The following is a 230,686-nucleotide window of genomic DNA, read 5'->3' as shown; positions in this document are numbered from 1 at the left end:
GAGGTGACGGCGCCCAACGGCGCACGGACCAGGTACGACTCCGAGGAGGTCCGCCTGTTGAGCCCGCTCCCGCGACCGAACTCCATCCGCGATTTCATGGTGTTCGAGGAGCACGTCCAGAACAGCCTCGAGGGCGAGATTCCCGACGTCTGGTACGACATTCCCGTCTACTACAAGGGGAACCCCGACTCCATCGCCCACCCGAACGAGGCCGTCGAGTGGCCCAGCTACACCGACAAACTGGACTACGAACTCGAGTTGTGTGCGGTGGTCGGGAAGCGGGGCCGCGACATCCCCGCCGAGGAGGCCGACGAGTACATCGCGGGCTACACCATCTTCAACGACTTCAGCGCCCGCGACATCCAGATGAAGGAGATGGCTGGCCAGCTCGGGCCCACGAAGGGGAAGGACTTCGCCAACGGGTTCGGGCCGTATCTCGTGACCCGCGACAGCATCGAGTTCGAGAACCTCCACGTCACCGCCCGCGTGAACGGCGAGACGTGGTCGGAGGGCGACATCGGCGAGATGTACCACTCCTTTGCGGACATCATCGAGTACGTCTCACAGGACGAGACGCTCCACCCCGGCGACGTCCTCGGGACGGGCACGGTGGGCGGGGGCTGTGGTCTCGAACTCGACCGCTGGATCGAGCCCGGCGACACGGTCGAACTCGACGCCGAGGGTATCGGCACTCTCAGACACGAGATCGTCGGGGGGGACTGACCCCCGACGGCGGCCGTCAACCACGCAAGCGCCTCCAGGGCGACGAAAGCCGACCGGAACGCCTCACCCCCAGTCGATGTCGTCCTCGTCGTCCGCCCTGCTCGCCTTCATCTCGAGGCCGAGAAGGCGCTCGTACTCCAGAGCGTTCTCGACTGCGAACTGGCGGTTGATGCCACGCTTGTTCAGCTTCAGCGCCGCCGTCGATTTGTTCTCCACGATGTCGCGGGCCACGTCGCGGACCTGCTCCTGGAGCGCCGCCTCCTCGTAGACGCCGGTCACGAGTCCGATGTCGTCCGCCTCCGTCGCGGACACCTCGCGGCTCGTGAACACGAGGTCCTTGGCCGTGCCCAGCCCGACCGTCGCGGGCAACAGTAGCGTCGACGCGTTCGAGATGGTGACGCCGATCTCGGATTCGGTGAGCTTGAACGTCGTCCCCTCCGCGGCGTATCGGAGGTCGAAGCTCAGGGTGAACTCCAGGCCGCCGCCGATGGCGTAACCGTGGAGTTGCCCGATGACGATGCCGTCGAACTCCAGGACTGCACGGGTGAGCTCCTGGAACAGGGAGACGTCCTCGCCCTCGTCGTCCTGCGTGGCCTCCTCCAGGTCGGCGCCGGCGGTGAACGCGTCTCCCGCCCCGCGGAAGATGATCACCTTCCGGTCGTTGCTGTCGGCTCGCCGGACCGCCTCGGGAATCTCCCGCAGGAGTTCCTTGTTCAGCGCGTTGAGCGACTCCGGACGGTTCAGCACTAGCTCGACGATCTCCTCGTCGAGTTCGTTGCGGACGAGGTGGGCCATCAGACAGCCTCCTCGGGTTCGGCGAAGGTCAACATCTCACGGGGGTTGTCCACGAGCATCGTCTGAATCTGGTCGCCGTCGAGGCCACCCAACTGCTCGAACATCGGCACGACGTTGTCGATGACGTGAGCGTAGCCGAACCCGCCGTAGTTCACGCGCTGAATCTTCTGACAGACGTCGTGTGAAAGCAGTATCTGGGAGAGATGCCCCTCGTCGACGAGTTCGGCGATGGTCTCGATCCGCCACTCGTCGGCGGGGTAGCCGTCGTCCCAGTGGTCGTAGTAGAACTCCGACCCGAACAGGTCGAACTCCAGATACGGGCCCCGCTCGGCCAACTGTTTCAGATAGTCGATGTCCTCGTAGAGGGTCCGGTCCATGTGGCCCATCACGACCCGGTCGGCGGGGAGCCCTTGCTCTTCGACGATGTCGAGAACCTCGAGCGACCACCGGGAGGTGGGGTACGTCCGGCCCCGCTGGGCCACTTTCTTCCGCCCCGGCGGGTGGATGCTCAGCGAGGCGCCCGTGCGGACGGCCGCCCGAGCGGCCGCCTTCAGCACCGTAAGCTCCGTGTCGTATATCTCGCTGTCCGCGTCCGTACTGAGCCCGATTTCGCCGATGATGCCCGCCTGCACGTCCGTCTCGTCGATGCCGTCCCTGACGTCGCTGACGAACTCGTCCTCTATCGACTGCTCGGACCGCTCGTCGAGCCCGTCCGGGTGGGCCGTCCGGACGTAGTAGGCCGTCCCCTGGATGAGCTGGACGCCCGTCCGCCGGCTCACCAGCCGGAGCTGTTCGGGGTCCTGGCCCGGCGGGCCCTTTGGGGTGACCTCGACGATGGTGTCGCCGCCGACGTCGCGAAACATGCCGACCTCGTCGACGGCCTCCTCCATCGACCCCAACAGCAGGTTGTCCTTCGAGGCCATCGGATTGCGCCGCAGTTCGCTCAAATTCTCCATCGTCACGGGGTTCTCGGCCTGCGCCCGTCTGTAGGCCGACCCCGGGTCGGTGTACCAGTTGCTCAAATCGATGAAGACGTGCTCGTGGGTCATCGTCCGCCCGAGTTCCTCGGGGGCGATGATGCCGTCGACCGTCACGACGTCTCCCGTGCTGGGTGTCATCTATGTACGCACCAGCCGAACCCTCCACCGGGAACGACTAATAGGTACGTGCCCGCGGAACTGCCGGGCGTGAGTCTCCCGAACCACGACCCCCAAGCAAGAGGCCCCATCCCGCCCGGGCTGTCGTCGCGGCCCGCGAGGCCGAGAGACGTGTCGGACACGAGTGTTTATGTGAGTGGCTGACGGCATGTCGGCGTGTGATACCATGCCAGGAGTAGACGAGCGTCCCCCCAATGCAGGGACTGCTCTGGACGGACACCCACTCGCTCGGAGCGAGCACCGTCGGGTCGCCACACGCCGCATGAGGCGGGCCACCTGCCGGCGGTCGGGAACTGCATCGACGAGCGTCGACGCGGACGCGCTCGTGGCTGGGTGGTGACCGTGCCGCCGAGATACGACACGATGGCGGAGATGCTACACGCACAGGCCGAGCAACACGCCGACGAGACCGCCCTGATACGGGCCGAGTCGGGCGAGTCTGTCAGCTACGCCGAACTGGACGACGCGGCCGCCGACGTCGCGCGGACGCTGGCGGACGTCGGCGTCGGCGCCGGCAGTCACGTCGCGCTCGTGTTCCCGAACTCCATCGAACTGGTGACGGCCATCTGCGGCCTGCTGAAGCTCGGGGCCGTCGCCGTGCCGGTGAACCCCGAGTACCGTGGCGACGAACTGGCGTACGTGCTCGACCAGTCGGACGCCGAGGCGGTCGTCGCCGCAACTGACCTCGTGGACGCGGTGAGCGACGTCGGCGTGGGGGAGTCCGTTCGGGTCGTCACCCCCGACGACTACGCGCCGGCAGACGGCGACCGCGTCGGCCCCGACGTCCGGCCCGTCGACACGGCGTTTCTGATGTTCACGTCCGGAACGACGGGCGACCCGAAAGCGGTCGCACACAGCCACAGCAGTTTCCTCACGCGGCTCCACGCGGGCGAGATGCCGCGCGGCTACGACACGTTCTACACGATGCTCCCGCTGTACAACATCGACGGGTACATCACGACGTTCGGGACGCTGTACGACGGCGGGGAGGTCCTGCTCCGGGACGGGTTCAGCGCCTCCGCGTTCTGGGACGACGTCACCGCGTACGGCGGGAACGTGACCAGCGGCGTGCCGAGCATCCTGTCGATACTGACGGAGCGTGGCCCGATCCACGAGTCGACGCCCATGGAGACGTTCGTCGTCTCCGGGTCGTTCCTCTCGACGGAGGTGACGAAACAGTTCGAGGCCACCTTCGATGTCGACGTGATGGAGATCTACGGGCTGTCGGAGGTCGCCGGGACCACCCACGAGAGTCCCGAACAGCGCGAGTACGGCTCCGCGGGCGTCGCTTCGCGGTACGCGGAGATGCAAGTCGTCGACGAGGAGTCCAGGGAACCGCTCCCGGCAGGCGAACGCGGCGAGATACGCATCCGCGGCCCGACGCTGTTCAAGGAGTACTACAACAACCAGACCGCGACCGAGGAGGTGTTCGAGGGAACGTGGTTCTGTACGGGTGACATCGGCTACTACGACGAGAACGGCGAGTACTACGTCTCCGACCGCATCAAGAACATCATCATCCGGGGCGGACAGAACATCTTCCCCGGCGACATCGAGGAGACGATCCACGAACTGCCGGAGATCGAGGACGTCGGCGTCGTGGGCCGCGACCACGAGATCTACGGCGAGGTGCCCGTCGCCTACGTCACCGTCGAGGGCGACCACCCGACCGACGAGATCGAAGCGCTCGTGATGTCCCACTGCCGGGAGTCGTTGGTCGATTTCAAGGTGCCCGCGGACGTCCACGTGGTGGAGCAGTTCCCCCGGGGCGAGACGGGGAAGATACTGAAGACGGAACTGGAGTGACCCACCCCGAGGCGGAACTCGGTCAGAAGCCCTCTCGGGAGTATTTGTCTCGGGCGTAGAGGTCGATTTCGCTGACCGTCGCCCGGGTCGGTTACCGAGCGGCGAACGCGATTGCCTCGGCCACGTCGTCCGGCTCCAGAATCTCCCCCTCGTCGTACTGCTTGTTGAACGACGGTTCGTCCGTCGGCGCGATCTCGGTGCGGACCTTCGTGGGGTTGACGAGTGTGACGGCGATGCCCCGTTCGCCGGCACGACCCGCGGGGCTCTGAACGAACCCCCACAGCCAACACGTCATCCGTGACGCTCCCAATAGACAACTTCTTCAAGGGACTGGCGTCCGGAATCGAGGAGTACGTCTTCTTTGGCCTCACCCTCGATTGTGTTCGTGGGCTCAGCTTCAGGATGACCAACGGCGATGGCTAAGAGGACCGCCTTATCATCAGGGGCTGCTACCAGGTCTTCTGCGGCCGATTGATCACTTATACTCTGAGGTACCGTTCCGAGCCCCCGAGAAGCAGCTGCCAAGACAAGATTTTGAACAGCTCGACCGCAGTCAAACTCGTTGAAGTTTATATCGTCGTCATCACGTCTACGGATATCATGCATGATGAGGATACCAGCAGATGCTTGTTCTAGGGGAGAAGTGTATTCTCCAAACGATGCCAACTTTTTCCGGCGCTCTTCGTCCTCTATGACGATAAATGTCCACGGTTGTCGATTCTTTCCGCTACCGGCCCTACGAGCAACGTCAAGCAAAAATCGGATATCATCCTTTGCAACCGACTCGTTAGTGAAGTCCCGTGTCGCCCGAGCTCTTTTGACACAATCGAGAAGATCCATATAGAGACTCTATTGGGGGTTATCTTTATTCTTGCGGGCAGTCTTCTAACTCCCTGACCTTCCTGGGGGTGACAACTAATTATTACCGCTACCCCGCTCCTGCCGAATTGTAGCTATTGATACAATAGTTTAAATAGTCAATATAGTATTGTCTGGGTATGGCTACACAGTTACCTCTTCAAAACTCAGTATCATTCATAACAGGCGCAAGTTCGGGCATAGGAAAGGCAACCGGACATGCTTTAGCTCATGATGGAGCAGATGTAGCACTGCTCGCACGACGCGAAGAACGTCTCAGGAGTGTTGCAGCAGAAATCGAAGATGAGCATGACGTTGAAACACTAATCATCCCAGCCGACGTAGGGGATGAATCTCAAGTGGAAGCAGCCATTGATTTGACGGTCGATACCTTCGGACGGATAGATGTAGTAGTGAGCAACGCTGGGGTACCCGGGAGTGATAATCAGCCACTCCCAGAGGTGGATCTTGAAGATTATCGAACTCTCATGAGGGTAAATGTCGATGGGACGTTCTACGTTGCCCATAATGCAATCCCTCATTTGGCTGACGTTGGGGGGAACCTGATATTTGTTGGGAGTTTTGACGGTCACTATCCCCGTACAAGGAGCCCAACATATGCCGCGAGTAAGTGGTGGGTCCGTGGATTTGCTCATAGCCTTGCGGGACCAGCAGGCGAACAAGGTATTGGTGTAACTGTTGTGAACCCCGCTAAAGTACGAACCGAAATTGGACGGTCTGGAGAACCATCTTTCAAAGAACGGTTTGAACCTGGTGAGGTGTTAGAACCAAGTGATGTAGCGCAAGCAATTGCGTTCGCCGCACGACAAGAGCGACGGGCCACAATCAGTGAATTGGATATCTACACACGAGACAAGTATTCTCGAGAGGGATTTTGAATTTGGCAACTGCATTTCCCATATTCATTTTCTAAATTTTCCAAACCGCCACCCATCTTGTCGGGTAGGCATTCATATTTTCATCTTAATTTAATGTTAATAATATTCATAATTTCTATTCCCCAATGTTAAAAACGGTCTTGAAGCAGGTCTGCTTCTTCTCAAGGAAGGCTGCTGGCAATCACGATCATGGTGTCATCACTACGAGTACCAACAACTTTAACACGGGTAATGACTTTGCTCTAACTGGGACGAGATAACAATGAGCATGCAAAGTCAATCCCGGATGGCAGGGATTTCAAACTCACTAGTTACTAACAGTAAACTAGTTTTTCTAGAATCAATTGGGCTTGTAATTGCCCTCTGGTGGGCTACTGCAAATGTTCTTGGGTTACAAGAGACAATTTCTTCCCCAGAGCTAGTTGCGATGTTTATTATTGGGTTATTTGAAAGTGGAATCTGGTGGGAGCACCTATTCGACACATTTCGGAGGGTGATTTATGGTTTTTCATTAACTATGCTGTTGGGGACGGTTATTGGAGTCATGATGGGCATGAGCAAGTTTTGGGAGAAAGTGCTACAGGATTATGTCACCGTCGGGTTAGCACTACCATCATTATTTGCTGCCGTATTCGCGGCAATGTGGTTTGGCGTTAGCGATATAACCCCAATGGTGGCTGCAGCAGCGATTTCTTTCCCTTTTGTTGCCCAAGAAGTTTATGAAGCGGTAAAGGACATTGACAATGACCTTCTACAAATGTCAAGCTCCTTCAATATATCCCAAAAACGTTCAATCCGGCGGGTAATCGTGCAATCTGTTTTACCTCAATGGTTCGGAGGTGCAAGGTATGGCTTTGCCTCGAGTTGGAAAATAGTAACTTTGGCCGAACTTGTGGCTGCCCAAACCGGGATTGGATTTATGATTCAATTTGAGATGAAGCGCTTATCTATTACTGGGGTGCTTGGATGGACAATACTATTTACAATAGTTATGCTTGTATTAGAATACGGATTACTGAGACAGATCGAGCAACGGATGTTCGATTGGAGAGATTCCGAAACGATTGGATGGGGATAATACAATGAGTTCAATTAACACCAACCGTTCCGACGAGGATAGATCTACAAAAAGCGATGCCGGTTCAATCCATATCGAAGACCTGGGGATGGTTTTCGATACCCAAGAAGGGACCGAGCGAGTTTTCGAGGGAATCTCGCTCGATATTGAGCCTGGGAGCTTCGTTACGCTCTTAGGGAGATCGGGAAGTGGAAAGTCGACTATGCTCAATATCATTAGTGACGTACTCAAACCGAGCGAAGGTAGAGTACAATTCGATTCCGAAAGCGGAGGAGACGTGACGTTGGGTCATGTCTTCCAGTCACCGAGATTGTTACCTTGGAACACTGCGGTAGAGAATATAGAGTATGTCCATGAAGATAACTCCGAGTATACAGACAAACTAGCAAAACAGTATTTAGACATGGTTGGCCTTGCCGACCATTATGATAAATACCCCAACCAGCTTTCTGGAGGACAACGACAGCGGGTTGGCATCGCACGAGCACTAAGCATTGATCCAGAGATTCTGGTTATGGATGAGCCCTTTAGCAATCTTGACGAGATAACTGCGGAAGAACTGAGGATAGAGCTGATGGATATCTGGAAAGAATTGCATAAGACTGTATTCTTTGTCACCCACGATATGACGGAGGCAATTCAGTTATCCGACAGAATGTTAATGCTCGGTGATGGTGAAATATATGCAGACCTTGAGGTTCCGCTCGAAAGACCCCGTCAAGTAGACTCGGATGACTTTCTACGCTTCCGGCAGAGGGCGTTAGACCAATTCCACAGCGTCAAAGACAATGGCAACTAGTAACAGAATCCGTTGGATAAGGGAGTGGCGGGAGATCGACGGAACAACAGCTCGGATTATCGGAATTATCGGCGCTATTGGTAGTTGGTTTGCCTTGGCTTCTGTGTTCCCCAACCAACTAATGCCATATCCATACGAGACGTTTCTCTTGGCATGGGGATTAGTAGAGAGTGGCGTGGCCTTTCCGCATTTATCTTCAACCCTCTATTTGACACTGTTGGGTTTCCTAGGGTCACTTATTCTTGGTACGGCTGTTGGGGTATTCATGGGCGTGAATAGTTATAGTCAGAAGTTTTTCACCCCATATGTAATTACTGGGCTTTCAATCCCTGCTATTGCCTGGGCTGCCGTAATGACGCTAATATTTGGATACAGTATTGTTTCGCCTGTTACTGCAACTATATTAACTACATTCCCTTACATTGCTATTAATATTTGGAAGGGCGTAGAAGGACTTGAGGCTGATCTCATTCGCATGAGCAAGGCCTTTAATATTTCTAAGCTGCGAATGTTACGCCGAATGATTTTGCCCAGCGTAAGTCCTTCACTTTTTACAGCAGGTCGATTTGGACTAGCCATTTCTTGGAAGATTGTGACAATATCTGAGATTTTTGCTGCGAGTCTAGGAGTTGGTTATAAATTAATGCAGTCGTATCAGCTATATAATTTCGAAGAAGCTTGGGCATGGGCAACTCTATTTATGGTGGTAATCCTGATTATCGAATATGGTTTCTTCAAGCCATTGCAGCGGCGAGTATTCGCGTATCGCCAAGACGCAGACTTTGAGTTAATCGGTTGATTATAAATATATGTAATCTAAATGACAAAATATATATATGTCTGGAAGTGGCCTACTTGGCTATGGGTAATTCCAATATCCCGCTAGAAGAGATGAGTACGTTTGACTTCGGGGGACACTTCCACTCCGAAAGTCTCATCCCCGACGATATCAAGAGATTTAATGAATATGTTGGAAAAAGGCACACCAATATGGGGGCATGCGCAAACTGGTTTAACGAAGCGGAAATTGACGGAGCGGCGCTTTCGCAACCGTACTTCATGGGACATGGGGATCTTGAAAAAACGGCGTCCGCAAACGACCTACTGTTGGAAGAGATAGCAGAGTATCCACAGTTCGTTGGCCTCGCCGCCATTCCTACCGCTTCAGGTGGTGAAGAAGCAGGAGAAGAATTTGAACGGTGCCTCGACAATGGATACTGCGGTGGAGCTATAGCGACGAAAAGTGATGGAATAGAACTAAATGACCCAGAGGTAGAGCCTATCCTAGAAGTTGCAGACCAAACAAGTGCTCCTATTCTGGTCCATCCAAAGTTACATCAATCACTCCATCCAGAGGTATTGGATGATAAATACCGACTCAACGCCATCTTTGGACGCGAAGCCGCACTATCAGAAAGTATCTTCAAGATTATTCACGATGGAGTGCTTGACCGATATCCTAACCTGAATCTAGTTTACCACCACCTAGGTGGAAATATCGCCAGTATGATGGGCAGAATCAATCTTCAGCTTGACGATGGCCGTTGGCCGGAACAAGAACACGTGAAAAATTATCGAGAATTCAAAGCCCAACTCGAGGATCAGGTATACTTGGATACCTCTGGCTTCTTTGGCTATTCCTCACCCCTACGGACGGCTCTCGAGGAGTTCCCAAGTACCCAACTTCTCTTCGGAACAGACGCTCCCTATGAACCCCGATCACCTGAAGAAGGACGTGAGTTTGTTACCTCAATTGAACAAGTGACTTCTGATACCGATTCCCAACGAATCCTCGCTGGGAACGCAACTGAACTCCTATACTCCTAGTATTTAGCATCGCACGTCCTCATATTGAATATCATCTGATTACACCGATGCGCTTTTCGAGTGGTTAACTCTGTGCCCTTGTCTTTCCCCGTGCGATGAACTTCCGAAACATTAATGTATATTGAGAGTATTGCTATCGTATGGCACAGATGCCTCAGCGGAGAACTATTTTAAAAGCAGCAGGTGCTGCGAGTACGTTCAGTTTGGCTGGTTGTGTTGGTTCTGGAGGTAATGGAGAGAGTGGGGGAAGCGAAAACACGGTGAAAATATCGCTCGCACCATCGGGTTTTCAGGGTATTGTTATGGATCACATCCATTCTGACACAGATATCCTCAAAAACACTCTTTCCGAATATGGCTATTCACCAGAGGTGAAGAAAAGCTGGGAAGGCTCAGCGATGTTCGCCGCGGGTCGCCCGGATTTTGAAACAATGGGGTCCCTCGAGGCTGCGAGATTGGCCGCAAATCGGGATTTGGACTTAACGGTAGCTGCTAACTTAGCTCCAAACTTCGTAAGTTGGTGGACAAAGAAAGGAAGTCCCTATGACCCCGCCAATACTGGAAGTGCTAAAGCAACCGTTGACAAACTAGCTCAAGAGGGAGATAAATTCGCACTTGGATCTTGGTCAACTGGTGACGTTCCTGCTTACAAAATCCTAATGGGGGCTGAGTATGGTTATGATTTTGGTCAGGATAAGAGCGATTTCAATATTGTGACCGCAGATCTTTTTGCAATCCCTCAACTCCTCGTTGACGAAGAAATTGCTGTGGGCACGTCATCACCGATACATGGCGGAGCTCCCTTCTTAGCAGACGAGCCCGAAATTGTGCCTATCTGGCCTAGTGTCGGCGATAAACTTGCCGAAGTTGGATTTGCTCGACCCCAATTAAACGGATGGTTGACGACGCAAGAGTACTACTCCAATCAGCCAGACGCAGTGAAGGGACTAGTGCAAGCGTGGTATAAAGGGCTCGAGTGGTTCTTTGACAATCCTAAGGAGATTGTAGTTTCAAATGACCAGCATTTACAACAGCTTGGCGTCGAGACGAAAAAACAAGCCAAATACATTGTCGATTGGGGAATCAACCTCGAGTATGGTAATAAGAGCCCAATCATCTATAACGATATCGAGCTTACAGATGAATTCATAAGCGGAGATAAAAAATTCTTGGCTCGTGCTGCAGAACAAGGATTAATCCCTAGTAGTTGGGATGAACACCTCGAATATCAGAAGGTACCCCAGGAATAATAACGTTCTCTAATAGCATTTATATAAATATAAAAATTTTTAACACCAAAATATCTCGCCTCAGTCGAGAATATTGAAGAATTAGCCAGATGGCACGGAGCGTATTTAAATTATGAGGTGGGATATTAAAATGTGTGTATAAAAATATTCTTATGGAGACAGAGAATTTACGCAAGAAAAGCCGTCATCAGAGTTATTATGAGTGGACGCTACCGTAACCATGTCGCCGTCAGAAACCGATATTGCTGATCAAGAAACCGGGATTCTGCAAGTACTCAAAGACGATTCCTAGCGATTTGATCAACAGATTGCCGGCCGTGTCGCCGACAACCACGGAGTTCGGCTCTGTTCAACCACTAGACAGCGTCGGTATCAACCGTTAGAGCTAGAGATTTCACGATTCATCAGCAGGGGGAGGAATGAGTACCCCATGAGCGCGATGACTACCCGTACTAGATACCTCATAGAATCCAGACTCGGGGGGACACTCAAAGGTTGAGAAATATCCGGAATGGGTCTTTGCGAAGGGTTGTATATGTCCAAGGCAAAACCTTATGTAGTCAGAACCGAATGCCAAACACCTATGTCAGAAGATGCGACTATCGTGGACATTAATAACGGAGTGGCCACCATCACCCTCAATCAACCAGATCTCCGAAACGCGCTCACCGAGGACATCGCTCTCGGCTTACTCGAGGCTCTTGAAGAAGTCGAAGGTAGTACCGCACGATGTGTAGTAATCGAGGGTGCCGATGGTGCATTTTCGGCTGGTGGTGATATCAATGCCATGGTCGAAGGCTTGGAAGGGGAAATCCCGCTCGAAGAGCGAGTGCAGCACATTGTCGAGACGACGGGCAAAGCAATTGCTCGCGTGTACAAGTTTTCCCTCCCGACTATCGCGAAGATCGAGGGACCTGCATTCGGTGCTGGGGCAAACCTAGCGATTGCATGTGATATCCAACTCGCAAGTGAGTCATCACAGATTAGCTTCGGGTTCCGTCAAGTGGGCTTAGCGGTCGATGCGGGAACATCCTATCTCCTGCCCCGAATTGTCGGTGAGAACACTGCTCAAGAACTAGTATTAACGGGTGAACTGCTGACCGCCAGCCGTGCAGAACAACTTGGTCTATTCAATCACGTGTACCCAGAGGAGCAGTTCGACGAACAGGTCGAAGAGTTCGTAGACGAGATTGCGACAGGGCCGACCGTGGCCCTCCGAGCGTCAACACGGCTTATTCGCCAGGGTTTAGATCAATCAGTTGAAGACGCGTTACACGATGAGGCAGCAGCTCAAGCTGCTGTGTTTGAAACCCAAGATCACGAAGAGGGTGTTAGCGCTTTCAAGGACCGGCGCAATCCTAATTTTGAGGGCAAATAGGGCAAGTGCAATTCTGGATGCGGTGAATCGTCAAATAAGTACTCCTCGCCTTTAGTCAGATGAGACCGTCGATGTCACACTTCCGGTAAGTACGTTAAACTCGGCGGTGACCACCGATTCTCCTTCCCTACAGTCAATCTCAATCACCTCTCCCATCGGAGTTATTATATCATCTAGCCAGATGCGTGATGTGAAACGTGTCCTGAACGATTAGACGTTACTGAGACTGAACCAATCAGCAGCCAGTGCATAGTTACACCCGCAGTAAATATCCCCTGACCGAATACACTAGGGTTACCCAGTACTCTGGCGTACGGTTCATCGTAGTGAACCGGGTTTAAGTCGCCGCTTGCCCCGGCATATTTGACGAAATCCTGTTGCTCTAGATCCTCAACGACAACCTCCGGACTAGTACGTCCAACCTCGATATCCGACGGTGAAGAAGACTACCTCTACTAAACGAGGTAATATGTGCCCGAGTTAATATGAACCGAAACCCATACATAGGGAGGACAATAACCGTCTATCTGCATGGGACACGTTAACGAGGAGTGGTTAGAAGAGCGAATGGATAGCAGAGAACTCTCCGGTTACTCCTACGCATATGGTCTGCCCGAAATGGCAGATTTGACCACGACTGAATATGGCCCGACAAAAGATGTAGACGTTCTTCCTCAGTGGGATATCCCAGAGAAAGTAGTAATAGCCGCCGCCCCGGTAGGCGCGTTCGTCAGTAAGCGGCAAAACCCCAATCAGCCAATCGAGCCTCAAGAAATACGAAAACAGACGGAAGACGCGATAGAAGCCGGTGCTGCGTCAGTACATCTCCACGTGCGTGACCCGGATACCGGAATGAACACACTCGATCGTGACCTCTACCACGAGGTACTTGATCCTCTCCAAGAGGATCATTCCGAAATTGTCTACGATGGGACCACGATCCCGTTTGGGGACGGGGACTGGGAAGTAATGGAAAACATCTTTGAGGATGACCTTTTTGAAATCTCGCCGGTCAACCCTACAGCAGCATTTCTTGGGGACACAGTACTCTACGAACCGCCGGATGAAATAATTCAGCGTACTCGGCTCATGAAAGAGAACGGCCTTAAGACGATGATGGCCGTATACACCGATGGTGATGTTGATAATGCGCGACGGTACCTCATCGAACCGGATGTAGTTGAGGAGCCCTACCTCTGGGCAGTCCTTCCAGGCTTGCCCGGCACGACAACGATGCACAATCCGAAGGCGATGGTAGAGGGGCTAAAGTACCAAGTTGAGCGAATCCGAGAGATACCGGGTGAACACGAAATTTTTGTCTGCGCTGCAGGACGTGCATCCAGCTATGTCGCCACGCTCGGCATGCTCTTAGGCTGCCACGTCCGTGTCGGAACCGAAGATTCGATTTACAAGTATCCCCATAAGGATGACCGAATCGAAAACAACGGTAAAGAAGTAGAGAGATACGGTCAACTCGCGAAGACGCTCGGTCGCGAACCTGCAACTCCAGATGAGTATCGTGAACTGATCGGTCTATAAGAGTTGTCCACTAGCCTCAGGTGGCGGTATATATTTTGGCCAGTCATTCTCTGCTACTTCGAGTATTGCGTTTAGGGTGTATTCAACACCCTCAAGAACTTCAGCGGTGACATCAAGCCGGTGGTCAACGAGGTCATTCAGCTCAAGGATACCCCCGTGCTCACGAACGACTCTCGAACCGTAACGTGTTCGGAAAGACGTGGTCGAACCGTAGTAGTCGGTTTCGGGTCGCCACTTGCGTCTCTGCTGACGGATGAGAAACGAAGAGTCTCGGGATGCTCTTGCACTCACTCCAGCAAGAGGAGAGCAATAGCGAGCATCGCGAGAGTAATGCCGAAACCACGGTGGAGCGCCAGGACCTCGTCAAGGAGGAAGACGCCGAACAGGGAACTCGTGACAAGAAAGAGACCAAACACCGGCGCGACGATACTCACCGGACCAAGTGAGAGAGCATGGAAGAACGCGAGATGCTCACGGTGATGCAGAGGCCCACGGCGAAGACGTAAAGTCCCGTTCAAGGATAACGCCGATCCGGAGGATATGGCGAACATGGTCGCGTACCTGACGAGCGAGAAGAGCAAGCATATCACCCAAAGGACATCAACGTGGACTCGGGGTCAACCCGGTACTGAGGCGGGGATTTCCGGGATCGCACGCTCCAATCATCCCCCACCGTCGTCGAGCGACGGCCGGTGAATTAACCGTCCGGAGTACGCTCGCGACCAGGCGGAATCCAATTGTAGTCCGAAATCGGCTCTTAGTTACCACTGTCAAGACATTCTAGTATGTAGTTAACATCGTTCTACTTTGTAGACTTCTGGAAGCTATTGTTCAGCATAGGGAACACTCCGGAGATTCCCGTGTTTCGTGTTTACATACCATAAATGGCGGAGTATAGTACTCTCGCACTATATTTCGAATTGGCTATTGAGTAATTTTATTTTATTTCGTTTAGCATTTCAGAACGGCAGTTCATGGTGAGAGGTTGCTTCCCCGGCGTTGCAGAGTGTTTCTCACGGATTCTCAGATATTTCGACCAAGGTGGCGTTCTAAAATATAGAACAAACTTTATGTCCATCCGACTGGAGTTGATAACTATGACGGAAGAAGCGAAACACCCGGTGCGGACGACGGAGAAGACGCTCTCCATTATCGAGGAACTCAAGCGGGAGGGCCCGACCGGGGTCACGGAGTTGGCGAGGCGACTAGACCTGAGCAAGAGCGTGGTTCATAACCACATCAAGACGCTCCAGTCTCACGGGTACGTGGTGCAGTCGGACACGGAGTACCACCTCGGGACGAAATTCCTCGACCTTGGGGGATACGTCAGGTCACGGATGGATTTGTTCAAGGTCGCCGAACCGGAGATCAACAAACTCGCCACAGAGACCGGTGAGCTCGTCAACCTGCTCGTCGAGGAGCAGGGAATTGGCGTCTACCTATACCGGCGAAAGGGCATGCAGGCACTCGACCTCAACACGTACGAGGGGTTCCGGACACACCTCCACGACAACGCGCTCGGGAAGGCCGTCCTCGCGTTCCTCCCGAGAGAACGGGTCGAGGAGATCGTCGAGGAGCACGGCCTCCCCGCGGAGACAGAGCACACCATCACCGAGCGTGAGGCCCTATTCGAGTGCCTCGAGACCGTCCGTGAGCGGGGTTACGCGCTCGACGACGAGGAGAAACTGGCGGGGCTGCGCTGTGTAGCCGTCCCGATCAAGATGGTCTCCGGCGAAGTCATCGGTGCGATGAGCGTATCCGCACCAAAAAGTCGGATGAAGGACGAGCGGTTCACCGAGGAGATTCCCAAACTCGTCCAAGACTCTGTCAACGTCGTTGAGCTCAATCTGAACTACTGACCGGCCTATCTGGGTATCCTTCCTTCGGACGGTGACCCTCTCGGCGAGAGGTGTGCGGGACGGGAGCGAACCGACACCGGAGAAGCTTAACATACGTACTGTTGTTATTGTCGACATGACTGCAATCGAGCGCCGATACGGTATCCCCCAGTCGATCGTCTACTACTGGCTGAGTAGACTCGAGGAGCGGTCTCTCTAGAACGCCCTCAAAGGTGAGAACCGCCCGTTCCGGCCGCCGAAGCCTACCCCTGGGCAGCGTACGAGGGGCACGCCGATATCTCGGTCGCCTGCTTCTACTTCGATACTGTGAGCGAACCCCCGCAACCACCATTTGCTCGCTGTGTAAATCGGATTGTCCGGACGTGGATAATGTCCGTCGAAGCTCCCCACGAAGATCAGGGTGCCGGATGTCTCGGCGAGATGGTCCATTGTGTTCCGAACGACGTAGAACGTGCCGTCGATGTTGACGGCGTTGACAGTCTCGAAATCGTCCATATCGACCTCGGGTATCGACGACCCCTCGCCGGCACTCACGCCCGCGTTGCTGACGACGGTATCTATGCGACCAAACTCATCGATCACCGACTCGACGGCTGCTGATACCGCCGTTTCATCGCTCACGTCGGTCGGCACCGGCATCGCCGCAACGCCGTGTTCGTCACGCAGTCGCGAAGCGAGAGCCTCCAGACGGGATTGTCGTCGGGCGACGAGCCCCACGTCGGACCCATACCGTGCGAGGGAGGCGGCCGTGGCTTTCCCGATACCCGAACTCGCTCCAGTCACCACTGCAACCGTACCGGCGAGCGGCGTCCCTGAATCCATGGTCCGCGTTCGGTTCAAAGGGATATCAACACTTCCCAAACCGGAGAATATAACCACTCCAATGTGAACGCCGACGTCGACCGAGACACCCCGATGCCAGGAGGTCAGCGGACGGCAAGGCGGCGTGGAGTCCGGGCGGTGGGGACGTGTCCACCCGGTCGCTCGCCGGAGTGGGCCCAGGCATTCCCGATAGAAATAATCGTAACAACAAACGCGTAGAGAATGGATTAATAGATCAGCTTGAATCTGTGATATAGTATACATAGCTGTTTTGGTGCGTATTTTCGTAAAATAATGTGCGAAACTATCCCATCACATACCGCGCCCGCCCCTAAGTTTCTCCAGTCCTGTTAGTTCTAAAAATTTTTATTAATTGATAATTTCAAGCATGTATGGACCATTTTTGCAGACTACCCGGAGCCTTTTTCACCTTGAATCGAACTTTCGCGCTCTTGCTCCAGTAATACAATTTATTATATTTCCATCTGGTAGTCGATCACAGTGGACCCCGGGAGGATACACGTCTCATGCTCGACACCGAATCCGGCGAAGGCGCTACTCGAGGGACGGTCTCCCGGGTCCGACGCACGGCATCCCTCCACGTGATACGCTACCGTTGGGGCGAGTATAGCCGGACGTCCGACGCGACAGGAGGTAGTGCCGGCGACAGGGCAACGGCGTCCCGGAAACGGTAGGTACGTGCTGGAATGACAGACTAGCCGCTGACGCCGGCATCTGGTACGTTCTGTCATACCAATAAAAGCCTATCGGTTTGACTGATGAGATCTCGCGCCCGGGCGTGTCGGGTCGGGCGATCTACAGATCGGCCTCGACCTGGTCGGCAACGTACTCCCCGATCGCGAGCGAGGACGTCAGCCCGGGTTTCGGCCGCAAGATATGGAACGAGCGCTCGCCGGTCTCGAATCGTGACGCGTCACCGACCCGTCCCTTCCGGTCCAGAACGTAGTGCGAGATGCCGACGTAGCTCCGCGAGATGTCCGCGTCCTCGAGGGTGGGGACGAGCTTCCGGCAGTGTTTCAGGAAGACGTCCTTCCGGTACGTCTTGTTGAGTTCCCGCCACGCGATGCGCATGGTATCCGGGGAACCGATGAACCGCCAGAAGTTGGACGACGAGACCGTCTTCGCTACCTCACTCAGGTCGAAGTCGGTCACGCCGTACGTGTCGAGCCCGAGCGCGATCATCCCCGTGGGGCCGACGATGACCTTGTTGTCCGGCCGCCGGGTGAAGTGGACGCCGACCTGATTCGGCACCCGTGGCGGCATCGAGACGGGATAGACGTTCGTCCGGACCAGGTCACGCCGCCCGGTCGTCAGCTCGTAGTACTGCCCCCGGAACGGGACCGAGCTGAACTCCTCGGCGAGGCCGAGTTCGTGCGCGATATGTACTGCGGCCGTCCCGGCCGCGTTGACCAGATAGTCGGCGTTGATGGCCCCCTTGGTGGTCTCCACGGTGATGCCGTCCCTGTCACGTTCGACCCCCTCGACTTCGGTCCCCATGTAGAACTCGACCCCCTCCCTACGTGCGTCCTTGGCCATCTCGTACGTGATCGGGTGGGTGTCGACGGTCGACGAATCCGGGGTGTAAAGGCCGGCCTGGCCGTCCACGTTCGGTTCGTACTCCGCGATCCCGTCCTCGTCGAGTCGCTCGAGCTCGATTCCCAGGTCGGCGGCACGGTCCTGCACGGTGCCGAGCTGTTCCTCCTCGGCGTCGTCGGTTGCGACCAACATGAGCCCGGTGTCCCGAATCGGGAGATCCCGCTCGCGACAGTACTCGCGGAGTCGTCGACTTCCTTCGATCGCGAACTCGGCCTTTCGGGTCCCGGGTTCGAGACCAAGTGCGAGGCCCGGATGCAAGACGCCGGAGTTGCGACCGCTCTGGTGAGTAGCCAGCTGGTACTCCTTCTCGATCACGCAGATGTCGTAGTCGGCTCGCTCCGCGAGATGTTTGGCTACGGAGACGCCGAAGATGCCACCGCCGACGATGGCGATGTCGTGGTCCGTCATGTGTCCTCGACTCCGGATAGGTGCATCGTCGTCATATGTACGTCGAAAGGGCTCATTCTCGTCGTGACCGTGTCGCCTCGCGGTCGATGGTGCCGTCCTCGTCGAGGACGACGCCGTACTCCTCGCGGGCCGCCTCCCGGGTCACGTAGCCGTCGACGACGTCCGCCTGCACTGCCTCCGGTGGCCGCTCGTGTGGGTCGCCGTAGCCGCCGCCGCCCGCCGTCCGGTTCGACAGCATCTCGCCAGCCTTGAACGAGTCACGGAAGGTTCCGGTCGACACCTCCTCGTCGGTACCGGGCCGCAACACGACCGCGTTGCGGGCTCCCGACTTGCCGCCGCCGATGCCCCAGTTGTCCGTCTTCGTCTTCTTCACCGTCGCCAGCGCCTTCGCGTCGTGGGTGAACCGGTAGTCCTTCTGGATACCGAGGCCGCCGCGATGCCGGCCAGGGCCGCCCGAATCCGCTCGGAGCTCCACGCGTTCGACCAGAAGCGGCGTCCCCGCCTCCATCACCTCGACCGGCGTGTTCCGGACGTTGCTCTCGGTGATGTTCATAACGCCGTTGACCCCGTCGTGGTCGACGGTCGCACCCCAGCCGACCCCCTCGTTGCAACCCATCATGAACGACTCGTCACGACTCGGCCGATCGCCCCAGAACATGACCGCACCGAGATCCCCGCCCGAGCTCGCGGGAATTCGCTCGGGCATCCCCTCGGCGAGCGCCTCGTACACCATCATCATTCCCGTGTGCGCGGGCCACTGCGTGAACGTCGGCGCCGGCGGCGTGGCGTGGAACAGGTTGCCCTCGGGAGCGACGACGGACAGCGGGGCGTAGTGGCCGGCGTTCGTGGGTTCGCTGGCCGTCGTGAGCGTCTTGAGCGCTAGTTTCCCCATCGTCTGTGTCTTCCCGTAGGGGAGATTCACGGGCCCCTCTACCTGCTCCGACGAATCCGAGAAATCCACTTCGAACTGATCGCCGTCAACGGTGACCTCAACGGCCATCCGTACAGGGTCGTCAGTCACGCCGTCGTCGTCGAGATAGTCCTCGGCGTACCACGTGCCGTCGGGCAACTCTCGGACGCCCTCCTTGGCCTGCGTCGCGCCGTGCAAGACGATCTCGTCGACCGCTCCCGAGACGGTTGCGGCGCTGTACCGGTCGTACAGCTCCCTGTACCGCCGCCGACCGACGCGGAGCGCGGATATCTGGGCGTTGAGATCGCCGAGAACTTTCTTCGACATCCGGGTGTTGAACCGCAACAGTTCGAGCATCTCCTCGTCCGGCTCGCCCCCTTCGTAGATCTTCGTCCCGGGGAAGATCAGCCCCTCCTGGTACAGTTCCGTCGAATCGTGGACGTACGCCGCATCCTTCGCGCCCATGTCCATCCAGTGGGCCCGAACGACGACGTAGCCGACGCGGTCTCCGTCGTGGAACACCGGCGAGATGAGACACGGATCGAGCGTATGGGCCGAACTCCAGTACGGGTAGTTCATCAGGACCACGTCGCCTTGGTTGATGTTCTCGGCACCGACGTAGTCGATGGCTTTCTCGACACCGTAGTCGTTGGCACCCAGGAACAGCGTCAGTCCCGGGGCCTCGGCCACGAGGTCGAGGTCGACGTCGTAAATCGAGATGCCGAAGTCGAGCATCTCGTAGATCGTCGTGTTGTAGGCGGTGCGGACGAGCGTTCGCATCATCTCCCGAGCCGCCGAGTGGAGGTAGTTGCGGATCACCTCGACCGTGGCGGGGTTCTGCACTCGAGTCGTCTCGGTAGCCGATAGGTCGGTCATGTCGTTCGTCATCGTCGGTTGGTTTAGTCGGTCGAAAGCTGTTCGGGGCCCTCCTGGGCTCACCAGGGGGGGCCGTCCGGTTCGTGGTCGGCGTCGTGGAGGAAGCACCGAGTGTAGTGGCTCTCGCCGACGTCGTAGAACTCGGGTTCCGCGTTCGCACACGCGGGGAACTCATGCTTGCAACGCGATCGGAACGCACAGCCGCTCGGTTTCTCGCGGGGGTCGGGGATCTCGCCCTCGAGCGTGATGTCGCCGGGCTTCAGGCGCTCGTCGGCCTCGCTGATGGTCGGAATCGCGGACAGCAACGCCCGCGTGTATGGGTGCTGTGGGTTCCGGAACACCCTCTCGGTGGGGCCTACCTCGACGAGGCGCCCGAGGTACATGACTCCGATCCAGTCGGCGATGTTCTTCACGAGCGAGAGGTCGTGCGTGATGAACAGGTAGGTGAGGCCGAACCGTTCCTGCAGATCCTCGAAGAGGTTGACGATGCGGGCCTGGACGCTCACGTCGAGTGCGCTCGTCGGTTCGTCGAGGACGACGAACTCGGGGTTCGCGGCGACGGCGCGGGCGATGCCGACGCGTTGCTTCTGCCCGCCGGACAGCGCCGTCGGATGGCGGTGCAGGTACTCCTGGGGGAGACCGACGATCTCGAGCAGTTCCGAGGCCCGTTCCGTCCGCTCGGCTTCGGAGCCGATGTCGTGGATGCGCATCGGTTCGGTGATGATCTGGCGGACACGCTTGCGAGGGTTCAGGCTCGACGTCGGATCCTGGAACACGACCTGCATATGTCGGCGGAACGCGCGCATCTCGCGCTTCGAGAGGTCGCCGAGTTGCTGGCCAGCGACCTCGACGGAGCCGGCTGTCGGCGTGTGGAGATGCAACAGGGTCTTGCCGAGCGTCGTCTTCCCGGAGCCCGACTCGCCGACGAGGCCGAACGTCTCGCCTTTCGGGATGCTGAACGAGACGCCGTCCACCGCACGGACCTTGCCGGTCTGACCGCCCAACAGCCCCTCGTTGACGGGGAAGTGCTTCTTCACGTCGACGGCCCGCACCGCCTGCTCGGCGTCGGGCTTGATCTCCAGCGGCCCGTCGAAGGTCACCTGCTGGGACATCTACTGATCCTCCCCCTCTTCCGGCATCATCGTCCGGACCGACTCGTCGGTCGTCTCTTCGTCCCACGGCGGCGGCCCGATGTACACGTCTTCACGCGCCAGTTCCGAGTGCCGCTCGAACACCGGCGCACCCTCGTAGAGGTGGCAACCGACGGACCGGTCGGGACCGACTGACCGCTGGAACGGATGGACCTCGGTACACTCCGGTTCGGCATGTGAACACCGGGGAGCGAACCGACAACCGGTCGGAGGCGCGGTGTAGTCGGGGATTTCACCCGGAATGCCGCTCCCGATATCCCGCGACAGTTGCGGAATGCTGTCGAGAAGACCACGAGTGTAGGGATGTTTCGGCGCTTCGAACAACTCGCTTGTTGGTCCGTGCTCGACGATCTCTCCTGCGTACATGACGTTAATCTCTTGGCTTACCTGCCGTGCAACACCGAGGTCGTGTGTAATGTAGAGAACGCTCGCGTCCGTTTCCTCGATCATCTCGTTCAGCAACGAGAGGATCTTGTCTTCGGTCGTTACGTCCAGTGCGGTTCCGGGTTCGTCGGCGATCAGTAACTCCGGCTCCGAGAGCAATGCAATCGCGATGAGGACACGTTGCCGCATCCCCCCCGACAGTTCGACCGGATACGACTCGAACACGCGTTCGGGAGCCGGGATGTTCACGCGGTCAAGCATGTCGAGGGCGCGCTCGCGGTGCTCGCTGTTGTCGCTGAACTTCGACCGGACGTACTTCGTCACCCCGACACGCCGCTCGCCCTGCCAGCGGAGCACGTCGAGCATCTGCTCGCCGACCGTGAAGATGGGGTTGAGCGCCGTCATCGGGTTCTGGAGGATCATGCTGATCTGTTGCCCCCGGTACTGCCGCATCTCCTCGTCCGGAAGCCCGAGCAGTTCCTGCCCGCGGAACTTGATCGAGCCCTTGGGAATCTTCGCCGGCGGCTGTGACAGGAGTCCGAGGATGGATTTGACGGTCACGCTCTTCCCACAGCCGGTTTCGCCGACGAGTGCGACCGTCTCGCCTTCCTCGATTGTCAGGTCGACGCCGTTGATCACCTCGGCGGTCCCTGACGATGTCGCGAACTGAACGTGGAGGTTCTCGACCTCGAGTAGCGGACCCTCGCCGCGATCGGCGCTCATTCGTCCACCTCCACGTCGAACATGTCACGAAGACCGTCCCCGAGCAGGTTAAATCCTAGCACCGTGAACGAGATCGCCAGCCCCGGGAACGTCGCCATCCACCACTCGCTGGTGACGTGATCACGGCCGATGGAAATCATCGCGCCCCACGTGGGGGTCGGCGGTTGGGCACCGAGCCCGAGGAACGACAGCGCGGCCCCGACGAGGATGACCGCGCCCATGTCGAGGGTCGCCTTGACCGTGAGCGGAGCGACGATGTTGGGCAGGATCTCCTTGAACGCCACCCGGAACCAACCCGCACCGAGTGACTCGCTGGCCTCGACGAACTCCTCTTCCTTCACCGAGAGCACCTCGCCCTGTACGAGCCGCGCGTACCACGTCCACCAGCCGAACGCGATCGCTATCATGGCGTTCCACAGGTTCGCCGACAGCACGGCCGTTATCGCCAACGCGAGCAGTATGGGCGGGATGGCAAGGAAGATGTCCGTGACGCGCATGATGACGGTGTTCACCCAGCCACCGAGATACCCCGCGAGGAGTCCGAGCGGGACGCCGATGGCGATGGCGATGCTCACGACGACCAGCCCCATCAACAGCGAGATACGTGCGCCGAACATCACCCGGCTCAGCACGTCGCGGCCGACGGCGTCGGTGCCCATCGGGTGTTCCAGGCTCGGCGGTTCGCCGGTCTGGTCGAAGTGAAGCGTGTCCCCCGAATCCTCGGGATACGGTGCAAGTACCGGTGCGAACACGGCGGTCAGTATCACGATCAGGATGATGAGTAGCCCCACCACCGAAAGCGGATTCTGGAACAGCCGGCGCTGTGCCTTCGCGAGGTCGCGGAGTCGCTGGCGGACCGATTCGTCCAGGCTCGACTGGCCATCGAACACGCTCATATCACTCACCCTCCATGATTATCCGCGGGTCGAGATAGCCGTACAGCAGGTCGACGACGAGGTTCGTGAGCACGTAGATGACCCCGACGACCATCGTGATGCCGATGATGGCGTTCGTGTCGGAAAACAGGATGGCGTTGACGCCGTACTTCGCCATCCCCGGCCAGACGAACACGATCTCGACGAGGAACGCGTTCCCCACGAGGAACCCGAAGTCGAGCCCGATGATCGTCAGCGCGCTCGAGAACGCGTTCTTCAGGATGTACTTGTACTCGATGAGCCGCCGTGGGAGCCCGTACGACTGGGACGCCAGCACGTAGTCCTTCCGTAGCTCCTCGACGACGTCCGAGCGGATGTAGCGGGCGATGCGTGCCAGCGACGAGAGCCCGAGTGCCGTCGCCGGGAGGATGAGATGCGTTCCGGCGGCGACGAACTTCGACCACTGGCCGGCGACAGCGCTGTCGATGAGGTAAAACCCGGTGAGTTGCGGCGGGGCCTCCATCCCACTCGGGAGCCGGCCGGTCAGCGGCAGGAGCCCGAGCCACGCGACGAAGATTATCTGGAAGACGATCGCGATCCAGAACCGTGGCATCGAGACGCCGAGGAACGCCAACACCCGAGAGATGTGGTCCGGCCAGCGGTCCTTGTTCGTCGCCGCGATCATGCCCAGCGGGATGGCGAACAGGACCGCGAAGAACAACGAGACGACGACCAGCTCGAGGGTCGCGGCGAACCGGATCGAGATGTCGTGGAACACGTTGTTGTAGGTGCGAAGCGAGATGCCCCAGTCGCCCTGGAGCACGCCCGTGACCCAGTCTATGTACTGGACCCAGATCGGATCGTTCAGCCCGAGCTCGCGTCTGAACTCCCGGATCTGCTCCTGTGTCGCCTGGGGGCCGAGGGCTGCGGCGACCGGATCACCGGGCACGACCCGGGCGATCACGAAGATGAGAACGGACAGTCCAATCAGTACCGGAACGCTCTGTATGGCGCGGCGGAGTACGAACGCGGAACGCTTCATGAATGGTCGTTGGTGTTGGCTTGGTAGGGGGGATGTTATAGCTATCGGGAACCGTGGTCAGGGACCGGCTCGGAACCGTGGGGGACGCATCACGCCCTGTACCAGTCTTTGAAGTAGATGTCGTAGCCCATTGCTCCGCGGTACTTCCACCCCTCGATGGAGTTGTTCAGCGGCATCAACACGGGCATCTGTGCGACGAACAGCGCGGGATGCTGGTCCTGGATGATCGTCTGTGCCTCGTTCCACAGCTGGAGCTTCTGATCGGTGTCGGACGTCGCGACGGCGTTCGTCATCTTGGTCTGGAGCTCCTCCGTCGAGAACCAGTGGCCGCCGTTCGTGGTGCCGAACGCCGACGGCATGAACAGCCCGTTCAGGAAACTGAACGCCGACGGAATCGTGCTCGGCGAGAACAGGTGATAGAAGTGCGGCGACGTGTCCTTGCTCTGGACCCGTTCCGCGAGTGCGGGGAACTGCTCCTGGACCAGCTCCACGTTCTCGATACCGATCTCATTCAGGTTGTTGCGCAACAGCAACGCTGCCTGTCGGTTGGTCGGCAGGCTCGGGTCGTAGGAGTCCTCCATCGTGACGGAGTTGATCTCCTCGAGGGAGTACTCCGATTTCTCCAGTTCCGCCTGCGCCTTGTCGAGGTCGCGGGTGATCGGGCTGAGGTCGTCGTTGTGCCCGGCCAGCGGGCCGGGAACGGGCCCCGCCATCTGCGTGCCGCCGAGAATCTCGTTGATGGCGGTCTCGTAGTCGTACGCGTAGGAGATCGCCCGCCGGACGTGGATGTCGTCGAGCGGCTTCTTCTGCGTGTGCTGGAAGATGTAGTAGGCGTTCGTGGAGTTCTCCCGCTCCTGGTGCATCTCGACGTTGTCGAACTTCGCGATCTCCCGTTTCGTCGTGTCCGGGAAGAACAGGTGGACCCCGTGAGCGTCGCCCCGCTGGAACATCGTCTTGATCGTCGACACCTCGTTGACGAGGCGCCACTGGACGCGGTCGAGCCGGTTGTCCGGCCACCCGCCCCAGTGGTCGTCGTACGCCTCCAGCATGATCGACGAGTTCGCCTGATCCCACTGGCCGAGCTGGTACGGGCCGGATCCCTCCACGTTCGTCTGGAGGTAGCCGGAGCCGTAGTCGCCGCCAGAGGCCTCGGGTTCGACGGCGCTCTTGTTGACGATGAACAGCCGCGTGAGCGCGGACGGGAGGATGCTGAACGGCTGTTGTAGCTCGAACCGAACGGTCGTCTCGTCGACGGCCGTCGTGTCTCCCTCGCTCAGAACGCCGCTGAACAGGTACGAGTACCCCTGTCCGATACCGAGAAGCCGGTCCATCGAGTACGCGACGTCCTCGGCGGTCAGCGTCTCACCGTCGTGGAAGGTGACGTCGTCTCGGAGCGTGAACTCCCACGTCGTGCCTCCGTTGGACGTCGACCAGTCCGTCGCGACGTGGGCTGTCGGCTCCTGGCTCTCTGGATCGACGAACAGCAACGGGTCGTACAGGTTGACTGCCAGCGTCGACGTCTGGAGGAACTGGTGGCTCGCGGGGTCGAGCGTCGACACCTCACCGGACCCGATGTACGTCACCAGTTCGGCGCTGTTGTCGCCGCCATCGCCGTTGGAGTCGTCGGAATCGTCGGGGGACGTGGACCCGTCGTCGGTCGGAGTTCCACTGCCACCACCGTTCGGTGTATTCTGACTCGAACAACCCGCGAGAACCGTAGTTCCCACACCGACCCCCGCATATTTTAATAACTCTCTTCGGTCATACAGCTCTCTGTTACGGGCTGGCATACTACAAGCGTAGCTTGCTTCGACCATTAAAATATCTTTGGGTGCTGTTGTCACCCCCACGGATTCGAGAAGACCGAATCGCTGGCCGGGGCCACACCACGACCCGTATCGAGTTCGAGCCATACCCAGTCCAGTTCTTCCAGCGATTCCGAGTGCGAGCACCCCCCCTTGGCCACTACCCCGACACGGTATCGAGTACCCAGCTGGAGTGGATTGCGGATGCAGCTACTGGGGACGCTCGGTCGCAATTGGTGTGCTTCGACAGGCTGCTCAGTCAGCGGTAACTGATGGAGTACAACCCCCGAGTTGCTGTTCGTCGAAACCCGCCGATAATCAGGGAAAAACCGCCGGGACAGCCTCCAGCAGGAGTGAAGCGGCGAGCACGGCGACCGCGAGCCCGCCGACCACCTGCACGACCCCGTAGACGGTCGGGGCCCGTTCGTGGGTAAAATCGAACAGCACGCCCGTTCCAGCACCGACGAGGCTCATGGTTGCGGTGATGGCGATTCCGTAGGTCACAACGGCGAGCGAGACGACGGCCGGTCCAGACGTTGACAAGAGCGTCGAGGAGAACACGATCATCGAGACTGGGGGCGAGAGGGTGAACAGCGCTCCAACGACACCGGTTTTCAGGTAGGCGATGGCTCCATGTCCGTGTTCGTGAGCGTGCTTCTCTCCGGGTCGCCCACCGGCTCCCCGGAGCCGAGGGAGGTGAAGGTACAGGTGGCTGTGGGTGACGCCGTGATGTTCGTGCTCTTCGGTCTCGAGGACCGCCCGTAGTCCCCCGGCGACCATCGTCGCACCGAGCAATCCGAGGACGACGCCGACCCCGATGGTGCCAACGACAGCGAAGATCGGGTCGAGGGCCACACTATCGATCAACAGGTACGCGACGGAGAGCCACAGGACGACCAAGAGGACGTGCCCGAGGCTGAAGCAGGCGCCGACGATCGCGGACAATCGGGAGTTACGGTACTGGCTGGTGAGTGAGGAGATTCCGGCGACGTGGTCCGGTTCAATAGCATGAGTCAGCCCCAGTACGCCGGCAGTCGCGAGTGCCCCCAGGAGGGTCATGCTCATGTGCTACCACGGCAGTCATAGGAGATGGTAATCCGTCGGTGGGGCGAGGATCGGCGGTTGCCTCGTTTCATCAACAGTCAGTAATCCGAGTCGAGGAAAATAGATTCTTGACTGTGCAACTATTGTCCTGATTGCCTAGGTTTAAGACATTAGTCGTGAAATGCCAGTGTAATGCGCACATACGTATCGATACCGAGTGGACCACGTGACGAACGGGGGAAGCTATCTGGATGAGCAGCGAACTCGTTCCCGGCGAAATCCTTCCCGATAACGGAACCATCACGCTGAACGAAGGGCGCGAGACGACGGCAGTGACCGTCGGCAACACCGGCGACCGGCCCGTCCAGGTTGGTTCGCACTTCCACTTTTTCGAGGCCAACGCGGCGCTGGCATTCGACCGCGAAGCGGCTCTCGGAATGCGACTGAACATCCCTGCCGGGACAGCGGTTCGGTTTGAACCCGGCGATGAACAGACGGTCGAACTCGTCGATATCGGCGGCGAACGACGTGCACACGGTATGAACGGCCTCGTGAACGAGAGCGTCGATGGCGACCGGAAGGGAGCGCTTGAACGGATGCGAGCTGCCGGGTTCAGTAACACAGGCCGCTCCGACGACGAGACCACGGCGACCGGATCGGATACCGAATGACACGCAAGATCGACCGCAGCACGTACGCCGACCTGTACGGCCCTACGACCGGCGACCGGATCCGCCTCGGAGACACCGAACTCTTCGCCGAGGTCGAACGCGACCTCCGGACTCACGGCGACGAGGCGGTCTTCGGGGGCGGGAAGACGCTGCGGGACGGTCTCGGAATGGCGCCCAGCGTCACACAAAAGCAGGGTGCGCTCGACTGGGTCATCACCAACGCGACCGTTATCGACCCCGTCGTGGGAATCGTCGCGGGTGATATCGGCATCCGAGACGGTCGTATCGTTGGCGTCGGGAAAGCCGGTAACCCGGATACGATGGACGGTGTGGATATGGTCGTCGGGCCGTCGACGGACGCCTACCCCGCCGAGGGAAAGATTGCCACCGCCGGCGCCCTCGACATCCACGTCCACTGGAACTCGGCTCAACTTCACGAACACGCACTCTCGGCGGGAATTACCACGATGCTCGGCGGCGGCTACGGTGGTGGCGCGACCACCTGCACGACCGGTCCGGAGAATATCAAGCGGTTCCTGCAGGCCGCCGAGGAGTGGCCTGTCAACGTCGGCTTCTACGGGAAGGGGAACGCGTCGGAGCCGGAGCCGCTACGGGAGCAGGTTCTTGCCGGTGCCTGCGGGCTCAAACTCCACGAGGACTGGGGCTCGATGCCGGAGGCTATCGACACCTGTCTCGAGGTGGCCGACAAGGAGGACGTCCAAGTCTGCATGCACACGGACACGCTCAACGAGGCCGGCTTCGTCGAGAACACCTTCACAGCGGTCGACGGCCGGACGATGCACCTGTTCCACATCGAGGGGGCCGGTGGGGGCCACGCTCCAGACATCATGGAGATGGTTGGCGAGTCGAACATGTTACCCTCCTCGACGAACCCGTCGATGCCGTACACGGTCAATACGTTCGACGAGCACCTCGACATGGTGATGGTATGTCACCATCTCAACCCGGATGTCCCGGAGGACGTCGCGTTCGCCGAATCGCGGGTCCGTGCCGAGACGATTGCCGCGGAGGACGTCCTTCACGACATGGGTGCCATCTCGATGATGTCGTCCGACTCCCAAGCGATGGGACGGATGGCCGAGGTTGTCTCCCGAACCTGGCAGACAGCCTCGAAGATGAGATCACAGCGAGGCCCTCTCCCGGAGGACGAGGGGACCGAAGCGGACAACCAGCGGATCAAGCGCTACATCGCGAAGTACACTGTAAACCCCGCTCGCGCGGCCGGTATCGACGCGTACGTCGGGAGTATCGAGCCTGGCAAGGTAGCCGACGTCTGTCTATGGGACCCGGCGTTCTTCGGCGTCAAACCGTCGATGACGTTCAAGAGCGGTTTCCCAGTTCACTCGGAGATGGGTGAGGCCAACGGGTCGCTGATGACCTGCGAGCCGGTGATGCAGCGCCCGCGTGCCGGCGCGGTCGGGAAGGCGAAACACGGCCTCTCGCTGACGTTCGTCTCGCCGGCGGCTGCCGAGGCCGGTATCGGGACCGAGTACGGCCTTGAGAGCCGGGTCGTCCCCGTCGAAGGGGCACGCACCCTCAGCAAGCGCGATATGCTGCACAACGACTACTGTCCGGATGATATCGAGGTCGACCCGGAGACGTTCGCTGTCCGAGTCGACGGCGAGAGCGTCACCTGCGAACCAGTTTCCGAACTCCCACTCACACAACGGTACATGCTCTGACAATGAAACTCACGGCAAAAGAACGCGAACGGCTCACGCTGTTCACGGCGGCAGAGGTCGCTCGACGGCGCAAGGAACGCGGCGTCCTGCTCAACCACCCCGAGACAGTTGCGTACGTCAGCGACTGGTGTATCGAGCGGGCTCGAGAGGGCCAATCCGTAGCGGAAATACGGGCCGGAGCGACGCAGTTGCTCGGCCGTGACGATGTGATGGATGGCGTCCCGGAGATGATCGGGATGATACAGGTCGAACCGGTGTTCCCAGACGGAACGAAACTCGTCACCGTTCACGATCCTATCCGTTCGGACACGCTCGGCGGGCTCGGAGCCGACGGTGACGACGAGGAGACCGACAGATGAATCCCACGCCGACCTACCGTGACGTGGCGACCGTCGGAATCGGCGGTCCGGTCGGCTCCGGGAAGACATCGCTGCTCTCTGAGCTGGTGCCACGGCTCCGGGAAGAAGGACTCGAGGTCGGCGTAATCGCCAACGACATTCTCACACAGGAGGACGCTAACCGACTCCGTGAGCGGTTCGCTGGTGTGGTCCCCGAGGACTTGGTGGCCGGAGTCGAGACGGGCGCCTGTCCCCACACCGGTATCCGTGAAGACCCGTCGATGAACCTCCAGCAGATCGACGCCTTCCTCGCCGAGTACCCAGGGCTCGATCTCGTACTCGTCGAGAGCGGTGGGGACAACCTGGCGGCGACGTTCAACCCGGAGCTTGCCGACTACTGGCTGTACGTCATCAGCGTCGCCGAGGGCGACGATATCCCGCGAAAGCGCGGCCCCGGGGTCGTAGACTGTGACCTGCTCGTCATCAACAAGACTGACCTTGCACCGTACGTCGGGGCGGACCTGGAGGTCATGACGCGAGATGCCCGCGAGGTTCGAGACGGGCCGTTCGTTCTCACCAACTGCAAAGCGATCGACGGTATCGAGGCGGTACATGAGCACATCGTCGAAGGGGTACTGTTCGCCTGATGGCCGTGGAAGGACCCGGCACCGACGCCCACGACGTGCCACACCCGGCCTTTGAGGTGTACGCCACCGAGTCCGTGCCACAAGCTGCGGTCGGCTCACCGGGTAAGGATGGTGTGCTCGAGCTGACGTTCGCAGCCGGCGGGGACGGCACCACACTGGTCCGTGACTACGCCACGGCGCCGTTCCACGTTTCGGGGACGCTCGACCACGACCCGCATCCAGACGGGTCGACCGTGTTCGTCCAGTCGCCGGCAGGGAGCGTCGCACAGGGGGACCGGCACGATATCGACATTACTGTCGGATCCGACGCTGTCGCCCATGTCTCCACCCAGAGCGCGACGAAGGTCCACTCGATGACGCACAACTACGCGGGGGTGGATGGACGGCTCACCGTCGAGAAGGGGGGGCACCTCGACTACGTCCCGGAACCGACGATCGTCCACCCGAAGGCCCGCTACTGTCAGGATCTGACGGTCGAGATGTGTGCCGACGCGACGGCAATCCTCGCTGACGTGGTTGTTCCAGGCCGGTTGGCCCGCGGCGAGCGGTTCGCCTTCGAGCGATACTTCTCTCGGGTTCAGGTCCAAGGACCAGATGGACTCCTGTTCGCCGACACGGCCCACATCGCTCCTGAAAAATCTGCCCCGACCGCCCCGGGAGTCGTGGGCGAGTTCTCCGTCTACGGGACGCTGTTCATCGTCGCTCCCGACACCGATACCGACCCGGGCACGCTGAGTGACCGACTTCACGAGGTCGTCGCCGACCGCGAGGCCCGAGCGGGGGCGACTGAACTCCCGAACGCGGCTGGTGTGATGATCCGCGCACTCGGCGAGCGGTCCGAAGTCGTCACCGACGCGCTTCACGCCGCCTGGGACTGTGCTCGCCGGGACCTCGTCGGGGCACCGGCCCCCGAACGGAGGAAGTACTGATGGACATCGCAGACCGCTATCTCGGTCCTCAACAGGACCCCACTATCTCGGATCGGCTCGACGGTGAGAGCTACCTGACCGTCACTCTCTCGGATACGGAACGACGCCGCTCGCGGGTCCGCACCGAGACAGTCGACGGCCGAGAACTCGGGATCGTCGTCGGGCGGGAGCTCGAAGGCGGTGACGTGTTAGAGACCGAGTCCGGCGACCTAGTCATAGTCGAACTCGCGACTGTAGAGGCACTCGTCATCGACCTCTCGCCGACCGACTCGCCGACGGCGGCGCTCGAACTCGGACACGCTATCGGGAATCGCCACTGGAAGCTCGCACTCCGGGAATCGGAGGCCGTAATCCCGACGACGGAGTCCCGCGAACGCATGGAAGCGCTCGTGGGCGAGTGGCTCCCAGACGCAACCTGTCGGTACGAGGCGGTTCCGCCGACACTGTTCGGTGATGGCCGCGAGTCGGCCGGTCACGACGACAATCGCAGGCATGATGGCGACCACTCGCATGCCCACTCACATTCAGACCCGCTCTCTCTGGGCCAGTCGGGTGGCAACGACGGTGATGATAGATGAGCGACGACACCGCGTTGGAGGCGTTCAGACTGGGAGATTCCTTCCTACCGGTCGGCAGCTACACGGTCTCCTCGGGTCTTGAGCAGTTCGTCCAGAACGACCGAATCGAGAACGCAACCGATTTGGAGGCGCTGCTCCGGACCTACCTCCGACAGCAGGTCGGCAGAGCTGATTTGGTAGCCCTGCGGGCGGCCCACACCGGCGCTCGTGCTGATGATCTCGACGCCGTCAGTGCGGCCGACGATCGACTTGCGGCAGTGACGCTCTCCGCGGAGCTTCGAGAGACCGCTCAACGGTTGGGCGCCCGGCTCCTGTCGCTCGAACGCGACCTCCACGACGGAGGACACGTGGAGGCGTACGCCGAACGGGTCGATGCAGGAGCGACACCTGGGACCTACGCTGTCGTTCTTGGTTTGACCACAGGTTCGGCCGGGATCGAGGAGCGCCGAGCCTGTCTCCTGTACTGCCATGGGTTCACCACAGGGCTCGTCGGATCCGCACAACGACTGCTCTCATTCGGTCACACCGAGGCACAACGGCTAATCGACGGACTCACTCCGGCGATGATTGCTGCTGTCGACACGAGCGAGGGGCGCTCTCTCGACTCAATGGACCCGTTCTGCCCGCTCGTCGACATTCTATCCGCCGAGCACGAGCGTGCCGACCGGCGGTTGTTCGTGAGCTGACGCAATCTCTGCTAAGAGGACCAGGCACTCGCAACCGAACGAGGGGCCAGCGCGACTCAGAACGGCCAGCGACCGCTCGCTTCGAGTCCACGCCGGGTGTGCTCGGGGACCGCGTCCCGGACGTCGGCCGGATCGACCTGTCGAACGGTCGTGTCGTCGTTGGCCAGCTCGAGTACGCCCGCACCGAGTACGATGGCCATCTCGCGGAGGTCGCGGCGGTCCAGTTTGTCGAGCGTATCGCCGTGGGTGTGGCCCCAGCCTCTGCCACGCGTCTCGCGAACCGAGTTCGCGGTGGCCGCTGGGATCCCGCGTGAGACGAACGGCCAGTGATCGGAGTCCGGAATGACTTCACGTTCGAACGCGACGGGGACCTCCAGCGCGTCGGCCGCGGTATCGACGGCCGTCTCGATTCCCTCGAACCCCATCGTCTTCAGTTTCAGCGTCCGGCCAGTTCCAGCCGTGTCGACGTTCATCACGGCCTTCACGCGGTCAAGGTCGTGGGTCGCCGCCCACTGCTCCGAACCGCGGATGCCGATCTCTTCCGCGCCGAAGCCGACGAAGCGGACGCCGATGTCGAGTTGCTCCTCCAGCGGTGCGAGCAACGACGCGATCTCGACCAGCGTCGCACACCCGAGGCCGTTGTCCTCGGCCCCGTCACCGACGTCGTGGGCGTCGAGATGGGCCGTGACGAGCACCTCCCGCTCCGTCTCCGGCCCCAGGAACGCCTCGACGTTCCGTGATTCAGCCGTCCGGGACTCCGCGCTGACGGAAACCGAGACCGACTCCAGATCGCGCCGTCGCAACCACGACGCCACCTCCTTGCTGATTCCGACGCTCGGGATCGCGGCCGGCGACCGGTTCGGTGCACCGATGTGGCCCGTCGGCGGGAGACAGCCGTCGGCGTCGCCGGCGAGCACGAACCCGACGGACCCGTCGTCGACGGCACGACCGTACTTCTCCCAGCGCTGGACCCAGGGACTGTCCTCCGGCGCGCCTCTGGTCGCAAGCACCACCGCGTCCCCGACGTCGTGCTCCTCGAACGCCCCGGGCGTGCCGTGACCGAGGTCGGCGAGGGTCGCCGACACGTCGCCGCTCGGGCTGTTCGGGAGGGCGACGACCTCGTGGGATCCGTCGAACCGCCGGCCGTCGGCCTCGATCGCGGACTCACCGCGCCACCAGCCGTCGATCTCGAACGGTTGGATCTGGGTCCCGTCGACGCCGACCTCGCGCAACGCCTCCGCGAGCACCCTCGCGGCCTCGGCTTCGCCGTCGTGGCCGGCCATCCGGTCCAGGTCGACGAGCGTGTCGAGCAGGTCCCAGCCAGCCGTGCTGCGATACGCGCTACCGATCGCGGTGTCGGGAAACGGGGTCATCTCCCTCGGAGGTCCTCCGTCGCCTCTCGGTCGACCGTGCCGTCCTCGTCGACGACGACGCCGTACTCCTCGCGGGCCGCCTCCCGCGTGACGTAGCCGTCGAGGACATCCGCCCGTACCGCTTCCGGCGACCGCTCGTACGGGTCACCGTATCCGCCACCACCGGCTGTCCGGTTCGAGACGACCTCGTCGGGCGAAAATGAATCGCGGAAGGTTCCGGTCGACACCTCCTCGTCGGTGCCGGGCCGCAACACGACCGCGTTGCGAGCGCCCGGCTTGCCGCCGCCGATGCCCCAGTTGTCCGTCTTCGTCTTCTTCACCGTCGCCAGCGCCTTCGCATCCTCGAGGAACCGATAGTCACGCTTGACGCCGACACCGCCACGGTTTCGACCGGAACCGCCCGAGTCCGGACGAATCTCCAGATGTTCGATCCGGATGGGGGCCTTGTGCTCCAGTACCTCGATGGGCGTGTTCTGGACGTTCGTTTCGCTGATATGCATCACGCCGTTCGCGCCGTCGTGATCGTCGGTGCCGCCCCAGCCGACGCCCTCGTTGCAGCCCTCCATGAACATCCGTCCGGTGTCGGAGTCGGTCCCCCAGACCATGATCGCGCCGAGGTCACCACCGGAGGCGGCTGGGAGTCGGTCGGGCATCCCCTTCGAGAGGGCCTTGAAGATGGTCTCGACGCCGAGCATCGACGGCCACAGCGTGAACGTCGGCGCGGGGTGGGTCGCGTGAAACAGGTTCCCTTCCGGGGCCGTCACCGACAGCGGCTCGTAGTGGCCCGCGTTCGACGGCTCATCCGGCGTCGTCAGCGTCTTGAGCGCTAGTTTGCACGTCGTCTCGGTCATGCCGATGGGGACGTTCACCGGCCCGTCGACCTCGTCGGAGGACGCCGAAAAGTCGACCCTGAAGTCGTCCCCGTCGATAGTGACCTCGACCGCCATCTTCACCAACTCGTCGTTGATGCCGTCGTCGTCGAGATAGTCCTCGGCGTACCACGTGCCGTCGGGCAACTCGCGTAACGCCTCGCGGGCCTGGCCTTCCCCGTGGTCGAGGATGCGGTCGACTGCGTCGGTGACCGTCGCGCTGCCGTACCGCTCGTGGAGCTCCGTCAGCCGTCGGCGGCCGATCCGTATCGCCGCGACCTGGGCGTTCAGATCGCCGAGCGTCGCGCTCGGCATCCGGGAGTTGAACCGGAGGAGCTCGATGATCTCGTCGTCGGGCTCGCCCTCCTTGTACACCTTCGTCCCGGGGAACAGGATTCCCTCCTGGTACACCTCGGTCGAGTCGTGGACGTACGCCGCGTCCTTCGCGCCGATGTCGCGCCAGTGGGCACGGACGACGGTGTAGCCGATGATCTCCTCACCGTCGTCTTTGAACACGGGGGAGAACAGACACGGGTCGAGCGTATGGGCCGAACTCCAGTACGGGTAGTTCATCATCACCACGTCGCCCGGGTTCAGGTTCTCCTCGCCGACGTACTCGACGCCTTTCTTGATGCTGTAGTCGTTTGCACCCAGAAACATCGTCAACCCGGGCGAGTCGGCGACGAGGTTGAGGTCGGCGTCGTAAATCGAGATGCCGAAATCCAGCATCTCGTAGATGGTCGTGTTGTACGCCGTCCGAATGAGCGTCCGTTGCATCTCGTTGGCCGCCGAGTGCAGGTAGTTGCGGACGATCTCGACGGTCGCGGGGTCCGTCCGCGCGGTCGCTTTGCTCATTCCGATGCCTCCGAGATGATGAGGTGACCGTACTCGTCGACGGTCGCTCGCTGGTCGGAGTGGAAGACGATCGTCGTCGTGGGTTCGCGGACGATCGCCGGGCCCTCGACGGTGTCACCGGGTGCGAGCGACGCCCGCTGGATGACATCGAAGTCGACGAACGACTCCTCGGCGAAGCAGTACGCCTCGGTCGTCGTCGGCGACGCGTCGGAGACCGAGTCGGCCGACTGGAGCTCGGGCTTCTCGGTCGTCCCGATGGCCCGAACCCGGACGTGGACGGCCTCGGCGGGGTCGTCCATCGTGTGTCCGTAGCGGTCGGCATGGTGGGCCTCGAACCGCTCTTCGAGGTCGTCCAGCGAGCCGACATCGTCCGCCGGGACCTCGACGGTGTGTTCCTGGCCCAGATACCGCATCTCGACCGACCGCTCGAACTCGCATTCGTCGGCGTCGAACCCTTCGTCGGCGAGCGTCTCGCGACCCTCCTGTTCGAGTCGGTCGAAGTCGTCGACGAGCGACTCGTAGTCGGTCTCCGAGAGCACGCTGATGCGCGTCTGCGAGAAGTCGTAGACGACATCAGCCATCAGCATTCCCCACGCGGAGAAGACCGACGGCGCCTGCGGGATGAGGATCTCGTTCATCCCGAGTTCGCGGGCGAGCAACGGAGCGAACATCGGCCCTGCACCGCCGTAGGCACACATCGTGAACTCGCGGGGGTCGATCCCCTTCTCGACGGTGATCTCGCGGATTGCGCCGACGGTGTTCGCGAGCGTGACGTTGAAGATGCCCTCGCTGGCCTCGGTGATGGACATGTCCAGCGGGTCGGCGATCCGGTCGCCGATCCCCCGACTCGCGGCGTCCGCAGCGAGGTCCATCTCGCCGTCGAGGAACGCGTCGGCGTCAATGTACCCGAGCGCCACGGCCGCGTCCGTCAACGTCGGCTCCTCCCCGCCGTTGCCGTAGCAGATCGGGCCGGGGTCGGCGCCGGCGCTCTTGGGGCCGACCTTCAGGAGGCTCCCATCCAGCCAGGCGATCGAGCCGCCGCCTGCGCCGATCGTCCGGATGTCGTAGATGGGGATCATGACCGGCTGACCCTCGAGTGTCGCCTCGTACTCGACGGCGGGCGCGCCATCCTCGATGACGCAGGCGTCCAGACTCGTCCCGCCCATGTCGACGGCGATGAGGTTGTCGCGGTCGGTCCGGCGACCGACGAACGACGCGCCGATGAGCCCGCCGGCCGGCCCCGACAGGATGGTCTGGACTGGCGCGGTCTTGGCAGTGTCCGCAGCGAGCGCACCGCCGCCGGACCGGGTGATGAAGAACGGCGCGTCGAGCCCCCGGTCGTGGAGCGAGCCGCGGAGCTGGTCGACGTACGACTCGAAGATCGGCTTGATGTACGCGTCGAGCACCGTCGTCGACGTCCGCTCGTACTCGCGGTACTCGTTGGTGATGTCCGATGAGACCGACGTGCTCACCTCCGGATACTCCTCCTCGATGATCTCCGCGGCGCGTTGCTCGTGGTCGGGGTTCTTGTACGCGTGGAGGAAACAGACGGCGACCGATTCGACGCCCCACTCGTCGACGAGTTCGCTGACCGCATCGCGGACGGCCGCCTCGTCGAGGGGTTCGACGACCTCCCCGTCGGCGTCCATGCGGCCGGAGACACCGATGCGTCGCCGACGCTGTACCAGCTGTTCCGGGCGCTGGTAGGTGATGTTATACATCTCACCTTCCTCGACGTCGTAGCGGCCGAGTTCGAACACGTCCCGGAACCCTTCGTTGGTGATGATGCCGGTCGTCGCACCTTCTCGTTCGAGCAAGGCGTTCAGCCCGAGCGTCGTCCCATGGGTGAACGCACGGGTCTCCGACAGATCGACGTCCACCTTGTCGACGGCATCGAGCACGCCCTCCTTCGGGTCGGTCTCGGTCGTCGGCGCCTTCTCGAGGGAGATTTCTCCAGTATCCGGATCGAAAGTAATCGCATCGACGAACGTCCCGCCGATATCTACCGCTAGATGGTTGGGCATGTATACGTCTGCCCAGTTTTGGGGGATAGTCAAATAGTTTGTTGAGCGAATCTGACACGACCCCAACCGCATCGACGACGGGCGGCTCGTCCCCGAGTCCACCGACGATTCCCCTAGCCCGGCGGCGATTTCATGCGGGGTTTCTGTCGGCGAGGAACGACTCCAGTTCCTCCCGAGTCTCCGGGTCGGCCTCGTACAGCGGTGGCCTGACGTGCGGCCCGTGGACGCCGACGATGTCGAGTGCGGCTTTCACCGCGATGGGTATCGTCTGGAGGTTCATCGCGGACTCGAGTTCCAGAATCTCCTCGTGGAGCTCCCGGCCCCGTTCCAGATCGCCGGTTCGAGCCGCGTCGTAGAGCTCACACACCGTCTCGGGGAACACGTTCGCGGCCACGCTCGTGATACCGGTCCCGCCGAGCGTAATCGTCGACAGCGCCTGCGAGTCGTACCCCGAGAGAACGTCGAACTCTTTGTCCCGCGTCCGCTGGAGGAGTTCGTACATCTGGTTGATGTCGCCGGCGGACTCCTTGATGCCCGCGATGTTCGGGTGGTCGGCCAGCCGAACCGTCGCGTCCGGTTCGAGGTTTCGTGCCGTCCGCTTCGGGATGTTGTAGATGACGAGCGGGACGTCGACGGCGTCGGCGATCGCCTCGTAGTGGCGGACGACGTGGTCGTTGGCCGGCCAGCTGTAGTACGGGTAGATGACGAGGACGCCGTCCGCGCCGACGTCGGCGGCGTGGGTCGACAGTTCGATGGCCTCCTGGGTCGAACTCGCGCCGGTTCCGGCGAGAACCGGGGTCGAGGCGGCGTCGACGGTCGTTTCGATGACCCGCTCGTGTTCCTCCCGGGTGAGCGTCGCCCGTTCGCCGGTCGACCCGCACGGGATGATCCCGTGGACCCCTGCGGCCTCCAAGCGGTTGATGTGCGCACGGAGTGCCTCGTGGTCCACGTCGCCAGATTCGTCCATCGGCGTCGTGATTGGAGGGAGGACCCCCTCTGTCACAGACATGTTCTCTTCTGTTTCCGCAGGGAGCATAATCGTTCGGGTCGGATTCCGATAGTTCGACGCACCCGCCGCTTACACACGCAAACGCCTTTTTACATCCGGACTCCGTGGATATAGCAAATGACCGAAAACATGGGCGAGGTGGGCGGCGACCCCTGCTGTAAGGCCGGGCGTCTGGAGCGGAAGTACGACCTCATGCAGATAGACGAGGAGCTGATTGCACGGTGGCGAGGAGAAGGGGCAGAGGAGACGAGCGTCCGCGTACTTACCGAGGAGTTCAACAAGGAGCTCTTGCGAGCGGCGCTCGACCGGGGAGACATCAACTACTTCGAGGGCGAAATCGACAACACCTATCGGCTACTCACCGACGACGACGTGACGGAGGGAGTTCGCATCAACGTCCGCCGTGCACTCAAGCGGGCGAACGTCGACATCGAGGGGGCGGAAGACGACTTCGTCTCGCATCAGACCATCTACAACCACCTGACCGGCTGTCTCGACGTCTCGAAGCCACAGAAGGAGTCGAAGGACCCCGTCGACACGGTCGCCGGCGAGATATTTTCGCTACAGAACCGGACCGTCGCCGTCGCGGACAGCAAGCTCGAACGGCTTCGCGACCAGAACCGGATCGCCATCGACGAGTTCGACGTGTTCGTCGACGTCAACGTCCTCTGCAAGCACTGCCAGACGCAACACGAACTCGGCCGCCTGCTACGCAACGGCGGCTGCACCTGTCAGGTCGAGGAGTAGCGCTCGCCCCGGCCGTTCGTCCGGGGGGAGTTTGTTTTACACTCGTACTGTTGTAAACGTGTGACCCGTTGTCATGCTTTTGGCAAACAAGGCCACGTTTTTCGGCCGCTCTCGACTGTCGACGGCGCGAATCCAGCTGTGATTTACAACAGTACGTTTGTAAATTATCGCGGGGTCGGGGAGCGCCGGGGCAAATCTATTTATTCCGATTCCTTCAGGTAGTGGTCGTGAGTGACCGATGACCAGCCACGAGGAGATACGACAGCGGGTGTTCGACCGTGCCGACAGACACACCGATTTGCTCCGTCGAGGGTTGGAAGCGTCGTTCGAGGACGTCGACACGTTTCAGGAGTGGGTCGCCGAGCGACTAGACCTCCTGGGCGCCTCCACCGAACGGTTCACGCTGTCGCGAGGGATGTTGACCGATCAGCCGGCGTTCCGCGATCGGCTGGAGCACGACCCCGAGTCGGTCCGACTCGGGACCAACGTCGTCGGTCGGTTTCCGGGGCGCACGGACGCCACGACGGTGCTGTTCGCCCACGCCGATAAGGCGCCGGTGAGCTACGAGCACGTGGCCGCGGGCCACGGCGTCGACGTCGAGGGGGACCGACTGGTCGGCCCCGGCATCGCGGACGACATCAGCGGAGTGACCGCGACGATCGGTGCCCTCGAGACGCTCGCACAGGGCGGATGGGAGCCCGCCACGTCCGTCCTCGTGGCGAGCATCTTCGGGAAGCAACTCGGCGTCGGCGGTACGTACGGTCTCGTGCGGCAGTACGGCCCGGCCGACGCCGCGGTGTACGCCCACCCCGCGGAGAGCGGCCGGGGGCTCAACGACCTCAAGGTGGGGAGCAACGGGCTCTACGAGTTCGTCATTGAACTGGAGGGCGAGCAACCGCCGACGAGCGAGATGCACCACCCGCTGTACGCGCACCAGGGTGTGAACCCGGTCGACGCTACCGGAACGATAACCGGCCGGCTCCACGACTGGGCCGACACACTTGCCGAGCAGCATCCCCACGCGGGCGTCGAGCGGGCCGCGGGAGCCTCGGCAGGGTTGCTCGTTTCGGACGTCCAGGTCGACGACGGCGACCGGGCCGTGTACCAGATGCCCCGGGAGTGTACCGTCCGGGCCGCCGTCGCCTTCCCCCCCGGCGTCTCGCTCGAGACGGTCGAGAGGGACGTCCGTCAGACCGTCACCGAGGCCGCAGCGGAGACGGGCGTCCCGCAGGTCGCCGTCCACCCGGGCGACCACGTCGCCGACTCCGCCGAGGCACCGACCGACACCCTGCCTGTCGAGACAGCGACGGACGCCATCGAAACCGTGACCGGCGACGCGCCCGAGTTCTACTACGGTCACACGGCTAGCGACATCCGGTACCCGATGCAGTACTGGGGCGCCCCGACCGTCGGCTTCGGCCCGCAGGCGGGAGCGATGGGCGACCCCGACGAGTGGATCGACAGCGAGGAGTACCTCGAAACCATCGGCGCCATCGCCGCGTTCCTCGTCGACTTCACGCCCGACGCGTAGCCGGCTAGTGCCGTGACGCGCCGTCCCGGTCCGTTACGTTCGCTCGTTCCGGCGGTCGCGTGTGGCCGTCTCGTCGACGGTGCCGTCGGCGTCGAGGACGACGCCGTACTCCTCGCGGGCCGCCTCCCGGGTCACGTAACCGTCGACGACGTCCGCCCGCACCGCCTCCGGGGGCCGCTCGTACGGATCTCCGTACCCGCCGCCGCCACCCGAACGGTTCCAGAGCCGCTCACCGGCCGCAAACGAGTCGCGACACGTGCCCGTCGAGCGCTCCTCGCCGGTGCCGGGCCGCAATACGACTTCGTTGCGAGCACCCGGCGTACCGCCATCGACTCCCCACCCGTCGGTCTTCGTCTTCTTGACCGTGACGAGCGCGTTGGTGTCGGCGGTGAACTGGTAGCTCCGGTGGATGCCGAGGCCACCGCGCTGGCGACCAGCCCCACCCGAGTCCGTCCGTAGCTCGACGCACTCGACTTCGACGGGCGCCTTGTGCTCGAGAATCTCGACCGGCGTGTTCCGGACGTTGCTCTCGGTGATATGCATGAGCCCGTTCGCGCCGTCGTGCTCGTCGGTGCCCCCCCAGCCGACCCCCTCGTTGCACCCGAGCATGTACGACCGGCCGGTCTCGGGGTCGTCGCCCCACATCATGAACGCACAGATGTCTCCACCGGAGTGGGCCGGTACCGAGTCCAGTCCTTTCGAGAGGGCCTTGAACACGGTCTCGACGCCGAGCATCGACGGCCACAGCGTGAACGTCGGCGCGGGGTGGGTCGCGTGAAACAGGTTCCCTTCCGGGGCCGTCACCGACAGCGGCTCGTAGTGGCCCGCGTTCGACGGCTCCCGCGGCGTCGTCAGCGTCTTCAGGCACAGCTTCCCCATCGTGATGGTCTCGCCGTACGGGACGTTGATCGGCCCCTCGACCTCGTCGGACGAGGCGGAGAAGTCGATGCCGAAGTCGTCGCCGTCGATGGTGACCTCGGCGGCTACCTTCACCAACTCGTCGTTGATGCCGTCGTCGTCGACGTAGTCCTCGGCGTACCACGTGCCGTCGGGCAACTCGCGGAGGGCCGCCCGTGCCTGTTCCTCGCCGTGAGTGGCGACCCGATCGACGGCCGTGGCTATCGTCTCGCTACCGTACTTTCGGTGGAGTTCCTGCAGGCGACGACGACCCACCTTGAGCGTCGCGATCTGTGCGTTCAAATCGCCGATGACCTTCTCCGAGACCCGCGTGTTGAACCGGAGGAGTTCGATGATCTCGTCGTCGGGCTCGCCCTCCTTGTACACCTTCGTCCCGGGGAACAGCAGGCCTTCCTGGTACACCTCGGTCGAGTCGTGGACGTACGCCGCGTCCTTCGCGCCGAGGTCCATCCAATGTGCACGAACGACGGTGTAGCCGATGATCTCCTCGCCGTCGTCGTTGAACACGGGGGAGAACAGACACGGGTCGAGCGTGTGAGCGGAACTCCAGTACGGGTAGTTCATCATCACCACGTCGCCCGGGTTCAGGTTCTCCTCGCCGACGTACTCGACACCCTTCTCGATACTGTAATCGTTCGCCCCGAGAAAGAGGGTGAGACCCGGCGAGTCAGCAACGAGGTTGAGATCGGCGTCGTAAATCGAGATGCCGAAATCCAGCATCTCGTAGATCGCCGTGTTGTACGCCGTCCGGATGAGCGTCCGCTGCATCTCGTTGGCTGCTGACTGGAGGTAGTTGCGGATGACCTCCACGGTGGCCGAGTCTACAGACGCCTCGGTAGCCGACGTCGTCATGGCTATCAACTGCTTGGGACAGCCCCTTGACTGTTTCGTCAAGCCGGGGCGTGGAGACAGGTTTAATGCATAGTGGGGAGAGAGCCGAGTCATGCCGTCGCTAGAAATCAGCGTAGAGAGCACTGTGCTCGAAGGGGAGCTGCTCGAATCGGAAGCGCCGGAGAGCGTCGACGCGCTCCGTGACTTGCTACCCCTGGAGTCGACACTCCTGCACGTCCGCTGGAGCGGCTACGCCACGTGGGTGAGCCTCGACGACGACGCGCTCCCCGAGCTACCCCGCGAGAACCACACCGCCTACCCCTCGCGGGGCGACGTGCTGCTGTACCCGGGGTTCAAAAACGAGAGCGAACTCCTCCTCGCCTGTGGCCCGACCTGTTTCAAGAGTCCCGCAGGCGAGCAGGCGGGGAACCACGTCGCCACGCTCGACACATCGCGGGACACGCTCCGGTCGCTGGAGGCGACCACGCTCGAGGAGGGCGGTCTCGACGTCGAGTTCCGCATCAACGAGTAGCGAACCCGACTCCGCAGGCGGGGTCAGCGGGGCGTGACGTTGGGACTCCAGTCGGGCGTATCGCGGGCGACGAACTCGCCGTGGCCCGGCGTCCCGACCAGTTCGCCGTCCTCGACGACGGGTTCCCCGCGGACGAACGTCGATTCGACGGCGCCCGTCACCTCACGGCCCTCGTACAGCGTGAAGTCGGCCACAGACGCGTTGTCCTCGGCCGTTATCTCGTAGGTCGCGTCCGGGTCGAAGATGACGATGTCGGCATCCGCACCGGGCGCTATCGTCCCCTTGTTCGGAAGGCCGAACAGTTTCGCAGGGAGCGTCGACTTGACCCGGACGAGGAACGGGTACGGGAACCCCCGTTCGCCGACGGCGACATCGTGGAACACGGGGAGTTCCGTCTGGAGGCCGTTCGCACCGAACGCGCTGTCCCACCAGTCGTCGGCCTCCTTGTCGGCGCGGGTGTAGCCGCAGTGATCCGATGAGACGACGTCGAGCGTGCCGGCCCGCAGGTGCTCGAACAGCGCGTCCTGGTCGTCCGGCGGTCTGATCGGCGGTGAGATCATCGCCTGGTTCCCCCTCTCGGCGTACACCGACTCGTCAAGCGCCGTGTAGTGAGTGCACGTCTCAGCGCGGACGTGGTCGGGGCCTGCCGCCGCTCGGACGCGGGCGATCTCGTCGGCCGCCTTCCGGCTGGTGGTGTGGAAGCCGTAGTACTTCGCCCCGTGTTCGGCCGCGAGCCGCGCGACCGTGGCGGCCGACACCGCTTCGGCGTAGTCCGGGCGGGAGGCCGGATAGTCGGTCGGGTCACCGCGGCCGGCCTCGCGAAGCAGTTCCGTCTGGGCGTCACAGATCGTCGGATCCTCGGTGTGGACGACGCCGACGCCGTCGGTGTCGGCGAGACGCGCGAACACGCGGTCCATGAACCCGTAGGAGACGCCCATCTCGTAGGTCGTGTACATCTTGAACGACGTGACGCCCATCTCGATGGCCGCCTCGAGTTCCTCGAGTACGGCCGGGTCCTCGCGGGTGAGGCCGCCGTGAAGCGCGTAGTCGACCAGCGCGTCCCCGGCTTTCTCGCGTTTCCGCTCGATCCCCTCGACCAGCGTCGACTCGGCGTCGTACGGGCTCTCCGACCCCTCCCAGGCCTGCCAGCCGAAGTCGATGAAAGTCGTCACCCCGCCGAGTGCGGCGGCGGCCGTCGCCGTCTCGTAGCTGTCACCCGAAAACATGTCCGCGACGTGGACGTGTGGATCGACCACGCCGGGCAGTACGAGGCAGTCGGTCGCGTCGACGGTCCGGTCGGCGTTGGGGAAGGTGGCGCCGTCGCCGACCGCCACGATGCGGCCGTCCGAGACGGCGACGTCCGCGTCACGGACCCCATCGGCAGTGACGACAGTCCCCCCCGACACGATCAGATCGGGATTCATGGGTAGTGGTTGCCAGCCGCACAAATATAGTTCGGGGTCGCTCCGGTCGCGCTATACCGGATCGTCGAACGTGAGCCAATCCTGAGGATTCTGTTTGAGGATGCGGTCAACGGTAGCCGGATCGATGTCACGACCCCGGAGCATCCTCGCGACGTTCCGGGGGACGTGTGCGTACCCGAAGCCACCGTACTTGGTGTACTGGACCTTGTTGCAGACGTCGTGAGAAAAGAGGAGATTCGATGCGTACCCCTCCTCAATGAGCGTCGTCGTGAACTCCAGGCGCTGGGTATCGGGCATGTACGCATCGTCGTACTCGTCGAGGTGGAGTTCGTGGCCCCAGAGATCGTACTCCAGATACGCACCCCGTTCGGCCAGCTCGCGCTGGTACTCCAGGTCCTCGTAGACCGTTCGATCCATGTGACACAGCGCGACGCGCCCCGGCGAGAGCCCCTCCTCTTCGATGATATCTAGAAGTTCGAGTCCCCACCTTGAGGAGGGGTACGTCCGGTCGCGTTGCGCGTGGGGCGTCCGGCCCGGCGGATGCACGGAGAGGGGAGCACCGGTCTCGACAGCCGCACGTGCGGCCCCACGGAGCACCTTCTCTTCGGCGTCGTGGATATGGCCGCTGACACCGATCTCACCGATGACACCGGCCCGGATGTTGGTCTCATCGATGCCGTGGCGAACGTCTTGGACGAACTCGGCCCGCAGGTCATCGACGGACGACCGGGCGATCCGGTCCGAGTGGAACGACTCCATGTAGATCGCAGTCCCGTGGACACACTGGAGCCCGAGTTCCCGACAGATTCCGGCGACGTGCTTCGGGTCGCCGCCGACGTTCTTCGGCGTGACATCGACGAGCGTCTGCCCGCCCGCACGGAGGAACCGACGCAGTTCCGCGGCCGCGGCCTCGGGGTCTCCGAGTCGGCGGTTGTCCTCGTGGCGCATCGGGTTCCGTCGAACGTACCAGAGATTGTTCATCGAGACGGGCTCGCGAGCGACCGCGCGCTCGACGCTCGAGTCCGGCATCGGCGTCGGATTGGCCGTGAAGTCGATGAAGACGTGTTCGTGTGGGAGCGTCAGACCCAGTTCCGACGGATCGAGCAACCCGTCGGTAGTGATGACGTGCCCAGCATCGGCAGGCATACACCGCTCATCGGTCGACTGGTACTAATAGTTTGTACCGGGCCAGCATCCACGAGTGGCACGCCGTCTCGTCCGGTGCGACAGATAGTGTTACGGCGAGTAACCGGGCGTGTGCCGTAGACGTTCTCGTAGTAGCAGGGAAGAAACCGCAAAAGAGATCGGATGGCTGACGCACTTGTAGTCCAGCAGAAACTCAAATTCAAGATGCTCAAACAGCGGTACTGTCTCGGTCGCCGCTGCATTCAGGAAGTCGTTGGCCGACGCAGGGCCTCGGAGCTGGTCGACGCAGTTTCCAAACCCTGGGGCCTCCTTTGGAGGCTTTCTATGGCACGCTCGTTGAATTACTCCAAGAGACGCCATCCGTGTGAAGAGTTCGACAGTCGTTCGCAACCTGACTGGGTGACGGCGACATCGTCTTCAATCCTGAGTCCCCAGTCTTCTGTATAGATCCCTGGCTCGATCGTCATCACCATCCCTGGTTGAAGTTCGATTTCGTTTCCTTCGTCCACGTAGTCTCCCGACATAAGGAACGGCGGTTCATGTATCCCCAGACCGATACCGTGTCCTGTAACGTGGAGGAAGTTTTCCCCGTATCCTGCATCTTCGATGACCGATCGAGCGACGACGTCGACCTCCTTTGCTTGAACGCCGGGTTCGACAGCGTCGATAGCCGCTTCCTGGGCCTTCCGGGCGACTTCGAACGCTTCGATAAATTCCTCCGGCGGTTCACCGTCGAAGACGACTGTCCGGGTCTGGTCACTGAGGTACTGGTCGACCTGTGCACCGAAATCCAGAATGACTGGCTCTCCGGATTGAATCGATCGTTGACCGACTGTGTACGACGGCTTTGTACTGTTCGGGCCGCTTGCGACGACGGTGTCGAACGCAGTGTCTTCGGCGCCCCGCTTGCGCATGAGATAATCAATCTTCGCAGCAACCTCGTTTTCGGTCATTCCGACGAGATTCTCGGACCGAATTATTTCGCTTACCTCGTCCGCGATCGAGGCTGCTTCCTTGATTGTCTTGCGTTCGTCCTCATCTTTCGTTCGCCGGAGCGGCATCGTCACTTCCGACGCTAGTTCGAATTCAAAATCCGAGATTTCTTGGAAATCTTTTATGAATGTTGCCCACATCTGGTCTTCCACCAGGATGGTGCTCTCGTCGGAAATATCATACTCCTCAAATGCGTCAGCTAGTCGATCGACGGGGTCATCGCTGTCGTCCCATGTCACGAAAGTGTTGATCCAAGATGACTCCCGTACGTTGCTGGCGTTATTCGTCGAGAGGAACATGAAGGGCTCGCCCTCTACAGGTAATATGAAGAATGTGTGACGCGGCGTAACCTGTTTTTCCGGATTCCCGGATAAATAGTAGTGGTTGTTTCCTGGGGAGAGAACAAGCGCGTCCCCTCCCTTCTCACGGAGTCGCTTTCTCGCTTCGACGATACGTTGTTCACCCTGCTCCTTTTCGATGGCTGGCATCAGAGACTACATGCAAGCGGAATGTTATAATACTTCACGTCGGCCACTCTCCGGATATACGTTCTCCCTGTAGGTGGGGAAATCAGATTAAGCAAGAGACCACCGTTTGTATCGGAATTTAGTGGACGTTACCGACGGGCGAGCTTCCCCCTGTCGAATTGTCGGGCCCTTCGGGCTCGGTGAAAGTGAGGCACTCGACGGAGGTCTGTCGAAGAATCTTTTCGAAAGTTTCGCTGTCGACGCCCCTCCCCCGGAGTATGGTGGTTATCGTACAGACCGATACTGAGTCTGGCTACCTCCTCGCCGGTCAGAGGTAATCGGGGTCCCCCCGTTCAGTGGAGTCATTGCGGTGGCATGCGACCTTGTGGGTGCGCCCGGCTGACCGTTCGCGGGGCACCTGCTGTTCGCATGGCGTCCGGAACGCTTCGTCCACCGCTTCGACGGCGAGGGTACGATCTCCGTCCACTAGCTCCTCGGTAGCCGTCCGGATTACTTCCCGTGCCTCGTCGGGGAACGACTCTATGTCCGAATCGAACGACTCTTCGATGATTTGGTCTTGGACCGCCTTTGCTGTCGTCTCGTCGCTTTCGGCTTGGACCCGGCGTCGGATCGCATCCGGATCTATCTCGCCGTCGCGAACCTGAATCCGGAAGGAATGGAAACCCCTGAACTGCTGTTGGCTGCCCTTCCAGTCTTCGGGCGGAATGACTGCGGGACAACGAGTGTGGAACCGACATCCAGCTGGGGGGTTCATCGGCGAGGGCGGCGACCCCTCGAGAATGATCCGGTCGGCTCGGTCCTCAGGATTTATTTGTGGAATGGCAGACATCAGGGCCTTCGTGTAGGGATGTCGTGGGGCCTCGAAGAGCTCGTCGGTGGGTGCTAGTTCGACGATTTCTCCAAGGTACATGACGGCGACGCGATCCGCGATGTATCGCACGACGCTGAGGTCGTGGGAAACGAACACGATCGCGATTCCCAACTCGTCTTGGAGCCGCTCCAGCAGTTTGAGGATATCCGATTGGACGGAGATGTCGAGGGCACTGACGGGCTCATCCGCCAGCAGCAGATCGGGTTCGAGCGTGAGTGCCCGCGCGACCGCCACGCGTTGTTGTTGCCCACCGGAGAACTCGTGGGGGTATCTGTTGAAGTGAGAGCTTTCGAGCCCAACGCGTTGCAGGTGTTCTTTGGCCAGTTCTTGCCGTTCGCTGTCGCTGTCACCGATATCGTGGACCTCCAGTGGTGCCATGAGACAGTCCCCGACTGTCTGCCGGGGATTCAGCGAGGCAAGCGGGTCCTGGAAAATCATCTGAATCTGGCGGCGATACTGTTTCATCGCTCGGTCGGAGAGGCCGGTTATGTCCTCACCACGGAACCGCACAGATCCGTCAGTAGGTGTGTAAAGGTTCGCGATCGTCTCCACGAGCGTGCTTTTCCCACAGCCGCTCTCACCGACGACAGCGACCGTCTCACCTTCCTTTACCGTCAGGTCCACGTTCTCGACGGCCTGAACCTTTGCCCCTGCGCCAAGGATCCGATCAATGAATCCTTCGCTCTGATCGAAGTGTTTCGTCAGCGACTCTGTTTCCAAGAGCGGGGCCTCTTCCGGTCCGTCAGTTCGAGATGGAGTCATAGTTGTCTCTCCTGTGGGCCGCGTCGAAGACAAGCCGCGATATGATCATCTTCCCCGACCTGCCGAAAGTCCGGGTCTATGTCGAAGCATTCGTCTTTCGCCTCGGGACACCGGGGCGCAAACTGACAGGCGAAATCTATGTCGATGAGGTCAGGGACGTTCCCTGGGATTGAGTGTAGCGAGTCCCGGCTATCAGCTGTCGGAAGGCATTTTAATAGGTTCTGTGTGTACGGATGCTGGGGATTCGTGAACAGTTCCTCCGTCCGTGCTCGTTCCACAATCTCGCCGGCATACATGACGTTCACTTCATGACAAATCTCTGAAATTACTGCCAAATCGTGGGTTATCAGCAGTATCGAGGTGTCAAACGCGTCCTTGAGACGCTCGAGTTCCTCGAGAATCTGGGCCTGAACGGTCACGTCGAGTGCGGTCGTCGGTTCATCGGCGATAAGCAAATCGGGTTCACAAGACAACGCCATTGCGATCATCGCCCGCTGGCGCATCCCGCCACTGAACTGGTTGGGGAAGTCGAACGCACGGGTCGATGGTTCCGGTATCTGGACGGATTCCAGCATCTCGATCGCACGCTGCCACGACTCGCTGTGCTTCGCGGCCCCCAGTATCTTCCGCTTCATCTCAGCCGGGAGCGTAACGGACTCACCCACATCCTGGTGGAGGCGAATCGTTTCGGCAATCTGTTCGCCAATCCGAATCGTGGGATTCAGGCTGTTCATCGGATCCTGAAAGATGATCGAGATGGCGCTTCCTCGAATCTCTCTCATCTGGGCATCCGAGTAGTCCAGCAACGACTCGCCGTTGAACAGAATTTCGCCCCCGACGATCTCGCCCGGCTCTTCGACCGAGCGAAGGATGCTCTCCGCTAGTACGGTCTTGCCACTGCCGCTCTCTCCGACTAGACCGACGATCTCTCCAGATTCGATAGAGAGGTCGACGCCGTTAACTGCTTTTACGGTTCCACGTTCGGTATCGAACTCCGTCCGAAGGTCGTTGATTTCGAGAATTGTCATCGTTCAAGTTCCTCCCCGCGCTTAACGTCGAATATATCGCGTAGCGTGTCGCCCTCGATGTTGAACGCGAGCGCCGTGATCATGATTGCGACTCCCGGGACGATGGTGATCCACCAGTAGCTCGTAATGTAGGCGCGGCCGCTCGCTATGAGTAGCCCCCACGTCGGCGTCGTCGGCTTTACGCCGAGCCCTAGGAAGGACAGCGACGCCTCCCAGAGGATCGCCAGAGGGAACAGCACGGTCATTTGAACAATGAGCGGCGCGACTGCGTTGGGCAGTATTTCCTTGACCATGATCCGGAGGTCAGACATGCCGATGACCCTCGCCGATTTGATGTACTCGGATTCGCGAATCGACAACACTTCGCCGCGGACGACACGAGCGAAATCGTCGAAGTAGGCGATGCTGATGGCGAGGACCACGTTCCAGACGCCGAGCCCGCCGGTGAATGCGACGATGCCGATGGCGAGGACGATCTCCGGGAACGCCCACTGGAAATCGATATATCGCATCAGTAGATCATCGATCCATCCGCCGTAGTATCCGGCCAACAGGCCGATGAGTGACCCGACGAAGGACCCAATTCCGACCGACGCGAACGCAACGAGCAGCGAGATCCGCGTGCCGAAGATGACACGTGAGAGCACGTCGTGCCCGAACGAATCCGTTCCGAGGGGATGGAACGCCCGTTCGGTCTGTCCGTCGTCGTCGAAATGTCCGACGGAATGGGAGTTCGGTGGCTGGAAGAGACCGAACGTTTCGTCGGGATTGTGCGGTGCGAGTACCGGGGCGAAAATCGCTACGAGGATGATCGCAATGATCGTCACGGTTGCGATGATCCTGATCTTCTTGGCGAGTAGTTTCCTGATGAAATATCTGAACGACGATTCGGTTTTGACGATGTCGCCGTCCTCATAGTTCGCCGAGTCGTCCGTGCCGCTGCCTGAGACAGCGTCGATATCTCGTTCACTCATGCGTTTTCGTCTCCATACCGAATACGGGGGTCGATCGCAGTGTACATGATGTCAATTAGGAGGTTGATGAGGATGAATCCGCTAGCGATGACCAGAATGACCCCTTGGGTCACCGGGTAGTCACGGTTGAGGATCGAAGAGACGATGAGCCGACCTATTCCCTTGATACCGAAGACAATCTCGACCGTCACACTCCCACCAATGACGACCGCTAACTGGATGCCGGCGACCGTCACAACCGGGATGAGGGCATTCTGAAGCGCGTGTTTGTAGAAGCGGGTCTGTCGGCTGAGACCCTTCATTTTTGCCGTGCGCATGTACTGGGTGCCCATCACTTCAAGTAGCGAGGACCGCATCATCCGCATCACGACGGCAGTATAAGGTAACGCGACCGAAATAGCCGGTAGCAGAATGCTCTGGAACCATGGTACGAACCCCTCCGAAAGCGGGGTGTACCCGAACACGGGCAGTATCTCGAACCGGACCGCGAAAATGACCATCAGCAGAATCGCAATGAAAAACGACGGTGCAGAGAGCCCGAAAAAGGCGATGAAGGTCGCCACGTAGTCGGGAAGTTCATGGCGGCGAGTTGCACTGATAACGCCTGTCGGTATAGCGATTACGAGTCCGATGAGCACCGCCAGCGCTCCTATCGAGAGCGTCTTTGGAAGCGCTAGCATGATGGACTCGGTGACCGCTTGTCCCGTCCGGATGCTCGTCCCGAAGTCGAACTGGAGCAGGCCGACAAACCAGTCGATGTACTGTTCGTGGAGGGGCTTGTTCATGCCCAACTCCTCGCGCAGCGCCCGGATCTTCGCTTCGGTGGCCTGCTTTCCGAGCATCGTCCTAACGGGGCCGCCTGGGAGTAACCGGACGCCGAAAAACAACGTGGTGGCTACCAACCATGTGATAACGATTGCATGGAGCACGCGTTTTACGATATATCGTTTCATATCTGTAGAATAGATCGGGCGGTTTATTCCTCTAGCCAGACGGAGCGGAGACGATTGATGACCCCGATGTGAGTGTAGTTTTTGACACTCTTCCGGCGGGCAGCCTCGACTGTTTCGTGTTCAAAGTACGACCACGGTGCTTCCTCGAGAAGCATGTCTTCGATTTTCCAGAGCGTCTTCTTCCGTTCCTCGCGGTCGAGTTGAGCGCGTTGTTTCTCGAGCAATTCCATCAACTCATCGTTCACGTACGGCCCCCACCAGTTATACGTCGAGTCGGCCGGGCCGTACAGCAGGTAGGTCAGGCCATCGGGGTCCGGCGAGACACTGTTCCCGAACGGGATGAACTTGTAGTTCCCCTTCGGGAGCCGCTCGAAGACCGTGGACGCGTCCTGCTGCTCTATTGTTATGTCCCAGTTCAGTTCCTCGCCTAGGAGTGAACGGAGAACTTTCGCGGCACGGAGTTCGGGCGGGGAGGTCAACATCTCGATTTCGATTCCCATCACACCAGCCTCCTCCGCGAGACGACGGGCCTCCTCGGGATCATACTGCTGGATGGGCGACTTTTTTGGACCGCCAATATTGCCTTCTGAACCGTCATATTCGTCGCGATAGACCCAGCCTTGAGAGGGGCTGTAGACACCTGTGTCGGCCATGCCATTGCCCAACAGGGCTTCTTGAACGAACCGTTCGGCGTCTATCGCCTTTGACACCGCGAGGCGGACCTTCTTGTTGTTAAACGGTTCTGCCTGCGTGTTGAACGCCAAGCCACCGAAGTTCGGCCCCATGCGGCTGTCGATTGTGATTTCGTTGTTCCCTTTCAGCGTGTCAGACTGAGCGTCTGGAGGCCAGTTCAGGAACTGGACGGACCCGGTCATTATGGCGTTCGTCCGGGTCGACGCTTCCTTGAGCGGTTCGTATTCGACTGCGTCAAGATACGGAAGCTGGACCCCGTCGGAGTCAGATTTGTGGTAGTTGTCGTTCGCTTTCGTCTTCATCGTGGAGCCCAGCGAGTGCTCCGTGATGTGGAACGGCCCCGATCCTTGTGGTTTGATCTTGAACTCCTCATCACTCATCTCCTCCACTGCTTCGGGGCAGACAATGGCACCTGCATTCCCGAGGTCGGGCGTGAGGTAGATGAACACCGGCGAGAACGCCTGCTCGAAGTTGAGAGTCAGACTGTAGTCCCCGTTCACTTCGACCCCACCATCGTCGATCGGTTCGAGGGTGGAAAACTTGTTCGCGTGCGGAGTCTCTTCCTCGATCACTCTCCGGAACGAATACTTGACGTCCTCTGCGGTGACGTTCTTGCCGTTGTAGGGGAAGTGTGCATTCTCGACCAACTGGAACTCGATCGTTTTCCCACCGTTCGAAACCGACCAGTCGCTCGCCAGGTCACCCTGAACGGACAAGTCCTTTTTGACCTCAAGGAGACCGCTGAACAGATTGCCGAGGAGCATGCTCGACTGCGTCAGCGCCGAGTAATGGGGGTCAATCTGGGTGAACTCACTCACGTTCCACCCTGCTTTCATCGTTCCACCCTTACTCGACGATCCATTGGCGGGCGTGGTGTCGCTGTCCTCTTCTCCCCCACCCCCAGAGGTAGGCGTGTCTCCCTGATCACCACTGGTACAACCAGCCAGTCCACCCATACCCACGGCGCTCAGCAGCTTGATCGTGGTACGACGGTCGATGGACGGACCCTCGAGATCGCTAGTTGAAATAGCACTCTCTTGATCAGTACTATCATGTGTCATGACTACACATCCTGTGCAAGAGGAGAATATAAAAATCTTTCTTGGCCTCTTAAACACGGTGAAGTTCGTCGTCTCCAATCGCCCTCCGATCAGCAAGGCCTGGGTGAGAGCCTTCACGGACTTGTTCTGTTTCATCGGTAGAATTACTGGCCAATGCCTTCGAAAGCGTCCAAGCGCGGCTTCTTTTAAACAAGACGATGTCGCGAGTATCCGATATCTCTGATTCGAGCCTCTGTACCCAGTCAGGTGGCAGGTACGTCTTGACCAGACAAGGTTGCCGATCCGGTCAGCGGCACGACACCAACACTCTCTAGCGAAACGACGGGATTATCCCGAAGGTTTTTAGCGCCAATCCGTGAACGGAAATCGTGATTCATCGTGTCAGATAAAACCATTGTACGGGAGAAGACGGATCAGGCTATAGAAGCTCTAGATAAGCGAAACGTAGACGTTTGGATTACGTTTGGGAGAGACACTGCCGACACACCCGATCCGATGCAATCGTTGGTACTCGGCGAGGAGTTCATCTGGCCAGGGATGGTGTTGCTAACCCGAACCGGTCGGAAGATCGTTGTCTGTGAGTCCGCCGACGCCGGAAACATCCGGGATATCGGCTTTTTCGACGTGTATGCGTATGAAGAATCATTGGAAGAGGTGTTCCTTGACGTTCTCGCGGAGATCGACCCAGAGACGATAGCAGTGAACTACTCTCGGAGCGACAGCACCGCAGACGGGTTGAGTCACGGGCTGTATCTCGAATTGAAGAACTACCTTGATGGGACCGAATACGAGAAGACACTCACCGAAGCGACGGCCGTGATCGGTGACGTGCGCGGAGCTAAATCGTCGACCGAGTTGGACCGTATTCAGGAGGCAGTTGATTCGGCACAGGAGTTCCTTAAGGAACTGCACCACTCCTGGCAACCTAGTTGGACGGAAGCCGATGTAGCGACGTTCATCCACGACCGGATTGACCAGCGAGGACTGGAAACCGCTTGGGACCAGGCGATGTGTCCGATCGTCACCGCCGGAGCTGAAGCGGATCACGGACACGCAAAGCCGGGGAGTCGCACGCTACCCGCGGGTGAGGTACTGCGGCTTGATTTCGGAGTTTCCTACGGCGGTTACTGTTCGGACATGCAGCGACTGTACTACCATCCGAAACAGGGGGAGACGGCCCCGCCCGCGAGTCTCCAGTCGGCATTTGACGACGTACGAGCGGCGATCAACGCCGGGTTTGACGCACTTGAGCCGGGCGTGATAGGGCATGAGGTGGACGCGGCGGCGCGTGAGGTAATCACCGGACGAGGGTGGCCGGAATTCAAGCACGGCTTAGGCCATCAGGTGGGACGTCGCGTACACGACGGTGGGACGTATCTCGGCCCAACATGGGAACGCTACGGCGAGGCACCGTACCGCGAGGTGAGCCGGAACGAAGTGTACACTATCGAACTCGGGATTGAGACCGAGTGGGGGTATCTGGCTCAGGAGGAGATGGTGAGGGTGACCGAGTCGGGGGCCACATACCTGACCGAACCACAGAGAGAGCTGAATCTACTGCCTGTCGAGTGAGCGTTACCGCGAAACCGGCCAGTTCGCGTTTACCTTGGCGTGAGCGGTGACGGATAGTGAGGGCTTGGAGCCACGATTCTGCTGTCTGTGGTTCGGCCTGGTTGAAACTCCATCCGTCTTTAGCTAAGAGAAGAACCCCGTGACGGCAGAGGCCTATCGACGCTATTTTTCGAGAGGGATGAGGAGGCGACGAACGTGGGCAACGGCACCCCCTCATCTCGGGTTCTGCGTCGGCTCACTACATTATGAACACCGATCTAGCTGCATTTGACTCCCAACTTATCCAGACACTGACTGGCATCCCTCGTTGAAACGCCGGCGAGATGACACCGGATGCCCACTTGAATCCCCACTCGGGAGTTCGTCTGCGCTTCACAAACGACAATTCGATCACTCGGTAAGTCCACTAAGTTGATCGAGCTCCGGCATAGACACTCGGAACTCGTCCGCCTCATCCCCGGACCTAACGCGACCACTGGCAACGGGTGAATCTTTTTGTAGAGGGTTTGTGAAACGTCAATCAGAAATGAGTTTGATAGAGCCGGAAGATTACCACGAGATATCAAAAGTAACTACCGGACAGTTGGACACAGATCCAGCACTGTCCCCAGACGAATCACGGATCGCTTACCCGATCAAGACGCCGAAGAACGGGACCGAGTACGAGACGACGATCTGGGTCGCTCCGACAACGGGGGGCAGTCCACGCAGATTCACGTCCCCCGGAACGGTCGATGTTGATCCCGCGTGGTCGCCATCCGGGGACCGATTAGCATTCGTGCGCGTCGGCGATGACGAGACTCCCCAGCTCTGGGTCATGCCAGCCGACGGAGGCGAAGCCCGACAGGCGACGGACGTGATCGGGGGAGTCTCTGAATATCGATGGAGCCCGGACGGGACGCGGATCGCGTTCACGCAAGCTACGACCGCAGAGGAGCAGCAAGTTGGCATCGACCTCGAGGTCGATCCCGATTTGGAGTACGAGCGCGAGGAGCCGAATCCGCGGGTAATAACCCGAACCGTATACACCACCCACGACGGCTTCATCAACGGTAAACGAAGCCACGTGTACGTCCTCGACCTCGAGTCTGACACCGTCACGAGGGTGACCAGCGGCGACCATGACTTCCTGAGTCCGGAGTGGGGCGACGCATCGACGCTCTACTACACGAGCAAACAGACCGGTGATCCGGACGACAACAACATCCAAGACCTTCTCTCGTACGACTTAGATTCGGGGACCGAGACACAGCTCACCCAGTTCACGTTCCCTGCTTCGTACCCCGCGGCTCCGGACGTCTCGGCTACCGCCGACGGGCAAGTGGCGTTCACCGTTCGTGAGCCCGAACGAGCCACGATGCAACAGACCGACCTCGCCCTATACGACTCGGAGGCGGATGACGTGACCGTTCTCACAGAGGGGTTCGACCGGATGATCCGTCGCCTCGCCGACCGTCCGAAGTGGGGCCCGGACGAAGAGTATCTGTACTTTAGTACCCCAGCCCCCGGCCGAATTCCGATCTGGCGGGTACGAGCTGATGGGTCGTCAGACCCTGAGGCAATTCTCGATGAGGAAGTCCACCACGTTACTGGCTTCAACATCGGGGAAGACCATCTCGTGTTCTCACAAAGCGAGTGGGATCACCCCGGTGACGTTTTCGTGGCCACAGCCAACGGTGACGGAATTCGTCGGGTGACCACCGTCAACGAGAACTACCTGGCCGACCGCCACGTCAGCAAGCCGGAAGAACTGCATTTCGAGAACGCAGAGGGTGAGAAGATTCACGGCTACGTCCTCACGCCACCCGACTTCGACCCTGACGAGAGTTATCCGTTGGCAGTTGAGGTTCACGGTGGCCCCCACTACCTCTGGACCACCGCCGGTACGATGTGGCACGAGTTCCAATGTCTGGCCGCTGCGGGGTACGTGGTCTTCTGGTGTAACCCCAGGGGTTCCGTCGGTTGGGGAGAAGAGTTTATGCAGGAAATATATCAGGATTGGGGCGGTCCCGACTACGAGGACATCATGGCTGGGGTCGATGCTGTGTCGGCGCGTGACTACGTTGACGAGTCGAACGCGTTCGTAATCGGCGGCAGCTATGGCGGCTTCATGACATCGTGGATCGTCAGCCACACGGACCGATTCAAAGCCGCCGTCTCGCAGCGAGGCGTCAACGACATCGCTGGGATGTACGGATCGACTGACGGGTTCAAATTTATCGAGGACGAGTTCGGGACGGTCCCCTGGGAAAATCACGAACTACTCTGGGACCACTCCCCGGCCGCCTACGTCGATCAAGTGTCGACCCCCACGCTACTCATGCACGCCGAGGAGGACTACCGAGCCACGATCAACACGTCGGAGCTGTTCTACCGAGGACTGAAAAAGAACGATGTCGACACGTGTTTCGTCAGATACCCGGACGAAGGCCACGAGTTATCCCGAGCCGGCGAGCCACGGAACGTGGTCGATCGGCTCGAACGAATCATTCGCTGGATAAACGGGTACTCGGAGCATCACGACCAGTCGCCGGTCCTAGAGTCAGGGTTCGGGATTGACGACCGCCCGTCGTTCCAGTAGGCGACAGGGGACGATTTCAGGACGACGATAAAAACCGCCAGCGGGCCCTTGAACAGACCCGAACGGATTTATCGCCTTGAACTACTGTTGGGTTCGAATGTAGGTAGTTACTGGGGGCGTGCTTCCGTCCATTGTGACCACGGCCTTTCCCCACAGCGAGTTCTACGACGCTGGCCGTCTTCTCCCCCACGCAAGCGACGCTGACGACATCACTTGCGAGAGCAACCACGACCCGGCGGTCCAGATGCTCGAGGATTACATCGAAGAAATCGACCGCGGTCCGGGCCGAGACGAGACGACGATCACCTCGCGTCGATCATGACTGAACACCTACGTCGGCTACCCCGTCCTAGATTCCGAAGAGGGAGACGACCCTTATATCGGGTTCGCGACGGAGAGCACAAAGACACCCGTCAAACGCGGAACACGGTCGAACCTCTAGTCGGAATTGACGCTGTCCGTGATCGCATCGACCCCCTCGAGGAGTTCGACGAGTGGACGGACTACCTCTTGCCGGGGCAGTCGATCGACGCGCCGATGGCGACCAACACGGCGCGAGTCTAGTTACGGGTCCGTGGTGAGCACGCCGGCTTGTGGTGGTTACTAGAGGAGGCCGAGTCGTTCCAATTCGTTCTTAATCTGTTCCGTTTCGGCTTCAGGGATCGGGAGAGCCGGTTTTCGCGGTATCGAAGTAGGTAAACGGCCCTGCAGTTCGAGTAATTTTTTCAAGCGAATGCTCGAATCGTGTTTCGGATCCTGATAGATCACGTCGAGAAGCGGCATAAGCTGTTGATGAATCTCCTGAGCACGCTGTAACTCCCCAGATCGGACGGAGCTGTACAAGTCACAAATGTATTCGGGTACTGCTGCTGCTAATTCGACTACCGTTCCATCAACGCCAAACGCATAGCAGGGGAGAAGGTGTTCATCGTTGCCCATGAGGTAATTCACGTCTATTCCCTGTTCTCGAAGAGCGACGATATCATCCTGCGTATGGTCGACATCCCACACTCCCTCTTTGATTGCTACGATACCATCTATCGTAGCGAGTTCGGCTAACAAATCCGGGGCGTAATTTTGTCCGGAAGCCGCAGACGTCTGAAATAGAACAACAGGAACGTCTACTGCATTGGTCACTTCCTGATAGAATTGGATTGCCGCCCGGGGTCGGCCAGTAATCGGGGTCGCCGGTGGATCAACCATTACAGCGTCTGCTCCGGCTTCTTGGACGTTTACAGCATCGTCAATCACCTCCCCCGTTGTCGATCCGCTCACTCCAGAATAGATCTCCGTATCCTTGCTGGCGTCTTTAGCGAGGCTGACTATTTTCGCTCGTTCGTTAGAAGTAAGCGCGTAGCTTTCCCCCGCGTGCCCATTGCTCAAGATCCCGTCAATTCGATCGTTCGAGGCTAACTCTCTGATATGGTCCTGATATCCCTCTTGGTGGATAGTCTGGTCTTCTTTGAAAGGCACAAGGCTGGCAGGTATGACCCCTTCAACCGAAAGCATAATATTATATTTAGACGTGTGCTATTTACGTTTTGCTATAAATTCAGGAATTTTCAGAATAACCGTGCCGAAAGACAACTCCCAGTGAGCGATCCCGCTTGCTTCGATGTACACGATTAGTGGGATACCTGCTTTAGTACTTTATCAGAAACGTAGTCCCCTGTCGTCAAGGCAGATGTGAATCCTGGCTGTGGCATCAGAAGATGAGCAGAGCGATCGTCAATTTCAATGACAGCATCATCAACCCGCTGTCCGCTCCGGTCGAACAACCAGTGAGAGATCCCAACGTAACTTTCCTCGATGTCTTCGCTCTGGATGTCGGGGATTAGTTTACGACAGTGCTGCAGGAACTCCTTTTTTCGATACGTTTTGTTCAATTCGTTCCAAGCGAGTTTCATCGTCTCTTTCGACCCGATAAAATTCCAAAAGCTTCGCGACGAGACTGTTTTGAGAATTTCCTTGATATTGAACTCGGTTTTTCCGTACGTCTCCGATCCCAATGCGATCATCCCAGTTGGCCCAACAATCACTCTGTTGTCAGGACGTCGTGTGAAGTGAACGCCCACCTGGAAGCTGGGTCCAACGATTGTTGGATACACATTTGTGTTCACCAAGTGTCGTTTTTCGGGAACGAGTTCGAAGTACACACCTCGGAATGGGATCGCGTGATATTCGCTGCCGACCCCCATCATATTCGCGAGATCTAATGCCTTTACGCCTGCCGCATTGATGACGTAATCAGCATCTATGTCGGTTTTGTTTGTCCGGACATGGGTTCTCTCGTTCCGTTCGTTTATCTCACTTACTTTACATCCCATATAAAAGTCCGCTCCGTTATCGTACGCCTGTTGTGCCAGTTTATGCGTAATGGGACCTGTGTCGACAGTTGCCGATTCGGGAGAATAGAGGGCAATGTCACCCGTTATATTGGGCTCGATCTCATGGATTTCTTCTTGACTCTCCAATAATTCAACATTTACTCCCGATTGAGCGGCGCTCTCGTACAGCTTTTCGACCTTTTCTCGTTGTTCCTTCCCGGTCCCTGCTTTCATGATGCCTCTTTCTAAAATCGGGAGGTCGTGTTCCCTACAGTAGTCTTTTAATCGACGAGATCCTTCGATAGTAAACTCCGCCAACTGCGTTCCCGGCTTTATATCGGCCTCTGTCACAACGCCCAGATGTAGCGTCCCGGAGTTTCGGCCGCTCTGGTGTTGAGCTAAGTGATATTCCTTTTCGAGGACGCACAGCGAAAGGTCGGACTTCTCCGACAGGTGTTTCGCAATCGAACAGCCAAAGATGCCACCACCGATTATTGCGACATCGTACTCTACCATGATGTTGTAGAATTCCTTATAAGGATAAATATAAAAATATGGTCCTCATGAATCGCTGGACAGCGCTGGTTCCGACCGTTAGAACGATAATATCTGTTAGGACATTCTACACCCAGAGGTTGTTACACGTAGTGGATCATCCCGACGAGAATCACCGTCTAGAAACTGCAAGACCCCCCTCGACAAGTCGACAAAAGAAGTCAACGGCTCTTAGCCCCAATCGCGTACAAGACCGGTGTGACGCAGACCGAGTCCGTTGAGTGGTACGACGTTCAGCGACGAGCGATCGACAGCTAGCTCAAGCGACCCGACACTGACGAGTCGCTTGAACAGGCCATATCTAAAAGTGATATTTTGATAGGAAGCAAGAATTATCAGATATTTAGAATCGTTCGAACAAGCTGTTCACGACTCACCTGAAGAAGTTGGCATCGGCGGTTCAGAGTGGACGCCGGCGCGTACCCAAGAATTTCTCGAAGACACGTTCGGCGTCAAGTACTCCATCCCGAGTTGTCGGCGGATGTTGAAAGAGTCGGGATTGACTTATCAGAAGCCGCTGGACACAGCCGCCGAAGCAGACGAATCCGAGCAGGAAGCGTTCTATGATGAACTCAAAACGGCGGCGGGAGACGGACACCACCATAGCCTGTATCGACCAAACCTGAACCGCGTGGTTTCTACGTGGTACGGGGCCCTCCGTGGAATTCTCGGGCCAGCGCGAGTGGACGTGTTTGCTGGTGCAATCACTGAGGGCGCTTCTTCTCTCGCTTCGAAGAGTACGTCACCACCGCCTACGCGAAACATTTCATTTTGATATTATACTATGAGTTTGAATATAATCTGCTCACCGTACTTGATGGAGTACCGTACTTTCAGACTTCGGCCGTCACGGACCCAGCGTCTGTGACGACCTCGCCTTCGTAAGACACCAATCGCACTCGCCGGAGTTGAATCCTGTCGAAGAGTGCTGTAGGTAGATTCAAGCGGCTCTGAGCGACCGCTTCTTCGACTCCCTTGGCGAACGGAGGACCGAAATCGAGACAGCTCTCGACCAGCTTTCGATTCCAAATGTGAGCAATTACTTCTGACTGTTGCTATAGTCCCTCAGAGCGACGACACCGAGTACAATCGGTTGACGACGACTACGACTGGAACCAGCTGAGGATTCCTGATTGATTACCCTCAGTCAGTTGCTCTTCCAACTGTTCACGGCGTTCGCACTCTGCTTGCAATTCAGCAACCAGTCGCTCATTAGCTGCCTCTAATCGACGAATCTCACGTTCGAGCGTCTCGATCACCTCAGGATCAGCCGTCGATGCCGATTCGTCCTCGCTTGCCGATGTCGACTCGTCGCTCCCGCTCGCCGCGACGGCCCCGGCGTTGCCGGTCGCATCCTCGGGAAACAGCTGCCAGCTACCGCTATCTTCGTAGAACTCCGTCGTCCCGGCAACCGCCCGCTCGATCGTCCGTTCACCGTAGGTTGCGCCGTCGCTGAAATGTACTTCGTCCCACTTCGGTCGCATCAACCCCGAGTCGCGTACCAGCCGGTCCATCTGCTCGGCGTCACCGCCGGTCCAGAAGGCAAGCATCGAACACAGCGCCATATCCGCCTCGGAGTGACTCTCGTAGCCGGCCGTGTTGCCCCGGTACAGTCGTGCGAACTTCGCACCGTTCGAGGCGTCTTTCGCCTTCCGCAGTAGCTCCTCGTCCCCGAGATCGTTGCCTGGCCCGTCGCCCGTTGCGGCTGTCCAGTCATCGGTGGCATCGCCGGATGCTGTCGTGGCGCCTTCCTCGTCGGGGGCAACGTACTCGGTGTGGATTGCTTCGAGTGGGACCGGCCGTTCCCGAACCGACTGGGGATACGCACTCAGTACGTCGCCGGTGACGGTGAAAAACCGCGCCGTCTCGTACAACTCCACGTCGCCGTGTCGATTGCGTCCGCCGGGGAGCTCGCCCTCAACGATGACGTGAACGCCCGTTCCGGAGGGGCTTACCTCGGTAAACGAATCGAGGCGCTCAACGATGTCGCGAGCCCAGTCAGTCAGCGTCCCGTCATCGGGGTCACGGCAGTCGTCGAGATCGACGCCGACCAGCGGATCGTCGTCAGTGAACACGAAGCCGACGCCGACCTCCGTGCGAGTCGCGTACTCGCGAGCGTCCGCAAAATCGGTCCACGTCTCGGCGTCGGTCGTCGATGCGAAACTCTCGGTAGAAGGGTCAACGGGCACCTTCGTCGCCTTCCCGTCTCGGTCCTCCGTTCGCCAGCAGAGCCACTGCGGGCGGGCCACCATCGCCGCTGGAAGCGCCTCGGCGTGGGGAAGTTCGTCAGTCATCGTCGGCCTCCGCCGGCTGGTCGTCGAACACCGGTGATTGGTCGGCCCCGGTCGCTTTCGGGTCGAAGTCGATGACATCCTGTTCCTTCTCGAGAGCCCGAACCTCCATGCCGCGCCACTCCCCGTCGACGCCGAGCAACGCCTGTGAGTAACCTTTCTCCTCGTCGCCCGGGATGGCATCCTGCACGTAGCGCATCTGGGCGTGGTTCAACCCGAACGCATCGGCGATCTCGGCGTTCATCCCGTCGAGCTTGTGGAACTGCTTGACGGCACACTGATCGAGAATCATCTTCGCGATGTCGTGCTGGAAGAACTCGTCGACGGTCTGTGTGATGAGCCGGATGGAGAGATCGTGGTGGCGATGGTGCCGGAAGATTGTCTCCAGATACCGCAGGGTGGCGGCATCTTTTAACAGGTAGCGCGACTCGTCGATATAGAACACCATCTCCTTCGTCGTCTCTTTGGCTCGCTCGTACACCAGCGAGATGAGCAACTCCATCAGCAGACTGGTGTGGCCGCCGAGCTTGCCACCCTGCTGGGCGAGGTCCAGATAGATGATCTTCTCGTCGCGGATGTCGAACTCGCTTTCTCGCCCCAGGTTCTCGAACTGGCCACCCTCGGTGAACGGCCGGAGCTGGTCGAGCAGCCAGACGGCATCGTCCTCGATCTTGTCGGCCTCGGCGTCGGTCCGAACGACGTACTCCTCGGGGTCGTTGCTCATCGCCTCCAGGATGTCAAGCACGTCCCGCACCGTCGGACTCGGGTTGTCGTGAGTCGAGACGTCCTCGGTGATGCCCTGCTGGTCGTATGCTTCGTCGAACGCCGACTCGAGCGTGGTTCGCCGATCGCCGAGTTCGACGCCCCGCGTGGCGAAGAAGTTCGTGAAAAACGAGATGGCGCGTTCGCGCCGTTCCTTCAGCGGGCTCGCGTCGGCACCGCGTGCCTGCAACACGCGCTCGGGCGTCTGCCGGATTTCGAGGGGGTTGAGTCCGAGCGTTCCACCAACGGTGATCTGTCGGCCGCCGAGCGCCTCACAGACACCGTTCCAGTTGTTCAGCGGCTCGAGGATGACGCCGATCCGATCGGGATCCTGTTCGATGCTCCGGATGAAGTTCTGTTTTCCACTGAAGGATTTCCCCGAGCCGGGATCGCCGACCGTGAACATCGCGTAGCCGTCCTCGCGGGCGAAGGGGTCGACCACGAGCGGACTCTGGGTGTCCTTGTGGATGCCGTACTCGACGCCGCCGGGCTCGAGGATCGTCGGGTTGTGCGGCGAGGCAAGCAACGCCCCGACCGCCCCACCGAGGGCGATCGCTCCCCGGTCGAGCTCGTCGCCGCCGACTGGCGCGGCCGACTGCAGGGCGAGGTCCTGCAGACAGATCGACGTCGCCGGCTCGAGGCGGGCCGGGGGCTCCCGAAGCGTCGCCCGGACCTTGGTGACGGCGTCACGGAGGTCGTCTTTCGTGTCGGCCCGAACGGTGACGAACAGCGACTGTTCGAACACCTGCTGGCCGCCCTCGACGGCCTTGTACGTCGCGGCGGCCTCGTCGGCCCGGTCCTGTAGGTACGCCCCCCGGACGCTGTGTTCGAGATCCGCGTCAGCCTGCAGGTCGTCGGCAGTGTCCTGCAGGTCGTCACGCGCCCGTGACTGGTTCAGCGGCTCGACGTGGGCGGTCAGGTCGAACTCGATGTCGGTCAACTCGAACAGGCCGCTGAGATAGCCGTCGCTCGGATGGTCGGGATATTCGGCGATCGACAGCGTCGTCGTCCACTGGTCGCCGACCTTCGCGGTCCGTGTGTCCCACTCGACGACAGCCGGGGCGATCACCGACTGGTGGCGCTCCGCCAGCTCGGCAAACAGGTCACGTTCGGTGGCGGCCGCATCCAGGGTTGACTCATCAAGCAACTCGCCTAACTCCGGTTCCTCACGGGTCCGGGCGCGGTACAGTTCGACCAGTTTGCCGACCAGGATCACCGCGAGGACGCCGCCGATGCCGTAGACGAACACGCCCTCCGGCGAAAACACGGCCGGGCGGCTGGCAAGCAGCTCGCTGACCCAGCGAGTGATGGGAGGCGTCATTCGGCGTCCCTCCGGGTCGGCTCGCCGACGGCCGCCTCGGTTCGCATGAGTCGGTCGGGATCGTCGTACTCCTCGCCGTTCCAGAACTCCGCGCTGAGTGCGAACAGCTCGAGCGTGGAGAGTCGCGTCCCCGACCAGCCCGGCACGTCCTCGATGAACTCCGTGCGAAGGCGACGAACCCGGTCGTCGAGCTTCTCGAACATGGCCTGTCTGCGTTCGGCGGCCGCGAGATCGGCGCGGCGCGTCACGAACGGTGTGAACAGCACACCGACGACGGGGATGTCGAGGAGTTTCTCGCCGGGCGTCGGCTCCTCGGTGTAGCGGTTGTACACCTCAAGCGGCGACACCTCGACGCCGAGATAGTAGCGATGCTGGCGGGTATCAGCCAGCTCGGCCGGGCGCTGTTGACGGTACTCCTCCAGCAGTTCTTCGAAGGCAGGGTTCGACTGCACGTCCGGGTCGTCCATACGGTCCTCCAGTTGCGTCACGAGCTGGTCGGCCGGGAACGAGCGGGTGGTCGCATGCACCGTCAGCGGGAACTGCAGTTCGGCATTGGCGAACCCCTCGCCGGCCTCCTGGACGGCCTGCCAGTCGCCCGACATCGCGAAGTCCATGTTGGCCGGATCGACTTCGAGGAACGCTTCCATCGTGCCGTCCTCGCGCTCGACGGCGCCGGCGCCCGGCCAGGCCCGCTCGATGCTCGTCAGGTCCTGAGTTCGTTCGCTCGGGGTGAAAGGCGTGTACTGGACGGCACCGCCCTCGGTACTCGCGGGGTCGCTGTCGGCCGGTCGGGAGAGCGTCATCCGTGGCCGGAGGATCGTGAACCGCGTCACGTCACGCAGCCACGTCCACGCGGTGCGGTGGGGCGGAGCAGCGTACACGAGAGCGACGCCGACGGTGAGCCCGACGAGGACGAACGGCACGACGAGGACGTCCGCCACGAGGCTGGCCGCAAACAGCCCGGCGATCGGGAACCCGAGTGCCACGCCGACGTCGCCTTCCTCGATGTTGAGCAGTGGAATCCGTCGCTGCTCGCCGAGCCGATCCATCACGCGACGGCCCGCGGCGGAGCTGTCGGAGCTCACGTGTAATACCCCGCGTCGTTCTCGCCGCGACGGTACTGTGGCAGACCGCCGTCGGCGTCGGTCGCCACGTTGTCCTGGCTGGTGCCGCCCGTCGGCTGGCCACGCTGGTCATCGCTCGTCGCTCGGCTGACGGCAGCCTGACTCGCACCCGCCTTCGGGCCGAACCGGGCGGCAGTCGCGGCCGCCCGCGGGCCCGCTGCAGCGCCGACGCCGGCAACGGCACCGATAGTGACCGCGGACCTGGAGGCTCGCTCGACGGCGCCCGACACGAGCGGGCTTGCATAGCGGAACGTCTTCCAGGTCACATAGAGTGCAAGCAACGGCAACGACACGACGGTGAAGTAGTTCAGGAACGCGTCACCGGGCGTCACCAGCAGATCGCCGCCGGCGAACAGCAGCGCGTAGCCGCGGAACAGTAGTACCGCGGGAAGCGGCAGGATCGCCAGCGGGATGAACTGGAGACAGAGTCGCTTGGCGATCCGCGAGAGGACGGGGATATTACCGTACGTGAGCGCGATTCCGATCGGCATCCCAAAGACGTAGACGTACAGCAACACCTCCCGGAGGAAGTACACCGCTTTCAGAAGCACCATCGCAAGCCCACCCAGACTCGCGAGGATCAGCGTCAACATCGGGTTGCCGGCCGCGGCCGGGAGCATATCGATCAGCGCAGCGCCCACACGCGACACGTCCGGGATGAGCGCGACGGTCATCCCGCGAACGAAGTACAACCCGAGGACGGCGACCCAGTACCATACGACGATGAGTACGCCGCCGACCCAGGCTTTCCGACGAACGCGGCGATCCTCGTAGGCGCTGCCGACGTTGAAGATACGGATGAAGTGGCGGCCCTGGACCGTGAGGAACAACACGAGGAGGGCAAGCAGCATGATCTCGCCGGTGACGACGCTCTGGTAGATGCTGTGCCAGGGTTCGTCGCCGCTCGCTGGCGTCCCGAAGACTATCTCGGTTCCAGTACCCTCCGGGAGTGGGGTGTTGAACAGCCCAGTAGTGATTGTTCGATATCCGGCCTCGATTTCCTCTGCAAACCAATCTGATACGAGGCCCACAATCTGCTCAAACCACAACACTCCGAAGTCTGAAAACGGTATATCAGGCATTCTTACTCCTGTTTCTCTCCAATTTCCATTGTGCAATCGCCACTCGGGTCCGAGGAAGAGTACCGAATAGTGTACTCAGCAGAAACCGGACTCTCGCCTACGCTAGTCTCTATCTCTATTTCCAACGACCCGCGGTCGGGCAGAGACTCGCAGTCCTTTCCTTCAGCAGAAGTCGAAAATGGGAGAGTGCTCGAATAGAGAACCTTCTTCTCTCCACCTGAAACGGTGACGTGATCCAACTCACCTCCACCCCCAGAGGCGTCATAAATTCCACTCTTGGAATCGCTCTCTTTCACATCCTCTGTTGGGTTTGGAATCTCGCCATCGAAAATCAAACCCGTGATACTATTCGGTCCGTTGCCAGTGTTCTTCACAGCGACGAGGGCCTCAACATCCTGAGTATTCCCGAGAGAATCTGGCATTCGCTCAAGATGATTACCTCCGACGCCGATCTCCTGAATCCGGAGATTCGGTTGGATTTGGAGAGATATTTCACCTGCAGGTTCACCAACGATGTCATAACTTCCCGGGGTGTAGCTCCGGCCAAGTTCGAATTCGACCCGAGTTTCTCCACTCACTACCTTTTTTGAGCCGACACTACTGCCATTTGGACTAATCAGATTAATTCGGTCGACGTCTGTATTCGATGCAAGCTTCACCACGACAGATTCGTCATTGATGTTGGCCTCCTCGAATGGATCACCTGCACCCGGTCCAGGGTTTCTGTCAGTACACCCTGCCAATCCCGCGACTGTCGCTGCGATACTTCCGAGAACCGTTCGTCGAGCATGCGAGTTGCTGGTCATGGATATCGAGTTCGCGGAGCGAAGATGTCGCCGAGTTTCCGACCGGCATACAGCGCCACGGCAAACGGCAGGAACCACGTGATGCCGGTCGTGAGCAGTTCGAGCCAGCCGGCGATCGTCCCGAGCGGATGCCATCGGACCGTCGCCGCGGCGGTCGTGTACGCGGGGTCGTGTGTCAGCCACGACCCCGGCACATAGCGGGCCGTGTACACGCCCGATTCGGTGACCGTCACCGTCGCCAGCCCGGAGGCGTTCGTCCGGATGCGCTCGCCGGCGAACCGAATGTAGCCGTTGCGCCCAGGGACGATCGGCGCGTACCGCGGATTGTCTGTTCGCTGGAGCGTGATCGGCTCGCCGGTGTCAGCGGCCGTCAGCTCCAACAGGAACCGCGCTCGGTCGTTGGTCTGACCGAGCCGACGGACCTCGAGGCGGCTCTCGCTGATGGTTCGCCGTTCGGTGATCGAGGCGAGCGACGCGTTCACGCCGCGGACGATCCCCGGGACGCGAATCGACTCGGTGTCGTTGACCCGCGTCCGGACGGCCATCCCGAAGGAGGTCCGGTACGTGTCCTCGACCACGTCGACGGTGACGTTCTCTGGGAGCGTGGCCGCCGGCGACCGGTGGTCGATGCCCCAGACTTCGACGAACTCCGGGCCGTTCCCGGTCGGCTCGACGCGCGGCCCGAACCGCGAGGGGTACGCGTGGACGCCGACCGGCAGTATCGGCGACGTGACCCGGGAGTCGTTGGTGGCGGTCGATTTCACGAGCTGGTCCCACCGCGGGTCTCGGGCGGTGTAGAATCGCCAGACGCCACGTACCCGCCGGGAGCCGGTTTCCGAGAGCCGAATGCCCTGCCACGGCCCGTTTCGGTAGACGGCGATACCGAGATCGCCGTCCGGGTAGCGGGCCGTGCGCACGTCCACCTGCAGGTCGTGCGTCCGGACGGTGACGGTGTCCATGACGGTGACTGTCTCGGAGATCGTTGTCGTCGGTGTCGTCACCGTGACCCGGATGTCGGCAGCGAGCTGGAGCTGTTCGCGGCCCTGAACCAATCGGTAGTCGAGTTCCGGACGGCAGGTGCCGTTTCCGCGGGCGATCACCTCGCCATCGCGGCGCAGTCGAACCTCGTCGATGTCGTGGGTGACGGCACCGCTGCTGATCGATGCGTTGATGCCCGGGAGCTGCCCCGCCGTGAGCACGCGGTAGTCGACGACCCCACGGACGGTGCCGGTCGGAGCCGCGTACACGGCCGTCTCGTTGGGGGCAACGTGGGCGGTCGTCGATGGCGTGACCGCGAAGATCGTCGCGTGAGCGTCACGCACGAACCGGCCGTCCGTCAGGTTCGCGTGGGGTGGATACAGCGACGTGCTCTCGTTGCCCGACGGGAACTCCTCGTGGTCGGCCCGCGTCCACCGGGCTGCGGTCGAGGGCGGCCGCTTGAACGTGAGGTCCGTCCCGTTGGCGACCTGCTCGAGGGCGGTTCGGTTGTCGTCATACGCCTCGCGGTACTCCGCGCTGGTGACGTAGCTGTCGTCGTCGCGGCTCCACAGCGTCGCCGACTCGTTTTCCGTCAGGCCGTTATCGTCCGTTTCCGACCGTGGTGGTCGAGCGCCCGCCAGCGGAGCCGCGACGCTGGCGACCAGCAGGGTGAGAAGCGCCGCGACCACCGACACCCGTCGCATCGGTGGGTCAGAACGGGATGAGGTTCACGCAGCTGGCGATCGGCAGCCCCATCGCGGAGCCGGCAACCGTGAACAGCGGGCCGAGGACGACCAGCACGATAGCCGACCGCATCGCACCGCGGCGATGCTCCTTCAGGTCCGCCTTCTGTTCACGGCTCATCGTGAACATCGACATCAGCGTGTCAGCCTGCCAGACGACCAGCAGGCCCATGATGCCGAGCCCGGTGGTGATCTGGATGAATCCCTCGATCATGTTCGCCAGCGTCCCCGAGTCGTCCTGACAGACGGGGTTCGCGGCATTCGACTGGGCGGCCGCAGGGGCGACGGCCAGGAGGCTCACGAGGACAATCACGAGCGCCAGACGGCCCACAAGGCGACTAGTCGGACGTATCGACGTGTGGAGCGTCTCGATACTGCTCGACGACCGAGTCCAACCATCCATCTGTAATTTTCCGGTGATGTCTAGAGCTATTAAAATCGTTCGAAATGGTGAAAATAATGCGACTACACCGTATCGAAGTGCCGACAGCGGGTAGAAGCAGCAATACAGACGCTGTGAGCTATTTTGGGAGCTATTACCGGGTCGCCCGACGGCCGAACACGAACACGAGCAGGGCAAGCAGGGCCGACCCGGCGATCGTCTCGACCGTCGCCACGACTCGCGAGAAGGCGATCGGTTGGACATCCCCGTATCCCAACGTGGTGAACGTGACCACGCTGAAGTACAGACTGTCGAACAACGTCCCGATCACGGTCTCCGTCGTCCCGTAGGAGACGACCGTCCCACCGGTACGAATGCCGGCGATCGGATACAACAACGCGCAGAGCAAGACGACGACAGCGGTCGCGCCGAACACCCGCCAAGGGCTCTCGCCGTAGAGAATCGTCGCGCGGGCGATCTTCGCCCGACTCCAGCGGGCCCCCGCGATAACGCGTTGTTCGAGGGAGTGCTCCGGCCCGCTCGCAGCAGTCCTGTACTCGTGGGTTTGGAGATCCTGCCGCCGGACGAAACACCGCGCCTGTAACCGAGCCCGCGCGGCCCTGTTGCCGATCTCCTCGAGCGCCCGGTACATGCTTTTGGCCTTGCCAATGTCGGTATGGTCGGTGTCGGCCTCGTAGTCGGGATCGTACACGCACGTCGGGCTCGACCGGATAGCGGCGACAGTGTGTGGCGAGGCGTCCCTGTCGGCGGTGGGATGACCGAGAAACAGCGTTTCGTCGTCGACGCGGACGTCCCCGAGGACGGCGCCGCTGAGTTTGGCGCCACGCAGGTCGGCGCCGAACAGCGTCGCGCGGCTCAACAGCGCGGCCTCGAAATCCGCCTCCCGAAGGTTTGTGCCGGTGAACGTCCCACCGGTTACGTCTGCGTCAGAAAAATCTGCCCTATCGAGGACGAGATCCCTGAAATCCACACCGTCATAGAATTCCACAGCGCGAAACGATATCTCACCCCCAAACATCCGATAGTCGGGCATGATCAGCTGTCTTGTCGCAAACCGAGCGGTGTCTTCGAACGATGATCTATCAAACGTCGCAGCCGACGTGAACGTCGTGTCTGAAAATATCGCGTCCGATTTGAATGTGGCCGTGTCGAAATGCACGTCGGATCCGCAGTCGACCTCATTGAAGTACAAGTCCGCCCCGAACGTTACCCCCTCAAAATTCGCCTCGCCACTGAACTCTGAGCGTCTGAATCGGGCCGCGTCGTGAAACACTGCCCCCTTGAAACCCACGGCAGCGAAGGTTGTGTTTTTGAAATTAGCATCCCCAGTAAACTCGGCCCCGGACCCATCGAGTAGCTGCTCGAATCGTGAGCGGTGGAACGTAGATGTGGCACGGAATTCGGTGTCACCTATGTACGCGTTCCCGTTGAACGTACTCTGGCTGAAATCAGCCAGTTCGCAGAATGAAGCACCACTGAAATCAGCTATTCCATGGAACGACGCGTGACTGAAATCAGCGTCCCCACGAAAGACAGCATGGGAACAATCGACATCCCCATCGAAGCTCGCTCGAGTGGACCGAACCTCTCCGTTTACTACAGCACCGGTGAGCGTAATTCCGGCGCCGAACGTCGTTCGAATATCGAGATCGTTCGTAACGATAGCGCCGGAGAGATCCGGCGAAATAGTGGTAAACTGGATATCGCTGAGATCAACACGGCCCTCTACGCTCGAATGGGTGAAATACACCGTTTCATCCGTCACGAAGTCGGGTAACTCCTCGTCGAATTCCAAGCGTCCAAACCGAGCTCCGATGAATTCTCGTTTTCGCAGTTGTTGGGTAGGTTGGACGCTGTTTGCCGAGGTTGCAAGCGAGTCAACTAGGGCGTCGACAACATCGCTGTTATTCTTCTGATCAGGATCCAGGTGGAAAATACAGAACTGGTCTCCGCTTTCGGCATCATGCGGACACGTCCAGACACCGTCCTCGTTCAACTGATTGCGTGCGACGTAGCACGCATCCCCCTCTTCGCCACCCCATGTCTCGGGGTCATCAGGGTCAAGCACGTATTCACACGTCCCCTCGACATCTGTCATATAGTCGTCGAGTAGTGGCCCGTTCTTGAAACTGGTGAGCAATACCTGACATCCCTCTCGACGAGCCGCCACCAATCGCCCGTGTGCCTCTCGACGAGCCGCCACCAATCGCCCGCGTGCTCTGTGTGCGGTCGGGAGGACGATAGGAAAGCGTGTTGAGCGCGGGTTGTACCCATGTGAGACGTGTGACGTGGCGTTCAACGCCATGTGACTGGAGTGGAGAACATCCGTCGCGACAGCAACGATGGAAGTTACTCCGAGCCCCGATCAGGGGATAGGAGTACCGGCCGGGTGGCCCAGTCCGGAGTCTACCTGTACGCCCTCCCCTGCGGATTCCAACCGCAGGCCAGGATGGAGACTCCAAATCCTGAGATCCCACCCCTCAGGGAAAGGGGAGAGGTCGAAGGGAGTTGACTGGAGAGAGCCGATCTACACCATCGCTTCGAGTTCGTCCCGATACCGTCGCAGCGAGACGATCGACACGTCCGCCACCTCGGCCAGCTCCGCCTGCGTGAACCGCATCGCATCGGCCGACTGCTGGACCGCAACCAGCAACGCCCCGCCCGCGACTGCCGCCGGATGCGACCCGTTCGTCTCCGGTGTCTCGCCCCGGTCGAGCACGCTCCGGGCGACCCGCTCCACGCCAGGTGAGAGCCCGAGTTCCGAGACGAACCGCGGGAGGTACTGCTCCGGGGGAATCGGTGCCGCCGGCAGCTCCAGCTCACGGTTCAGCACGCCGTATCCGTTCTTCACCTTCTCCCGGGACGCCCGCGCCACCCGGCTCACGTCACCGAGCGTCTGGGGCCGCCCCTCGCAGCGACACGCCGCGTACACGCTCGCCGCCGCGATCGCCTCGATCGACCGCCCCCGGAGCAGATTCGCCCCCTGAGCCGTCGAGAACAGCCGACACGCCCGGTCACGGAACGAATTCTCGAACCCGAGCGCACCCGTCATCCGACGGATCTCAAGCAGTCCGTGCATCTCATTGCGCTCGCGTTTGTTCCGGTGCTGGGCACGGGCCTGCTCACGACGGAGCCGACTCAACTGCCGACGCTTCCGCGGCGGAAGCTGGGAGTTCGCGCCGTTGCTGTCCCAGCCGATCTCCGTCGACAGCCCGCGGTCGTGTCGCGACGGGGTTCGGGGTGCCCCCGTTCGAGCTCGGTTCTCGGTGTCCTCGAAGTTGCGCCACTCGGCGCCGGTGTCGACCTGCCCGTCCGCGAGGACGAGTCCGCAGTCGTCACACACCGTCTCCGCCCGGGTCATCGTCACCCGCCCGTCGCATTCCGGACAGGTGTTCGACTCCGTCTGTTCGGTCGACTCATCATACCGCCGTTCGTAGACGTCTGCTCGTTGCATTCGAACTCACGAGGCACGCCTTCCGGCGCTCCTCGCCCGTCGGGGGCCAACAAAACACCCCGGCGGTCGCGGTCAAGGAGAAGAAGCGACGACGTGCGACACGGCTCCCAGATGGTCGTCGATTCAGCGACACCAAGCACGGATGTCGTCCGCGCCACACTGCTCGGCGATGCTCTGGAACGTGCCGAGTTGAACCCGGTCGTGAAGCGGACTGGTGACTGTGCCCCAGGCCGTAACATTACTCGAAACTTCTTTATATACAAGTTTCGTACTATGTTACACCGTGCTCCGGCGCATCGAACTCGAGGTCCTCGCCACGGTCGACCCCGGCGACACGATCTCCGAACTCGCGGCGAAGCTTGACCACAGCGAGAGCTACCTCTCTCGTGCCGTCGGCGACCTCGTCGAGAAGGGGCTCGTCTACACGGAACGCGACGGCCGGCGAAAACGGGTCATCCCGTCGGACGCCCGAGCCGTCGAACTCTACCAGGACCTTGTCCGCCAGCATTCCCATATCGACTTCCCCGAGCTGTTGACCGGCAAGGCACTCGAGGTGCTGTACTATCTCGACCAGCCGCGGACTGTCAGCGAAATCGCCGACCAAAGCGACAACTACCGCAACACGGTCAACCGCGTCCTGAAGCGGTTTCGCGACCGTGGGCTCATCGGGACGGACGACAGCCGTTATGCCTTCAACGCCGACTTCGACCGCCTCAACGCGTTCGCACGTGAACTCGCACACCATCTGCATCGCCACCGGCTCGAATCCGTCGCCCCGAAGGGCACGATTCTCTGGGAGGACTACGACGAATTCCTCGCCCAGGCCGAGACGGAGATCGACGCAGAGGAGTTCCACGAAACCGGCCTCGCTCGATTCGCGGCGTTCGACCTTCAGTTCCTGCTCACCGGCCATCGCTACTACGTCTACTCCGAGGATCTCGACGCAGTCTCGCCGGCGGAACTTTGCTGTCACACACTACTGATCGACGACGGCAGCCGCCACCGCTCGTACTGTCTCCTCCTGCTCAGCCACGTCGACGTCGACGAGGCGGACCTCCGAGAGCAGGCGGCGAAGTATGGTCTCGAAGACGAAATCGACGCCCTGCTCCGCTACCTCGAGACGCACGGCGAGGTCGACGACGACCGGCTCCCGGAGTGGGACGAGTTTCAGGAACTGGCGGCTGAGTACGAGGTGCCACTCTCATAATGAGACCAACATTCGGACGTGACTATATCGAAAACGAGTTCCAGCGCATCGCGGATGGGCTGTCTGACCCGCTTACGGTTTACCTGATCGGTGGTGGCGCGATGTCGCTGCGCGACCTCAAGGGGGCGACGAAAGATATCGACCTGGTCGTCCCAGATGGCGACGCGTACGGCCAGCTGTGGGCGGTCCTGATGGACCTCGGGTATGCGGAGGTTCAATCGCTGGATCCAGATTACCGGGCGCTTGGCGCGACGAGCTGCGTCGAGAACGACGATGAGTGTCGCCTCGACATCTTTAACCAGCAGGTCGCGAACAAGCTCGTGCTCACCGACGGCATGCAAGAGCGCAGCGAGCCGTTCCTCAACACGGCTCGATTGAATGTCCGGCTGGTTAGCAACGAGGATATTTTCCTGTTCAAGGCGATCGCAGGCCGAGACGACGACATCGAGGACATGAATATGCTCGTGCAGGCCGGCCTCGATTACGATGTCGTCCAGGATGAACTCGAAGCCCAGATCGAGCGCTTGGGGGACGATCAGTTCGCCACGTTCGTGAACGAGGCCCTGGTCGAACTCGAGGAGCGGTACGGGGTGACCACGCCGATCGAGGCCCGCGTCCAGGAGCTCACGAGTAGGTACTACCGAGGGTTCGAAGTCCTCCAGGCACTCGACGAGCCGATGACCATCGACGAACTGGCCGCGGAACTGGATCTGGATGGCGGGGCGGTTCACGACCGGCTCGCGTATCTCTCAACGTTCGACCGGGTCCATCGAGATGGCGACACGGTACGTCCCGTTGAGTAGTCCGAACGCCACCTACAGTAAAGGAAGTCCGCCGTCTGGTCGGGGCACACGGCCCCGTTTGATTGCTCAGTCGGTAGCCTCGCCGTCCTCGTCAACGGCGTGCTTCAGCCATTCGTCCAGCTCCTCGTCGCCGAAGCGGTCGTTCGCGGCGCGGGTGCTCTCGACCAGACTCGCGTAGGCGGCCACTTCGTCAGCCTCGCCGAGCGTCCAGTAGGTGCCCTTGTGGCGAACGAGTCCGCGGTCCTCGTGCCGGGAGAGGACTACGCTGATGCTCCCGGCTTTCACGTCCGTCGCGTCACGGATCTCGCTTTGGGTGAACGCCTTGTCCGGATGAGCAGCGAGAAACCGCATGACTCGGTCGGCGTTTGTCTCCCCGGAGCCCTGAAGCTGGTCTTCAGAAGACGATTCGAAGGTCTCGATGTCGATGAGCATATGTATTCTATTGTTTTGTATTAGCTGTATTGGTGTATTCTTCCGTGTAGCGGGAGCTACTGAACGCCCGATATCAGCGGTCAGTCCTCTGGGAGCTCCTTCCGCCCGCGTCGATAACACTCGAAACACGGGAACCCATCCCGGAGCCCCGCACAGTCGCACCACTCCGGCGGCTCGTCAGGCTGTGATTCCGTGGGTCTCGTCACCTCGGTGCCGCCGTCCGCGACCGCCGGTGACTCCGTCCGGCGAGCCGCCTCGAGGACGGGCTCGCGGATGGCCACCGCAAGTCGATGCTTGCACGCCGGCTCGTACTGCCGATCGGCCGGACAGCTACAGTGGGTCGGGAGCCCGCCGGTGACGGTGACGAGATACTCGTGGTCCTCGGGGTTGGTGTAGCTCCCGTTGCGGACGAGCACGCCCTCGTCGAGAACGGTGAACGCGAACGCCTCGTACTGGGCGCGTTTCAGGACACGATTCGACACGGCCAACTGCGCGAGTACATGCTCTGACACGTCGCTCCGGCGCTCTGGGAAGCGCCGCACCCGTCGCGGCGCGACACAAACCGCCCTCTGCGTGGCGTTACTCTCCCGAGTGGGTGTGCCGCCGGTCGAAGGTCGTCGTCGCCTCGGCGCGGTCGACGCGATCGCCCGTCGACCAGTGGGTCGGCGTCGACTCACCCCACGTGCATCGCTGGCGGTCGCTCGAACACGCGAACCAGTATTTCTCGCCGTGGCCTTCGCGCTTGCAGACGGTCGTAACGGGGGCGTTGCGGTTCAGACAGCGACGCTCCGCGAGCGGAATCTGTCGATAGTTCGTATGCATCGATAGCACGAGCGGCGACTAGGTCGCCCCTCGGCCGTTCCGGGGCGCAAAAACATCCCCGCGGTAGCCACGCCCAGGAGGCACGATCGTGGGGTGAAATCAGCTGGTCGGGGCGAATCCACGGCAGCATCTATATTCCCGGTGTGCCCCGGCACCACCACTTTGGAGCGCAACGGCGCCCTGTTCGTATGCAGCGACGCACGATGCTGCGAACGCTGGGCGTGAGCGTCGCGGGGTCGCTCGGGGCGGGGGCAGCGTACGGACAGCCGAGAGAGCACGAAAACGGTCCCTCGGAACGGGGCCCAGGGGCGGGCTCACTCCGGATCGTCCAGACACGAAACGGCCCCTTCTTCGTCGACCAGCACGGGCGAACCGTCATCCTGCACGGCGTCAACGTCGGCAAGAAGACGCCCCCGTTCATCCGCCCGGACGAGTCGTTCGACAAGACGGACGTCGAACGCATCCGCTCGTGGGGGTTCAATCTCGTTCGTCTCGGCGTCATCTGGGAAGGCATTGCCCCGGAGCGAGGCACGCTCGACGACGCGTATCTGGATCGCGTCCGCGAACTCGTCCGGCTGTTCGCCGACCACGACATCCACGTGCTGATCGACATGCACCAGGACCTGTACAGCCGCGAGTTCGGTGGCGACGGCGCTCCCTCGTGGGCGGTCTACACCGATGGCATCCCGTTCACGAAGTCCAGTCCGTGGCAACTCGATTACGCGGATCCCGCCGTCGCCCGCGCCTACGACCACTTCTGGCTGGACGATCACGACTTGCAGACCGCATACACCGAGGCGTTCACAGCCGTCGCTCGCCGGGTAGCCGACGTCGACGGGCTCGTCGGCTACGAACTGTTCAACGAGCCCAGTCCTGGCGCCCGGACGGCGGCGGGCTTCTCCGAGCGGTATCTCCCACAGTTCTACGAGCGGGTTGCTGCCGGCCTCCGCGCAGTCGATGCGTCGACGCCCATCTGGGTCGAACCCGAGGGACTGACCAACGCCGGCAAGCCCGCGACGCTCGGGCAGATGGATATCGACCAGCTGGCGTACTCGTTCCACAACTACGCGGATCTTCCATTTGACGTAATAGAGCAGCGGGGCGACCGATCGGATACGGTCGGCTACCAGAATCAGGAATGGGTCATGGCCAACAACCACACTCGGGCCGAACAGCTCGGAGCGGTCCCGATACTCAGCGAGTTCTGCCCGGGTAACGATACGGCCGACACCGCTCATCTGGCGGATCTCGCCGACGAGTACATGACCGGCTGGGCGTACTGGTCGTACGACAACTGGGGGACACGAACCAGCGGGGCCGCCGGAACGATGGTCGGGCATTCGGCTGTCGTCGACACGCTGGTGCGGCCGTATCCGCCCGCCATCGCCGGCGTTCCCAGATCCTATGGGTTCGACAGAGAGTCGGGGACGTTCACGCTCCGGTACACCCCATCGCGGGAGGCGACGCGGCCGACCGTGGTGTTCGTGCCGGAGCACCGGTATCCGAACGGCTACGAGGTCGCGGTGGATGGTGGGCAGGCGATCGGTTCGCCTGGCCAGTACCTTCGGGTTCGCCACCACCAGCGGGCGATGGAGGTTCGGGTGACGGTCTCGCCGCAGTAATCTCGCTGGGCGAATTGGCGGCCCGTTATTCGTATTGGGTCACCTGCGTCGGTGGGAGACCGCCGCCCACGAGCGACTCAGTCGATCGCCCCGAACAGCATCCCGCGGTCGGTATCGGTCGTCGCCTGCACCTGCTGTTTCAGGAACTGCGTTGCGCTCTGTTCGTCGAACACGCCGCGGTCGACCATCGCGCCAACGACGCGTTTCATCCCCGCAAACTCGCCGCGAGCCCGCCCGTCGCCGACCGGCTCGCCCTCGTACCACCGTACCGTCCGCACGGCCCCGAAGCCGACCGTCGGCTGCCGGTCGATGCTGTCGGCGTCGTACTGCAACCCGAACCAAAGCGTCCGATATGCCGTCACCTCGAGTTCGCGGTCGACCACGTAGAACGCCTCGTGGTGCAGATAGTCGAGATGCGCGGTGAGTATCTCGGTGAGCGTGACGCCCGTCTCGCGCGGAATCGGCTCGACATCGGTCGGACAGCTCCCATCGATGGTGTAGCTATCACGGACCGTCTCGGGGTCCGATCCGGTCGTCAACGCCTGGTGTGCTTCTCGGGCCCACTGGGCGGGCGTGTCGCCGCCGAAGGGTGTCGCCTCGGTGATCGTGTGTTTCAGCCTGAGGTTGCTCCCACCCCAATGCGTGTAGTGCAGGTTGTACGTCCCGTCCGTCCGTTCGTACGCAACGAGTGCTCTATGTCCCATCGAGTATCGAGGGACGCTTGCTGGTGCGCCCCTCGCCCGTCAGGGGCAGATAAAACTCCGACAGAGAAGTGAACGTTAAGTTATATTGCTATGAGTTCGTTGTATGGACGGACGTCGAATGTTAGAGACGGTTTACGAGAAAGATATTGACTTCTTGTTGGTGGAGGAATTATATGTATCACCATACTTTCAAGATTGGCTGGTGACACAGTTGTCCTCTTCATTGAGAAAGTTCCACGGCGGCTGGCGAAGTGTGACTCGCTTCAACGGCGAATCTGACATCGAATTCACGTATGAGGATACATCGGGGGCCGAGGTCCGAGCATTAGTAGAGAACAAAATCAAAGCGGATGAACAGCCACGGCAAGCTGCGCGGTATTCTGAACGAGCGGCGAAATACGTCCAGCTTGGGGAGGCAGACCAAGCGTACACCTGTATCGTGGCTCCGGAGCACTATCTTGACCAGGAGATTGTAGCCAAATACGACAAGCACGTTACCTACGAAGCGATTCGAGATTGGTTTGACGAGCAGGAAGGGGTCCGGGCACAATTCAAAGTGTCCGTTCTCGAAGCGGCAATCACGGTCGGGGAACAACGCTATATCAAATCAACCGATGAAGAAACACAGGAGTTCTGGCGACATTACGAGAGACTCGCTCAGGAATATCCAGAACTGGAATTCACAGTCGCTCATACGCCAGCCAGTGGGACCACATGGTTTCGCTTCAACCCCTCCGGGCTTGATGACGACGCCGCAATCACGCACAAAGCAGACCGTGGCGTTGTCCACTTGAGCCTCGCTGGCCGAGGAGGGCACCTCGCAGCCGTACGCGACGCCGTCTCTGATGTATTAGATAAGGATATGCGATGTGAACGAACGAGCCAATCAGCATCAATCGCCATCGATGTCCCTGCATTCAGTGACCTCTCCGACCCGTCCTCAAAATCAGGAACTATTCAAGACGCCCTCAAAGCTGCCTCCCGACTGCTCACCTGGGAACAACGACACCGCGATCAGTGGCAGGCGACTCCCTCATCAAAATAACCCGTTTTCTCCGTTACAACGTACGTCAGTGAACTCGCCGCACTATTACTGATATTAGCATTCGACATTCGCTGCTGACCTGTACGCCCGAATTCTGTGAGCGAAGAGGCAGCCAACTACCCACAGCCCCGAATCACTGCCGCAATCAGGGACAAAACAGTATCAGCGAGCGGCTCGACGCCCGAACACCCACACCAGAAGGGCGAGCAACACGGCACCCAGCCCGGTTTCGAGCGTCGTGAGAGCCCGCCCAAATCCGACGGGTCTGAAGTCTCCGAATCCGAGTGCCGTAAACGTCAGCGTCGAGTAGTACAGCGAGTTCATGAACTCGAGCGGACTGGTCACAATCTCGCTGTAGGTAATCGGGGCGCCACCCGCAGGCCGCATCCAGCCGCCGATCGGGAACGCAACGGCAAACGCCACGATAATGCCGAGACTCCACGCCATGACCCGCCACGGACTCTCCCCGTACAGCAAGACGGCTCGTGCAGCGGTTGCCCGGAGCCACCGACCGCGACGCCCGGCCTGCCCATGTTGATACCGGTGAATCTCCTGTCGTCGAACGAAGCTTCGACTGACGAGGTCGGGAAGCGCGTTGGTCCGTGCCAACTCCTCGATCGTCCGGTACTGCTCGGCAGCGAGCGCCAGCGGATCCGAGAGCTGTTCGATCCAGCGAGCGTTCGCCGTCGGTTCGGCGTCCGATTTCGGATCGTACACACAGTAGGCCCCGAACTGCGTGCCCTCGTTGATTCGCGCATCCCCCGTCAGCGCACTCGAGAAGGCAACCTCCCGGAGGTCGGCGTTCGTCAGTATCGCTCTGTTCAACGCTGCACGTTCGAACGACGCCCCCGAGAGGTCGGCATTGGTGAAGTCCGCATCGGACAGGTCGGCGTCGAAGAACTGACCGCCTGGAACCCTCGCGTCACGGAACACCGCACCCGGTATCGTAACCTCTCGAAAGTTAGCACCCGCCCGGAAAGTAGCACGCTCGAACGTACTGCTACCGTGTATCGTCGCGTTGTAGAAATTCGCGGGCTCGTCGACGGTGACGGAGGGACATCGGAGATCGCCCTCGATCGTCGCGTACAGAAGGTTCAGCCCGCCGGCCATGTTCTCCTGCCCGACATCCATCTGTAGCCGCCGGATCGAGTGTAGCGGTGTCTCGAGTGAGACGTCACCCGAAATCGTGCTCCCGCCGAGTTTCGCGTGGCGACCCACCGTTGCGTCGACCAGATTCGCCCCCGCCTGCAGATCGCTGAGACGTACGTCGAGGTCCCTGGCAAGCGAAACGTTTGCCACGGAGAACTCGCCGGCAACGACCGCCTGACGTACCAACAGGTCCCGACCGAGTCGTGCGCCAGTGAAATCCAGCCGGTCCTCGAACTGTGCCCCGTCTGCAACGACGGTCATCTCGAGGTCGGACTGAGTCGCACGGAACGGCCCCGTGATACGGGCATGTTTCAGGTTGAGAGATATACCACCATCTGCAAGCGTCTCCCCCGACAGGTCGACAGCGCCGAGTCGCGCCCCGATGAGGTCCAGACGCCGGCCGTCGTCGTCGTTTCCAGTATCGACCTCCGCCATGAGTAGTTCTCGAAGCCGGTCGGTAACCGCCGTATCCGCTTTCTTACTGACGGGGAGATGAAACAGACAGAGGTTCGTGCTACCGCGTGTCGTCTCGATACTGCGATCCGCCTCGTGGGGACAGCTCCACACACCGTCCTCGTTCAGCTCCTCCTCGCCAACACAGCAACCGGCCTCGGTCTGTCCCCGCATCATACCCCCTGTTTCGAACAGGGTGTCCGCGGTCTCTGACTCTCTCCCGACTGCCGCCCACGTATCGCTATCCGTCGGGTCGAAGACGTACTCACACCTACCTTGCGTCCCGGTCACGGCCTGCACCTCGTGTAGGGTCGCCTTCAAGCTACCCAACGAGTCAACTCGAGAAGAGGCGACTGGCTAAGTGAACACGGACACGACGGTGGGCCGGGACCAAATTCGGCCGATGCCCAGACTGCTTTTCGTACACTGGCTCTCCAGGTCCTTGAGCAACGAAGCAGTAGTATCCGTGCGATCAACCCTCCGATACGGCCGGTGGATTACCGTCCACGCGTTCGAACCCCGGTTCGTCAAGCATCGTCGTATACGCCCGGTCGATATCCCGTCCGGAGAGGTGGACGTACCGCCCCGGGACACGCGAGCCACGAGCCCATCCGAACCACTCACACATCTGGGCCTCGGTGAGATAGTTCGCGAGATACGTCGCCCGGCTGTGCCGGAAGTGATGCGGGTTGACCGGCTTCTCGATCCCGGCCCGGTCCCGCGCCTGATCGAGAATCCGCGTCCGGATCGACTGGTAGCCGATCTGTTGGTCGGCTCCTGCCCGTCCCCGGTCAAGCCGACACCAGAGGAACGCCTCACGATGCGGGTTCGGATGGACTGCCAGCCAGCGGTCGAGCTGTGGGCCGGACTCAAGCAGTAGGAGCCGGCGTGACCCGGTTTTCCCCGAAACGATGACGTACTTGCCGAGCGAGCCGGTCTCGATGTCGCTCACCCGGAGATCGATGAGTTCGCCGATTCGAGCGCCCGTCTCCCACAGCATTGCGATGAACGTTCGGTCCCGCTCGTTGCCACACGTGGCCATCATCGCACGGACGTCCTGTGGCGTGAGTAGCTGGTGGGGAAGCAGTCGACGGGCAGTGTTCTTGCCGCGGCGAATCCACTTCGTTTCCTCCGGGTCTTCGCCGTTGTTCATCCACTTCCAGAGCTGTTTGATCGCCTGCTTGTAGTCGACGACGGTCGACTCGCTGGTGTCGCGGGTGTAGAGCCATGTCACGAGGTCGACGAGGTCGTCTTTGGTGAGGTCCTCGAAGCGACGCTGGCCGACCTGCAGGGCGATGATTTTGAAATGCGACATCAGCTTCTGCTGCTGGGCGGCACTGATGTCGGCGAGCAGCATATCGCGGTGATAGGCGTGAATCGTGGCCTTGTTCGCGGGATGGATGGCGTCAGAGGCATCGATCTGGGCGAGCGTCCGGACGACGTGGGCTTCGAAATCCATCGTTGGCATCGTACCCGTCTAGAAGGCCCTGTGGCGAGATAACGGCACCTTGTGTCGAAGTGCGAATTCGAGTATTATCGTGGGAGGAACTCGAGGACAACGGTCCCATAAACGAATACAGAAGTCATGTGAGCGATTCAATCATCGAGCGAAGGTCCGATTTGATCTCGGTCATCTGATCCGGACCCCACTCAAAACACTCCTCGACACCGGCATCAGTAAAGCGCAACGACGCTCGTACATCGCGACTCTCGTCGTGTTGCAGGAGCGCAAGGGCATACGCGAGCATTTGTGGACGATAGTGTTCGGCCAACTCGGCAGTTGAGGTCAACGAGAGGTCGTTTGTCTTGTAGTCAATGATATGGTAGACATCTGGAGTAACAAGCAGTCGGTCAATATCACCGACGATCCGCGACTCACCAAGTCGGGCAACGACAGAGTACTCGTCGTAGGTCGCGTGGAGTTGGGCCTCCGCCTCAACCTGATCTACAAATACGACTGCATCAGCGGCGTGATCCACGGCATCGCGGAGATCCGCCTCGGTCGGCTCCTCACCTGCCATCTGACTCAGACGACGAATGAGTGCTGGCCACTCCTCCCTCGGTGGGCGAAGTTCGTTGATTCGATGTACAATAGTCCCAAACGTCGTCGGGCTCAGTTCGGATAGCTCACCGCTTTGCGTGTAACTGTGACCGGCCTCTGAGGCATCTGCAACCGCATTCACGAGAGTTGTCGCAGCGACCCGGTTCGCCAGGCTGAACGTCGGTGGCGTAGGGATCGATATCTCAGGGGTCGAATCCGCAGTCTCGTCGTCGGAGTGCCAGTCTACTGGGCGCGGCGGCCTGCGAACAGTATAGCTGGCCCGGTCTATCTCGCCACGGGCCTGTCCATCCCGAATCGCCTCGGCGACGAGTGCTCCATCGAGGAGGGCTGGCTGTAACCAGTCGCGCCACCGGTCTGCGTCGTCGAAGGCAGCAGGCTCCCCAAGTTCGATTGCACCGGACTCGCCGACGTCGATGTCGTGTGTGCCGCAGAGAAGGAGGTGATCCCGTGTTCGTGTACACGCAACGTAGAGGAGCCGTTTCGACTCCGCCCGCTCCTGTAGACGGGACTGTCGGTCGGCGTACTCGTGGACGGCCGTCTTTTCGATGGAGAACGCATCGCCCGGATTCGGCCCGCCGACCGCCGGCACCGGCGGCGCGTCATCAGTTCCGTCCACGAGTCGAACGTAGCCATGGTCATCGACGGAGCGACCGAAGTTGAGATCACTCCCGATATCGGGGACCGTGACGATCGGGAACTCGAGTCCCTTCGCAGAATGGATCGTCATAATCCGGACGCCCTCGGCGTCACCCGGAATATCTGCCTCCCCCTCACGAGGGTCGATTTCGGCTTGGCGGTCGATCCGGTGGAGCAACCCGGCAGCTGTGTGAACACCGTTCTCGCTCCAGGTGCGGACCTGGTCGCGGAACTTTTCGACGTTCGCGACGGCCTGTCGACCGCGTTCGTCCGCGCTCACACTCGCCAGATACCCCGTGTCGTCGATCACTCGGGACAGCAGGCGGTTCCACGGGAGGACGCCATCTTCGGACGGCGTCGCACAGCCGCTGAGGGTCCGCCACGTCGTAAGGAGATCGAACGCGTCCGCAAGTTGTGGATCGTCCGTCTCGGCCAGCGCGTCCCACACTGAATCAGCCCCGGCAACTGCCGGTGCGAGGCGGTCATCGGTGAAGCCAAACAGCGGCGACCGAAGTACCCCATAGAGAGAGACGTCGTCCTGCGGATCACCAAGTACCCGAAGTAGGTTCGTCAGCGCCTGGACCTCGGGCGTATCGTAGAATCCGACACCACCGACGACAGTATAGGGAATGTCGTACTCCTCGAGGGCCCGCTGATACCGATCCAGATGAGTTCGCCGGCGGAGAAGGATTGCCGTGTCGTCCGGCGTAGCGTCGCGATGATCACCCGTGTCGGGGTCTTGGACTTGCGGCGGATCGTCGAACAGGTGAGTCAGTCGGGCAGCGAGCGCTTGCGCCTCGGCCTCGATTGTGTGGTCAAGCGCACCTTCGGCAACCGGATGGTCATCGCCGAAGAGTTCCGCCGCAGTGTCGGCGTCGTCGGGCACAGCGAGATACTCGACGCTGCCAGTGAGTCCCTCGATGTCCTCGACACGGTCACGTTGCGTGGTCAGCTCCTGCGGTGGCGCTTCGTAGGGCTCGTGGGTGTCCCCCTCCGGTTGGAACAGGTACTCGAAGAGCTCGTTCAGGAACGACAGCGGCTCATCCAGCGTCCGGAAGTTCCCGGAGAGTTCGAGGGCGGTCGGACTCTCGGCCTCGCTGTCTGGGAGGTCGTCGACCCCACGGGCTTCGTTGACGGTCTGGAGTTCCGCTCTCGCCGCTCCGAACGTCGTCACGTCGGCCCCACGGAATCCGTAGATACTCTGTTTCTCGTCGCCGACCAGGAAGACGTTCGACGCCGTCTGCTCGTCGACGCCCGTGAGGAGATTGACTAACTCCCACTGTCGCGGGTCCGTGTCCTGGAACTCGTCGACCATCACGGCCGCAAACTGCTCTCGTAGCCGCTCCCTGACGGCATCGTTCGTTCGCAAGAACTCGAGAGTCGTCTCGATCACGTCGGGGAAATCGAGCGTATCGCGGCGCTCCTTCTCGTCGGCGTAGGCGGCGAGGACGTCATCGAAGACCCGCATCAGAGCCAGCGCGTAATGGGCGCTGTTTGCTTCGAGCTCACCGGGTGTCGTCTCGACTGCATCAGCGTGCGGTTCGACGGCAGCGATGACCGTGTCGATGATGTCCTTCAGGTCGTCGTAGACATCACCGTACTCACCCCAGTCGTCCCGATCGCCGACGACGTACCCCGAACTGCTGTACAGACCGCCGTTCTTCTTCTCACAGGCCTCGTAGAGGTCGAGGATCGCCCGCTGACAGTCGCGGGGATCGCTTTCCTCGGGGTCGTCCGGGAGTGTCGCCGCGACCTTGGAGAAGGTCCGGTAGGCCCGAAGACCGTCCTCGTCGGCGATGGCGGCCTCGCGGTCGACACGGCCCGTGACCGTGCGTAGCTGCTCAAGGAGTCCATCCGCATACAGCGTCTGTCGAGCGTCGGCAACGTCGAGATCACAAACGACCTCCCAGCAGATATCGACGTAATCGTCGACCTCGGCCTCACGCCACTCCTCAAGGACGGCCTCGCTCTGGGGCCGTTCGTCGAGTAGTCCAGCGAGTACATCGACCAACTGGTCGCGACCCCAGAGCTGTGCGAGGAGCGCAACATCGTCATCGTCCTGGTTTCGTTCGAGGAACTCCGTCACGACTTCGCGTTGGAGTGTCGCGGCGCCGTCTTCGTCGAGTACGTCGAAGCCGAGCGGGACCGGAGCCTCGACGGCTCGTTCTCGCAAGAGCCGGGTACAGAAGGCGTGAATCGTATGGACGTAGCCGTCTCCCAGGTCATCGAGGACGTTTCGCCAGCGGTGGTAGGCCTCTGGTGAGTCAACAGCCTCGAGACGGTCGTACACCTCCTCCCGAACGCGCTCGGTCAGTTCGGCAGCGGCCTTTCGCGTGAAGGTGATCGTGACGATATTTTCCGGGGTGAGCGACGGATTGTCGGCCAGTATCGTCACGTACCGTTCGGTAAGCGTCGTCGTCTTCCCCGTCCCGGCGCCGGCAGTAATCGCGACATTCCGGCCCTGAACGAGCGCATCCTCCTGTTCCTCCGTGAGTTGTATCTCCTCGGAGGCATCAGTCATCGCTCATCACCGCCTCGATGTCCTCGTCGTCACGAACACGGAGCGGAACGTACGCGGTGTCGTCCTCGTGAACCTTGTCGACGAACTCCCGCTTGCGGTGGTGACGGACATCGCACGCCCGACTGTAGTCACAGTATCGGCAGTTGGCACCACGAGCGGACAGGAGCGTCGTATGGAACCGTCCGTTGGCGATCGCCTCGTCGATCTGGCCTAGCCACTCCGGGACGACATCGTTCAGGAAGCGACGGAGTTCGACCTCTGAATCGAACTTCGACTCGACACCGCGTGGAACCTTGAGATCGTTGGGCGGTCGCACCTGATAGTACGTCGCCGAGAGCGAGCCCTCCGCGAACGGGTCACCGTCGACGACCTCGGCGGCAGCAAGCAGATAGATGGGGAGCTGGAACTTCGTGCCGCCGGTCGTCTTCGTCATATACGGTGCTCGCCCAGTCTTGTAGTCGTAGAGCGTAAGCGTCGGCTGCTCGCCGTCCCGGCTCACGTCGACGCGGTCGATGTATCCACGAATCGAGACGGTCGAACCATCCGGTCGCTCAACTGTGAACGGCCCAGCATCCGAGTCGGGAAGTCCCTCGCCGAATGGGGCTTCGAACAGGTGTGGGCGGCCGGCGCCGTTCCGCGAGAGCTCGTTGTCGAGGAACGTAGCGAACAACCCCTGTTCCGGTGCGTCGTGGGGTTTGCTCCCAGCCTCGTACGGAGCGCTCACGCCGTCACCCAGACCCGCGAACAGCTCCGCCTTCCACCGTTCGTAGAACAGGCCGTCGTACTCGAAGTCAGCATCCCGGAGTTCGTCAACGGCGATCTCGCGAAGGTGCGTCGCCAGGTCGTCCCGGTTAAAGTCCGTGAGATCGACACCATCCTCGGTCTCGTCCTGCAGATCCGCGAAAAATCGTTCGAGAACGTCGTGAACGTACGACCCGGTTTCGAGGGGCGTAGGGACGACCTCAACGTCGTCGGGATCCTCGATTCCGAGCACTTTCTCGGCGTAGAACTTGAACCCACACTCGACGTATCGCTCGATCCGACTCGCGCTGTAGGGTTCTCGTTCCGACGGAGGATAGACCTCAGCGACGGTCTCGGGTTCTAACACGCCGTCGTGTTCGGAGAGGCCAGCCGTTCCCCTGTTATCCGCACAGTGGAGTCCCCGATCTGTGCGCTTGGTCTGCTCGGGGGAGAAATCACCTCGCTCGCGGCGCCTACGCCGACGAAATGCCGTACCGGGACCCACACACCGCTGCGCCGACGCTGTGGGCGATTCGCCAGGAGCATGGCCCGGACCTCGAGGTCTCGTGGACGGCCCCGCCCGCCGCGGACGCCAAGCAACACCGGAAAGCGATCGAGGCAGCACTCATCGCGCTTCACCGTCGCGACGTCGGGGCGAGCCCCGTCGCCAACTTCGGCCGGATGATCCCCAGCTACGAACAGTCCTCGTACAGCGACGACGAACGCCGCGGCGGCCCCCTCGCGGACGGCGAAACCGAATCGAACACGGCTCCGGGCACGGAGCCGCTCCCGTGGACGAACCACGATAACCCACTCGCGGCCGACTGGATGGGGCTCGACTGGACGGAGCCGCTGGCGCTCGACGCTGTCCACGGGGAAGTCCCCGAATCCGCCGGCGTCTACCGCATCTGGGACGGCGACACGCCGCTCGAGTACATCGGCCAGAGTGCGAACCTCAAGAGCCGGCTGTATCGCCATCGACGAACCCGCGACGGCTCGCTCCGGGTGGCATTCACCCCGGTGGCTCGCGCCGACGCGAGGCATCGACGCGAAGAGATCGAAACCGAACTGATCGGCGCCCACTGGCTGGCCTGCAGCGCCGCCCCGATCGACCAGTTCTAGCACGATGACGACCACAGATATGCTCGACCGACTCGCACGGGACGTCGCAGCCGTCGTGCCCGACGTCGACGCCGAGGTCTCACACGGTCGCTACGGCGACGGCATCGGCGGGTTCGCGGAGCCGAAGCAGATCGAGTTCGTGGCCGACCGACTCGACGAACGCGACACACCATATCACGCCATCGAGACGGAAGTGCCGTACCCGAACGACACGCAGCGGTGCGATATCGTCCTCGAGACAGATACCGGCCGGCTCCCTATCGAGGCGAAGCTGCTCCGATTCAACCGCGCCAACGGCGATATCGAGCCGACGACCTACGACTCGATCTTCAATCCACTCGACGGCTCGCTCGTCGCCGACGCGACGAAGCTCGCAACGAGCGAGTTCGACACTCCGGGTGGTCTGCTCGGCCTCTACTACGAGCGGGGCGACGAGGAGGCTCCCGTCTTCGACCCGCATCGCCTCGCCGAGAAACTCGCCGACGACGCTGCGTTCTGGTTCGACCTGACGGTCGAGCCTGCGGCCGTCGTCGAGTTCACGGGACTTCGCCACGACATCCACCGACAGGGAGCGGTCGTCGTCTGGGACATCGCCGACTGAGACAGCCACAATCCTACGGCACACGTCGGCCTACCCCAGCAAACACCTGTGGGGTCAGAACGGGCGAGGCCGCCTCGGCCACCGGGAGACGTAGCCTCCCGAGCTCACGGCGCAAAGCGCCGTGAACGCTCCCCAACCCCGCAAGCACCGCAGGAACGAGGAGCGCAGCGGCGTCCTCGAAAGTGGAGTGGACGAGGGGAAGTGAGACTCCGTCTCGCGTGGTCATGGGACATCGAGCGGCCGAAGGCCCTCGACTAGGTATCGACGACACCACACGGGCGGGAGAACAGTAGCACGCGAGCAAGCCCAACGTAGACGACAATGACGAATGAATGTAGCTGCCGATCACCCGCGCCGTGACATCCTCCCCGCCGTGAACGGCGGGGCTTCCCGTTCCGTGTTGGGATATTTACGGTTTGCAGATGCTCGCTTGTTCAGCGAACGTCCCCTGTCCACTACTGGGGTCGTGTTCTCCACGACGGAACAGGTTGACTACAGGACGTGCCACACGCCCGCTACTCCTATCCTCGGAAGACCGAAGACTCGGAGTTACCTTTTCTGACTGGTCTAACCGACAACGAATGTTCTCTGCACCATTCGAGTCAGCGTTCATCACGGCGTTACACCCACGACAGACGTACAAGCCACGCTCTACACGATTGGCCTCTCGTTTCTGTCCACAGCACGAACACGTCTTCGAGGTGTCGCGCTCACTCACCACAACGACGGCGATACCTTCGGCTTTCGCCTTGTACGTGAGCAGATTCGTGAAGCGGTCGAACGCCCACCCGTGCAAGCCTTCGTTGCCACGGTCGCCCCAGTTCCGAGCCTCGCCTGTTACGTCGTCTTCACGGATGCCTTCGAGGTTGCCGACAGCAATCGTCCCGACACCTCGTTCGACACACTCTTCGACAATATGTCTGGTGACGGCGTGCATGTAGTGCGACCGGCGCTTGGAACGAGTCCGTCGGAGTCGGAGTGCCTTGTTCGACCGAGAGGAGTTGCACTTCGCTATCTCCTTGGCGAAGTAGCGTTCGTCGGTCTTGAGGGCGTTCCCCGGATACAACTCGTGGTCGCCCGTGGAGTACGAGACGGCGGCAACGTTCTTGATACCGAGATCGATGCCAGCGGTTTCCTCGCCGGGAGAATCGGCCTCCATTTCGTGTTTGCACACGATGTGGAGTTCCCATTCGTCGCCGTTCCAGACGGCTCGCACTTGGCGAACGTTCTCTACAACAACATCTGGTCGAGTCTCGATTTCGCAGAGGATGAAGTCCGACCAGTGTTCTTTCAGGTTTCGACCTTTGGAGAGGCGAATCCGGTTGTTGTGGGCATCGTGTTTGAAGCCGTCTTCTTTGAACGTGACCGTAGAGCGTGGGTGGTCGCCGTTGTGTTTGCGGTACTTCGGTGGGTTTGCGCGGTCGTCCCCGTTTCGGCGCTTGGCGTACCAACCACGGAACGCTTCAGCGAGTTCTTCGATGACTCGCTGACTCGACTGAGAATTGAGGTCGGCGTAGCGTTCGTGGTTCTTCAGGTATGCCTTGAGCGGGCCATCCTCGGGGATTATCCCTGTTTCACTCCAGATACGGTCGCACGTCCAGCGTGCGATGTTCCAGAGTTTCGAGGCGGCGAACCCGAGCGAGTCCAGATCACTCTTGACCTGTTGCTGGTTCCGAATGGATGCAACATAGGTTCGAGTGACCTGAATCGCCATACATAGCCTATGTATACAAACCGACTTAATGGTATGGACTGGCGGTGAATATCCGGCCTTGCCATCGACGGTGGTCTGTGTGAGAGTTGTCGGATTCACTCCCGCCCTGAAGGGCGGGATTCTCTCCTCGCAGAAAGATAGATTACTCGTCTTCGAGTGCTGCGTAGATCTCCGCGTGACGGCGTCCATCGAGCTTCCCCATCTCGAGAGCGATCGCGTGACGTTCTGCGTCGCTCTCGGCCGCCTGATACCGCTCGTACAGCTGGCGGACCTCGTCGTCGACCGCCGTCGAGGAATCGGTGCTGGACGCCATTGCTCGGTTGAACATACTCAGTGTGTCCCTTTATCAGTTGCGACGAGCGCATGCGCGGAAGTAGATGACCGCAGTGTCCGTGTCGACCGCAGCTTCGTCGGTCGCAAATCGGTGCAAGAGCGCACGAATTTCATCACCGTACTCAAATGTGTACCCGTTCATCATATAGAAGACGACAACTGTTCGGAGCGCTGTTCGCTTGTTCCCGTCGACGAATGGATGCTCCGCCACGAGAAGCCGCATCAGATGGACCGCTTTGTGGTGAATCGTCTCAGGTACCTCGCCGAAGAACCCCTCCGAGATGTACTGCAGCGCGGATGCAATCGCGTCTTCCGACCGAACGCCTGGCTCTGTCGTGTCGCCTTCTGCCACGATTTGTTCGTGGAGATCCAGAATGAGTTCGACAGAGGGATACGCGAGATCGTCGGTCACGTTTCCGACGTTCTCACGCCACCCGTTAATCGTTTCTCAACCGTCGGCATCAGACCTTGACGCCGACAGCGTGGGATGGCCTAGTCATCGGTTATCTCCGTCAGTGGTGTCGACGGTCATCGCGCGTCAGCTGCGTCGTCGTCGCCGACGTCCAACTCGTCGAGCCCCGCTCCTGCTTCTTCGATGTCGTAGTGCTCGTGGACGACGGGGCGGAGTGCCTGGAGGACAATCTCCGCGGCCAGCGGCGAAATGTCCATATCCTCGGCCATCAGCCGGTGGGTCACCTCGCCGCGCTCTCGAGCGACCGCGTAGGTGAGCGCCGTTGCGAGGCCGGCGACGCCGTGCCGATCAATGTAGGTGTCGATGTCGGCGTCCGTCTCCCGTCGCCCAACGGCGTCGATGAGCGCCGGCGTAATCGTGTACTCGCGGTCGCCCGCGGCCGTCGTCACTGTCAGGTCGATCTCCCGAGTAGCGTATTGGCGTGGCTGTTCGTCGTCGGTGACATCGATAACGCCGGCATCGACGAGCCGATTGACGTAGCTGTAGGCGGTCCCCTGGGCGAGCTCGAGGTCGTCCATCACGTCCTGAACGGTCGCTTCCCCTGTCTGAGCGAGATACGCGTACAGCCGGGCGAGCTGTGGCTCCTCAAGCAGGTCCGCAACCGAGAGGAAGTCGCGGACGATCTCGCCGTCGGCGCGGTTTAAGATGCGTGACACGGGTCGTTCTTGGTTACAGTTTACAGCGAATAAGTAAAGAGCGTTGGGGTCACTCCACCTGCGTCACGACGAGATGCTCATCGGAACCGCGGTTCAGAAGGTGGATTATACGCTGGACAGGCGCAATACCACGGCCTTCAGGCCGTGGATACGCGCCGGCACTTGGGAGGGTGTCCACGTTCGACAGCACTCTGAGTTTCAGAATGCTGGCGTTTAACTGACAGGCCATCCTACAATGGCATAGGAATCGGTCGGAACGGAGCGGATTCCGAACCGTCCTACGGAGGCGGCCTGTCCGCCCACGTAACGAGGCAGTATCCGAAAGGGTAGTCGGTGAACGCACATTCTAGAAGAGTGTGTCTATGCCGACTGCTCAAAGCGAGTCAGACGTTACCCCCGAGTCCGCTGACACCTGCTGGCGTCCCCGTGGCCAAAACAACACCGGGACGCCGTACACGGTTGAGGATAGGGGTAACGGCCACTTGGTATGGCCAGCAGTCCACCAGTTCGACGCTGTGGGACTACCCGTGCCCGAAAAGGCTGGTAGTCCGGTGATTGGACTGTGAACCTGAAACTCCCACCGCTCGGGATTCCTCCGCGTTTACGCGGAGGAGGATATCAACCTCGCAGTCGTCGTCGCGGAGCGTGAGTGGCTCGTCGAGCGAGACGACGCAAGTACCGCAGCGGAGTGAGGAGCGCAGCGAGTCACAGCCGACGAGCGCCGCGGGGCGTTCCCAGCCCCCAGAGCCCGACACCTGAAGTAGCAGCCCCGACACACCGAACCAACATGCCGACCGACAGCTCACTGTTCGACGACCTCCCCGGGCCGCCCCTCTACGTCTCCGCCTCCCCCGAGTACACCCGCCGCTACATCGACCATCGCCTCACCACCGACACCAACGCCGACCTCCTGCTCACCGACGCCCTCCTCGACACGCTCGACCGCGACAGACTCACGATCAGCAAACTCCAGCAGCTCCTCGACGACGGAGCGACCGTCCATACGTTCGAGGACGACACCGTCGAAACCGCCGTCGTCGCCGACGAATGTGTCCGGGTCGCCACACCGACACTGGCAGCCACCACCGCCGAGCCGTTCGTCACGACGACGAACCCCACGCTGGCAGACGCCTATAGAACTCGCTTCGAGGAGGCCACAGCCCTCGAGAAGCCGGTCGCGCCAGCCGGTTGGCACGACTTCCTGAGCGACGCCGAAACAACCCTCAGCGGCCCGTTCAGGGACGCGATCGAAACCGCCGCCGAGATGTCCGACCGAGTCGGCACCCGTTATCAGTCGGTCTCGCTGCCCGGACTGCTGTGTCTCGCGGCGGCCGCCCACGACCACCAGCAGAAGGAACTCGACACCCTGATTGATACGCACCCGCTCGTCACCACCGGCACTATCTCGAACATGGCCCACGACCTCGAAGCGGCGGGCCTCATCAACCGGGAGCCCGTGTCAGATGCCGGCCGTGGTCGCCCGCCGAAGCGCCTCGTTCTCGAGGAGCCACTCGACCCGGAAGAGTTCGCCGACGCACTCCGAACGAGCCTCGAGTAACGGGGACAATAGGTGTGTCTTCCATGGTAGGAAGACACGGATGAACCGCTGCGGTTTGCTTGCCGTCGCCGCTGCACTCGTGCTTTCGGATAGATGACGGGCTCGCTACGAGCGGCGGGCTATTTCGCCACGTTCCCACCGTGTTCGGTCGTTTTCGACACCGAGGAACGCTCGCGGTGGTAATAATACTCGACGAGTATCCGCAGGACCACTGCACCGTAGGCCGCCACGCCAAGAGCGATCCCGACGAACAGAAGCCCGATAGCACCCGGGCCGGACGTCTCACCGCCGATCTGAACGATGAGCACGTAGAATAGCCCGGGCGCGGCGATGGCCACGACCACTTCGGTCGCGCGAACCACCGTGTACCCGCGTCGCGCCGTGAGTCGAGCCCCGGGATCGTCGGCTCGCGCAAGTCGGTAGCCGGCCAGAAGCGCCTCACCAGCGACCACGACGGCGAGAAGCACAGGGAAGAACGCGAGCAACAGCAGGCCGGTCAGTTCCTGCCCGGGCAGAACCCCGACGAAGCCACCTACCGCGAACGCGAGGGTGCCGATAATCATGGTGAGCTTGAGGCCCTGGAGGGGCTTCTCGCGGACGAACGAGGAGGGCATGGTGTCACATAGTATTGAATATCGAATAAGTCCTCTGCACGGGATCATGGATACCCCGGGGCATCGCGACGGTACCTCTACTAGTCCGAGGAGAATCACATTCCATCTCTGCGTTGTATCGACCAATTTAGCCTAATCTAGTTGGGAAGAACTCCCCCCGGTGTTGAGATGGTCAGATTCTGGCAACCACGTGCGGGATATTTCCGCAAACAGGTTTCTACCCCTGCTGCCACGTGCCTCTGTCGAGAGACGAGCGGTCATGGAAGAACGTTCTCCATCTCTCGAACCGCGCGGGCGGCGCGTCTTTCACAGAGTTTTCTACACGAAACAGAGATGACTATCGGGTCGCTCTTCGGCCGAAGACAAACACGAGGAGGGCAAGCAACGCAGACCCCGCGATTGTTTCGAGGACTGCTACCAGCCGCGCCAGTCCCGCAGGCTGCACATCGCCATAGCCGAGTGTGGTGAACGTGACAATGCTGAAGTAAAAGCTGTCGGCAAGTGTTTCAAACACGGTATTCGTACTATATGTGATTACCTGGCCATCTGTCTGGATACCAAAAAGAGGGTATAAGAGCCCACATAAAGCAATAATTATAGCTGTCGTCCCGACGACTCGCCACGGGCTCTCGCCGTAGAGGAGTGTCGCTCTGGCAACTTTCGCACGACTCCACCGAGCGCCTGCTATGAACCGTTCTTCGAGGCTCGCATCATCTGCTGTCGCATCGTCCCAATAGGCCTGCTTCTGGAGGTCTTGGCGTCGGACGAAGGACCGAGCCTGTAACCGAGGGCGAGCGTGTTTACCGCCGAGTTCTTCCAAAGCCCGGTAGACGCTTTTCGCCTTGTCCACGTCTGCGTGTTCGCTCTCCTCCTCATAGTCTGGGTCATAGACACAGGTCGGTCGTGAGCGGATAGCCGAGAGGGTGTGTGGGGAGGAGTCGCTATCGTCAGTGGGATGACCAAGGAATTTCGTATCGTCGTCGATACGGACATCTCCAAGCACAGCCCCGTTCAGTTTTGCGCCACGTAGATCTGCACCGAATAACGTCGCTCGACTCAGAAGAGCCGACTCAAGATTGCCAGCACAGAGACTCGTCTCGGCGAAGGTTGCGTCCGTCAGGTCTGCTTTTTTGAATTGAGCCCCATCGAGTGTTAAATCATCAAAAAAAGGATCACCATCGAACTCAACCTTACTGAAGTCGATAGCACTCTCAAACGTTGTATTTTTGAAGACGGCACTACCCCCGAACTTTGCAGAGCGTAATTCGGCATCGCCTTCAAACGTTACATCTCGGAAGTAGGAATTCCCTCTAAATTTTGAATGGGTGAAATAAACCCCATCCTCAAACCTTGCATCCGTGAAGTCGATGTCTCCCTCGAACGCTGTACTTCTAAAGCCGGCACCGCTTTCGAATGTTGCATCTCCGAATTCGGCGGTATACTCGAAACTTGCAGCATCGAATTCAGCGAAGCCTCTGAATGTTGCACTTCCAAATTCGGCAAACCCCTTCACCGTTGCACTTCTGCAGAGCGCGTCACCCTTGACTATTGCACTTCTGAAGTGGACGCTGGCCTCGAATGTTGTACCTGTGAAGTCTGCATCGCCCCCCAGCTCCGCACCTCCGAAATGGAGGTCATTCTTGAACATTGCATCTGTGAAGCTGGCGGTGCTCTCAAAGGTTGTATTCTTGAAGTGAGCAGAATCTCCAAACGTTGAACCTTTGAAGTTGGCATCGCCCACAAACGTTGCACCTCTGAGGGTAGTTTCCCCCCTGAACTCTGCAAGGAGGAAGTTGGTGGTATCGCGACATTTGATGTGGCTCAGGTTAATGGTCGATAAATTAATGACTGAGTCGGACCAATCTAACGGACCAGTAACTTCGGCATAGGCCATCACAAGTTCTCCGTTCTCGACTGTGAGGTCGAGCGGGCTATCACTCAAGTCGAGTACGCCGAACTCGGCGCCGAGGAACTCCAAGTGTCGCTTCTCTGGACAATCATCGCCATCGGCTTTATACAGACTGTTCAAAAATGCGTCCACGACTGCTTCATCGTCTTTCTCCTCAACTGGCAGATGGAATATGCACAACTCTTCGCCCTCCTCAACATCGTGCGGACAAGTCCACACACCATCATCATTCAACACGTCTTCATCAACGTGACACTCGTCACCTTCTTCGCCACCCCACGTTTCGGGATCGTCTGGGTCAAGGACGTACTCGCAGGTTCCATCGACGGATGGCATAGATCCGGCAAGGAGTGGTCAGTTCTTCAAAGTGTGTGACAGAACCAGTCGGACGAAGGCTACTTATCTCTCGGAGAAGCACGTAGGGGATTGCGGAAATCCTGGCTCTGTTGAAATCCTATTCATTCGACACAATCAACCAGATTTTGCGGGGGTATTTGAGCGATGTGTGCTTCTCCTGCATCCTCCACCGACCCGCCCACCACCTACCGCCCAACCGACCAGGGTGGGACTGAAAGGGGCCGGGCGCTCCGGGACGCCCGGCGACGCAAGCACTGCAGCGACCGACGGGAGCAAAGCGCGCAGCGAGCCGCGCAACCGGAGCGCCCGGGGGCTTTCGAAAGCCCGTTCGAGCGACGACACCCAACCTCTGGAGGGAATAAATTCCGAATAAACCAAAGCGTATTTTTCCACCATCCCGTTACGCCCGCCCGAATGGCAGCCGACCACGACTACCTCCGCATCCGCCCGACCGACGACCCGCTCCCCGCGGACCGCATCACCGGCCAGTTCGAACAGCTCCACCAGGCGCTCGATGCGCCCGTCGAGTGGCTGCTCGTCGCCGACGACGAGATCGCCTACTACGCCGGCACCCGGCCCCGGGCCCGCGACACCCTCGCCCGCATCCTCGATCGGCTCACGCCCGACAGCTACCGGATCGAACGCGTCGACACGGACCCGATGCCCGACCTCGATGGGCCACCCGTCGCCGCCGAGCTCCACGGCCGCGGCGACCGCACCGACGACTGGCAGACGCGCCTGCGTCCACCCGCATTCACCGACGCCCCCGAACAACACGACACGGCCCGGGTCGAGGCCGCTCCCGGCCTCCCGCTCGAATCCATCGTCCAGGGGCTGACCGACGCCGACGCCACCGTCGTCTATCAAACGCTCCTGACTCCGAAACCCGACTGGAGCGGCGACGCCGAGTACCGGATTCGCCGCATCGACGACCACCGCGACACGCTCGGCCAGCGACTCTACACGTTCCTGTTCGGAAGCGTCGACACCGACGACGATCGCCACTCGCCGCGCCGCTCCGAGCATCGGCGCGGCGACGCCGGCAGCGTCCCCGGGACGCGTATCGACGCCATCCTCGCGAAATCCGAGCGCCACTGTTTCGACGTCAACGCCCGCCTGCTCGCCGGCGGCCCCGACGCCGAGCCAGTCGTCCGGGACCTCGCGGCCGCCTTTAGCGCCGTCGGCGGCGACTTCTACGAGATCACCGCCACCACCCACACCGACGCGGCGGAACTCCACGAACGGGTCGCCGACGCCGCGACCACGGAACCGGACGCGCTCCGCGACGATCTCACGCGGCGGCTCCCGCTCGTCGGCACCGAGTCCCCACGCATCGTCGCCGACTCGACGACCGTCCCGCATTTCTGCCTGCTCGATGGGGCCTCACTAACCGACAGCGCCCGCCGTGCACTCCGGGCGCCGCCCGCGGAACGAACGGGCACGACGCCACCCGACGCCGACAAACTCGACTACTACGAGACGGGCATGCCGCTTGGCCACCCGCTCGATGCCGACGGCTCGACGCTCTCACAGACTGTCGCGCTCCCACCCCAGCTACAGCCGCTCCACGTCGCGTGGTTCGGCCGCACCGGCTCGGGGAAATCGACCGCGCTCACGAACGCCATCCTCGAGAACCACGCCGCCACCGACGGCGCGGATATCCTGATCGACCCGAAGGGGGATGGGATGCCCGTTGAGTACCTGCGGGCCCACTACGCCGAGTACGGCACGCTCGAAAACGTCTACTACTTCGACTGCAGCGAGTACGTGCCCGCCGTCTCGTTTTTCGACATCCGCGATCAGCTGGCCGCGGGCGTCTCGCGGACGACCGCCGTCCAGAACGTCGTGGACCATTATCTGGAGATTCTGCGGGGCGTCATGGCCGAGGAGAACTTCGACGAGGCCGTCCGCTCGCCGGACGTCATCCAGTATCTCGTGAAGGCGCTGTTCGACCCCGAGTACGGCGCCGACGCGTTCACACATCGTGACCTCCAGCGGGCCGCCCGGCGACTCCGCGAGGAGGGTCAGCCGCCGCAGGTGTCCGATGACGACCTCCAGGGGATGCTCGCGGGCGTCACCGCCAACGATGACCGCTCCTTCGAGATGATCATGCAGGGGGTGGCGAATCGCATCGAGAAGATCCCCGTCGACGACCGGCTCGCTCGCGTGTTCAACCACCAGCCCGATGATGACGCCCCCGCGTTCGATCTCCGCCGCGTGCTCGACGAGGACGCGGTCGTCATCGTCGATCTCGGCGGGCTTCGGACCCGCAGCCAGCGGGCGCTCGCGCTCGTCATGCTCTCGACGCTGTGGACCGCACTCCAGCGGCGGGCCCAAGCCAGCACGGACCCGCCGCTGGTCAACCTGTATCTCGAGGAGGCAGCGACGCTTGCGGTCTCGGAGCTGGTGACCGATCTGCTCTCGCAGGCGCGGGGGTTCGGGCTGTCGGTCACGCTGGCGATGCAGTTCCCCGGCCAGCTGCGCGAGGTCGCACCCCGCACGTACGACGAACTCATGAACAACGTCGGCTCGGTCCTCACGGGCAACGTCGCCGCCGACACCCAGCTCCAGCAGCGCCTCGCCACCGAGGCGATGCCCGCCGACGAGGTCGGCAACCGGCTCCGGGCGCTCTCACGCGGCGAGTGGATGGCGTCGCTGCCGGCGCCGTTCGGCGAGCCACGCCCCCAGCCGTTCGTCATGGCGTCGTTGCCGCTGCCGGCTGGCCACCCCGAGAGCGATACCCCGCTGTCGGACGCCCGGGAAGCCGCCTTCGGGGAGCTGTTCGACGACGTGCAAGACCGGACCCGCAGGAACCACGGGCTCGCCGTCGACGAGGCGGCGGATACCGACACCCGGACCGAGACCACCGCGAGCGAGGCCGGACAGCCGGGGCAGACTGATGGGACGCTGCCGCCGACGCTACAGCTCACCGACCGGTTCCCGAACTGTATCGATGTCAACGAGCCCGCCGGCGCACTCGAGTGTGGGAACTGCGGGTCCCGGCATCCACCCTCGAGCGAGGGCATCCGGAACGCTATCGACTGCTGTGCGAGTCTCGACCGGGTCGATCGCGACGAGATCCCCGTCTGTGACGTGAGCCTGCAGCTCTCGCCGGGCGAAGTCGCCGACAGCGACTACGATGTCGGCCAACTGCTCTTTCTCCAGCTCGTCTACGACGCCGGCCACCAGCGGTTCGACCCGACCATCGAGTACGATCTCTGTCGGGACAGCATGGTCCGGCTCCGCGAGTACGCGGGTCTCGATCCGGAGGCCGTCGAGCAGCTGTGCGAGGACGGGCTTCTCCGGCAGGACTGCGAGCGGCCGTTCACGCTGTACACGGTGACGCCGGCCGGCCGCGACGAGATCGAGGTCGCTCACGCTGGGGGTGTCGGCCACGGCGACGGCGTCGGCGATCTCGGCGAATCGACGCACCATCGGCTGATGGTGCTGTACGGTCACCAGCTCGTTCAGGAGTCGTTCGTCGCCGATCCGGATTCATCCGCCGAGACGGCCCGCATGTATCACCAGGTCGGGAACGAGCGACTCGACGTCGCGGGGCTGGACGCCGACGGCGACGTCGTCGTCGCGCTCGAGGCGGAACGAAACACCAACGACACGGCACGGGCCGTGCTCGATGACTTCGATACGATGGCCGACTGTGCGCCCGCTGCAGCCATCTGGCTCTGTGATGGGCGGGCAACGGCCCACGACGTGCTCGATGCGCTCAACGACCCGCTCGTCGGCCCACAGCGTGTCGAGAAATCCTACAGTCGGAACACCGCGCCGACCCGCGTCTCGATCGACACGGCTGGGTTGACGGAGATGCGGACGCTATCTGGCGTGATCGACGCCGTCGACGAGCGGCCCTCTGCGACCGAGTGAGCCACTGTTTCGACTGGAACTGTTTTCGGCGGTGTGAGCTGGATCGACCCCTCGTCGCCCCGGTGTCGACAGGCGCCAGCCCCTCTGTTGATTGAACATTCGGCCGTAGAATCCGCTGTAACTGTGATTTCGGCCGATGTGGAGCTTCGTTATCCAGCGATGCTGAGAGGTGATGTGAACAGCATCGCAATCGCTCTCGAGAATCGCATTGCAGATGCCTGGAGGCGGGAGTTCAGACGATGTCGAGATACGCATATCCGAATATCGAAAGGAATTGAGGTGGACGACGAAATTCCCTGACGTGATGACTGTGTTCAGATATGAGCGGCGTCTATTCCGGCAGAGTAGTCGGATTTCGTATGCGTACCCCAGTTCTGTATTCACCCCAAATATCGTAATAGCGGCTGTTTCAGTGCCTATCTGGGCGTATTTCTCGTCTCGGTCGACTGTTCGATATGGTGGCCGTATGGACTATAATATTCGGCGTAGCAGTGCTGTACAGCCAACTGTTCACGGATGCAGGTGAACGGTGCTGTCGATCGAAGCGAAGTGGGGACGCGAGTTCTGCAAGCTACGTCTATTCGGCCGATATCTGTATCTTCAGGCCTGTTACGTCCAACTGTCCAAAATTGTGTCGGTGACCGGAACCCCGCTGGACGCGAAACGGGGGTTGGTTGTTCGCTCCACGCTCGTGGGAGGTTGTTCACAGCGGATTTTCGCGCTAAGTGTCCGCATCACCTGTAGCCCGATCCAATAGAAGAGAAGCATAGAATAGGGAATCTCCACTCGAAGTAAAGGCGGGTGGGAACGCTTGGAGTGAGACTCCCGCCCGGACCAGCCAAACCTTCAAACACGAATACGGCACCAGAGACCCTGACTGATGTCTGGTCCCGATCAGCCGACGGCGGCGTCCGACCACGATCTATCCGCCGACGGCTTCACCGGCGACACGTCGAATCCACCGACTCGGACGGGTCGCTGTGGCAACTCTCGGTCGCGGACTACCCAGCCATCCTCGCTGGCCGCGAGCGGAAGTTCCAGTGGATCGTAGCGGGTACCGTCTCGTAAGACCTCGCTCGCCATCGCCGTCGACGTGACGGTCAGCCGCAATCGCGGGACGATGACCGTCGACGGAAGGTCCCGACCCACACCGGGCCGGACAGGAGCGGCAGCCACGTGAGAGCCATATCACGACTGCGGCAGTGATTCGTCCTCGAGGACGGCGACCCGGTCCTCGGAGACGTCTCCGATGTAGCCGTCGTAGTCGAACTGGACGGTAACGTCCGCGTCGGATCGCTCCTCGGCGTGGTCGACGAGCGATTCGAGCGTCTCCGTGTCGACGTACTCCATCAGCTGCAACTGGTCGACGTCGGCGAGATCTCCAGTTCCGAGACGATTCGATACGTTACTTCCGGATGCCCCAATAGTCGGGAACCCTACCCACGACGGATAGCTCCCGAGGACGGCTCTCCGGATCAATAGGCCATTTTTCTCCCTAACGGACAGCGGCCGCGCTCCGCTCCGAGAACAGTACGACGGACGCGAGACCACGCAAGAACTCTCACGCCGCCGTTCAAGTATTTAATTAATTGTAACTAGCCGAATTATAAGTAATTGAATAATCATTGAGACAACCCCCGGATAAGCACCACCAGACAAACAGAGAGTGATAGACAGAAAAACGCGTCCAGGTACCTCAAAACGACGATTCAGTGAGGTTAAGAATCCGACGCGACACAAGCGATTCGGCCCTGATCACCAACGCGTATTACGAATATATCAATTTAACATGGTTCCAGCCGTCGAGACTCGAAGAGTTGTATAGCATCTTAGACGTGTGTTTCTCGACACGTACTGGCGACTCGAAGCGAAGAGGGATGGATCTGTATTTACAAACTATTATATATCGAAGGCAGAAGTCGACGCGATCTGTTCGGTCGCTGCTCGGCCGAGAACACTCCGCCTCGGTATCGGCATCAACTGGAACCCGAATCGCGGGCCGCCGCCGGGCAACGGCGGTCCGTCATCGGGACAGGGGTGACACCCTGTTGCCGAACAGACAGTATCGGAACAGCGGACGACCACGCGAGGCATGGGCCACCATGGAATCGCCTGTGTCACTCCACTGTACCGACAGGTATCGGGTGAATCCACACCAGCATAAATGTATTGGGAAGAGGAACCCTCACCGGACACAGAGATTCGAACACTGCGGGAAAGCAGGAGATCGACGAGGCGCCAGTCCCCGCACCAACATTGATAATTGGTAGTTGCAATACGGGTGTATGGAGCAGATATTCGCACCGTGGCGAATAAAATGGGTCGAGCAGGACGATGCCGGGCGAAACGCAGGGCTAGACGGCTGTGTGTTCTGTGAACTGCCAAATCACTCGGACGACGACGACGTGCGGATCCTGGCGCAGACCGAACACGCGTATATACTCCTCAACAACTCGCCGTACAACCCCGGACACCTGATGATAATCCCGTTCGAGCACACCCCCACGCTTCACGACCTCCCGTCGGCGGCATACACCGAGTTCGCACAACTCCAGCAGACTGCCTCTCGACTGCTCGACGCCGCATTCAGACCCCAGGGGTTCAACGTCGGGATGAACATCGGCAGTGCTGGCGGAGCCTCCGTTCCTGACCACGTCCACGCCCATGTTGTGCCACGTTGGGATTCGGATACTGGATTCATGCCTGTCACCGCCGACTTGACAGTGATTGCAGAGTCGCTGGATGCCACCTACACCCGCTTGAGCAAGGAACTCCGCGAACTCGACGGAGTTTCAATCGAGAGCCGTCCGGATCTTCCTCATCTCTTCATTTCGTGCTAACACTCGTCGGCCCGAATCCGGCGAAAGCCCTGCGCCACAACAGATAATACCCCAACGGTAGAGACTCCTTCTGGATGGTCGAGACAATCGTGCAGTCGTGCCAAGAGGTGGGCACTCGGACCGTAGCGCTCGCGCTTGAGACACCGAGAGAGTTCGATGCCCTCCCTGGACAGTTCGTTCTCGTCCGGGCGATGATCGACGGTACTGAGGAGACCGGCTACTACACTATCTCGTCACCGACCACGGACGACAGTTTCGAAATCACGGTACAGGTCACCTCTGACAGCGCGCTCGGGACGTGGCTAGCGGACCGAGAGGTCGGTGACCCTATCGAGATAGACGGGCCGTTCGGTGATGTCCAGTACGCGGACAGGAACGATGTAGTGGTGCTGGCGGCCGGGCCTGGTATCGGGCCAGCTGTCGGTATCGGTGAACGCGCACGGGCGACAGACCACGACGCGACGCTGCTGTACGAAGGCGACGATCCGGCCCACGCCGACCGCCTCACCACGCTCGAAGCGGAGGGAGCTACTGTCGTCCTCGGAGTGTCCGATCTGACGGACCCGCTCGAAGAGATTGACGGGGATAAGCAACTGTTCGTGTTCGGGTTCGCGTCGTTCGTCGACCGAGCGACTGCAGCAATCAAAGCTGCGGGACTCGATCCCGATGCCGCCGAGGTCGAAAACTTCGGTCCCGAGTGATACTGCAAACGCTCTGTCAGTCCCCGAGCAACTCGCCAGCCTGCGCGCCTGACAAGCGACGCACCTGACGCCTGCACCCATTCGTTCGAGGATATTGAACGTACAGACACCGACAGCCGTGCCAGTCTGACTATGGAATCCGACTCAGAGACGTTTCAGGCCATGAGACGGGCGAAGACCCGAATATACCCCTGAGACACTTGTCGCGATCGATTCGATATCGTTGAACGGTTTCGGCGATGGTTCACTCACCGTTCGAAAAAGAACCTCAGATCGATTCTTGGTGGGATAGGGGGCCGAGAGGGCGGGATTTGAGATGAGACCGCGTTCGGCTCGAATAACACTAATACGATTGTTATTCCCAAAAGAACCCGCGAACCGGACAGATACCCAGAGGTGTGACGGTCAGACACGTATCGTTCGATATTATTGGACAGGAGACCATCAGACGCAACGGCCGACGAGCGAGCTGCTACGCATGCCTCGTTCCGAGAGCAACCCACTTCGACCATAATGTATATTGAGACGGCTGTTCATCGGACGAGCAACATGGTCCAGCTTTCGGACGAGCAGCAGATGATAGTCGACTCCGCGAGGCAACTCGCGGAGTCGGAGTTCGCGGATAAGGCGTTCTCCTGGGAAGGCGAGTTCCCCTGGGAGAACATCGAGGTGCTCGCTGACCACGGGTTCCTCGGCATCAACTACCCCGAGGAGTACGGCGGCGGCGGGATGACGGAGTTCGAGGCACTCTTGCTCATCGAGACGGTCGGTCGGGTCTGCCCAGATACGGCGATGGCACTCGTCGCACAGCATTTCGTCTCTCCGCGGGCCGTCGCGATGTTCGGGTCGGAGGAAGCCAAACAACGATACCTCGAACCCGTAATCGAGGGAGATGCGCTCCTGTCGATAGCGATGTCGGAACCGCAAGCCGGGTCTGACGTGCAGTCGATGACCACCACGGTCACCGAGGAAGGCGGTGAGTTGCTCCTCAACGGCGAGAAGATATGGGTCAGTCTGGTTCCGGAGGCGACGGCGGCGGTCACGTGGGCGAAGTTCCCCGAAGGCCTGGGGATGGTCATCATGGACTTCGACGCCGATGGCGTCGAGATAAACCAGCACTTCACCAACATGGAGAACCAGACGCAGACGCAGTTCTACATGGACGACGTCGTCATCCCGCCGGAGAACGTGCTCGTCCGGGAGTCGGGCCAGTTCAAGCGGATGCTTTCGTCGCTCAACTGGGAACGGCTCGGCGGCGCCGCCATCGCCAACGCGATAGCGATAAACGCCATCGACAAGGCGCTGGACCACGCGACGACCCGCGAGCAGTTCGGGCAACCCATCGCCGACTTCCAGGGCATCGAGTGGAAACTCGCCGACATGGTCGCCGAGGTGGAGATGTGTCGGGCCATAACGTATCAGGCAGCGATGAGCGCCATCGACAACGACGGGACGCCCGACAAGATAGAGACCTCGATAGCGAAGTTCCGCTCGGCGGAGATGGTCGAAGAGGTCGTCAGCGAGTCGTTGCAGATTCACGGCGCGAACGGCTACCAGAAAGGCCACCCGCTGGAGTATCTCCACCGGATGGCTAGGGGCCGGCGGATCGCTGGCGGCACGCCGGAGGTCCAGCGCAACTCCATCAGTCAAGGGCTGAAGCGCAACGGCTACCAGCCCCGGTACCTGCAGTGACCACGAACGGTGATCCGCCCCGGAGCACGGACACCTATTAGTGACGGCTGTGTGAACGCACGACATGGAGTTCGGACTGGGGCTGCTGACCGCACAGCGTGCGGATGCAACCAAGAAGACCCACGAACAGGTGTTCCGGGAGACCGTCGATATCGCACAGGTGGCCGAGGACAGCGGGTTCGACGCCGTCTGGACCTCGGAACACCACTTCTTCGACGACGGCTACCTCCCGTCGGTGTTTCCGCTGTGTGGGGCACTCGCTACGGCGACCGAGACGATCGACATCGGCACGGCCGTCGCACTGGGGCCGCTGTACGATCCGATTCGGTTCGCCGAGGACGCGGCCACAGTCGACCTGCTCTCGGGCGGCCGACTTCGCGTCGGCATCGCTAACGGCTACGTCCGCGAGGAGTTCGAGGTGTTCGACGTACCGCTGTCGGAGCGGGCGCCCCGCGTCGAGGAGTTGCTGGAGATCTGCCGCGGAGCGTGGACGCCGGGAGCGTTCTCACACGAGGGGGAGCTGTTCCAGTATGACGATGTCGACGTGGAGCCGAAGCCCGCACAGGACGGCGGCCCGCCCGTCCTCCTGGGCGGGATGTCGAAGCCCGCAGTGCGCCGCGCCGCGCGGATGGCGGACGGCCACATCGGGTTCGTCTACTACCCCGACGACTGGGCCGAGCGGCTGACGTACGAGCATTTCGAGCGCAACGTCTCGCTCGCCGAGGCGACCCGCAACGACGACGACCCGTTCTCCGTCGTGTTGATGCAGTTCGCACACGTCGCGGAGACCGACGAACAGGCCTGGAACGAGCTCGCACCGCGACTGGTCGCCGCACGGCGTGCGTACGCCAGACAGACCGAGTCGGGCGACGTCTCCGACTGGGATATCGACACGATGAGCGACGACCGGCTCGACGCCCTCCGCGAAGGAGCGCTGGTGGGGTCACCGGAGACGGTCATCGAACGGCTTCGAGAACTCGACCGGATGGTCCCCGGCGAACTGCACGTCATCCCGCGGATGGTGTTTCCGGAACTGTCCGCGGACCGGCTGACGGAGAACGTACAGCGGTTCGGTGACAGCGTCGTCGCCGAACTGTCGTGACCCGTCGCGGGATCGCTACCGTTCTTGTACGCCCGGTACCCTGTCCGCGAACCGGTTGACGATGTCCCGCCCCTCGACGAACGCGTAGCCGTGGTCGGCGGCGTACCGCTGTGCCTCCTCGGGAGCGAGCGCCTGGCCGCTCTCGTCGTCGAGCATCTCACACACCACGATCGCGGGGGCGATGTCGGTGACGTTCGCCAACGCGATCGATAGTTCAGTATGCCCGCGCCGGTCAGCGAGAAGCCCCTCGGCCGCACGGAGCACCGGGACGTGACCCGGAACGCGGAACTCCGCGCCGAACTCCGTCTCCGCAGGGGCGCGAGCGGCCGCCGCCAGCGACGTGATGGTGTGTGATCGGTCGTTGTCGGTGATGCCGGTGTACGTGTCGCGGTGGTTCACCGACAGCGAGAACGATGATCGCGAGTCGTATTCAGGGTCGTTCTTCGTGGCGGGGTGGTCGAGTTTCTCATGCAGGAAAGATAACCCGAAAGCATCGGCGACATGGGACGGCACAGCGACACAGATCAACCCCCCGGCATCGTTGCGCATTCGTGCGACAGTGCGTGGCGTCACGCTCTCGGCCGCGACGACAAAGTCCGTCTCCCCCTCGCGGTCCTGTGAATCATGGATGAGCACCGGCTCTCCAGCTTCGAACTGGGAGATGGCGACGTCGAGGTCGGTCATTCTTCAGCCCCGGGTAGTCGCCCAACCGTGATGGTCACGCCATCGCCATCCTCCACGGCAAGCGCCTCCCGGAGCCGCTCCGTAGCGATGAGTTCGATGTACTCGTCTCCATGGTGTGTCCGGTCCGGGTCAAGGATGTGTGCCTCCGCAATGGTATCACCGGCCGCCGTGACCGTGGCCGGATAGCAGGAGGCGGCCCCGTACGTCCGTCCATCGCTTTCCCATTCTTCGATCTGGACTGCGTCGAACGTCTCCAAGACGGCCCGTGATGGAACGTCGCTCTCGTCGATACGCACGTTGAACGTCCCGGGGAACGGCTGGTAGCCGAGTTTCTCTTCGAACTGCTCCATGTAGCCGTCGAGTTGGATGTAGTACTCCCCCTCACCGGCACCGCTACAGACCTCTCCCTCCAGCTCAACGGTCCTGATGGAATCGAATATCTCGAGATACTGCTGGAACTCCGCTTCGAGAAGCTCGATGCCGCGCGGTGTGATAGTCACGCGCATGGTGTTTTTCTCCCGATGCCGTCGGATGTATTCGCTCTTTTCGAGCGACCGGAGCCGACGGGAGGCAGTCTGGGCGGAGATCTCCAACTCCTCTGCGAGCAGCGAACACGACAGTTTCGCGTCTGCCCTGACCGCCCCCTTCTTCGCGAGATGTTTGAGCGTCGCCAGTTCGTCGTACTTGATAGAGGCCGGGGTGTCAGTGTCTGTTACGAACATGGGTGAGTCTCCTAACGGTATGGGTGGGTGTACCAATAGTGGTAATCCTTAATAAATCATTCCCCATGCTGATATATCTCGCTCGACGTTGAGTTGAACAGCTCCGACGGCGTCGGACGGGTGACAGCCGTCCGGCCACAACTGAAGATGCCTCAGGCAGGCGCGTCGAAGGTGAGCAAGTCCCGGGGGTTGTCGACGGTGATCTGTTCAAGCGTCTTCTTCGAAACGCCCCGGTCCCGAAGACGGGGAAGGATGTTCTCGAACAGCAGTGAGAACCCCCCGCCGCCGTACGTCTTCAGCCGCGTCTTCGCGCCGGCGTCGTGGGAGAACAGGAGGTTCTCCGCATGTCCATCCTCGATGAGCCCGTGAACCGCGTCGGTACGCCAGTAGTCAGAGGGGAACGCGTCTTCGAGATGCGGGAGGTAGCCGTCGAGTCCCCAGAGGTCGTACTCGATGTAGGCGCCGCGGTCAGCCACCTCGCGCTGGGCTTCGGGGTCCGCATGTACGGTCCGGTCCATATGACAGAGAACGACCCGCTCGGGCGCCAGCCCCTCTTCTTCGACGATGTCCAGGATGTCCAGCCCCCACCGGGCCGTCGAGTACTCCCCACCTTTCCGGCTGTGGTCGGTGCGGCCAGGCGGATGGATGGTCAGCGGAGCGCCGGTCCGAACTGCGGCACGGGCCGCCGCCCGAAGGACCGTCAACTCGTCAGGCTCGATGCGCCCACTGAGTCCGATCTCGCCGATGATGCCGGCACGGATGTCCGTCTCTCCGATGCCGTTGCGGACATCATCGACGAACTCAGCTTCGAGTTCCTCGACTGTTGCGTCCGAGACGTAGTCGGGATGGACTCGCTGCATGTAGTGGGCTGTACCGTGAATCATGTTCACTCCCGTTTCCCGCGAGACGGCACGGACGAACTCCGGGTCGCCACTGACGTTCTTCGGCGTCACGTCGACCATCGTGTCCCCCCCGACCTGATTGAAGTATCCGACTTCGGTCACGGCGTCCTCGAAGGAGTCGAGCACGAAGTTCGCTTCGTGGCCGAGCGGGTTCTGGTCGATGAACCAGAGGTTATCCAAGGAGACAGGGTCGGTGGCGATCGATCGCTTGTACGCGCTCTCAGGGGGGCTGTAGAGTGCCTCGGAGAAGTCGCACACGAGATGTTCGTGCGGGAGCGTCAGGCCGAGTTCCGACGGCTCTAGTCGCCCATCCACGGTTACGGCGTACCCAGTATCGTTGCTCATTTCTGAACCGTGTGTGTCAGGGCCCCGCGAATACTTAAAATTTATGACATCGTACATGAGTTCACGTGTTGTATTTAGCTCCGATGAAGCCGAACGACCGGCGCTAGGCAGCACCGGTACGCCGACGCGCAACCGTGGTGCCCAGCGACTCACTCACCGCGGCTGCTGTCACCGGCGATCGAGAGCATACGGGTTAGTTGGGATCACGGCCGGTCGGGAAGTTCGGCTGCTCGCCGTTCTTGAACGCCTCGACAGCGTGGGCATGGTCTGGGTGGTGCATCGTGTTCCGTTCGAGCGCGAGCGATTTGAGCAGGGCGGAGTTGACCGCATCCTCAAGCATGCTGTTGATGGACATCTTCGTGTACTGAATGGCGACCTGGGAACCAGTAGCGAGCTCATCAACCAGTTCGGTCACCTTCGCGTCGAGTTCGTCTGGTTCGACGGCATGGTTGATGAGTCCGAGTTCCTCGGCTTCCTCGGCCGAGATGAGTTTGCCGGTCATGAGGAACTCCTTGGCCTTGTTCGGTCCGATGAGAAGCGGCCAGATGATCCCGCCGCCGTCGCCAGCGCTCAGCCCCACCTTGACGTGGGTATCGCCGAATCGAGCGTCGGTACTGGCGATGACGATGTCGCAAAACAGTGCCAGCGTCGCACCGAGGCCGACCGCATCCCCGTTGACGCGACCGATAATCGGCTTCTCGCAGTTCACCATCCCCTTGATGATGGACTGGGGTTCGTGATAGGAGTACTGTTCGTCCTCATTCATCGCCTTGATGTCTCCGCCTGCACAGAACGCGTCTCCGGCCCCGGTGACCACCACAACTCGGGCCTCGGACTCTTGTGCGTCCTCGAACACGGTCGACAGTTCCTCGTGGACGTTCCGGTTGACGGCGTTGAGACGCTCGGGGCGGTTGAAGGTGATACGGAACACGTCGGAGTCGACGCTCACATCGAGGTGGTCGTACTCTCGCATACCCTGCCAACCTCTCCCACCGATAATCAATCTTTCTGTCGGTTTTCGTCCCCCGCGAGGCGACCCCGCCGCCTGTTCGAGCGGGGACCACGTGCCAGAAGAAGCCCGCCTCGGGTCAGGGAGTAACCACTACCTGGCGGGCCGAAAGAACCATACGACCGTCTCGAGAGAGCCGACGTATGGCAGACAGTTCAGACGTAGCAGTCGTCACCGGTGGGAGTTCCGGCATCGGCCGAGCAGTCGCTGAGCGGTTCGGCGCCAGCGGCGCGTCGGTCGTCATCGGGGATATCGACACCGAGGGAGGCCGCGAGGTTGTGCAGGCGGTCGTTGACGCCGGCGGGGACGCCAGGTTCGTCGAGACGGACGTACGAGAGACCGACGACCTCCAGGTCCTGGTCGATGCGGCCGTCGAAACCTACGGTCCGCTGGACGTGGCGTTCAACAGCGCGGGGGTCGGTGGAGCCAAATCGAGCACGGCAACCATCGCCGAGTCGGACTGGCACCAGGTGCTCGACATCAACCTCTCGGGCGTCTGGCGATCGCTGAAGGCTGAACTAGCACAGTTCGGCGAACAGGACACCGGCGGCGCCATCGTTAACGCCGCCTCCGTTGCGAGCCACGCGGGTATCGCGGGAGCGCCTGCCTACGTGGCCGCGAAACACGGCGTGGCCGGGCTGACACGGACGGCCGCGCTGGAACACCCTGAACACGTTCGGGTGAACGCCGTCTCGCCGGGATACATCGACACGCCGATGTTCCAGAGCGGGGACGCGGGAAGCGACCCGGAGCGACGTGCCGACGTCGCCGCCCGGCATCCGATGGGGCGGCTCGGGACCGCCGACGAGGTAGCAGCGCTCGTCGAGTGGCTCTGCTCCGAGGAGGCGTCGTTCGTGACCGGTCAGACGTATCCGGTTGACGGTGGATATCTGACCGGGTGATCGCGACCCACGAGCTACCGACGTTCGGTCCCGAACTGAAGCCTTAGCCCCTCTTCTCCTACTACCCAATAAACTTATTGTGGATTAACGTTACCCGGTACCATGGGCAGTGATAGCCCCACCCCTATGAAGAGATTAGAGGACATGTACAGGCCACTATCACGACGAGACATCCTCGCACTTACCGGGACAGGACTCTCGGCGAGTTTAGCGGGATGTACAGGCGGCGATGGTGACGGAAACGGCAATGGAAACGGAGACGGGAATGGCGGCGGCGGCGGGGGTGGAGATGGAGACGATTCAAGCCCCACGAACGACGATGGCGGGTCGGACAAGACGGTCCACATCATAACGAAGCAGACGAGTGACGCGTGGCAGAAGCGGTGGAACGAGGAGATAGCCAAAACCTTCCAGAACCAGTCGGACTACAAGCTCAACGTCGAGTTCGCGGGTCTCGCTGGGAACGCCACTGACCGGCTCTCGCAGCTCATGCAGGCCGGTGATCCCCCGGACACCTTCCAGTACGGGTTCGAGGGAATCATCACTGAACTGTTCGGGCAAGGTGCGCTCCAACCGACAACGGACGTCGTCAACGGGATAACGGAGGTCGCAGGGGACCCGATTCCACCGCTCTTCGAAGATACGGACGGCGATTACTACGAGATTCCGATCGGAACGTACGTCATCTCGCTCAATCACCGGACGGACTTCGAGGAGAAACTCGGCCTGTCGGTGCCGACGACGTGGGACGAACTCAAATCGAACGCCAAAGCGATCTCCGAATCCGACGAAATCAAAGCCGAAGGGATGGCGATTCCGGCCGGCGTCAACGTGTACACGTCGAACACGTTCTGGCAATTCCTACGGGCGAACGGCGGCTCCATCTTCGGATGGAAGGACAGGGAGAACAACGAACTCGAGGTGACGTTCCCGAAAGACAAGGTGATCGAGACCCTCGAGTTCTTCGAGGAGATGACGCAGTACTCCCCGGACCCGACGAACATCACCTATTCGAACGCGATCAAGCTCTACACTTCCGGTCGGGTGGGATACGAGCTGTTCCTCAACGCCTGGAACATCGGGATTGCCGGAGCAGTCGCGCCAGAGATATCCGCCAACAGTAACATCGCCGCGATCCCGACGAACGACATCCCGATAGAGGACCTGAACCTGCTGACGTCCTGTACCAACGCCACGTCGTACTACATCTTCGAGAACGGGACGGCACCGAAAGGGGCGGAAGCGCTGTTCGGGTGGATGTACGGGGACAGTCTGGAACGGCACGTGGGCTACAACCTCATGGAGCCGATGCGATACCTGCCGGGGTTCCACGGCGTCCTCGAGTCGGACGCGTATCAGAACTCCTCGTACTTCCAGGAGAACCAGCACCATCTGGAGATAAACCAGAAGCTGGCAAACGACATCCTCAGCCAGTACGACGGTCCGGACGAAGACCTGCGTCCGGAGATCCCGGTGAGCGAATACGCCCGGGGTGGAGATACGATTCCCCGTATGGTGAACGAGTACCTCGTGCAGGGCAAGGACGTGGAGACTGTGTACGAAGACGCAAAAAGCGAGATGGAGGCGAAAGTCGAAGAGGGACGTGAAATCATTCTGTAAAACCGCGGACGATCAGGCTCCGAACGTTCGGTAACGACACGGTGCGGTCGCGGTTCAGTTCTACACCTTCCCATCGACGTCTCGCCCGCAAGCACAGCGCACTGGCGGGGCTGAGAAGGGTTCGGGTACGGTGCCCAGAGAGAGAAACGCCGCGCACTGAGGAGGGGGTGGCTAGTGGATTCGGACGCCGGAGTCGGGGTCGAAGAGCATGATGGAATCGACGTCCAGTACCAGACCGTACTCCGCTTTGTCGCCTTCGAACTTCGGGTCGGTGATGGCGATGACTTCACCGAACTCGGTGTCGAAGTAGCTCATCGTCTCCTCGCCGAGCAGTTCGTCAAGTTTGTGTGTCGCGGCGATTCCGAGCGACTGGTCGTCCTCTACGCCGATTTGCTGTGGCCGGATGCCGAGTCGCACGTCCTTGCCGAGGTAGCCATCGAACGTCTGGGGGTCCTCATGGAGCGTGAACTGGTAGTCTCGCAGGTCGAGCAGGACCGTCCCGTCGTTCTCGCGGAGTGTCCCGTCGAAGAACTGCGTACTGGGCTGTCCGATAAAACCACTCACGAACTCGGATTTGGGGTCTCGGTAGACGTGTTTCGGCTCGCCCACCTGTTCGAGATGACCGTCGTTCATCACGGCGATGCGGTCGGACATCGTCATCGCCTCCTCCTGGTCGTGGGTCACGTAGAGGACGGGACAGCCGATATGTTCGGTCACCTCCTGGACGACGGGGCGGAGGTCGCGTTTCAGCTTCGCGTCCAGGTCACTCATCGGCTCGTCGAACAGGAAGATTTCAGGGTCACGGGTCAGCGACCGACCCAGCGCCACACGCTGCTGCTGGCCGCCCGAGAGGTCGGCGGGCCGCTTGTCGAGTTGGTCGGTGATCTGGAGCAGCTCCGCGGCCTCCTGAACGCGCTCGTCACGGGTCTCCTTGTCGGCGCCCGCGATTTTCAGCCCGTAGGCCATGTTCTCCCGGACACTCATGTGTGGATACAGGGCGATGTCCTGGAACAGCAGCGCGATGTTCCGCTCTTGGACCGGGAGGTCCGTGACGTCCCTGTCACCGAAGTCTATCGTGCCACCCGTGGGCTTCTCCAGGCCGGAGACGCACCGGAGCGTCGTCGTCTTTCCACAGCCCGACGGGCCGACGAGGGTGACGAACTCCCCGTCCTCGATGGTGAGGTCGATGCCGTCGATAGCCACGATCTTCTCGCTGCCTGTACCGAACTCCTTCGTCAGGTTCTGGATATTGATTCTCGACATTGTGTGTTAGAGTGAACGGATTTCGAATCCCTTCAGCAGGTAGCTCTGGAGGGAGTACGCGAACACAAGCGCTGGGACAGTCATCAGCAGCGATGCTGCCATGATCTGTCCCCACGAGACGTTGTACGACCCGAGCACGATCCGAAGGATGCCCGGTGCGAACGTAGTCATTTCGCTATCAGGGAGCAGGACCATAGCGAACGTGAAGTCAGTCCATGCGAGTGCGAACGCGAACAGCGCGGTGGCGACGATCGCCGGCTTGCACTGTGGAAGGACCACGTCGACGAACGCCCGCTTGCGTGAGGCGCCGACGACCCACGCGCTCTCCTCCATCGACTCCGGGATGGTCTGGATGTACTTCCACATGAGCCAGACACAGAACGGCATCGAGATGGCGCTCAATGCGAGTATCAGCCCGACGTGGGTGTTGATCAGGTTCAGGTTGCGCCAGATGAGGAACAACGGAACCCCAAGCACAATCGGGCTGAACATGTATCCGAACAGGAGAAACCGGGCGAAGTTGATCTTGTGTTTGAACTCGAACCTGGCGAGCCCATAGCCGGAGATGGTCGACACGATGATGACGAAGACGATGGTCCCGACGGTTACGATGATGGAGTTGATGAAATACTGGGCGATTTCGCCGGTGAAGACGACCTGCAGGTTCTGCAGCGTGAAGGCGTCGCCCCTCGGTAGCCACGACAGGCCCGCGAGAATCGCGTTTCGTGTCTTCAACGCGTTCTGCACGATCCAGTAGATCGGGAACACCCCGATGGCGGCCATCAGTATCGCACTCGCGTACAGGCCGATTCTGTGAACGAGGTTCTCGGTCCCGAAGTCCAGCCCGAAGACCCCCGTCGGCTCGTTCGAACTCATGTGTCCACCTCATCGCTCGGATCGAACAGTCTGAAGTAGAGGAGCCCACCGACCGCGAGGAACGCGAACATCACGACGGCGATGGTGTTCCCCAGCCCGTAGGCGCCGTCCTCGAAGGTGACCCGGTAGGCGAGCACCGGCAGGGTCGTCGTCCCGTAGCCGGGACCGCCCTGCGTCAACATCCAGATGACGTCGAACTTGTTGAACATGAACACGGAGCGCAGGAGCACGACGACGAGGATGACCCCGCGGATGCGGGGGAACGTGATGTCACGGAACATCTGCCACTTGTTGGCCCCACACACCTTCGCGGCCTCGTAGAACCGCGGCGGGATGGACCGCAACTGTGCCAGCGTGAATATCGTGACGAACACCGAGAACTTCCAGGAGCCGATCAACACCACGACCGGCATCGCCCACTGCTCGACGCTGAACGCCGAGAGGTTGCTGTCCCAGAGATTCAAGAAGCCCGCGCCGAAGCCGTGCAACACGCCAACGTACGGGTCGAACATGAGGAGTCCAACGAGCACGACGACGATGGTGGGAATGAGGTAGGCCGTGAAGATGACTGCCGTCAGGAGCCGTTGGCCGACGGTGATCTGGTTCAGTACCAGCGCCATCCACACGCCGACAGCGAGCTGGAACAGCGTGCTAGAGACCATGTACACGACCCCTCGTCCGAGCGACTGCCAGAACTGCTCCAGACCGAGAACCTCGAAGTAGTTCTGTATCCCGACGAACGTCCAGTTCGGGTTCACGAGTCGGATGTCGTGGAACGACGCGTAGATAGCGAACGACACCGGCATGAGGAAGATCAGCGTGTATAGAAGCAACACGGGGAGGACGCTGAGCACCCCATAATACCCCTCGTTTTCGAGCCGTATCGACATTCGGGAGAGAATGTCCGTGTTCGTCACGTCCGACGCGTTTTCACTTGCCATGGTCGTCCTTGGTAGAGAGATGTCACACCATCATTAATCTAATGGTCATACACTCGGGAATCGCCGGGGCGAAAATAGGTGACGTGGCGCCGAAACCGGACCGAAGAGAACCGCGTGGTTCCGCTATCGGAAACGGGGTGTCGCCACTGACCCCGAGGCCGTATCTGAAGTGGTAACGGAGAGACACCGGCGAACTGCGGTCTGGGGACTCGACAACGTTCCAGGGGAAACGAACACGCAGACTGCCAGAGGACGCCCGCGTTCGAGGAGAGGGTTCGGCGATGGCTGGGGGCCGCCACCACTACATTTATTATCTCACGATAAGAGGATGTACTTCATGGCGTACACGTGGCAGCAGCCACTCGTTCGAGGCGCAGAATGAGAGCAAACCACAGCGCCGTCAAACAGCCACACCGGCGCCAACCTGTCTGATAACTATGCCAAGGGATTCACTAGCGGAACTCCAGTCAAGAGTCGGCGGAAGCAGAAAGACGGTCGAGGGATTGAAGATCGAGGCGGGCAAGGTCAAAGAGTTCGCACGTGCCATCAAGGACGACAACCCGGTGTTCTACGACGAGGAGGTGGCACAGGAGCGGGGCCATCCCGCTATCCCGGCACCGTTGACGTTCACACGGACAGCGTACTTCCCCCGATATCGTGCGAGCGGGATTGGACTGGACTTCGGCTTCGACCTCGGAATGGACCCGGAGTACATCGTCCACGGCGAACAGTCGTACGAGTTCAGCCGCCCGGCCTACGTCGGGGACACTCTTACCGGGGTGACGACGTTCCGTGACGTCTACCAGCGCGATGGGTCGACCGGTGGGGAGATGACGTTTGCAGTGTTCGAAACGGAGTACCGGGACCAGCATGGGGACCACGTCCTCACGGAGCAGGCGACGCGGATCGAAACCGACGGCGCCATCGACGAGGACGATCCATGAGCGATGGGCAGAATCAGCTGGTAGCCGGACAACTCGAAGTCGGTCAGACCGGTCCGAGCCTCGTCGTCGACGATCTCAGCCGGAAGGACATCGTCAAGTACGCCGGGGCGAGCGGTGACTTCAACCCCATCCACTACAGCGACGCGTACGCGAAGCAGGCGGGGAATAAGTCCGTGTTCGCCCACGGGATGATGTCGGCTGGGTTCGTCTCGAGACTGCTCTGTGATTGGTTCGGCCTTGGGAACATCACGCAGTTCTCTACCCGGTTTCAGCGCCAGGTCTGGCCGGGCGACACGCTCACCGTTCGCGGCCGGATAACCGACCTCGATCGCCGTGCCGAGTCCGTGATCGTTACCGCCGAGGTGACGGTATCGAATCAGGACGACCAGACCGTCATCGACGCACAGGCGTCGTCGACGGTCCCGTACCAGTAATCCCGGGCAGTTACCGCTCGCGTTCGGCGCCGTCGATCGCCTCGGGCAGTTCGAAATCCTGTAGCTTCCCCCGCTTCTGTGCCTCTTCGACCAGTATCGGGATACCTTCGAAGGTGGTCTGGGCGCTCATCAGGCTGGCGAGTTCGAACACCTCCATGATTTCGGCCTGCGTCGCCCCTTCTTCCAGTGCCTTCTCGATATGAAGTTCCAGTCCCTCGTCGTACAGGTGGGTGGTCGAGACGTCGATGGCGACGTAGATCAGTTCGACCTGCTTCGTGGTGAGGGGGTTCTCCGTGAGTGGATGGCCGAAGTAGCCGAGCCATCGGTCGAAGAACGTGTCATCGTACTCGACGATGGCGTCCAACCGTTCGGACCAGAATCCGACTCTCTCCTCGTACTCGCGTTTCTGTGCGTCCATCGCCTCCGCCTCGGCAGCACTTCGCTCGGGGAACCCCGAGATGTCGGCGAGCGTCTTCGCGCCCGTGGTGATGGCGTGGACACCGAGCACGCTCGCCACCTCGAGTACGGTGACGATCTCCTCGACCGACGCGCCCGCGTCGAACGCGTCGTTGATACGCGTCCGGATTCCGGGCCGGTACAGATGTGTCGTCGCGGCATCGAGGCTCAACAGGAGGAACGCCTTCGTCTTCCGGTCGAGAGCCCCCTCGTCGATGGTGTAATTCGCCAGCTCCAGATACCCCTCGATGAACCCGGGGTCGAGAGAAAGCAGGTGCTCCAGAGCCGGACTCCAGTGGCCACGCTGATCGACGAACTGTTGTTTCAGGTCCCGCTGCTCCCCTGACAGTGACTTACGCTCGGCTGTCATAGCTACCGTATCGAGACAGCTCTATTTATATCTGCATATAATAGTCATATTACATACATCTGTTCGAAAAGAGTTCACGAGTTGATTCGGCCGACGGGAAGCGACCGGCGGCGGCCGGTCCGTCGGAGTGCGGTCGGTCCGGGCGGACTCAGACCACGTCCTTGTCGCGCAGATGCGCGACATCCCGGTCATCGAAGCCCAGTTCGTGCAGTATCTCGTCGGTGTGTTCTCCCAGTAGTGGTGGATGACGTCTGATGGTCGTCGGCGACTTCGAGAAATGCATCGGGCTTCCGGGCATCCGGAGTTCCCCGACGGTTGGATGGGAAACGGTCTGATCCATCTCCCGAGCTTGCACCTGTGGGCTATCGAAGACCGACTCCATGTCCTTGATTTCGCTAGACGGCACGTCGTGGTCCTCAAGTCGCGTACAGACTTCCTCGGTGGTGAGCGACCCGATTTCGGCTGCGACTATCGCATCGAGTTCCTCGCGGTGTTCGACGCGGTCGGCGTTCGACGCGAATCGGTCGTCGTCCCGCAGGTCGGGCCGGTCGATGGCGGCACAGAAGCGCGGCCAGATGTGCTCGGAAGCCACGGCGACGACGACGTAGCCGTCGGCCGTCGGGTACGCCTGATAGGGGGCGATGGTCGGATGTCTGCTTCCCATCCGGCCCGGCGACTCCCCCGTTGCGAAGTAGTTCGACGCCATGTACGTCATCCAGGCGACCTGTCCGTCCAGCAGGCTCACGTCGATCTTCTGTCCGGTGCCGTCGCCGAGTTCCCGTTCGAGAAGCGCCGCCAGAACAGCCTGTGTGGCGTACATGCCCGCGCCGATGTCGGCGATGGCGACGCCGATCCTGACCGGCGGGCCGTCCGCTTCACCCGTGATGCTCATCATGCCACCCTCGGCCTGCATGATGATGTCGTACGCCGGCCTGTCGCGGTCGGGTCCCCACTCGCCGTAGCCGGAGAGCGAACAGTACACCAGCTCCGGGTTCCGCTCCCGCAGGCGCTCGTAACCCAGCCCCCACTCCTCCATCGTCCCCACCCGGAAATTCTCGACGAGGATGTCCGCGTCGGCGACGAGTTCCCGGAACACCGCCCGGCCCTCCTCCGTGTTCAGATCGACCGTCATCGAGCGTTTGTTCCGGTTGATGCTCAGGTAGTAGGCGCTCTCCTCGGAGTCGCCGTACGTCGGCGGGTGCCAGCCACGGGTCTGGTCGCCCGTGTCCGGGCGCTCGATCTTGATGACCTCCGCCCCGAGGTCGCCGAGCTGCATCGTACAGAAGGGACCGACCAGTACCCGCGAGGCATCGACTACGGTCACTCCGTCGAGCGGCCCCGTCTCGTCACGCGAGTCGCGTGCTTCACCCACCATGGGTTACTGGCCCACCGCGGCTGTCAGGTCGCTGCGAGCCGACGGGCGAAGCGTCGTCCATCGGCGGAGTCGCCGATGGCAGGGGTCGTCCGGTGTCACACCGCTCACTCGAGGCGTGGTCCCGTGGCTTCTGTCTGAATGCATCGACTCCGAGGTCGGTCGCATTTCACATAAGCGTTCGGCGGGGGCACCAGGGGCCAGGAACACTGGAATCGAACGACTACCGGCTGACTGGTTCCATGTTCAGGACGTCTGCAATCGCTTCCCGGAGGTCGCTCTTCTGGATTTTCCCGCTGGCCGTGCGCGGGAACTCCTCGACGATTTCGAGCCGCTCGGGGTACTTCTGTCGGGCGATGTTCTTCTCGTCGAGGTGGGCGGTCATCTCCTCGAAGGAGAACGTCTCGCCCTCGACGAGGCTGACGTACGCACACCCCTTCTCCTGAAGGTCCGGATCGGGCATGGCGACGATGGCCACGTCATCGATGGCCGAATGCTCCTTCAGTTTGTCCTCGACGTCGTTCACCGGGATGTTCTCGCCACCCCTGATTATGACGTCCTTCGCACGACCGGTAATCTCGAGGTAGCCGTCGGTGTCCATGTAGCCGACGTCACCCGTAGCGAACCACTTGCCGGTGAACGCCTCGTCGTTCAGGTCTTCACCGATGTACCCGAGCATGACGTGTGGTCCGGTGACGAGAATTTCGCCCTCGTCTCCCTGTTCGACCGCCTCGCGAGAGTCCAGATCGACGATTTCGATCCGCGTTCCGGGCAGGAGTCTGCCGTCGGTATCAGCCGCCTTCTCCGGGTCGCCACCGACCGACGTTTTCGTCGCTCCCGGGTACTCCGTCATCCCCCAGCCACGATACGCCCAGCAGTCGAACGTCTCGGCGGCCCGCCGGATGAGCTCCGGCGAGACGTTCGCCCCCCCACAGCCGACGACCTCCAGCGGGCAGTCCCAGTCGGCCGGGGCCTCCTCCAGTAACCCCTGCACGAACGGGGTCGCCGCTCCCATCCGTGTGACTCCTTCGCTGTCGACGAGATCGACCGCGTCCGCCGGTTTCCACCGGTCCATCAGCACCAGGTCCGCCCCGACGATGAACGGCAGACGAAGCCCGCGGACCACGCCGCTGATGTGGGTCACCGGCGTCGGCACGAAGAACGTCTCGTCGCTGGAGTACTCCATCCGATTGCGCATCGGCATTTCGCAGGCACCTACGGAGTTGTGGGTGTGGACGACCCCCTTCGGGTCAGAAGTGGTGCCACTCGTGTACAACACTACGTGGGGATCGTCGGGCGAGAGGTCGGGCCGGGTATAGTCAGTGTCGTCGGCCAAGAGTGCGTCGTAGCCGATCTGTCCCTCCAGAGGGGTTCCGACGACAACGACGTCGTCCACCGGAACGTCCGCCGCGATGTCGTCGAGCATCTCCCGGAAGTCGAACTCGCGGTGCACGTCGGGGACGATTATCGCGTCCGACTCCACGTCGTCGAGGATGTACTCGAACTCCCGATGCCGGTAGATGGGGACGATGGGGTTCGCAATCGCCCCCGCCATCGAGATGCCGAGATGGACAACGGTCGTCGTCACCCAGTTCGGGAGCGCGTACGAGACCACGTCGCCAGGTTCCAGGCCGAGCGACTGGAGACCAGCGGCGAGTCGCTCGGCCTCCCGTCGAACGTCGTCGAACGTCTCGGTCCGGTTCGGCCCGACGACCCGCTTTGCCGGGTACTGTTCGAACGTACTGTACGCCTGCTCGGGGAACGTCTGCTCAGGAAGGTACCCCTGCTCTTTCCAGTCCGGGAGCTCGTCGCCATACCGCTCTACGTACGACGATTGAGTGGCACTCAGATAGGACTTTTCGGCAGTCATTCACTCATCCAACCGCGAGCGGACCGTATAAATTTTTTGTCCAGTATATCATGAGTGCCGGCGGTAACCGTCTCCCCGAAACGAGTCACTCCGTGTAGAGAAACCGACCGGAACCGGTTCGAGTCCTGTGGCTACCCAGCGTGGCGAACCGCCAGCTACGCCCCTCCCAGCGACGGCTACCAGTTCCACACGATGCCATCGTCATCTTCGGCCACCGCTAGTTCCCGTTCCAGCGTCGGTGTCCCGGCGACCGAAATCGTCTGACCTGTGAGATACGACGCAGCGGGGCTGGCGAGCATCTGCACGATGTCCGCGATCTCCTCCGGCTTGCCGTACCGTCGAGCGACCGTCTCGCGGTCGATGTCGTCCGCCTCCGGCACCGGCGCCGGAAGCCGTGCGACCAGGTCTGTGGCAGTGATACCCGGTGCGACGGCGTTCACTCGGACGTCGTCGTGGGCCCACTCGTACGCGAGCGTCCGCGTGAAATTGACGATGCCGGCTTTCGCAATCGAGTACGGCATCTCGTAGGGCAGTCCTTTGACGCCGGCGGTACTGGCGATGTTCACGATGGCGCCGCCGTCGTCGGTCCGAATGTGTTCACCGACGATCTGTGTGGCGTTGAACGTCCCGTTGATGTTGAGTTCGATGACGAAGTTCCAGTCTTCGACGGAGAACTCCTCGAACGGGGCCTGCCGGTCACCGCCGGCGTTGTTAACGAGGACATCGATGCCTCCGAACTCCTCGACGGCCGCGTCCGCGAGTGCGGCGACGTCGTCGCGGTCCGTGATGTCGCAGGTGACGGGCACCGCACGGCCGTTCGAGCTGGCCTCGGTGAGGTCAGCTGCGGTCGCTTCGAGTTCCTCGCGGTCGCGTTCGAGCGCACAGATAACGACGTTCGCGCCGTCTTCGGCGAAGTTTCGGGCGATAGCACGGCCGATGCCCCGGGAGCCGCCGGTGACGACGGCGGTCCGGTCCGAGACGCTGTACTGAGATGTGGTCATGACGGTTACCTCCGGCGAGCGCTTCACCGCGGCCCTATTAATAGCTACTGGACGGGTAGACGAGACGGCGCCGTGGCTGTCGACGAGGACGGCGCTCGAATCGGGACAGTCGACGCTGGGGTGCCGCCGGCGTCCCGGTCAGAACTCCTCTTCGAGGTGGGGGATGACGCGCTCCCCGAACGCCTCGAGTTGGGTGTTGATCTCCTCGCCGCTGAGACCAGCGATCTCGAACTGCACGTCGATGGCGAAGTCCTCGTAGCCGCAGAACTCCTTGACGTGGGCCAGCAGGTCGATGATCTCGTCGGTGTCGCCGTAGACGCCGAGTTTCATGTCCTTCAGCACCTCGGCGGTCACGCCGCCGGCCTCCTCGACCTTCTGTTGGATCTCCGGGGTGGCAATCTGGGTGATGCGTCGCCCGACGCCGCGCGGGTCGTACCAGTCGAACTCGTGTTTGACGCCCTGCTTCCACCGTTCGAGGGTCTCCTCGTCGGCGACGTCGGTGTTGAAGATGTAGCGTCGCGTCACACAGCCGCGGTTCCGGTCGTCGTCCCAGCCGTACGCGAACGGCTCGCCGTCGTACTCGGGGCGGTGGTCCGGCCACCCGGCCTTCTCGGCTTCCTCGTAGTAGATCTCGATGCGGTCCTTGATCATCGGGAGCGGGCCACCGACGAGATAGACGTTGTGCCCGTTGCGGGCCGCGAACTTCAGCGAGCGCGGCGAGACGACCGGCTGCCATATCTGCGGGTGCGGCTCCTGGTGAGGCTGTGGGAACACCGACAGCGAGTTCAGCGTCGAGTCGGTGGCCTGCAGGAGCGGCTCCGGGTAGTCCGGGTCCGTGTGGGTCCAGTTGCCCTGCGGGGCGTCCTCGTCCCAGGTCCGGTTGAGGTCCTCCGGCGTGTACGGGTCCGTCACCTCGTCCTCGAAGTACGCGTACTCCTGTGGGTGGTGCCAGCGGGTGTGTTTCGGCGGGACGTTGTGGAACTGCCCCGTGTAGGACATGAGGTCCTCCGTCCACGCCTGCTTGATGATCTCGAGTTTCTCCTCGTAGGAGGTCCGGTTCATCTCCTCGTGGACGTTGCTCCCGCCCCAGTACTGCCCGAACGTCTCGGACTCGCGGGGGTACGCACCGCGGCCGAACCCGAGTTCCGCACGGCCGTCACTGGCGACGTCGAGCATCGCCGTCATCTCGGCCATCCGAACCGGGTCGTGGAACGTGATGATGTTCGCCATCTGGCACAGCCGGATGTCTTCAGTCTGGCTGGCGATGGCCATCTCCGTCATCAGCGGGTTCGGGCTGAACTCGACGCCCGACACCTCGAAGTGATGCTCGGTCAGCGTTATCGCGTCGAAGCCGACCTGGTCGGCGATGACGCCGTAGTCGATCTGGTCTTTCACCACTTGCTTCATGTCCTCGTGGAGTTCCGAGACCGAACCGTCGACGATCAACATCCCGTTGTCGGCCTCCTTGACCGGCAGGTTGGTCGAGCCGTTGTGGAACGTACTCACGTACACCATAACACAATTGTTATAGCCGGTGTACATATAGTTTGTCCATAGATAACAGGACGCGTGTGACGCCCCGGCCGGGACGGCGGCCAGTCGCGTCCGGTCGCCGTCGAACCGACTGCGAGCGGCCGGGTGCCGTCCCCGACGCGACGCCGACGGGACGCGGCTACTCCCAGGTCAGGTTGACCTCGACGGTGTTTGCCGCCCGCTCGATGAGGTCGATGTGTTCCTCCCTGAGTTTGTCCTTCAACACGTTGTTCTTGGGCCCGGAGATGCTTATCGACCCGAAACACTGGCCGTCGTCCTTGACCAGCGGCACGCCGATACCGCCGACACCTGCCATTGACTCCTCGTCATTGATTGCGTATCCTCGCGACCGAGTTTCGTCCAGTTCCTCAAGCAGCGCATCGCGGCTCTCGATAGTGTTCGGCGCAACCGAAGAGAGACCCCACTTGTCGACGATGGCGTCGACCCGCGAGATGGAGTACTGCGAGAGTATCGCCTTGCCGCTGGCGTTGCTGTGGAGATACCAGTGCGCGCCGACCGGGAAGCTCTCCGGCGGCGTTTGTTCCTCTCGTTTCGACGCCAGAACAGTCAGAAGGCCGTGCTGCTCGACACCGCAGATCGCCGTCCCGTGGCTGGATTCTGCAAGGTTCTCGAGCGGTGGGTCGATGACGGCAGACAGTTCCTGCATCCGCTTCGTGTACTCACCAAGGTTGAGAAATCGGAGCGAGAGCTGATATACATCGTCCTCCTTCACCAGATATCCCTTCCGCTCGAGCGTCGAGAGATAGATGTGGGCGGTGCTTTTCGGGATACCGAGCTGATTCGCCATCTCGGTGACGCCACAGCCGTTCATCTCCTGTAGCGTTTCGATGACGTCGAACGCTTGCTCAACGGATTTGAGCGTTTGTCGGGGTGGGTCGTCCGTCATGCGCGCTCTTTTCACACCCCAGATAATAAGTGTTCAGTATAGTTGGACGCACTTCCGAGCTGCAATTAGCCGTTCGGGAACTGGCACGATTGACCGACCACGGGCTCCTCGGCGACGGCCGACTCGAACGGTAACCATCGAGAGAAGGTAGACTGCGACTTCGTGATGGGGAAACGCCCGTCGACTGTAGTGGGTTCGGTCGAGAGGTTCTCTCCGGCACATCGCAGTTCGCATAGATGACCGGCACTACGATCGATTGCAGACGGACGTAGTGAAATCCGCCTATTCGATCACCTCACATCCAAACGCTCTCACCAGCGTTCACGTTCTGTACGTCCTTGTGTCGCTCATGTCGGGGGACTCCGCCGACGGTAACCGTCTCACCAGTCACGTACGACGACGCGGGGCTGGCAAGCACCTGCACCATTGCGGCGACCTCCTCAGGTTTCCCGACCCGACGGGCGACGGTTTCGCGGTCGATGTCGACGTTGAAGTACCCGTCTAGCCGCTTCTCGATGCGGGGGGTCACGATCGGCCCCGGGGCGACCGCGTTCACACGGACGTCCTCCAGAGACCACTCGTACGCGAGCGAGCTGGTGAAGTTGATAATCGCGGCTTTGGCGGCGGCGTAGGAACTCAGGTCGGGGAGACCATGGATACCGGCCATGCTCGCGATGTTGACGATGGCGCCGCCACCGTCCTCCAGATGCTCTTGGGCGATGTCACAGCAATTGACGGTCGAGCCGACGTTGAGTTCGAACACCTGATCCCACTCCTCTTTCGTGCCGTCCTGGAACGGACCCTGAATCCCACCGCCAACGTTGTTGACGAGGACGTCGAGTTCGCCGAACTCGTCGACGGTCGCTTCGATGAGCGACTCGACGTCGTCCCGGTCGGTCGTGTCGCAGGCCTCGTAGACGGCGGTTCCGTCGTGATCAGCGTCTCGAATTTCGTCCGCGACCGCTTCCAGCTCGTCGGTCTCCGATTCCGGCGCACACAGCACCAGGTTGGCGCCGGTCGCTGCGAGTCGCTCGGCGATCGCTCGACCGAGACCCTGTGAGCTACCGGTTACGATGACCGTTTGGCCGTCCAGACTGAACTCCGATATTGGATTTGATGTTGCCATGGTTGTGCAATTGACTCGTTGTCTCATCGGTCGAAGCACCGTCGTCGGCTCACGCCATCGTGGCACCGACTGACGGCTGCTCCGAGACTGTAGCCAGCCGTCACAACGCCACCCAGAGATCGGAGTCGTCCTCCGAAGACAGGGGTAGTTGCGTACGTGCTAGCATACGTGTAGCACAGAAACCCGGTGGCATATCAAGGTTCGTGTTCGCTCGGCAGCCGGCGACCCGCTCGGCCGAGGCCGCAAACGGGGCGAGACCGGCAACGGGGCCAGGCGGCGAAAGATTTAGGCACACATCACTCGCAGGAGGACTCGACAGTGACCACCCAAACCCATAGGACGTGGCTGCTATCCAGTCGGCCGACCGGCGAACCGACGCTGGAGAACTTCGAACAGGTCGAACGGGAGGTACCAACACCGGGGGCTCACGAGGTACTCATCGAAGGGCGGTACTACTCCGTCGACCCCTACATGCGCGACCGTATCAGTCCCGAGGACTCCTACGCTGGATCGTGGAATCCGGGAGAGCCGATGCGAGGCGGCGTCGTCGGCGAGATCGTCGAGTCGAATCACCCGGAATACGAGGTCGGAGACATCGTCAAGGGGCTCCTGGAGTGGGCCGAGTACTGTCTCTCCGACGGGACGACTCTCGAACGGGTCGACCCGGAGCTCGCCCCGATCTCGACGGCGCTGGGCGTGCTCGGCCCGACCGGTCGCACGGCCTACTTCGGCCTGCTCGACGTCGGAGAGCCGCGACCCGGCGAGACCGTCCTCGTGTCAGGTGCCGCCGGTGCTGTCGGATCGATCGTCGGACAGATAGCACGACTCAACGGCTGTCGCGTGGTCGGCATCGCGGGGTCCGACGAGAAGATCGCCTGGCTCACCGACGACCTCGGCTTCGACGCCGGCATCAACTACAAGACGACCGACGACATCCACGCCGCGGTCGGGGCGGCCTGTCCCGACGGCGTCGACGTGTATTTCGACAACGTCGGCGGGGAGATAACGGACGCGGCGTTCGCCCATCTTAACACGGGAAGCCGGGTCGCCGTCTGCGGACAGATAGCCCTCTACAACGACGCGGAGATGCCTGACGGACCCCGGAAGCTCTGGAAGCTTCTCGAAACGCAGAGCCAGGTGCGCGGGTTCCTCCTCCCGGAGTTCGAGGGGCGCTACGACGAAGCGACGGAGCGACTCGCCGAGTGGGTAGACAGCGGCGCCATCGAGTACACCGAGACCGTCACCGACGGGTTCGACAACCTCCCGACGGCGTTCGCCGGCCTGTTCGAGGGCACGAACATCGGCAAACAGCTCGTACGGGTCACCGACGCGGAGTGACGGCGACCCTGCGGCGACGGGGGCGGTCGGTCACTCACCGATGCCGTGCAGGCGAGTCAACTCCAGCCCGCTGGCGATGCTGTCTTCGAACTCCGTAGCGATGCGTTCGGGCGTCCAGCCGCCGGCGTGCATCCCGATGGACTCGTCGGCCGGGTCCGAGACGATGCCGATGGTGTCTTCCACCGCCCGCAGCGAACAGCCGGTGACGTCCGTGGCCTCGTCGCTCATGAGATAGACGACGAGGGGCGCGATTTTCCCCGGCGACGCGTCCCGGTCCTCAAACGGCTGGGCGTCGTCGGGGAGCGCCTCTATCATCCGGGTCTGGGCGCCGGGCAACAGGGCGTTGACCCGAACGTCGTACTCGTGGAGTTCGCGGGCCGCCGTTCGCGTCAGCCCGAGGATTCCGGCTTTCGCCGCCGCGTAGTTCATCCTCCCGGGACTCCCCAGGGCGGCGCGACTGCTCACAGAGAGGAACGACCGCTGGCCATCGAGCCCTCCCTCGGACGCGAGCGCCCGCTCCCGCCAGTGGGCCGCAGCGTGACGAACGAGTGCGAAGTGTCCACGGAGGTGGACTCTGATGACGTCGTCCCACGCGTCGCCGGACATCTCGTAGGACATCGCGTCGTTCAGGATGCCCGCGTAGTTCACGACACCGTCCAGTCGTCCGTACTGCTCGACGGTGTCGGCGACGAGCCGTTCCGTGTACTCGAGGGAGGCGACATCGCCGGTATGAACGGACGCCTCACCGCCGGCCTCTCGGATCTGTCGGACCGTGTCCTCGGCAGGTTCGTCGGTCGACCCCCGACCGTCTACCGAGCTACCGAGGTCGTTGACGACGACCGTCGCACCAGCGTCCGCCAGCGCGAGCGCCGTCGCTTCGCCGATTCCTCGCCCTGCACCAGTCACGAGACAGACTTTGTTTCGTAACACGGGGAGAGGTCACGTGCGGTGCTTATAGTTCTACTGTGCTCACACGCTCCGAGCGGAGGTATCATCAGGGGAGTTCACGTGAGGCGCGGTCGCCGTCGTGCTGTATGCGTGCCGGGATAGATGTCCGACGAAATTGAACGCACATTCCGCATAGGCGAACGCACGTCAGACGGCGCCTAACAGGATCTCCCCGAGCAGGTCTGGGGGTAACAATCCACCCCCAACGTGGAGACGAACGGGAGATCGCCCTTGCGTCGCCCCGGCCTTCGGACCCGCAGCCGACCGAGCAATTCGAGACCGTACACACGATGGGCGACCCGACTGGACCGGTGTACTCCTCCGTATCACGCGAAAACACGTGGTCGCCGGCATCGAAACCATGGCTGTCTATCACCATCACAACCCCGTTCAACTATATGGAACGCCCGTATTGCCAATAGTATTATACGTTACACACCTCCGACAACGGACGACACCACGCCGTAATCTACCGTTCTTGATGAGAACGAAGTAGTCCGTCGAAATCCGAATAACAACAGTAACTTTGTTATCTACTTGGCGTCGACCCCCGGAGACGGTACCTGCTCGCTGGGTCGCCGCTCATTGCGGGTTTCATCCGGCGTTTTACCGTCTCTCGGCCCGATGTTCCGAGCTTCGCGTCGGGAGTTGCCACCGGCGGTACCCCGTACGGCTACCGCCGTAGACGTGTCCAACATCGTTGAATTGTCGTCACGACACCGGCCACCGAATCGGGAGCCACTCCCGCCGATGGCCGAAACGCGCGCCCTGGCACGCCGACGCATCTACCTCGGCAACTGCGGACGCGTTCCGAGACGTTAAGAGGACCCCCTCCGACCCTCACTCGTATGCTCGACTACGTGCGTCTCGAGAGTGACCTGACGGAGGAGGAGCGGATGGTTCGGGACACGGCCCGCGAGTTCGTCGACGAGAACGTGCGCCCCGACATCGGCGACCACTGGATAAACGGCACGTTCCCGACCGACCTCGTCGAGGAGATGGGCGAGTTGGGCTTCTACGCCCCCAACCTCTCCGGCTACGGCCTGCCCGACCTCTCGGAGCGCGCCTACGGCATTCTCATGCAGGAACTCGAGGCCGGCGACTCCGGCCTCCGCTCGATGGCCTCCGTGCAAGGCGCGCTCGTCATGTACCCGATCCACGCCTTCGGCTCCGACGAACAGAAAGACGCCTGGCTCGAAGCCCTCGGCGAAGGCGAGAAAGTCGGCTGTTTCGGCCTCACCGAACCGAATCACGGCTCGAACCCCTCGGGGATGGAAACCCACGCCGACGAAGACGGCGACGGCTACGTGCTGAACGGCACGAAAACCTGGATCACGAACGCGCCGCTTGCCGACGTCGCCGTCGTCTGGGCCCGCGACCGCTCGGCCGACGACGACCCCGTCCGCGGCTTCCTCGTCGAAACCGACCGCGACGGCGTCGAAACACCCACACTCGAGGAGAAGCTCTCGCTGCGCGCCTCCGTCACCGGCCAGATAGAGCTCTCGAACGTCCACGTCCCCGCCGAGAACGTCCTGCCCGACGTGACGGGCATGAAAGGACCGCTCTCGTGTCTCACGCAGGCGCGGTTCGGCATCGCGTGGGGGGCTGTCGGCGCGGCCCGCGACTGCTTCGAGACCGCACGCGAGTACGCCACCGACCGCGAACAGTTCGGCAAACCCATCGGCGGCTTCCAGCTCCAGCAGGAGAAACTCGCCGAGATGGCCACCCAGATCACCACGGCCCAACTGCTCGCCTACCGGCTCGCGGAGTTGAAAGAGCGCGGCGAGTTGCGCCCGGAACAGGTGTCGATGGCGAAACGCAACAACGTCCGGATGGCCCGCGACCAGTCGCGCGTCGCCCGCGAGATGCTCGGCGGTAACGGCATCAGCGCCGACTACTCGCCGATGCGGCACATGGCCAACCTCGAAACCGTCTACACCTACGAAGGCACCCACGACATCCACTCGCTCATCATCGGCCACGACCTCACCGGCATTCCCGCGTTCGAGTAGCTCGGCTATCATCACCCCCGTGTCTCCAGGGGTGGGTTTATGCCTCCGCCCGGGGACATCGTTGTATGGACGTTCACAAATTCGACAGCCACGAAGAAATCGAGCGGATCGCCGTCGTCGGTTCGGGAACGATGGGGTTCGGAATCGCGCTGACGTACGCACGATACGGCAGGACGGTTCGGCTGGTGGATGCCGACCCGGAGGCGCTGGCGGAGGGGATGCGCTCGATCGAGACGAGCCTCCAGACGCTGGCGGACACCGACCAGATCGACGAAGCGGAGATAGACGAGATCACGTCCCGCATCGAGCCCGTCGACGAGTTGACCGAGGCCGTCGCAGACGCCGACCTCGTGACGGAAGCGGTGACCGAGGACATGGACGTCAAGCGGGCGGTGTTCGAGGAGATCGATGCGGCAGCGCCGGCCACCGCACTGCTGACGACGAACACCTCGGGGCTTTCGATCACGGAGATCGCGGAGGCGGTGTCCAACCCGGAGCGGTTCGCCGGCACTCACTGGTTCAACCCCGCACACATCACGCCTCTCGTCGAAGTCATCAAGGGAGAGGCCACCGCCGACGAGACGGCCGACGTGCTCGTGGAGTTGCTCGATGCCGTCGAGAAGACGCCGGTCAGAGTCGAGAAGGACGTCCTCGGGTTCATCGGCAACCGGATTCAGATGGCGATGATATACGAGGCGTTCTCGTTGCTGGATGCCGGCGTTGCGAGCGCGGAGGACATCGACCGCGCCGTGAAAGCCGGGTTCGGATTCCGACTTCCGAGCATGGGGATCTTCGAGAAGGTCGACCAGAGCGGGATCGACGTACAGTACGCCATCGAGGAGTATCTCATGCCGGAGCTGGACCGCGGGACTGACCCGAACCCGGTCGTGACGCGGCTGGTCGAACAGGGAGACCTGGGGCTGAAGACGGGGAAGGGCGTGTACGACTGGTCGGACGACTCCCCGAGTGAGATCTACGACGAGCGCGATAGACAGCTGCTCGAACAGCTCCGCATGTTCGAGTCGTGACGGGTCGTCCGCACTGACGAGTGGAGCCCTCCGCATCGGGTCTGTCGACGACCGGGCGTTCCTCCAGACACGGCACTCCAGACACGGCACTCTCGACACGGAGCGGTAGATACGCCGGAGCCAGTACTCGCGTCGCACCTTCCGAGTCGTGGGGATAGTTGTTAAATAGTCACGACAGCTTGTGTGAGAACACCACAAGTGGACTTATGTGGCCACATAACACCGACAGCGGCGGTTGGTCGGACGCCGTCAGTCGACTGTCACCGCTCCAGATCACACTCGTGTACGTCGCCTTCGGCATGGGTTTGCTCGTCGCCTCGGATCTACTGCTTCCGCTGGTCATCGCCGATACCGGGCTCTTGCGGCAGGTGCAGGCTCTCAAGGGTGGCATCGAGGTCTTCCTGAGCGGTGTTCTCATCTACGCCCTCGTCAGTCACACACAACGGGAACTTCGCGTGAAAACACGCGCGATGGACGAAGCGTCTATCGGCATCTCGATGACGGACCCTTCGGAGGACGACAACCCGCTCGTCTACGTGAACGAGGGGTTCGAACGTATCACGGGCTACTCCGAGCAGGAAGCACTCGGACGGAACTGCCGGTTCCTGCAGGGAACGGCGACCGACGAGGACTCCGTCGCCGAGATGGCCGCCGCGGTCGACGCCGAGGAGTCCGTGACGGTCGAAGTCGAGAACTACCGGAAGGACGGCACCCCGTTCTGGAACGAGGTCACAATCATGCCGCTGAAGGACATCGGCGGAACCACCTCCCGGTTTCTCGGATTCCAGCGCGACGTCACCGAGCGGAAACGGCGCGAGCGTGAACTCGAGCGGACTGAAGCCCGACTCGAGCGCCTCGTCGAGCATTTCCCCAACGGCGGCGTGTTCCTCTTCGACGAGGAGCTTCGATACACCATCGTCGGCGGCGCCGACCTCGAGGAGCTCGGACTGAGTCCGGCCAATCTGGAGGGGAGGACGCCGGCCGACGTCTACCCACCGGACCTGGCGTCGACCCTCGAGACACAGTACCGGGCGGCTCTGAACGGGGACCAGCGCTCCGTCGAGGTCACGTACGAAGGCCAGCAGTACCACGTGCAGACGGTCCCACTCCGGAACCGTGACGGAAAAATACGCGCCGGAATGGCCGTCGCACAGAACGTCACGGAGCGTCGGGAATGGATTGAGGACATCCGGCACCGCGAGCAGACGTACCGGAACCTTGTCGAGAATGCCCCGGCACCGATCAACCTCTTCGACGCCGACGGTAACAGCGTCTGGGGCAACGACGCCTTGCTCGACCTCCTCGGATTAGATTCGCGGGACAGGCTGGTCGGGACGCCGCTTTTCGAGTTCATCCACCCCGACGACCACGCCGTCGCCGAGGAAGAACTGGAGGGCGTGGTCGAAGAGGACGCGATTACCGGCCCGACCAGGTTCCGGGTCGTCCGGCCCGACGGCGAGGAACGGCACATTCAGGTCATGACGACATCCGGGTGGTACGAGGGACAGCGGGTCGGGCAGGCCGTCGCGAACGACGTGACAGAACTGCGCGAGGCCAGGGAAGAACTCCGACAGAAGGAGCAACGGTACCGGACGCTGGTCGAGATGTCCCCGGACCCGATTCTTGTCCACAGGGACGGCGAGGTCGTCTTCGCCAACGAGGCGTTCGCCGACCTGGTCGGGGTCAACGCCGTCGACACCGTCCGCGGGACCGACATCTACGACTATCTGGAGGCCTCGGAACACGAGGACGCCAGAGAGACAGCCCGTCGGACCCAGCGTGGCGAGCAGGAGCCGACGAGCTATCTGCGACAGATGCGGACGGTCGGCGGTGACACTCGACAGATTGCGACCACGTCCCGACCGATTCCCTACGACGGCCAGTCCGCCGTCCTCACCATCATCAAAGACCGGACGGAGCGGTTCCAGTACCAGCAGGCTCTGGAGACGCTCCACGAGTACACCCGCGAGATGTACCGGGGAGACGACGTCGAGGACGTGAGCGCCACCGCCGTGGCCGCGGTCGCCAGCCTGCAGTCGCTGCCCGGTGGCGTCGTCTACCGACTCGACGAACCGCGCAACGTACTGGAGCCGGTCGCCAGTACCGAGACCCTCCGGGACGGCGCGTCGGAACCGGGGTCGGTCACCGCCGAGACGGACCCCGCCGGCTGGACCGCGTTCACCACGGGCGAGACACGGTACGTGACCGACCGTGACGACCCGCTCGACCGCCGGTCGCCGTTCTCGAACCATCTGTACATCCCGATTGGCGCCGACGGGCTGTTCGTCACCGGAGCGACGGACGACGAGGAACTTTCGGAACTGGCGATGGAACTCGGCTCGATTCTCGCGGCGAACCTCGAAGCGGCGTTCGAACGCGTCCAGTACGAGACGGAGCTTCGCACACGTGACCGACAGCTCGAACGCCAGACGGCCGAACTCGAGGAGTTGAACCACCTGAACACGATTACCCGCGACATCATCCAGTCGGTACTCGACGCGACCACCCGTGAGTCCATCGAGGCCGCAGTCTGCGAGAAGCTCACCAGCCACCCGGCGTATCCGGCGGCCTGGGTCGGGACGCTCGGCGAGGACCTGAGCCGGGTCGACACGAAGACGATAGCGGGGAAGATGGACGGGTTCCGGGCACAGATCGAGGAAGGCGGAGCCACGAACCCATTGCAGGCGCTCGCACTGGAGGCTATCGAGAGCGAGTCGGCGACGTCCGTGGCCAACGTTCTAGAGGACGGCGACTGGGCGGACGCCCGTGAGACGGCACTCTCGTACGGGTTCCGGTCCGTCGTCGCCGTTCCGGTACCGACGGGGACCACTACCGAGCGCGTCCTGGTGGTCCACGTCGCGGAAGCCGACGTCGTTACCGACAGACAGAGAGACGTGTTCGCGGAACTCGGCCGCATAATCGGGCTGGCGATGGACGCGCTGGGAGAGAGCCCACCACAGTTGGCCGACTCGGCCGTCACCGTCGACCTCGAGTTACCGGACAAGCGGGTCGTTCTCACCCGAATCGCCGACGAACTGGACGCCACGGTGACGCTGTCGGGGGCTCTCCCGGTCGACCAAGGAGCGTTCGTCTGGTTCGTCAGGGTCGACGGACCACCGGACGACGCCGAGAGCGCGATGAGGACAGTCGACGGAGTCGAATCGGTCGAACATCTCGCCGAAGATGACGAGGTACGGCTGTATCGGGTTACCGTACGCTCGACCCCGTTCATGGACACCCTGTACGAGTACGACGGGCGACTGATGTCGATGACGGCCGCGGACGGGTCGGCGACGGCTACCGTCAGCCTCGACGGAAGCGTCCCCGTTCGGGAGTTCGTCGATGCGGTTCGTGACAGCTACCCGGAGAGCCGCATGACCGCCCGTCGCTCCGACGACGAGTTCGTCGAGACGCCGCTGACGTTCCGCGACAGCGTCCGGCAGGCCTGTACCGACCGCCAGTATCAGGCACTGCAGGCCGCCCACCACGGCGGCTACTACGAGTGGCCGCGGACCGCGACGAACGAGAACCTCGCCGAGGCGCTCGGCATTAGCTCCCCGACGTACCAGTCGCATCGCCGCGCCGCCGAGCGGATTCTAGTGTCGCGGCTGTTCGAGCCGTCGCCGTGACCCTACTCACGTAGGGGCCACCCGTCGGCTAGCCAACTGTAGTAGCGAACAGACAGTTCTCGGTAGGCGGCGTTCGAGTGACTGCGAACGACTCGATGACCGACCATCCATCGCCGATAGCGCATATCGCCACCGAGACGACTACCGATGCCCACCAGCAACACCCGACCCTTCGACGTACCGCCCCGATGCCACCGAGAGCCGCTTCGAACTGCCGTGACACGCGGTCCACGGGGTCGGTGGCCCCGTCACGAACCTCCAGAGCGGACCGGACGGGTCACGGCGGGGTCGACCGCAGAGCCTTCGACACCGGGAACTGCGGTCTGATGACCGGGGCGAACCCCGGTATCCTCGTCGTGGACGAGAAGGACGGTCTCGCACGTCTGTACCGGACGTGGCTGAACGAGGCCGGATACAGCGCCGAGTGGACGACGAGCACCGACCCAGCGACGTGGTCGAAGCCCACCGAGTACGACGTGCTGGTCGTCGGCCAAGCCGTCGACGCACAGTTCGGGAGAGAGCGACCCCCCGCTCGAACGGTCCTCGTGGTGACGAACCCGGGGCTCGAACTGGTCGCGGTACCGGCCGACGAGTACCTGCTCACGCCGGTGTCGAAACCGGGGCTCCGTAGCGTCGTTGAACGGGTGTTGCGCCGGGAGGAGTACGACCGACCCGTCGGTGACCTCGCAGGGGCCGTCGGTCAGGTCGTGACGATTCGGGGCCACACCTCCGTGCGAGCGCGTGCGGACAGCGAGCCGTACCGGTCCCTTCTCGGTCGCGTGCTGGCGCTTCGAGCGACGCTGGACGCGACGATTGCCGACCTGAGCGACGAGGAGGTTCGAGCGGTGTTCGGTGACGGCGAGCGGGCGAAGTTCGCTCGCACGCCGATGGACGAGATAGACATCGACGTTTCCACGAGTGATTCAGAATGACGGACGCATACGACCGACGGCTGTCGACCGGTATCGACGGACTCGACACCGTCCTGAACGGCGGACTGTTCCCCAACCGAGCGTACATGGCGACCGGCGACCCCGGAACCGGAAAGACGCTTCTCGGCCTGCATTTCCTGACGGCCGGCCGCGACGCCGGTGAGACGGGGCTGTTCGTCAACCTCGAGGAGACGGCGACGGCGATCGAGCGGAACGCGGCGTCGTTCGGCGTCGACATGGATGGCATCGAGTTTCTCGATTTGACCCCGGACGTGGAGGCGTTTACCGGAGACGAGAGCTACAGCGTGTTCTCCCCGGCCGAAGTCGAGGGAGCCGATATCGCCGGCTCGATTACGGACAGCATCGACAGCATCGACCCCGACCGCGTGTTCGTCGACCCCATCACACAACTGCGGATGCTCGCCCCCGACGAGTACCAGTTCCGCAAGCAGGTCACCGGCCTCGTGCAACTGCTGAAGGGACACGACGCGACGGTGCTGTTCGCCTCGGAAGCGACCGAGAGCAAGCCGGACGACGACCTGCGCTACCTCAGCGACGGTACGTTAGAACTGACGCGGGCGCCGCAGGGCCGCCGCATCGCGGTGCCGAAGCTCCGCGGCTCCGAAACCGCACACGGCCCCCACACGGTTCGGATTACGGACGCGGGGATGGAGGTGTTCCCGGTATTGACGCCCGGCGAACACACCGCGTCGTTCGCGGCCACGACCGTCTCGTCCGGCGTCCCCGAAGTCGACGAGTTGCTGAAGGGCGGCCTGGAGCGCGGGACGGTCACGGTGTTGAGTGGCCCGAGCGGCGTCGGCAAGACGACGCTGGGAACGCAGTTCATGAAGGAAGCCGCCGGACGGGGGGAGCGGTCCGTCATCTACATGTTCGAGGAGAGCACCCAGACGTTCGTCGAGCGATCCAGACACGTCAACATCCCCGTGACGGAGATGTGCGACCGGGGCACGCTGGCCATCGAGGAGGTCGAACCGTCACAGGTCTCGCCGGACGAGTTCGCCGACATGGTCCGGACGGAGGTCGAAGCCCGCGACGCAAAGCTGGTCATGATCGACGGCATCGAGGGATACCGGCTCTCGCTGCGCGGCGACGACGACGACCTCACGCAGGAACTGAACGCGCTGGGCCGGTATCTCCGGAACATGGGGGTGACGGTCGTGCTCGTCGACGCCGTGGACTCGGTGACCGGGGACTTTCAGGCGACGAAAAGCGGTGTGAGCTACCTCGCTGACAACCTAGTTTTCCTCCGGTATCTCGAACTGCAGGGCGAACTCCGGAAGGCCATCGGTATCCTCAAAAACCGGACGAGCGACTTCGAGCGAACGCTCCGGGAGTTCGAGATAACACGTCACGGCATCAAGGTCGGGGAACCGCTACAGAACATGCGGGGCATCCTCAGCGGGACGCCGGAATTCGTCGAGGATCGTCCAGCGCCCGCGAACACCGGAGACCGGCGATAGATGAGCAACGACAGCACCACCAGGGATGCCCCCCACGGCGAGCCGTCGCTAACCGAGTCCGTGACGCTCGATTCGGCCGAGGTGCTGTTGTTCATGTCGGACGGGCGGAACCGGACACTGCTCGAAGAGACACTGGGCGCGACCCACGAGGTCACGGCGTCAACGACGGCGGCCGGCCTCGAGTCGGACTTCGACGTCTGTATCGTCGACGAAACGCTGTTCCGGCGCCACAGAGAGGCCATCCGGGCCCGCAAGCGCCGTGACGAGCAGGTGTTCGTTCCGGTCCTGCTGACGGTAGCCGACGACTCCGCGTTGCGGTCGGCACCCAACGTCTGGACGGTGGTCGACGACCTGGTCTCGGTTCCCGTTGCCAGAGCGGAGCTACGGGCACGGCTCGACGCGCTACTCCGACAGCGTTCCCAGTCACTCACGCTCGCCGAACGCGAAGCCGAACTGCAGGAGGCTCTCGCGGAACTCAGAATCAAGGACGAAGCGATTACGGCGTCGCCAGTCGGTATCACCATCACGGACCACACGCGGACCGACAACCCGATTCAGCACGTCAACGAAGCATTCGAAGAGTTGACAGGCTACGACGAAGCGGAGATAACCGGCCACGACTGCGGGCTACTGCATGGACCGGAGACACGAGAGGAGTCGGTCGCCGAACTCCGAGCGGCTATGCGAGCGGGGCGAACGGCGACCGTCGAACTGCTGAACTACCGGAAGGACGGGACCCAGTTCTGGAACCGGGTGACTGTCGCCCCGATTCACGCGGCCGACGGGACGATTACGAACTACGTGGGGTTCCAGGAAGACGTCACCGAGCAACACAAGCGCACACGGGAACTGCGATTGAACGAACGGCGGTTCGAGGCCGTCTTCGAGGACCCGAACATCCTGGTTGGACTGCTCGAACCGGACGGGTCCGTCATCGATATCAACCGGACCGCGTTGGAGTACCACGAAGTCGGCCTGTCCGAGATCACCGGCGACCCCTTCTGGGAGACACCGTGGTTCACCGGCGACGAATCACTCCAAGCGGAGGTCAGAGAGCTGGCGGAGCGAGCCGCCGACGGCGAGTACGCCGAGTTCGAACTCGACCTCTCGGCCGCGGTGGATGAAGAGCTCATCGTCAACGGCGTGTTCCGCCCAGTCACCAACGACGACGGTGAGGTCGTCTCGCTGGTCATCTCGGATCGCGACATCACGGACCGAAAGCAGCAGCAACGCGAACTCGCAGAGAGCGAAGCTCGATACGAATCCCTCACCGAGGACGTGCTGGACACCTCCGAGGTGGGGACGTTCATCCTTGACGAGAACTTCGATGTCGTGTGGATCAACTCGGCGATCGAGGAGTACTTCGGTATCGACCGGGAGGCAGTGGTCGGAGCGGACAAGCGGGACCTCGTCGAGACACACATCAAAGACGTGTTCGAGAACCCCCACCAAGTCCAGCAGACCCTGTATCGGAGCTACGAGAACAACGCCCGGACCGAGGAGTTCGAGGCTCACGTCGTCGGGGACGACGACCGCGAAGAGCGCTGGCTCCGGCAGTGGAGCCAGCCGATAGAATCCGGGCTCTACGAGGGCGGTCGCATCGAGCACTACACCGACATCACCGAGCGCAAGCGCCGCGACGACCAGCTAAACACCCTCGACCGGGTGTTGCGACACAACATGTACAACGCGATGAACGTCATTCTGGGGAACGCAGAGAGCATCGCGGAGTCCACGAGCGACGACACTGCGGAGAAGGCAGAATCCATCCTTTCGAGAGGGAACCAGCTACTTTCCATCACCGAGAAACAGCGGGAGATAGTGGAACTGTTCATCGACAATCCCGACTCGATGCCGACCGATATCTCGACGACGATTCGGAACACGATCGAGGACCTGCGCGCCACCTACCCGGCCGCCGACGTTACGGTCGACGCCCCGGACGAAGCTCACGCGATCGTCGTCCCCCGGTTCGACCGCGCGATAACGGAACTGGTGGAGAATGGCATCATCCACACGACCGACCCTCAACCGACGGTGAGTGTCTCGGCCACGGTGACGAACGCCGGGGTCCGGGTCCGCATCAGGGATGCGGGGCCCGGCATCCCTGATACCGAACTGTCAATACTGCACGGCGACGGGGAACAGGGGCCGTTGTATCACGGGAAAGGGATGGGACTCTCCCTCGTCAACCGAATTGTCGCCTACTGTGGAGGGACCATCACCTACTGGGAGAACGACGACGGGGGCGCGACCATCGAACTGCTGTTGCAGAAACCGGCCGGGTGACCGCCGGACGTCGACGACTCGGGCGTCGGAGTTGGAATGCGGACACCCGTCAGCAGCCACCGAACGATAGCGACCTGATGGGCCGTTCTCCGGAAGCCTACTGGAGCCGATGCTACAGGTGTTCGGTGGCCCTGTTCTCGGTTCGGATATCGCCTCAATGAACGAGTCCACACCCGTCGGATTGATGTAAATAATTAAACTACATGGCCAATTATAAGCTTGTACTCTTTCGGGCTCGTCATTCAGACAAACACACGCCGGTTTCGGAATCCGACTATGCCGTATTTTGGCATCTAAGTCCCTAGAGATCTCTTTTACTAAAGACTGTTCGGCAGAGCTGTCGGGGTTCCTATACCGAAGATACCCGAATATTATTTTGGAAATATCCAATCAAATTCATCATATTTGAGCAGAATACCCAGCAATATATCCCGTATAGAACATGGATGTTTACAAATACTAATTTATATTACAATTTGTGACATTTTAAATCACCGAATAATCGCAGTAAGTAGCCACGCTATTTTGACAAAAGGAATCACGGCAACCTAAATATTACAACTATATCTGTCAACTTGCTGGCCGAGAGACGGGGACTCTCCCGGTAACAGCCGCGGATCAATTCGTTTCACCGCCGAAAAAGCCACGTGCCAGCCCATAACAAAATTACTGCTGTTACGATTACCATAGCCACGAGGGGGCTAGACCCTTGGCCGACCTTCGGGTAGCGGTCACGAGAAGACGACCGCACACTCCCAGGGTAAATGTCCACTCGCGCGGTGCCACCGTCGAAGCGGAATCCTGTCCGTTCCGCTATACGGAAGGCCCGATACCACAAGCATTCCGATATGTGGAACGAGATGAACTGCCACCCGTCGCCGAACGACGGATAGTTCCACGTACAAGCGCAGTTAGTTACCGAACCAACGACGAGGAGACGACGAATACGGGAGTCTACCCCTGGTACTCCAGTCTGAGTCGTATCTCTTCTGCGACGTCGAGCAGCGTATCGGGGAGACAGTCGCCGTGTTCGTTTTCCATTCTCCGCAACGGTCCGGTCACGCTGATGGCTCCGAGTATCTCGTCGTTCGGATTCAATATCGGCGTCCCGACCGCCTGCATCCCGTTGCGCCGTTCGGCTCGGTTGAACCCGTACCCCCGCTGGCGGACCGTTGCGAGTTCCTCGTCCAGTTCCGCGCGGGATGTTATCGTTCGCTCGGTCAGCCTCGGGAGCCCATTTTGGGCCAGGATTTCGTCGACGCGGTCGTCGTCGAGATGCGCGAGGATACACTTCCCCGCCGAGGTCGAATGCAGATGGACGATCTTGCCGACCCGCGACTCCGACCGGATACCGTTCTCCCCGATAGCGCTGAACACGTGGATGCCGTAGCCGTTCTCCTCGGTGATGAACTGCGCCCGTTCGCCCGTCTCCGCGGCGAGTTTGTCGACCTTCGACTCGATGATCTTGTACGCCGGCGGGCGCCGCCGGGCGTGGATGGCGGGGTCGAGAAACCGCAGGCCGATCTGGTACTCGCCGTTCTCCGAGACGACGTAGCCGTGTGAGACGAGCGTCTGGATGTGGCGGTGGATGGTGCTTTTCGCCAACCCGAACTCGGCCGCGATCTCCCCCAGGGTCGCCCCGTTCTGTTCTTTGATGTATTCCACGATGCGGAACGCTCTATCCACGGTTTTCAACCCCGCATCGATATCTGGGTCCGTTTGTGCGACCATGGTATACCATGCAAGGGAGGGCATATATAGTTCTACTATTGCGAATAGCTATAAGCCGACCACACTTGGGGAACAAACGGCGGGCTAATCAGTCGGGACGCGAGCGGAGAACCGGGAGAGCGGTGTCGTCGACTACCGCTCGGCGATAGCGGAGATGTCGACGACGCGCGTGAGGAGATAGACGACGAACAGTTCGAACGCGAGCATGATGATCGACAGCACCGCCGCCGCCGGGTAGTTCAGGCCCGTGGTGATGTTCTGGAAGATAAACATCGGGAGCGTCGCGCTCCCGCCGCTGAGCAGCTGCGGGATGACGAAGTTACCAAACGAGAGGACGAACACGAAGATGGCCCCGATGACGACGCCCGGCATGCTGAGCGGGACGACGACGTGACGGAACGTCTCCCACCTGGAGGCCCGCAGGGTCGCGGAGGCACCAAGCAGTTCCTCGTCGACGTCGTACATCACGACGTAGATGGGGGCGAACATGAACACGATGTAGTTCTGCAGGTACGCGAGTAGCTGTGACACCGGCGAGAACATCAGCCACCGGAGCGGCTCGTCGATGAGTCCGAGGCCACTGAGGAAGTAGTTGATGGCGCCGGTCTGGGTCAGGATAGGGAACCAGCCGGTCGTGCGGATGACCGCCGAGGTCCAGAACGGGATGACCAGGAACAGAAGCAACAGCAGGCCCTTGTTCTGGCTCACGTAGAATCGGAGATAGTACGCGACCGGGTAGCCGAACAGAAGCGTCAACAGCGTGGTCGCCGTGGCGAACAGCACCGTCCGGACGGCGACGTCCGCGAACACGGGGCTGGTGAGCGTCTCCGTCCACGCGGAGAGTGTGAACTCCCAGACGACGGAGAAGCTGGAGTAGGTGAGGAAGCTGTAGACGAAGATGATGCCCAGCGGGACGATGAGAAACAGGAGGAACCACAGCGCCGCAGGTCCGACTAACAGCGGAACCTCGTAGTTCCGGAGCAGCCCGCCGACGCGGCTGTCTTCGCTCATCGTGTCGATGGGTCAGGCACCGGTGAACTCCGTCCAGCGGTTCAGCATGTAGTCGCCGTTGTCCGGGTAGATCTGGACCATCCGGATGCTGGAGACCTTCTCGTCGAGGGCGCCGCCGTCGCGGACCTTCCCGTCGGAGCTGGGTTCGCCCTCCTCCATCGACCACTCGTAGGAGCTGGGGTCGAACAGGTTCGGGTTGTCGACGGCCTCGTACGTCGGCGTGCCGTTGACGGTCCAGTCGTAGAACTCGGGGCCCATCCCCTGTCCGGTCTCGTCGGAGCCGTCACGGACGAGCTCCTCGTTTGGGAACTGCGGGGTGTAGAAGCCGGCGGCACCCTGGATGAAGCCGGGGTACCACGCGCCCAGATGCATGTTGTACCACTGGTGGGCCTCCGCGACGTTGTTCCGGTTCGACGCCCCGGGGTTGGTGGGGTTGACGCCGCCCCACCAGAACCGGTAGCCCTGCATCCCGTCGCTCATGGTGTGGTACTTCACTGGCGTCCCCGAGCGGCGGGCGGTGAACACGGCCGGCTGCCAGAGGTCACCGACGTACGCCTCCTCGTTGGTGAACAGGTTCACCGACTCGCCGTACTGCGTCCACAGCGACCGGAACTGCCCCTCCTGTTTCTGCTTGATGAGGAAGTCGATGGTCGTGTCGAGCTGGTCTTTCGACGGCTGGTTCAGGTTGCTGAGGTCCTCGTCCATCACGCCGGTGTCCATCAGATACGACATCGTCTCCAGGATGGAGTGGGGCGTCGTCGTCTGGATGACCGACCGGCCCTCGTACTGCTTGTCGAACATCGCGCCCCACTTGCTGATGTCCTCGTCGACGAACTTCGGGTTGCTCGCCATCGCGTCGAGGTTGAACTGGAACGGCGGGTGGTTCAGCGACGACCGGTCGTCGGAGCCGTTCCAGACGAGTCGCTCGATCTCGCCGGCCTGGTTGCCGATCTCGGGGATGCGCTCCGTCGGGTTCGTGAACAGGTCGGTGATGTTGTCGGTGCTCCACTTCTCGATGGCGTCGGTGGGCACCCGCTGGGTCAACGGCGGGTCCTGGAACGTCACGTCGCCCGCGATGGACGGGCCGTGCGCGAAGATGTCGAACGTCTCGTTGCCGCCCGTGTTGATCTTCTGCTGGGTGGCCGCCTGCGAGACCATGTTCCGCTCCAGCGTGTTCCCGTACGCCTCCTCGTACTTGTTCTTCTGGGGGTCGTACGCGAACGCCGAGATGGTCAGCATCTTCACCGGGCGACTCCCGCTGTCGGGGCCGCTCTGGGTGTCCGTGCTGTCGTCGCCACCGCCGCCACCACCGCCACCGCCGCCACCGCCGCCGCCACCGCCGTTTCCGTTGCCGTCGCCGCCTGTACAGCCAGCCAGCGCGGCGGCAGCGCCGAGCGCGCCGGTCGCTTTCATAAAGTTTCGCCTATTGGTATCGCTTGGCATACGTCGGTGATGTTTCGAGCAGCGACTATAAACTTTTCTACGACGGCGGCCGGTTCCACGGACGGTTTATCATGAAGGAGCAGGCAGGTGGGGGGAGAGAAAGGTCTATCACCACCAGTTGTCTGTGGTGGGGTAATGGCAGACCCTGCCCTCTCCGGGACCGCCGACGGGGAGATGGACCCCGCCGACATCGAGTTCCCACACGCCAACATCGTCGCGGTGGAGGCGCTGGCGACGGTGCTCGAGACGGCGTTCGGCCCCCGCTCGCACGACAAACTGGTCGCGGAGAAGCACGAGGCCCACGAGACGCCGGACCGCATGCCCGAGGAGGTCGAGTTCGTCGTCACCAGCGACGGCGCGACCATCCTCGAGGGAGTCGACATCGAGCATCCGATGGGCCCGATCATCCAGCGCGTGGTCGGCCCCGAGCGGCCGGGCGACACCGATGTCGAGGGACAGGACATCCACGACGGCGTCTGCGGGACGGTGCTTCTCACGACGGCGCTGCTGACGGAAGCGAAAGAACTGCTCGACCGGGGACTCCACCCGCGGACGGTCACCGCTGGCTACGACACCGCCCGCCGGCTGGCGCTGTCGGAACTCGGCGACGCCCGGCGGCCGCTGGAGGCCGTCGGCTACCCCCGCGAGACCGCCGAGGATGTCGCCGTCACCGCGATGACCGGCAACGACATCGGCCAGCGGACCCGCGGGTGGGCGCGGGTGGCGGTCGACGCCGTCGAGACGGTCGGCGCCCCGACCGAGGAGTCGTTCGTCGTCCGCCAGTTCGCCGAGGGCACCATCGACGACTCGCGGCTGGTCCGGGGCGCGGTGCTCGACCGGAACGACCTCGTGAGCGACGAGATGCCCAGCCGCATCGAGGACGCCGACGTGTTGCTACTCGACGGGCAGGACGACGGCGGCCTCCGCAAACACGACGTGCCCGAAGGCTACCAGATAGTCCACGAGGACGGCGAGAGCAAGCGGCGGTTCGCCGACGCCCGGCAGGCCCGCCGCGATGACCTCGTCGAGCGGCTGACGGCCGCGGGCGTGGACGTGGTGGTCGCCCGCCAGGGTATCGAGTCGGACTACTACCGCATGCTGGCCGACGCCGGCATCGCAGGCGTCCAGGCCGTCTCGAAGCTCGACCTCCGGCAGATAGCGCGGGCGACCGGCGCGGAGCCGACGCTCGTCACCGACCAGTTCGAGTCCGCGACGCTCGGACGGGCGGGGGTCGTCGAGACGCGGACGGTCGAACCGGCCGCACGGGGGCGGCCAGCCCGCGAAATCGTCGTCTTCGACGACTGCCCGGCACCCGAGTCGGTCGCCGTCGAACTCCACGGCGTCTGGAACAACGTCGCCGACCAGGCGACGCGGGCCGTCCGGAAGGCCGCGGCCGCAGTCAGCGACGCGAAGGGACTCGGGGACGCGCCCGCAGGCGTCGTCCCGGGAGCGGGCGCGACCGAGACCCGGCTGGCACGGGCGCTCCGGACGGCGGCCACGAGCGTCGGCGGCCGCGAGCAGTTCGCCGTCGACGCGTACGCCGACGCCATCGACCGCGTGACGGGCGTGCTCGTGCGCAACGGTGGCCACGACCGCATTCGCGTGCTCTCGGACCTCCGGGCGGCCCACGACGCGGGCGAGGAGGCGACCGGGTTCCTGCACCCGGCGGGCGAACTCGGTGACGCCACGGCGGCGGGCGTGCTCGACACCTACGCCGGCCACCGGCGCCGCTACGTCGTCGCAACGCAGGTGGCGAACCTGCTTCTGGGCATCGACGACACCGTCGACGCGACGTTCTCCAACGACCCGGCGGGCCCCGACGAGGTCATCAACCCCGAGGCAGCCGAGAAACAGATGGACGCACTCGACGACCAGTAGCCCCCGACCGGCAGGGTAGATTTTTATACCGTTGTTTGTAACGTTGTCACACGATGTCCGTCGAGTCAGAGACCACCACGGGTACCGGGTCCGGAACCGTGGTCGGTCGCGCACTGGATTACGTTGCGAACGAACTGGAGATGCGGAAGATACTCGCCGGCTACGCGCTCGTCGTCGGCGTGTTCGTCTATCTCCCGATGATATCGGTCATCCTGTTCTCCTTTTCCTCGAGCGGGAGCTCCTTCCCCATCGAGGGGTTCACGACGCGGTGGTACAGCGTGATGCTGGCGGACGGCCCGCTCATCGCGTCGATAACTTCCTCGCTACAACTCGCCGCCGTGGTGATGGTCATTACGACGACGATGGCGACCGGCGCTGCACTCGCCTACCGGCATCAGTTCGTCGGGAAGCGGGCGCTGCTGTATCTCGTCATCCTCGGCATCATCACCCCCGGCATCACCTACAGCGTCGGAGCGACGCTGTTTCTCAACGAGATTCTGGGCCTGCCACGCGGCCTCTGGTCGACCATCCCCGTCCACGTCGTCTGGACGTTCCCGTTCGCGTTCATCATCCTGCTTGCGGGCATCCCCCCGAACCTCGCAGAACAGGAGGACGCCGCTCGGGTGATGGGGCTCTCGGAGCGGAAGATATTCACGAAGATAACGCTCCCGCAGATCTGGTCGACCATCCTCGGGGCGGCGGTGTTCGCGCTCACCCTCTCGTACAACGAGGGGACCCGCTCGATTCTGCTTCTCGGGAGCGACAACACGATGCCAGTCTACGTGTTCTCGACCATCGCGTCGACCGGCACCGGCGCGGAGATGCTCGCGCTCGGCGCGGTGACGACGTTCGTCTCCATCGTCCTGCTGGGCATCGGCGGCGTCCTCCTGCTCCGGTACTGAACCGCGTCGTTCTTCCTCCGGTACCGAACCGCGTTACGTCTCGTCTGCTACTGAACCGCGTTACTCCTCGTCGAGCACGGTCCGCCCGTACTCGATGAGGCCGCCGGCGTCGATTATCTCCTGGATGAACGGCGGGTGGGTCGCCACGTCGTACGTCTCGCCGGTCGTCCGGTTCTCGACGGTGCCGGCAGCGGTGTCGACGACCACCTCGTCGCCGTCGTCGATGCGCTCGGTCGCCCGGTCGAGTTCCACGACCGGGAGGCCGATGTTGATGGCGTTGCGGTAGAAGATGCGCGCGAACGACGAGGCGACGACGGCCGCCGCGCCGTTGGCCCCGATGGCGATGGGCGCGTGTTCCCGCGAGGAGCCACCCCCGAAGTTCGTCCCCGCGACGACCACGTCGCCGGCCTCGAACCGCTCGGGGAACGTCGGGTCGACCCCCTCCATGCAGTGGGTCGCCAGCTCCGCCTCGTCGGTGACCGCGAGATACTTCCCGGGGAGTATCTGGTCGGTGTCGACGTCGTCGCCGAACACGAACGCGGTGCCCATCTACGCCACCTCCTCGGGGTGGACGATGCGGCCGGCGACGGCGCTCGCGGCCGCGACCGACGGACTCGCCAGATACACCTCGCTGCTGGGGTCGCCCATCCGCCCGGTGAAGTTGCGGTTCGTCGTCGAGACGGCCACCTCGTCGGGGCCGAGGATGCCCGTCCGCTGACCGAAGCAGGCACCACAGCCGGGGTTCTCCATCACCGCGCCGGCGTCGAGGAACGTCTCGGTCCACCCCTCGTCGAGGCTCCGTGACTGGATGCGCTCGGTCGCCGGCGTGACGATGAGCCTGACGCCGTCGGCGACCGACCGGCCCTCGAGTATCTCGGCGGCCCGCCGCAGGTCGCTCGCCCGCCCGTTGGTACAGGAGCCGACGACCGCCTGGTCGATCTCGATGCCCTCCGCCTGTACGTCGGAGACGTCGACGTTGTTCGCCGGACTCGACGGCACCGCCACCTGCGGTTCGAGGCCGTCGCAGTCGACGGTGACCTCGTTGGCGAACGTCGCGTCCTCGCCGGAGACGTACGTCTCGAACTCCTCGCCGTAATGCTCGCGGGCGTACGCCTCGGTCACCTCGTCGGGTTCGACGATGCCGGTCTTGGCGCCGGCCTCGATGGCCATGTTGGTGAGCGTGAACCGCTCGTCCATCGACAGCGACCGGACGGCCTCGCCGCTGAACTCCAGGGCGTGATAGATGGCGCCGTCGACGCCGAGTTCGCCGATGGCCGCAAGCGTCAGGTCCTTCGCCTCGACCCACTCGCCGGGCGTGCCCGTGAACTCGACGTGGGTGGTCTCGGGGACGCGGAGCCACGCCCACCCGGTCGCGAGGATGAACGCGAGGTCGGTGCTCCCGACGCCCGTGGCGAAGGCACCGAGCGCGCCGGCGGTGCAGGTGTGGCTGTCGGAGGCGACCATCACGTCGCCCGGGCCGACGAACCCCTCCTCGGCGACGACGGCGTGTTCCTGTTCCGCCCGGAGGATGCAGTCGTGGGCCTCAGCGAACGCCCGACAGCTCTCGTGGAGCTCCGCGGCGTGTTCGGTGTGGGCCGGATACAGGTGGTCGAGGAACACACCCACGCTGTTCCCGTCGAACACGTCGGCGTCGTCGAACCGCTGGAACTCCTCGATAGCCGGCGGGAGCGAGATGTCGTTACCGAACGTGAAATCCACCGGAGCGCGGACGATGTCGCCGGCCGACACCGGTTCGCCGGCCGCCTCCGAGAGGATCTGCTCGCTAATCGTTGTCACACCCGATGCATCTGGCCCGCAGGATTTGAACTTTTCTGCCCGCCGGTAGCGGGACTGGCCCGCTCCAAAACGTATATGTATGGAAGCCGTGTTGGTTGTCCACATACCCACTACGAGCGAGACACGCCCGTAGTGCTGGTAGCCACTCGACAATACATGAAATATAATCTAGGTGTTGACGTTGGTGGGACGTTCACGGACGTTATCGTGTTCGACAAGGAGTCCCAGCAACTGACGATAGACAAGGTACTCACAACACCCGAGAACCCATCGGAGGGCGTCCTGGAGGGGATACAGGAGGCGACGACGAAAGCCGACGCGTCGGTGACCGACCTCGACCTGGTGTTCCACGGCACGACGGTCGTGACGAACATGATACTCGAGGAGACGGGCGCTGACGTCGGCCTGCTCGTCAGTTCGGGCTACGAAGACATCCTGCAGTTGGCGCGGGCGTGGACGCCGGGGCCGCTGTACGGCTGGATCAACTTCGAGAAGCCCGAACCGCTCGCGGACCTGGAGAAGACCGCGGGCGTCGACGCGCGTCTCGACGCCGACGGGTCGGTCGTCTCGGGAGTCGACCGCGGCGACGTGGTCGATGCGGTGTCGACGCTCGTCGACCAGGACATCGAGGCGCTGGCGGTGATGACCATCAACTCCTACGTCGACAGCGCCCAGGAGGAGGAGATACGGGCCATCGTCGAGGAGGAGTTCCCCGACCTCCCCGTCTCCATCTCCTCGGAGACCGTCTCGGAGTACGGCGAGTACGAGCGGACGCTGACGGCGGTCATCAACGCCTACGGTCAGCCGACCGTCATCAACTACCTCGACGACCTCGACAACTCGTTGCGCGACCAGGGGATGGAGGGGACGCTCAACATCGTCCGCTCGGACGGGGGGACGATGAGCACGGACGCCGCGAAACAGTACCCGGTCAACCTCGCGCTGTCGGGGCCGAGCGGGGGCGTCGTCGGCGCCGCCGACCTCGCGGAGACGCTGGGCGTCGATGACGTATTGACCCTCGACATGGGCGGCACCTCGACCGACGTGTCGCTGGTCGAGGGGGGCCAGCCGACCGTCGAGCGCGAGACGGAGGTGGGCTACCGCTCGTTCAAGGCCCGGACCGTCGACATCACGACGGTCGGGACGGGCGGCGGGAGCATCGCGGACCTCCAGCTGTCGGGCTCGCTTGAGGTCGGTCCCGAGAGTTCGGGCGCCGACCCCGGCCCGGCCTGTTACGGTCGGGGCGGCGAGGAGCCGACCGTGACCGACGCGAACGTCGTGCTCGGGCGCATCCCCGAGTCGGTGAAGCTCGGCGGCACGCTCGAACTCGACCGGCAGGCCGCCTACGACGTCATCGAACCCATCGCCGAGGAGCGCGGCATCAGCGTCGAGGAAGCCGCACAGGGCATCCTCGACGTGGTGAACCAGGACATCTACTCGGCACTGCGGGTCGTCTCCGTCGAGAAGGGGTACGACCCCCGCGAGTTCGGCCTGGTCGCGTTCGGCGGCGCGGGACCGATGCACGCCAACGCGGTCGGCGAACTCATCGAGGCGTATCCGGTCATCATCCCGCCGGGGCCGGGCGTCATGAGCGCGTACGGCTTCCTGACCAGCGACATCCAAAACGAGTTCACGGAGACGTACATCGAGACCGAAGAGGAGGTCGGCGGCGACGACCTCGCGGCGGAACTCGACTCGCTCCGCGAGGACGCGTCGGCGTGGCTCTCCTCCGAGGACGTCGACGACGCCGACCAGGTGTTCGAGTACTCCGTCGACTGCCGCTACTACCGGCAGGACATCCAGATGTCCATCGACGTCGACCCGGAGACGCTCCGGAACGGCGACGGGATGGACGCGATGTGCGACGAGTTCGAGCGCCGGCACGAACAGCAGTTCGGGTTCACGCTCGATGCGCCCGTGGAGTTCGCCACCCTCCGGGTGGTCGGCCGCGGCACCATCGACGGCGTCGCGCTGACGGAAGCCGAGATGGACGGCCCCGACGCGAGCCACGCCGTCACGAGCACCGACGAGGCGTACTTCGACGGCTCAGCCTACGAGACGCCGATATACGCCCGCGAACAGCTTCGACCGGGCAACGAAATCGACGGCCCGGCCATCGTCGTCGAGAACGACGCGACGACGACCGTCCTGCCCGAGAACACGGCGACAGTCAATCGCTACGGCTGTCTCGAAATCACGCGAGGCGACCAATGAGCACGACCGAATCACACCCCGACTGGGTAGCGGACCTCAAAGCCGAGGAGAGCGATGCCGAACCGGAGTTCGTGGGCGACCACGACATCGACCCGACGACGCTCGACATCATCGAGAACACGCTGTTGAACACGCGCTACGAGATGGACCGCGTGCTGGAGACGACGGCGTTCAGCCCCGCCATCCGGGAGCAGAGCGACCAGTTCCCGCTCATCGCGGACCGCGAGGGGCGGATGATCGCCGGCCAGTTCGGGAGCGAAATCGACAAAATCATCGAGAACTCGCCGTACGAACTCGACGACCTCGAGGAGGGGGACGTGCTGGCGACGAACGACCCGTATCTCACCGACGGCTCCATCTCCCACAACCCCGACTTCATCCTGCTTCGCCCCATCTTCTACGAGGACGACCTCGTGGGGTTCTCGAAGCAGTGGGGGAACCTCGCGGACGTGGGCGGCATCGTCCCCGGGAGTATCCCCATCGAGGCCGAGACCATCCACGAGGAGGGGGTCCGGCTCCCGCCGGTGAAGCTGTTCAAGGCCGGCGAACTCGACGAGGAACTGCTGTCGACGTTCACCCACAACACCCGGACGGCGGACGTGAACGAGGCGGACATCAAGGCCATCTCGGCGGGGACGAAAGCCGCCGAGAAGCGCGTCAAGGAGCTGTGTGACCGGTTCGGCAAGGAGACGTATCTGGAGGCGTGTGACGCGGTCCTCGACCGGACGCGCCGCGGCGTCACCGAACTGTTCCGCGAACACATCCCCGAACACGAGGAGTTCGTCTTCTGGGACTACTCCGACGACGACGGGCTGGGTCACGGCCCCATCCGCCTCGAGCTGAAGATGTACCGCGACGGCGACGACCTCTATCTCACGTTCGAGGGGTCGGACCCGCAGGTGCCCGGGACGGTCAACTTCATCCTGAACACGAAGATGTTCAAGATGTTCGTGGGGCTGTTCGTCATCATGACCCACGACCCGAAGCTGACGTTCAACGACGGCTACTTCGACCGGGTCCACGTCGACATCCCCGCAGGCTCCATCCTGAATCCGGAGTACCCCGCCGCGGTGTCGAACCGCCTGCCGACGATGACGAAACAGCACGAGGTGCTCCAGGGCGTGTTCTCGATGGCGTTCGGCGAGGAGTTCAGCGCCGGCGGGAGCTACGGGACGAACCCCAACCTCGTCTACTCCGGCGTCGACGACGAGGGCACGCCGTTCCAGTTGCTCGAACTGCTGTACGGCGGCATCCCGGCCCGCCCGGCGGGCGACGGCCTCGACGGCCACTCGTGGTGGCCGCTGTTCTACACCGTCCCCGTCGAGTATCTGGAGGCGTACTACCCGCTCCGGGTCGACGCCTACGAAGCGAACGTCGACTCCGGCGGCGCCGGCGAACACCGCGGCGGCCACGGCATCCGCCGGACGTACACGTTCAAGTCCGACGGCACGCTCACGTACCAGGACGACCGGGCGCTGACGAACCCGCCCGGCGTCGACGGCGGCAACCCCGCGGGCAACAGCGAGAAGATACTCGTCCGCGAGGACGGCACCGAGGAGCATCTCCCCTCGAAGGTGGAGAACCTCCCGGTCGAAGCCGGCGACCAACTCGTGTTCATCACGGCGGGCGGTGGCGGCCTCGGCGACCCGCTCGACCGCGACGCCGAGACGGTCGCCCGTGAGGTCCGACAGGGCCTCGTCTCCCGGGAGGCGGCCGTCGAGGAGTACGGCGTCGTGCTCGCCGACGACGACACGGTCGACGAGGCCGCGACGGCCGACCGCCGGGCGACGCTCCGCGAGGAGCGGGACGAACTCGGCACCATCGACCGCGGCCCGATCCCCAGCGAGCGCGAACTCGCCGACCGCATCGCGGCCGCCCGCGAGGAGTACATCGAGAAGTACAAGAGCGGCATCTCGGAGTGGGAGGGGAAACAGTACGGCGACTGACCCCACCACCCTCCGGCCCGTACCCTCTGGCGCCGGCGCCGAGCCGCCGCTGTCTGTCGATTTCTTCCCATGTTACGGAAAGATTTAATCCAGTTCGGCCGGATTTTGCGGCCGATGGAACCGAACCACACGTATCTCAAGCAGGCCGACGACCCGTCGCTCGAAATTCCACAGGACGTGACAGCGTCCGTCAGGGACATCGTGGAGACGGTCCGGTCCGGGGGGGACGAGGGGGTCCGCGAACTCACGCGGAAGTTCGACGACGTCGACCGTGAGGAGCTTCAGGTGAGTCAGGCGGAGATCGACGCGGCGGCCGAGAGCCTCACCGAGGCCGAACGACGCACCATCGACAACACCATCGAGAACGTCCGCGAGTTCCACGAGCGGCAGTACGAGAACCTCGACGGGTTCGAAACGGAGACCGAACCCGGCATCACGCTCGGCACGCGTCTGCTCCCCGTCGAAAGCGCCGGCGTCTACGTCCCCGGGGGCCGACACCCGCTCGTTGCGACGCCGGCGATGACCATCGTCCCGGCGACGGTCGTCGGCGTCGACCGGGTCGTCGCGTGCGCGCCGCCGCAGGCCGACGGGGGGCTCCAGCCGGCACAGCTGTACGCAATGGACCGGGCCGGTGCCGACGAAATCTACGTCGCCGGCGGCGCACAGGCCATCGCGGCGATGGCGTACGGAACGGAGACGATACCGAGCGTCGACAAGGTGACCGGCCCGGGCAACGTGTTCGTCATCGAGGCCAAGCGACAGGTGTTCGGCACCGTCGGCATCGACTTCATCGCCGGCCCGACGGAGGTGCTCATCATCGCCGACGACACCGCTGACCCGGAGATGGTCGCCACCGACCTGCTCGCACAGGCGGAACACGACCCCCGGTCGCGACCGATACTGGTCGTCACCGAAGAAGGAATCGCCGACCAGGTGCTCGACGAACTCGAGGCGCAGTTGCCGAGCCTCCGGACCGCGGAGACCGCCCGCGAGTCGTGGGACGCCAACGGCGAAATCGTCCTCGTCGACGACCTCGCAGGCGCCGCGAGCGTCGCCAACGACTACGCCATCGAGCACGTCCAGGTGATGGTCGACGACGCCCGACAGCTCATCGACGACCTCGACAGCTACGGCTCGCTGTTCTTGGGCCACGACGCGCCCGTCGTGTTCGGCGACAAGGCCGTCGGGACGAACCACTCGCTTCCGACACAGGAGGTGGCCAACTACACGGGCGGCATCAACGTCACGACGTATCTCCGCGTGCTCACCCACCAGGAACTGACGCCGGAGGGCGCCGACTCCATCGCCCCGTGGGCCGCGAGCATCTGCAAACTGGAGGGGACCCACGCTCACCAAGTGTCCGCGGAGAAACGCATCATCTCGGAGGAATCGCGGGAGCTCGCGGCGGAGTTGGGGCTCGACCTCGAGGAATGAGCCGCCGTCAGCGGCTCACTCCCCGAGAAGGTCGCGCTCGAGGTCGACGCTGTCGGTGACCGAGATGCGCTCCAGCAGGATGGTGTCGGCCGGGTCCCAGCCCGCGACGACCCGCTCGTCGAGGCTGTCGTAGGTGTCGTGGGTCGTGAGTTCGAGCTGTTTCGGCTCCCCGTCGGCGTCCGTCGCCTCGAGGATGAGCTTGGTCCCCTTGCCGGGCTGGTGGATGACGTCCTCGACGGCACAGTCGACGGTGTTCGGAGCCGTCTCGTCGACCCGGAGGAACTGCGGGCGAACGGCGAACGGGAGCGTCTCGCCGAGTAGCTCCTCGGGGTCCGAATAGAGGTTCTCGGCCGACACGTCGAACGTGCCGAACGGCGTGTCCATCCGGGCGACGCCCGGCTCGACGACGTCGGTGAGTTCACCGGTAAACACGTTGGAGTCGCCGACGAACGTGGCGACGAACGCCGTCGCGGGGTGGTTGTAAATCTCGTCGCTCGGTGCGGACTGTTCGACGTGACCGTCGTTCATCACGACGATCTGGTCGGCCAGCCGCATCGCCTGCCGCTGGTCGTGGGTGACGTAGACGAACGTCGTCTCGACCTGGTGGTGGATGTCGAGCAGTTCCCGTTCGAGCCGCTTCTGGAGTTTGTAGTCGAGGTCGCCCAGCGGCTCGTCCAACAGCAGGACGTTCGGCTCCAGCACGAGGCTCCGGGCGAGCGCGACTCGCTGTTTCTGCCCGGCCGACAGCTCGTCCGAGGGGCTGTCGGCCAGCGATTCGAGCTTCATCAACTCGAGGACGTCCTCGACCTTCTCGTCACGCTCCGCGGGCGGTGCCCCGACGCGTTCGAGCCCGTACTCGACGTTCTCGCGGACGGTGAGATGCGGGAACAGCTGGAAATCCTGAAACACGAGCCCGATGTCGCGTTTGTACGTCGGCGTCTCGGTCACGTCGACGCCGTCGACGTAGATACGGCCCGACGTGGGCGAGAGGTCCCCGACCATCGACCGGAGCGTCGTGGACTTGCCACAGCCGCTGGGCCCGATGATGACACAGAAGTCGCCCGCCGCCACGTCGAAGGAGATGCCGTCGACGGCGAGGACGTCGCCGTCGTACACCTTGGTCAGGTCCTCGACCGCTATCGAAACGTCCTGTGCAGCGTCGGTCGTGCCGTCGGCGTCGGCCGCGACGGATGGGTTCGTGTCGCTCATGAGTACAGCTCCCGCAGGTCAGCAAGCGCGAAGTCGGGGTCCACGCTCAGTTCGTCCAGCCCGTACACGAGCGTCGCGTCGGCGTCCCAGCCGATGGTGACCTCGTCGGCGTCGACGGTCACCGACCCGGGGAGCCGGACGAGCACCGTGTCCTCGATGCCTGGCACCGAGACGATGAACTCCGTCTCGTCACCGATGAACGTCCGGCCCTGGACGCGGCCCTCGAGGGTGTTGTCGACGGCGTCGGGGTCCGGCTGGAGTTCGATTTCCTCCGGGCGGACGAGAACGACGACCTCCTCCGAGCCGGCGCCGGCGTCCGCGGCCACAAGCTCGCCGGCGTCGGTCGAGATGGCACCCTCCGTCCCGTCGCGGACGCCCTCTATCATGTTCGAGTCGCCGACGAACCGGCCGACGAACGCCGTCTCCGGGTCGTGGTACACCGACGCCGGCGTGCCGACCTGCTCGATGCGGCCGGCGTTCATCACGACGAGTTCGTCCGCAAGTTCGAGCGCCTGCGTCTGGTTGTGGGTGACGTAGAGGTAGGTGTTGTTCGAGGCGGCGTGTCGCCGGTGGAGTTCCAGCTCCATCCGCTTCTGGAGCTTGTAGTCGAGGTCCGCAAGCGGGTCGTCGAGCAGGACGAGGTCGCAGTCGCGGGCCAGCTGACGGGCGAGTTCGACCCGTTGTTGCTGACCGCCGCTCAGGTTCTCCGGGTAGTCGTCGCCCAGGTCGCTGACCGCGACCATCTCGAGAATGTCGTCGATCCGCGTCTCGATGTCGGCGGCGTCGACCGACGACTGCTGTTCGAGGCCGACCCGGACGTTCTCCCGGACCGTCATATGCGCGAACAGCGTGTCCTCGAACTCCTGGAACACGAACCCGAGGTCGCGGTCCGCGGGCCGTCGGTCGGTCACGTCGGTACCGTCGAACTGGATTGACCCCTCGGAGGGGTCGACGAGCCCCGCGATGCATTTCAGCAGGGTGCTTTTCCCACATCCGCTGGGACCGACGACGACCGTGATGTCGCCCGGAGATACGTCGAGGTCGATGCCGTGGAGTGCCGTCTCCGCCTCGAACGACTTCGACAGCTCCGCCACTCGGACTGATCGGGCAGCCATTGATAAAAACCGTGCCCCGTTATCACATAACATTTTCCCCCTGCGGCGGCGGGACTCACAGCATCGATGGGGACAGACCGGGCGCGGGCCCGCCCTATGATTTATGTGAGTCACCGACCCACTGCGTCTATGCAGTACGGCAAGCAGTTCCAACAGCTCGTCGCCCGCGAGGAGATACTGGTGTGTCCCGGCGTCCACGACCCGCTGACCGCGCGAGCGGCCGACATGGTTGGGTTCGACGCCCTCTACATGACCGGGTTCGGCACGTCGCTGGCGAAGACCGGCCTCCCGGACGCGGGGCTGGTGACGATGACCGAGATGGTCGAGAACGGCCACAACATCCAGAACACGGCGAGCGTGCCCGTCGTCTGTGACGCGGACAACGGCTACGGCAACGCGACGAACGTCGTCCGGACCGTCCGGGAGTACGCCCACACCGGCGTCGGCGCCATCCACATCGAGGACCAGACCGCGCCGAAACGCTGTGGCCACGCGAGCGGCCGGGAGGTCATCTCGGTTGAGGAGGCGACCGGGAAGTACCGCGCGGCCGCCGACGAGCGCGACCGGCTGGACAGCGACATGCAGATCATCGGCCGCACGGACGCGAGGGGGGCCCACGACGGCTCGCTCGACGACGCCATCGAGCGGGCCAACGCCTACGTCGACGCGGGCGCCGACATCGCGTTCGTCGAGGGGCCGACCGACGCCGAGGAGGTCGAGCGGGTCGCCGAGGAGGTCGACGCCCCCCTGCTGTACAACTGCGTCGGCATCTCGCCGCGGCTCGAACCCACGGAACTGGAGGAACTCGGCTACGACATCGTCATCTACCCGACGGCCGCGCCGATGGCGGCTATCCACAGTTCGCTCACGCATCTGAAGGCGCTCGACGAGGCCGGCCGGGACGGCATCTCCGAGGCGCAACGCGCGTTCGAAGACGAGACGTTCGCCGACCTTCCCATCGAGTCCGACCTCGAGGAGACGGCGATGGGGCGGTTCTTCGAGTTCGCCGGCTTCCCAGAAATCTACCGGCAGGAGGACCGCTATCTCCCCGAGGAGGAGGCCGACAAGTACGAGAACAGCGAAGGCGTCGACATCACGGAGTAGCCTACTGCGGGTCGCCGCCGGACTCCAGATACGCCGTCGCGTCCTCGAGCGGGACCACGTCCGCGTACTTCGAGTCCATGTCGAACAGGTTCGCCTCGTGGACCCGGTCGGTGCGGTCGCCGACACACTCCTCGACGACGACGGTCTTGTAGCCGGCCGAACAGGCGTCGATGGCCGTCGCGCGGACACAGCCGCTGGTCGTACAGCCGGCGATGACCACGGTGTCGCGGCTCGTCGCCGTGAGCATCGACTCGAGTTCCGTCTCGTGGAAGCCGCTGGCCTGCCGCTTGTCGAGGATGTGGTCGTCGTCCCCGACGTCGATGCGGTCGTCTATCTCCACCCACCGCGTGTCCGGCTTCAGCGTCGCCAGGTTCGGCACCTTCTCGGTCCAGACGCCGAGGTCCGCGGCGTCGGGGTGTTTCGTGACGACCCGCGTGAACACCACCGGAACGCCCCCCTCGTGGGCCGCGGCGACGAGGTCGTTCGTCCGCTCGACGGCCCCGCCGAGATCCGAGCCCAGCGGGTTGTCGGGGTCGGTCATCCCGTACTGGAGGTCGACGACGACCAGCACCGGCCGCTCGCCGTAGCCGAACCGATGGCCGATGCCCGCCCGGTCGTACACCTGTTCCGTCGACTCCTCGCCCGTGGCTTGCTCGCTCATGGCTGGTGGCGTGTCGTTGAACGGGATGGCATATAACACCACGGTATCCCCACACACGAGCACCGGTGGACGACGAGTAGTCGGGACACTCGGGAGAGCGAAGTATTACAATAAGTTGCGTCAAACTCCCACTCCGAAGCGGCGACCCGACGCCGAAGTGGCGGCGGTGTGTCGACCCGAAACGAACCGCCGGTGGGACACCGAGGAGAGCGTGGCCGTCGCTTCGCCGCCCTCCCTACGGTTTCGTCGACGGTTCACGTTCGACGACCTCGACCTCGCCCCCGGCGATTGTGACCGTGATGCCGGCGTAGTCGAACCGGACGGTAACTGCCGCGTCCGGATGCTCCCGGGCGTGAGCGACGAGCGTTTCGAGCGCCTCGGTGTCGACGTACTCCATCAGCGGTGGTAGCTGTTCGACGTCGACACCGGCGGCCTCCAGTTCGGAGACGATTTGGAACGTGACGTCGTCTTCCCCACCCATAGCGACCCCTGGTCGCGGACGACGCATAACTACCGATGACGTTTCATCGGCTTAAGCGGCGCTTTAACCCCGAAGCCGGTGGGGAGTCGCCGACCGGCTGGTCGGACGAGCCCCGAGGGTCGCCACAGCGCCAATTCTGACACATGTGTTTGGAGATAAGTCGGACCGGCCGTCGTCGAACCGTCCACGTAGCCGAACTGCGCCGACCCGCTGTCGGCCCCGGCCGTGCGCCGACGCCACCGCCTGTCGGCTGACTTCTATAGATAACTAATTGTAAACTGCCGTATAGAAATTTTTGTAACCCCGGCGCGTCAGTACCCTGCATGAGCAAGCTCGCAGACCTGTCGCCCGACCGACTGCGCGAGGCGCTGGCCGACGCCGAAGACGCGAAGGCCGCAAAGCGGCTGATGGTGGCGCTGGCGTACAAGGACGGCGTCGGCGTCGACGTGATTTCGGAGCGGTACGGCATCCCGCAGTCGACCGTCTACTACTGGCTCGACCGGCTCGAATCCGGGTCGCTGGAGGAGGCGCTCCGCGACACGCCGAAGCCGGGACGCCCGCCGAAACTCTCCGACGACCAGCGCCAGCAGGTGCGGGCGTGGCTCGACGAGTCACCACATGAACGCGGCTACGACGCCGACGGCTGGGACGCCGACCTGTTGCGCGACTGCATCGACGAGCGGTTCGGGGTCGACTACTCGACGCCGCACGTCCGCCGCACGTTTCTGGAGTGACGACGCCGATACAAGAACGAACGTCGCGCCACCTCCACGCTACCTTCGGACAAAAACCCGAAATCGCCTACATCGACGCGTGTAGTAACTGAATACGGGATACACCTCGAGCGGCGAGTGTTACAACTATATTCGTCTATATTCCGAGAGCCGACGGTCTCATTCGTGTTACTCTGTCTACCATTACGTGCGGCGATACCCTTGAGCCGCCGGGGCGTTCGTGGCCCCCACCGTGCGTACTTACCCCGGCCGGACCGCCTCGCGGTCCGGGAGGAGCGCGAACAGCACCGCCCCGCCAGCGGTCAGTACCGCCAACAGCAGGAACGCCTCGTCGAACAGCGCGGCGTCGGCCATGGCCCCGACGACGGTGGAGCCCCCGGCCGCCAGCAGAAAGAGGCCCGTCCGGAGGACGCCCCAGGCGGTCCCGGTGACGGCGTCGGGCAACACCGCGATGATGTAGGCGTTCGACACCGGCGCGATACCCAGCCGGGTGCCGAGCAGGAACGACAGCGCCGCGATGGGCACGACCCCCTCGACGAACGGTACCGCGACCAGCAACGGCACGTTCAGCGCCGCGACGCCGAGCAGGACCACCCGATAGCCGAACCGGTCGGCGAGACCGCCGGCGGTGACCTGCGAGATGGCGCCGCCGACGAACAGCAACGAGAACGCCGCCGCGGCGGTCGTCTGGTCGAGCGCCTTCGCCGAGACCAGATACGTGACCCAGAACGCCGACAGCCCCTGGAACGCGAACAGCATCAGCGTCGCCGCACCCACCGCGATAGCGACGCCGCGGACGCGGACGGCCCGGACGACGTCGCCCGCGAGTTGTCGGGGCGAGCGGCTGGCTGCGCCGCCGTCGCGCTCGGGAACCGTCGCCCAGACGAGCTGGCCGGCCACGGCCAGCGGCACCAGCAGCCCGCCGACGATGAGCCGCCAGCTGTAGGTGCCCACCAGCGCCCCCGCGAGCAGGGGAAGCACGGCCGAGCCGACGGAGCCGGCCGCAAGCGTCACGCCGATGGCGGTGCCGTCGTTGTCGGGGAACGTCCGCGAGAGCGCCGTCCCGCGGGCGGGTCCGTACAGCCCGGTGGCCAGCCCGAAGGCACCACAGCCCACGAGGAAGGCGAGAAACGCCGGCGCCGCCCCGAGCACGAGCATGCTGGCGGCGGTCAACAGGAGGCTCCCCGTGAGCAGGCGACGCTCGCCGAGCCGGTCGACGAGCAACCCCCCGGGCGACTGCATCAGCGCGTAGGCGACCCAGATGGTCGTTATCGCCACGCCGGCACCGAAATCGGAGACCCCAAACGCCGCCTTCACCTGCGGGAGCACCGCGGGGACGAGGAACCGCCCGCCGAGCACGAACACCCAGCCGACGGCGATGGCCAGCAAGGTCCACCCGCGACCACCGCCGCGGAGTCGACCGATGCCGGCTCGTATTCCCATGTGACGTACCCCGGCGGGACCCCACGAGGGCGTTTCGGTTCGACATCGGCCGTGTGCCACCGACGGGACGCCGGGATGCGCTCCTCCGGCGCCTCCACCTACAGTCAGAAGCATCTCTACCGGATCGATACGGAACCGCCTCGAACGCCGTTCTGACACCACGAGCACCGTTCTACACCGAAACGGCGGGGCCGAACGGCACCGGCGCCGTTACGAATAGATACATCCGTCGTCCGTCGCGGACGGGGGGCCGCGTGCCGCGGTGCTACCGTCGGTCGAGCACGTTGACACACGAGACCGCGCCGGTGGCGTTGCGGCCGATGCCGATGTTGTGCTGGACGCCGACCTCGGGGTCGTCGACCTGCACGTCGCCGGCCTCGCCCCGCAGTTGTTCGTATATCTCCGCGACCTGTGCGACGCCGGTCGCACCGATGGGGTGGCCCTTCGAGAGCAACCCGCCCGAGGGGTTGACAGGGATGGAGCCGTCGAGGCGGGTCTCGCCGTCCGCGACCAGTTGGCCGCCCTCGCCCTGCCCGCAGAACCCGAGGTCCTCGTAGGTGACGAGTTCCGTGATGGAGAAGCAGTCGTGCACCTCCGCGACGTCGACGTCGTCGGCCCCGATGCCGGCCTCCTCGTACGCCTGGTCGGCGGCGTGTCGCGTCGCCGGGAAGTTCGTCAACGCGAGGTCGTCGCCGCGCATGAACGAGTCGGTGGCGAGCCCCGACCCCGCGATGCGGATGGGGTCGTCGGTGAACTCGCCGGCCCGCTCCTCGCTGGCCAGCAGGATGGCACACGCGCCGTCGGTGACCGGACAGCAGTCGTAGAGGTTCAGCGGGTAGCTCACCGTCGGGGAGTTCTTCACGTCTTCGACGGTGCACTCGAACTGCTGGTGGGCGTACGGGTACTTCGTGCCGTTCTCGTGGTTCTTCACGGACACCTCCGCGATCTGCTCGCGGGTCGTGCCGTACTGGTCCATGTGGCGGGTCGCCCGCATCCCGAAGAACGCGGGCATCGTGACGCCCCGGCCGCGCCACAGGCGGTCGAGCGCCGCGGCGGCGATGAGTCCGCCCGTGTCGTCGGTCATCTTCTCGGCGCCGATAACCATCGCCACGTCGGCCTGCCCGGCCTCGATGGCGATGCGGGCGTTGCGGACCGCGTCGCTACCCGTCGCACACGCGTTCTCGACGCGGGTGATGGGCGTCTCGAACAGCCCCGTCGCGTGGGCGACGGTGACGCCCGAGGAGCCCTCGCCGGCGATGTCGGCCGAGCCGTACCAGACGCCGTCGATGTCCGCGGGTGCGACGCCGTCGTCCACGTCGTCGAGCAGCGCGAGATACGCCTCCTCGATGGTGTCGTCGAACGACTTCTCCTTCAGTTCGCCGAAGTGAATCATCCCCGACCCGACGACGTGCGCGTCAGTCATCGCTTCTCACCCCGCGGCACCGCGAACTTGAAGGAGTTGATGGGTCGGTCACCGTCCGCGAACAGCTCCCGGAACCGCGCCTCGACTTCGGTGCCGACGTCGATTTCCTCCAGATGCGTCTCGGTCAGCAGTCCGTACACCCGCGCAGGCTCGCCGTCGCCGTCGGCCTGCGGCAGGTCGACGATGGCGACCGGCTGGGGCGACTCGAACTCGTCGGGCAGGTACTCCTGGACGACGAACGTCCGTATCGTCCCGCGCTCCGCGAGGTGGGTATCCTCCCACGTCGCGGGGGCCGCGCCACACCGCTTGCACGTCTCTCGCTCCTCGGGAAACGAGACGTAGCCGCACTCCTGGCACTCGAAGGCGAGCAGATGCTGGTCCTGCTCGCGAGAGCGGTGATACCGGGGACCGCTCATTGGGCCACCCCCTGGTAGTCGACCGGTTCACGGTATCGGAGATGCTGGGCGTACGTCACCAGTTCCTTCGCGTCCAACTGGTCGGCGACGGTGTCGCCGTCCTCGGGGACAGCACCGGCCTCCAGCGCGACGGCGTCGGCGCCGCCGCTCCCGTACACGACGACGGCGAGGCTGTCGCCGGCTCCCGTTTCGAGTGCGTGTGCGAGGTCGATGAACGGGGAGGCGGTCGCGGCGTCGCCAACCGAGTCGAACACCGACACGTGCTCGGCGTCGGAGCCGCCAAGCACCGACCGTGCGCGCCACGACTCGGGCGTGCCAACGACGGCCGCGTCGGGGTCGGCGCCGTCGAGCGCCGCTTCCATCGCGGGCCCGACGGCCTCGGGGACGCCCGTCGACTGCTCGAAGCGGTCGTCGAGGCGGGTCGGCACCTCGCCGTGGAGGCGGTGGCGCTCGACGAACCCAGTCGTCGACTGGCCGACACCCGTGACCGTCGCGGCGGGGTCGTCGGCCGACTCCGCGAGCACGACCGCGCCGGCGCCGGCGCCGGCGTACGCGACGCCGTCGTCGTCGGGGTCAGTCGGGACGGCGTCGACGCCGACGACCAGCACCGGCCCCTCGCCGGCACGGACGCGGTCGATACCGAGCACGAGCGCGTCCGTCGCGGCCCGAGTCGACCCGCCGCAGTCGGCGGTTCGCACGTCGCCGGTCGCGCCGTAGCGATAGGCGACGTGGGCGGCGATGCCGTGTTCGGCGAAGCGGTCGGTGACGCTCGCGGTGAGGACGCCGGACAGGTCACCGCCGTCGATGCCGGCCCGCGCGAGTGCGGTGTCGGCGGCCTCGCTGGCCATCGTGACGTGGTTCTCGTCGGGCGCGGGGACCGCGGTCTCGCCGCTCGCGGCGCCGTCGGTCTGGGCCGCGACGTCCTCGCGGTCGACGCGGTACAGCGGGACGTACGCGCCGACGCCCGCGACTACGACCATCGACAGCACCTCCGTAGCGTGGTGGCGGATGCCATACCTCACAAGGGCGGGTACTGGGTAATAAAACTGCCCCGAGCGCCGCTGGCTCCGGTGACGATGGGCTTAAGTCGCTCGTGAGGGACACGACGGCATGGACGTCAGCGACATTCAGCAGGTGGCAGTCCTCGGCGCGGGGAGCATGGGTCACGGCATCACCCAGGTGGCCGCGATGGCGGGCTACGAGGTCACGATGCGCGACATCGAGCAGGACCTCGTCGACGAGGGGTACGAGAACATCGAGTGGTCGCTCGAGAAACTCGCCGAGAAGGACCGCCTCGAGGAGCCCGTCGAGACGGTCATGGCGCGGGTCGACACCGCGGTCGACCTCGAGACCGCCGTCGAGGACGCCGACCTCGTCATCGAGGCCGCCCCGGAGAACATGGACCTGAAGAAGGACATCTTCGGCGACCTCGACGAGTTCGCGCCCGAGGAGACGGTGCTCGCGTCGAACACCTCCTCGCTGTCCATCACGGAGATGGCGAGCGCCACCTCGCGCCCGGAGCAGGTGGTGGGGATGCATTTCTTCAATCCGCCGGTGAAGATGGACCTCGTCGAGGTCATCTACGGCGACGAAACATCTGACGAGACCGCCGAGTGCGCCTACGAGTTCGTCGAGGCCATCGACAAGACCCCCATCTACGTCCGCAAGGACGTCCGCGGGTTCGTCGTCAATACGGTGCTGTTGCCGTTCCTCATCGAGTCGGCGTGGATGGTCTCGGAGGGCGAGGCGACCATCGAGGAGGCCGACGCCGCGATGGTCCACCAGCGGGGGTATCCGATGGGGCCGTTCGAGTTGACGGACATGACCGGCATCGACGTCAACTACCACGTCCTCGCGGAGGCGGGGACGCCCATCCCGCCGGCGCTGGCCGAACCGTACGAGGCCGGGAACTACGGCCGCAAGACGGGCAAGGGGTTCTACGACTACGAGGAGGGCGAGGGCGTCAGCTACGAGGCGGGCGACGGCGAGGGGTTCGACACGCTCCGCGTCGAGGCCCGAATGATCAACGAGGCGGCGCGGCTCGTGGGCGACGGCGTCGCCACGCCCGACGCCATCGACACCGGGATGCGGCTGGGCACCGGCTTCCCCGAGGGGCCGTGCCGCCGCGCGGACAAGATCGGGCTCGACGCCGTCCTCGAGACGCTCCGTGACCTCCACGAGGCGACCGGCGAGGCCCGCTACGAGCCGGCCGACTACCTCGTCGAACGCGTCGAGGCCGGCAACACCGGCGAGGACGCGGGCGAGGGGTTCTACGAGTACGGCGAGGCCGACGAGCGGGAGTACCGCGACCTGAACGCCACTCTCACCGACGAGGGCCTGCTGGAAATCGAACTCGACCGGCCCGAGCGGCTCAACGCCCTCTCCCAGGACCTGATGGACGAGATTCAGCACGTCCTCGAGACGGCCGACCTCGATGCGGTCCGCGCCGTCGTCTTCGAGGGGACGGGCGACCGCGCGTTCTGTGCCGGCGCCGACATCACCGGCTTCGCCGACATGAACCCGGCGGACGTCGAGGTGACGCCGGTGTTCCAGACGCTCAGTTCGTTCCCGCGGCCGACGCTCGCGAAGATAGACGGCTTCTGTCTCGGCGGCGGCCTCGAACTCGCGCTGGCGTGTGATCTGCGGGTCGCCACCGAGGGCTCGGAGTTCGGCTTCCCCGAAATCACCCTGGGACTCATCCCGGGCGGCGGCGGCACCCAGCGGGCCATTCGGATGCTCTCGGACGCGCGGGCGAAGGAACTCGTGTTCCGCGGGGAGCGCATCGACGCCGAGACGGCCGAGGAGTGGGGGCTTATCAACCGCGCCGTCACGGACGACGAGTTCGACGACACCGTCGAGGCGTTCGTCGACGACCTCGTATCCGGGCCGCCCATCGCACTCCGGAAGGCGAAACAGGTGATGAACGCGGGCCGCGACCAGGACCTCTCGGCGGGGCTGGAACTCGAATCCCAGGCGTTCGGCCTCCTGCTGTCGACCGACGACATGATGGAGGGCGCCTCCGCGTTCATGGAGGACCGCGACCCCGAGTTCGAGGGCCACTGACCACCCCCCCCGGGGGTGTCTGCCGGAGCGCCGTCAGCCGTTCGTCCCCGTGACGGACGTTTCGGCCCTGTTACGGACAGAATACACCCGTTTCGGGCGCCCGTAACGGACACCTGTTACGAACGAGACGGCGACGTGTATCAGTCGAGGGCGGATACCGAAACCGCACGACAGCGCGGTTCCGGTCGGGCGCGTGGCGTAAAGTTACAACCGTACGCCTGTAACAAGAATACTACCAAATAGACCATGAGAGATTGTGTCCTCCTCACGACTCCTCGGGGAGCCGGTCGCGGGCCGCGGCCTCCTCGACGAGGATGGGGACGCCCTCGGTGACGGTCTGCATCCCGAGGTCCGAGACGAGTTCGAACACCTCCATGATCTGTTCGGGCGTGACGTCGCTGTTCTCCAGCGCGTGGTCGATGTGGAACCCGAGCCCCTGCTCGTAGAGGTGGGTCGTCGACGCGTCGATGGCGATGTATATCAGCTCCTTCTCGCCGGGGTCGAGTGCGCCCGTCCGCCACGGATGCGAGGAGAACCGCATGAACGTGTCGAGATAGCCGTGGTCGTACGCGACGATGTCGTCCCAGTCGTCGGAGAGGTACTCCGCCCAGTCGGCCTTGACGGCGGCCATCGACTCGCGTTGCGCCTCGGTCCGGTCGGGGAATCCCGCCCGCTCGGCGAGCGCGTCGACGCCGACGCTCACCGAGTGGATGCCCAGCGTCGACGCGAGCTGTAACACCTCCATGACCTCGTCGACGGTCGCCCCCTCGTCGAGCGCCTGTCCGATGTGGGTCCGCATCCCCTCGTGGTTGAGGTGAGTCGTCGCACTGTTGGCGGCCACGAGCACGAGTTCGCGCATCCGCGAGTCGAGCGTTCCCGCCTTCCAGGGGTGGGACGCCAGTTCGCGGTAGCGCTCGAAGAACTCGGGGTCGAGCCGTAGCAGATGGTCCCACTCCTCGCGCCAGTAGCCCCGCTCGTCGACGAACCGCTCTCTGATACGCCGCTGTTCCTCGGTCAGGTCGCTGTCGCCGCGTGCCATACCCTCACATCTCCCGGCTCAGGGACTTATACCTGCCGTCGCCGGCCCGCCGAAACCTATAATCGGGTGGGTTCCAACCGGGCGGTATGGATTCGGCGACGGCTACGAGACGGAGCGGGACCGGACGCGTGAGACCAGCCGAACGACCCCGGACGGCGACGCGGGCGACGAGGCCCTGAGATGCTCGGGTTCGAACCCGGCACCGACGACCGCAACTCCACCTACCGGGTCCTCGGGAGCGTCGTCACGCCCCGACCCATCGGCTGGATAAGCACGCAGTCGACGGACGGCGAGGTGAACCTCGCGCCGTACAGTTTCTTCAACGCCGTCAGCTTCGCGCCGCCGGTGCTGATGTTCGCGGCCATCACCCGCACGGACGGACTCACCGACACGGCGCGTAACGTCCTCGATACGGGCGAGTTCGTCGCCAGCCTCGTCACGGAACCGCTCGCGGCGGCGATGGACGAGACCAGCGCGCCGCTGGACGCCGAGGAAAACGAGTTCGAGCACGCCGGCCTCGAGACCGCCCCTTCCGTGCGGGTCGACGCCCCGCGGGTCGCCGAGGCCGCCGCCGCCCTGGAGTGCTCGCTGTACGACAGCCTCGACATCGAGGGCAACAGCACCGTCGTGTTCGGCCGCGTCGAGTACGTCCACCTCGACGAGTCGATACTCACCGACGGGACGGTCGACGCCCGGAAGATACGCGCCGTCGGCCGCATCGGTGGCCCGTACTACACCGAGACGGCGGTCATGGACCTCGAACGCGCCTACTACGAGTGAGCAGTCACACGAGCGGGCCGCCGCGAACTATATGTGACCGCCCCGCGAGATGCGGTGCATGCAGGTTATCGACATCGACCGCGTGCTCCTGGTCGCCTCGCGCGAGGAACTCGACGCGACGAAGGAGCGCTACGAGACGCTCTTGGGCCTCTCGTTCAACGACCTGGTGGAGTGGGACACCGGGATGCTCGTCTACTACGACGACCGGACCGGGCTGGAACTCATCGCGCCGGCCTCGGCCGACGACGACATCGCGGGCTATCTCGACCGGAACGGCCCGGGACTGTACGGGCTGGCGTTCCGCGTCGAGGACCTCGCGGCCGCGAAGGCCCACCTCGCCGACCACGGCGTCGAACCCATCATCGAGGGGGGTCTGGAGTCGGCGCCGGAACTCATCTACCATCCGAAGGAGTTCGGCGGCGTCTACACCGTGTTGACCGAGTACCACCATCCGATAACCGAGGGGTGAACCCGAGTCTGCGGCGGCTGACCCACCCGCTCGGCCGATACGATGCCCCTTTACCACTTGGGTACTCCCCGGTTCGAGGGGCAATGTTTAATACATCATCAGCCAACCACCCATGAGAGAGTCAGCCAATGACAACCTCAGACAGTCAGCGCGACGTGTCGGATAGTGACTCAACCAGCGGCGGCGGGCGCTTCTCCCGACGCCGGTTCCTGACGTCGGGAACGGCGGCGGGCGTGACCGTCGCCTTCGCCGGCTGTACCGGCAACGACGGCGACGGGAACGGTGGCGGCGGCGGAGGCGGTGGCGGTGGCGGCGGAGGCGGTGGCGGCGGTGACGACGACGACGGCGGGTCGACGACGTCACAGCCGTCGAGCCTGAAGGTCGGGTTCGTGCTGTCGTTCTCCGGCCCGTACGCCACTGCCGGCGAACAGCTCGTCGACGCGTTCAAGCTGAAGATAGACGAGGAACTCGGCGGCGAGATAGACGGCCATCCCGTCGAGTACGTCCAGAAGGACACCGCCACGGACCCCTCGCAGGCGGCCTCGGTCACCAACGAGATGATCCAGCAGGAGGAAGTCGACTTCCTCGTCGGGCCGGTGGCGTCGTCGTCGGCCGACGCGATGCTGTCGGTCGCCAGCCGGTTCGAGGGCGAGTTCGTCTGGCTCAGTCCCTCCGCGGGCAGTACGGCGCTGACGGAGGCATGTAACAACTCCTTCATCCGCACCTCCTGGAACAACTGGCAGCTCGGCAAGCCGTTCGGCCAGTGGGTCCACGAGAACGTCGGCGAGAGCGCGTACGTGTTCGCCACGGACTACGCGGCCGGCGACCAGATCGGCGGCTACTTCCAGGAAGGGTTCGAGGAAGCCGGCGGCAGTATCGAGGGCGTCGCCCGCCCGCCGCTGGGCAACAGCGACTGGTCGTCGTTCATGCAGAACGCCCGCGACAGTGGCGCTGAGGTGCTGTTCTCGTTCACCTCCGGCACCGACGAGGTCGGGCTGGTGAAGTCGTTCTCGGACCTCGGACTGCGCGATGCGGGCATGTCGCTGACCGCGTCGGCGACCATCGCCACCCAGGACAACCTGGAGGCGTACGGTGAGGCCGGCATCGGCACCAAGGGCATCGCGACCTACTCCCCCTCGAAGGAGTCGGACGCGAACATCGCGTTCCGCGAATCCCACCTGGAAGCGTACGACTACCTGCCCCAGTTCTGGGGCGCCAACGCCTACGACGCGGCCACCGTGCTGGCGGCCGGCGTCACCGAGGGCGGCGTCGCCCCCGACGAGTTCATCCCCACCGTCGAGGGGTACAAGTGGGAGTCGCCGCGTGGCACCATGTCCATCAGCGAGCAGACCCACGACCCCATCTTCGACCTCACCATCGACGAGGTCGTCGCGCTTGAGGGCGAACCGTCGAACATCCAGCCACACGGCAGCGGCGTCACCTCGACTGCCATCGACGTGCTCGAGGAGGTCGAGCCGCCGACGTTCGGCTGCGACCTCTCCCAGTAACCGATGGTCGAGGTGAGCACACTGCTGGCGACCGGACTGTTCGGGCTCCAGGCAGGCCTGACGCTCGCGCTCATCGTGACCGGCCTCTCGCTCGTGTTCGGCATGATGAACGTCGTCAACTTCGCGCACGGCGCACTCTACATGCTGGGCGCGTACTTCGGGTGGTTGCTGGTGTCGGACATCGGCATCGGTAACTTCTGGCTGGCGGCGCTCGTCGCCCCGCTTCTGGTCGGCATCGCCGCCGCCGTCATCGAGGTGTTCAGCCTCCGGCCGCTGTACGGGCGGAACCCGCTGGACCACATCCTGTTGACGTTCGGCGTCGCCATCATCATCGAGGAGCTCATCGTCCTGCTGTGGGGCGCGGAGGCGAAAAGCATCAGCGCGCCCGCACTGCTCGACGGGAGCGTCACGTTCGGGTCGGTGACGTACCCGAACTACCGGCTGTTCGCGCTGGTCGTGAGCGCGCTGATAATCGTCGCCATCTGGCAACTGCTGGTCCGGACGAACATCGGCATCCTGATGCGAGCCAGCGCCCACGACACCGACATGGTGAGCGCGCTGGGCACCGACGTCTCGAAGATATTCATCGGCGTGTTCGTCGGAAGCGCGGCGCTGGCGGCGTTCGCCGGCGTGTTGCTCGCCCCGCAGGGCGCCATCGCCCCCAACCTCGGCATCTCGGTCATCATCGACGCGTTCGCCATCGTCGTCATCGGCGGCCTCGGGAGCTTCCGGGGCGCGGTGCTGGCGTCGATCATCGTCGGCCTGCTCACGTCGTACACGGCGCTGTTCGTGCCGGCCTTCGCAGACATGCCCATCTTCGCGCTGATGATTATCGTCCTGATGATCAAACCGAACGGCCTGTTCGGTATCGACGAGGCCGCCGCGGCCGGAGGGCACTGATGTCGGTCGAGGGGTTCCTCGACCGGTTCGACGCCAGCACCGGCCACGAGTCGGTGCTCGGGCGGTCGGGCTGGCTGGGGGTCGTCGCGGCCGGACTCGCGCTCGCCGTGTTCCCGGCTATCGCGGGCGCGACCGAGCCGTTCTGGATGGACCTCGTGTCGCGCATCATGGTGTTCGCGCTGTTCGCGCTCAGTCTCGACTTCGTGTTCGGCTACACGGGACTGCCGTCGTTCGGCCACGCCGCGATGTTCGGGCTTGGGGGCTACGCCGCGGGGCTCGTCCTGCTCGAACTCACCCAGAACGCGCTGGTCGCGCTCCCGGCGGCGTTCGTCGTCGGGGCGCTCATCGCGGCGGTGATGGCGTGGCTCTCGGTGCGGGCCCGCGGCATCTACTTCGCCATCCTCACGCTCGCCTTTGCCCAGCTGTTCTACATCGCCGTGTTCGACGACATGCCGGCGTACTTCGTGGACGCGACGAGCGTCCTCGGAGGCGACAACGGCCTCATCGGCATCCCGTTCTACACGCTGTTCGGGACCGAGCTGTCGGCGCTGTCGGACTACTACTACCTCACGTTCGGCGTGCTGGCGCTGTCGTTCGCGCTGATCGTCCGGCTGGCGAACTCGCCGTTCGGGCGCGTGCTGAAGGGCATCCACGAGAACGAGGACCGCATGGCGTTCATCGGCTACAACGTCAAGCGGTACAAGATAATCGCCTTCGCCATCAGCGGCGGGTTCACCGGCGTCGCGGGGGCGCTGTTCGTCCCCATCATCAGCGTCGCCCACCCCGGCCTGCTGGGCTGGGAGACCAGCGGCGAGGTGCTCATCATGATACTGCTGGGCGGCATGGGGACGCTGTGGGGCCCGATGCTGGCCGCGGGGCTGGTACTCCTCCTCGAGGATATGCTCTCGTCGTTCGCGTCCTGGCAACTCGTCATCGCGTCGGTGTACGTGCTCGTCGTCATCTTCGCGCCGAAGGGCATCGCGGGCGTCCTCCGGTCACTCAAGGAAGACCCCGCCGGGACGCCCCGGCGCATCCACGACGGGGTGGTGACGTATCTGGAGAAGATACGTGGCTGAGCCCCCGTCTCACGGCTCCGTGATACGTTGCGATGGCTTTATGACCACCTCGGAGGAAATGTGCGTGTCGGTAACATGGAAAGCAGCGAAGCCCTAGCCAACGAAGAGGGTGTCACCGTCGACGGCGACACGGTCCAGCTCCTCGGCACCGCGTGTGCCGACTGCGGCCGCGTCGCGTTCCCGGCCCGGGAGTACTGCCCGCACTGTGGCAGTGCCGACGTCGACGACCAGCTAATGGAGTCGACGGCGACCCTCGAGACGTACTCGGTCGTGAACGTACCGCCGCCGGGCATCGACCCCCCGCATCCGATGGGGTTCGTCCGCCTCTCGCCGGGCAACGTCCGCGCGTTCGCGCCGATTCCGACCGACGACCCCGAGGAACTCGCCATCGGCATGGAACTCGAACTCGACACCTTCAGCATCGACCTGCAGGACGGCGAACGGACGACGTGGGCGTTCAGCCCGGGAGGCGCCTGATGCGCGACGTCGTCGTCGCCGGCGTCGGACAGACGGAGTTCGGCGCCGACGAGCGCGGCATCCGCCACATCGGCGCCGAGGCGGCCCACGCCGCGGTAGTCGACGCCGGCGTGGACGTCGACGACATCGAGGCCGCCTTCGTCGGCAACGTCGGCGGCCCCGCGGACCCACAGCGCGGGCTCGTGGGACAGGTGTGTCTCCGCGAGATGGGCGTCACCGGCGTCTCGGTCACGAACATGGAGAACGCCTGCTCGTCGTCGTCGTGTGCGTTCCGGCAGGGGTACCGCGCCGTCGCCTCGGGACTGGAGGACGTGGTGCTCGTGCTCGGCGTCGAGAAGATGACCGGCGTCAGCACCGAGGAGGCGACCGAGAGCCTCGGTAGCTCCGCCGACGCCGTCCGCGAGGGGCAACGCGGCATGGCGTTCACCGGCGCGTACGCGATGAGCGCGAACGCCTACCGCGAGAAGTACGGCGTCGAGAATCTGCGGGCGGCGCTGACGCAGGTCAGCATCAAGAACCACCGGAACGCGCTGGCGAACCCGTACGCGCATTTCCACCGCGAGATAACGGCCGAGGACGTCGAGGAGTCCGCGATGATCGCCCACCCGCTCCGGCTGTACGACATGAGCCCCATCTCCGACGGGGCGGCGGCCGCTGTCATCGCCGCCGAGGACGCACTCGCCGAGCCGCCGGAGACGCGGGTCACCGTCGAGGCGTCGGTCCACCGTACCGGCAACTACGACGACCCCGCGGCGGACTCGGCGGACGCAAGCGGCGTCGAGCGAACGGCCGCGACCGCCTACGAGGCGGCCGGCATCGGCCCCGACGACGTCGACCTGTTCGAGGTCCACGACGGCGCGACGTTCGGCGAACTCAACCACATGGAGGCGCTGGGCATCTGCGAGCCCGGCACCGCGCCCGACGTGGTGCTGTCGGGCGAGACCGAGGTCGACGGCGCCCACCCCGTGAACCCGAGCGGCGGGCTGAAGGGCCGCGGCCACCCAATCGGCGCGACGGGCGTCGCCCAGCTCAACGAAATTGTCTGGCAGCTCCGGGGCGAAGCCGGCGACCGCCAGGTCGAAGGCGCCACGGTCGGCCTCGCGGACAACGGCGGCGGCTCGCTCAACGGCGTCGGCGCCAACTACACCGTCCACGTGCTCCAGGCGGACCGCTAACCGTCGACACGGCGCCTGCCCCGAGCCGAGAGCCCGCGGAACGTCCATTCCTATCCGATTGCTGACCAAAACTATAATTCGGGTCCCGGGAAATCACCAACCGTGATGTACGAGAACGTTCCACAGCGGTTCCTCCCGGAGCAACTGCCGGATCTCTCCTTCGGTCACCCGGACGTCGACTACGTGCACAACACCGAGGTACTGAACGCGACCCACGAACTGCTCGAGCGCGGCATCGAGGAGGGAGGGTGGGGCGACCGGCCCGTCGTCAGGCGCCACGACCACGGCGACGTCGTCACCTACGACGAGTTGCACGACATGGTGAACCGGTTCGCCGCCGCGCTCCGCGAGCTGGGCGTCGAGCCCGGCGACCGCGTGCTGTGGCGGTTCGACGAGGTCATCGAGGCGTTCGTCACCGCCCACGCCGTCTGGAAGGTCGGCGGCATCAACGTCCCGAGCGCGCTCGCCGAGCGGGGCCGCGAAATGACGTTCTTCGTCGAGGACACGGAGCCGCGGTTCCTGGTCGCCACCGCACGGGATTTCGAACCGGCGGCACAGGCGCTCGACGCCACCGACCACGTCGAGGAGGTCATCGTCGACGGCGCCGACGAGGTGGACGGCGACCACCACGAGTTCCACGACCTGCTCGAGACCCACGAGCCGTTTGAGGGCCACGCCGACACGGCGCCGCTCGACGTGGCGACCATCTACTACACCGGCGGGACGACCGGCCGCCCGAAAGGCTGTGTCCACTCTCACGCGACGGAGGTCATCGGCGCGGACACCGAGGGCGGCGACGGCCGCAACTACACCACCGAGGACGTGTTCTTCACGCCGGCGCCGCTGGGCCACACCTGGGGCTGTGGCGAGAAGATGACGCTCCCGCTCCGGTTCGGGGCGTCGACGGTGCTGGCCGACCGGCCAGACCCCGCTGGCTTCCTTGAAATCATCGAGGAGCACGGCGTCACCATCTTCGCCGGCGCACCGACGATGCTCCGGATGATGATGAACCACGCCGACGTGCCGGGGTCGGACCTCTCGTCGCTCCGCCTCTGCATCATGGCCGGCGAGGTGCTCGACCCCGAGACCGCCGACCGGTGGACCGAGCAGAGCGGCATCGAGCCGTTCAACGGGTTCGGGATGACGCCGCTTCGCATCTTCGTGGCCACCTCCTACCGCGACAGCGAACCGCTCGCTGACCCGCCGGCCATCGGCCGGCCTCACGCGGGCTACGAGGTGAAGATAGTCGACATCGAGGACCCGACGGTCGAGATGGGCCGTGACGAACCGGGGCGGCTGGCGGTCCGGGGGCCGACCGGCATCTGCTACTGGAACAACGCCCACCCCGACATGCCCGAGCGGATGGACGACGACCTCCACGACGGCTGGTCGCTCGTCGACGACGCGTTCACGATGGACGAGGACGGCAACCTCTTCTTCGTCAGCCGGCTGGACAACATGATCGTCAGCGGCGGCCGACAGATCGCCGGCCCCGAAGTCGAGGAGGTGCTCTCCGAGCACGCCGCCGTCTCGGAGGTCGCCGTGGTCGGCGCACCGGACGACGAGCGCGGCGAGGTCGTGAAGGCGTTCGTCGTCCCCGCCGACGGCCACGACCCTGGCGACGACCTCGTCGACGACCTGCAGACGTACGCCAAAGGCGAGATGGCCGTCTACAAGTACCCCCGCCGGATCGAGTTCATCGACGAGATGCCGAAAGACGACGTGGGGAAGATCCAGCGCAAGGAGCTCCGCGACCGGGAGCAGGAGTCGACGGATGCGGCGGTCTGAGGTGGTAGCGTGACCGACCTCGAGGTCGGCGCCATCCTCCCGACGTTCGGCGACACCGCGGGGCCGGAGGCGTTCCGCCGCTACGCGGAGACGGCCGAGGCGGCCGGCTTCGACGCCGTCTGGGTCGGCGACCACGTCACCTTCCCGGCGGACATCCCCGACGAGTACCCGTTCTCGCCGACGGGCGAGTCGTGGTTCGACGTGTCGATGCCCGTCTTCGACGCGTTCGAGGCACTCTCGTTCGTCGCCGGCGTCACGGACCTTGCGGTCGGCACCAACGCCTGCATCGTCCCCTACCGCCACCCGGTGGTGCTCGCCAAGCAGGCGCTGACGCTCGATGCGCTCACCGACGGCCAGTTCACCTTCGGGCTCGCCCCCGGCTGGCTCCGCACCGAGTTCGAAGTGCTCGACGTGCCGTTCGAGGAGCGTGGGTCCCGCACCGACGAGTTCCTCGAGTTGCTCGAACGGGTCTGCGCGGAGGGCGAACTCGCCTTCGACGGGCCGCACCACTCGTTTCAGGAGACGGGCTTCTACCCCGTCCCCGAGGACGGTGAGCCGCCGCCGGTGCTCGTGGGCGGGAAGTCCGGCGCGGCGTTCCGCCGCGTCGCCGAGTACGGCGACGGCTGGACCATCTTCTGGGACTCACCCGAGGCGGTCGCGGAGGCGGGCGAGCGCATCGGGCGGGCGTGGGCCGACTACGACCGCGAGGGCGACCCGGAGCTGATGGTGTCGCGTGGCGTCCACGTCGGCTCGGACGGCCCCGACGAGAGCCGCCTCACCGTCGGCGAGCCCGCCTCCATCGCGGCCGACCTCGAGGCGTACGTCGACGCGGGCGTCACCCGGTTCGGCGTCACGCCGATGGTCCAGGACCTCGAGGCCCAACTCGAACAGCTCGAGCGGTTCGGCGACGAGATACTGCCGGCGCTGTGAGCGGCCCGCGGTTCTGTTACAGGCGTACCGGCGTTCCAGACGCGGGGGGACCCCCCGTTGACTGGCGCCGCCAGGTGTGGCCGCCTCTCGGGTGACGGTTCCCCCGAAATCATTATCACCGTGCCCGCGAATGCCAGCGTATGGCACGTACCATCGACGCCTGTGTCCATCAGTGGACGGTGGACTTGGAGGAGATGAAGGAGATGGTTCCCGACCGGTGGCAGCGTCGACTGGGCATCAAATCGACGCTCAAGGACCCCGTCTCGGGCACGCTGATGCCGACGCTCCCGTGGGCACACGCCTACTGGGGGGAGGACCACCCGGACGCGACAGCCGACGGCGGCTACACCGACTCCGACACCTACCGGTCGCCGTCGGCCGTCGACGCCGAACTCGCCGACCAGGGCGTCGACGCGGCCCTGCTGTGTGGCCACGAGATGAAGTTCCTGCCGGCGCTCCCGAATCCCGACTACGCGGCGTCGCTGGCGACGGCGTACAACGACCTGCTGAAACAGCGGTGGCTCGCCGAATCCGACCGGCTGAAGGGGGCCGTGCTCGTCTCGGTGGGCGACCCCGAGCGGGCCGCCGAGGAGATACAGCGGTGGGCCGACGACCCGGACATGGTGGCCGTCGTCGTCTACGGCAACCGGGAGCTCTCCCTGGGCCACAAGTACCTCCGGCCGCTGTTCGGTGCCGCCGCCGAAGCCGGCATGCCGGTGATGATCCACACCTCCGGCAACGCCATCCGCCGGCAGACGGCGATGGGCATGCCCGAGAAGTACGCCTCCTACGACGCGATGCTCGTCCACAACCACATGACGAACTTCCTGACGATGGTGTTCCAGGGCCTGTTCGACGAGTTCCCCGACCTGCAGGTCGTCTGGGCCGGCGAGGAGTTCAGCTGGATGCACCACGTCATGTGGCGGTCGACCCGCTACTACCGGAACCTCGAGGACGCCTCCTCGCCACAGGAGGTCGAACAACTCGAGCGTGAACCCCACGAGTACGCCCGCGAGAACTGCTGGTACACCACCTATCCGCTGGGCGAGTTGCCGGAGACGACCACCAACGGGCTGGTCGACATGCTGGGCGAGGACCGCCTGCTGTACGCGTCGGGCTGGCCCCACTGGAACGCCGACACGCCGGAGACGCTGTCGGTGTTCGACGGCGAACAGCGGCGCGAGGCCATCGGCGGCGGGAACGCCGCCGCACTGTTCGGGATGTGACCGATGGCGACTCACACACAGGACACGGACGACACGGGAGCGAGTGAGAGCGTGAGCGACCCGCTGTTGCGGACCGAAGGGCTCACCAAGCGGTTCGGCACCTTGACGGCCGTCGACGACCTCTCGCTGTCCATCGAGGAAGGCGACATCACGGCGGTCATCGGCCCCAACGGTGCGGGGAAGACGACGCTTTTCAACACGCTGACCGGCAAGTACGAGCCCTCGGAGGGCGAGGTCAGGTTCCGGGGCGAGCGCATCGACGGGCTGGCGCCCCACGACATCGTCGGGCGGGGTATCGCCCGCTCGTACCAGATTACGAACTTCTTCCCCGAACTGAGCGCCCGCGAGAACGTCCGGCTGGGCGTCTACGCCCAGCACGCGGGGTTCGGGCGGTCGGACCTGCTGTCGCATTTCACCCAGCAGGAGGACCACCTCGCGGAGGCCGACGACATCCTCGATCGCATCGGGCTCTCGGAGGTGGCGACCGAGCAGGCGGCGAGCCTCTCGCACGGCCAACAGCGCCACCTCGAGGTCGGCATCGCGCTCGCGGCCGACCCCGACCTGCTGTTGCTGGACGAGCCCACCGCGGGCATGTCCCCCGGCGAGACGGGGGAGGCAGTCGACCTCATCACCGAACTGAACCGCGACACCACCATCGTCATCATCGAGCACAACATGGAGATGATAACCGACATCTCGGACCGCATCGCGGTGATGCATCACGGATCGTTGCTGGCGATGGGGTCGCCGGCAGACATCAGCGCGGACGAACGCGTCCAGGAGGCGTACCTGGGGGAGGACCGCCGATGAGCGACGCCGCCGCGACCACCGAGGAGGGGTCCGACTCCATCCTGGAGGTCGAGAACCTGAACACCTTCTACGGGAAGAGCCACGCGCTGTTCGACGTGTCGCTGTCCATCGAGCGCGGCGAGTCCGTCGCGCTGGTGGGCCGCAACGGCGCCGGCAAGACGACGACGCTCCGCTCCATCATGGGCATCCAGCCCCCGAAGTCGGGGGCGGTACGGCTCCACGGCGAGGACATCGCCGGCCGCTCGCCCGACGAGGTGCGGCGCCGCGGCATCTCGTGGGTGCCGGAGGGACGCCGCATCTTCCCCGACCTGACGGTGCGGGAGAACCTGCGTGTCGCCGCCGGCTCCGGCGACGAGGAGTTCGAGGAGGTGTACCGCCGGTTCCCCCGGCTCGACGAGCGCCGCAACCAACTCGGCGGGACGCTCTCCGGGGGCGAACAGCAGATGCTCGCTATCGCCCGCGCTCTGCTCGGCCCCGAGATGTCGCTGCTGATGCTCGACGAGCCCACCGAGGGGCTCGCGCCCCAGATCGTCGACGACGTGGTCGACATCGTCGACCGACTCAACGCCGAGGGCGTCACGATGCTCATCGTCGAGCAGAACGCACAGGTCGCACTCGAACTCGCGGACCGGGTGTACGTCATCGAGACGGGCCACATCGAGTACGAGGGCACGTCCGCGGAGCTCCGGGAGAACCGCGAACTGATGGAGAGCTACCTCGGGGTGCAGTGACCCCGCGGCCGGACTCATCAGCAGGCAGTCAGGTTGGGGAACCCCTAATACGTCGGTGTCGCAACGTCTCTCCGGATGTTCGACAACGTGCCAGACCGGTTCGTGCCGACGGCGCGCCCCTCGTACGTGTTCGCCGACGAGCGGGTCGACTTCGCGTACAACACCGACCGGTTCAACGTGGCGGCGGCGATCCTCGAGGCGGCCGTCGAGGAGCACGGCTGGGGTGACCGGCCGCTGGTCGTGAACCACGACACCGGCGAGACGACGACGTACGCGGCGGTGAACGAGCGGGCCGACCGGTTCGCCGCCGCCCTCCGGACGCTCGGTGTCGAACCGGGCGACCGGGTGCTGTGGCGGTTCGGCGAGACGGCCGACGCCTTCGTCACCCAGTACGGCCTCTGGAAAGCCGGCGCCGTGAACGTCTCCTCGACGCTCCCGGAGCGGGCCCGCGAGATCGCCTACTTCCTCGACGACACGGAGGCGTCGGTGCTGGTGACCGCCGACCACGAGTTCGCGGAGGTGGAGGCGGCGGTCGACCGCGCCGACGCGTCGCCCGAACTCGTCGTCGCGGGCGAGGAGACACACGGCCACCACGCCTTCGAGGACCTCATCGCCGACCACGCACCAATCGAGGACGCGCACCCGACGCGGCCGCTCGACGTCTCGGGCATCAACTACACCGGCGGGACGACCGGCAAGCCGAAGGGCTGTCTTCATACTCACGCGATGGAGTACGCCCTCGCGCTCATCGAGGGGGGCGACGGCGAGGGGCTCGGCCCGGACGACCGGGTGCTGTGTCCGCCGCCGCTGGGCCACACGTACGGCAACGGCGGGAAGGTCATCATCCCGCCCGCGTTCGGGTCGACGGTGGTGCTCGCCGAGCGCCCTTCCCCCGTCGAGATGCTCGAAATCATCGAACGGCGGGAGGTGACGCTGTTCAGCGCCGCGCCGACCATCGTGCGGATGATGCTGAACGAGGCCGACGTGGCCTCGTACGACCTCTCGTCGCTGCAGTTGACCATCCTCGCGGGCGAAGCTATCGACGAGGGGACGTTCGACCGGTGGGTCGACGCCGCGGGCGTCGAGACCGCCCAACTGTTCGGCACCTCCGCGACGCTGGGCGTCGCCAGCGCCTACCGCGAGAAGGAACGGATCGCCCCCAAGACCTCCATCGGCCGCCCGTACAACGGCTACGAGGTGAAGGTGGTCGACATCACCGACCCCTCGCGGGAGGTGGGCCGCGGCGAGGACGGCCAACTGGCCGTCCGCGGCCCTGGCGGCGTCTGCTACTGGAACAACGAGCATCCGGCGATGCCCGAGAAGACGGCCGAAGACCTCCACGACGGCTGGACGTTACTCGACGACGTGGTGCGGCGCGACGCCGACGGCTATCTCTACTTCGTCAGCCGGCTGGACAACATGATAGTCACCGCCGGCCGGCAGATCGCCGCCACCGAGGTCGAGGAGGTGCTCGCCGAGTACCCCGGAGTCGCGGAGGTGGCGGTGGTGGGCGCCCCGGACGACGAGCGGGGCGAGGTCGTGAAGGCGTTCGTCGTCCCCGACGACGGCCACGACCCCGGCGCCGGTCTCGTCGACGACCTCCAGGAGTACGCCAAGGATGCGATGTCGCTGTACAAGTACCCCCGCGAGGTGGCGTTCCTGGAGGAACTGCCGAAGGACGCGGTCGGGAAGATACAGCGCAAGGAGCTACGCGAGCGCTAGAACCGGGGGTCGCCGATGGGGTGGTGGTGCTCCGCGAGGACGACGTAGACGCCGGCGAACTCCTTCGGGTGGAACGCCGCCTCGTGGACGTTCTCGATCTCGTCTTCGAACAGCGGTTCGACGCCGCGGTCGGCCAACTCGGACAGCGCCGCCTCGATGTCCGCGACGCGGAAGGCGACGCCGTACAGTCCCTGGCCGTGCTCGTCGATGTAACGGGCGATTTCGTCGTCCATCTCCGCGGGTCCGAGTATCTCGATGCGCGGATGGTCGGCGAAGTACAGCGGCATCCCGGTGTGCCACTCCACGGGCGGTCCGAACTCGATGTCGAGCAGGTCGGCGAACCGGTCGCGCATCGCCTCGATGTCGCGGCCGGCGAACATGACGCGGTCGATACCGATGACGTCCATGACGCGTCAGTCGTGAGGGCGCCGCTTAGCCGTTGGGGTGTGCTGGCACGTCACAGGCCGACGCGAGCGCCCGTCTCGTCGGACTCGTACACCGCCGCCATCGCCCGCATGTCGGCGAGACCGTCGTCGGCGGTGGCGACCGTCTCCCGGCCGGTCAGTACCGCGTGTCCGAACGCGGCGAACGTCTCCTCGATTTCGTCGACGCCCGACCCCTCGCGGTCGACGCGCTCGCCGTCGAGGTCGGCGCGGACCCGACGTTGCCCGCGGGGGACGAACGCCCCGTCGACGAAGACGCGCCCCTCCGTGCCGAGCACCTGGAAGTGGCTCTCGGGGACGGCGTCGAAACTCGCCGAGAACGAGCCGGTGGCGCCGTCGGCGAAGCCGAGCGTGTAGGCGACGTGCTGGTCGACCGAGCCGAACGCCGGGTCCGTGGTGGTGGTCGACCCCTGGACGGCGTCGGCGGGCGCGTCGTGGAGGAACCGGGCGGTGTTGAGCGGATAGACGCCGAGGTCGGGGAGCGCGCCGCCACCCGCGAGGTCGCGGTCGGTGCGCCAGGTGTCGAGCGCGCCGCCCCACGCCGTCCGGAGGCGGATGGAGATACTGCCGTGGAACTGGACCACCTCGCCGAGCGTCCCCTCGCGGCAGAGTTCGCGGACCCGTCGGACCACGGGGTCGAACTGCATCCGGTAGGCGACCGCGAGCGTGACGCCGGCGTCCCGGCAGGCCGCCCGCATCCGCTCTGCCCCCTCGACTGTCGCGGCCATCGGCTTCTCACAGCAGACGTGCTTGTCGAGGCGGGCGGCCGTCTCGACGGCCGCCAGGTGGAGCGCGGGCGGCGTCGCCACGTACACCGCGTCGTAGGCGTCGGTCGCTTCGCCGTCGTGGTAGCCGTCGTAGTCGAGGACGCGGTCGAGGTCGTACTCCGCGCGGACGTCGGCGGCCGTGTCGGGCGAGCCGCTGACCGCGACCGTCGGTTCGCAGTAGTCCGCGGCCGAGAGCGCCGGAAGCGCCCGATTGACGGCGTAGCCCCCGAGCCCGACGACGGCCATCCTGACGGTGCCGTCGGCGCCGGTGTCCCAGTCGCGGGAGTCGTCGGTCAGGCGGTCGCCGACCGCCATCACCGCCCCTCGAACTCCGGTTCCCGGCCCTCTGCGAAGGCGGTCACGCCCTCCTCGAAGTCGTCGGATTCGCCCAGTTCGCTCTCGCGGGCCCGCTCGAAGGCGAGGCCGTCGTCGATGTGCATCTCCGCGCCGCGGGTGACCGCCTCCTTCGCGGCGGCGTACGCCAGCGTCGGACCGTCGGCCAACTCGCGGGCGTACTCGTGGACCGCCGCCTCGAGTTCGTCGGGGTCGTACAGCTCCTGGACGAGCCCCGCCTCCAGCGCCTCCTCGGGCGAGAGCTGTTCGGCGTCGACTATCATCTTCAGGGCGCGGCTCCGGCCCACCTCGCGGGGGAGCCGCTGGGTGCCGCCGCCGCCGGGGATGGCGCCGATGTCCGTCTCGGTGAGGCCGATGCGCCAGTCGCCCCGCGAGACGAACCGGAAATCACAGCCGAGCGCCAGTTCGAACCCGCCGGCGAGCGCGTGGCCGTCGATGGCCGCGAGGAACAGCGTCCCCATCGTCTCCATCCGGCGGAGGTTCTCGTGGAGCAGTTCGGCGAACGCGTCGAGTTCCCCGGGAGTGGCCTCCTCGTACCAGGAGAGGTCGCCGCCGGCCGAGAACATCCCGTCGAGGTCGCTCTCGACGACGACGACCGGGACCGCCTCGTCCCGGACGGTGTCGAGGGCGTCGCTGAGCACCCGCATCGAGTCCAGCGACAGCCCGTTGGCCGGGGGCTTCTGCATCGTGATGGTACCGACTCCGTCGCTCTCCGCGTACGCGAACGGTGCTGACATGGCGACCGTCCAGTCGGTGTCGGGCGAGTTATAGCTTGTGGGGCGCTATCAGGGGACGGAACGGGAACGGCGCAGAACACGGGACAGAAGGAGGACGGCGTCAGAAGTCGTACACTTTCATCGCGTTCTCGCCGAAGATCTTCCGCTCGGCTTCCTCGGAGAGTTCGGGGATGGTGAGCGCGGTGGGGTAGTCGAAGTCGAAGTGGGGGAAGTCGCTGGAGTACATCAGCAGGTCCTCGGCGTCGATCATCTCGAGGACGCGGTAGAGGCTCGCCTGCGTCACCGTCATGTCCTCGATGGGCTGGGTGCCGAACCAGAAGTTGTCGTGGAGTTGTTCGCTGGGCTTCTTCGATAGCTCCGGTAGCATGTGCTTGCGCCGCTCGTAGGTCTTGTCGAGCCGGCCCATCATCCACGGAATCCACGCGATGCCCTGCTCGAGGAAGATGTGGTCCACGTCGGGGTAGCGCTCGACGACGCCGTTGAATATCATCTCGGGGACGAGCCCTATCATCTGCTGGCTGATGGCGGACATGTGCTCGACGGCGCTGTGTAGCGAGTGGCCGCCGAACGCGCCGGTCCACGGGCTCTCGACGTAGCCGATGTGGTAGTCGACGGGCATCCCCACCTCGGAGGCGGCCTCGTAGACGGGGTCGTAGGTGTCGTTGCCGAGATGTTCGAGTTTCGGCGGCGAGAGGTGGATGGAGACCATGTCGTCCTCGTCGGCGAGGCGGTGAATCTCCTCGACCGCGGCGTCGACGTTCCGCGACGGGATGCGGATGCCGCTCTTGAACCCCTCGTGCTCGTCGAGGAAGTGGTCGAGGATGTAGTCGTTGGTGGCCGAACACAGCGCCGCGGAGTAGTCCTCGTCGGGCTGGGTGGCCGCCGACCCGAGCTGGTGGCCGTGGAGGAGCAGGTAGTCGGTGTTGAACCGGTCCATGAACGCCGCCAGCCCCTCGGGGGTGGTGGTCTTCACGTCCTGCCCGAGCCCGTGGGGCGTCGGGTCGAGGTCGAAGTTGAACGAGGCGCCGAGCCCCTGGGCCAGCGGCTCGTCGGTGGTGATGCTCTGTTCGAGCATGCTCCGGTACGGCTCGTCGAGATACTCCAGCACCGGGGTCAGGTCGATGGATATCTCATGGACGTCGGCGTCGACGACCGTGTAGTCCTCGATGCGGTCGAGGGCACGAATCGCGTTCTCCTGTCCGGACGTCTCGACTACGTCTGGGGTCATGTGTCTCGAAACAGGGCCGACTCCATCTTAAAGGTTGGCAGGCCTCACCACGGTCAGTCGAGCGACCGGCCGGCGTCGGCCAGTTCGTCGGCGAACCGGGCGACGAGCCGCTCGTGCTCGCCGGGGCCAAGCTCCGCCCGCGTCGTCGTGACGGTCAGGTGGCTCGCGCCGAACGCGTCCCAGTTCTCGACGCCCCGGAGCCACTGCTCGGGTCGGTCGGGGTCCAGCGGAAGCTGACCGTGGACGCCGACCTCGTCGGGGTCACGCCCCGCCTCTTCGGCGGCCTCGCGGACGGCCGACAGCTCCTCGCGCCGCTCGTCGTTCGGCGGGCCCAGCGGGAGCCAGCCGTCGGCCGTCCGCCCCGCCCGGTCGAGGACGGGGGGTGCGGCCCCGCCCATCCACAGCGGGATGGGCCGCTGGGTCGGCAGTGGGTTGATGCCCGCGTCGGGCACGCTGTGGAACTCGCCGTCGAACGCGACCAGTTCGTCGGTCCACAGCGCCCGGAGGAGTTCGACCTGCTCCTCGATGCGGGCGCCGCGGGACTCGAACGACTGCCCGAGCGCCTCGTACTCGACGTGGTTCCAGCCGACGCCGACCCCGAGCCGGAGGCGGCCCTCGCTCAACAGGTCGAGTTCGGCCGCCTGCTTGGCGACCAGCGCCGTCTGCCGCTGTGGGAGGACGAGCACGCCCGTCATCAGGTCGATGTCGTCGGTGCGGCCCGCGACGTACGACAGCGTCGTGAACGGCTCGTGGAACGGGTCGGTGTGGTCGTAGAACCCGTCCCAGCCGCCGGGGCGGTCGGGGCTCGCCCCGAGGACGTGGTCGTAGCTGAGCAGGTGGTCGAAGCCGCGCGACTCCGCCGTCGACACGAACGCGTCGATGGTGTCGCGGTCCGTGCCGACGTCCGGCGGGAACAGGGTGCCGATGCGCATACCACTCCCACGGAGGCCCGGGGCAAAGCCCTGACGGCGCTGTCGGGGGTGCCGGAGTCCCCCAAGGCTTTGGTCCCTCGCGGGGAGCACCGGGTATGACCCGACAGCGCCGGCCGTGGCTCGTCCTCGCCGGCTGTTTCGTCGTCTCGCTCGGGGGGAACGCCTACGCCATCGCCCCTGCCAGCGTCGCACCGCTTCTAGGCGACGCGTTCGGCGTCGCCACCACCGACGCGGGACTGGCCATCAGCGCCACCGTCGCCGGGACCGTCCTGTTGCAGATACCCGGCGGCCTCCTGCTGGACCGCTACGACAGCCGACGGTTGCTCGGCGCCGCGACCGGGCTGTTCGTCCTGCTCGCGGCCGTCGCGCTGGTGCCGTCGGGGTTCGTCGGCTTCCTCGCCGGCCGCTTTCTGGCCGGCACCGCCAGCGGGTTCGGGTTCATCGTCGCCACCAGCATCGTCGGGCAGGTGTTCCCCGCCGACCGCCAGGGGCTCGCGACCAGCCTGTTCGTCGTCAGCGCCCCCGCCGGGTTCGTCGTCGGGCAGGCCGCCAGCCCGCTGGTCGCCGCGACGTTCGGCTGGCAGGCCGTGTTCCTCGCGTACCCCCTCGTCGCCGTCGCCGGCTTCGGCCTGTTCGCGCTCGTCTCGACGGGGCCGCTTCGCAACGACCGCCGCCTCTCCGTCGGCGAGTTCGTCGCCGCGCTCCGCAACCGGCCGGTGCTGGTGCTGTCGGCCGCCTCGTTCGCGTGGTACCTGCTGTACATCTTCCTCAACTCGTGGCTCCCCACCTACGCCCGGGACGTGCTGGCGCTCCCGCTGGCGAGCGCCGGCGCCCTGACGGCGCTGGTGCCGCTGACGGGCATCGTCGCACGGCCGGTCGGCGGCTGGCTCTCCGACCGCATTGACCGGTCACGACCGGTCATCGTCGCCTCGCTCGTGGGTGCCGTCCCCGGGTTCGCCGTCATCCTCGATGCCGGGACGCTGGTGGCGTACGCGCTGGCGCTTCTGGCGGCCGGCCTCCTGCTCCAGTTGAGCTCCGGGGTGTTCTTCGTCTACGTCCAGCAACTCGCCAGCGAGGGGACGGAAGGCACCAGCCTCACCGTGTTCACCTCCATCTCGTTTTCGGGCATCATCGTCTCGCCCGCCCTGGGCGGCTGGCTCATCGAGACCGTCTCGTGGACCGGGACGTTCGCCGTCTACGCGGCGCTCGGGGTGGGCGGGGCGGGGCTGGTGCTACTGCTCGACGGCTGAGCCGACGCCGCGCTCGCCGAGTGACCCCGTCGCCGTCGGCGGGTCGTGAGTGCGTGTAACAAGCACAAGCTTTACGATTGGGGTCAGGCTATGGGCGTGCATGGAGGAAGTGACGGTCGCCGACACCTCGGAGATACCCCCGGGTGAGCGGAAGTTCTTCGACATCAAGGGTACCGAGGTGGCGGTCATCAACCAGGACGGGACGTACCACGCGGTCCGCAACTCGTGTCCGCACATGGGCGCGCCCGTCGCACAGGGGCCCATCGAGACGAGCACGCGCGACTGCGACGGCGAGGACTGCGAGAAGACGGTCCTGTCGTGTCCGTTCCACGGCTGGCGGTTCGACCTCGACTCCGGGCGGGCGGTGTTCAGCGAGAACACCCGCGTCCGCAAGTACGACGTCACGGTCGTCGACGACGAGATTCGCGTCCGCATCTGAGCCGACGGCGCCGTCACCGACCGACGCGACCGTAACTATAAGGTGCCGGTTTGCTAGCTACCCGTATGGCTCGCATCACTGTCGAGCGAGACGTGGGTGTCGAGACCCGCGACGGCACCGAGTTGGCGACCGACGTGTACCGACCCGACGACGACGGGACGCATCCGGCACTCCTCTTGCGCTCGCCGTACGGGAAGTCACACGTCGGCGAGACGATGTTCCGGCCGGTCGAGGCCGCCGAACACGGCTACGCCGTCGTCGTCCAGGACATCCGGGGGCGGCTCAACTCCGAGGGAGACTGGGAGCCGTTCGTCAACGAACGCGAGGACGGCTACGACGCCGTCGAGTGGACCGCCGAGCAGGACTGGTGTGACGGCAACGTCGGCGTCGTCGGCACCTCGTATCTCGGCGTGACGGCGATGTCGGCCGTCGTGGCCGACCCACCACACCTCGAGTGTGCGCTGGTGGGGTTCACGGCGGGCGACCTCCACGACGGCTGGGTGTACAGCGGCGGCGCGTTCGAACTCGGGTTCAACCTCATGTTCGGCACGAACCTCTCGTGGGACGCGCTCGGGAAGGCCGACCTCTCTTCGGAAGACATCGGCGCGGCCAAGCGGGCGCTGATGGCCGCCGCGAGCGACCCCGAGGCGGCCGCCGAGACGCTCCCGCTGACCGACATCCCGCTGTTCGACTCCGGGGTCGCGCCCTACTGGCAGGAGTGGCTCGACCACCCCTCGTACGACGACTACTGGGAGGGGATCGACCTCGCGGCCAGCGCCGACAGCGTCGACGTGCCCGTGTTACACGTCACCGGCTGGTACGACGTGTTCGCCCGCGGCGAGTTCGACCTCTACGACGCCATCGCCTCCGAGGCGACCGACGAGGCACGGGCGAACCAGCATCTCGTCGTCGGCCCGTGGGACCACGAGGCGCCGATGTCCATCACGATGAGCAAGGTGGGCGACCGGGAGTTCGGCCCGCGGGCGGTCAGCGGGCCGGCCATCCTCAACAGCGAGGCGTTCGAGTGGCTCGACGCCTGGCTCGTGGAGGGCGAGGCGCCCGACATCCCGGGCGTCCGCTACTTCGACGTGGGCGCGGAGTCGTGGGAGACGGCCGACGCGTGGCCCCCGGACCCGGACTCGACGGCGTGGTATCTCGACAGCGGCGGCGCCGCCAACTCCCGCCACGGCGACGGCCGCCTGGTCGAGACGCCCGGCGAGGGGCCGCCCGACAGCTACGAGTACGACCCCGCGGACCCGGTCCCCTCCCGTGGCGGGCGGACGCTGATGGCGTCCATCCAGGACGGCGGCATCACCGACCAGTCGGGCGTCGAGGAGCGCGACGACGTGCTCGTGTACACGTCGCCGCGGCTGACGGAGCCGCTCACCGTCGCCGGCCCGGTCACGTCGACGCTGTACGTCGCCTCATCGGCGCCGGACACGGATTTCACGGCGAAGCTCGTCGACGTCGATCCGGACGGCTACTGTGCCAACGTCGCGGAGGGCATCAAACGAGCGCGCTACCGCGAGTCGGAGACGGAGCCGACGTTCATGGAGCCGGGCGAGACGGTCGAGGTGCCCGTCGAGTTGGGCCACGTCGCCCACACCTTCGAGCCGGGCCACCGCGTCAGGCTGGAGGTGTCCAGCAGCAACTTCCCGAAGTACGACCGCAACTGCAACGTCGAGACGACGCCCGCGGTGGCCGACGCCGAGGAGATGCAGGTTGCGACCCAGCAGGTGTTCCACGACGCCGACCACCCCTCGCGGCTGAGCCTGCCGGTGGTGGAGTGATGGGGTACACCCACGAGTGGCGCGTCCGGTTCGGCGACGTCGACCGGGCGGGCATCATCTACTACCCGAGAGCGTTCGAGGCCGTCCAGCACGCGACCGAGGACCTGATGAACGACGCGGGGTTTCCGTTCCACCGGCTCATCGACAGCGAAGGGTGGAGCATGCCCATCGTCAACGCCGAGACGACGTATCTCGCCCCCGTGGAGTACGGCGACGTCGTCGAGATAGAACTCGTCCCCGAACTCACCGAGCAGTCGGTCGTCTACAGCGCGACCGGCCGGGTCGACGGCGAGGACGCGTTCGAGACGACGGTGACGATGGTCGCCGTCGACATGGAGACGTTCGAGCCGCGGCCGCTCCCCGACCCGGTGCGGGAGGCGCTCGAAGCGTTCGCGGACTGACCGCAGGCGGACCATGGCACGAGTCACCGCCGGAGATAGCTTTTTGCCCACCCGGACGGGGGATACGGTATGGCACGCGTGCCACTTCTCGACCAGGCCGACCTGTCCGACGATTACGCGTACCTGCTGGGCGACGAGCGGGGCGACATCAACCTCTACCGGTCGATGGCGAACCACCCGGCGGGGCTGAAGTCGTACATGAAACACGGCACCGTCCTCTGGGAGGAGGGCGGGTTCGCCGACCGGGAGCGCGAACTCGTCGTGCTCGGCGTCATCCGGGCGCTCGAGTCCCGCTACGAGTGGAACATCCACGCGCCGCTGGCCCACGGCGAGGGCGTCGAGGGCGACCTGATACGGGCCGTCGGCCGCGAGGCGTTCGACGACATCGACGACCCGCGGGACCGGGCGTTCGCGGAGTACGGCCACGCGTTCGCTCGTCGGGCGGTTACCGACGGAATCCACGACGCGCTCGAATCGGAGGTCGGTACGGAGACGGTGGCCGGCGTCGCGCTGTTGGCGGGCCACTACGTCGCCGTGACCCACATCGGGTTCGCGTTCGAACTGCCGCTGGAGGCCGACGCGTTCATCGGCTGGGAGCCCGAGGACGCGGCGCTGTGAGTCAGTACGACCGCGGGAGTTCGAGCACCTTCTCGCCGACGTAGTTCAACACGAGTTCCTGCGTGATGGGGACGAGGCGGGTGAGCCGCGCCTCCCGGAAGTAGCGCTCGACGTCGTACTCCTTGGCGACGCCGAACCCGCCGTGGGTCTGGACCGCGGCGTCGGCCGCCTCGAAGCAGGCCTCGCTCGCGAGATACTTGGCGATGTTCGCGCGGGCGCCCACCTCCTTCTGCCCGCGCTCGTCGAGGTGTTCGGCGGCGTCGAGCGTGAGCGACTTCGCGCCCAGCACCTTCGCGTACGCCTCCGCCAGCGGGTGCTGGACGGCCTGATTCGCGCCGATGGGCTGGCCGAACACGGAGCGTTCGGAGGCGTAGTCGACGGCCCGCTCGATGGCGAGTTCGCCGAGACCGACGCACTCGGCGGCGGTGACGAGGCGGTCCTCGTTCAGCGAGTCGAGCGCCTGATAGAAGCCGTCGCCCTCGTCGCCGATGAGGTAGCGTGCCGGCACCCGGACGCCGTCGAACTCGATGCGATAAGAGTGGATGAACTCGTTTGCGGCCTTCGGAATCTCCTCGAACGCCATCGCGCCCTGCGTCGCCGCGTCGTCGAGGTCGACGAGGAACAGCGACAGCCCCTCCGACTTGTGGTCGACCTCCTCGACGGGCGTGGTGCGGGTGGCGACGATGGCGTAGTCGCTGACGTCGACCCGCGAGGCCCAGATTTTCTCGCCCGTGATGACGTACTCGTCGCCGTCACGGACCGCGCGGGTCTCGATGGCCGTCGACTCCGACCCCGACCGCGGTTCGGTGAGACAGAACGCCTGCACGGAGATGTCGCCGGCCGCGACGCTGGGCAGTATCTCCTCTTTCAGCGCCTCGCTCCCGTAGCGGACGATGGGGAGGATGTTGTAGGTGCCGCCGTGGACCGCCTGGGCGGCGCTGAACCCGCCGCCGTTGGCGGCTATCTCCTCCATCATCACGACGGCCTCGCTGGTGCCCATCCCCGCGCCGCCGTACGCCTCCGGAACGAGCGCCCCCAGCCAGCCGTTGTCGAGCAGTTCGTCGACGAACTCGTGGGGGTACTCCCGGTTCTCCGACTTCCGGCGCCAGTAGGCGTGGTCGTAGCCGTCGCAGATTTCGCGGATGCTCTCCTGGACCAGCCGCTGACTCTCGGAGAGGTCGAAATCGGTCCCAAGAAACGTCGTCATAGTGCGAGACGTTCGCCCGGTACGCCTAAAAGCGTTTCTCGTGGCCGGACGGCTCAGGTGAGTCGCCAGCGCTCGTCGGAACGGGCATCGAGCGCGTCCGCGACGCCGGACGCGAGCGCGAACCCCTCGTCGGTCCGGTCGAGGGCGCCGGCCCGCGCGAGGTGGTCGAGGTGGGCCGTCGCCTCGCCCGGCCCGTGGAGGATGTGGACCTCCGAGAGGTCGCCGAACAGGTGGTCGCTGACCGTCCACGCGTCCGCGGGGCCGTGCTCCCGAAGGATGGACAGCACGCGAAAGGCCCGCTCCTCGTGGTGGTCGAGTATCTCGCGGGCCCGCCCCGCGGGGTCCTCGATGGGGTCGCGGTGGCCCGGGAACGCGAGCGCGTCGTCCCGCTGGGCGAGCCGTTCGAGCGTGTCGAGATAGCGCTCGAGCGGGCGGTCGACCCGGACGTCCGCGCCGCCGACGTTCGGCGTGTAGACGGGCAACAGCGCGTCGCCGGTCAGTATCTCGCCCCGCTCCTCGAACGCGAAGCAGACGAGCCCCGCGGCGTGGCCCGGCGCGTGAATCACGCGCATCCGCTCGCCATCGACGGTGAACTCGTCGCCGTCGGCGATGGGCTCGACGTCCGCGGGGTCGCCGAACAGCTCCGGGCCGTCCTCGAAGAACGTCATCAGTTCGCGCTGTTTGTCGGCGGGCATCCCCCACTCGTCGTACAACTCGCGGCGCCGTCGCTCTATCGCGTCCCACTCGGCGTCGTCGCCGGCGACCAGCGGCGCGTCCGCCTCGTGGACGTACACCGTCGCGTCGCTCGCCTGCTGGACGTAGCCCGCCAGCCCCGCGTGGTCGGGGTGGTAGTGGGTCACGAACAGCCGCTCGACGTCGGCGAACTCCAGCCCCTCGGCGGCGAGCGCCGACGCCAGGTCCTCCCGAACGGCGGCGGCGTCGATGCCGGTGTCGACGAGCGTCACCGGCCCGTCGGTGAACAGGTAGGCGTTGTTGCGCCCCTCGAACACCTGGTTACCCAGGACGATTCGCTCCATGCCGTGTCCGTCGTCCGGTCGCGATGAAAAGCCATTCGTCCCCGGCAACACTGGACGCGCCGGTGGTGTGTTCACCGCCATAGCGGCCGGAACGTACACAGACAGAAGTGTTAACTCGGTCAAGTCGGAATTGAGCCACATGACAACGGGCGGTTCCCGAGCGAGCGTGCCTGCCCCGCCGGGATTGCCGGCACCGGGAGCCGACGCTGTGGAGGTGGGTACTGATGGCCGAGAGTGACGACGCGCCGCCGTCGGAGGAGGCCGAGGGCACGGACGCCGACGGAGCCGAGAGCGTCGACTGTAGCTGCAAGGTCGACCGCATCGCCGGAAAGTACGGGCTGGAGGGCATCCACCGGGAACTCGAGGACCGCTGGGTGCGACCCGAGGACCCCGACAGCCTGCGGGAACTGGCGACGGAGTTCAACGAGCGGGTGTTGCGGAGCGCGATGCTGGAAGCGGGGATGAACCCCATCGACGGCGAGACGACGAACCTGTACCGGCTACTCACCGAGGAGTCGGTGTCGCGTAGCGACCGCATCCGGGCGGTCAACCGCCTCGAACGCGAGGGTGTCGACATCGAGGCGGTCGACGACGATTTCGTCTCCCACCAGACCATCTACCGGCACCTGCGGCAGTGTCTGCAGGCCGAGCGCGGGAGCGCGACCGAGCGGTCGGACATGCGCCACCGCATCGAGATGAGCGACGACCGCATCCAGTCGCTCCGCAACCGGACCTCCGCCGTCGCCGAGGACACCGTCGAGCGCCTCCGCGACAAGGGCGCGCTCGACGTCGACGAGTTCCACGTGTACGTCGGGGTCACGTTCACCTGCATGGACTGTGGCAGCACCTACGAGGCGAGCGACTTCCTCGAGAACCGCGGCTGTGACTGCAAGCAGTAGGGGGCAACTGTTTTCCTGCTGGTCCGCGGTGTAGGGGCATGGAGCTCGACGACACGACGGCGCTTGTGACCGGAGCAAGCTCCGGACTCGGACGTGCGACCGCGCTGGCGCTGGCCGACGCGGGTGCGGCGGTGGTGAACGCGGACCTCCAGCCGGAGCCCCGCGACGACGGCGCCCCGACGGTCGACCGCATCCGCGACGAGGGCGGGCAGGCGACGTTCGTCAACTGCGACGTGACGGACCTCGCGGACGTGAGGGCGGCCGTCGACGCGGCCGGCGAGTTCGGCGGGCTCGACTGCGTCGTCAACAACGCCGGGCTCGCGGAGTCGTACGCACTGACCGAGACCGACGCCGAGAACTGGACGCGCGTGGTCGAGACGGACCTCACCGGCGTCTACCACGGCTGTCTCGCCGGCGTCGAGGCGATGCTCGCGGACGGCGGCGGCGCCATCGTCAACGTCGGGAGCGTGTTCGGCGTCGTGGGCGGCCCGAATGCGTTCGCCTACAGCGCCGCGAAGGGCGGCGTCATCGCGTTGACCCGCTCTATCGCACGCGACTACGCCGACGACGACATCCGCGCGAACGCCGTCTCGCCGGGGTTCGTCGAGACCGCGCTGTTCCGCGAGGACACCCACGACGGCACCCGCTCGTTCGCGGAGACCAAGACGCCGATGAATCGCGTGGGTACCCCCGGTGAGGTGGCCGACGTCATCGCCTTCCTCGCCAGCGACGCGGCGAGTTTCGTCACCGGCCAGAACGTCGCCGTCGACGGCGGTTACACGACCGTCTGACCGTCGGTGACGTTGCTAACTGGAACTCGGTTCACAGTTCACAGAAATAATAAATTATTATTGATAGTTACACGCGTTACATGAATTGTGGTAACTGTTCGCATATCCGCGTGTTGTCGGTCGAATATGGCGACAGTTCTCGTATCGACGCCGGTCGAGCCGGCTATCGTTACATACAGTTGGAACGACACGCGATGACGCCTATATAACTGCCCATACGAAGTTCAAGTACCATATTTGCGTGAAACACGTTCGGTGTTCGGAGATATAGCGTACGGTCAAAGTGGTACGTCGGCTATTTCCGAACGAAACTTCGTGCCGTCAGTATTCCAACTAGTACTGTATCGAATCCCGGAGCCACCGGCTACGGAGTGGCGTAGCGACGCGAGGTGGACGGCGGCTCAGACCAGCTCCGGGAGGCCGCGCTTCTTCAGTTCGGCGGCGATCTGGTTCTTCTGTATCTCGTCGGTGCCGGCCGCGAGCCGCCGGCCACGGACCATCCGGTGGAGGTACTCCAGCGGGTGGCCCTGCTGATAGCCGTTGGCGCCGTGTATCTGGAGCGCCTCGCTGACGACGCGTTCGGCGCTCTCGGAGGCGTACAGCTTCGCCAGCGACGTGTGCAGTCGGTCGGGGACGCCATCCCGGTCGTCGGCATCGAGCGCCGCGCGGTACGTCAGCGTCCGGGCGGCTTCGAGCCGCGTGACCATGTCCGCGAGCTTCCACTCGATACCCTGGAAGTCGGCGATTGGCTGGTCGAACTGCTCGCGCTGTTGGGCGTAGGCGAGCGCCTTGTCGAGGGCGTTGCCCGCCAGGGCGTTCGCGAGCGTCGCGCTCCCGAGTCGCTCCCAGTTGAGCGCCTTCAACTGGTCGAGGAAGGCGTCGTCACCCCGGGTGAGCACGTTCGCCTCCGGTATCTCGACGTCCTCGAACCGGAGCTGACTCTGGGTGCCGCCGTGCATGTTCGTGTAATGTTGCTGGACGGAGACCCCGTCCCAGTCGAGGTCGACGACGACCGAGCCGAACCCGTCGTCGAACCGCACCCACACCACCAGCGCCGTCGCGTGGGGGACGTTGCTCACCCATATCTTCTCGCCGTTCAACACCAGGTCCTCGACGGTCGTCCGCATGCTCTTGATGTCCGAGCCCGCTTCCGGCTCCGAGATGGCGACGGCGACGAACCCCTCGCCCGACGTGACGGGCGGTAGATACCGCTGTTTCGCGGCCTCCGAGCCGAACATCTCGATAGCGCGGGGGCCGACGAGCTGTTGGTTGTAGAGGTACTCGGCCGTGTCCGGGCAGACCCGGCCCACCGCCTCGACCGCGAGCATCGCCGTCAGCTCCGACATCCCGCCGCCCCCGTACGCTTCGTCGATGTTGAGCCCGAGAAACCCCTCGTTTGCGAGCAGTTCGACGTTCGCCAGCGGCGGTTCCCCGCCCCATTCGAACGCGCGGTCGGCGAACTCGCGTGTAGCGATATCCTCGAGCGACGCAAGGACCATCTCCTGTTCGTCCGTCAGCGATAGCATCGGTCGGAGTTCGCACACCGCCTACTTAGTCGTCACCCGGGGTGACGGCTCACGGGGGAACGGATGGCCGCCGCGGCGATGCCAGACGGGATGCCGCGGGCGGTGGATACATCTCGGCGGCCCGACGGGACCGGGCGCCGAGACGGTCAGGGTCGTGCAATCGACGGAGCGGGCGCCGACCGACAGGACAGTAACAGGCCTACCATGGATTTCCTGGAGCCGACGCCGCTCCGGCGTGCGGGAGGTAGTGACAGGTGCTAATAAATACAGGGTACACCGGAACCCGACGGTGTCAGTCCGACGGCCCCGCAAGCGAGTAGAGCCGGTGGCGCGCATCCCGGACCGAGGGGCGTGAGGTGACGACGTCACGGTCCTCGAGGCGTCGGAGGGCGGTCCGGACCGTCCGCACCGACAGCCGCGTCTTGTCGGCGAGTTGCGTCTGCGTGAGTTCGCCCTCGTGGTCGAGCGTCGTGGCGACCAGTTTGGCGCTCGGCGGCAGGTCCGCCAGGTCGGCCGGGTCGAGCGACGTCACCGAGTACGAGGTGTCGCTCATCGGCCGGCCCTCCGTGGCCGACTGACCGGTCGCTTGACGAACGGGGCAACACGTCCAACTGCGTGGCGTGGCGAACGTCCTGGTGAGGCTGGCATCGTAGTTCTGCTCCGGTAGCCGGGTCCACGTGATACAGTCGCATAAACGTACTGCAGTCCGGCGCATCGAGCGGCACGACGGGGAGCGCGCAACTGCTGGCCCCGACTGCCGTGAGGGGTGATACACCGGGAGCGCGTCCCCACCATGGGATGTCAGCGACCACGCTTGGGGTGGTCGTCGCGGCCAGCAGTTGATTCCCGGCAGTTCAACCCCATGTGTCTATCACCTACAGTGTTTGGGTTCGGCCATCGCTTGCGACCAAACGCTTATGCGAGACAGCGACGACGGTTCCTCGCATGTCGCTTGCGACCCCCACGTTCGTCCACGGCTACCGACCGGGAACCGTCCACTTCGGCCGCGGGAGCATCGACGACGTGGCCACAGCACTGGACGACCACGGGTGCGACCGGGCGCTCGTCGTCACGGGCCGCAACGTCGGCGCGAACGACGCGGTGATGGGGCCGCTACTGGCCGGCGCTGACGACCGAATCGCCGGCGTGTTCGACGAGACGACGCCCGAAAAGCGGCTCGAGACCGTCTTCGACGGCATCGAGCGGGCCACCGCACTCGAGGCCGACGCCGTCATCGGTGTCGGCGGCGGCAGTAGCCTCGACGTGGCGACGGGTATCGCCGCGCTGGCGAACACGGACTACACGCTCGAGGAAGCGCGCCGCGAGGTCATCGCCGACGGGACGCTGTCGGTCGCGGCTCCCGACGACCTGCTTCCGATGGTGTCGGTGCCGACGACGCTCGCGGGCGCGGACCTCTCGGTCGCGGCGGGGCTCGTCGCCGCCAGCGACGACGGCCCCGTGGAGGTCATCATCTCCGACGAGTCGCTGATGCCGGAGGCGCTGGTGTACGACCCCGACCTGTTCGACGCTACGCCCGTCGACGTGCTGACGGGGTCGGCCATCAACGGGTTCGACAAGGGCGTCGAGGCGGTCTACTCCCGGTTTTCGAACCCCGTCGTCGATTCGACCGCCGTCCGTGGGCTCAGGTATCTCCGCTCGTCGCTCCCGAAACTGCGTGACGGCGTCGACCCGGCCGTGATGGAGCGGGCCGTCCTCGGGACGGTGCTCGTCCAGTACGGCGTGTCGGTACCCGACGCCTACAAGATAAACGTCGTCCACGCGTTCGGCCACGCGCTCCGCAACGAGTTCGGCATCCAGCAGGGCGTCGCCCACGCCGTCGTCGTTCCCCACGCCCTCCGGCTCATCTTCGCGGAGGGCGGCGGCCGCCCCGAGGTGCTGGCGGAGGGGCTGGTGACCGACCCCGACCCCGACGACCCCGCGGCGGCGGTCGTCGAGAGCGTCGAGACCGTCCGGGACGGGCTGGGGCTCCCCAGCCGGCTCCGCGACGTCGAGGGCACCAGCGAGGACGGCCTCCCGGCGGCCGCCCGGCGCGTCGCCGACGACGAGTTCCTCGAAATCGGGCCGCCGTCGTTCGACCCGTCGGTCGATGAGATAGAGGCGACGCTACGGGACGCCTGGTGAGCCGGCCGCTTTACCCCCGAGACCGTCCTCACTCGCACCGCAGGTAGTAGTAGTCGGTGAACTTCACGAACGTCCCCTCGGTCTCCGGCACCTGCTCGCAGGCGGCGGCGTCGTCGACGAGCGACGGAAGCCGCTCCTTCAGTGGCGTGGGAAGTTCGTCGTAGTGGCGCACCGTCGCGTCCGACGGCACCCCCTCGGCCGTCGCGCGGTAGACGTCGGTAACTGCTGTCTCCCGGGTCATGGTGCGTGATATCACGGAACGAGCACTAATACGCGTCGGTAGCGGAACGTCCACAGCGGGCGGAACGTGTTTACGTCGCGGGAGCGCATCGCCGTGTGTATGCCAGAGTACACCACACTCGAGGTGTCGTCACTGCCGGATGCGCCGAGCCCCACGGACGGCAAGAAGGAAATCGACGAGGCCGTCGGTGCGACCGCGTTCGGGCTGAACCTCTACACCGCCGCCCCCGGCCAGCAGGCGTCGATGGGCTACCACCACCACCCGGACCACGAGGAGTTGTTCTACGTCCTCGACGGCGAGTTGACGTTCGAGACGCCCGACGGCGAGTTCGCCGTCGGCGCCGGCGAGGTGTTCTTCGTCCCGCCGGGTGCCCCACAGAAGGGCCGCGCGACGAGCGACACGCCCGCGCGGTTCCTCGCGGTCGGCGCACCGAAGGCCGAGGACCACGCCACTATCGTCGAGCACTGTCCGGACTGCGGAACGGAGACGGAACGCGACCTCGCGATGGAGGACGGCGTGGCGGTGGTCAGCTGTGCCGACTGCGGCACCGTCACCGACCGGTTCACCGCGGGGCCGGACTGACGCCGCTTCCTCCATCGCCCGCCTTTAATAGCCGCCGGTCCTCAGGGCGGCCATGTCGTTCGACAGCGAGCGGTATCTCGGACCGTTCCACCGGACCCTCGGCATCGAGGTGGAGTCGGCCGCCGACGGCCGCGCCGTCGTCACCCTCGAACTGGACCAGCAGACGCACTCCTCGATGGAGGACCGACTGGTCGCACAGGGTGGCGTCGTGTTCACACTCGCGGACTTCGCGGGGGGGCTGGCGCTCGTCACGGAAGTCGAGTCGCACATCCCGACCGTCGACATGCGCATCGACTACCTGCGGCCGGCCACGAGCGACCTGCGGGCAGTCGGGGAGGTGCTCCGCGTCGGCTCCGACACGGGCGTCGCCGACGTGCTCGTCGAGAACAGCGACGGCGACGACGTCGCCAGCGCCCGCGCCGTGTTCAAGACCGGCGAGATGACGACCGGCTCCCCCTGGGAAGGGCGGTAGCTACCAGCGGGCCGCCTCGACCGGCTCGTACGGCTCCTCGAGCCACTCCACGTCGGAGTCCGAGAGGTCTATCTCCAGCGCCTCGACGGCGTCCTCGAGATGTTCGACGCTCGTCGTGCCGACGATGGGCGCGTCCACGAACTCCTTGTCGAGCAACCAGGCGAGCGATATCTGTGCCATCGTGACGTCCTTCTGGTCGGCCAGTTCCTCGACCCGCTCGTTTATTTCGCGGCCCCCGCCCACGTCGTAGGGGTTCCGTTGCATCCACGTGTCCGACTCCGGCCGGTCGCTCGCCTCGAACTCCTCGTGTGGCCGCGTCAGGTAGCCCCGTGCCAGCGGCGACCACGGGATGACGCCGATGTCCTCCTCCTCGCACATCGGCAGGAGGTCCCGCTCGCGCTCCCGGTACACGAGGTTGTAGTGGGGTTGCATGGTGACGAACCGTTCGAGGTCGTGGACGTCGCTCTCGCGGAGCATGCGGGCGAACTGGTGGGCCCACATCGAGGAGGCGCCGATGTATCGGGTCTTCCCCCGGCGGACGGCGTCGTCGAGTGCACGCATCGTCTCGCGGACGGGGGTGTCCTCGTCCCACCGGTGAATCTGGTGCAGGTCGAGCGTGTCCATCCCCAGTCGGTCGAGCGAGGCGTCGAGTTCCTGCTCGATGGTCTTCCGCGAGAGCCCACCCGAGTTGGGGTCGTCCTCGCGTATCTGGAAGTACACTTTCGAGGCGACGACGCTCTCCTCGCGACGCCCCTCCAGCGCGTCGCCGAGGATGCGCTCGCTTTCGCCCCACGAGTACATGTTCGCGGTGTCGAAGAAGTTGATGCCCAGGTCGATGGCCCGCTCGATTATCTCGTGGGACTCCTCTTCCTCGAGCACCCAGCCGCGCCAGTCTTTCGACCCGAAGCTCATGCAGCCGAGACAGATGCGGCTGACCGTGGTCCCCGTGGACCCGAGAGTGGTGTACTCCATACGCCCGTTGTATCGGGGCTTGCCCACATAAGTGTTAGCGAGCCACACGAATGCGTCGCCTGTCCGGCCCGCTCACTCCGCGAGTTCGTGGCGCTTGATTTTCCCGGAGACGGTGGTCGGGAACTCGTCGACGAACGCCACCTCCCGGGGATACTTGTAGGCGGCCGCCTGCTCGCGGACGTGGTCCTGGACCGCCTCCGCGAGGTCGTCGTCGCCCTCGACGTCGGGGTCGGGTTTGACGTACGCCTTCACGACACTGCCGCGCGTCTCGTCGTCGACGCCGACGACGACGGCGTCGGCGACGCCCTCGACCTCGCGGATGTACTCCTCGACCTCCAGCGGACTGACGCGGTAGCCGCTGGCGATGATGACCTCGTCGGCCCGACCCTCGTAGTAGATGTAGCCGTCGGCGTCCCGGGAGCCGGCGTCGCCGGTCTTCATCCAGTCGTCGACGAACAACTGCTCGGTGCGCTCGGGGTCGTCCCAGTATTCGAGGAGCATCGACGGGTCGGGCCGCCGGACGGCGATGTGACCTATCTCGCCGTCGGGCATCGGCTCGCCCGTCTCCTCGTCGATGATCTCGACGGTGTGGCCGGGGCAGGGTCTCCCCGAGGACTCGAGGTTGCGCTCGACGAGCCCGGCGTTGGTGGCGACGACGAAGTTGCACTCCGTCATCCCGTACACCTCCTCCAGCGTCGCGTCCCACTCGCGGTCGACGAACTCGTAGAGGTCGGGCGTCACCTTCTCGCCGCCGCTGGGTATCATCTCCAGGTCGAGGTCGTAGTTCTCGTGGTCGACCTCGCTCAGCATCCGCATCATCGTCGCCGTCAGCAGGGGGTTGGTGATGCCGTACCGCTCGAACAGTTCGTAGGTGCGCTCGGGGTCGAACTCGCCGGCGGCGCCGACGACCGGCTGGCCGTGGAACCACGCCCCCCAGACGACGGCGAACAGGCCGCCGACCCACGACCAGCCCGCGGGCGTGTAGTGAACCGCCCCCGCACCGGGGAAGTCGTTTATCATCTGCCAGCCGGGGATGTAGCCGAGGATGTTCCGGTGGGCGTGGTGGGCGCCCTTCGGTTTGCCCGTCGTCCCCGACGTGTAGATGATGTACGCCGAGTCCTCGGCGTCGGTCGCGACCGTCTCGTAGCGGTGGTCCGCATCCGGAACGACGTCGCCCCACGCCTCGCCGTCGACGTCGGGGGCGTCGAGCGTCACGACCGTCTCCAGCGCGTCCAGTTCACCGCGGAGCGCCGCGACCGTTTCGGCCCGCTGGGAGCCGACGACCGCCACCTCGGTCCCGGAGTGGTCGAGCCGGTAGCGGAGGCCGTCCTCGCCGTACATTGGCGACAGCGGCACCACCACCCCGCCACACTGGAGGATAGCGACGTTGGTTATCAGCGTCTCCGGCCGCTGGGGGAGGACGACCCCGACCCGGGTGCCCTGCTCGACGCCCAGCGACTCCAGCGCGTTCGACACCCGGTTGGCCGCCCGCTGTATCTGCCAGAACGTGTACGTCTCGCGGTTCCCGTCCTCGTCCTCGTAGAACAGCGCGACGCGGCGCTTGCCGTCGTCGGCCCGCGCCCACTGGCCACAGACCGCCTCGGCGGCGTTGAACGTCTCGGGAACGTCCCACTCGAACTCGGATACGGCCTCGTCGTAGCTGTCGTACTGGGAGAGGTCTATCTCCGGAACTCGCATACTCGGGTGGTGACGAGACTGGAGAATAAACGTTGCCCCATGCGTTTAAGCGCTCGCCGACGCACGCTACGGGCATGCCACGCGCCACCGTCCAGGACGGCGTCGACCTGTTCTACGAGGACCTCGGCGCCGGCCCGCCCGTCCTGCTCGTCCACGGTGGGTTCATGAGCCACCGGGTGTGGGAGCGGCAGGTCACGACGCTCGTGGACGCCGGCTACCGCGTCGTCACTCCGGACCTGCGGGGCCACGGCCGGTCCGACAAGCCCGCGAGCGACTACACCGCCGCGATGCACGCCGCCGACCTCGAGGGGGTGCGGGAGCGACTCGGCATCGACGCGTGGGCGGTCGTCGGCTGGTCGCTGGGCGCGACCGTCGCCGCGGAGTACGCCGACGCGACCCCCGAGCGGCTGACCCACCTCGCGCTCGTCTCGACGGGCATCTTCGAGGGGCTGGCCCCCGACGACGAGGACGACGACGGGGAGGGACTGAACGTCGAGGCGCTCGTCGAGGGGCAACGGAGCGACCGCCCAGCGGGGATGGCCGCCTACGTCGACCGGATGTTCGGCGGCGAGCCCGAGCCGTGGACGAAGCGGTGGCTCTGGTCCATCGGGATGGAGACGCCCCAGCGGGTCGCGGTGAAGACGCTGGACATCTACCGCGACCCCGACTACGACCGGCTGGCGGCGGCGCTGTCGGCACTCGACGTGCCGTGTGCGGCGTTCCACGGGAAACGGGACGGCGCGGCGACGCCGGAGGCCGCGGCGTACGTCGCCCGCGAGGTGTTCACCGACGGGCGGTTCGTCGCGTTCGAGGCGAGCGGGCATCTCCCCTTCCTCGCGGAGCCCGAGCGGTTCGACGACCACCTGCTTGCGCTTCTCGACGCCTAAATCAGTCGGCGGCCGGCCCGACCTCGGGGGCAATCCACGCCAGCGCGACGCCGGCGACGGCCACGACGACGCCGTAGCCGAACGCCGGCGTGAAGCTCCCCGTCCGTTCGATGAGCCAGCCCGCGATGATGGGTGCGGTGAACGAGCCGAACACGGACACCGAGGTGAGAAACGCCGTCGCGGTGCCGGCGACGTTCGGGTCCACCAGTTCCTGGACGTAGGTGTACAGCAGGCCGTGGCTCAACTGGATGAACAGCCCCGAGAGGACGACCAGCCCGAACAGCAGAAGCGGCGTCCCGACGACGCCGACCAGCGCCACCAGCGGCGCCGAACAGACGAACGAGAGCAGGACGACCGGCTTCCGGCGGGCGTCGAACAGCGTGTCCGCGACGGCGCCGCCGCCGCTTCGCGAGAGGATACCGACCGCCGGAAACAGCGCGACTGCGAGCCCGCTGTTCGCCAGCGAGAAGCCGAACTCCTGGGCGAGATACGTCGGCATCCACGAGTTCATGAACACGTACAGCGAGTAGGCCATGAACCCCATGACGGCGACGTGCCAGACGCGGACGTTGGTGAACACGCGCTTGAAGTCGAGCACCTCCGGCGCCGGGGCATCGTGCTCGGAGAGGTCGGTGCCGGCCGTCGACGCGAGAAACACCAGCAGGCCGACCACCGCGAGCCCGCAGTAGGCGACGAAGACGGCCGGCCAGCCGAAGCGGGCGGCGACCAGCGGGCCGGACACCTGCCCGATGACGAACCCCGCGGGTGCGCTGGCGGTGAACACGCCCAGCACCGTCGCCCGGAGGTCGGGGCCGAACGCGCGGCCGCTCAGGTTCGCCGACGCGTTCCACGCGAGGACGACGCCGACGCCGGCCAGCGCCCGCGACGCCAGAAGCGCGAGGAAGTCGCCCGTGGCCGCGGCCTGCCACCCCCACGCGCCGCCGACGAGAAACACCGCCGTGGCGACGGTGACGGCGACCCGGTTGTCGAACCGGTCGAGGCCGAACCCGGTCGGCGTGCTCGCCAGCGCCTGCATCCCGAACATGACGCTGACGACCCAACTTGCGGCCGTCGGGCCGAGCCCGAGGTCGGTCATGATGAGCGGGAGGACGCTCGCGGGCACGATGATGTACGCCATGCAGGCGGCCATCAGCACCCACAGGCCGGCGACGGTGCCCCACTGGCGCGGCTCCGTCGCCCGCGCGTCGACCAGTCGTCGGGCTCCCGAGCGGACGAACGCTAACACGCCACGGCGTTCGACTCCCCCCGACAAAGCCGTTCTGGTGCCGGCCCACTCGCCGCGGCCGGCATCGACGACGACACCGGACGCGACTGCGCGCTCACGGGGCGTCCCGGCGACGGACCAGCGTGTCGGCCGTCATCGAGAGGAGCCGCTCGCCGTCGTCGTCGACCGCCTCGAACCGGTAGGTGACGTACCCCCGGGCGTCGTGCCGTTCGGACGGCTCCTTCGACAGCACCTCCACCCGCGCCGAGATGGTGGTGCCCGGGCGGAGCGGCCGGTGAAACCGGAGGTCGTCGACGCCGCGACCCCCCATGTTGGCGACGTCCAGCAGGAAACCGTCGACGAGCAGGCGGTTCATCAGACAGACGGTGTGCCAGCCGCTGGCGACGAGACCGCCGAACACGCTCTCGGCGGCCGCCTCCTCGTCGACGTGGAACGGCTGGGGGTCGTACAGTTCCGCGAACGACAGTATCTCGTCTCGCGTGACGGTGCGTTCGCCGAACTCGTGGCTCTCGCCCACAGAGAGGTCCTCGAAGTGCCTCACGCTCATACGTCGACCGTGGCGCGAGGAACCTTAAATCCGCCCGAGGCGGCCGACCGGGGGCGACGACCCGAACGGCTTTGGCCGCCGGGCGTCTGGTACCCGCCGACGCCATGACTGCACGCAGAACCTTCGCGGAGTTCGAAGAGGACGAGTCGTACGTGACGGAGGGCCGGACGGTCACGGACTCGGACGTCCGGATGTTCGTCGGCGCCACGGGGTCGACCGACCCCATCCACGTCGACCGGGAGTACGCCGACGCACACCCGCTCGTCGACGACGTGGTGTTGCAGGGGACCCTGCTTCTGGGCATCGCCGACGGGTTCCTCGTCGACGCAGTCGCCAGCGACGCGGCGCTGGCGATGAACCTGGGCCACCGGAACGTCCGCTATCTGGCGCCCGTCTCGCCCGGCGACACCGTCCACGGCGAGGTGGCCGTGACCGGCCTCCGGGAGCGCAACGAGGAGTGGGGCGTCGTCGAGTGCCGCGTCGAGTTGGTCGACGCGGACGACGAAACCGTGGTCGTCGACGACCACGACCTGCTGGTGGCGACAGCGGCCAACCCCGCGGTGGACCGATGAACGGCGCCGGGAGCGTGCCGTTCCGTGACTATCGTTACCAATACTTATATAACGGGGAGCGACAAACGGGCAGACGATGAGCGAGGCGCTACTAGCGACGGACGGTCTTACCAAGCGGTTCGAAGGCGTGACCGCAGTCGACGGCGTGAGCGCAACGTTCGAAGAGGACGCGCTCCACGCGGTCATCGGGCCCAACGGGGCCGGAAAGACGACGTTCTTCAACCTCCTGACCGGGGCGCTCCGGCCGACCAGCGGCAGTATCCGCTTCAACGGCGAGGACATCACGGAGCTGTCGCCGGCCGAGATCGCACGGCGGCGACTGACCCGTTCGTACCAGGTGACGAACGTGTTCGACGAGCTCTCCGTGCTGGAGAACGTCAGGGTCGCCATCCAGGCCCGCCACAGCATGTACAACTTCTGGTCGAAGGCGTCGTCGATGCCGGACCTGGTCACGGAGGCGGAGGCGATACTGGAGCGGGTCGGCCTCAGCGACAAACGCGACGTGAACGGTGCGACGCTGAGCCACGGGGAGCGACGGACGCTCGAACTCGCCATCGCGCTCGGGACCGACCCGCAGATGCTGTTGCTCGACGAGCCGACCAGCGGAATGAGCTCCGAGGAGACGGCGGAGATGATATCGCTCATCGAGGAGCTATCCTCGGACGTGACGATCATCCTCGTCGAACACAAGATGAGCGTCGTGATGCAGGTGTCCGACCGCATCAAGGTGCTCCACCGCGGCCAGATAATCGCCGACGGCTCGCCCGAGGAGGTCCAGAACGACGAACAGGTCCGCCGGGTCTACCTCGAGGGCGGCCAGGAAGGGGGCGAGGACCAATGACGATGCTCGAAGTCGAGGACATCAACACGTACTACGACAAGAGCCACGTGCTGTACGACGTTTCGCTGGAGATTCCCGAGGACGGGCTGGTGACGCTCATCGGGCGAAACGGCGCCGGCAAGACGACGACGCTCCGCTCCATCATGGGCATCCAGCCGCCGCGGTCGGGCACCATCACGATGCACGGCGAGGACATCACCGACGCCTCCCCCCACGAGACGTCGCTGAGCGGCATCTCCATCATCCCGGAGGAGCGGCGCATCTTCGCGGACCTGACCGTTCGGGAGAACCTGCGACTCGGCCACCTCGGGCACGACCGCGAGGACATCGAGGGGGCGATGGACGACGTGTTCGACTACTTCCCCCGCCTCGAGGAGCGCCAGCAACAGCGCGCCGGGACGATGTCGGGCGGCGAACAGCAGATGCTCGCCATCGCCCGCGGTCTGCTGTCGGACCCCGACCTCCTGTTGGTCGACGAGCCGACGGAGGGGTTGATGCCGTCGCTCGTCGAGCGCCTGCGCGAGATTCTCGGCCGAATCAACGAGGACGGCGTCGCCATGCTCCTCGTCGAGCAGAACGCCGAACTCGCCTTGGACATCAGCGACTACGGCTACATCATCGACGAGGGGCGCATCCGGGAGTCGGGCCCCAGCGAGGAGTTGCGCGCCGACGAGGAGATCAAGGACCGCTATCTGGCGGTCTGAGTCGGCGGTCGCGGGCGGTTTTTACGGCAGTTCAGGACGGGAGATGTGGGATGACGTCGTCGCTTATCGTCTCCAGACACTCCCGGGTCGTCGCCGCGTCCATTCCCGGGTACTGCACCCGGAGGACGACGTGGTCGACGCCGATGTCGGCGTACTCTTCGAGGTCCTCGAGGACGGACTCGGGCGAGCCGATGAGGAACCGGTCCTCGGCGGCCTCGCGGAAGTCGTCGAAGTCGACGCCGTCGAGCCCCCAGCCGGCGTAGCTCTCGAACTTCGATTTCAGATACGGCCGGACGGTGTCGAACGCCTCGTCGCCGTCGGGCAGGACGAACGCCTCGCGGATGACCGGCGGCGTGAACGTCTCCGCCTCGCGGCCGGCCTCGGCGACGGCCTCGTCGTAGAGCGCGAACTGTCGCTCGAGTTCGGCCTTGTCCTGGAGGTTGCCGTACATCCAGGAGTTGGCGATGTTGGCCGCCCGCTTCGCCGCGGCGTCGACGTAGCCGCCGACCAGCACCGGCGGATGGGGCGACTGCACCGGCTTCGGGTTGACGGTCACGTTCGACACCGAGACGTAGTCGCCGTCGAACGTGACGTCGTCCTCGGTCCAGAGCCGGCGGATGAGCCGGACCCCGTCGATCAGCCGGCCGACCCGGTCGCTCTTGTCGATGCCGAACGCGTCGAACTCGGCGTCGCGGTAGCCCAGCCCACAGCCCAACTGGAACCGGCCGTCGCTCATCACGTCGATGGTCGCCGCCAGTTCCGCGACGTGGACCGGGTTGTGGAGCGGCAGGAGCCACACCCCTGCGCCGATGGTGACGTTCTCCGTCTCGTTGGCCAGCGCCGCCATCACGGGGATGTTCTGGAGATACTGGTCGTCCGGTGTGACGTGGTGTTCGCCGATCCACATCGAGTCGAACCCGCCCTCGTCGATGACGCCAGCGAGTTCCCGCACCGACGACCACACCTCCTTTGCCGGGACGGAGCCCTCGTACTGCGTCAGGTTGAACACGCCGAGTCGCATGGTCGAACGGTTCGACCGAGGGGGCCTTACCTCTTGTGCCGCACGGAACCGAAGTGTCAGCCCCGGACGTGGCGGTTCTGGCCGGGGAGCCGCGAGTGATGCGGGGTGTGCGTCACCGCTCGTTCGGCCTGTTGCCGCCGAACGAGCGGGGCGTCGCGTCCTCGCCGTCGAGGAACGCCTCCGCGCGGTCGCGGAACTCCTCGGAGGCCCACACCCGGGCGGTGATGTCGCGGGCCATCTCCTCGTGGAGCATGGCGAAGTTCGTCCACGTCTTCATCACGCTCTTCATCACGCCGTACGCCTGCGGGCTCGACCGGTCGAGGACCTGCTGGAGCAGTTCGACCGCCGACGCCTCGGCGTCGCCGTCGTCGACGACGCGGTTGATGAGCCCGTAGCGTTCCGCCTCGGTCGCGTCGATGAGTTCGCCGGTCAGCAGTATCTCCTTGGCCCGCTTCTCGCCGACGATGAGCGGGAGCATCTGGAGCGCACCGCCCGCGGCGGTCGAGCCGACCAGCACCTCCGGCTGGCCGAATCGGGCGCTCTCGCCGGCGACGATGAGGTCGCAGGCGTTGACCAGTTCGTTGCCGCCGGCGACGCAGTTCCCCTCGACCGCGGCAACGGCTGGCTTGCTCGTCTCCCTGAGCAGGTCCATCGTCTCGAAGTAGCCCGTCAGAAATCGGGTGCCGTCCTCGTAGTCGTGCTCCTTCAGTTCGGTGAGGTCCGCGCCGGCACAGAACACGTCGCCGGTCGTCCCCAGCAGGATGGCGTCCACCGCCGAGTCACGGTCGGCCGCCTCGATGGCCGCGTACAACTCGAGGACGGTCCGCTCGTCGAGGACGTTGTTCCGGTCGACGTTGTCGAGGTCGATGGCGCGGATGCGGTCGTCGTCCGGGTGGTCCCGGACCGCGAGCCGCTCGTAGCTGTCGGACATACGTTCGATAGCTTCCCGGCGGGGCACAAATAGATAGCTGGCCGCGGAACCGAAACGGACGCGTTGCACCCGAGAGCCTATAATGATAGGGAATAACTAGCATGATAGCGATAGAGATGAAGGCAATCCGCATGCACGACTTCGGGGGTCCGGAGTCACTACGGTACGAGGAAGTGGCAACGCCGACGCCCGAGGCTGACGAAGTACTGATCGACGTGGAGGCGTGTGGCGTCAACCGGATGGACAGCGAACTCGTGAAGGGGGAGTACGGCAACCTCGACATCGCGGAGTTCTGGTTCGGCGACGTCGACCTGTTTCCACACATTCCGGGCATCGAACCGGCCGGCGTCGTCAGCGAGGTCGGCGAGGACGTCACCCGCTTCGAGGCGGGCGACCGCGTCGTCGCCCACTCGCAGTTCACCTGCGGGGAGTGCAAATGGTGTACGCGGGGGCTGGACAACGCCTGTCCGGAGATAGCGGTGCTGGGCGTCCAGACGCCGGGGCTCGGCGGCTACGCCGAGCAGATAGCCCTGCCCGAAGAGAACGTGCTGGCGTTGCCCGACGGCATCACGACCGAGCAGGCCGCGAGCACCTGCGTCCAGTTCGGCACGGCGTGGTACATGATGCGGCGCGTCGGGCTCAAGCCGGGCGACACCCTGCTCGTCACGGGCGCGTCGGGCGGCGTCGGCCACGCGCTCACCCAGATAGGGTCGCTGACGGGCGCGACCGTCATCGGCACGACGACCAGCGAGTCCAAACAGGCGTTCATCGCCGACCACGGCGCCGACCACGTCGTCCACGCGCCGCACAACGAGTTCGCCGAGGAGGTCCACGAACTGACCGACGGCGCCGGCGTCGACGTGGTGGGCGAGGCCGTCGGCGGCGCGACCTGGAGCGAGAGCATCGAGTCGCTGGGGATGCGCGGCCAGCTCATCCTCTGTGGCGCCCACTCCAGTCTGGAGGCGGGCGTCAACCTCGGCAACCTGTTCGGCAAGCAGATAGAACTGGTCGGCACGACCCGCGCGCCGCGGTACGCGATGGAGGAGACCATCCGTCTCATCGCCGAGGGCGCGTTCGAGCCGGACATCACCGAACGGTACGCGCTCGAGGACGCGGGCGAGGCGCTCCAGCGCATGGAAGACGCCGACCACGTCGGGAAGATGGTGCTGACGACGTAGCCGACGGTGGAACTATGGTCCCCCGCACGGGAGGTGGGGTATGCCGGAGGCAGACAGCGACATCGAGTTCGGCGTGACCCTGTGGAACGTCGGCGACGGCGACCACGTGAACGTCGAGGCGTTCGAACGCATCGCGGACGCGACCGAGGCGGTGGGATTCGACTACCTCTGGGCCGGCGAGCATCCGGTGCTTCCGGCCGACATCCCCGACACCTACCCGTTCTCGCCGGACGGGTCGGCGCCGCTCGACAGTTCGATGCGGACGTACGACGTGTTCGAGACGCTGTCGTACATCGCGGGCCGCACCGACGACCTGCGGCTCGGCACGAACGTCTGTGTCGTCCCGTATCGCCACCCGGTCATCACCGCCAAGAGCGTCCTCACGCTCAACGAGTTGCTCGACGGCGCGTTCGACTTCGGCGTCGCCGTCGGCTGGCTCACCACCGAGTTCGAGGTGCTCGACGTTCCCTTCGAGGAGCGGGGCGCCCGCCTCGACGAGTTCTTCGAACTGTTCGAGCGCATCTGCGCGGAGGGGGAACTCGCCTTCGACGGCGAGTTCCACTCCTTCCAGGAGACCGGCTTCCACCCGGTGCCCGACGACGGCGAGATGCCACCCGTCTACATCGGCGGGAAGTCGGGCGCCTCTATCCGCCGCATCGCCGAGTACGGCGACGGCTGGACGAGCTTCTGGGAGACGCCCGAGGACGTCCGCGAGATGCACGAGCGGATGGGGCGGGCGTGGGACGACTTCGACCGCGAGGGCGAGCCGAAGGCGGCGGTGTCCCGGCCGGTCCACGTCGGCACCGACACCGACCGCGATACGGACCGGCCGCTGATCGGCTCCGCCGAGGAGGTCATCGAGGACATCGAGGCGTACGCCGACGCCGGCACGACCCACCTGCATATCACGACCTACGACATCAGCGTCGAGGCACAACTCGAACAGATACGGCGGTTCGGCGACGAGGTCATCCCTGCGTTCTGAGGCGGGGGAAGCTATTTGCTTGGCGAGGGTGAGAGGGGAGTCATGAACGAGCGATTCAGCGTCGAGGACAGCGTCGTCCTCGTCACCGGCGGGAACCGAGGCATCGGCCGAACCATCGCACGGGAGTTCGCGGCGGCGGGCGCACGCGGCGTCACCGTCACCAGCCGGAGCGAGGAGGAACTCGAGGAGACGGTCGAACTCATCGAAGAGGCGGGAAGCGAGGGGCTGGCGATGGCCGGCGACGTCCGCGACGCCGACCGACTCGCCGAAATCCGTGACGCCACCGTCGACGAGTGGGGGCGGCTGGACGTGATGATAAACAACGCGGCGGGAAGCTTCGGCGCGGACCCCCTGGAGCTGAGCAAGAACGGGTTCGGCACGCTCACCGACATCAACCTCGACTCCGTGTTCGAGGGCTGTCGGCTCGCCGCCGAACATTTCGTCGAACGGGGCGGCGGCACCATCATCAACGTCTCCAGCATGGCGGTGAAGGGCTACCCGCTGGCGGTCCACTACGCCGCCTCGAAGGCGGGCGTCGAGACGCTGACCAAGAGCCTGGCGATGGCGTGGGAAGACGACGACATCCGCGTCAACTGCATCCGACCCGGCTGGGTGAACACGCCCGGCATCCGCCAGCAGTACGGCGTCGACGCCGGCGACGCCTCCGACCGGTCGGACACCGCACGGCCGGTCGGCCAGCCCGAAGAAATCGCGGACCTCGCGCTGTTTCTCGCCAGCGAGGCCTCGTCGTTCATCAACGGCGAGGTCATCACCGCACAGGGGACCCCACAGGGGAGCCTGCGCGAACTGGAGAACGTCTGAGCCCGGCTACTCGTCGTCGCGGCCGATAGCGTCCTCGCCGAACTCCTTGCGGACGTTCGTGGTGACGGGGTGAGGGAACTCCGCCAGCAGGACGAACATTCCGCCGAAATGCTTCGGGTGGTAGAACAGCTCCGAGAAGTCGCCCCAGTCGATGCGGCCGACCGGTTCGACCCCCTTCGAGTCGAGATGCTGTTCCGCTTCGTCGAGGTCCGCGACCCGGAACGCGACGCCGTACAGCCCGGGGCCGTTCTCCTCGAGGAACCGTGCGACCTCGTTGTCGCCGTCGCCCGGCCCCGCGAGGTCGAGTTGCCCGTCGGGGCTGATGCGGCTCACGAGGTTGTTCGTGCCGGCGACCGTCTCCGTCGACGCCGCGAAAAAGTCATCGAAGGAGATGCCGAGCAGTTCGTTCAGTCGGTTCGCCGTCTCGTCTACGTCGGGAGTGGCTAGCACCACCCGGTCCACGCCTAGGACCTGCATACCCGCCAGTCGCCGCAGGCGTAGATAAATCTAGGGAGGCGTCAGCCCCCGCCGCGGAGCCGGTCGATGACCGACCGGGCGTCGAACCCGCCCTCGCGGTCCTCGACGTAGTTCTCGTACATCCCGTAGACGCCCTCCGGTGCGAACATGACGATGAGAACGAAGATGGTCCCGAAGATGATGGGCCAGTTCTGCGTCACCTTCGTCAGGTTGACCGAGAGCACGCCGAAGATGATGGCGCCCACGATGGGGCCGTTGAGCGTGCCGATGCCGCCGAGGATGGCGATGAGCACCACCTCGCCGGACATCGTCCAGAACAGCAGGCCGGGGCCGACGAACGCGAACAGCACCGCGTGCAGTGCGCCGGCCAGTCCCGCGAGCGCGCCCGACAGCGTGAACGCCAACAGCAGGAGGCCGTTGACGTTGTAGCCGAGGTGGCGGGCGCGTTCCTCGCTCTCGCGGACGGCCATCAGCGCCCGCCCGAACGGCGACTGGATGACCCGCCGGACGGCGAGCCAGGTCAGCGCCAGGAGCACGAGCCCGAACACGTAGAAGTCGAGGCCCGCGGACAGCGGGTCGATGCCCGCGATGGGCGCGCTGTACATCGGGATGGACTTGCCGTTCTGGCCGCCTGTCAGCTCGTTCCACTGGAACACGACGTAGTAGACCATCTGGGCCAGCGCCAGCGTGATCATCGCGAAGTAGATGCCACGCCGCCGCAGGCTGATGAACCCGAACACCAGCGCCACCAGCGTCGTGAACACGACGGAGACGACCATCGCCACGTACAGGTTCGCCATCACCAGTTCCGCCGCGATGACGGTGCCGTACGCGCCGAGCCCGAAGAAGGCGGCGTGGCCGAAGGATAGCTCGCCGCCGTAGCCGAGCAGGAGGTTGTAGCCGATGGCGAACACCGCCAGCACGAGCACAGTGTTGGCCGTCGAGGTGCCGAACACGAACGGCAACAGGATGGCCGCCACCACGACGACGGCGAGTTTCGCTACTCCGGAGACCCCGCCGAGTGCGAGCCGGTCGCGGATTTCGTCGACGGACGCCATCTATTCAGCCACCTCCCGGCCGAACAGGCCCCGGGGCCGGACGAGCAGCAGCAGGGCCATGAACACGAAGATGATGACGTTCGACATCGGCGAGTAGACGACGCCCGTCAGCACCATCAGTTCGCCGATGAGCAGGCCCGCGAGGATGCTCCCCCGAAGGCTACCGAGGCCGCCGACCACCACCACCACGAACGCCGGGATGATGAGGTCGATGCCGAGCGTCGGGTACGCGCTCCGGAGCGGGCCGATGAGCGCGCCCGCGACGCCAGCGATGGCGCTCCCGATGGCGAACACGACGAGGAACGTCTGCTTGACGTCGATGCCGAGCGCGTTCACCATCTCGCGGTCCGCGGTCGCGCCGCGGATGATGAGTCCCGTGTCCGTCCGCGTCAGGAACAGGTAGACCGCGACGACGATGACCGCCGCGACGACGATGACGAACAGGCGATACATCGGGTAGTTGAATACCGCGAAGTCGAGCGTCTGGTCGGCCCACGACGGCGTCGGGAACGAGGTCCCGGTCCGGCCCCAGATTATCATCACCACCTCGCGGATGATTTCGGCGAGCCCGAACGTGAGCAGCAACTGCAACAGGATGTCGCGCTCGTAGATGGGCCGGAGCGTGAACCGCTCGACGAGCGCGCCGAGCACCGCGACGACGAGGGGTGCGACCAGAAGTGCCGCGAGGAAGCTCCCGCTCACCGTAAACACCGTCAACGCCGTGTACGTGCCGACGAGCAGGAACTCGCCGTGCGCGAAGTTCACGACGCCCATCAGTCCGAAGATGATGGACAGCCCGAACGCGATCAACACCAGTATCATCCCCAGCGCGATACCGTTGAGCACCTGCGTGATGAGGTAGTCGGCACTGTACTGGAGGGGCAACCAACCGATCGTCGAGAGCGCTGTCATGGGTGGGCGTGACTAATCTCGGCCATCTACATCTCGCAGCCGGTCTCCTCGCAGGTCCGCATCACCGACTCGGGGTCCTCAGGGTAGTCGAGGATGGTGTACACGTTGCCGTTGTCGAGGTTCTGCTGGCTCAGCCCCTGCTTCGCCTGCACGATCATCGTCGCGATGCTCGCACGGTGGTCACACTCCCGGAACTTCTCGCCGACGCCCCACAGCTGGGGGAAAAGCTCCTTCCCTTCGAGTTCGCTCCGCAGGTCGTCGGGGTTCGTGTTGCCGACCTCGCCGATGGCCCGTAGCACCGTCCGCGTGCCGGCGTAGTGGGACGCCGAGAAGTTCAGCGGCACCTCGCCGAACTCCTCACGGAAGGCGCTGCTGTACTCCTGGGCGCCCTGCGCCGAGTGCTCCCAGTACCACGAGGTTCCGCCCGGGTAGAAGTTCTCATCGGTCATGATGTCGATGCCGATGGCGCTGACGTCGGACAGCGTCGCGGCCGCCGCGCTGACGATGGAGTCCTCCTGGAGGTCGAACGAGAACGCCTGGTTGACCCCACGGACGAGGTCCGTCCCCGTCACCGCGAAGTGGATGTGGTCGGCACCCGAGTCCCGGGCGTTGGTGACCGGCTGGGACCAGTCGTTCGTCCCCAGCGGCACCGCCTGCTCGCCGACGACCTCGCCGCCGTTGTCCGGAACCGAGTGGTTCTTGTTCCAGTTCTTGTACGACTGGGCCCACGCGTAGTCGGAGTAGAGGATGAACACCGACTCCCCGCCGCGCTCGTTGAGCAGATACGGCATTGTCACCGACTGCTGGACGGCGCTGTTCCCCGAGTTGAACACGTACGGGCGACACTCCGAGCCGGTGATAGCGTTCGAGCCGCCGACGCACTGATAGAGGATGCCCCGCCGCTGAGCGAGTTCACCGATGGACAGCCCCACCGCACTCGAGTAGTTGCCCGAGAGGATGTCCGCGCCGTTGTTGATGAGCTCCTGGGCCGCCTGTCGGCCGGTGTTCGGGTCGCCCTCGGTGTCCGCGAACTCGACTTCGACCTCGCGGTCGCCCGCGTCGCCCTCCTCGTTGGCGTGCTGGACCGCCAGCTCGAAGGCGTTCTTGAAGTTGTTGCCGTACGCCGCGAACGGGCCACTCGTCGGGAGCGGGGCGCCGATCTTGATGGTCTCGCCGCCGCCACCGCCGAGCTGGTTCAGACAGCCGGAGAGGCTCAGGCCACCGACCGCGGCCGACGCCTGAAGCAGACGACGGCGGTTCGTCACGCCGTCGACAATCGAGCCTGTCGTTTCTCGGCCGTCGTCGCCATTCCCGGCACTACCACTGGGCTTGTCACTAGGTGCCATACGCGTTCCATTACGGGGACTGGTATATATATCCCCCGACATCAATCAGATGGTGGACAAATAGAGAGTCGCCGCGGGCGCCGCTACAGGGGGCGGGAAGTCGCCGTCCCGGGGACGGCGGTTGCTTAGCGGCCGTACGAACGGGGGAGGTCCAGGACGTTGTTGGCGATGAAGTTCAGCTTCATGTGGTCGGTGACGGGCGCTATCTGCTGGTGCCGGGCGAGGCTCCAGACGGCCGCGATGCCGTAGTCGGCGACCGCACTGCCGCCGCCGAACGTCTCGACGGCGTTGTCGGCCGCCTCGAACGCGGCGTTGCCCGCCTGCAGGTGGCCGATGTTCGAGAGTTCGCCGACGTTGTCCTGCCCCTGGTCGTAGGCCCACGCCGCCCGCTTGACCATCGTGCTCGCGGACTTCATGTCGACGTACGACTGCGCGAGCGGGTGCTGGATGGCCTGGTGGGCGCCGATGGGTTCACCCCACACCTCGCGGTCCTTGGCCCGCTGGACGGCCTTGTCGAGCACCCACCACCCGCGGCCGAGATGTTCGGCGGCCGTGGAGATGCGCTCGGGGTTGAGCACCTCGAAGATGGGTGCGAAGCCGCCGTGGATTTCGCCGATGGCCTGCGACTCGTGGACCCGGAGGTCGTCGATGTGGACGGTGAACGTGTTCTCGCCGGCCGGCCAGTAGATGTCGAGGTCGACCGGTTCGTACTCGATGCCGTCGGCGTCCGGATCGACGAGGAACACCGTCAGGCCGTCGGTCCGGCGGTCGGACTCCTCCATCGTCTTGGTCCGGGTCAGAAGCGTGTAACCGTCCGCCTGGTCGAGCCCGGAGTTGAACGCCTTCTCGCCGTTGATGACGAACTCGTCGCCGTCGCGTTCGGCGAACGTCTGCGTGTTGAGCATGTTCGACCCGGTGTTCGCCTCGGTGACGCCGAGCGCCCAGTCCATCTCGCCGTCGGCGATCTTCGGGAGATACTCCTCCTTCTGCTCCTCGGTGCCGAACTTGGAGAGGACGACGCCGCCGAACACCGTGTTCAGCGTGAACTTGGCGACGGCGTCCCAGCCGCCGGCCTCGGCGATGGCCTCGATGGCGTACACCAGGTCCAGCATCCCCATCCCCTGCCCGCCGTACTCGACGGGAATCGGGATGCCGAAGAAGCCGGCGTCGGCGAGGTCCTCGACGAACTCCTCCGGCTCCTCGTCGGCCAGCCGCTTCTCCCTGAAGTACGACTCCCCGTATTCGTCCACGATATCCTTGGCCGTCTCGACGAGCATGGTCTGCTCGCCCGAACGCTCGAAGTTCATTCGAAAGGTCCTCACGTCGACTGTGAATCGCAGTCAATTATACATTACGGTACCACACCCCGCGTCCCGATTCCGGCACGGAGTTTCGCCGTCGGCTCAGAACTGGCCGAGCTTCCCCCGGTAGTAGAGGTCCATCTCCGCGACCGTGCTCGGCCCCTCCTGTCGGGCGGCGAACGCCACGGCGTCGGCCACCTCCTCGGGTTCTGATATCTCGCCCGTCTCGAACTGGTCGTCGACCGGGTCGCCGAGCACCTCGATGCCCGTCCGCACCTCCGCCGGGTAGACGACGGTGACGCCGATGTCGTCCTCGGCGACCATCCCCTCGATGCTCAACGCGTAGCCGCGAATCCACCACTTCGTCGCCGCGTACAGCGGCGTCGCCGGCCGCGGGTACTGGCCCGCGATGCTGGACATGAAGATGAGGTTCCCACCCGTCTCGCGGAGATGCGGTATCGCGGCCCGCGCCGTGAAGAACGTCCCGTCGACGTTCGTCTCCATCAGCCACCGATACTCCTCGGTCGAGGTGTCGTCCGGGCGGCTCCCCGGCGCCCCCACCCCGGCGTTCGAGACGACGATGTCGAGGCGGCCGAACCGCTCGACGGTCGCCTCAACCATCGCTTCGACCTCGTCTTCCTCCCTGATGTTCGTGGGCGCGACGACCGTCCGGGCGTCGTGGTCGTCCTCGAGTCGCGCCGCCAGGGCGTCGAGTTTCTCCTCGCTCCGGGCCGCGAGCGCCAGGTCCGCGCCGTCCGCGGCGAGGCGCCGTGCCGTCGCGTAGCCGATTCCCGAACTCGCACCGGTGACGAGGGCGACGCGGCCCTCGAGTGGCTGGTCTGTCGACATACGCCTGGTATCGAGGACGGCCGACATAACTGCTGGGGCGGGCCGGCGGCCGGCGACTCGGCCGCCAGGCGCCCCCTGCGGTACCATTAAGTGACGGTGAGGCGACTCTGTGAACGCATGGCACAGTCCGAGCGCGACCTGACCGAACAGCAGCAACGCATCAAAGAGCAGTTCGAAGCGGAGCGCGGCTACTGGTCCGACCTCTGGGGCGACATCCTGGAGCTCGATCCCGAGTTCCTCGACAAATATCGGGAGCTATCGGCCCAGCCCTGGAAGCACGGCGAACTCGACCCGAAGGTGAAGGAGTTCATCTACATCGCCATCGACTGCTCGACGACCCACCTCTACAACAAGGGGACCCGCGTCCACATCGAGAACGCGTTCGACCACGACGCCACCGTCGACGAAATCATGGAGGTGTTCCAGCTTGCGAGCGTGCTGGGCATCCACTCGGTGACCGAGGGCGTCCCCATCCTCATGGAGGAGGCGGGCCGTCCCGACGAGGCGACCGGCGAGGCCGCCGAGGAGCAACAGCGCCTCCGCGAGAAGTTCGAAGCGGAGCGCGGCTACTGGTCGGAGCTGTGGGAGGACGTCCTGAAGCTCGACCCCGGCTACTTCGAGGCGTACCTCGACTTCTCGGCTCACCCGTGGAACGAGGGGGAACTCGACCCGAAGACGAAGGAACTCGTCTACATCGCAATCGACGTGGCGACGACCCACCTCTACCTGCCGGGGCTACGCGTCCACATCCAGAACGCCCTCAGCTACGGCGCGAGCCGCAAGGAGATAATGGAGGTGTTCCAGCTTGCGAGCGTGCTGGGCATCCACACCATCACCGACAGCGTCCCCATCCTCATGGAGGTCGCCGAGGAGCGGGGCAAACTGCCCGAGGACGCCTGACGCCTCCCGACATGGAGTTCGACTCCGACCGGGGGCGGCCATGACCGCCGACCTGCGCGAGACTCCGACCGTCCACGGCCTGTTGCGCGGCGCCGTCGACCGGTACGCCGACCGGGAGCTAGCGAGAGTCGACGGCGAGACGGTGACCTACGGGGAGGCGTGGGAGCGCGGCGGCCGGCTGGCCCGCGCGCTCGCAGAGCGGGGTATCGAGCCGGGCGACCGGGTCGGCGTGGTGATGTCGAACCAGCTCGCCTACCTCACCGCCAACCTCGCCTGTGTCCGCGGCGGCTTCGTCAACGTCCCGATGAACGACATGCTGACGCCCGAGGAGTTCCGCTACATGTTCGCTGACTCCGGGGCGCGAGCGGCCGTCGTCGGCGCCGGCTTCACGGACACCGTCGCCGACCTCGCTCCCGAGTTGCCGGCGCTCGACACCGTCGTCGCCGTCTCCGAGGACCCGCCCGAGGGGCAACAGCCGCTCGACCGACTGCTGGCCGACCATCCCCCGGAGCCGGAGACCCCCGACCCCGAACCCGACGACCTCCTCCGGCTCTCGTACACCGGCGGGACGACCGGCAAGCCGAAAGGCGCGCGACACACCCACGGCATCCTCGGGATGAACATGCTGGCACACGTCGCCGCCTGCGAGATACGCGACGGCGAGGAGATGCTCGTCATGACGCCGCTCCCCCACGCCGCGGGGTACATCCACCTCGCGGCGATGCTCCAGGGGGCGCGGCTCACCGTCACGCAGGGGTTCGACCCGGAGACGTTCCTCCGGCTCGTCGACGAGGAGCCGATAACGTGGGCGTTCCTCGTCCCGACGATGCTCTACCGTGTGCTCGACCACGAGGCGCTCGACCAGCGGGACGTCTCGGGGCTGGAGACGGTGCTGTACGGGGCCGCGCCGATAACCCAGGAGCGGCTGGCGGCGGCGCTGGAGACGTTCGGCGACGTGTTCGTCCAGCTGTACGGCCAGACGGAGATGCCCGACGTGGGGATGGTGCTCCCGAAGCGCGACCACGTCGTCGGGGAGCCACAGATGGACTCGTGTGGCGCGCCCGCGGCGATGGTCGAGGCCGGCATCGCGGACCCCTCGGTCGAGTCGACCGTCGATCTGCTCCCGCGCGGCGAGGTCGGCGAACTGGTGATGCGCTCCCCGTACGTGATGGACGGCTACCACGGGAAACCGGAGAAGACGGAATCGACGCTGGTCGACGGCTGGCTCCGGACGGGCGACATCGCCCGCCGCGACGAGGCGGGCTACGTCTACCTCCTCGACCGCGCGAACGACATGATAATCTCCGGCGGGATGAACGTCTACACGACCGAGGTCGAGGACGCGCTCGACGCCCACCCCGCGGTCCAGCAGGTGGCGGTCATCGGCGTCCCGGACGACGACTGGGGCGAGGCGGTCCACGCGGTCGTCGTCGCCGACGGCGACCCGACCGAAGACGACCTCGTGGCGTTCGCGGGCGAGCGGCTCGCCGACTACAAGAAGCCCAAATCCGTCGAGTTCGTCGACGAAATCCCGACGACGCCGTACGGGAAGATGGACAAGAAGGCGCTCCGCGAGCCGTACTGGGAGGACGCCGACCGGGAGATCAACTGATTCGTTCCCCCGGTCGACCTCCGGAACCCGGACCACCCTGAAGCGCCGAAACTCAGACCACCTCGAACCGGAGCGTGCCGTCCGTCTCGCCGACGAACGCCACGTCGGCGTCCGGGTCGGGCCGCTCCGTCCCCTCGATTCTGGCGGTCACGCGGACGCCCTCCGGCCCGCCGACGTCGACGAGGCCGACCACGAACGGCGCCTCGCCCTCGTAGCCGGTGGGCGGCACCCGGACGACGGTGCTGGCGTACAGTCGCCCGTCGCCGGACAGTTCTACGGTGTCGAACGCCTCGGCGCCGCAGTCGCGACAGACCGCGGGGTCGTGGCCGTAGCGGGCACCACACGCATCGCACTCGTGGGCCGGGAACGGCTCAGACATCGGCGTCCCTCCCGAGGACGGTGACGGTACAGACGACCCCGCTCCCGCCGGCGTTGTGCGTGAGGCCGAGTCGCACGTCCTCGACCTGGTTCTCGTGGTCGCCGAGCAGTTGGCGGCGCACCTCGTATATCTGCCCGACGCCGGTGGCGCCGACGGGGTGGCCCTTCGCCAGCAGTCCGCCGGAGGGGTTGATGGGGTGGGGGCCGTCGACCGCCGTCTCGCCGGCGGCCGTCGCCCGGGCGCCGTCGCCCTTCTCGAACAGGCCGAGGTCCTCCGCGTCGCCGACCTCAGCGGGCGTGAAGCAGTCGTGAAGCTCTATCACGTCGAGGTCGTCGGGCGCGACGCCGGCCTCCTCGTACGCTCGGTCGGCCGCCGCGACCGTCGCGTCGAGCGTCGTCAAATCGTCGTAGCGGTGGGCGGCGTTCGGACCGGTGGAGTGGGCGCTCGCCAACACGTCGACCGGGCGGTCGGTGAACGACGGCGCGAGGTCGCTCGCGGCGAGCACGACCGCGGCGGCGCCGTCGGCGGCCGGACAGCAGTCGTACAGCCGCAGGGGGTCGGCGACCGGGTCCGACTCCAGCACCGTCTCGACGTCGACCGCCTCCTGGAACCGGGCCCGCGGGTTCTTCGCCCCGTTCGCCCGGTTCTTGACCGCGACCTCGGCGACCTGCTCGCGGGTCGCGTCGTGTTCGTGGAGGTAGCGGTCGAGGTACATACCGTAAAACCCCGGGAACGTCAGGCCGCTCGTCCCCTCCGTGCGCTGATGGGCGGCACTCCCCAGCGCCCGGGTGAACTCCGGCGTGTCCGCGTTCGTCATGCTCTCGACGCCGCCCGCAATCACCACGTCGTGGACGCCCGTGGCGATGGCGTTGTACGCCTGCCGGAACGCGATGCCGGAACTGGCACAGGCCCCCTCGACGGAGGCCGCGGGGACGCCGGTCAGTCCCACCTCGTCGGCGACGATGGGGCCGACCGCCCCCTGTCCTTCGAGGATGCCGGCGACGAAGTTGCCCAGATACAGCGCGTCCACCTCGTCCGTCGCGACCCCGCCGTCGTCCATGGCGCGTACCACCGCTCGACTGCCGAGGTCGGTCACGCCGGCGCCGAGTTCCCCGAACGGGGTGGTGCCGGCGCCGACGATGCTAACGTTTCGCATACACGGGGACAACGGAACGCGGGGTAAAGAGTGTTCGTCGTCCGCGGTTCATCGCGAAGCGAGGTGGAGGTGAGACCTCAGTCGAACAGTTCGACCGCGGCGACGCCCTCCGCACACCGCTCGGCGTCGGTGCGGGTCCACACCTCGAGTTCGACGACACCCGCGTCGGCGTCGACGGTCGTCACTTCCGCGCCGACGTGGAGGTCGGAGTCGGGCGTCGCTCGCCCGACGTTGCGCCACGACAGGTCCGTCAGTTTCCCGTCCGCACCGAGCCAGTCCATCAGCAGCTCCTGGATGACCGCGCCGTGGAGATGCGCCTGCACGAGGATGTTCGGGTGGCCCTCCTCGCGGGCGTGGTCGGCGTCGTAGTGGATGCGGTGGGCGTTCCACGTGACGGCGCTGTACCGGAACAGCTGTGGAATCGACGGCTCCTTCGTCAACTCGGGGAGTTCCTGGCCGGCGTGGAGGTCGTCGATGTTCGTCATTGGCGGTCACCCACTATCATCGTCTCGTCGCACGTGAGCACGTGGTCGTCGTCGTCGCCGTAGTACTCCGTCGTCTCCTCCATGAACGTGAGCGTCCCCATCTGCTCGCTGTCGCGCTGGTAGACGTCGGTGAACGTCGCCTCGACGGAGACGTGCTCGCCGGCCGTGACGTACCGGTGGATCGAGAGGTCCTGGCCGCCGCCCATCAGTATCGCCTCCGGCGGCAGTTCGATGGGGAACTGTGTCGGGTCGAGTCCGTCCTCGCGCAACTCGTCGGCCGGTGCGCCCGCCGTCGGGTCGATGACGGCCGACAGGAAGTTCGGCGGCACCACCACGTCGTCGTACCCCTGCTCGCGGGCGTACTCGGCGTCGTGGAACAGCGGGTTGTCGTCCTCGACAGCCCGGGCGTACCGCCGCGACATCAGCGGCGTGATGCGCCCGAGGTCGTACTCGACGGTAGTGCCGATGGCGTCCTCGTGGGCCGACGGGTCGATGTCGCTCGACATTCACTGCGCCTCCATCTCGTCGGGGACGCCGCCCTCGTCGCGGAGCGTGCTCTTCTCAATCTTGCCGATGCTGGTCCGGGGGAACTCGTCGACGAACACGATCTCCGCGGGGCGCTTGAACTCCGCGAGGTTCTCGGTGGCGTACTCGTCGAGTTCCTCGACGGTCAGGCTCTCGTCGGCCCGCTTGACGAGCGCCTTCACCGCCTCGCCGTAGAAGTCGTCGGGGACGCCGATGACACCCGCCTCCTCGACCTTCGGGTGGTTCTCGAGGACGCCCTCGACCTCGGCCTCGCTGACGTTCTCGCCGCGGGACTCGATGATGTTCTTCTTCCGGTCGACGAAGTAGAGGTTGCCGTGCTCGTCGAAGCGGCCGAAGTCGCCGGTGAGTAGCCACCCCTCCTCGGTGAACGCCTCCTCCGTCTTGTCGGGCATCTCGTAGTACGCCTTCATCAGGTTGCGGCCCCGTTTGCCGCCGACGGCGATCTCGCCCCGCTCGCCGGTCGCAACCTCGTTGCCGTCGTCGTCGACGATGTGGACCTCGCGGTCGAACGCGGGCCGGCCGATAGACGGCCACGCCCGGTCGCCGTGGATGGGTGCCATCGTCACGATGGTCATCGTCTCCGAGAGCCCGTAGCCGTTGAGCAGGGGCGCGCCGAACCGCTGTTCGAACCGCTCCTTCTCGTCGTCGGTGACGTTGATGGCGAAGAATATCTCCCGGAGGTCGTTGTCGTCGTCGGTGCCCTGCTCGGGTTGCGCCAGGAGCGCGCGGACCTGCGTGCCGATGATGCTCGTCACGGTCGCGCGGTGGCGCCGCAGTTGGTCGACGTAGTCGGACGCCTTGAACTCCTCGACGAGGACGAGTTCACAGCCGACGGTCAGCGACCCGAGCACGCTGATGGACTGAGCGTTGACGTGGAACACGGGGAGAGCGGTGAGCATCCGGTCGTCGGGGCGGAGGGCGGTGTGTTTGCTCGCCCGCTCGCCGGAGTACAGCAGGTTCGCGTGCGTGTGGAGCACGCCCTTCGGGTCGCTCGTCGTCCCCGAGGTGAAGATTATCTGTGCGACGTCCTCGCCGTCGATGTCGACGTCGGGCAGGTCGGGGTCGGCGTCCGTGACCACCTCGTCGAGGACGACGCCGTCGACGTCCTCGTCGTCGACGCGGCCGTAGACGGTCGTCTCGACGGCCGTCCCTTCACAGGCGTCCGCGACGAGGTCCGCATACGCCGGCGAGGTGATGACCGCCTCCGAGTCGGAGTTGTCGATGGTGTAGTTCACCTCACGGACGGTGTGGTTCGTGTTCGAGTGGACGCTGACGGCGCCCAACTTCAGCAGCGCGAACCACACCTGGAGATACTCGGGACAGTTCGGCAGGTGGATGGTCACCTTGTCCCCTTTCTCGATGCCGAGGTCGTCGTGGAACGCCCGGGCCGTCCGGTCGATCAGGTCGTTGAACTCCGCGTAGTCGTAGCTCCGCTCGACGCCCGTCGCCTCGTCGGTGATGAGGAACCGGTCGTCCCCCGAGAGCTCGACGCGTTCGCGCCAGAGGTCCCGTACCGTCTTGCCGTGTAGAAAGTCCATGCCGGTCGGAATATCGCGGCTATCCCGATTTATAGTTTTTGTTGGAAATTCTATATTTACGGGAGACCGGCCGGCTCGGCGAAAGCTATAAGCAAATAACGGAAAGAGTACGGAGGGACGACGAATCAATGAGCCACAACGTGCCAGCACAGACTGAGACGTTACAGTCTCAGGTGTCAGACTACGAGGAGGGACTGCTGCTCGAGATGTACCGCCGGATGCAGGAGATACGCGAGTTCGAGCGGAAGGCGAGCGACCTCAGCGACGCGGGCGAGTTGCCCGGCGCGGTACACCTGTATCTCGGACAGGAAGCCGTCGCCGTCGGAACCTGTCTCGCCCTGGCCGACGACGACATCATCGGCAGTACGCACCGCGGCCACGGCCACGTCCTGGCCCGGGGCGCGGACATCGACGCGATGATGGCCGAAATCGCCGGCAAGGAGCCGGGACTGAACCGCGGGCGCGGCGGGTCGATGCATATGGTCGACTTCTCGCTGGGTATCTACGGCTGTAACGCCATCGTCGGGGCGAGCGTCCCCCACGTCGCGGGAGCCATCCTGAGTTCCAAACTCGACGGCGACGACCGAGTCGGCGTCTCCTTCTTCGGCGACGGCGCCTCCAACGAGGGCGTCGTCCACGAGACGATGAACATGGCGTCGGTGTGGGACCTGCCGGTCGTGTTCCTCTGTGAGAACAACGGCTACGCGGTCAGCACCTCCGACGACTACGCGGTCGCCGGCGACAGCATCGCCGACCGGGCGGACGGCTACGGCTTCCCGGGCAAGACCATCAACGGTCAGAACGTCCTGACCGTCTACGAGGAGGTACAGGAGGCCGTCGAACAGGCCCGCGAGGCGTCCCAGCCGTACCTCGTCGAGTGCGAGACGCTCCGCTACTCGGGACATTTCTCCGGCGAGAAGGCGCTGAGCTGGCTGGAGGACCGTCCGTACCGCCCGGACGGCGAGGTCGACGACTGGAAGGAGGCCCGCGACCCCGTGGCGACGTTCCGCGAGGCACTCGCCGCAGCCGACGTCGTCGCCGAGGAGCGGCTCGACGAGGTCGACGCGGAGGTCGCAGACGAGATCGACGCGGCCGCCGAGTTCGCCGTCGAAAGCGAGTATCCGCCCGCCGAGCGAGCACCGGAGGACGTCTACGCCGACCAGGACTACTCGTACACGCCGGCGACGAAGTACCGATAACAATGTCAGATACGAGCTACATCGCGTCGATAATTCAGGGGTATCACGAAGCGCTGTCCGAGTTCGACGAGTCGTTCCTCGTCGGCGAGGACATCCGGCACGCGCTGATGGGGACGACTCGCGACCTCGTCGAGGAGTTCGGCGAGGACCGGGTGCTCGACTCCCCCATCTCCGAACAGGGGTTCCACGGGCTGGCGGTCGGCGCCGCCATGGACGGCAAGCGGCCCATCATCGAGTACCAGATCAACACGATGAGCTATCTCGGGATGGACCAGCTCGTCAACAACGCCCAGAAGCTCCGGCACATGACCGACGGGCAGGTGTCGATTCCGATGACCATCACCGTCAACACCTCCGGAGCACCGGGCGGGAGCGCCCAGCAACACTCCGACAACGCCTACCCGTCGCTTCTCAACTACGGCGTCAAGACGGTCGTGCCGAGCACCGCCTACGACCAGAAGGGGCTGTTCATGAGCGCCGTCGCCGAGGACGACCCCGTGATGGTGTTCTGGCCGGCCAACGTCATCGGTCACCGGAGCGAGGTGCCCGACGAGCCGTACCGGATTCCGCTGGGCGAGGCGGACGTGAAACGCGAGGGGAGCGACGTGACCGTCGTCGCGGTCGGCGAGATGGTGCCGGAGGCGCTGTCCGTCGCCGAGTCGATGGCCCCGGAGGTCGACGTCGAGGTTATCGACCCGCGGACGCTGCTGCCGCTCGACGAGGAGACCATCTTCGAGAGCGTCCGCAAGACGAACCGGGTCGTCGTCGCCGACAGCTCCAACCGCACCTGCGGGTTCGCGGCCGAGGTGGCCTCCCGCATCGCCAACCAGTCGTTCTGGGACCTCGACGCGCCGGTCAAGCGGGTCACCCGCGCCGACGTGCCCGTCGCGTACGACCCGCCCGAGGAGCAGTACGTCCTCCCCGACGAGGACACCATCGAGCGGGCTATCGGCGACGTCGTCCCCTGAGGGGACAAGCGGATACTTTATCACCGAGTCGGCAGTCGTTCGTGACACGGATGCACACGGAACTCCCCCAGGAGACTGACCTGCTGGTTATCGGTGGCGGCCCCGGCGGCTACGCCGCCGCCATCCGGGCCGGACAACTCGGCCAGGACGTCGTGCTCGTCGACAGCGAGCTCGGCGGCACCTGCCTGAACTACGGCTGTATCCCGTCGAAGGCGCTGTTGTCGGCGACCGGGCGGGTCGACGACGTGCTCGACGCCGAACACATGGGTATCTACGCCGACCCGTACGTCGACATCGAGGAGCTCGTCGACTGGAAGGACGGCGTCGTCGACCGGTTGACCGGCGGCGTCGGCCAGCTATGTCGCGGCGCCGGCGTGACGGTTCAGGACGGGCGCGCGTCGTTCGTCGACGACACGACGGCCCGCATCGAGAACGCCGGCGAGACGGCCGACCTCGAGTTCGAGCGGGCCGTCGTCGCCACCGGGAGCCGACCCATCGAGGTGCCGGGGTTCGCGTTCGACGACGACCGGGTGTGGTCCTCGCGGGCGGCGCTGTCGCCCGAGCGGGTCCCCGAGCGGCTGGTCGTGGTCGGCGCCGGCTACATCGGGCTCGAACTCGCGTTCGTGTACGCGCGGCTCGGCACCGACGTCGTCGTCTGCGAGATGCTCGACGGCGCGCTCCCCGGATTCGACGCGGAACTCACGGACGTCGTCGAGGCGGCGGCCCGCGAGCACGGCATCGAGTTCGCCTTCGGCGAGCGGGCCGCGGGCTGGGAGCCCGACGGCGACGGTGTCGTGGTCACGACCGAACGCGAGGACGGCACGACAAGCGAGTGGCGCGGCGACCGCGTGCTGGTAGCGGTGGGCCGCGAACCGGTCACCGACACCGCCGGCATCGAGAACGCCGGCCTCGACACCACCGACGCGGGGTTCGTCGAGACGGACGACCACGGACGCACCGCCGTCGACGGCATCTACGCGGTCGGCGACGTGGCGGGCGAGCCGATGCTGGCACACAAGGCCCACCACGAGGGGCTGGTCGTTGCCGCCGACGCCGCCGGCGAGTCGGTGGCCGAGCACGCGGTCGGCCCCGTCCCCGCGGTCGTGTTCACCGAGCCGGAAATCGGCGTCGTGGGCGCGACGCCGGAGGAGGCGACCGACGCCGGCCACGACCCGCTCGTCGGACAGTTCTCACTCGCCGCCAGCGGTCGCGCGCTCGCCGCCGGGAAGAGCGAGGGGTTCGTGCGCGTCGTCGCGGACGAGGACGGCCGACTGCTCGGCGGGCAGGTCGTCGGCCCCGAAGCGAGCGAACTGGTCGCGGAACTCACGCTGGCGATTCGGTACGACCACACGCTCGCGGAGATAGCCGACACGGTCCACGCGCACCCGACGTTCTCGGAGGCCGTGATGGAGGCCGCGGCGGCCGCACTCGACCGGAGCGTCCACGCGCCGTAGCTACGCGCGGTCCAGCAGAAGCGGCCACGGGTCGGTGAGGTGGCCGGCCAGCGTGTCGAGGAAGCGCGCGGCGTCGGCGCCGTCGACGACGCGGTGGTCAAAGGAGAGGTCGAACCCGCCGAACCGGCGGAACGCGACGTCGTCGCCGTCACGCACCGGCCGCTCGTCGATGCTGTCGACGCCGAGGATGGCCACCTCTGGCGGGTTGATGACGGGCGTGAACGAGTCGACGCCGAACACGCCGAGGTTCGAGACGGTGAACGTGCCGCCCGAGAGGTCCGCGGTGGTGTACTCGCCCGACAGCGCCCGGTCGGTCACCTCGCGGCGACCCTGCACGACGGCCGACAGCGACCGGTTCCCGACGTCCGAGAGGACGGGCGTGATGAGGCCGTTCTCGACGTCGACCGCGACGCCAACGTTCTGCTCGTCGTGGATGCGGTGGACGCCGTCCTCGAAGGTGGCGTTGAACTCGGGGTGCTCGTCGAGCGTCGCCGACAGCGCCACCAGCACGAGGTCCGTGACGGAGGCGTCGACAGCGAGGTAGTCGTCGACGACTTCCGTGGCCGCGAGCGCCGCCTCCATGTCGATGTCCCGGTGGACGGTGACGTGGACCGCCTCGCGGTAGCTCTGCCCGAGTCGGTCGGCGATGGTGCGGCGCATCCCCCCGAGTTCCCGCTCCTCGACGGGGGTCCGGGTGGCGGCCTCGCCGGGCGTCGTCACGGCGGTCTCGGGGCTCGCCGCCCCGCTCTCGTCGGCCGCATCGCTCGCTGGCGACGCCGCTCCAGCCGACTCGACGTCGGCGACCGTCACCGCTCCGCCCGGGCCCGACCCCTCGACCGCGGCGAGGTTCACCTCGAGGTCGCGGGCACGGCGCCGCGCCTTGGGCGTGGCCCGGACGTCGGTGGTGCCGGCGCTGGCCGTCTCGGCCGCCGTCTCGTCGCTCTCGGTGGGGGCCGGCTCCGCGTCGGCTCCCTCGACGTCATCGACCGTCACCGCCCCGCCCGGACCCGACCCCTCGACGGCCGCGAGTTCGACGCCGAGTTCGTTCGCCCGCCGCTTCGCTTTCGGGCTGGCCCGGACCCGTTCGGCATCGGCGGCCCCGCCGTCGCCGTCGTCCGGGGCGTCTGCTGTGCTCCCTTCGTCGGCGGCCGGTTCCGCGTCGGCCTCGACGGGGTCGCGGTCGACCTCGGCCGCCAGGGAGTCGATGTCGGCGTCCGGGGCGGCGACGATGCCGAGCGCGACGCCGGGGTCGACGGTCTCGCCCTCGGCGACGTAGACGCGCCGGAGCACGCCGTCCTCGCTCGCGGTGATCTCCGCGACGGTCTTCTCCGACTCGATTTCGGCGACTGGGTCGCCGTCGACAACCTCGTCGCCGGGGTCGACGAACCACTCGAGGAGCGTCCCCTCGTTCATACCCATGCCCAGTTTGGGCATCTTGATGATGTACGCCATCCAGGTGACTGGGTTGGAACAGGAGGTATATAAATCCGGTCGGAACCCCGGCAGGCGCACGATAACGGCGCATCGATACGGCGGCTACATTTATCAGGGAGCGTGCGGGATGGAGGAGTATGCGACCGACGCACCCGAATGCTCACGTCCCGGTCGAGACGCGGCGGCCCGCGGAGCGGCCCCCGCGAGGTGGTATCAGTGGCTGACGGCGACGCCGTCGACGTCTGGTGTAACCCCACGACGCCGACGTGGATGGAGCAGTTCCGCCGCTCGGCGTTCCAGGAGACGGCCGACGTCATCAACGAGCCCGACCTGTTCGACCGCGTCGAATGCCCGCTCGACGAGCTCGTCGACCGGATGGACCGGGCCGGCGTCGGGACGGCGCTGGTCCCGTCGCTGAAGTTCGGCGACCGCGACCACGCGAGCACACCGGTCGACATCTCCGTCGAGACGGTCCGGGAGGCCTGCGAGACGTACCCCGGACGGTTCGAGGGCGTGTTCGGCATCGACCCGACCACCGGGATGGAGGGGGTGCGGGCGCTCGAACGGGCCGTCGTCGAGGACGGGTTCGTCGGCGCGATGGTCGTCCCCTACGGGTTCGGACTCCCGCCGAACCACCGCCGCTACTACCCGTTCTACGCGAAATGCGCGGAACTGGACGTCCCGGTGTCGATCCAGATCGGCCACACCGCGGTGAAGATGTCCAACGACTACGGCCACCCCGAGCACATCGAGGACGTCTGTCTGGAGTTCCCGGACCTCGACGTCATCGCGCTCAACATCGGCTGGCCGTGGACCCGGGAGGTCATCGCGCAGGTGTGGACCTACCCCAACCTGTATCTGGCGACGACGGGGCACGCGCCCCAGTACTGGGAGGACGAACTCGTGAACTTCGTCCGGAACCGCGGTCGCGACAAGGTGCTGTGGGGGACCAACTACCCGTTCATCCGCTTCGACACGTCACTGGACCAGCTGGAGGACCTGAACCTCATGGACGACGTCGGGCGGAAACTCCTCTCGCAGAACGCGAAGGCAGTCTACGGGCTGTAACACCCCCGTCAAGTTCTGTCGCCGGTACTCACCCGATGCAGCAGAAACATTACGAACGAAAAGGGAAGATACGGTTCGGGGTGCGTTCGGTAATACGGAACGGCGTCACTCGTAGGTCAGCTTCAGTTCGACCTCGTTGGTCGCGCCGCGGATCAGGTCCGGGAGC

The 230,686-nt window shown here is 63.9% G+C and carries 203 protein-coding genes and 3 pseudogenes (2 of these 206 cut by a window edge); 92 read left to right on the top strand and 114 right to left on the bottom strand.

Annotated elements, in window-relative coordinates:
• Positions 1-723, top strand: the 3' portion of a protein-coding gene (locus tag NL112_RS08580) for a fumarylacetoacetate hydrolase family protein (RefSeq protein ID WP_255152285.1). The gene continues 243 nt to the left of window position 1, outside the view; 723 of the gene's 966 nt are visible here — the last part of the coding sequence; its start codon lies off the left edge, out of view; its stop codon occupies positions 721-723.
• A gap of 63 nt (positions 724-786) precedes the next feature.
• On the opposite strand, the gene NL112_RS08575 is transcribed toward NL112_RS08580, so the two are convergent.
• Both NL112_RS08575 and NL112_RS08570 read right to left on the bottom strand, forming a co-directional pair.
• A complete protein-coding gene (locus tag NL112_RS08575) occupies positions 787-1,518 on the bottom strand; it encodes an enoyl-CoA hydratase/isomerase family protein (RefSeq protein ID WP_255152283.1) in 732 nt (243 codons plus the stop codon).
• Entirely contained in the window at positions 1,518-2,636 is a 1,119-nt protein-coding gene (locus tag NL112_RS08570) for a phosphotriesterase family protein (RefSeq protein ID WP_255152281.1), read from the bottom strand. The genes NL112_RS08575 and NL112_RS08570 overlap by 1 nt, the downstream gene beginning before the upstream one ends.
• A gap of 375 nt (positions 2,637-3,011) precedes the next feature.
• Here NL112_RS08570 and NL112_RS08565 point away from each other — a divergent pair, with 375 nt between their 5' ends.
• Complete coding sequence (locus NL112_RS08565) at positions 3,012-4,481, top strand: class I adenylate-forming enzyme family protein (RefSeq protein ID WP_255152279.1); 1,470 nt, start codon at positions 3,012-3,014, stop codon at positions 4,479-4,481.
• A gap of 91 nt (positions 4,482-4,572) precedes the next feature.
• On the opposite strand, the gene NL112_RS08560 is transcribed toward NL112_RS08565, so the two are convergent.
• Both NL112_RS08560 and NL112_RS08555 read right to left on the bottom strand, forming a co-directional pair.
• Positions 4,573-4,776, bottom strand: a complete 204-nt coding sequence (locus tag NL112_RS08560) for an SDR family oxidoreductase (RefSeq protein WP_255152277.1) — start codon at positions 4,774-4,776, stop codon at positions 4,573-4,575.
• On the bottom strand, positions 4,773-5,321 hold the full coding sequence (locus NL112_RS08555) for a nitroreductase family protein (protein ID WP_255152275.1): 549 nt from the start codon (positions 5,319-5,321) through the stop codon (positions 4,773-4,775). Before NL112_RS08555 ends, NL112_RS08560 begins: the two co-directional genes overlap by 4 nt.
• Positions 5,322-5,479: 158 nt before the next feature.
• On the opposite strand from NL112_RS08555, the gene NL112_RS08550 reads away from it, so the two are divergent.
• The 7 genes from NL112_RS08550 (at position 5,480) to NL112_RS08520 (ending at position 12,570) form a co-directional block, all read left to right on the top strand.
• Positions 5,480-6,238 carry an SDR family oxidoreductase gene (locus NL112_RS08550; protein ID WP_255152274.1) on the top strand — a complete coding sequence of 253 codons (759 nt, stop codon included), beginning with the start codon at positions 5,480-5,482 and terminating at the stop codon, positions 6,236-6,238.
• 262 nt (positions 6,239-6,500) lie between these two features.
• Positions 6,501-7,316, top strand: coding sequence for an ABC transporter permease (locus NL112_RS08545; RefSeq protein ID WP_255152273.1), 816 nt, complete (start codon positions 6,501-6,503; stop codon positions 7,314-7,316).
• Positions 7,317-7,320: 4 nt separating this feature from the next.
• Positions 7,321-8,115 carry an ABC transporter ATP-binding protein gene (locus NL112_RS08540; protein WP_255152272.1) on the top strand — a complete coding sequence of 265 codons (795 nt, stop codon included), beginning with the start codon at positions 7,321-7,323 and terminating at the stop codon, positions 8,113-8,115.
• On the top strand, positions 8,105-8,914 hold the full coding sequence (locus NL112_RS08535; RefSeq protein ID WP_255152271.1) for an ABC transporter permease: 810 nt from the start codon (positions 8,105-8,107) through the stop codon (positions 8,912-8,914). Before NL112_RS08540 ends, NL112_RS08535 begins: the two co-directional genes overlap by 11 nt.
• 62 nt (positions 8,915-8,976) lie before the next feature.
• Positions 8,977-9,942: an amidohydrolase family protein gene (locus NL112_RS08530; protein ID WP_255152269.1), complete on the top strand. Its 966-nt coding sequence runs from the start codon at positions 8,977-8,979 to the stop codon at positions 9,940-9,942.
• 140 nt (positions 9,943-10,082) lie between these two features.
• Positions 10,083-11,192: a substrate-binding domain-containing protein gene (locus NL112_RS08525; RefSeq protein WP_255152267.1), complete on the top strand. Its 1,110-nt coding sequence runs from the start codon at positions 10,083-10,085 to the stop codon at positions 11,190-11,192.
• 583 nt (positions 11,193-11,775) lie between these two features.
• Positions 11,776-12,570 (top strand): enoyl-CoA hydratase/isomerase family protein, encoded by a 795-nt coding sequence (locus tag NL112_RS08520; RefSeq protein WP_255152265.1) that lies wholly within the window; start codon positions 11,776-11,778, stop codon positions 12,568-12,570.
• Between the two features lie 173 nt (positions 12,571-12,743).
• On the opposite strand, the gene NL112_RS22890 is transcribed toward NL112_RS08520, so the two are convergent.
• Positions 12,744-12,998 (bottom strand): MaoC/PaaZ C-terminal domain-containing protein, encoded by a 255-nt coding sequence (locus NL112_RS22890; RefSeq protein WP_350356163.1) that lies wholly within the window; start codon positions 12,996-12,998, stop codon positions 12,744-12,746.
• A 103-nt stretch (positions 12,999-13,101) separates the two neighbouring features.
• Here NL112_RS22890 and NL112_RS08515 point away from each other — a divergent pair, with 103 nt between their 5' ends.
• A complete protein-coding gene (locus tag NL112_RS08515) occupies positions 13,102-14,109 on the top strand; it encodes a beta-keto acid cleavage family enzyme (protein WP_255152264.1) in 1,008 nt (335 codons plus the stop codon).
• 287 nt (positions 14,110-14,396) lie between these two features.
• Here NL112_RS08515 and NL112_RS08510 read toward each other — a convergent pair whose 3' ends face one another.
• Positions 14,397-14,690, bottom strand: coding sequence for a hypothetical protein (locus NL112_RS08510; protein ID WP_255152262.1), 294 nt, complete (start codon positions 14,688-14,690; stop codon positions 14,397-14,399).
• A gap of 516 nt (positions 14,691-15,206) precedes the next feature.
• On the opposite strand from NL112_RS08510, the gene NL112_RS08505 reads away from it, so the two are divergent.
• Entirely contained in the window at positions 15,207-15,968 is a 762-nt protein-coding gene (locus NL112_RS08505) for an IclR family transcriptional regulator (protein ID WP_255152261.1), read from the top strand.
• 195 nt (positions 15,969-16,163) lie between these two features.
• Here the strand turns inward: NL112_RS08505 and NL112_RS08500 are convergent, their stop codons facing one another.
• The 9 genes from NL112_RS08500 to NL112_RS08460 form a co-directional block, all read right to left on the bottom strand.
• Entirely contained in the window at positions 16,164-16,790 is a 627-nt protein-coding gene (locus tag NL112_RS08500) for an SDR family oxidoreductase (RefSeq protein ID WP_255152260.1), read from the bottom strand.
• An 816-nt stretch (positions 16,791-17,606) separates the two neighbouring features.
• Positions 17,607-18,815 (bottom strand): L-2-hydroxyglutarate oxidase, encoded by a 1,209-nt coding sequence (lhgO, locus tag NL112_RS08495; RefSeq protein ID WP_255152259.1) that lies wholly within the window; start codon positions 18,813-18,815, stop codon positions 17,607-17,609.
• A gap of 52 nt (positions 18,816-18,867) precedes the next feature.
• Positions 18,868-20,613, bottom strand: coding sequence for a hydantoinase B/oxoprolinase family protein (locus NL112_RS08490; protein ID WP_255152258.1), 1,746 nt, complete (start codon positions 20,611-20,613; stop codon positions 18,868-18,870).
• Between the two features lie 47 nt (positions 20,614-20,660).
• The gene (locus NL112_RS08485) at positions 20,661-21,713 is read right to left on the bottom strand and encodes an ABC transporter ATP-binding protein (protein ID WP_255152256.1); all 1,053 of its coding nucleotides are present in this window, start codon (positions 21,711-21,713) and stop codon (positions 20,661-20,663) included.
• A complete protein-coding gene (locus NL112_RS08480; protein ID WP_255152255.1) occupies positions 21,714-22,859 on the bottom strand; it encodes an ABC transporter ATP-binding protein in 1,146 nt (381 codons plus the stop codon).
• Complete coding sequence (locus NL112_RS08475; protein ID WP_255152253.1) at positions 22,856-23,755, bottom strand: ABC transporter permease; 900 nt, start codon at positions 23,753-23,755, stop codon at positions 22,856-22,858. Before NL112_RS08475 ends, NL112_RS08480 begins: the two co-directional genes overlap by 4 nt.
• A gap of 1 nt (position 23,756) precedes the next feature.
• Positions 23,757-24,776: an ABC transporter permease gene (locus NL112_RS08470; RefSeq protein ID WP_255152251.1), complete on the bottom strand. Its 1,020-nt coding sequence runs from the start codon at positions 24,774-24,776 to the stop codon at positions 23,757-23,759.
• Positions 24,777-24,865: 89 nt separating this feature from the next.
• Complete coding sequence (locus NL112_RS08465) at positions 24,866-26,503, bottom strand: ABC transporter substrate-binding protein (protein ID WP_255152250.1); 1,638 nt, start codon at positions 26,501-26,503, stop codon at positions 24,866-24,868.
• 396 nt (positions 26,504-26,899) lie between these two features.
• Positions 26,900-27,646, bottom strand: a complete 747-nt coding sequence (locus tag NL112_RS08460; RefSeq protein ID WP_255152248.1) for a HoxN/HupN/NixA family nickel/cobalt transporter — start codon at positions 27,644-27,646, stop codon at positions 26,900-26,902.
• A gap of 230 nt (positions 27,647-27,876) precedes the next feature.
• Between NL112_RS08460 and NL112_RS08455 the strand changes: the two genes are divergently transcribed.
• From NL112_RS08455 to NL112_RS08425, 7 genes are read left to right on the top strand one after another with little or no spacing between them, the layout of a single operon-like run.
• Positions 27,877-28,296 (top strand): urease subunit beta, encoded by a 420-nt coding sequence (locus NL112_RS08455; RefSeq protein ID WP_255152246.1) that lies wholly within the window; start codon positions 27,877-27,879, stop codon positions 28,294-28,296.
• Positions 28,293-29,999: an urease subunit alpha gene (gene ureC, locus NL112_RS08450; protein ID WP_255152244.1), complete on the top strand. Its 1,707-nt coding sequence runs from the start codon at positions 28,293-28,295 to the stop codon at positions 29,997-29,999. Before NL112_RS08455 ends, ureC begins: the two co-directional genes overlap by 4 nt.
• 2 nt (positions 30,000-30,001) lie before the next feature.
• On the top strand, positions 30,002-30,358 hold the full coding sequence (locus tag NL112_RS08445) for an urease subunit gamma (protein WP_255152242.1): 357 nt from the start codon (positions 30,002-30,004) through the stop codon (positions 30,356-30,358).
• Positions 30,355-30,984: an urease accessory protein UreG gene (gene ureG / locus NL112_RS08440; protein ID WP_255152241.1), complete on the top strand. Its 630-nt coding sequence runs from the start codon at positions 30,355-30,357 to the stop codon at positions 30,982-30,984. Before NL112_RS08445 ends, ureG begins: the two co-directional genes overlap by 4 nt.
• Entirely contained in the window at positions 30,984-31,913 is a 930-nt protein-coding gene (locus tag NL112_RS08435; RefSeq protein ID WP_255152240.1) for an urease accessory protein UreD, read from the top strand. The genes ureG and NL112_RS08435 overlap by 1 nt, the downstream gene beginning before the upstream one ends.
• Positions 31,913-32,491, top strand: coding sequence for an urease accessory protein UreE (locus NL112_RS08430; protein WP_255152239.1), 579 nt, complete (start codon positions 31,913-31,915; stop codon positions 32,489-32,491). Before NL112_RS08435 ends, NL112_RS08430 begins: the two co-directional genes overlap by 1 nt.
• The gene (locus NL112_RS08425) at positions 32,488-33,177 is read left to right on the top strand and encodes an urease accessory protein UreF (RefSeq protein ID WP_255152238.1); all 690 of its coding nucleotides are present in this window, start codon (positions 32,488-32,490) and stop codon (positions 33,175-33,177) included. Before NL112_RS08430 ends, NL112_RS08425 begins: the two co-directional genes overlap by 4 nt.
• 56 nt (positions 33,178-33,233) lie before the next feature.
• Here the strand turns inward: NL112_RS08425 and NL112_RS08420 are convergent, their stop codons facing one another.
• From NL112_RS08420 to dapA, 4 genes are all read right to left on the bottom strand, one after another.
• Entirely contained in the window at positions 33,234-34,550 is a 1,317-nt protein-coding gene (locus NL112_RS08420) for a M28 family metallopeptidase (protein WP_255152237.1), read from the bottom strand.
• Entirely contained in the window at positions 34,547-36,274 is a 1,728-nt protein-coding gene (locus NL112_RS08415) for a hydantoinase B/oxoprolinase family protein (protein ID WP_255152236.1), read from the bottom strand. The genes NL112_RS08420 and NL112_RS08415 overlap by 4 nt, the downstream gene beginning before the upstream one ends.
• Positions 36,271-38,298 carry a hydantoinase/oxoprolinase family protein gene (locus tag NL112_RS08410; protein WP_255152235.1) on the bottom strand — a complete coding sequence of 676 codons (2,028 nt, stop codon included), beginning with the start codon at positions 38,296-38,298 and terminating at the stop codon, positions 36,271-36,273. Before NL112_RS08410 ends, NL112_RS08415 begins: the two co-directional genes overlap by 4 nt.
• Before the next feature lie 130 nt (positions 38,299-38,428).
• Positions 38,429-39,307: a 4-hydroxy-tetrahydrodipicolinate synthase gene (gene dapA / locus NL112_RS08405; protein ID WP_255152234.1), complete on the bottom strand. Its 879-nt coding sequence runs from the start codon at positions 39,305-39,307 to the stop codon at positions 38,429-38,431.
• Between the two features lie 117 nt (positions 39,308-39,424).
• Between dapA and rdfA (NL112_RS08400) the strand changes: the two genes are divergently transcribed.
• Positions 39,425-40,054 (top strand): rod-determining factor RdfA, encoded by a 630-nt coding sequence (gene rdfA / locus NL112_RS08400; protein WP_255152233.1) that lies wholly within the window; start codon positions 39,425-39,427, stop codon positions 40,052-40,054.
• A gap of 238 nt (positions 40,055-40,292) precedes the next feature.
• Positions 40,293-41,585 carry a M20/M25/M40 family metallo-hydrolase gene (locus NL112_RS08395; protein ID WP_255152232.1) on the top strand — a complete coding sequence of 431 codons (1,293 nt, stop codon included), beginning with the start codon at positions 40,293-40,295 and terminating at the stop codon, positions 41,583-41,585.
• Positions 41,586-41,618: 33 nt separating this feature from the next.
• Here NL112_RS08395 and NL112_RS08390 read toward each other — a convergent pair whose 3' ends face one another.
• The gene (locus NL112_RS08390) at positions 41,619-43,355 is read right to left on the bottom strand and encodes a hydantoinase B/oxoprolinase family protein (RefSeq protein WP_255152231.1); all 1,737 of its coding nucleotides are present in this window, start codon (positions 43,353-43,355) and stop codon (positions 41,619-41,621) included.
• Positions 43,356-43,446: 91 nt separating this feature from the next.
• Between NL112_RS08390 and NL112_RS08385 the strand changes: the two genes are divergently transcribed.
• Positions 43,447-43,866, top strand: a complete 420-nt coding sequence (locus tag NL112_RS08385; protein WP_255152230.1) for a DUF3830 family protein — start codon at positions 43,447-43,449, stop codon at positions 43,864-43,866.
• 23 nt (positions 43,867-43,889) lie between these two features.
• On the opposite strand, the gene NL112_RS08380 is transcribed toward NL112_RS08385, so the two are convergent.
• From NL112_RS08380 to NL112_RS08340, 9 genes and pseudogenes are all read right to left on the bottom strand, one after another.
• A complete protein-coding gene (locus NL112_RS08380) occupies positions 43,890-45,290 on the bottom strand; it encodes a dihydroorotase (RefSeq protein WP_255152229.1) in 1,401 nt (466 codons plus the stop codon).
• Between the two features lie 51 nt (positions 45,291-45,341).
• Entirely contained in the window at positions 45,342-46,436 is a 1,095-nt protein-coding gene (locus tag NL112_RS08375) for a phosphotriesterase family protein (RefSeq protein ID WP_255152228.1), read from the bottom strand.
• 95 nt (positions 46,437-46,531) lie between these two features.
• Positions 46,532-46,682 (bottom strand): annotated as a pseudogene (locus NL112_RS08370) (IS5/IS1182 family transposase); the annotation flags it as partial.
• A gap of 95 nt (positions 46,683-46,777) precedes the next feature.
• Complete coding sequence (locus NL112_RS08365) at positions 46,778-47,917, bottom strand: M24 family metallopeptidase (protein WP_255152227.1); 1,140 nt, start codon at positions 47,915-47,917, stop codon at positions 46,778-46,780.
• Between the two features lie 307 nt (positions 47,918-48,224).
• Complete coding sequence (locus tag NL112_RS08360) at positions 48,225-49,550, bottom strand: ABC transporter ATP-binding protein (RefSeq protein WP_255152226.1); 1,326 nt, start codon at positions 49,548-49,550, stop codon at positions 48,225-48,227.
• The gene (locus NL112_RS08355) at positions 49,547-50,578 is read right to left on the bottom strand and encodes an ABC transporter ATP-binding protein (RefSeq protein ID WP_255152225.1); all 1,032 of its coding nucleotides are present in this window, start codon (positions 50,576-50,578) and stop codon (positions 49,547-49,549) included. Before NL112_RS08355 ends, NL112_RS08360 begins: the two co-directional genes overlap by 4 nt.
• Positions 50,575-51,552: an ABC transporter permease gene (locus tag NL112_RS08350; protein ID WP_255152223.1), complete on the bottom strand. Its 978-nt coding sequence runs from the start codon at positions 51,550-51,552 to the stop codon at positions 50,575-50,577. The genes NL112_RS08355 and NL112_RS08350 overlap by 4 nt, the downstream gene beginning before the upstream one ends.
• The gene (locus NL112_RS08345) at positions 51,549-52,505 is read right to left on the bottom strand and encodes an ABC transporter permease (protein ID WP_255152222.1); all 957 of its coding nucleotides are present in this window, start codon (positions 52,503-52,505) and stop codon (positions 51,549-51,551) included. The genes NL112_RS08350 and NL112_RS08345 overlap by 4 nt, the downstream gene beginning before the upstream one ends.
• A gap of 23 nt (positions 52,506-52,528) precedes the next feature.
• Positions 52,529-54,394 carry an ABC transporter substrate-binding protein gene (locus NL112_RS08340; RefSeq protein WP_255152221.1) on the bottom strand — a complete coding sequence of 622 codons (1,866 nt, stop codon included), beginning with the start codon at positions 54,392-54,394 and terminating at the stop codon, positions 52,529-52,531.
• 243 nt (positions 54,395-54,637) lie between these two features.
• Here NL112_RS08340 and NL112_RS08335 point away from each other — a divergent pair, with 243 nt between their 5' ends.
• The 3 genes from NL112_RS08335 to NL112_RS08325 all read left to right on the top strand — a co-directional run bounded on the left by NL112_RS08335 (position 54,638) and on the right by NL112_RS08325 (position 58,734).
• Complete coding sequence (locus tag NL112_RS08335; RefSeq protein ID WP_255152220.1) at positions 54,638-55,831, top strand: M24 family metallopeptidase; 1,194 nt, start codon at positions 54,638-54,640, stop codon at positions 55,829-55,831.
• Between the two features lie 526 nt (positions 55,832-56,357).
• Entirely contained in the window at positions 56,358-58,412 is a 2,055-nt protein-coding gene (locus tag NL112_RS08330; protein WP_255152218.1) for a S9 family peptidase, read from the top strand.
• A gap of 133 nt (positions 58,413-58,545) precedes the next feature.
• A complete protein-coding gene (locus NL112_RS08325) occupies positions 58,546-58,734 on the top strand; it encodes a hypothetical protein (protein ID WP_255152217.1) in 189 nt (62 codons plus the stop codon).
• 281 nt (positions 58,735-59,015) lie between these two features.
• Here NL112_RS08325 and NL112_RS08320 read toward each other — a convergent pair whose 3' ends face one another.
• A complete protein-coding gene (locus NL112_RS08320) occupies positions 59,016-59,921 on the bottom strand; it encodes a dihydrodipicolinate synthase family protein (RefSeq protein ID WP_255152216.1) in 906 nt (301 codons plus the stop codon).
• A 116-nt stretch (positions 59,922-60,037) separates the two neighbouring features.
• On the bottom strand, positions 60,038-61,255 hold the full coding sequence (locus NL112_RS08315) for an NAD(P)/FAD-dependent oxidoreductase (protein ID WP_255152214.1): 1,218 nt from the start codon (positions 61,253-61,255) through the stop codon (positions 60,038-60,040).
• A 165-nt stretch (positions 61,256-61,420) separates the two neighbouring features.
• Here NL112_RS08315 and NL112_RS08310 point away from each other — a divergent pair.
• Positions 61,421-62,343, top strand: a pseudogene (locus NL112_RS08310) (IS630 family transposase).
• A gap of 54 nt (positions 62,344-62,397) precedes the next feature.
• Here the strand turns inward: NL112_RS08310 and NL112_RS08305 are convergent.
• The 9 genes from NL112_RS08305 to NL112_RS08265 all read right to left on the bottom strand — a co-directional run bounded on the left by NL112_RS08305 (position 62,398) and on the right by NL112_RS08265 (position 74,258).
• Positions 62,398-63,588: a phage NrS-1 polymerase family protein gene (locus NL112_RS08305; protein ID WP_255152213.1), complete on the bottom strand. Its 1,191-nt coding sequence runs from the start codon at positions 63,586-63,588 to the stop codon at positions 62,398-62,400.
• Entirely contained in the window at positions 63,581-65,668 is a 2,088-nt protein-coding gene (locus tag NL112_RS08300; RefSeq protein WP_255152212.1) for a VirB4 family type IV secretion system protein, read from the bottom strand. Before NL112_RS08300 ends, NL112_RS08305 begins: the two co-directional genes overlap by 8 nt.
• Positions 65,665-66,753, bottom strand: a complete 1,089-nt coding sequence (locus NL112_RS08295; RefSeq protein WP_255152211.1) for a TraC-like domain-containing protein — start codon at positions 66,751-66,753, stop codon at positions 65,665-65,667. The genes NL112_RS08300 and NL112_RS08295 overlap by 4 nt, the downstream gene beginning before the upstream one ends.
• Complete coding sequence (locus tag NL112_RS08290; RefSeq protein ID WP_255152210.1) at positions 66,750-67,874, bottom strand: TrbL/VirB6 family protein; 1,125 nt, start codon at positions 67,872-67,874, stop codon at positions 66,750-66,752. Before NL112_RS08290 ends, NL112_RS08295 begins: the two co-directional genes overlap by 4 nt.
• A gap of 2 nt (positions 67,875-67,876) precedes the next feature.
• Complete coding sequence (locus NL112_RS08285) at positions 67,877-68,680, bottom strand: hypothetical protein (protein ID WP_255152209.1); 804 nt, start codon at positions 68,678-68,680, stop codon at positions 67,877-67,879.
• Positions 68,677-70,362 (bottom strand): DUF8186 domain-containing protein, encoded by a 1,686-nt coding sequence (locus NL112_RS08280; protein WP_255152208.1) that lies wholly within the window; start codon positions 70,360-70,362, stop codon positions 68,677-68,679. Before NL112_RS08280 ends, NL112_RS08285 begins: the two co-directional genes overlap by 4 nt.
• A 7-nt stretch (positions 70,363-70,369) precedes the next feature.
• Positions 70,370-70,804: a DUF7985 family protein gene (locus NL112_RS08275; RefSeq protein WP_255152207.1), complete on the bottom strand. Its 435-nt coding sequence runs from the start codon at positions 70,802-70,804 to the stop codon at positions 70,370-70,372.
• A 133-nt stretch (positions 70,805-70,937) separates the two neighbouring features.
• On the bottom strand, positions 70,938-72,902 hold the full coding sequence (locus NL112_RS08270; protein ID WP_255152206.1) for a pentapeptide repeat-containing protein: 1,965 nt from the start codon (positions 72,900-72,902) through the stop codon (positions 70,938-70,940).
• A gap of 429 nt (positions 72,903-73,331) precedes the next feature.
• Positions 73,332-74,258 (bottom strand): transcription initiation factor IIB, encoded by a 927-nt coding sequence (locus tag NL112_RS08265; RefSeq protein ID WP_255152205.1) that lies wholly within the window; start codon positions 74,256-74,258, stop codon positions 73,332-73,334.
• 283 nt (positions 74,259-74,541) lie between these two features.
• Between NL112_RS08265 and NL112_RS08260 the strand changes: the two genes are divergently transcribed.
• The gene (locus NL112_RS08260; RefSeq protein WP_255152204.1) at positions 74,542-75,465 is read left to right on the top strand and encodes a MarR family transcriptional regulator; all 924 of its coding nucleotides are present in this window, start codon (positions 74,542-74,544) and stop codon (positions 75,463-75,465) included.
• The gene (locus NL112_RS08255) at positions 75,465-76,268 is read left to right on the top strand and encodes a DUF6036 family nucleotidyltransferase (RefSeq protein WP_255152203.1); all 804 of its coding nucleotides are present in this window, start codon (positions 75,465-75,467) and stop codon (positions 76,266-76,268) included. The genes NL112_RS08260 and NL112_RS08255 overlap by 1 nt, the downstream gene beginning before the upstream one ends.
• 66 nt (positions 76,269-76,334) lie before the next feature.
• Here the strand turns inward: NL112_RS08255 and NL112_RS08250 are convergent, their stop codons facing one another.
• The 3 genes from NL112_RS08250 to NL112_RS08240 all read right to left on the bottom strand — a co-directional run bounded on the left by NL112_RS08250 (position 76,335) and on the right by NL112_RS08240 (position 77,522).
• Positions 76,335-76,700, bottom strand: coding sequence for a MarR family transcriptional regulator (locus NL112_RS08250; protein WP_255152202.1), 366 nt, complete (start codon positions 76,698-76,700; stop codon positions 76,335-76,337).
• 80 nt (positions 76,701-76,780) lie between these two features.
• Positions 76,781-77,212, bottom strand: a complete 432-nt coding sequence (locus NL112_RS08245; protein WP_255152201.1) for an SWIM zinc finger family protein — start codon at positions 77,210-77,212, stop codon at positions 76,781-76,783.
• Between the two features lie 67 nt (positions 77,213-77,279).
• Complete coding sequence (locus NL112_RS08240) at positions 77,280-77,522, bottom strand: hypothetical protein (protein ID WP_255152200.1); 243 nt, start codon at positions 77,520-77,522, stop codon at positions 77,280-77,282.
• A 188-nt stretch (positions 77,523-77,710) separates the two neighbouring features.
• On the opposite strand from NL112_RS08240, the gene NL112_RS08235 reads away from it, so the two are divergent.
• Entirely contained in the window at positions 77,711-79,144 is a 1,434-nt protein-coding gene (locus NL112_RS08235; protein WP_255152199.1) for a cellulase family glycosylhydrolase, read from the top strand.
• A gap of 77 nt (positions 79,145-79,221) precedes the next feature.
• On the opposite strand, the gene NL112_RS08230 is transcribed toward NL112_RS08235, so the two are convergent.
• Positions 79,222-79,848, bottom strand: a complete 627-nt coding sequence (locus NL112_RS08230; RefSeq protein WP_255152198.1) for a DUF6735 family protein — start codon at positions 79,846-79,848, stop codon at positions 79,222-79,224.
• Between the two features lie 118 nt (positions 79,849-79,966).
• Here NL112_RS08230 and NL112_RS08225 point away from each other — a divergent pair, with 118 nt between their 5' ends.
• On the top strand, positions 79,967-80,893 hold the full coding sequence (locus NL112_RS08225; RefSeq protein WP_255152197.1) for a hypothetical protein: 927 nt from the start codon (positions 79,967-79,969) through the stop codon (positions 80,891-80,893).
• A 162-nt stretch (positions 80,894-81,055) separates the two neighbouring features.
• Here the strand turns inward: NL112_RS08225 and NL112_RS08220 are convergent, their stop codons facing one another.
• The 4 genes and pseudogenes from NL112_RS08220 to NL112_RS08205 all read right to left on the bottom strand — a co-directional run.
• Positions 81,056-82,786: a pentapeptide repeat-containing protein gene (locus NL112_RS08220; RefSeq protein ID WP_255152196.1), complete on the bottom strand. Its 1,731-nt coding sequence runs from the start codon at positions 82,784-82,786 to the stop codon at positions 81,056-81,058.
• A 181-nt stretch (positions 82,787-82,967) separates the two neighbouring features.
• Positions 82,968-83,963: a tyrosine-type recombinase/integrase gene (locus NL112_RS08215; protein WP_255152195.1), complete on the bottom strand. Its 996-nt coding sequence runs from the start codon at positions 83,961-83,963 to the stop codon at positions 82,968-82,970.
• A 115-nt stretch (positions 83,964-84,078) separates the two neighbouring features.
• Positions 84,079-87,714 (bottom strand): UvrD-helicase domain-containing protein, encoded by a 3,636-nt coding sequence (locus NL112_RS08210; protein WP_255152193.1) that lies wholly within the window; start codon positions 87,712-87,714, stop codon positions 84,079-84,081.
• A pseudogene (locus tag NL112_RS08205) lies at positions 87,707-88,930 on the bottom strand (PD-(D/E)XK nuclease family protein); the annotation flags it as partial. The gene NL112_RS08210 and the pseudogene NL112_RS08205, both read right to left, overlap by 8 nt.
• Before the next feature lie 11 nt (positions 88,931-88,941).
• Between NL112_RS08205 and NL112_RS08200 the strand changes: the two are divergent.
• A complete protein-coding gene (locus NL112_RS08200) occupies positions 88,942-89,577 on the top strand; it encodes a GIY-YIG nuclease family protein (protein ID WP_255152190.1) in 636 nt (211 codons plus the stop codon).
• 4 nt (positions 89,578-89,581) lie between these two features.
• A complete protein-coding gene (locus tag NL112_RS08195) occupies positions 89,582-90,178 on the top strand; it encodes a transcriptional regulator (RefSeq protein WP_255152189.1) in 597 nt (198 codons plus the stop codon).
• Positions 90,179-90,587: 409 nt separating this feature from the next.
• On the opposite strand, the gene NL112_RS08190 is transcribed toward NL112_RS08195, so the two are convergent.
• From NL112_RS08190 to NL112_RS08175, 4 genes are all read right to left on the bottom strand, one after another.
• A complete protein-coding gene (locus NL112_RS08190; protein ID WP_255152188.1) occupies positions 90,588-91,892 on the bottom strand; it encodes an RNA-guided endonuclease InsQ/TnpB family protein in 1,305 nt (434 codons plus the stop codon).
• 142 nt (positions 91,893-92,034) lie between these two features.
• A complete protein-coding gene (locus NL112_RS08185; RefSeq protein ID WP_491543648.1) occupies positions 92,035-92,220 on the bottom strand; it encodes a hypothetical protein in 186 nt (61 codons plus the stop codon).
• Between the two features lie 18 nt (positions 92,221-92,238).
• Positions 92,239-92,637 carry a type II toxin-antitoxin system death-on-curing family toxin gene (locus NL112_RS08180; RefSeq protein WP_255152186.1) on the bottom strand — a complete coding sequence of 133 codons (399 nt, stop codon included), beginning with the start codon at positions 92,635-92,637 and terminating at the stop codon, positions 92,239-92,241.
• 116 nt (positions 92,638-92,753) lie between these two features.
• Positions 92,754-93,353: a helix-turn-helix domain-containing protein gene (locus NL112_RS08175; RefSeq protein ID WP_255152184.1), complete on the bottom strand. Its 600-nt coding sequence runs from the start codon at positions 93,351-93,353 to the stop codon at positions 92,754-92,756.
• Positions 93,354-94,140: 787 nt separating this feature from the next.
• Here NL112_RS08175 and NL112_RS08170 point away from each other — a divergent pair.
• Complete coding sequence (locus NL112_RS08170) at positions 94,141-94,911, top strand: transcriptional regulator TbsP domain-containing protein (RefSeq protein ID WP_255152183.1); 771 nt, start codon at positions 94,141-94,143, stop codon at positions 94,909-94,911.
• A gap of 119 nt (positions 94,912-95,030) precedes the next feature.
• Here NL112_RS08170 and NL112_RS08165 read toward each other — a convergent pair whose 3' ends face one another.
• Both NL112_RS08165 and NL112_RS08160 read right to left on the bottom strand, forming a co-directional pair.
• Positions 95,031-95,525, bottom strand: a complete 495-nt coding sequence (locus NL112_RS08165) for a hypothetical protein (RefSeq protein WP_255152181.1) — start codon at positions 95,523-95,525, stop codon at positions 95,031-95,033.
• A 337-nt stretch (positions 95,526-95,862) separates the two neighbouring features.
• On the bottom strand, positions 95,863-97,770 hold the full coding sequence (locus tag NL112_RS08160; protein ID WP_255152180.1) for a pentapeptide repeat-containing protein: 1,908 nt from the start codon (positions 97,768-97,770) through the stop codon (positions 95,863-95,865).
• Between the two features lie 435 nt (positions 97,771-98,205).
• Between NL112_RS08160 and NL112_RS08155 the strand changes: the two genes are divergently transcribed.
• The gene (locus tag NL112_RS08155) at positions 98,206-101,673 is read left to right on the top strand and encodes a type IV secretory system conjugative DNA transfer family protein (protein ID WP_255152179.1); all 3,468 of its coding nucleotides are present in this window, start codon (positions 98,206-98,208) and stop codon (positions 101,671-101,673) included.
• 894 nt (positions 101,674-102,567) lie between these two features.
• On the opposite strand, the gene NL112_RS08150 is transcribed toward NL112_RS08155, so the two are convergent.
• Together NL112_RS08150 and NL112_RS08145 are read right to left on the bottom strand one after the other, a co-directional pair.
• Positions 102,568-102,822, bottom strand: coding sequence for a hypothetical protein (locus NL112_RS08150; protein WP_255152178.1), 255 nt, complete (start codon positions 102,820-102,822; stop codon positions 102,568-102,570).
• A 39-nt stretch (positions 102,823-102,861) separates the two neighbouring features.
• The gene (locus tag NL112_RS08145; protein ID WP_255152177.1) at positions 102,862-103,023 is read right to left on the bottom strand and encodes a HalOD1 output domain-containing protein; all 162 of its coding nucleotides are present in this window, start codon (positions 103,021-103,023) and stop codon (positions 102,862-102,864) included.
• A 935-nt stretch (positions 103,024-103,958) separates the two neighbouring features.
• Between NL112_RS08145 and NL112_RS08140 the strand changes: the two genes are divergently transcribed.
• From NL112_RS08140 to NL112_RS08125, 4 genes are all read left to right on the top strand, one after another.
• Positions 103,959-104,513, top strand: a complete 555-nt coding sequence (locus NL112_RS08140) for an HIT family protein (RefSeq protein ID WP_255152176.1) — start codon at positions 103,959-103,961, stop codon at positions 104,511-104,513.
• 74 nt (positions 104,514-104,587) lie between these two features.
• Positions 104,588-105,214, top strand: coding sequence for an FAD-dependent oxidoreductase (locus NL112_RS08135; RefSeq protein WP_255152175.1), 627 nt, complete (start codon positions 104,588-104,590; stop codon positions 105,212-105,214).
• 549 nt (positions 105,215-105,763) lie between these two features.
• The gene (locus tag NL112_RS08130; RefSeq protein WP_255152174.1) at positions 105,764-106,906 is read left to right on the top strand and encodes an acyl-CoA dehydrogenase family protein; all 1,143 of its coding nucleotides are present in this window, start codon (positions 105,764-105,766) and stop codon (positions 106,904-106,906) included.
• A gap of 64 nt (positions 106,907-106,970) precedes the next feature.
• Complete coding sequence (locus NL112_RS08125; RefSeq protein WP_255152173.1) at positions 106,971-108,008, top strand: LLM class flavin-dependent oxidoreductase; 1,038 nt, start codon at positions 106,971-106,973, stop codon at positions 108,006-108,008.
• Positions 108,009-108,023: 15 nt separating this feature from the next.
• Here the strand turns inward: NL112_RS08125 and ribB are convergent, their stop codons facing one another.
• The 4 genes from ribB to NL112_RS08105 all read right to left on the bottom strand — a co-directional run bounded on the left by ribB (position 108,024) and on the right by NL112_RS08105 (position 111,634).
• Complete coding sequence (gene ribB / locus NL112_RS08120; protein ID WP_255152172.1) at positions 108,024-108,692, bottom strand: 3,4-dihydroxy-2-butanone-4-phosphate synthase; 669 nt, start codon at positions 108,690-108,692, stop codon at positions 108,024-108,026.
• On the bottom strand, positions 108,689-109,414 hold the full coding sequence (locus NL112_RS08115; protein ID WP_255152171.1) for a CTP-dependent riboflavin kinase: 726 nt from the start codon (positions 109,412-109,414) through the stop codon (positions 108,689-108,691). The genes ribB and NL112_RS08115 overlap by 4 nt, the downstream gene beginning before the upstream one ends.
• A gap of 152 nt (positions 109,415-109,566) precedes the next feature.
• On the bottom strand, positions 109,567-110,661 hold the full coding sequence (locus NL112_RS08110) for a phosphotriesterase family protein (protein ID WP_255152170.1): 1,095 nt from the start codon (positions 110,659-110,661) through the stop codon (positions 109,567-109,569).
• A gap of 193 nt (positions 110,662-110,854) precedes the next feature.
• Positions 110,855-111,634, bottom strand: a complete 780-nt coding sequence (locus tag NL112_RS08105; protein WP_255152169.1) for an enoyl-CoA hydratase/isomerase family protein — start codon at positions 111,632-111,634, stop codon at positions 110,855-110,857.
• A gap of 179 nt (positions 111,635-111,813) precedes the next feature.
• On the opposite strand from NL112_RS08105, the gene NL112_RS08100 reads away from it, so the two are divergent.
• Complete coding sequence (locus NL112_RS08100; RefSeq protein WP_255152168.1) at positions 111,814-112,572, top strand: SDR family NAD(P)-dependent oxidoreductase; 759 nt, start codon at positions 111,814-111,816, stop codon at positions 112,570-112,572.
• A gap of 102 nt (positions 112,573-112,674) precedes the next feature.
• On the top strand, positions 112,675-114,192 hold the full coding sequence (locus tag NL112_RS08095) for an ABC transporter substrate-binding protein (RefSeq protein ID WP_255152166.1): 1,518 nt from the start codon (positions 112,675-112,677) through the stop codon (positions 114,190-114,192).
• A gap of 171 nt (positions 114,193-114,363) precedes the next feature.
• Here NL112_RS08095 and NL112_RS08090 read toward each other — a convergent pair whose 3' ends face one another.
• Genes NL112_RS08090 through NL112_RS08080 form a run of 3 tightly spaced genes read right to left on the bottom strand, consistent with a single transcriptional unit; the run spans position 114,364 to position 117,272 of the window.
• Entirely contained in the window at positions 114,364-115,455 is a 1,092-nt protein-coding gene (locus NL112_RS08090; RefSeq protein ID WP_255152165.1) for an ABC transporter ATP-binding protein, read from the bottom strand.
• Between the two features lie 6 nt (positions 115,456-115,461).
• On the bottom strand, positions 115,462-116,331 hold the full coding sequence (locus NL112_RS08085) for a carbohydrate ABC transporter permease (protein ID WP_255152164.1): 870 nt from the start codon (positions 116,329-116,331) through the stop codon (positions 115,462-115,464).
• On the bottom strand, positions 116,328-117,272 hold the full coding sequence (locus NL112_RS08080; protein WP_255152163.1) for a carbohydrate ABC transporter permease: 945 nt from the start codon (positions 117,270-117,272) through the stop codon (positions 116,328-116,330). The genes NL112_RS08085 and NL112_RS08080 overlap by 4 nt, the downstream gene beginning before the upstream one ends.
• A 437-nt stretch (positions 117,273-117,709) precedes the next feature.
• Between NL112_RS08080 and NL112_RS08075 the strand changes: the two genes are divergently transcribed.
• A complete protein-coding gene (locus NL112_RS08075; RefSeq protein ID WP_255152162.1) occupies positions 117,710-118,216 on the top strand; it encodes an FAS1-like dehydratase domain-containing protein in 507 nt (168 codons plus the stop codon).
• Positions 118,213-118,650 (top strand): MaoC family dehydratase, encoded by a 438-nt coding sequence (locus NL112_RS08070; RefSeq protein ID WP_255152161.1) that lies wholly within the window; start codon positions 118,213-118,215, stop codon positions 118,648-118,650. Before NL112_RS08075 ends, NL112_RS08070 begins: the two co-directional genes overlap by 4 nt.
• A gap of 10 nt (positions 118,651-118,660) precedes the next feature.
• On the opposite strand, the gene NL112_RS08065 is transcribed toward NL112_RS08070, so the two are convergent.
• The 7 genes from NL112_RS08065 to NL112_RS08035 all read right to left on the bottom strand — a co-directional run bounded on the left by NL112_RS08065 (position 118,661) and on the right by NL112_RS08035 (position 127,285).
• Entirely contained in the window at positions 118,661-119,476 is an 816-nt protein-coding gene (locus NL112_RS08065) for a carboxymuconolactone decarboxylase family protein (RefSeq protein ID WP_255152160.1), read from the bottom strand.
• A gap of 148 nt (positions 119,477-119,624) precedes the next feature.
• Entirely contained in the window at positions 119,625-120,851 is a 1,227-nt protein-coding gene (locus tag NL112_RS08060) for a CaiB/BaiF CoA transferase family protein (RefSeq protein WP_255152159.1), read from the bottom strand.
• A gap of 220 nt (positions 120,852-121,071) precedes the next feature.
• On the bottom strand, positions 121,072-122,718 hold the full coding sequence (locus tag NL112_RS08055; RefSeq protein ID WP_255152158.1) for an AMP-binding protein: 1,647 nt from the start codon (positions 122,716-122,718) through the stop codon (positions 121,072-121,074).
• A 176-nt stretch (positions 122,719-122,894) separates the two neighbouring features.
• Positions 122,895-123,719, bottom strand: a complete 825-nt coding sequence (locus NL112_RS08050; protein ID WP_255152157.1) for an SDR family NAD(P)-dependent oxidoreductase — start codon at positions 123,717-123,719, stop codon at positions 122,895-122,897.
• 138 nt (positions 123,720-123,857) lie between these two features.
• A complete protein-coding gene (locus NL112_RS08045; protein WP_255152156.1) occupies positions 123,858-125,234 on the bottom strand; it encodes an LLM class flavin-dependent oxidoreductase in 1,377 nt (458 codons plus the stop codon).
• Between the two features lie 157 nt (positions 125,235-125,391).
• Positions 125,392-126,159 (bottom strand): IclR family transcriptional regulator, encoded by a 768-nt coding sequence (locus NL112_RS08040; RefSeq protein ID WP_255152155.1) that lies wholly within the window; start codon positions 126,157-126,159, stop codon positions 125,392-125,394.
• 295 nt (positions 126,160-126,454) lie between these two features.
• Entirely contained in the window at positions 126,455-127,285 is an 831-nt protein-coding gene (locus tag NL112_RS08035) for an SDR family NAD(P)-dependent oxidoreductase (protein ID WP_255152154.1), read from the bottom strand.
• Between the two features lie 318 nt (positions 127,286-127,603).
• On the opposite strand from NL112_RS08035, the gene NL112_RS08030 reads away from it, so the two are divergent.
• Positions 127,604-128,623, top strand: coding sequence for an NADP-dependent oxidoreductase (locus NL112_RS08030; RefSeq protein WP_255152153.1), 1,020 nt, complete (start codon positions 127,604-127,606; stop codon positions 128,621-128,623).
• 30 nt (positions 128,624-128,653) lie between these two features.
• Here the strand turns inward: NL112_RS08030 and NL112_RS08025 are convergent, their stop codons facing one another.
• On the bottom strand, positions 128,654-129,553 hold the full coding sequence (locus NL112_RS08025) for an SDR family oxidoreductase (RefSeq protein WP_255152152.1): 900 nt from the start codon (positions 129,551-129,553) through the stop codon (positions 128,654-128,656).
• Positions 129,554-130,419: 866 nt separating this feature from the next.
• Here NL112_RS08025 and NL112_RS08020 point away from each other — a divergent pair.
• From NL112_RS08020 to NL112_RS07995, 6 genes are all read left to right on the top strand, one after another.
• Positions 130,420-131,583 (top strand): acyl-CoA dehydrogenase family protein, encoded by a 1,164-nt coding sequence (locus tag NL112_RS08020; protein ID WP_255152151.1) that lies wholly within the window; start codon positions 130,420-130,422, stop codon positions 131,581-131,583.
• A 65-nt stretch (positions 131,584-131,648) separates the two neighbouring features.
• Complete coding sequence (locus NL112_RS08015) at positions 131,649-132,611, top strand: 3-hydroxyacyl-CoA dehydrogenase family protein (protein WP_255152150.1); 963 nt, start codon at positions 131,649-131,651, stop codon at positions 132,609-132,611.
• Positions 132,612-132,817: 206 nt separating this feature from the next.
• Positions 132,818-136,240 (top strand): PAS domain S-box protein, encoded by a 3,423-nt coding sequence (locus NL112_RS08010; protein WP_255152149.1) that lies wholly within the window; start codon positions 132,818-132,820, stop codon positions 136,238-136,240.
• Between the two features lie 326 nt (positions 136,241-136,566).
• A complete protein-coding gene (locus NL112_RS08005) occupies positions 136,567-137,172 on the top strand; it encodes a HalX domain-containing protein (protein ID WP_255152148.1) in 606 nt (201 codons plus the stop codon).
• Entirely contained in the window at positions 137,169-138,653 is a 1,485-nt protein-coding gene (locus NL112_RS08000; RefSeq protein ID WP_255152146.1) for an ATPase domain-containing protein, read from the top strand. The genes NL112_RS08005 and NL112_RS08000 overlap by 4 nt, the downstream gene beginning before the upstream one ends.
• Positions 138,654-140,942, top strand: a complete 2,289-nt coding sequence (locus tag NL112_RS07995) for a PAS domain-containing protein (protein ID WP_255152144.1) — start codon at positions 138,654-138,656, stop codon at positions 140,940-140,942.
• Between the two features lie 954 nt (positions 140,943-141,896).
• On the opposite strand, the gene NL112_RS07990 is transcribed toward NL112_RS07995, so the two are convergent.
• From NL112_RS07990 to NL112_RS07980, 3 genes are all read right to left on the bottom strand, one after another.
• Positions 141,897-142,673, bottom strand: coding sequence for an IclR family transcriptional regulator (locus tag NL112_RS07990; protein WP_255152142.1), 777 nt, complete (start codon positions 142,671-142,673; stop codon positions 141,897-141,899).
• Between the two features lie 132 nt (positions 142,674-142,805).
• Positions 142,806-143,684, bottom strand: coding sequence for an ABC transporter permease (locus NL112_RS07985; RefSeq protein WP_255152141.1), 879 nt, complete (start codon positions 143,682-143,684; stop codon positions 142,806-142,808).
• Positions 143,685-143,696: 12 nt separating this feature from the next.
• The gene (locus NL112_RS07980) at positions 143,697-145,127 is read right to left on the bottom strand and encodes a twin-arginine translocation signal domain-containing protein (protein ID WP_255152140.1); all 1,431 of its coding nucleotides are present in this window, start codon (positions 145,125-145,127) and stop codon (positions 143,697-143,699) included.
• A gap of 135 nt (positions 145,128-145,262) precedes the next feature.
• On the opposite strand from NL112_RS07980, the gene NL112_RS07975 reads away from it, so the two are divergent.
• Entirely contained in the window at positions 145,263-147,005 is a 1,743-nt protein-coding gene (locus tag NL112_RS07975) for a TCP-1/cpn60 chaperonin family protein (protein ID WP_255152139.1), read from the top strand.
• A gap of 53 nt (positions 147,006-147,058) precedes the next feature.
• Positions 147,059-147,907, top strand: coding sequence for an ABC transporter permease (locus NL112_RS07970; RefSeq protein ID WP_255152138.1), 849 nt, complete (start codon positions 147,059-147,061; stop codon positions 147,905-147,907).
• 60 nt (positions 147,908-147,967) lie between these two features.
• Here the strand turns inward: NL112_RS07970 and NL112_RS07965 are convergent, their stop codons facing one another.
• Together NL112_RS07965 and NL112_RS07960 are read right to left on the bottom strand one after the other, a co-directional pair.
• Complete coding sequence (locus NL112_RS07965; protein ID WP_255152137.1) at positions 147,968-148,456, bottom strand: LeuD/DmdB family oxidoreductase small subunit; 489 nt, start codon at positions 148,454-148,456, stop codon at positions 147,968-147,970.
• Positions 148,457-149,704, bottom strand: a complete 1,248-nt coding sequence (locus tag NL112_RS07960) for a 3-isopropylmalate dehydratase large subunit (RefSeq protein ID WP_255152136.1) — start codon at positions 149,702-149,704, stop codon at positions 148,457-148,459.
• 156 nt (positions 149,705-149,860) lie between these two features.
• Here NL112_RS07960 and NL112_RS07955 point away from each other — a divergent pair, with 156 nt between their 5' ends.
• From NL112_RS07955 to hisD, 3 genes are all read left to right on the top strand, one after another.
• Positions 149,861-151,918 carry a hydantoinase/oxoprolinase family protein gene (locus NL112_RS07955; RefSeq protein ID WP_255152135.1) on the top strand — a complete coding sequence of 686 codons (2,058 nt, stop codon included), beginning with the start codon at positions 149,861-149,863 and terminating at the stop codon, positions 151,916-151,918.
• The gene (locus tag NL112_RS07950; RefSeq protein WP_255152134.1) at positions 151,915-153,864 is read left to right on the top strand and encodes a hydantoinase B/oxoprolinase family protein; all 1,950 of its coding nucleotides are present in this window, start codon (positions 151,915-151,917) and stop codon (positions 153,862-153,864) included. The genes NL112_RS07955 and NL112_RS07950 overlap by 4 nt, the downstream gene beginning before the upstream one ends.
• Before the next feature lie 114 nt (positions 153,865-153,978).
• Complete coding sequence (hisD, locus tag NL112_RS07945) at positions 153,979-155,298, top strand: histidinol dehydrogenase (RefSeq protein ID WP_255152133.1); 1,320 nt, start codon at positions 153,979-153,981, stop codon at positions 155,296-155,298.
• A 15-nt stretch (positions 155,299-155,313) separates the two neighbouring features.
• Here the strand turns inward: hisD and NL112_RS07940 are convergent, their stop codons facing one another.
• Both NL112_RS07940 and NL112_RS07935 read right to left on the bottom strand, forming a co-directional pair.
• A complete protein-coding gene (locus NL112_RS07940; protein ID WP_255152132.1) occupies positions 155,314-156,507 on the bottom strand; it encodes an ABC transporter ATP-binding protein in 1,194 nt (397 codons plus the stop codon).
• Positions 156,504-157,622 carry an ABC transporter ATP-binding protein gene (locus tag NL112_RS07935; protein WP_255152130.1) on the bottom strand — a complete coding sequence of 373 codons (1,119 nt, stop codon included), beginning with the start codon at positions 157,620-157,622 and terminating at the stop codon, positions 156,504-156,506. Before NL112_RS07935 ends, NL112_RS07940 begins: the two co-directional genes overlap by 4 nt.
• A 129-nt stretch (positions 157,623-157,751) precedes the next feature.
• On the opposite strand from NL112_RS07935, the gene NL112_RS07930 reads away from it, so the two are divergent.
• Entirely contained in the window at positions 157,752-158,726 is a 975-nt protein-coding gene (locus NL112_RS07930) for an isocitrate lyase/PEP mutase family protein (protein WP_255152129.1), read from the top strand.
• Position 158,727: 1 nt separating this feature from the next.
• Here the strand turns inward: NL112_RS07930 and NL112_RS07925 are convergent, their stop codons facing one another.
• Together NL112_RS07925 and NL112_RS07920 are read right to left on the bottom strand one after the other, a co-directional pair.
• Positions 158,728-159,387: an isochorismatase family protein gene (locus tag NL112_RS07925; RefSeq protein WP_255152128.1), complete on the bottom strand. Its 660-nt coding sequence runs from the start codon at positions 159,385-159,387 to the stop codon at positions 158,728-158,730.
• Positions 159,388-159,622: 235 nt separating this feature from the next.
• Positions 159,623-159,868 carry a HalOD1 output domain-containing protein gene (locus NL112_RS07920; protein ID WP_255152127.1) on the bottom strand — a complete coding sequence of 82 codons (246 nt, stop codon included), beginning with the start codon at positions 159,866-159,868 and terminating at the stop codon, positions 159,623-159,625.
• Between the two features lie 323 nt (positions 159,869-160,191).
• On the opposite strand from NL112_RS07920, the gene NL112_RS07915 reads away from it, so the two are divergent.
• On the top strand, positions 160,192-160,602 hold the full coding sequence (locus NL112_RS07915) for a helix-turn-helix domain-containing protein (RefSeq protein WP_255152126.1): 411 nt from the start codon (positions 160,192-160,194) through the stop codon (positions 160,600-160,602).
• Between the two features lie 240 nt (positions 160,603-160,842).
• Here the strand turns inward: NL112_RS07915 and NL112_RS07910 are convergent, their stop codons facing one another.
• The 4 genes from NL112_RS07910 to NL112_RS07895 form a co-directional block, all read right to left on the bottom strand.
• Positions 160,843-162,045, bottom strand: coding sequence for an MFS transporter (locus tag NL112_RS07910; protein WP_255152125.1), 1,203 nt, complete (start codon positions 162,043-162,045; stop codon positions 160,843-160,845).
• A gap of 265 nt (positions 162,046-162,310) precedes the next feature.
• The gene (locus NL112_RS07905; RefSeq protein ID WP_255152123.1) at positions 162,311-163,468 is read right to left on the bottom strand and encodes a thiolase C-terminal domain-containing protein; all 1,158 of its coding nucleotides are present in this window, start codon (positions 163,466-163,468) and stop codon (positions 162,311-162,313) included.
• Positions 163,465-163,884: a Zn-ribbon domain-containing OB-fold protein gene (locus tag NL112_RS07900; protein ID WP_255152122.1), complete on the bottom strand. Its 420-nt coding sequence runs from the start codon at positions 163,882-163,884 to the stop codon at positions 163,465-163,467. The genes NL112_RS07905 and NL112_RS07900 overlap by 4 nt, the downstream gene beginning before the upstream one ends.
• A complete protein-coding gene (locus NL112_RS07895) occupies positions 163,881-164,864 on the bottom strand; it encodes a hypothetical protein (RefSeq protein ID WP_255152121.1) in 984 nt (327 codons plus the stop codon). Before NL112_RS07895 ends, NL112_RS07900 begins: the two co-directional genes overlap by 4 nt.
• Positions 164,865-164,994: 130 nt before the next feature.
• Here NL112_RS07895 and NL112_RS07890 point away from each other — a divergent pair, with 130 nt between their 5' ends.
• Positions 164,995-166,947, top strand: a complete 1,953-nt coding sequence (locus NL112_RS07890; protein WP_255152119.1) for a 3-hydroxyacyl-CoA dehydrogenase/enoyl-CoA hydratase family protein — start codon at positions 164,995-164,997, stop codon at positions 166,945-166,947.
• A 265-nt stretch (positions 166,948-167,212) separates the two neighbouring features.
• On the opposite strand, the gene NL112_RS07885 is transcribed toward NL112_RS07890, so the two are convergent.
• On the bottom strand, positions 167,213-167,986 hold the full coding sequence (locus tag NL112_RS07885) for a carboxymuconolactone decarboxylase family protein (RefSeq protein ID WP_255152118.1): 774 nt from the start codon (positions 167,984-167,986) through the stop codon (positions 167,213-167,215).
• Positions 167,987-168,166: 180 nt separating this feature from the next.
• Between NL112_RS07885 and NL112_RS07880 the strand changes: the two genes are divergently transcribed.
• The 13 genes from NL112_RS07880 to NL112_RS07820 all read left to right on the top strand — a co-directional run bounded on the left by NL112_RS07880 (position 168,167) and on the right by NL112_RS07820 (position 181,578).
• Positions 168,167-168,766 (top strand): flavin reductase family protein, encoded by a 600-nt coding sequence (locus tag NL112_RS07880; protein WP_255152116.1) that lies wholly within the window; start codon positions 168,167-168,169, stop codon positions 168,764-168,766.
• A gap of 58 nt (positions 168,767-168,824) precedes the next feature.
• On the top strand, positions 168,825-169,235 hold the full coding sequence (locus NL112_RS07875) for a VOC family protein (protein WP_255152115.1): 411 nt from the start codon (positions 168,825-168,827) through the stop codon (positions 169,233-169,235).
• Between the two features lie 128 nt (positions 169,236-169,363).
• Positions 169,364-170,743: an ABC transporter substrate-binding protein gene (locus NL112_RS07870; RefSeq protein WP_255152114.1), complete on the top strand. Its 1,380-nt coding sequence runs from the start codon at positions 169,364-169,366 to the stop codon at positions 170,741-170,743.
• Positions 170,744-170,746: 3 nt separating this feature from the next.
• Positions 170,747-171,643 carry a branched-chain amino acid ABC transporter permease gene (locus NL112_RS07865; protein ID WP_255152113.1) on the top strand — a complete coding sequence of 299 codons (897 nt, stop codon included), beginning with the start codon at positions 170,747-170,749 and terminating at the stop codon, positions 171,641-171,643.
• A complete protein-coding gene (locus NL112_RS07860; protein WP_255152111.1) occupies positions 171,643-172,719 on the top strand; it encodes a branched-chain amino acid ABC transporter permease in 1,077 nt (358 codons plus the stop codon). The genes NL112_RS07865 and NL112_RS07860 overlap by 1 nt, the downstream gene beginning before the upstream one ends.
• A 75-nt stretch (positions 172,720-172,794) precedes the next feature.
• Positions 172,795-173,196, top strand: a complete 402-nt coding sequence (locus NL112_RS07855) for a Zn-ribbon domain-containing OB-fold protein (protein WP_255152110.1) — start codon at positions 172,795-172,797, stop codon at positions 173,194-173,196.
• Entirely contained in the window at positions 173,196-174,371 is a 1,176-nt protein-coding gene (locus NL112_RS07850; protein WP_255152109.1) for a thiolase C-terminal domain-containing protein, read from the top strand. Before NL112_RS07855 ends, NL112_RS07850 begins: the two co-directional genes overlap by 1 nt.
• Before the next feature lie 105 nt (positions 174,372-174,476).
• Positions 174,477-176,159 carry an acetate--CoA ligase gene (locus tag NL112_RS07845; RefSeq protein WP_255152108.1) on the top strand — a complete coding sequence of 561 codons (1,683 nt, stop codon included), beginning with the start codon at positions 174,477-174,479 and terminating at the stop codon, positions 176,157-176,159.
• Positions 176,160-176,168: 9 nt separating this feature from the next.
• Positions 176,169-177,089, top strand: coding sequence for a TIGR03619 family F420-dependent LLM class oxidoreductase (locus NL112_RS07840; protein WP_255152107.1), 921 nt, complete (start codon positions 176,169-176,171; stop codon positions 177,087-177,089).
• A 140-nt stretch (positions 177,090-177,229) separates the two neighbouring features.
• Positions 177,230-178,315 (top strand): amidohydrolase family protein, encoded by a 1,086-nt coding sequence (locus tag NL112_RS07835; RefSeq protein ID WP_255152105.1) that lies wholly within the window; start codon positions 177,230-177,232, stop codon positions 178,313-178,315.
• A gap of 3 nt (positions 178,316-178,318) precedes the next feature.
• Entirely contained in the window at positions 178,319-179,125 is an 807-nt protein-coding gene (locus NL112_RS07830; RefSeq protein ID WP_255152104.1) for an ABC transporter ATP-binding protein, read from the top strand.
• On the top strand, positions 179,122-179,856 hold the full coding sequence (locus tag NL112_RS07825) for an ABC transporter ATP-binding protein (protein ID WP_255152102.1): 735 nt from the start codon (positions 179,122-179,124) through the stop codon (positions 179,854-179,856). Before NL112_RS07830 ends, NL112_RS07825 begins: the two co-directional genes overlap by 4 nt.
• Before the next feature lie 75 nt (positions 179,857-179,931).
• On the top strand, positions 179,932-181,578 hold the full coding sequence (locus NL112_RS07820) for a class I adenylate-forming enzyme family protein (RefSeq protein WP_255152101.1): 1,647 nt from the start codon (positions 179,932-179,934) through the stop codon (positions 181,576-181,578).
• Here the strand turns inward: NL112_RS07820 and NL112_RS07815 are convergent.
• From NL112_RS07815 to NL112_RS07795, 5 genes are all read right to left on the bottom strand, one after another.
• Positions 181,575-181,985: a VOC family protein gene (locus NL112_RS07815; RefSeq protein WP_255152100.1), complete on the bottom strand. Its 411-nt coding sequence runs from the start codon at positions 181,983-181,985 to the stop codon at positions 181,575-181,577. The two genes, NL112_RS07820 and NL112_RS07815, sit on opposite strands and share 4 nt — an antisense overlap.
• Positions 181,986-182,035: 50 nt before the next feature.
• Positions 182,036-183,103 (bottom strand): D-xylose 1-dehydrogenase Gfo6, encoded by a 1,068-nt coding sequence (gene gfo6, locus NL112_RS07810; protein ID WP_255152099.1) that lies wholly within the window; start codon positions 183,101-183,103, stop codon positions 182,036-182,038.
• Positions 183,103-183,879, bottom strand: coding sequence for an enoyl-CoA hydratase/isomerase family protein (locus tag NL112_RS07805; protein WP_255152098.1), 777 nt, complete (start codon positions 183,877-183,879; stop codon positions 183,103-183,105). Before NL112_RS07805 ends, gfo6 begins: the two co-directional genes overlap by 1 nt.
• Before the next feature lie 100 nt (positions 183,880-183,979).
• Positions 183,980-185,107, bottom strand: coding sequence for an amidohydrolase family protein (locus NL112_RS07800; RefSeq protein WP_255152097.1), 1,128 nt, complete (start codon positions 185,105-185,107; stop codon positions 183,980-183,982).
• A 53-nt stretch (positions 185,108-185,160) separates the two neighbouring features.
• The gene (locus NL112_RS07795) at positions 185,161-186,039 is read right to left on the bottom strand and encodes an LLM class F420-dependent oxidoreductase (protein WP_255152096.1); all 879 of its coding nucleotides are present in this window, start codon (positions 186,037-186,039) and stop codon (positions 185,161-185,163) included.
• A gap of 95 nt (positions 186,040-186,134) precedes the next feature.
• Between NL112_RS07795 and NL112_RS07790 the strand changes: the two genes are divergently transcribed.
• The 5 genes from NL112_RS07790 (at position 186,135) to NL112_RS07770 (ending at position 190,537) form a co-directional block, all read left to right on the top strand.
• A complete protein-coding gene (locus NL112_RS07790) occupies positions 186,135-187,289 on the top strand; it encodes an MFS transporter (RefSeq protein ID WP_255152095.1) in 1,155 nt (384 codons plus the stop codon).
• 100 nt (positions 187,290-187,389) lie between these two features.
• Positions 187,390-187,728 carry a Rieske (2Fe-2S) protein gene (locus NL112_RS07785; RefSeq protein WP_255152093.1) on the top strand — a complete coding sequence of 113 codons (339 nt, stop codon included), beginning with the start codon at positions 187,390-187,392 and terminating at the stop codon, positions 187,726-187,728.
• A gap of 65 nt (positions 187,729-187,793) precedes the next feature.
• Positions 187,794-189,518, top strand: a complete 1,725-nt coding sequence (locus NL112_RS07780) for a CocE/NonD family hydrolase (RefSeq protein ID WP_255152092.1) — start codon at positions 187,794-187,796, stop codon at positions 189,516-189,518.
• Positions 189,518-189,919 (top strand): acyl-CoA thioesterase, encoded by a 402-nt coding sequence (locus NL112_RS07775; protein WP_255152090.1) that lies wholly within the window; start codon positions 189,518-189,520, stop codon positions 189,917-189,919. Before NL112_RS07780 ends, NL112_RS07775 begins: the two co-directional genes overlap by 1 nt.
• A gap of 69 nt (positions 189,920-189,988) precedes the next feature.
• Positions 189,989-190,537 (top strand): carboxymuconolactone decarboxylase family protein, encoded by a 549-nt coding sequence (locus NL112_RS07770; protein WP_255152089.1) that lies wholly within the window; start codon positions 189,989-189,991, stop codon positions 190,535-190,537.
• Position 190,538: 1 nt separating this feature from the next.
• On the opposite strand, the gene NL112_RS07765 is transcribed toward NL112_RS07770, so the two are convergent.
• Both NL112_RS07765 and NL112_RS07760 read right to left on the bottom strand, forming a co-directional pair.
• Positions 190,539-191,744, bottom strand: coding sequence for an acyl-CoA dehydrogenase family protein (locus tag NL112_RS07765; RefSeq protein WP_255152088.1), 1,206 nt, complete (start codon positions 191,742-191,744; stop codon positions 190,539-190,541).
• Positions 191,745-191,797: 53 nt separating this feature from the next.
• The gene (locus NL112_RS07760) at positions 191,798-192,781 is read right to left on the bottom strand and encodes an MBL fold metallo-hydrolase (RefSeq protein WP_255152087.1); all 984 of its coding nucleotides are present in this window, start codon (positions 192,779-192,781) and stop codon (positions 191,798-191,800) included.
• Positions 192,782-193,005: 224 nt separating this feature from the next.
• Between NL112_RS07760 and rdfA (NL112_RS07755) the strand changes: the two genes are divergently transcribed.
• Both rdfA (NL112_RS07755) and NL112_RS07750 read left to right on the top strand, forming a co-directional pair.
• Positions 193,006-193,680 carry a rod-determining factor RdfA gene (rdfA, locus tag NL112_RS07755; RefSeq protein WP_255152086.1) on the top strand — a complete coding sequence of 225 codons (675 nt, stop codon included), beginning with the start codon at positions 193,006-193,008 and terminating at the stop codon, positions 193,678-193,680.
• A 38-nt stretch (positions 193,681-193,718) separates the two neighbouring features.
• Positions 193,719-194,471: an SDR family NAD(P)-dependent oxidoreductase gene (locus NL112_RS07750; RefSeq protein ID WP_255152084.1), complete on the top strand. Its 753-nt coding sequence runs from the start codon at positions 193,719-193,721 to the stop codon at positions 194,469-194,471.
• 401 nt (positions 194,472-194,872) lie between these two features.
• Here NL112_RS07750 and NL112_RS07745 read toward each other — a convergent pair whose 3' ends face one another.
• Positions 194,873-195,997, bottom strand: coding sequence for an acyl-CoA dehydrogenase family protein (locus tag NL112_RS07745; protein ID WP_255152082.1), 1,125 nt, complete (start codon positions 195,995-195,997; stop codon positions 194,873-194,875).
• Between the two features lie 292 nt (positions 195,998-196,289).
• Positions 196,290-196,550: a helix-turn-helix domain-containing protein gene (locus NL112_RS07740; RefSeq protein ID WP_255152080.1), complete on the bottom strand. Its 261-nt coding sequence runs from the start codon at positions 196,548-196,550 to the stop codon at positions 196,290-196,292.
• 392 nt (positions 196,551-196,942) lie between these two features.
• Here NL112_RS07740 and NL112_RS07735 point away from each other — a divergent pair, with 392 nt between their 5' ends.
• Entirely contained in the window at positions 196,943-198,139 is a 1,197-nt protein-coding gene (locus tag NL112_RS07735) for an iron-containing alcohol dehydrogenase family protein (RefSeq protein ID WP_255152079.1), read from the top strand.
• 28 nt (positions 198,140-198,167) lie between these two features.
• On the opposite strand, the gene NL112_RS07730 is transcribed toward NL112_RS07735, so the two are convergent.
• On the bottom strand, positions 198,168-198,380 hold the full coding sequence (locus NL112_RS07730) for a hypothetical protein (protein WP_255152077.1): 213 nt from the start codon (positions 198,378-198,380) through the stop codon (positions 198,168-198,170).
• A 99-nt stretch (positions 198,381-198,479) separates the two neighbouring features.
• Between NL112_RS07730 and NL112_RS07725 the strand changes: the two genes are divergently transcribed.
• Positions 198,480-198,962 carry a cupin domain-containing protein gene (locus NL112_RS07725; protein WP_255152076.1) on the top strand — a complete coding sequence of 161 codons (483 nt, stop codon included), beginning with the start codon at positions 198,480-198,482 and terminating at the stop codon, positions 198,960-198,962.
• Between the two features lie 52 nt (positions 198,963-199,014).
• On the top strand, positions 199,015-199,434 hold the full coding sequence (locus tag NL112_RS07720) for a PaaI family thioesterase (protein ID WP_255152075.1): 420 nt from the start codon (positions 199,015-199,017) through the stop codon (positions 199,432-199,434).
• On the opposite strand, the gene NL112_RS07715 is transcribed toward NL112_RS07720, so the two are convergent.
• Together NL112_RS07715 and NL112_RS07710 are read right to left on the bottom strand one after the other, a co-directional pair.
• Positions 199,435-200,406, bottom strand: a complete 972-nt coding sequence (locus NL112_RS07715; protein WP_255152074.1) for an aldo/keto reductase — start codon at positions 200,404-200,406, stop codon at positions 199,435-199,437.
• Between the two features lie 72 nt (positions 200,407-200,478).
• On the bottom strand, positions 200,479-202,104 hold the full coding sequence (locus NL112_RS07710; RefSeq protein ID WP_255152073.1) for an acetate--CoA ligase: 1,626 nt from the start codon (positions 202,102-202,104) through the stop codon (positions 200,479-200,481).
• A 74-nt stretch (positions 202,105-202,178) separates the two neighbouring features.
• On the opposite strand from NL112_RS07710, the gene NL112_RS07705 reads away from it, so the two are divergent.
• Positions 202,179-202,991, top strand: coding sequence for an alpha/beta fold hydrolase (locus tag NL112_RS07705; protein ID WP_255152072.1), 813 nt, complete (start codon positions 202,179-202,181; stop codon positions 202,989-202,991).
• A 1-nt stretch (position 202,992) separates the two neighbouring features.
• Here the strand turns inward: NL112_RS07705 and NL112_RS07700 are convergent, their stop codons facing one another.
• Both NL112_RS07700 and NL112_RS07695 read right to left on the bottom strand, forming a co-directional pair.
• On the bottom strand, positions 202,993-204,237 hold the full coding sequence (locus NL112_RS07700) for an MFS transporter (RefSeq protein ID WP_255152071.1): 1,245 nt from the start codon (positions 204,235-204,237) through the stop codon (positions 202,993-202,995).
• A 94-nt stretch (positions 204,238-204,331) separates the two neighbouring features.
• Positions 204,332-204,784 (bottom strand): MaoC family dehydratase, encoded by a 453-nt coding sequence (locus NL112_RS07695; protein ID WP_255152070.1) that lies wholly within the window; start codon positions 204,782-204,784, stop codon positions 204,332-204,334.
• Positions 204,785-204,888: 104 nt separating this feature from the next.
• Here NL112_RS07695 and NL112_RS07690 point away from each other — a divergent pair, with 104 nt between their 5' ends.
• The 3 genes from NL112_RS07690 to NL112_RS07680 all read left to right on the top strand — a co-directional run bounded on the left by NL112_RS07690 (position 204,889) and on the right by NL112_RS07680 (position 206,901).
• Positions 204,889-205,356, top strand: coding sequence for a MaoC family dehydratase (locus tag NL112_RS07690; protein ID WP_255152069.1), 468 nt, complete (start codon positions 204,889-204,891; stop codon positions 205,354-205,356).
• Between the two features lie 76 nt (positions 205,357-205,432).
• Positions 205,433-206,197 (top strand): ABC transporter ATP-binding protein, encoded by a 765-nt coding sequence (locus NL112_RS07685; RefSeq protein ID WP_255152068.1) that lies wholly within the window; start codon positions 205,433-205,435, stop codon positions 206,195-206,197.
• Positions 206,194-206,901: an ABC transporter ATP-binding protein gene (locus tag NL112_RS07680; protein WP_255152067.1), complete on the top strand. Its 708-nt coding sequence runs from the start codon at positions 206,194-206,196 to the stop codon at positions 206,899-206,901. The genes NL112_RS07685 and NL112_RS07680 overlap by 4 nt, the downstream gene beginning before the upstream one ends.
• Before the next feature lie 31 nt (positions 206,902-206,932).
• Here NL112_RS07680 and NL112_RS07675 read toward each other — a convergent pair whose 3' ends face one another.
• Positions 206,933-207,922 (bottom strand): LLM class flavin-dependent oxidoreductase, encoded by a 990-nt coding sequence (locus tag NL112_RS07675; RefSeq protein ID WP_255152066.1) that lies wholly within the window; start codon positions 207,920-207,922, stop codon positions 206,933-206,935.
• Positions 207,923-208,034: 112 nt separating this feature from the next.
• Positions 208,035-208,853, bottom strand: coding sequence for an enoyl-CoA hydratase/isomerase family protein (locus NL112_RS07670; protein WP_255152065.1), 819 nt, complete (start codon positions 208,851-208,853; stop codon positions 208,035-208,037).
• Between the two features lie 131 nt (positions 208,854-208,984).
• Between NL112_RS07670 and NL112_RS07665 the strand changes: the two genes are divergently transcribed.
• From NL112_RS07665 to NL112_RS07655, 3 genes are read left to right on the top strand one after another with little or no spacing between them, the layout of a single operon-like run.
• Positions 208,985-210,031: a quinone oxidoreductase family protein gene (locus NL112_RS07665; protein ID WP_255152064.1), complete on the top strand. Its 1,047-nt coding sequence runs from the start codon at positions 208,985-208,987 to the stop codon at positions 210,029-210,031.
• 40 nt (positions 210,032-210,071) lie between these two features.
• Positions 210,072-211,016 (top strand): TIGR03619 family F420-dependent LLM class oxidoreductase, encoded by a 945-nt coding sequence (locus NL112_RS07660; RefSeq protein WP_255152063.1) that lies wholly within the window; start codon positions 210,072-210,074, stop codon positions 211,014-211,016.
• A gap of 42 nt (positions 211,017-211,058) precedes the next feature.
• Positions 211,059-211,838, top strand: coding sequence for an SDR family NAD(P)-dependent oxidoreductase (locus NL112_RS07655; RefSeq protein ID WP_255152062.1), 780 nt, complete (start codon positions 211,059-211,061; stop codon positions 211,836-211,838).
• Positions 211,839-211,844: 6 nt separating this feature from the next.
• On the opposite strand, the gene NL112_RS07650 is transcribed toward NL112_RS07655, so the two are convergent.
• The 6 genes from NL112_RS07650 to NL112_RS07625 form a co-directional block, all read right to left on the bottom strand.
• Entirely contained in the window at positions 211,845-212,315 is a 471-nt protein-coding gene (locus tag NL112_RS07650; protein WP_255152061.1) for a VOC family protein, read from the bottom strand.
• Positions 212,316-212,356: 41 nt separating this feature from the next.
• Positions 212,357-213,373, bottom strand: coding sequence for a branched-chain amino acid ABC transporter permease (locus NL112_RS07645; protein ID WP_255152060.1), 1,017 nt, complete (start codon positions 213,371-213,373; stop codon positions 212,357-212,359).
• The gene (locus NL112_RS07640) at positions 213,374-214,285 is read right to left on the bottom strand and encodes a branched-chain amino acid ABC transporter permease (RefSeq protein ID WP_255152059.1); all 912 of its coding nucleotides are present in this window, start codon (positions 214,283-214,285) and stop codon (positions 213,374-213,376) included.
• Positions 214,286-214,311: 26 nt separating this feature from the next.
• Positions 214,312-215,631: an ABC transporter substrate-binding protein gene (locus NL112_RS07635; RefSeq protein WP_255152057.1), complete on the bottom strand. Its 1,320-nt coding sequence runs from the start codon at positions 215,629-215,631 to the stop codon at positions 214,312-214,314.
• 125 nt (positions 215,632-215,756) lie between these two features.
• Positions 215,757-216,938 carry an acyl-CoA dehydrogenase family protein gene (locus tag NL112_RS07630; protein WP_255152056.1) on the bottom strand — a complete coding sequence of 394 codons (1,182 nt, stop codon included), beginning with the start codon at positions 216,936-216,938 and terminating at the stop codon, positions 215,757-215,759.
• Positions 216,939-217,034: 96 nt separating this feature from the next.
• Complete coding sequence (locus NL112_RS07625) at positions 217,035-217,781, bottom strand: SDR family oxidoreductase (RefSeq protein ID WP_255152055.1); 747 nt, start codon at positions 217,779-217,781, stop codon at positions 217,035-217,037.
• A gap of 117 nt (positions 217,782-217,898) precedes the next feature.
• Between NL112_RS07625 and NL112_RS07620 the strand changes: the two genes are divergently transcribed.
• Together NL112_RS07620 and NL112_RS07615 are read left to right on the top strand one after the other, a co-directional pair.
• The gene (locus NL112_RS07620; RefSeq protein ID WP_255152054.1) at positions 217,899-218,681 is read left to right on the top strand and encodes a carboxymuconolactone decarboxylase family protein; all 783 of its coding nucleotides are present in this window, start codon (positions 217,899-217,901) and stop codon (positions 218,679-218,681) included.
• Between the two features lie 40 nt (positions 218,682-218,721).
• Positions 218,722-220,293 carry an AMP-binding protein gene (locus NL112_RS07615; RefSeq protein WP_255152053.1) on the top strand — a complete coding sequence of 524 codons (1,572 nt, stop codon included), beginning with the start codon at positions 218,722-218,724 and terminating at the stop codon, positions 220,291-220,293.
• Positions 220,294-220,345: 52 nt separating this feature from the next.
• On the opposite strand, the gene NL112_RS07610 is transcribed toward NL112_RS07615, so the two are convergent.
• The 5 genes from NL112_RS07610 to NL112_RS07590 form a co-directional block, all read right to left on the bottom strand.
• The gene (locus NL112_RS07610; protein ID WP_255152052.1) at positions 220,346-220,672 is read right to left on the bottom strand and encodes a Zn-ribbon domain-containing OB-fold protein; all 327 of its coding nucleotides are present in this window, start codon (positions 220,670-220,672) and stop codon (positions 220,346-220,348) included.
• On the bottom strand, positions 220,665-221,828 hold the full coding sequence (locus NL112_RS07605; RefSeq protein WP_255152051.1) for a thiolase domain-containing protein: 1,164 nt from the start codon (positions 221,826-221,828) through the stop codon (positions 220,665-220,667). The genes NL112_RS07610 and NL112_RS07605 overlap by 8 nt, the downstream gene beginning before the upstream one ends.
• Positions 221,829-221,905: 77 nt before the next feature.
• Positions 221,906-222,313, bottom strand: a complete 408-nt coding sequence (locus tag NL112_RS07600) for a hotdog family protein (RefSeq protein ID WP_255152050.1) — start codon at positions 222,311-222,313, stop codon at positions 221,906-221,908.
• On the bottom strand, positions 222,310-222,819 hold the full coding sequence (locus NL112_RS07595; RefSeq protein WP_255152049.1) for an FAS1-like dehydratase domain-containing protein: 510 nt from the start codon (positions 222,817-222,819) through the stop codon (positions 222,310-222,312). Before NL112_RS07595 ends, NL112_RS07600 begins: the two co-directional genes overlap by 4 nt.
• On the bottom strand, positions 222,820-224,397 hold the full coding sequence (locus tag NL112_RS07590) for an AMP-binding protein (RefSeq protein WP_255152048.1): 1,578 nt from the start codon (positions 224,395-224,397) through the stop codon (positions 222,820-222,822).
• Positions 224,398-224,525: 128 nt separating this feature from the next.
• Between NL112_RS07590 and NL112_RS07585 the strand changes: the two genes are divergently transcribed.
• The 3 genes from NL112_RS07585 to lpdA are packed head-to-tail and all read left to right on the top strand — an operon-like array spanning position 224,526 to position 228,018.
• Complete coding sequence (locus NL112_RS07585) at positions 224,526-225,596, top strand: thiamine pyrophosphate-dependent dehydrogenase E1 component subunit alpha (RefSeq protein WP_255152046.1); 1,071 nt, start codon at positions 224,526-224,528, stop codon at positions 225,594-225,596.
• 2 nt (positions 225,597-225,598) lie between these two features.
• The gene (locus NL112_RS07580; protein WP_255152045.1) at positions 225,599-226,564 is read left to right on the top strand and encodes an alpha-ketoacid dehydrogenase subunit beta; all 966 of its coding nucleotides are present in this window, start codon (positions 225,599-225,601) and stop codon (positions 226,562-226,564) included.
• A gap of 50 nt (positions 226,565-226,614) precedes the next feature.
• The gene (gene lpdA / locus NL112_RS07575; protein ID WP_255152044.1) at positions 226,615-228,018 is read left to right on the top strand and encodes a dihydrolipoyl dehydrogenase; all 1,404 of its coding nucleotides are present in this window, start codon (positions 226,615-226,617) and stop codon (positions 228,016-228,018) included.
• Here lpdA and NL112_RS07570 read toward each other — a convergent pair whose 3' ends face one another.
• On the bottom strand, positions 228,019-229,470 hold the full coding sequence (locus NL112_RS07570) for a dihydrolipoamide acetyltransferase family protein (RefSeq protein ID WP_255152043.1): 1,452 nt from the start codon (positions 229,468-229,470) through the stop codon (positions 228,019-228,021).
• A 198-nt stretch (positions 229,471-229,668) separates the two neighbouring features.
• On the opposite strand from NL112_RS07570, the gene NL112_RS07565 reads away from it, so the two are divergent.
• Positions 229,669-230,520, top strand: a complete 852-nt coding sequence (locus NL112_RS07565; RefSeq protein WP_255152042.1) for an amidohydrolase family protein — start codon at positions 229,669-229,671, stop codon at positions 230,518-230,520.
• A 105-nt stretch (positions 230,521-230,625) separates the two neighbouring features.
• Here NL112_RS07565 and NL112_RS07560 read toward each other — a convergent pair whose 3' ends face one another.
• Positions 230,626-230,686, bottom strand: partial view of an IclR family transcriptional regulator gene (locus NL112_RS07560; protein WP_255152041.1) — the 3' portion only. 695 nt of this gene lie beyond the right edge of the window; the window shows 61 of its 756 coding nt (coding positions 696-756); its start codon lies beyond the right edge, outside the window — the gene reads right to left on this strand; its stop codon occupies positions 230,626-230,628.

Origin of the sequence: Halorarius halobius, assembly GCF_024298865.1 — an archaeon.
Classification (GTDB): domain Archaea; phylum Halobacteriota; class Halobacteria; order Halobacteriales; family Haloarculaceae; genus Halorarius; species Halorarius halobius.
This window is presented reverse-complemented; position numbering and strand designations above follow the sequence as displayed.

Bases quoted from the DNA above. Each gene is read 5' to 3' on its own strand.
- NL112_RS07570 (WP_255152043.1), bottom strand. From the start codon at position 229,470: ATGGCGTACATCATCAAGATGCCCAAACTGGGCATGGGTATGAACGAG.
- NL112_RS07990 (WP_255152142.1), bottom strand. From the start codon at position 142,673: ATGGTCGCACAAACGGACCCAGATATCGATGCGGGGTTGAAAACCGTG.
- NL112_RS08240 (WP_255152200.1), bottom strand. From the start codon at position 77,522: ATGCATACGAACTATCGACAGATTCCGCTCGCGGAGCGTCGCTGTCTG.
- NL112_RS08250 (WP_255152202.1), bottom strand. From the start codon at position 76,700: ATGCTCATCGACATCGAGACCTTCGAATCGTCTTCTGAAGACCAGCTT.
- NL112_RS08060 (WP_255152159.1), bottom strand. From the start codon at position 120,851: ATGGTGGGTGAAGCACGCGACTCGCGTGACGAGACGGGGCCGCTCGAC.
- NL112_RS07865 (WP_255152113.1), top strand. From the start codon at position 170,747: ATGGTCGAGGTGAGCACACTGCTGGCGACCGGACTGTTCGGGCTCCAG.
- NL112_RS07635 (WP_255152057.1), bottom strand. From the start codon at position 215,631: ATGGCACCTAGTGACAAGCCCAGTGGTAGTGCCGGGAATGGCGACGAC.
- NL112_RS07735 (WP_255152079.1), top strand. From the start codon at position 196,943: ATGTCGCTTGCGACCCCCACGTTCGTCCACGGCTACCGACCGGGAACC.
- NL112_RS07905 (WP_255152123.1), bottom strand. From the start codon at position 163,468: ATGACTGACGCGCACGTCGTCGGGTCGGGGATGATTCACTTCGGCGAA.
- NL112_RS08100 (WP_255152168.1), top strand. From the start codon at position 111,814: ATGGCAGACAGTTCAGACGTAGCAGTCGTCACCGGTGGGAGTTCCGGC.
- NL112_RS07880 (WP_255152116.1), top strand. From the start codon at position 168,167: ATGCTCGGGTTCGAACCCGGCACCGACGACCGCAACTCCACCTACCGG.
- NL112_RS07795 (WP_255152096.1), bottom strand. From the start codon at position 186,039: ATGCGCATCGGCACCCTGTTCCCGCCGGACGTCGGCACGGACCGCGAC.
- NL112_RS08225 (WP_255152197.1), top strand. From the start codon at position 79,967: ATGTTAGAGACGGTTTACGAGAAAGATATTGACTTCTTGTTGGTGGAG.
- NL112_RS07650 (WP_255152061.1), bottom strand. From the start codon at position 212,315: ATGCAGGTCCTAGGCGTGGACCGGGTGGTGCTAGCCACTCCCGACGTA.
- NL112_RS08315 (WP_255152214.1), bottom strand. From the start codon at position 61,255: ATGGTAGAGTACGATGTCGCAATAATCGGTGGTGGCATCTTTGGCTGT.
- NL112_RS07890 (WP_255152119.1), top strand. From the start codon at position 164,995: ATGGACGTCAGCGACATTCAGCAGGTGGCAGTCCTCGGCGCGGGGAGC.
- NL112_RS08415 (WP_255152236.1), bottom strand. From the start codon at position 36,274: ATGAGCAAAGCGACCGCGCGGACGGACCCCGCGACCGTCGAGATCGTC.
- NL112_RS08485 (WP_255152256.1), bottom strand. From the start codon at position 21,713: ATGTCCCAGCAGGTGACCTTCGACGGGCCGCTGGAGATCAAGCCCGAC.
- NL112_RS08165 (WP_255152181.1), bottom strand. From the start codon at position 95,525: ATGCCCTCCTCGTTCGTCCGCGAGAAGCCCCTCCAGGGCCTCAAGCTC.
- rdfA (WP_255152086.1), top strand. From the start codon at position 193,006: ATGGCCGAGAGTGACGACGCGCCGCCGTCGGAGGAGGCCGAGGGCACG.
- NL112_RS07790 (WP_255152095.1), top strand. From the start codon at position 186,135: ATGACCCGACAGCGCCGGCCGTGGCTCGTCCTCGCCGGCTGTTTCGTC.
- NL112_RS08190 (WP_255152188.1), bottom strand. From the start codon at position 91,892: ATGGCGATTCAGGTCACTCGAACCTATGTTGCATCCATTCGGAACCAG.
- NL112_RS07825 (WP_255152102.1), top strand. From the start codon at position 179,122: ATGAGCGACGCCGCCGCGACCACCGAGGAGGGGTCCGACTCCATCCTG.
- NL112_RS08170 (WP_255152183.1), top strand. From the start codon at position 94,141: ATGCCGACCGACAGCTCACTGTTCGACGACCTCCCCGGGCCGCCCCTC.
- NL112_RS07595 (WP_255152049.1), bottom strand. From the start codon at position 222,819: ATGTCGAGCGACATCGACCCGTCGGCCCACGAGGACGCCATCGGCACT.
- NL112_RS07820 (WP_255152101.1), top strand. From the start codon at position 179,932: ATGTTCGACAACGTGCCAGACCGGTTCGTGCCGACGGCGCGCCCCTCG.
- NL112_RS07600 (WP_255152050.1), bottom strand. From the start codon at position 222,313: ATGACGAACATCGACGACCTCCACGCCGGCCAGGAACTCCCCGAGTTG.
- NL112_RS07590 (WP_255152048.1), bottom strand. From the start codon at position 224,397: ATGGACTTTCTACACGGCAAGACGGTACGGGACCTCTGGCGCGAACGC.
- NL112_RS08435 (WP_255152240.1), top strand. From the start codon at position 30,984: ATGGCCGTGGAAGGACCCGGCACCGACGCCCACGACGTGCCACACCCG.
- NL112_RS08045 (WP_255152156.1), bottom strand. From the start codon at position 125,234: ATGGTGTACGTGAGTACGTTCCACAACGGCTCGACCAACCTGCCGGTC.
- NL112_RS07695 (WP_255152070.1), bottom strand. From the start codon at position 204,784: ATGAGCGTGAGGCACTTCGAGGACCTCTCTGTGGGCGAGAGCCACGAG.
- NL112_RS07800 (WP_255152097.1), bottom strand. From the start codon at position 185,107: ATGACCCCAGACGTAGTCGAGACGTCCGGACAGGAGAACGCGATTCGT.
- NL112_RS07770 (WP_255152089.1), top strand. From the start codon at position 189,989: ATGGCACGCGTGCCACTTCTCGACCAGGCCGACCTGTCCGACGATTAC.
- NL112_RS08080 (WP_255152163.1), bottom strand. From the start codon at position 117,272: ATGGCAAGTGAAAACGCGTCGGACGTGACGAACACGGACATTCTCTCC.
- ureC (WP_255152244.1), top strand. From the start codon at position 28,293: ATGACACGCAAGATCGACCGCAGCACGTACGCCGACCTGTACGGCCCT.
- NL112_RS08460 (WP_255152248.1), bottom strand. From the start codon at position 27,646: ATGAGCATGACCCTCCTGGGGGCACTCGCGACTGCCGGCGTACTGGGG.
- NL112_RS08535 (WP_255152271.1), top strand. From the start codon at position 8,105: ATGGCAACTAGTAACAGAATCCGTTGGATAAGGGAGTGGCGGGAGATC.
- NL112_RS07690 (WP_255152069.1), top strand. From the start codon at position 204,889: ATGACTGCACGCAGAACCTTCGCGGAGTTCGAAGAGGACGAGTCGTAC.
- NL112_RS08160 (WP_255152180.1), bottom strand. From the start codon at position 97,770: ATGCCATCCGTCGATGGAACCTGCGAGTACGTCCTTGACCCAGACGAT.
- NL112_RS08375 (WP_255152228.1), bottom strand. From the start codon at position 46,436: ATGCCTGCCGATGCTGGGCACGTCATCACTACCGACGGGTTGCTCGAT.
- NL112_RS08210 (WP_255152193.1), bottom strand. From the start codon at position 87,714: ATGACTGATGCCTCCGAGGAGATACAACTCACGGAGGAACAGGAGGAT.
- NL112_RS08490 (WP_255152258.1), bottom strand. From the start codon at position 20,613: ATGACGAACGACATGACCGACCTATCGGCTACCGAGACGACTCGAGTG.
- NL112_RS08365 (WP_255152227.1), bottom strand. From the start codon at position 47,917: ATGCCAGCCATCGAAAAGGAGCAGGGTGAACAACGTATCGTCGAAGCG.
- NL112_RS08270 (WP_255152206.1), bottom strand. From the start codon at position 72,902: ATGACAGATGTCGAGGGGACGTGTGAATACGTGCTTGACCCTGATGAC.
- NL112_RS07835 (WP_255152105.1), top strand. From the start codon at position 177,230: ATGGCACGTACCATCGACGCCTGTGTCCATCAGTGGACGGTGGACTTG.
- NL112_RS07655 (WP_255152062.1), top strand. From the start codon at position 211,059: ATGAACGAGCGATTCAGCGTCGAGGACAGCGTCGTCCTCGTCACCGGC.
- NL112_RS08200 (WP_255152190.1), top strand. From the start codon at position 88,942: ATGCCGTACCGGGACCCACACACCGCTGCGCCGACGCTGTGGGCGATT.
- NL112_RS08515 (WP_255152264.1), top strand. From the start codon at position 13,102: ATGGGACACGTTAACGAGGAGTGGTTAGAAGAGCGAATGGATAGCAGA.
- NL112_RS08470 (WP_255152251.1), bottom strand. From the start codon at position 24,776: ATGAAGCGTTCCGCGTTCGTACTCCGCCGCGCCATACAGAGCGTTCCG.
- NL112_RS07805 (WP_255152098.1), bottom strand. From the start codon at position 183,879: ATGTCAGCACCGTTCGCGTACGCGGAGAGCGACGGAGTCGGTACCATC.
- NL112_RS07750 (WP_255152084.1), top strand. From the start codon at position 193,719: ATGGAGCTCGACGACACGACGGCGCTTGTGACCGGAGCAAGCTCCGGA.
- NL112_RS08425 (WP_255152238.1), top strand. From the start codon at position 32,488: ATGAGCGACGACACCGCGTTGGAGGCGTTCAGACTGGGAGATTCCTTC.
- NL112_RS07955 (WP_255152135.1), top strand. From the start codon at position 149,861: ATGAAATATAATCTAGGTGTTGACGTTGGTGGGACGTTCACGGACGTT.
- NL112_RS08230 (WP_255152198.1), bottom strand. From the start codon at position 79,848: ATGGGACATAGAGCACTCGTTGCGTACGAACGGACGGACGGGACGTAC.
- NL112_RS07870 (WP_255152114.1), top strand. From the start codon at position 169,364: ATGACAACCTCAGACAGTCAGCGCGACGTGTCGGATAGTGACTCAACC.
- NL112_RS08300 (WP_255152212.1), bottom strand. From the start codon at position 65,668: ATGACGCCTCCCATCACTCGCTGGGTCAGCGAGCTGCTTGCCAGCCGC.
- lhgO (WP_255152259.1), bottom strand. From the start codon at position 18,815: ATGACGGACCACGACATCGCCATCGTCGGCGGTGGCATCTTCGGCGTC.
- NL112_RS07720 (WP_255152075.1), top strand. From the start codon at position 199,015: ATGTCGTTCGACAGCGAGCGGTATCTCGGACCGTTCCACCGGACCCTC.
- NL112_RS08570 (WP_255152281.1), bottom strand. From the start codon at position 2,636: ATGACACCCAGCACGGGAGACGTCGTGACGGTCGACGGCATCATCGCC.
- NL112_RS07715 (WP_255152074.1), bottom strand. From the start codon at position 200,406: ATGGAGTACACCACTCTCGGGTCCACGGGGACCACGGTCAGCCGCATC.
- NL112_RS07895 (WP_255152121.1), bottom strand. From the start codon at position 164,864: ATGGTCGTAGTCGCGGGCGTCGGCGCGTACGTCCCGCTGTACCGCGTC.
- NL112_RS08395 (WP_255152232.1), top strand. From the start codon at position 40,293: ATGACCAGCCACGAGGAGATACGACAGCGGGTGTTCGACCGTGCCGAC.
- NL112_RS08445 (WP_255152242.1), top strand. From the start codon at position 30,002: ATGAAACTCACGGCAAAAGAACGCGAACGGCTCACGCTGTTCACGGCG.
- NL112_RS08105 (WP_255152169.1), bottom strand. From the start codon at position 111,634: ATGCGAGAGTACGACCACCTCGATGTGAGCGTCGACTCCGACGTGTTC.
- NL112_RS08015 (WP_255152150.1), top strand. From the start codon at position 131,649: ATGGACGTTCACAAATTCGACAGCCACGAAGAAATCGAGCGGATCGCC.
- NL112_RS08145 (WP_255152177.1), bottom strand. From the start codon at position 103,023: ATGGAGTACGTCGACACGGAGACGCTCGAATCGCTCGTCGACCACGCC.
- NL112_RS07645 (WP_255152060.1), bottom strand. From the start codon at position 213,373: ATGGCGTCCGTCGACGAAATCCGCGACCGGCTCGCACTCGGCGGGGTC.
- dapA (WP_255152234.1), bottom strand. From the start codon at position 39,307: ATGTCTGTGACAGAGGGGGTCCTCCCTCCAATCACGACGCCGATGGAC.
- NL112_RS08390 (WP_255152231.1), bottom strand. From the start codon at position 43,355: ATGACGACGTCGGCTACCGAGGCGTCTGTAGACTCGGCCACCGTGGAG.
- NL112_RS08140 (WP_255152176.1), top strand. From the start codon at position 103,959: ATGGAGCAGATATTCGCACCGTGGCGAATAAAATGGGTCGAGCAGGAC.
- NL112_RS07815 (WP_255152100.1), bottom strand. From the start codon at position 181,985: ATGGACGTCATCGGTATCGACCGCGTCATGTTCGCCGGCCGCGACATC.
- NL112_RS08185 (WP_491543648.1), bottom strand. From the start codon at position 92,220: ATGTTCAACCGAGCAATGGCGTCCAGCACCGATTCCTCGACGGCGGTC.
- ribB (WP_255152172.1), bottom strand. From the start codon at position 108,692: ATGACCGACCTCGACGTCGCCATCTCCCAGTTCGAAGCTGGAGAGCCG.
- NL112_RS07675 (WP_255152066.1), bottom strand. From the start codon at position 207,922: ATGCGACTCGGCGTGTTCAACCTGACGCAGTACGAGGGCTCCGTCCCG.
- rdfA (WP_255152233.1), top strand. From the start codon at position 39,425: ATGACCGAAAACATGGGCGAGGTGGGCGGCGACCCCTGCTGTAAGGCC.
- NL112_RS07705 (WP_255152072.1), top strand. From the start codon at position 202,179: ATGCCACGCGCCACCGTCCAGGACGGCGTCGACCTGTTCTACGAGGAC.
- NL112_RS08500 (WP_255152260.1), bottom strand. From the start codon at position 16,790: ATGGATTCAGGGACGCCGCTCGCCGGTACGGTTGCAGTGGTGACTGGA.
- NL112_RS08475 (WP_255152253.1), bottom strand. From the start codon at position 23,755: ATGAGCGTGTTCGATGGCCAGTCGAGCCTGGACGAATCGGTCCGCCAG.
- NL112_RS08040 (WP_255152155.1), bottom strand. From the start codon at position 126,159: ATGACGGACGACCCACCCCGACAAACGCTCAAATCCGTTGAGCAAGCG.
- NL112_RS07860 (WP_255152111.1), top strand. From the start codon at position 171,643: ATGTCGGTCGAGGGGTTCCTCGACCGGTTCGACGCCAGCACCGGCCAC.
- NL112_RS07850 (WP_255152109.1), top strand. From the start codon at position 173,196: ATGCGCGACGTCGTCGTCGCCGGCGTCGGACAGACGGAGTTCGGCGCC.
- NL112_RS08020 (WP_255152151.1), top strand. From the start codon at position 130,420: ATGCTCGACTACGTGCGTCTCGAGAGTGACCTGACGGAGGAGGAGCGG.
- NL112_RS08070 (WP_255152161.1), top strand. From the start codon at position 118,213: ATGAGCGATGGGCAGAATCAGCTGGTAGCCGGACAACTCGAAGTCGGT.
- NL112_RS08575 (WP_255152283.1), bottom strand. From the start codon at position 1,518: ATGGCCCACCTCGTCCGCAACGAACTCGACGAGGAGATCGTCGAGCTA.
- lpdA (WP_255152044.1), top strand. From the start codon at position 226,615: ATGCACACGGAACTCCCCCAGGAGACTGACCTGCTGGTTATCGGTGGC.
- NL112_RS08345 (WP_255152222.1), bottom strand. From the start codon at position 52,505: ATGAAACGATATATCGTAAAACGCGTGCTCCATGCAATCGTTATCACA.
- NL112_RS07900 (WP_255152122.1), bottom strand. From the start codon at position 163,884: ATGAGCGGTCCCCGGTATCACCGCTCTCGCGAGCAGGACCAGCATCTG.
- NL112_RS07935 (WP_255152130.1), bottom strand. From the start codon at position 157,622: ATGGCTGCCCGATCAGTCCGAGTGGCGGAGCTGTCGAAGTCGTTCGAG.
- NL112_RS08305 (WP_255152213.1), bottom strand. From the start codon at position 63,588: ATGACTGACGAACTTCCCCACGCCGAGGCGCTTCCAGCGGCGATGGTG.
- NL112_RS08275 (WP_255152207.1), bottom strand. From the start codon at position 70,804: ATGGATGGTTGGACTCGGTCGTCGAGCAGTATCGAGACGCTCCACACG.
- NL112_RS08385 (WP_255152230.1), top strand. From the start codon at position 43,447: ATGCCGTCGCTAGAAATCAGCGTAGAGAGCACTGTGCTCGAAGGGGAG.
- NL112_RS07620 (WP_255152054.1), top strand. From the start codon at position 217,899: ATGGCACAGTCCGAGCGCGACCTGACCGAACAGCAGCAACGCATCAAA.
- NL112_RS07730 (WP_255152077.1), bottom strand. From the start codon at position 198,380: ATGACCCGGGAGACAGCAGTTACCGACGTCTACCGCGCGACGGCCGAG.
- NL112_RS08330 (WP_255152218.1), top strand. From the start codon at position 56,358: ATGAGTTTGATAGAGCCGGAAGATTACCACGAGATATCAAAAGTAACT.
- NL112_RS07940 (WP_255152132.1), bottom strand. From the start codon at position 156,507: ATGAGCGACACGAACCCATCCGTCGCGGCCGACGCCGACGGCACGACC.
- NL112_RS08115 (WP_255152171.1), bottom strand. From the start codon at position 109,414: ATGTTCGTAACAGACACTGACACCCCGGCCTCTATCAAGTACGACGAA.
- NL112_RS07965 (WP_255152137.1), bottom strand. From the start codon at position 148,456: ATGGGCACCGCGTTCGTGTTCGGCGACGACGTCGACACCGACCAGATA.
- NL112_RS07855 (WP_255152110.1), top strand. From the start codon at position 172,795: ATGGAAAGCAGCGAAGCCCTAGCCAACGAAGAGGGTGTCACCGTCGAC.
- NL112_RS08095 (WP_255152166.1), top strand. From the start codon at position 112,675: ATGGGCAGTGATAGCCCCACCCCTATGAAGAGATTAGAGGACATGTAC.
- gfo6 (WP_255152099.1), bottom strand. From the start codon at position 183,103: ATGGCGGTCGGCGACCGCCTGACCGACGACTCCCGCGACTGGGACACC.
- NL112_RS07760 (WP_255152087.1), bottom strand. From the start codon at position 192,781: ATGGAGCGAATCGTCCTGGGTAACCAGGTGTTCGAGGGGCGCAACAAC.
- NL112_RS07785 (WP_255152093.1), top strand. From the start codon at position 187,390: ATGGAGGAAGTGACGGTCGCCGACACCTCGGAGATACCCCCGGGTGAG.
- NL112_RS07615 (WP_255152053.1), top strand. From the start codon at position 218,722: ATGACCGCCGACCTGCGCGAGACTCCGACCGTCCACGGCCTGTTGCGC.
- NL112_RS08265 (WP_255152205.1), bottom strand. From the start codon at position 74,258: ATGCAACGAGCAGACGTCTACGAACGGCGGTATGATGAGTCGACCGAA.
- NL112_RS08455 (WP_255152246.1), top strand. From the start codon at position 27,877: ATGAGCAGCGAACTCGTTCCCGGCGAAATCCTTCCCGATAACGGAACC.
- NL112_RS08110 (WP_255152170.1), bottom strand. From the start codon at position 110,661: ATGAGCAACGATACTGGGTACGCCGTAACCGTGGATGGGCGACTAGAG.
- NL112_RS07885 (WP_255152118.1), bottom strand. From the start codon at position 167,986: ATGGCACGCGGCGACAGCGACCTGACCGAGGAACAGCGGCGTATCAGA.
- NL112_RS08280 (WP_255152208.1), bottom strand. From the start codon at position 70,362: ATGCGACGGGTGTCGGTGGTCGCGGCGCTTCTCACCCTGCTGGTCGCC.
- NL112_RS07780 (WP_255152092.1), top strand. From the start codon at position 187,794: ATGGCTCGCATCACTGTCGAGCGAGACGTGGGTGTCGAGACCCGCGAC.
- NL112_RS07930 (WP_255152129.1), top strand. From the start codon at position 157,752: ATGCAGTACGGCAAGCAGTTCCAACAGCTCGTCGCCCGCGAGGAGATA.
- NL112_RS07830 (WP_255152104.1), top strand. From the start codon at position 178,319: ATGGCGACTCACACACAGGACACGGACGACACGGGAGCGAGTGAGAGC.
- NL112_RS08235 (WP_255152199.1), top strand. From the start codon at position 77,711: ATGCAGCGACGCACGATGCTGCGAACGCTGGGCGTGAGCGTCGCGGGG.
- NL112_RS08410 (WP_255152235.1), bottom strand. From the start codon at position 38,298: ATGCCCAACCATCTAGCGGTAGATATCGGCGGGACGTTCGTCGATGCG.
- NL112_RS08545 (WP_255152273.1), top strand. From the start codon at position 6,501: ATGAGCATGCAAAGTCAATCCCGGATGGCAGGGATTTCAAACTCACTA.
- NL112_RS07995 (WP_255152144.1), top strand. From the start codon at position 138,654: ATGAGCAACGACAGCACCACCAGGGATGCCCCCCACGGCGAGCCGTCG.
- NL112_RS07630 (WP_255152056.1), bottom strand. From the start codon at position 216,938: ATGAACTTCGAGCGTTCGGGCGAGCAGACCATGCTCGTCGAGACGGCC.
- NL112_RS07910 (WP_255152125.1), bottom strand. From the start codon at position 162,045: ATGGGAATACGAGCCGGCATCGGTCGACTCCGCGGCGGTGGTCGCGGG.
- NL112_RS08420 (WP_255152237.1), bottom strand. From the start codon at position 34,550: ATGACCCCGTTTCCCGACACCGCGATCGGTAGCGCGTATCGCAGCACG.
- NL112_RS07775 (WP_255152090.1), top strand. From the start codon at position 189,518: ATGGGGTACACCCACGAGTGGCGCGTCCGGTTCGGCGACGTCGACCGG.
- NL112_RS07640 (WP_255152059.1), bottom strand. From the start codon at position 214,285: ATGACAGCGCTCTCGACGATCGGTTGGTTGCCCCTCCAGTACAGTGCC.
- NL112_RS07680 (WP_255152067.1), top strand. From the start codon at position 206,194: ATGACGATGCTCGAAGTCGAGGACATCAACACGTACTACGACAAGAGC.
- ureG (WP_255152241.1), top strand. From the start codon at position 30,355: ATGAATCCCACGCCGACCTACCGTGACGTGGCGACCGTCGGAATCGGC.
- NL112_RS07915 (WP_255152126.1), top strand. From the start codon at position 160,192: ATGAGCAAGCTCGCAGACCTGTCGCCCGACCGACTGCGCGAGGCGCTG.
- NL112_RS08430 (WP_255152239.1), top strand. From the start codon at position 31,913: ATGGACATCGCAGACCGCTATCTCGGTCCTCAACAGGACCCCACTATC.
- NL112_RS07665 (WP_255152064.1), top strand. From the start codon at position 208,985: ATGCACGACTTCGGGGGTCCGGAGTCACTACGGTACGAGGAAGTGGCA.
- NL112_RS08480 (WP_255152255.1), bottom strand. From the start codon at position 22,859: ATGAGCGCCGATCGCGGCGAGGGTCCGCTACTCGAGGTCGAGAACCTC.
- NL112_RS07950 (WP_255152134.1), top strand. From the start codon at position 151,915: ATGAGCACGACCGAATCACACCCCGACTGGGTAGCGGACCTCAAAGCC.
- NL112_RS07725 (WP_255152076.1), top strand. From the start codon at position 198,480: ATGCCAGAGTACACCACACTCGAGGTGTCGTCACTGCCGGATGCGCCG.
- NL112_RS08560 (WP_255152277.1), bottom strand. From the start codon at position 4,776: ATGACGTGTTGGCTGTGGGGGTTCGTTCAGAGCCCCGCGGGTCGTGCC.
- NL112_RS08130 (WP_255152174.1), top strand. From the start codon at position 105,764: ATGGTCCAGCTTTCGGACGAGCAGCAGATGATAGTCGACTCCGCGAGG.
- NL112_RS08380 (WP_255152229.1), bottom strand. From the start codon at position 45,290: ATGAATCCCGATCTGATCGTGTCGGGGGGGACTGTCGTCACTGCCGAT.
- NL112_RS08065 (WP_255152160.1), bottom strand. From the start codon at position 119,476: ATGACAGCCGAGCGTAAGTCACTGTCAGGGGAGCAGCGGGACCTGAAA.
- NL112_RS07660 (WP_255152063.1), top strand. From the start codon at position 210,072: ATGCCGGAGGCAGACAGCGACATCGAGTTCGGCGTGACCCTGTGGAAC.
- NL112_RS07975 (WP_255152139.1), top strand. From the start codon at position 145,263: ATGGCAGACCCTGCCCTCTCCGGGACCGCCGACGGGGAGATGGACCCC.
- NL112_RS08155 (WP_255152179.1), top strand. From the start codon at position 98,206: ATGGCAGCCGACCACGACTACCTCCGCATCCGCCCGACCGACGACCCG.
- NL112_RS07845 (WP_255152108.1), top strand. From the start codon at position 174,477: ATGTACGAGAACGTTCCACAGCGGTTCCTCCCGGAGCAACTGCCGGAT.
- NL112_RS07710 (WP_255152073.1), bottom strand. From the start codon at position 202,104: ATGCGAGTTCCGGAGATAGACCTCTCCCAGTACGACAGCTACGACGAG.
- NL112_RS08135 (WP_255152175.1), top strand. From the start codon at position 104,588: ATGGTCGAGACAATCGTGCAGTCGTGCCAAGAGGTGGGCACTCGGACC.
- NL112_RS08255 (WP_255152203.1), top strand. From the start codon at position 75,465: ATGAGACCAACATTCGGACGTGACTATATCGAAAACGAGTTCCAGCGC.
- NL112_RS08085 (WP_255152164.1), bottom strand. From the start codon at position 116,331: ATGAGTTCGAACGAGCCGACGGGGGTCTTCGGGCTGGACTTCGGGACC.
- NL112_RS08035 (WP_255152154.1), bottom strand. From the start codon at position 127,285: ATGGCAACATCAAATCCAATATCGGAGTTCAGTCTGGACGGCCAAACG.
- NL112_RS08050 (WP_255152157.1), bottom strand. From the start codon at position 123,719: ATGACCACATCTCAGTACAGCGTCTCGGACCGGACCGCCGTCGTCACC.
- NL112_RS08350 (WP_255152223.1), bottom strand. From the start codon at position 51,552: ATGAGTGAACGAGATATCGACGCTGTCTCAGGCAGCGGCACGGACGAC.
- NL112_RS08125 (WP_255152173.1), top strand. From the start codon at position 106,971: ATGGAGTTCGGACTGGGGCTGCTGACCGCACAGCGTGCGGATGCAACC.
- NL112_RS08340 (WP_255152221.1), bottom strand. From the start codon at position 54,394: ATGAAACAGAACAAGTCCGTGAAGGCTCTCACCCAGGCCTTGCTGATC.
- NL112_RS07980 (WP_255152140.1), bottom strand. From the start codon at position 145,127: ATGCCAAGCGATACCAATAGGCGAAACTTTATGAAAGCGACCGGCGCG.
- NL112_RS07610 (WP_255152052.1), bottom strand. From the start codon at position 220,672: ATGTCTGAGCCGTTCCCGGCCCACGAGTGCGATGCGTGTGGTGCCCGC.
- NL112_RS08505 (WP_255152261.1), top strand. From the start codon at position 15,207: ATGACGGAAGAAGCGAAACACCCGGTGCGGACGACGGAGAAGACGCTC.
- NL112_RS07745 (WP_255152082.1), bottom strand. From the start codon at position 195,997: ATGCTATCGCTGACGGACGAACAGGAGATGGTCCTTGCGTCGCTCGAG.
- NL112_RS08090 (WP_255152165.1), bottom strand. From the start codon at position 115,455: ATGTCGAGAATCAATATCCAGAACCTGACGAAGGAGTTCGGTACAGGC.
- NL112_RS07605 (WP_255152051.1), bottom strand. From the start codon at position 221,828: ATGCGAAACGTTAGCATCGTCGGCGCCGGCACCACCCCGTTCGGGGAA.
- NL112_RS07970 (WP_255152138.1), top strand. From the start codon at position 147,059: ATGTCCGTCGAGTCAGAGACCACCACGGGTACCGGGTCCGGAACCGTG.
- hisD (WP_255152133.1), top strand. From the start codon at position 153,979: ATGGAACCGAACCACACGTATCTCAAGCAGGCCGACGACCCGTCGCTC.
- NL112_RS07925 (WP_255152128.1), bottom strand. From the start codon at position 159,387: ATGAGCGAGCAAGCCACGGGCGAGGAGTCGACGGAACAGGTGTACGAC.
- NL112_RS08550 (WP_255152274.1), top strand. From the start codon at position 5,480: ATGGCTACACAGTTACCTCTTCAAAACTCAGTATCATTCATAACAGGC.
- NL112_RS07625 (WP_255152055.1), bottom strand. From the start codon at position 217,781: ATGTCGACAGACCAGCCACTCGAGGGCCGCGTCGCCCTCGTCACCGGT.
- NL112_RS07685 (WP_255152068.1), top strand. From the start codon at position 205,433: ATGAGCGAGGCGCTACTAGCGACGGACGGTCTTACCAAGCGGTTCGAA.
- NL112_RS08360 (WP_255152226.1), bottom strand. From the start codon at position 49,550: ATGACTCCATCTCGAACTGACGGACCGGAAGAGGCCCCGCTCTTGGAA.
- NL112_RS08290 (WP_255152210.1), bottom strand. From the start codon at position 67,874: ATGCCTGATATACCGTTTTCAGACTTCGGAGTGTTGTGGTTTGAGCAG.
- NL112_RS08285 (WP_255152209.1), bottom strand. From the start codon at position 68,680: ATGACCAGCAACTCGCATGCTCGACGAACGGTTCTCGGAAGTATCGCA.
- NL112_RS07740 (WP_255152080.1), bottom strand. From the start codon at position 196,550: ATGAGCGACACCTCGTACTCGGTGACGTCGCTCGACCCGGCCGACCTG.
- NL112_RS08215 (WP_255152195.1), bottom strand. From the start codon at position 83,963: ATGCCAACGATGGATTTCGAAGCCCACGTCGTCCGGACGCTCGCCCAG.
- NL112_RS08320 (WP_255152216.1), bottom strand. From the start codon at position 59,921: ATGCTTTCGGTTGAAGGGGTCATACCTGCCAGCCTTGTGCCTTTCAAA.
- NL112_RS07765 (WP_255152088.1), bottom strand. From the start codon at position 191,744: ATGACGACGTTTCTTGGGACCGATTTCGACCTCTCCGAGAGTCAGCGG.
- NL112_RS08010 (WP_255152149.1), top strand. From the start codon at position 132,818: ATGTGGCCACATAACACCGACAGCGGCGGTTGGTCGGACGCCGTCAGT.
- NL112_RS07670 (WP_255152065.1), bottom strand. From the start codon at position 208,853: ATGTCCGACAGCTACGAGCGGCTCGCGGTCCGGGACCACCCGGACGAC.
- NL112_RS08005 (WP_255152148.1), top strand. From the start codon at position 136,567: ATGACCGGGGCGAACCCCGGTATCCTCGTCGTGGACGAGAAGGACGGT.
- NL112_RS08555 (WP_255152275.1), bottom strand. From the start codon at position 5,321: ATGGATCTTCTCGATTGTGTCAAAAGAGCTCGGGCGACACGGGACTTC.
- NL112_RS07985 (WP_255152141.1), bottom strand. From the start codon at position 143,684: ATGAGCGAAGACAGCCGCGTCGGCGGGCTGCTCCGGAACTACGAGGTT.
- NL112_RS08520 (WP_255152265.1), top strand. From the start codon at position 11,776: ATGTCAGAAGATGCGACTATCGTGGACATTAATAACGGAGTGGCCACC.
- NL112_RS08525 (WP_255152267.1), top strand. From the start codon at position 10,083: ATGGCACAGATGCCTCAGCGGAGAACTATTTTAAAAGCAGCAGGTGCT.
- NL112_RS07875 (WP_255152115.1), top strand. From the start codon at position 168,825: ATGCAGGTTATCGACATCGACCGCGTGCTCCTGGTCGCCTCGCGCGAG.
- NL112_RS07920 (WP_255152127.1), bottom strand. From the start codon at position 159,868: ATGGGTGGGGAAGACGACGTCACGTTCCAAATCGTCTCCGAACTGGAG.
- NL112_RS07580 (WP_255152045.1), top strand. From the start codon at position 225,599: ATGTCAGATACGAGCTACATCGCGTCGATAATTCAGGGGTATCACGAA.
- NL112_RS08195 (WP_255152189.1), top strand. From the start codon at position 89,582: ATGACGACCACAGATATGCTCGACCGACTCGCACGGGACGTCGCAGCC.
- NL112_RS08540 (WP_255152272.1), top strand. From the start codon at position 7,321: ATGAGTTCAATTAACACCAACCGTTCCGACGAGGATAGATCTACAAAA.
- NL112_RS08355 (WP_255152225.1), bottom strand. From the start codon at position 50,578: ATGACAATTCTCGAAATCAACGACCTTCGGACGGAGTTCGATACCGAA.
- NL112_RS08055 (WP_255152158.1), bottom strand. From the start codon at position 122,718: ATGACTGCCGAAAAGTCCTATCTGAGTGCCACTCAATCGTCGTACGTA.
- NL112_RS08075 (WP_255152162.1), top strand. From the start codon at position 117,710: ATGCCAAGGGATTCACTAGCGGAACTCCAGTCAAGAGTCGGCGGAAGC.
- NL112_RS07585 (WP_255152046.1), top strand. From the start codon at position 224,526: ATGAGCCACAACGTGCCAGCACAGACTGAGACGTTACAGTCTCAGGTG.
- NL112_RS08000 (WP_255152146.1), top strand. From the start codon at position 137,169: ATGACGGACGCATACGACCGACGGCTGTCGACCGGTATCGACGGACTC.
- NL112_RS08530 (WP_255152269.1), top strand. From the start codon at position 8,977: ATGGGTAATTCCAATATCCCGCTAGAAGAGATGAGTACGTTTGACTTC.